This is a genomic window from Nostoc sp. (assembly GCF_036917435.1).
Lineage (GTDB): Bacteria > Cyanobacteriota > Cyanobacteriia > Cyanobacteriales > Nostocaceae > Nostoc.
Map to the genome: position 1 here is coordinate 1 of NZ_JBALDM010000047.1, position 224,267 is coordinate 224,267.

The following is a 224,267-nucleotide window of genomic DNA, read 5'->3' on the forward strand; positions in this document are numbered from 1 at the left end:
ATGCTTGAGGTTGCCCATAAGCTTGTTCATAGAGCGTTTGCCAGTCGCTCACATACTCACTTTGCCATTGAGCAACCTGCTGGGGTAATACTTTGTTTTTGAGTGCAGGCACTAAGTAAGCCGCTAACTGTTTATCACCAGTGTTATCAACTCTGGCGACAACTACACCTTCTTGTACTAAGGGGTGTTGGCTTAAAACTGCTTCAATTTCACCTAGTTCTATACGGAAGCCGCGCACCTTTACTTGGTTGTCGATGCGTCCCAGGTATTCTATGTTGCCATCTGGTAAATAACGGGCTAAATCCCCTGTTTTATAAAGTCGGGGACTGGGGACTGGGGACTGGGGACTGGGGATAAGGGGTAATGGGGATTGGGAATTAGAAAGATTTTCTGCCCCTCTACCCCCCTGCTCCCCTGCTCCTCTGCTCCTCTGCTCCTCTGCCCCTCTGCCCCCCTGCTCCCCTGCTCCCCTGCTTCGACTGAAGGGATTGGAAATAAATTTCTCTTGTGTTAATTCCAAACGGTTGAGATAGCCTCTTGCTAACCCTATGCCACCAATGTGCAGTTCTCCTGGTACACCAATGGGTACTGGTTGTAAGTGCGAGTCTAAAATGTAGATTTCTTTGTTGGCAATTGGACGACCTATGGTAACTTTCTCATCAAAAGGCGTGCATTTTGCGATCGCAGCGCAGACGCTAGCTTCTGTTGGCCCGTAAGCGTTGAAAAAGTTTCTCCCAATAGACCATTGTCTAATTAGTTCAGCAGAACAAGCTTCTCCAGCGACAATTATTGTTTGCAGGGCTGGGAGTTCTTCAATAGGTAGAACTGCTAATGCTGATGGTGGTAGGGTGACATGGGTAATGTCATAGTTGCGTAATCGTTCAATTAACGGCGCACCCGGCATGAGAGAGTCTTTTGTTCCTAGATAAAGAGTTGCCCCTGATGCCCAACTTATCAATATTTCCGAGATGCAAGCATCAAAACTAAACGAGGCAAACTGAAGAACGCGACTATCACAATCCACGCCAAAAGTCTGAATTTGAGCTTGAGCTAGGTTGCATAATCCGCTATGTTCAACCATCACCCCTTTGGGTTTACCTGTGGAACCGCTTGTATAAATAACATTCGCTAGATGAGAAGCCGTCACCCCACTAGGAAAGTTTTCCTGGCTATTTTGGGCAATTTCTGACCAGATTTCATCTAAAAAGACTGTGTTGGCTTGATTTGGGGGGAGTTTCTCAAAAAGGTGCTGTTGAGTCAGTAGTACCCAAACTTGAGCGTCCTCTAACATAAAGCTGAGACGCTCAGTAGGATATTCCGGGTCAAGGGGCACGTAAGCACCACCCGCTTTGAGAATTGCCAGAAGCCCGATCGCCATTAAGAGCGATCGCTCCACACACAATCCAACTAGCACATCTGCCCCGACTCCCAAAGACCGTAAGTATTGCGCCAACTGGTTAGCGCGACAATTCAATTCGTGGTAGGTGAGTTGTTGATTTTCAAAGACAACTGCAACTGCATCTGGAGTCCGCTCTACCTGTGACTCGAATAACTGATGAATACACAAATCTTGAGGATAATCCACCTGAGTATCGTTCCACTCCACCAACAATTGATGTCGTTCTTGCTGGGTGAGTAAGGGCATTAATGCCACTTGCTGCTGGGGATTATCGACAATTGCCGTAAGTAAAATTACAAAATGTTGCATCATGCGGGTAATAGTTGCCGCATCAAATAAATCGGCGTTGTAAGAGCAAAAGCCCCCAAGCCCGGATGGTGCATCCCAGAAGTAAACTTCTAGGTCAAGGCGAACTGAGTCAAATCCCGAAGGTATATCTTCGACCTTTAAACCAGGCAGATCCCAAGGGGAAGCGGGAGCATTTTGGAGGGCAAACACTACCTGCACCAGGGGATTACGATCCATATTCCGCTCAAGTTGCAACTCTTCGACTAACATCTCGAAGGGCAAATCCTGATGGTCGTAGGCATCTTGGGTAACTTTTCGCACCTGCGCTAGTAAAGCTTCAAAGGTCGGTTCTTGGGATAAATCGAATCTTAGTGCCAGAGTATTGACAAAAAAGCCAATTAACCCTTCTATTTCGGTGCGGTTACGATTTGCGATCGGTGAGCCAACTACTAAATCTGTTTGCCCACTGTAGCGAGACATTAAAACCACAAAACCCGCTAGCAGTGTCATAAACAGCGTGCTTCCAGACTCAAGAGATAGCTTTTTGAGTTGCTGTGTCACCAAGGGATCTAGTCGAATTTGCTCTGTACCGCCTCGAAAAGTCTGTATGGCTGGGCGGGGACGGTCTGTAGGCAATTCTAATAAAGGTGGCGCTCCCGTTAACTGTTGCTTCCAGTAGCTTAATTGACGCTCTAATACCTGATTTGTCAACCACTGACGCTGCCACACGGCGAAATCAGCATATTGTATAGGTAACTTTGGTAACACGGCAGAACTAACCGTTAAATAGCTCCGGTACAGGGCTGACAATTCATCGATCAAAACGCCCATTGACCAACCATCAGCAGCAATATGGTGAATTGCTAATAGCAATACATACTCGTTTTGAGCAACTTGCCAAAGCTTAACTCGCAGCACAGAACCATTAGCCAAATCAAATGGTTTACAGGCTTCTACTGTCGCCAGTTGCTCCACAAGTTTTTCGGGTTCTAGCTGATTCTGGAGATCCACCACTGGTAATGTAATGGTTGAATTGGCATCTATTACCTGTATTGGCTTGTTATCTTTGATTTCAAAGCGAGTCCGCAGAACTTCATGGCGTTGCACTATCTCCCTAAATGCTTGTTCCAAAGCTTTGACATTGAGATTTCCCCGCAAACGCAAGGTCATATCTATTGTGTAAGCGCCACTTTCGCCAGACAACTGATTCACGAACCACAGACGCTCTTGTGCCCATGACAAGGGTATGTCTCTGTCTCTGGAAACGGGTAGAATCGCAGGCACCGCAAAACCCGAACCAGTTTCAAGTTCAGCTAAAATCGCCTCACTTAACTCGGCAACTGTCGGTGACTCAAAGAGATAGCGTAACGGTAACGAAATTCCAAAGGCTGACTGCAAGCGAGAAATTACCTGAGTCGCTAGCAGGGAATGTCCCCCAAGTTCAAAGAAATCATCATGAATGCCAACTTTATCTAGTTTTAGGACTTGTGCCCAAATGATTGCTAGGGTTTCCTCCGTGGGGTGGCGGGGGGCAACAAATTTATCTAGTTCGCTGTGTAAATCTGGTGCGGGTAAGGCGCGGCGGTCTACTTTACCATTTGGTGTTAGCGGTAGAGCCTCTAGAATGACGAAAGCATTGGGTACGATGTGGTCTGGTAATTTTGTTTTCAGGAATTGTCGTAGTTCGCTAGTTGTGGGTATTACCTCTGTTTGCGGTACCACATATCCAACTAAGCGCTTCTCTCCTGGAATATCTTCGCGGGCAATAACACAAGATGTCTGCACATTAACGTTTTGATTCAGGACTTCTTCAATTTCTCCTAACTCAATCCGGAAACCACGTATTTTCACCTGATTGTCGATCCGTCCTAAGTATTCTATATTGCCATCTCGTAAATAACGTACTAAGTCTCCAGTTTTATATAATCTACTTCTTCCCGTCTCCTCAAAGGGATTGGGGATAAATTTCTCTTGTGTCACTTCAGGGCGGTTGAAGTAGCCGCGTGCTAAACCCGCGCCACCAATATGTAATTCTCCTGGTACACCGACGGGAACGGGTTGTAAGTAAGAGTCTAAGATATAGGTTTGGGCGTTGGCGATTGGGCGGCCAATGGAGATTTGGCGATCGCTACCAGTGCATTTAGCGATCGTGGTGCAGATGGTAGTTTCTGTTGGCCCATAACCGTTGTAGAAGTTTCGACCAACAGACCATTGTTTTATCAGTTCAGCAGAACAAGCTTCTCCACCGACAATTATTGTTTGCAGTGCCGGGAGTTCTTCAGCCGGGAGGACTGCTAATGCTGATGGTGGTAGGGTGACATGGGTAATACAGTAATCCTTTAATAGCTGAATTAACGGCGTACCAGGCAGTAAAGAGTCTTTTGTTCCTAAGTAAAGTGTTGCTCCTAATCCTAGAGCCATAATCACTTCCCAGATAGAAGCATCAAAACTAAGTGAGGCGAACTGGAGAATGCGACTATCAGAATCTAAGTCAAAAGTTTGCATCTGAGCTTGAGCTATGTTAGCCAGTCCGGTATGCTCAACCATCACACCTTTAGGTTTACCTGTGGAGCCGGAAGTATAAATTAGATTAGCTAGATGAAAACCTGTCACCCCACTTGTAGGGTTATTTTGATTATTTTGGGCAATTTTTTCCCAGATTTCATCCAAACAGACAAGCTGGGCTTGATGCTGGGGTAGTTTATCAAGAACTCGCTGTTGGGTCAGTAGTACTTGAACTTGAGCATCTTCAAGAATATATTGTAAGCGTTCTTGGGGATACTCAGGGTCGAGAGGGACATAAGCCCCACCTGCCTTGAGAATGCCTAGTAGTGCCACAATCATTTCTAGCGATCGCTCTACACAAATACCCACCAGTACATCGGCTTTCACACCTAAAGACTGCAAGTAGTGCGCCAATTGATTTGCACGACAATTCAACTCATGATAAGTTAGTTGTTGATTTTCAAACACCACTGCCACTGCATTTGGAGTCTGTTGAACCTGTTCTTCAAACAACTGGTGAATACATTTATTCTGGGGATAGTCTACCTGAGTATCATTCCACTCAATTAATAGTTGATGTTGCTCAACTTCTGTCAGCAGAGGCAATTGGTCAATTCGCTCATTAGGATTCGCCACAATTGCTTCTAGCATTGTCACAAAATGACCCGCCATCCGCTCAATAGTTTCTGCGTCAAACAAATCAGTATTGTACTCCCACGCTCCCACCAATCCAGTAGCAGTGTTCTCGATTGCTAAAGTCAAATCAAACTTGGCAGTTACACTTTCTATTGACAAATCACTTACAGTTAACCCAGTCATTTCTACTTCAGACATAGGCGCATTCTGGATCACAAACGCTACTTGGAACAGTGGTGTATGGCTGAGGTTTCGTTGAGGCTGCAATACTTCCACCAGCATTTCAAACGGTAAATCCTGATGAGAATATGCATCCATTGCCATGTCCCGAACACGGGTGAGTAACTCTTGAAAACTAGGATTAAGAGATAAATCAGTCCGCATTACTAAAGTGTTGACAAAAAAGCCAATCAACCCTTCTATTTCGCTACGATTCCGGTTAGCGATCGGTGTCCCTACCAAAATATCTGCCACACCTGTGTAGCGGTAAAGTAATGTATCATAAGCTGCCAACAGCGTCATAAACAAAGTCACCCCTTGTTGCTGACTTAGTTGTGTCAGCTTTTGAGTGAGATCAACTGAAAGTGCAAATTTTTGATATGCACCAGCAAAGGTTTGCACAGCAGGTCTGGGTCGGTCTGTGGGTAGCGATAATAAAGCTGGTGCGTTTGCTAATTGTTTTTGCCAGTAACTCAATTTGCTTTGCAGCACCTCGCCTTGCAACCACTGTCTTTGCCAGATGGCGAAATCTGCGTATTGAATCGGTAGTGGCGCTAGGTTGGAAAGCTGACCTTGAGAGTAAGCACTGTAAAGCGCCGCAAATTCTTGCACAAACACACCGATTGACCAGCCATCACTAACAATGTGATGCATACATACTAACAACAGGTGTTCTGTCTCAGACAGCACTACTAATGTCGCCCTAACTAATGCTTGTGTTGCCAAATCAAAGGGTTGAATAAATTGTGTAATTGCTAATTGCTGTGAAGCTATTTCTTGTTCGGTTGTAGATAAATCCTTGAAGTCAACAATTGATACAATTCCATGTTGCCTTCCCGTTTGAATGACTTGAGTTGGTTGTCCTGCAACTGTGACGAAATTGGTGCGTAAGGCTTCGTGGCGATGAATGATTTCTTCTAAAGTTTGTTCTAAGGCAGCAACATTGAGAGTTCCTACTAGACGCAAAGCTAAGGGGATGTTGTATAATGCACTGTTTGGCTGCAACTGGTCTAAAAACCATAAACGCTGTTGAGCATAAGACAGTGGTAATTCTGCATTTCTTGCCCTTGCTAAGATGGGTGGTGCTGTTAGTTCTACGTCTTGTTGCTGTAACTGCCCAAGCGATCGCGCTAATTCTGCAACTGTTGCTGCGGCAAACAGAGTCCGTAAGGGTAATTCTACTTTGAAAATGTTGCGGATGCGTGAAACCACTTGCGTTGCTAGTAGTGAGTGTCCGCCAATTTCAAAGAAGTTATCATGAATGCTCACTTGCTCTACTTTTAAGACTTGTGCCCAAATTTGTGCCAGCATTTCTTCAACTGGGGTGCGGGGAGCAACATATTTGTCTCTGCAATCGCTATAGCTAGATAAATCTGGTGCTGGTAAAGCGCGGCGATCGACTTTCCGGTTTGCTGTTAACGGTAGTGACTCCAGCATCACGAAAGCCTGGGGCACCATGTAAAGAGGCAGTTTACTAGAGAGGAACTGACGCAGTTCGTGAGTGGTGGGTATCTTTTGCTCGAACGGTACTACATAGGCGACTAAGCGCTTATCCCCGATGGCATCTTCGCGGATGATCACACAAGATATCTGCACATCAATATATTGGTTCAGTACTGCTTCAATTTCTCCCAACTCGATGCGGAATCCCCGGATTTTTACTTGATTGTCGATGCGTCCAAAGCACTCAATGTTACCGTCGGGTAGATAACGAGCTAAATCCCCAGTTTTGTAAAGTCGGGGATTGGGGACTGGGGACTGGGGATTGGGGATTGGGGATTGGGGATTGGGAAGATTTTCTGCTCTCCTGCTTACACCGAAGGGATTGGGGAGAAATTTTTCTTCTGTCAATTCTGGGCGGTTGAGATAACCCCTTGCTAAACGAACACCACTTATGTGCAGTTCACCTCTGACTCCAATCGGTACTGGTTGGAGATGACGGTCAAGGATGTATGCTTGGGTGTTGGCAATGGGACGACCAATTAGCACCGAATTGGTTGTTTCTAATTGGGGATGAAGCAAATCGTGGACGATCGCTGTCACTGAGGCTTCGGTGGGGCCATAAACGTTAAGACAATTGACGCGATCGCCTACTAGTTGCTGCCAGATTGTCACTGTTTCCGGCAGAACTGCATCCCCACCCACGGCGACTAAGCGCAGACTTTGGGGTACGCTTGCATTTTGTTGAGATACTGCAACTGTCCATTCATGCCAATAGGCTGGGGTAATATTTAAAACACTCAGACTTTCTTGTGCAATAAATTGAGCAAAATTGGCAAAGTCGGAGAACATTTGCGCGGGTCTTAAGACCACAGTTGCCCCTTTGTACCAAGTGGGGAAGATTTCTTCGGCTGCAACATCAAAGCTGAAGGAAGCAAATTGCAAAACGCGATCGCTATTAGTTAGACCAAATACTTCACTAATTGCACTGCTATGGTTAACTAAAGCTGCGTGAGTCAGCATTACGCCTTTGGGTTTGCCTGTAGACCCAGAGGTGTAGAGTATACAAGTCAGGTTTTCTGGTTTTACTTCACTAACGAGATTTTCTTGACTTTGATTTGTCAGCGCCGCAGATTCTCTGTCTAAGACGATGATTTGTATCCCTTCCACTGGCAAGGAATTGAGCAATTTCTGTTCTGTAATCAACACAGACAGTTGTGAGTCTTGGGATATGTCAGCTAATCGCTGCTGCGGATAATCAGGGTCTAGGGGGACATAAGCCCCACCTGCTTTCAGAACGGCTAATAATCCGACGATTACAGATAGCGATCGCTCTAAATAAATCCCCACTAAAACTTCTGGCCCCACACCAACAGTTTGTAGGTAGTGTGCTAGTTGATTGGCTTGGGTGTTCAATTCACCATAAGTTAACTGTTGATTTTCAAACACCACTGCTACTGCATCTGGAGTCAGCTTAACCTGCGACTCAAATAACTGATGGATGCACTGATCCCAAGGGTAATCTGCCTGAGTGTCGTTCCATTCAACTAATAATTGCCGTTGCTCAACTTCTGTTAATATTGGCAGTTGGTCAATTCGCTCATGAGGATTTGCCACAATTGCTTCTAGCAGTGTTACAAAATTACCTGCTATGCGTGCGATCGTGCTGGCATCAAATAAGTCTGTGTTGTATTCCCACACTCCCACCAGTCCAGTAACTGTATTCTCCATTCCTAAAGTCAAATCAAATGCTGCCGTTTTACCTTCGATTGGCAACGAACTGACAGTTAACCCGGTTAACTCCAATTGAGACAAGGGTGTATTCTGGAGAACAAACATCACCTGGAACAGTGGCGTGTGACTGAGATCCCGTTCTGGTTGCAATGCTTCCACCAACATTTCAAAGGGCAAATCCTGATGAGAGTATGCACCCAAAGACATTTCCCGAACGCGAGTCAGTAATTCGCTAAAGCTAGGATTGCCTGATAAATCAGTCCGTAAAACTAAGGTATTGACAAAAAAGCCAATCAACCCTTCAATTTCACTGTGATTGCGGTTGGCAATTGGTGTACCCACCAAAATATCTGATTGTTCTGTGTAGCGGTAAAGTAGGGTATCATAAGCTGCCAACAGCGTCATAAAGAGGGTACAACCTTGCTCCTGGCTCAGTTTTGTCAGTTTTTGAGTTAACTCAACTGAGAGTGCAAACTTTTGACGCGCCCCGGCAACAGTCTGCATGGCAGGTCTAGGGCGGTCTGTGGGTAGCATTAATAAAGCTGGTACGTCTTTGAGTTGCTGTTGCCAGTAACTCAACTGGCTTTGCAGGACATCTCCTTGCAACCACTGTCTTTGCCAAATAGCAAAATCTGCGTACTGAATTGGCAGTGGCGCTAGTTTGGCAGACTGACCTTGAGCATAAGCATCGTACAGCACCGCTAATTCTTTGACAAACACACCCGTTGACCAGCCATCAGAAACAATGTGATGTATGCACACATTCAAGATATGTTCTGTATCAGACAGGACTACTAATGTCGCCCTGACTAGTGCTTGGTTTGCCAAGTCAAAGGGTTGCAAAGCTTGTTCTTGTATTAATTGCGGCAAAGCAAGTTTTTGTTGATCTGTAGATAAATGCTTTAAATCAACAACTGATACTGCCCAATTTGTTTGTGTTTGAATGACTTGTGTTGCTTCTTGTCCATCAACTGTAATGAAGTTGGTGCGTAATGCTTCGTGGCGATGAATAATTTCTTCTAAGCTTTGTTCTAAGGCGGCAACATTAAGAGATCCTACTAGATGCAAAGCTAGAGGGATGTTGTATAAAGCACTGTTAGGCTCGAACTGGTCTAAAAACCATAGTCGTGTTTGAGCATAAGATAGTGGTAATTGTGCATTCTCTGACCTGGGTAAGATGGGTGGGGCAGTAGCTAAATCCTGTTGCTGTAACTGCCCAAGCGATCGCCCCAATTCGGCAACTGTCGGTGCGGCAAACAACTCACGCAATGGGAATTCCACTTTGAAAATCTTGCGGATGCGTGACACCAGTTGCGTTGCCAGTAGCGAGTGTCCCCCAAGTTCAAAGAAGTTATCATAAATACCCACTTGCTCTACTTTTAAGACTTGTGCCCAAATTTGTCCCAGCATTTCTTCAACAGGGCTGCGTGGGGCTACATATTTGTCTTTGAGTTCGCCGTGTAAATCGGGTGCGGGTAGGGCGCGGTGGTCTACTTTCCCATTGGGAGTTAATGGCAAGGACTCCAACATCACAAAAGCATTTGGCACCATGTACTCTGGTAGCTTGGCTTTGATGAATTGCCGCAGTTCGCTTACTGCTGGTGTCATCTGTAGATGTGGGACGATGTAAGCAACGAGGCGTTTATTCCCAGTTGTATCTTCGCGGGCGGTGACTACAACTGTTTTGACTTCGCTGTGTTGGCTGAGTACTGTTTCTATCTCGCCCAACTCAATGCGGAAGCCGCGTATTTTTACTTGATTGTCGATGCGTCCCAAGTATTGGATATTGCCATCACCGCAGTAACGCACTAAATCCCCTGTTTTATAAAGTCGGGGACTGGGGACTAGAGACTGGAGACTGGGGACTGGGGACTGGGGACTGGAGATAAGGGGTAATGGGGATTGGGAATTAGAAAGATTTTCTGCTCCTCTGCTTCCTCTGCCCCCCTGCTCCTCTGCCCCCCTGCTCCTCTGCTCCTCTGCTCCCCTGCTTCCACCGAAGGGATTAGGGATAAATTTTTCATTGGTCAATTCTGGGCGGTTCAGATAGCCTCGTGCCAAACCTGTGCCACCAATGTGCAGTTCCCCTGCTACACCAACAGGGACTAGTTGTAGGTCTTGATCCAAAATATAGACCTGAACATTGCTGATAGGTCGTCCAATCAAAATGTCGGTGGTTACTGGAGAATTTACTTGGTATAGAGTGGTAATAACTGTTGCTTCTGTTGGCCCATAACCATTAAATAATTGGGGTAGCTTGGGGAAGTGAGCAACACTATTGTGCCAACGCTTGACTTTTTCCAGTTGAGCTTTTTCTCCGCCAATAATCACCATTCTTAGATGATTGGGAATTCGGGAGTCTTGGGGGGTAAGTTCCCCAACTAACTGATGCCAATAGGCTGTTGTGAGATTCAAAACAGTTAATTGCCATTCTTGGCAACGCTGCCAAAATTCATCACTTGAGTCCACCATCTCTTCAGTTCGCAACACTAATGTTGCACCAACTAAAAGACAAGGAAATATCTCTTCAACGGATACATCAAAGCAGATAGACCCAAATTGCAGAATTTTATCGTTTGAGTTTAAACCATATTCTTGGGTGGCGGTGATAATAAAATTTATCAGTGAGCGATGTTCAATCATCACCCCTTTGGGTTTGCCAGTCGAACCAGATGTGTAAATAATGTAAGCTAGGTTGTGGAGTTGAACGTCACTAATGGGGCTATCTGTACTGTGTTTAGCGATCGCTGACCAGTCTCTATCTAAGCAGATTGTTTTTTTAACTTGCTCTGGTAGTTTAACAAGGAGTCTTTCTTGAGTTAGCAAAATGCCCAGTTGTGTATCTTCAAGAATATAAGCTAGTCGCTCTTTTGGGTAGGTAGGGTCAAGGGGGACATAAGCACCACCTACCTTCATAATTCCCAGTATTCCTACTAGCATTTCTAGTGATCGCTCGACACAAATACCCACTAGCACTTCTGCACCCACACCCAATGACTGCAAATAGTGCGCCAACTGGTTAGCCTGACAATTTAACTCACTATAAGTCAGTTGTTGATTTTCATGTACCACTGCGATCGCGGAGCGTGCGATTACCGCAATCGCATCTGGTGTAAGCTGCGCTTGCTGCTCGAATAACTGATGGATACAAAAATCTTGCGGATAATCTACGCTTGTATCATTCCACTCAACTAACAGTTGATGTTGCTCAACTCCGGTCAGCAGAGGCAATTGGTCAATTCGCTGCTTTGGATTCACCACAATTGCTTCTAGCATGGTTGCAAAATGACCCGCCATTCGTGCTATCGCGCTGGCATCAAACAAATCAGTGTTATACTCCCATACTCCCACCAATCCAGTCGCAGTATTCTCCATTGCTAACGTCAAATCAAACTTGGCAGTGTTATTTTTTACCTTAAGTTGACTCACCGTTAACCCAGTTAACTCCACAGTCGGCATGGGCGCATTTTCCAGCACAAACATCACCTGGAACAGTGGTGTATGGCTGAGGTTTCGTTCTGGCTGTAATACTTCCACCAACATTTCAAAAGGCAAGTCCTGATGAGCATAAGCAGACAATGCCATTTCCCGAACACGTGTGAGTAACTCTTGGAAACTCGGATTTTCAGATAAATCAGTCCGCATCACTAAAGTGTTGACAAAAAAGCCAATCAACCCTTCTATTTCACTGCGGTTGCGGTTAGCAATTGGTGTTCCCACCAAAATATCTGATTGTCCTGTGTAGCGATAAAGTAAGGTATCAAAAGCTGCTAACAGCGTCATGAACAAAGTTACCCCTTGTTGCTGACTTAGTTGTGTCAGGTTTTGAGTGAGTTCAAGGGAAAGCGGAAATAATTGACGTGCGCCAGCAAAGGTTTGCACAGGTGGTCTGGGTCTGTCGGTCGGTAGCGATAATAAAGCTGGTGTATCTTTTAGTTGTTGTTGCCAGTAACTCAATTGACTTTGCAGTACTTCACCTTGCAACCAGTGTCTTTGCCAAATAGCGAAATCTGCGTACTGAATCGTTAGTGGCGCTAGTTTGTCAGGCTGACCTTGAGCGTAAGCATCGTACAGCGCTGTTAGTTCTTGGACAAATACACCCATTGACCAGCCATCAGAGACAATGTGGTGGATACAAACACTCAAGACGTGTTCTGTCTCATTCAGCACTAATAATGTTGCCCTAACTAATGCTTGTGTTGCCAGGTCATAGGGTTGTAGAGATTTTTGTTGCACTAATTGCTGCGTGGCTATTTCTTTTTCGCTGGCTGGCAGATGTTGCAACTCAACAACTGATATTTTCCAATCTGTTTGTGGTTGAATGATTTGAGTTGCCTGTCCATCAACTGTGATGAAGTTGGTGCGTAAGGCTTCGTGACGCGCAATAATTTTTTGTAAGCTTTGTTCTAATGCTGCAACTTTCAGAGTTCCTACTAGACGCAAAGTGATGTAGGTATTGTAGAAGGGGCTGTTCGGTTCCAACTGGTCTAAAAACCATAGCCGTGCTTGGGCAAACGACAGTGGTAATTCTGTATTCTCTGTCCTTGGTAAGATGGGTGGGGAAGTCAGGACTATATTTTGTTGTTGCAACTGCCCAAGCGATCGCGCTAATTGCGCTACTGTTGCTGTAGCAAACAACTCACGCAATGGTAATTCCACTTTGAAAATCTTGCGGATGCGTGACACCAATTGGGTTGCTAGTAGCGAGTGTCCCCCAATTTCAAAGAAGTTATCATGAATCCCCACTTGCTCTAATTTCAGCACTTGCGCCCAAATTTGTGCCAGCATTTCTTCAATTGGAGTACGTGGCGCAACAAATTTTTCTAACTGGGTGCTGTCTAACTCTAGTTTTGGCAGTGCGAGGCGGTCTACTTTGCCGTTAGAGGTGAGGGGTAAGGATTCCAGCAGCACAAAAGCGTTTGGCACCATGTAGCTTGGCAGTTCGTTGGTGAGGAACTGACGCAGTTCGCCGACTGTGAGAGATTGTCCCACCTCCGGCACTACATAAGCCACTAAACGTTTGTCGTCAAGTTCATCCTCTCGTACCACCACCACACTTTCCCAAACGGCTGGGTGTTGCGCTAGTAATACCTCAATTTCTCCCAACTCAATGCGGAAACCGCGAATCTTAACTTGATTGTCAATTCGCCCTAGATACTCTAACTCGCCATTGGGTAAATAACGTGCCTTATCTCCTGTTTTGTATAATATGGCTCCTCTGCTCCCCTGCTCCCCTGCTCCCCTGCTTCTTGGGAATGGGTTAGAGATAAACCGTTGTTCTGTCAGTTCGGGACGATTGAGATAGCCACGCGCCACCCCTGCACCACCAACGTACATCTCTCCTGGAACCCCGATTGGCAATGGCTTTTGATGTTCATCCAGCACATACACCTGTAAGTCGGGAATTGGACGACCAATTACACTCGCCGTGCCATTTAAATCGGCTTTGCTCAATGGACGATAGGTTACGTGTACAGTGGTTTCCGTAATCCCGTACATATTCACTAACTGAGGCATCTGGTCGCCGTGGCGTTCAAACCAAGGCTGCAAACTCTTAATTTCTAAGGCTTCTCCACCAAAAATTACCAGGCGTAAGTTCAAGTCGCCGTTAGTTGCTAATGACTGTTCGGCTTGAATTAACTGGCGGAAGGCTGAAGGAGTCTGATTGAGAATTGTGACTTTCTCTTGACACAGCAAATTATAGAAAGATTCAGGCGATCGCGTCACCAAATACGGCACTACTACCAGTCGTCCACCATACAGCAATGCACCCCAAATTTCCCAGACAGAGAAATCGAATGCATAAGAGTGGAATATTGTCCACACATCTTCATGGTTAAAGTTATACCAAGAGTCTGTCGCTGCAAACAAACGAACAACATTTGAGTGATTGACTAAAACGCCCTTGGGTTTCCCTGTAGAACCAGAAGTGTAGATGACATAAGCCAGATTATCGGGTGTGGCGGTGTCAGAAGGGTTTGACTCACTCTCTTGAGCAATTTTTTCCCAATCGGTGTCTAAGTAGACAATATGCGCTTGATTTTTGGGAAGAGACTCTAATAATGGCTGTTGGGTTAACAGCACCGAAAGTTGAGCATCTTCTAATATAAAGCTCAGACGCTCTTGGGGATACTCAGGATCAAGGGGCAGATAAGCACCACCAGCCTTGAGAATACCAAGTAATCCTACCAGCATTTCTAAAGAACGCTCTACACAAATACCCACCAGCACATCGGCTTCCACACCCAATGACTGCAAGTAATGCGCCAATTGATTTGCACGACAATTCAATTCGTGGTAGGTGAGTTGTTCATTTTCAAACACCACTGCTACTGCATCGGGTGTACGCGCTACCTGCTCCTCAAACAACTGATGAATACACTTATTTTGAGAATAATCCGCCTGAGTATTGTTCCAATCAACTAATAGTTGGTGTTGCTCAACTTCTGTCAGTAAAGACAATTCAGAAATGCACTGATTAGGGCTAGCAACAATACTTTCAAGCAATGTTTGGAAATGCCCCAATATGCGAGCGATCGCAGCATCATCAAATCGACTAGTATCGTAGCTAATCTTCAGCAGTAATTGCTTCCTGGGGAGAGCAATAACTGTTAGAGGGTAATTAGTTTGTTCAAAGCCCCGAATACTGTCTATAGAAAAACTGTCATTGTGTAATCCGAGTCCAGCATCAAATGGATAATTTTCAAAGACAACAATGCTCTCAAATAAAGACGTACCTCTGGGGATATCACTAAGACCCTGAATCTCTACTAATGAGCTATATGAATATTGCTCAGACTCAACTTGTTGCGCTTGTAAATCCTTTAATAAAGTCAGCACTTGGGTATCTGCTGAAACTTTAACTCGCACTGGTAATGTGTTGATAAATAGCCCCACCATCGATTCCACGCCAACAAAAGATGGCGAACGCCCGGATACAGTCGCACCAAAAACTACATCTGTTTCTTGGCTGTAGCGAGACAGCAATAATCCCCAACTTGCCTGTACCACATTACTTAGGGTCAAGCGATGCTGTCGGACAAAAGACTGGACTACGGCTGTTGCTGACACCGTTAGCTGAATTTTCTGCTCGCCATAGCTGACATTGCTATTTTCTCGATTTTGTAAAAGTTTATCTACAGTCAAAGGAGTGGGGGCTATAAAACCTTGGAGTTTTTGTCTCCAGAATTTTTCAGCTAGTTCTCGATCTTGTTGCTGTAACCAAGTAATATAGTTGCGGTAGCTTAGAACTGGTTGATAACCGAAAGTTTCACCCTGAGAAATTGCTTGATAAAAGTACAATAGGTCTTTGAAAACCAGAGGTAACGACCAGCCATCGAGTAATAAATGATGATGACTCCAAACAAATTGATGAGTATTTCTGTCCAATTGGATCAGATGTAGACGCATCAATGGAGCTTGAGACAGTTCTAAACCATTTTGGCGATCGCAGTCTAGAAAGACTTGTAATTGCTGTTGCTGTTCTTCTGCTGATAATTTTTGCCAATCAGAAGTTTGAACAGTAATGTCCACCTGTCGATACACTACTTGCATTGGCTGGGTTGAAGACTCCCAAATGAAAGCGGTGCGGAAGATGGAATGCTTTTGTAGTATTTTTTGCCAAGCTTGCTCGAAGGTTGGCACATCTAAGTTCCCCGTCAAAGTGCAACTGATCTGCCCAAAATATACCCCAGACTCAGGAGCATACAAACTATGAAACAGCATCCCTTGTTGCGTCGCAGATAAGGGATAAATATCTTCAATATTTTTTCTGTTTGTTTTGTTAACTTTTGATTGCATAGATTTGAGAATATTTAATCTAGTTCTAGTTGGCTCAGTTTTTCTAACGGGAAATCTCTGGAAGTATAAGCCCTACTGTCAGGATATATTTAATACAAAATCCGTGAGCAATTGTTTTGAATTTGTGGCAGCAATAAGTAGTCGGTGTACTTTAATTCTTCTAATTTCCTTAAAATTTTCTCTGCGCTTTCGGCAATACTTTCTTCATTAGTTTTGCATTCAACATCAGGGTGAAGAGGTATTTCATATAAATCATCAATTCCAGTAAAATTTTTGATTTCACCGCTTCTAGCTTTTTTGTACAAGCCTTTGACATCTCGCTGTTCGCAAATTTCTAATGGAGCATTGACGTATACTTCGATAAAATCTCCAATGCGTTCTTTAACTTCTTCTCGAATTGCCCGATATGGCGAGATGACCGAAACCAATACAATGACATTATTTCTAGTTAGGAGGTGAGCGACAAAACCAATGCGTCGAATATTTTCGTCTCGATCCTCTTTACTAAAAGTTAACCCTTTGCTTAGGTTCTGGCGAACTACATCGCCGTCAAGTACCTCAATTTTATATCCGGTGCGTCGCAATTCTGTTTCCAGAAATTGACAGATGGTGGTTTTACCAGCACCACTCAAACCAGTTAACCATATTGTTACACCACGTTGTTTTTCCACTATCCTTTCCTCGCCACTTCTACTAAACTTCTGATTTTAAAAATAAAAGTCTATTTTCTAAGTTTTAATTTTTCCTTTATTCAATTTCTGCTAGTAGTTCGTCTAACGCTTCTTGGCTTAAACCAACTTCCGGGAAATCTGAAGGGGTATAACCTCCTGCTTCTGGAGATATACAATGGTCAATAATCGCTTCTAAGACTTTCACATAGTTGTTAGCCAAATTTTCTATAGTAGTCTGATGATGGAAAGCCGAGCTATATTTCCACTCCAGTTGCAATCTGTCGGCAATCACTAATCCATTCACATTCAACAAATGGTAACGCCCTCCTTTGGGACTGTGAATAGAACCGCTAGACTCTTGAGCATATTTCCAACCAAGGGGTGCTAAATGCGTTTGGTCGAATTGACCCAAATAGTTGAAGCTTACTTGAGCTTGAGGCAACAACTCAAGTTGTTTGTTTATGGTTGTATCTGGAGTCAGATACCGCAAAATGCCGTAGCCAATACCTCGGTTAGGGATGCGTCGCAGTTGCTCCTTGATTGACTTGAGTGCGTCTCCAGGATGGTGAACACCTCCAAGTTTTAAGCAAACGGGGAATAAACTGGTAAACCAGCCGACTGTGCGCGACAAGTCTACATCCTCAAACAAGTCCTCCCGTCCGTGACCTTCTAATTCAATCAGTAAGGAATCATCGCCTGTCCATGCAGCAAAACTTTGCACTAATGCGGTCAATAGCACATCGTTAATTTGGGTGTTGTAGGTTCCAGGGACATCTTGTAACAGGGTACGAGTCTGTTCTATGCTCAGGGATACGGAAACAATGCGACTTGAGCCGACTGTATTTGCTGAGGCAACAGCAGAGTAATCTAACGGTAAAGGAGCAACTAAGGAGGTTGAGTGTAGCCAGTAGTCTAACTCTCGCTGGAGTCCTTGAGTACCTGCATAATCCTGCAATTGCATGGCCCAATCTTTGAAGGAAGTTGTTTTTGCTCTTAGTTGGATTTTATTCTCAGTGGCTAATTGTTTGTATGCCTGAGATAAATCTTCTAGCAAAATCCGCCAGGAAATGCCATCTACAGCCAAATGATGGATAACGATGAGCAAACGTCCAGGGGAAGATTTGCCGAAGTTAAACAGAACTACCCGCAGCAGCGGCCCATCTGCTAAATTTAGCTCTCTCTGGATTTCATCGGCCTTTAGCTCAATTGCCTGTGATTGTTCTGTTGGCGGCAGGTTGGATAAATCAGCAATATCTAATAATACGCGATCGCACACATCACTGTTGTACTGTTGCCATTGTGTTGCTTGCTGCACAAACCGCAGCCGGAAAGCGTCATGATGGTACACCAGCTTTTGCAATGCTGGCTCTAATAATTCCGGTTGGATATTTGGCGGAACTTCTAGCAGGACAGATTGGTTAAAGTGATGGGGTTCGGGTAAATTTCGCTCAAAGAACCAATGCTGAATCGGTATTAGGGGAACAATGCCTTTAACTAAGCCTTGTTCTGCCCTCTTGAATGTAGTTGTCACAGCTACAGCAGCCAATTCAGCGATAGTTTGGTGCTGAAATAGCTGTTTGGGAGTTAGTTTTAATCCCGCTTGGTTGGCTCTGGCGATAATTTGGATGCCAATAATGGAATCGCCGCCCAATTCAAAAAAGTTGTCGTGAATAGAAAGTTGTTTTAATCGTAAAACATCTTGCCAAATTTTTAGCAATATTTTTTCAGCATCGGTGCTAGGAGAGACAAAGCCAGTGGTGTCTTTAAACTCGAATTCTGGCACTGGTAAGGCACGGCGGTCTACTTTGCCATTGGGTGTAATCGGCAAAGCCTCCAGAACTGTGAAGGATGCAGGTATCATGTAATCAGGAAGCTTCTGCTTGAGGAACAGGCGCAACTCGTTACTGGTGGCCTGTTTTCCTTCGGGGATTACATAGGCTGCCAAGCTTTTAATACCAGGCTTATCTTCTCTGGCGATGACAACGGCATCCCGTACTTGGGGATTTTGAGTTAAAACAACCTCAATTTCTGCAAGTTCAATTCGGAAACCACGGATTTTAACTTGGTTGTCAATGCGACCAATAAACTCAATATTTCCATCAGGTAAGTAACGCGCTAAATCTCCTGTTTTGTACAACTTTTTGCTAGAAGTTAATTGTGCTTCAGCAAATGGATTTAGAATAAACTTTTCCTCGGTTAAATCTGGGCGATTGAGATAACCTCTGGCTAAACCATCACCACTAATACATAGTTCACCAGGAACACCAATCGGTACAGGTTGGAGGTAACGATCCAGAATATAGATTTGTGTATTCGCAATTGGTTGTCCAATTGGCAAATTTGTTGCGCCTTCTGGAACTTCCTGCACTAGATACCAGGAAGAGAAAGTAGTATTTTCCGTTGGGCCATAAACGTGCAGCAATCGCTTTGGAGGTTGATTTTGCAGTAATGTTCTCACTGAGTTTGGTTCTACCGCTTCTCCACCAAATAGAACAGTTTGGAGATTTTTAAATATTCCCGGTACTTGACTTACCAACTGGTTGAATAACGCTGTTGTGACAAACAAAAAGTCAATTTGCTGCTCTTGCAGTTGTGTGGCTAGTAGTGGCGGCGATAGCAAGACTTCTTTAGTAATACCTACTAACCTAGCTCCATTAAGCAAAGCTCCCCAAATTTCAAAGGTAGCAGCATCAAAAGCTGCATTCGAGGCTTGAGCAACTCGGTGATTAGCGGTTAATTCTAGGTAATTAGTGTTACAAACTAACCGATTTACAGCTTGATGAGTAACAGTGATGCCTTTCGGTTTTCCTGTAGAACCAGAGGTATAAATTACATAAGCTAGATTTTGACTTGATGACTCAGTGGTGGGGTTTTCCTGACTATACTTGCTAATTACTTCTTGCCAACAAGTATCTAAAAATACAACTTTAGCGCTAGTTTCCGGTATCTGTAACTGTTCTTGAGTCAGTAGTATTGATACCTGAGAATCATTCAGCATATAAGCCAAGCGCTCTTGGGGATAGCTAGAGTCTAAAGGAAGGTAAGCGCCACCTGCTTTGAGAATTGCCAGCATTCCGATAATCATTTCTAGCGATCGCTCGACGCAAATTCCCACCAGTACTTCTGTTCCAACTCCCAAGGTTTGTAGATAGTGTGCTAATTGATTGGCGCGATCGCTTAACTCTCGGTATGTTAGAGACTCATTCTCATACACCAGTGCGATCGCATTACTGTTTTGTTCTACCTGTTCCTCAAACACTTGATGGATACATTTCGTATCGGGATACGCTGTGTAAGTATCATTCCATTCCACTAGCAATTGATGACGTTCACGCTCAGTTAGTAATGGTAATGTACCCACCGATGCTTGCGGATTGGCCACAATTCCCGCTAATAATGTCTGGAAATGACCGGTCATGCGGGCGATTCTGTCTTCATCGAATAAATCGCTGTTATATTGCCAAAACCCTTGTAAGCAGTTATCTTGTTCCCACATTTGTAATGTGAGGTCAAACTTGGCATTGACGTTATCTAGATGTAGAGGAGTAACAGCTAATTCAGGCGTTTCTAATTCCTCTAATGGAGCATTCTGCAATGCAAACATCACCTGAAATAGGGGACTATGGCTGAGACTGCGCTCTATTTGCAAAGTTTCGACAATCTGCTCAAAGGGAACATCTTGGTTGGCGTAGGCATCCATGCAAGTAGACCGGACTTGCATTAGTAGCTTTGAGAAACTCGGATTATCTTCTAGTCGAGTTCGCATCACCAAGGTATTGACAAAAAAGCCAATTAACCCTTCTATATCCTGATGATTGCGGCTAGCGATCGCTGTTCCCATTAGAATATCTGACTGACCACTGTAACGGAACAGCAGAGTCGCATAAGCCGCCATCAAAGTCATAAAGAGGGTGGTTTCTGACTTCTGGCTAAGTTCTTTCAGCGAAGCCGTCAGTTTTGCATCTAGCTGGAACGAAAAGCACCAACCCCGGAAAGTTTGCACCGAAGGACGGGGCCTATCCGTAGGTAGTTCCAACAGAGGTGGTGCGTCCGCTAACTGTTTCGTCCAGTAATTGATTGAGGTTTGTAGTACTTTTCCTTGCAACCATTGGCGTTGCCAAATCGTAAAATCTGCGTATTGAATCGGTAACTCTGGAAGGGGAGAAACTTCGCCAACCAAAAACCCCCGATACAAACTCGACAATTCTTTGATGAACACTCCCATTGACCAGCCATCACCGATAATGTGGTGCATAGTCAATAACAAAGCATAAGACTCCGAATTGAGTTGCACACCTTGCTGAGTCAACCAAATTTGAGAATCTTTCTCTCTTTCTCTGTGTTCTCCGTGCCTCTGCGGTTCGTTATTCAACCTTACCAAAGTCACCCGCAGCAACAATCCTCTACTAAGATCAAAGGGTTGCAATTGATCCTGAGTTGCCAAGCATTGCAATTGTTCTGACTGTTCTTGTCCTGACAAACCTTGCAAGTCTACAACCGAGAGTTTCATAGTTGCGTGGGGAGCAATTACTTGTACAGGCGTTCCCTCAACTGCACTAAAATTAGTACGTAAAACTTCGTGACGACGGATAATCTCGTTGAGACTGCGTTCTAAAACTTCTATATCCAAAGCCCCATTCAAACGGACAGCTTTAAACATATTGTAAAAAGGGCTATCCGGCTCCAATTGCGCCAAAACCCATAGGCGTTGTTGGGCGAAAGAAAGCGGGAATGTCTGAGATTCTGTTTGATTTCCCCGACGAACTGGAGTAATAGCCCCATTATTTCTTTGATATCCCAAAGACTCTGCTAACCGCCAAGCTACATCGCCTAAAAAGTCACTGCTATAGTACTGCTTCCAACTATCTGCGGTACTAGCATTAATGCCCTGATGTTCGTGAAATTTCACATCTCCCAACATTCTCGACTGGGCATAAATTCCATCAGTCATGCGCTGCTTTTTCTCTTTGTGTGGTTGCAGCATATCAGGATGGAATTCTAGCCCTAAGAATTGGCATAAGCCCTCAATACTAGTCTGTGGTTGACTAACGATGTCTTCAAATTTGACTTGATATTGTCGTTCTTGGGGAACTTGTTGCAAAAATTCGAGAATATTTTGATGGCTAATCAACCAAACGAGTTCAGCGAGTTCTCGCCGATTAAAAGGATGTTGATAGGGAAATATTTGCTCTACTCTGGCTTCTTCATAAGAGCGCATCGTTGCATAAGGATGACGCACAAGATGGATGTAGAGTGGGTTTTGAAAGTTTATTTCTGCCCGTTTGAGGGTTTCTAAATCTATGGAGTAAGAAGGAGTCTTGTCTACCAAGATTTTATCGCCCAGCGATTGCTGTATAAGTTGGTAAAATTGCTTGGTAGTGAGATTTTTCGCTTCTAATTCTTCCATAAGTGCGATCGCTTCTTCTGCACTACACCCCCGAATTTGCATAATTGTGCGAATTGTCCCTTCCGCCCAAAAGCTGTAACGTCCTGAAAATGCTGCTTTTCGTTCCCCAAGTGTATTAAACGTCAGCAATTCCAATTCTGGAGGCGCGAACAACTGCGGATTTCCCCCCAAAATGACGCGGAGTAAAGTAGAACCACTACGATGAGGCGAGAGGATAAAGATAGCTGGCGGGTTTTTGATTGCGTCGTCATCGATTGGGAAAGCAAGAGAAGGAATAAGCGCTCGCATTTGCAAAACTTTAGCTTCACTAATTCGCTCTTGTGGTAAGTCAATAGTTGAATTTATTTCCTTACCAACCAGTTGTGCTGCTGCTTGTGGGTAGTTTTCTTCTATGTAATCTGCTAGTTTGGCAACTGTTTTAGTATCAAATAAAACAACAAAATGAATAATCTCGTTTAATTGCGCTTGCAATTTATTAATCAGAATCGCACCCCGAATCGAATCGCCACCGAGTTCAAAGAAGTTATCATTAATACCCACTTTGTCTAGTTTGAGGGCTTCTGCGAATAAATGTGCGATCGCCTTCTCTATAGGATTGCGAGGAGCAACAAATTCTATATCTAACTGAGAACGTTGGCGCTGTTGTCGAGATGCAATCTCTTTGAGAATCAGTTCGGGACTATATAGATTCCGAGCAATGCGCTCAAAAAAGTCTGCAAAAGAGGCTATTTTTGCCGATCTATCAGATCCTAATTTCGCTTCTCGATCGGACTGATTATCTACTGCATCTATATCGGATATGAGTACTTTGTTGCCTTCTGGCGAGGCTGTTTCTACTAGGCTCCCATTAGACTGATTATCTACTGCATCTATATCGGATATGAGTACTTTGTTATATTCTGACGAGGCTGTTTCTACTAAGCTCCCATCAGACTGATTATCTACTGTATCTATGTCGGATATGAGTAGTAATCTACTTTCGGATGCGGTTTGAGATGGAAACTCGAATAACCAACCACCATCTTTCTCTTGCTGAAATTGTCTACCAACACTAGTAAGAAAATCCCAGGCTGGTTGATTCTTCTTGGTAGGTATATAGAAAAGCTTGACTCGTCCTAATCCTCTTTGTTGAGCAAGAGTTCCTAAATAGGACAGCATTCTATGCTCCACACCCCGACCAAGTACCCGACAACTGAGTAAAAAGGTATCTACAACTAGCGCATTTTCTTGAACTTCAAACAACAGCAGAGCGACTAAACCATAATCTCCAAAGCGGTCTTTAACTTTGATCGCCCGACATTCTAATTTTTCTAAATTACAAAGTTGTTGAATTTCAGCGTCAGATCGGCGGATTGTTGTGAGGTTAAACTGATTGGTGCGTTGGGTAAGTTGAGCAACCCGCGAAAGTTGCTCGCTTTGCATCGGGGAAATCTCTATTTCTAAGTTCAGTTGGGTAAGGAAATCACTAAAAGAAAAAGAATCCTGTTGCAAACGCTGGCGCTGGACATTCTGTTGATAGAGATTAGTTCTTTGTTGGTCTTCTTCAGTGGCTTGGAGTTGGTCGAAAGCCCAAATATGCTGTAAAAATTGCGGGATGCGATCGGGTTGTTCTGGAAGTTGTAAGGTCAGCACTTCTGGACAGTTTGCTCTAACTTCAGCACACTCAATTGGATTGTCATCAATGAAAATGAAGCTATCTAAACTCAGTTGCAATTCGGTAGCTAAAGACTTCAGATTCTCCGATTTCGATTGCCAGTTAATGCGCCAATTAACAAGATGATGGCGCTGAAGTAACATATCTGGATGTTGGTCAAAGACTGCCAATACATCCTCTTCTTGATTCTTACTACACAAACAAATCAACTTTCCTGCTGCTTGCTGCGCGATGATAAATTCTTGGAGCGCTCTATAGGGTGCATTGATTTTGACTCCTCCAACTTCATCCTCTCCACAAATACCACTCCATAATGTATGGTCGCAATCAAGGGCAATCACCTTATAAGGATAGCTTTGCAAAGCAAAGATTTTCCGCGCCAGCATTGTCCCCAAAGTGCAAAAAAAGGTTGGCGTGTAGGGAATGTGTCCTAGTTCGTCTCCGTAAGGGTCGTAGTACTCCTCTACTGGGTAGATACTGGTCAATTCTTGACTTTTTATCAGATACATCCCACTAACATCTTTGAGATCAGCTGCTAACAGTTCCTGCATTCTCTCATATAAAGTGTTATCTGCTGCATCTGTTGTTGGAGAGGGAGGACAGATAAAGACCAAGTAAGGATTTAGCGATCGCAAAGCGCTGCTGCTTTCAGCAGATCGCGTTGTTGCAGTTTTCAAAGCACTGGCAAAATCCTTAACGGTTTGCTCTAGTTGGACTGGATTTTTTTCAAATTGCTGTGATACTGAGCTTTGCTTCAGGTTGGGGCGAGTGGCGTAGATATTAAACAGTCCAGAACCGTGCAAGAGAGACTCTTCATCGACAACAAATTGAAAGCCTTTGTTTTCAAGCAATTGCATAACGTGTTTAATTGTACTGCCTTCTTGGTCATGCACCTCCATAGCTATTTGTTTAATCAGTGACCAGTGATGGTCTTGAATACCTTGGAGAATTGCTAACTCGCTTTTTTCAGCATCTAGTTTCAGTAAATCAATTTTTTCAATCTTATATTCTTCGATAATTTCTGAAAGAGTTCGCAACTGAGCTTGATAAGTTTCTCGTTCAAGCCTATCCTTGAGAAATTCATCAGCTAGGCGTTCTAACGACTCTTCATCCAGAGAATTATCGCGTTGCAGCATATTAATAATGACTGAGCGAATAGCTTTTTCATCTTGCTCTGTATCAGCTGCAAAACTTGAGAAAACTGAGGAACGAGGATAAAAAGTGAAGGTTTCTTCTTTACGTTCACCACCTAAACCGCAGTTAAAAAGATGGGTGTTTTGACAGTAAAGCTTGGCGTTAATTTGTAATTTGTCAAAAGCGTGAGGTGCAGGTTCAAAAGCATAAATAGTCCCTTTTGGGGATTTTTGTTGAGCAAATAAGGTAAATAGACCAATATTCGCTCCCACATCAATTATACAGTCGTCTTCATTGAAGACAATTCCATGCTTTAAATAGACTCGATCGCCAAAAATCTCTTGATATAGATACTCGGTTTCGTACTGGTTAAGGTGAGCTATTTCTAAGTGATTTGGTAAGGTGTGCCGTAAGCGATCGCCAAAAATTTCTTCTTTTAGATAATCGTCAACTGTTAATTGCAGACGATTCTTAGTTTCTTCCCAATCCTCAAACCTAACTAAAGCTACATTGACTCCATTTTGATTGTTAGTCAGAAGGCTGACTGGATTGAGAAGTTCTTGAAATACCTGATTGTAAGGAGCAAACTCTATTGAATAAGGGACTCCTATTTCTTCGAGCCAATACGATAGGGAATCCTCAATGGGTTCACTTGTAAACGTAGCTGTAATAACAATTTTCTGATTAGAGATGTGTTTTAATAAATCTTGTGTATTCATACTTGTATATTTATAAAAATGATTTTCATTAATTATTTCTATATCAAAGGAAATTAGGCGATAGTAAAAGCATCTCAATCAGTCTTAAAATAAGGAATCAAAATAATCTGATGTATATTTTTATCCGCATGATAAAACATCGATTTAACGGTTTCAGATCGATGAATTCTAATATCTAACGGCAGGTGTCATCGAACAGCATTCCTTTTTTTTAATGCCAAAAACTTTTCAATCACTGTACTGTTCTTTGATTAACAGTAGGTTGACATCAGGTAACAGTAGAGTTAATAAAAACTCTCCGCTTTTTCCCAGCGCTTACCTATTGAGAAGTTATAATTTATTCCTCAACGATTTAAACTACTTTTGGAATCTCAACCTTTTGGGCATCAGTACTGTTTTCTGGTGTCAGTTCATTTTTCAGTTTGAGTTTTAGCTCTTCTGTAATTGGTAAATCTTTAATTTCATTGAGGAGAAATGTCACGGATTCAGTTTTGCTTCGTTCTTCATAGATAGCCTTGAGAATGGCTTCTATTCCATATCCGGCTACGGCATCTCCGGCAACAGTTATTAGACCAAGCAGGGCTATACCTCCGACGATACCAAACGGACCCCCTAATGCTGTAAGGGTAGCTGCAACGGCGGCGGAACTACCTCCTGATGTAACCGCTAGAATCACGAGAATTACGCCAGGAAGTCCCAGTCCAGCAAGCTTTTTAACGACTTCATTCATTTTAATCACCCTCAAAGTTTTTATTTGCTAGTTAAAAATTATAAATCGTAATAAAAGTTATTTAGCCTAATGAAAAGTAGAAATTTTTTTATTTTATCGTTTTTCACAATTATTTTAATAAACAGATAATCTCAGGTTTCTCAATAAAATGCAATAGCAGTTTAAGTCACTTAAACGGACAGTTAAGACAGTTAAGACAGTTAATAATTAATTACTCCCGGTTCGCACATTTTTTAATGAGTTAGGAAAAGTAGATAGTCAAAAGTATACCGAAGGACATATTCCCAAAAAGACTCGATTAGGTATATGTTCGCACTTATGGCTACTAAACCCATAATCACAAAGGAACGAGTCGATGATATACCTATACTTCTAACTCAAATAGAGCGTATGGGCGTACAATCGCTAATCGATAAACATTTTCCCAGACATGGAAATTGGCAAGGTGTAAGTCTGGGAAATGTAGCAGTAATTTGGTTAGCACACATATTATCGCAAGCAGATCACCGTTTAAATCACGTCCAAGCCTGGGCTTCTAATCTGGCGAATCTACGTTACAAATCAAACAAAATCTCTGTTATCTTTGAAACAAGTTGTTCGTGCCTATAGAGATGAGTATTTAACTGAACGAGGATTTGCTCGACTTAAAGGCTTTCCTCTATTTTTAACTCCAATTTATTTACAGCGTGGAGATCATATAGCGGTTCCCATTCAGATGCGGTACAAAATAATATCGCTTGGTGTAAGGGCACAGCAATGCTGTGCCCCTACGGGTGTACCTTACTAGGTCGAGAAAGGCTATATTACAGGATTAATTCGACTACTTTCAAATGGAAAAGCGTGTTTTGACCCTTTTAGAGTTTCAGGTTTGTCGCAATCTGGAGCAAAATAAGGAAAAGTATCTATGTCAAGCATAATGCAAGTATCCAATGCCAAATAGATAGAGAACACTTGCTTTCTTTAATTCCAGTTGTGTTTAGAGTGATGTGATTCTGAGAGCGGTCAAAACTTGATTTCATCCTAATTTCATTTCTGAATGAAAGACTAGTAAGAGAGTGTATTTCTAAAACTTAAAAGTACTTTTGACCGTTCGCAATATCCTCTCTCCCATACTCAAGGACTTTTAATAGCAATGTCTAACTCTCTGCGTTCCCAAACACCTACAGTTATTGGTTGTGTTTCTGGCACATTTCTGAGCCTGCTGTTATTAGCAAGTCCTACAATTGTTATGGCTCATGGCGGACATGGAAATGAGTTTAAAGGAGGAAGTGAAGCCACTTCAACTAATAATTCTATTCAGGTTGATGCCGATACAGCCAAACGTCTAGGGATTAAAGTCGAGCCTGTCCAACGTCAAAAGTTAGCCATTGGCATCAAAACTACTGGACAAATTGAGACTCTTCCCAGCCAAAAAGTAGAAGTGACTACTCCAATTCAAGGAGCGAAAGTAGTTGAATTGTTAGTGGAACCTGGGGCATCAGTAACAAAAGGTCAGCCTGTTGCTGTTGTTACTAGTCCAGATTTAGTGACATTGCGTGTAGAATCTCAGGACAAACTAACACAAGCTCAAGCTGATTTACATTACAGCGAAGCTGATTTAAGACTGGCTCAACAAAATTACCAAAGATATCAACAAATAGCTGACTCTGAAATTGCCCAAGCACAGAGTCAAGTTGACTTTGCTCAAGAAAAATACAACAAAGACAAACAATTAGCTGATGCTGGTGCTTTACCTCGTCGCAATGCTCTGGAATCTCAAACCCAGCTAGCGCAGGCAAAAGCCGAACTTACTAAAGCGAAGAGCCGCCGGGACGTTATCGGGGCAGAAAATCAACTCAAACGCGCTCAAGCATCAGTTCAGTTAGCAAAGTCAAATATTAATCGCAGTAATACTAGTTATCAAACTCGACTTGCTCAACTAGGAAATCTCCCAAATTCTAAAGGATTAGTGACAGTAACTGCTCCTATATCTGGTAAGGTTGCTGATAGAGAAGTGACTATTGGTCAAACTTTTAATGATGCTGGTGGCAAATTAATGACGATTGTCAACGATAGTCGGGTTTTTGCTACAGCTAACATATATGAAAAAGATTTAGGTAAGGTAAAAATTGGTGAGAGAATTAGATTAAAAGTTGCTAGTGTGAGCGATCGCACTTTTTCTGGTCAAATTTCCCGGATTGGTACGGTGGTGGAGGGAGAAACAAGAGTTGTACCAGTACAAGCAGAGATAGATAACTCACGCAGACAACTCAAACCGGGAATGTTTGCGGAACTAGAAGTTTTAACAGATGAAACGTCCTCTGCTATTTCAGCTATTCCTACCTCAGCAGTGGTAGACGCGAATGGGAAGAAAGTTGTTTATGTGCAGAGTGGTAGTGCTTACCAAACAGTTGAAGTCACATTAGGCCAGACTTCTGGCGATATGGTTGAAGTCAAGAGTGGCTTATTTGAGGGAGATATGATTGTCACTCAACGCGCACCACAACTCTACGCCCAATCTCTGCGAGGTGGTACCCAGATAAAAGCCTCGGAACATACAGAAGTTCCATCGCAGACAACAGAGGTTAAAACAGTACCTTTGTGGTTACTGGGAGCAGGTGGAGGTGCTGCAATAGCTGTAGTAGCTTTTATGGTAGGTCGTCGCAGCAATAATCAAGTAATTCCAGTAGGGGCAGAACTTCCCTATGATGTATCAAAGGATTGAAAATGAGGTAAATATTGTAATTGTTTACCGACAATTGCTAATTTCCACAATCATTTCTCCTTGACGTAATTGTTCCAGTGCATCAGGTAAAGTAATTGTCAGAAGTTGACGTAAATTACGATTAGTAACATTTCCAAAAGTCAACCAAAGAATTTGGGGAGGTATCCCTAGCCGACAAACCAAGTCCACGAAATCACTATCTTTCGTCATAATTATGACATTGGCGATTCTTGCAGCCTCAAAAATTTCTATATCTTTAGCGTCACGTAAACCAATATCTCTTAACGACAAAGCTTCTACAGCAAAAGTATTTGTTACCCAACTTGCCAATTTCGGTGGTAACTGTGCATCAATCCAAATCTTCATGCTGTCAACCGCACAAAATCAGTCCGTCGTGCAGCAAAAAGAAGACAAGCTTGAATATCTTCTGCTTCTAAATCGGGAAAGTCTTCTAAAATTTCGCCAACAGTGACATTTTCCGCTAACATTTCTAAAATGTCACTAACTCTAATTCTCATACCTCGAATGCAAGGACGACCCCCACATTGACCAGGAATTTGAGTAATACGAGTTAATAATTCATTCATTGAGTTAATTACTGATTTTGACTAGTAAATAATATTTTACCATGTCAATAGTTTTGCACTTTATTTAATCCGCATTCGTTCGCTACAAGGGATCACAAATATCAACCCTAATTTCATCCTGATTTCATCTTCATTTGAGACATTAGATACAGTGCCGAACTTCCCAGATAGGTATCTTCAAGCAAAAAACCCTTGATTTGTCTCAAAAATGCTCAATTCCATTGTTAAATGGTCGATCGCCCAAAGGTGGCTCATCGTTATTGCCTCGATATTAATTAGTCTGTGGGGATTGCGTGTCATCACACAAATGCCCCTCGATGTATTTCCTAGCTTCGCTCCGCCGCAAGTGGAAATTCAAGTTGAAGCTTCCGGTTTAGCACCAGAAGAAATTGAGTCTTTGGTGACTCGCCCAATTGAGAGCGCGATTAATGGCACACCTGGATTAGAGTCTCTGCGATCTTCATCTGCTATTGGAATTTCTGCTATAAAAACTGTCTTTAGCTGGGATACTGATATTTACCGCGATCGCCAACTAGTAACAGAACGATTACAAGGGGTAAAACTGCCACAAGGAGTTGAACAGCCAGAAATCTTGCCTATTAACTCGCCCTTGGGATGGGCTGTTAAATATGCTTTTTCTGCTGAAAGCACCGACATGATGGAAGTGTGGCGGATTGCTAATTGGGATGTGAAAAATCGCTTGCTGGCTGTACCGGGGGTGAGTAATGTTTTTCTCTACGGAGGCGATGAGCGACAATATCAAGTTTTGGTAGACCCAGACAAGCTTAAAGCCTACAATGTCTCGCTGCCAGAAGTCACCCAAGCAGTGCAGAATGCTAATGTCAATGTGCCGGGAGGATTTTTGATTACTCCCGATCAAGAAACACTAATTCGGGGAATTGGGCGAATAGAGTCGATTAATCAACTCAAGCGTTCAGTTATCAAAGCGACTAAAGGTACACCCGTATTACTGGAACAAGTAGCAGAGGTGAAAATTGGCCCAGGACTAAGACGAGGAGATGGACTATTTCAAGGGAAACGAGCAGTAATTTTAACTGTCTCTAAGCAGCCTGCGGCAGATACTCCCACTGTAGTCAAAGCTGTGGAAGCAGCAATGGAGGAGATTAAGCCAGGGCTACCGGAGGATGTCAAGGTTACTAAAACCTTTGACCAAGATTTATTCATTGAGGCTTCAGTTAAAAACGTTGAGGAAGCCTTACGGGATGGCATCATTATCGTTTCAGTCATCCTGATTATCTTTTTGATGAACTGGCGCACCGTAATTATTAGCCTCAGTGCGATGCCTTTGTCATTACTGTTAGGCATGATTATTCTGAGTTGGACTGGACAAGGTATTAATACAATGACCTTGGGTGGACTAGTTGTTGCTATTGGTTCAGTGGTGGATGATGCGATCGTTGATATGGAAAACGTCTACCGCCGATTGCGAGAAAACCAACTAGCAGGGAACCCAAAAAATCCTTTACAAGTGGTATTTGACGGTTCAGTGGAAGTGCGTGTCAGTGTTTTATTGTCCACTGTGATTATTGCAGTAGTTTTTGCACCTATTTTTGTTTTGTCTGGCGTGGAAGGTCGAATTTTTACGCCGATGGGAATGGCATATTTGTTATCGATTCTCGCTTCTACCTTAGTTGCATTAACACTAACTCCAGCATTATGTGCCTTATTACTAGCAAATCAACCTTTACCAAGTACGGAAACTTGGCTTGAGGGCAAAGCACATCAATTTTATCGTCCAGCGTTGAAGTTTTCGATTCGTTACCCCAAGGTGATTTTAGGGGTGGCACTTGCGGGGTTTATTGCATCGATAATTATTCTACCTGGGTTGGGAAAAGTCTTTTTACCTGAATTTCAAGACCGTTCTTTGGTTAATTCAATGGTTCTTTTGCCTGGGGAATCTCTGAATGCAACTAACCAAGCGGCTTTAGCGGTGATGGATGCCCTGAAAAGCGATCGCCGTTTTGATTTCATTGCCTTACGATCTGGGTTTGCTCAAGGAGATCCTGAAGTGGCTGGGGTAAACTTTGGTGAGTTGGATGTCCAGATTAGCGAAGAAGGCGCGAAAAATCGGGAGAAGACTGTTGAAGTCCTCCGCCAAGAGTTTGAAAAACTTCCTGGTGTAGCAACTAATATTGGTGGATTTATCTCCCACCGCATAGATGATATCCTCTCTGGCGTGAGAAGTGCGATCGCAGTGAAAATTTACGGATCTGAACTCGAAGAACTCCGCACTCTTGGGAAACAGGTACAATCCGCCATGAATGGTATTCCCGGTATTGTGGATTTGCAACTAGAACCCCAAATTCCAGTCAAACAAATTCAAATTCAATTTGATCGTGATGCGGCGGCTCGTTATGGGTTAACTGTGGGGGAACTGGCAGAAACGATAGAGACTGGGTTAAATGGCAAAGTAGTCTCCCAGGTGTTGGAGAAGCAACAAACGTTTAATCTCGTTGTATGGTTGCAAGATAGCTCCCGTAATAATTTGGATGTCATTGGTAACTTGTTGGTAGATACACCCAACGGGCAGAAAATTCCTTTATCCCAGGTTGCCAAAGTCGATTATGGCACAGGGCCAAGTACGATTAATCGTGAAAATGTTTCCCGGCTGATTGTGGTTTCTGCCAACGTTGCTGGGAAGGATTTGGGTTCTGTAATTAAAGATGTACGCGATCGCGTTAAACAAATTCAACTACCTGGAGGTTACTACGTCCAATTTGGCGGTCAGTTTCAAGCGCAGGAACAAGCAACGCAGACTTTAATTATTGCAGGTGCGATCGCCTTTGCAGTAATTTCCGTACTGATATACTTTGCCGTCAAGTCAATTCCTGCCACAGTCATGATTATGATTAACTTGCCACTGGCATTAATTGGTGGGGTTATCTCTGTGGCCTTGAGTGGTGGTATTATTTCCGTTGCTTCGATGGTTGGTTTTATCACTCTATTTGGTGTAGCTACTCGCAACGGATTGTTGTTAGTGGATAACTATAATCATCGCCTCGCTGAAGGAATACCACTTAAACAAGTAATTGTTGATGGTTCGATGGAAAGATTAGTTGCAATTCTCCTCACAGCACTTTCGTCAGCACTAGGTATGGTTCCCTTAGTAATTGGTTCTGGTGCAGGTAAAGAAATTTTGCAACCTTTGGCTGTGGTAGTGTTAGGGGGCTTATTTACTTCTACTGCTTTAACATTATTAGTTTTGCCAGCTTTGTATTCTCAATTCGGTAAATTTTTAGTTCCAAAAACTACTGCGCCAGTACAAAATATTGAAGTTATTCAAGGTTCAATTGTATGAAAATTTAAGTTTTTGTAGGGTGCGTTACGAACTCTGTTCTAACACACCCTACGTATATTTTCAAAAATCAAACTGGATTTCTATATCTTGTTTCCATTTTTAACTAATCCAAATCAGGACTAAATTAATGAAATCACTCAAATTCGGCTTTGTTGTTTTCGCAAGTGCAGGGTTATTGTTTTTAGCAGCTTGTAGCAATCAATCATCTGAATCTAATAATAAATCATCAGCCCCAACCTCTGGAACCGCAAGTAAAACAGAAACCGTCGCTAAAACTCAATCATCTGGTCATCCTGAAGCCAATCACGGGGGTCAAGTTGTTGAGTCAGGTGCTTATCATTTAGAGTTTGTACCTGAGAAAGAAGATAACGGCACACACATGGATTTCTATTTGCAAAAAGGCAATAATCACGAAGCAATACCTAACGCCAAAGTGACGGCTCAAGTTCAGACACCTAATAGCAGTGAAAAAACTTTAAATCTTGTCTATGATAAAGAAGGTAAACATTATACTGTTTTGTTACCAGAAAAAGCTTCTGGTCAGTATCAAGTGAAAATGCTTGTAGCTGTTGACGGCAAAAAATTAGACGGTCGTTTTAGTTTTAATAAATAAATTACCTGCAAGCAATTTTAAATAAGTTACGAACAAAAAAATCCCCGACTTCTTGAAGAAGTCGGGGATCTGAGCATTTGCGTCTTTGTATTTTACGGCTTTGGATTGATTGAAGAAGAATTCAGAAGTCAGAATGGGCTGAACGCCCCGCTATCGCTAACAGGAGTCAGAATAAATCAGTCGGGGATTCAGCGCAAAGTGCGGTCTTGGGGTCTCCCCAAGAGGAGCAACTTTGTAAGAGAGACCGGCGCAGGATTTTGAGCTACTGAACGGTAGTTCAGTAGGGGTTTTAAACCCAATTATTCATCCACCAGTCGTACAGAATACCCAACTGAATTCTGACTCCTGACTCCTGAATTCTGTTCGATAAATTTTCATCTTGATTTCATAGTCAACTGTCAAACTAGTAAATAGGGAAACGTACTTTGTTTAGATAATTTAATAATTTTGGCAGTAAATATGAATAAGCTACTGATTTACACTATTGCATTGACTCTGACTACTGCATCTATGATCTCTCCTAGCTATGCAAGTGCTAAGACAGATGATGGTAGGGTTCCCCATATTGATGGAAATACACAATTCCCTCCCACACGCTGGGGACTTTTTAGACATACTTTCCGGCTACACATTCCCCAAAATAGCAAAGCTGTTACCCAACTACTGATCAAAGTTCCAGACAATGTAACTATAAGTAGTGACATTAAAAATATTGATGTTGTGGATGAAAATGAACACAAGATTAACACTAATATCTCTGTCAATGGTAAAACAATACTATTAGCTTTTCCCGAACCAGTTGCTCCTAACACTATGTTTTATATTGACTTGAACAACATAAAAAGACAAAATATTGGTAATGGTTCTGTCTACAGCTTTTCAGCTAAAGAGGTTGGCATTGATGCAGAAATTCCTATAGGTATAGCTTCATTTCGTCTCTACTAATACCAATTCTCTATGAAGATGCGCCTAATTATTTTGAGACATAGCGAATTATCTTTAAAAAACCTCTGCATACCTTAGCGCTAACCTCCCTTCGGGTTCACCAGTCGCCTACAGAGGGAAACCCTCCTGCAGCGCTGGTTCACCGCGTACCTTTGCGTTAAAAAAATCTAGTATTTGACGCGGCTTCACAAAGAAACGGTATAAGCCACAAGTATATAAGAACTAAATTTGATATGAGGGTGCTGCTAGTCGAAGATGAGCCAGATTTAGGGACTGCTATCAAGCGTACCTTAAATCAACAAAAGTACTTAGTTGATTGGGTAATAGATGGGACTGAAGCGTGGGCTTACTTAGAAAATAGTTCGGCACAATATACAGTAGCAATTTTTGACTGGATGCTTCCAGGAATTAGTGGTTTAGAACTGTGCAAAAGATTGCGTTCTCAAGCAAATCCCCTTCCTGTCTTGATGCTAACTGCTAAAGATAGAATGGAAGATAAAGTTACTGGCTTAGATGCGGGTGCAGATGACTACTTAGTGAAGCCATTTGGTATGGTAGAATTGCTAGCACGATTGCGGGCTTTGCAGCGTCGCTCTCCACATTTCCAACCTCAACAATTAACTGTTGGTAACTTGACTCTAGATTATGGTAACAGTACAGTTGTAAGACAAAATACTATAGGCGAACAGCAAAGCATTCCTTTAACTAATAAAGAGTTCCAACTATTGGAATATTTTATGAAGCACCCCAAGCAGATTGTCACTACTGAACAAATTCGTAATCAAATTTGGGAAGTTAATGCGGAATCTAGTAGCAATGTAGTGGCGGCGCAAATACGTTTGTTACGTCGCAAACTCAGCAATAGCGACTGTCCTAATTTGATTGAAACTTTGCATGGTATGGGGTATCGTCTGAATTTCACTAATGAATCAGAATAAGCTGTTTCGACTTACCCGTATTCGGTTAGCTCTGTATTATGCGATCGTTATGGGTTTAATTTTAAGCATATCTGCTTTCGGTTTTTATCGAGCAGTGTTTCATGCTCATGTGGTGGCTTTAGATAGTGAAATCGAATCTGTAGGGGGGACACTGCACGACAGTATTGAACTAAAACTACAGTCGCCTGGAGATTTGAAACCTTTAGCGCATCAGTTATTCCCAAATCTAGATAACTGTGGAATTCAAGCTACTAATTGTATTCAAAAACATCCCCATTCTAAACGCCATCTTCTTGGTATTGTTACTAAAACTAGCTACTATATACGTTTTTTTGATATTTCAGGAAAATTAGTTGCTAATGCTGGTTATTATCCCAAGGGATTACCTGATGTTTTTGATCCAAAAATTTGGCAATTTCTCAAAGATAGTAAAGGTAAGGATTACCATCAAATTACCCTAGCATTGCATACCCAAAATTATCAAGACTGGGGATATATGCAGGTAGGGCGAAGTCTACAAGAGTTTAATCATTACTTGGATAGTGTAAAACTAATTTTGGTGTTAGGGCTACTAGTTGCAATGGGTATGATTGCTGCTGCTAGTTGGTGGTTATCAGGATTAGCTATGCAGCCAATTTATCAATCTTATCGACAAATTCAACAGTTTACAGCAGATGCAGCCCATGAATTACGAACGCCTTTAGCTGCAACAGGTGCAACGGTGGAATCAGCACTTTTAATGTCACAAATAGACGAAGAAGAAGCACGGGATATTTTGCAAACTATACAGCGTCAGAATCAGCGACTAACTACTTTAGTTGTTGATTTATTAATGTTGGCACGTATGGATAGACAAGCCCAAAAGTTACAATATGAAATTTGTTGTCTAACTGATATTATTAGTGATTTAATTGAGGAATTTGAAGCGATGGCAACTGCCACAGAGGTAAAGCTGACATCTTTGATACAATTGAATCAACCTCTGAATATTATAGGTAATTCTGATCAGCTTTATCGCTTAGTTTCAAATTTAATTGTCAATGCAATTCAATACACACCCAGAGGGGGAGAAGTAACAGTTTTATTAGATCGCAATGACTATAATGCTGTAATTAAAGTTCAAGATACAGGCATTGGTATCCCGAAACACGAACTGACTCGAATTTTTGATCGTTTTTATCGGGTGAATAGCGATCGCTCTCGTAATACTGGCGGTTCTGGATTAGGATTAGCCATTGTTCAAGCTATTGTTCAAGCGCATCAAGGTAAATTAAATGTACAAAGCGAATTAGGTAAAGGCAGCACTTTTACAGTTCAACTACCTTTTGATGTTACACCCTTAAAGAGCGATCGCTTCACTCGACCATTTGTCAGGATTTGGTACAGGCGGCGTGGAACATGATCTCCTTATATGATTTCTGTATTAGCGGCGGCTCTCTCAAACTCTTCCCCTCTGCTATAATCCACCTGTCAATAGAGTTTGAGACGCGCTAACCCTGGGGATAAACTCTGGATATCTGAAATTGGTTTAGGTATTGGACGTAAAAGATGAACCTACCAAAAATAAATATTGCTCTCTTATGCTCAGAATATCCTAACCTTTAGCTTCCGTATCTTCCTCAACTACTTCAGATTTATCTTGTAACGGCTTCACAACTCGCGCGATCGCTTCTTGAATAAAAGCTTTAATAAATTCATCTCTGCGATTAATCTGAAACTGTTTCTGCACAACTTCCGTCATTCCACCATCACCCCAGTCTTGATCGTGACGAAAATATTCAATAAAACTTTTACCAGCAATTCGCGTTAAATAAGCTGCTGTCACGCCTTGAATCGCTCTACCTATTAGAAAGGTAGCAACATTAAGTTGCAACGCTGTAGATAATAACTGAATCGCGCCTTTAACAATGCCCAAACTGGCGATAGTTTTCGCTAAAGAAAGGGCTAACTCTCTTCCCCGTTCCATATTCAATTCACAGCCGTAGACTCTGCCAATTTCCACAACCATTTGAGCGTTTACTGCGGCTGTCGCCAATAAATCCACAACTGGTATGGGCGTGACTGAGACTACACCAGCACCAATCCACTGAAAGCGTTCCACAATTTTGTCAGCTTGACGGCGACGCTGACTATCGATGAGTTTTCGCGCCTCGTCTCCCAATCGCAGAGATTGCAAAAGAATGTTATCCGCTACCAAATCTTCACCCTCGGCGCGTAAAACAGCAGCTGTGCGTCGTAGCAAAGGGACGATATCGGGTTCCGGCTGGTAAGTTTCGCCAGTTTCTAGTTGTGCAGATTGGGGATTAGCTGCGATCGCCACTACATCATTAGTAGCAATAAATCCCCGTACCCGTTGACGCAACCTAGCAAGGATAGCTTCTTTATTTTCATCTGTATATAAATCAGTTTTGTTAAGCACCAAAAGCGATCGCTTGCCAATCTCCGCCAACCCCCGCAACGGCTCATATTCTGAGCGTCGTAAGTCATTATCCACCACAAATAATAATAAATCTGCTTCTGTCGCCAGTTCTCGCGCCATTTGTTCGCGTTCTGTTCCCGCCACCCCTGCTTCTAAAATCCCTGGCGTATCTGTAATTAAAATCTTCCGTTCTAATCCCTTCAACCGCAAACAATAGGTTTCTCCAACCTGGGTTGTACCCATAGGTGCATCCACTTGGCCAACCATGCGTCCCATAATTGCATTAACTAGAGAAGTTTTGCCAGCACTCCCCGTACCAAATACTACTACTTGAATTTCACCACGGGCTAAGTTCGCTTCAATCTCGCGCGATCGACTTAATAAAGCTTGGCGTGTGACTTCATCTTGAATTTGCGCTACCTGTTGGCGCACAGCTTGGAGAGTTGTAGAAGCAGCGTCAGATTTAGCAGCAGGAATTTGCGCCGCAGTGACTCGCTTGGGGTTGCGGCGCGATCGCTTTTCCCCAGATTGAATTACCAATACATAATAGACAAAAGCGGCAACCAAGGCTCCGATAAGGACAATCAGCAGCAACAGCAGCAAATTGCCAAGCAACGGCGAATAGGACAATTGCCAATAGAGGCGCGATAGAGAATCAATTAGCCATAGGGAAAGCCCCAAAATGACGATTAGACCAACAATTAGCGTTACTATGCGCGACAGAGGCATGGCTGAGAAAGGTTAGTGGGTATTTAGTAGGCAGATGCTTCTGATCTTAATAGTTTCAGGATTTTTTGAGATCAAATTCAGATTGTTATATCTCAGTAGGTAGATACATATAATCTTCATAGTTTCAGTATTTTTGACCAGGGTAGAAAAAAGCTCCTTTTGATAAACTAAGAGCGCATTTTGGATTAAATGTGTTCTTATTTGCGGCTGGATTTGTTGTTTTTGATGAAAAACCGCGTAGTAAAAAATTCAACAGCGAGTAATACATGACTCCGACACCTCAATTAAAGTACTTTAACTGGGTTCAACAAAGATTCCATCGCCTGAGTATTCGGCAAAAAATTTTTTATGGATATGGTTTGGCTTTGGGAATTGCAGTTTTAGGAACAACAGCAGGGTTGGTAATAGGCGATCGCTATTTTCAACAAGCTAGAGAACAAATGAACTTGGCAGACGAAAAAGGAAGCTTGTTAAGTAGTTTACAAGGGGAATTGTTGAAAATACAGATTTATCAGCAAGAAATAGTGCTTTTTTTACAGCAGCCACAAGTGTTGCAAAGAGGAATTTCTGATTTCAAAAGCAATTTGGCAGAAACTGAAACTTTGCTTTCTCAGATGGAAGAATTTAGTCAAACCAATTCGCAAGCGGATTTACAAACTCTGCTTACAAAGCAGAACAGCACAATAGCGGGATATTTTGAACAACTCAGAGCGCTGATTCAGCAAATTTTACCGTTAAGTTCACAGCCGGAAGGAACATTAAAAGTACAACAATTAATCTCAAAATTCAGTCAAAGTCAGGAGTCCCTGAAGTTTTATCAATTTTCCCATGAGTTAACCGACTTTGCCAAAACAGTTCAAGAACAACAAAAGGACGCTGATCTAGCCCAAGAAAAGGCTGCGTTAATCCAAGCTCAGATTATTATTGGTAGTATGGTGCTGTCAGTAGCGATCGCTGCTATCCTAGCTTTCTACACCAGTACAATCATTGCCTATCCGATTAATGCGGTGACAAATATCGCCCAAAGAGTCACCCAAGAAGCTAATTTTGACTTGCAAGCACCCGTAATTACCCAAGATGAAGTTGGGGCTTTAACTACGTCTCTTAACCAGCTAATTCAACAAGTGAAGCACCTTTTAGAAGAACAACAAGCTGAAGCCCAAGTCCGACTTATTCAAAGTGAAAAAATGTCTAGTTTAGGACGGATGTTAGCTGGTGTTGCTCACGAAATTAATAATCCTGTAAATTTCATTTCTGGCAACCTTGTACACGCGAAAACTTATACTGACGATTTATTAGCATTACTACAAATATACAAAGCCGAAGTTCCTCACCCTTCCACTGCTGTGCAAACTCTAGCAGAAGAAATTGATTTGGAATTTCTAGAAGTGGATTTGCCAAAACTCTTTAATTCAATGAAAGTGGGCGCTGAACGCACGCGAGAAATTGTCCGAAGTCTAAAAGATTTCTCTCGTTTAGACGATGGGGAAGCGCAGTCACTAGAGCTACACGCTTGTTTAGATAGTACATTATTGATTCTAAATAATCGCCTAAAAAATGGAATTAACCTTGTTCGCAGCTATGGGGAGATTCCAGCAATTCCAGGCTACACGGGTTTACTTTACCAAGTATTTATGAATATTCTCAGCAATGCACTTGATGCTTTAGAGCAAAAATCGGCTGATAATCCTGAATTTGTCCCTAAAATCACTATTGTTACAGAGCGTTGCCAGAATGATTTCGTGATAGTGCGAATTGCTGACAACGGCCCTGGTATTTCAGCAGAAAATCAGAAAAAGATATTTGAAACGTTTTTTACAACCAAACCGCGAGGTATTGGTACTGGTTTGGGGCTAGCGATCGCGTATCAGATCGTGGTAGAAAAACACAAAGGCAAGATTAGCTGTCAGTCTGAGTTAAATCAAGGTACAGAATTTGCCATTGCTTTGCCCACCACAGATATCACTTTACCGATTTCTCATCCTTGAGCTAGTAGCTTTCCAAAGTTAATTTTTTCATAATAATTAACAGCAAGTAGAAGCTTGCGTGTTTAAATCTTTTAGTGGACTGACGAAAGTTTGCCTACATGAAACACTTCAAGCCATTTTTGGCAAGCTTTTTGAGAATAAAGGGAGAAATAAATTTATGGGACTTTTCGATCAAATTCTTGGGGCCGTCACTAATCCTAATCAACAGGGCAGCTTAGGGCAACTGGGAGGAATTATTAACACTGTACAACAGTTGAGCCAAAGTACTGGCGCAGACCCTTCTACCATTCAATCAGTTTTGTCAATTGTCGGTGGTCAAGTGCGTTCTGCTTTACAAGACAAGCAAGCTACAGACGGAAATGAAGCCGCACAAAGTTTAGTTAATCAATACGCTGGAAGTTCAGCTAATCCCGAAGCAGTCGATTCGCTGTTTTCTCCTGAAATACAACAGCAAGTAGCCGAGGTTGCTGCCCAGCGCACCGGATTAGATGCTGGTATAGTTCAACAATTGCTACCTTTAGCAGTACCTTTAGTGCTGAATTTCTTACAATCAGGCGCAAATGCTCAAAATCCGCAAGCTGGCGGGAATCCTGTACTAAATTCCTTTTTGGATGCTGACGGCGATGGTGATGTTGATATCGCTGATGCCATCCAAATGGCAAGTCGGTATATGAGACATTGAAGAAGAATTCAAGTGAAGTGTGTGGAGTACGTCACCTAAGACATAGGCTGAGAAGATGATGAATTTCCAAATATAAATCAGACAGTCTATGTCTAAAGTTTTTGACTGTATTACTGACGAACAGCAAGAGTTTATTGCAGCCCAACATCTTTTCTTTGTTGGCTCTGCACCCTTGAGTCCTACAGGTCATGTTAACCTATCTCCTAAAGGTTTAGGATGCTTTCGCGTTCTCTCACCCAGCCGAGTAGGTTACTTAGACCTTACAGGCAGTGGTAACGAAACCTCAGCCCATTTACAAGAAAATGGGCGGATAACCTTCATGTTTTGCGCTTTTGAAGAACCCGCGCGTATCCTGCGTCTTTACGGTCAAGGAAACACGATTTTACCGAGTTCTCCAGATTGGGACTCTCTATATTCTTTGTTTGTGCCGATGCCTGGAACTCGTCAAATTATCGTCGCCGACATTGAAAAAATACAGACTTCCTGCGGTTTTGGCGTACCACTCTATGAATATCGAGGTGAGCGCCAGACTTTAGTAAACTGGGCTAGCAAAAAAGGCGAAGAGGGAGTTAGAGAATTTCAAGAGAAGAAAAATCTTGTCAGTATTGACGGTTTAGCGACACCCCTAAGTAAATTATCCTCTAAATTGCCTCAAAACCCGTAGCTTCATACTTCATCCAAAATAAAACTGCTGTATGGATTGTTATACAGCGTATTGCGGGTAAATGAAGTAAGCTGAAAATACTTTAATTTGCATCCTCAAAAAAATGAATCTCTTGTGGGGTGGGCATCTTGCCCGCCCTAGCTGTGCAAATTAAATGCACGACAGCTTACACGGGTAGGGGCACAACATGTTGTGCCCCTACGATGATCTGTACCTCACGCCTGTTGCAATCTGCTGTATTTGTCCACTCACACAAAAACATGAGCCTTTTCTCCGGCCAATGTTTTATCAAGCAATCTGGAAATCTTCATTTGGAATTATGCTTTTATGACCCTTTTGGGTTGGTATCACCACCAATTATTACTTGGAACAAGTTTCCTAGTAAAGATAAAAACGCCGAAACTAACAGTATCAACATTAAACTAGCAAGGGCTGCAAAGGGAGAAATGATGAATAAGAGTAACAGGGCAAACATCAAAATCGTTAGTAATGTCTTATTCATCTTTTTTCACCTTTAATAGTTGCTGTTCTCAAGTTAACCAACTAAGCCATGCACTTGACCACAGTCAATAGAAAGAATTAGTCTTGGTTCTCTGGTAAGATTTTGCAACCAAATTGGATACCAAAATCTAATTTATAAATTAAAAAATTTCGGCGGTTTAACTACCCAATTCTAACAAGCAGTAAGTTTTTTCGCTGGGTCTAATATCAAGTTCGCCTACCTACTTATAATTACCACAGTCATTGCACCCCACCCCGAACGCCTCCCCGCAGGCGGCTACGGTGTACACACAAGTTGACCAGTATAGGTTTCAACTCTTCTAGTAGTTTCGTAGGGCGCGTTATGGACACGCCGAAATAACAAATGCGTATGCCGAAATAACAAATGCGTATGCCGAAATAACAAATGAGTATGCCGAAATAACAAATGAGTATGCCGAAATAACAAATGAGTATGCCGAAATAACAAATGAGTATGCCGAAATAACAAATAAGTATGCCGAAATAACAAATGGGTACGCCGAAATAACAAATGCGTATGCCGAAATAACAAATGGGTACGCCGAAATAACAAATGGGTACGCCGAAATAACAAATGGGTACGCCGAAATAACAAATGGGTACGCCGAAATAACAAATGGGTTGGGAGCATCCCAAATGTGTAAGGTTAATTTACATACGGAATTTTGACTTACCCCGGAGGATAAAAACGAACCGCAAAGGACACAAAGGACACAAAGGGAAGAGGATTTAAAAGGGTTTTTGCGTCAGTTCTGTGTATTTTGCCAAATTGGGATGCTCCCAATGCGTTGGCGTAGCCCGCCGCAGGTATCGCCATGATTGCAACAATTTAGCTTTGTCACGCCGTCGATTCGCTACGCGAACGGGTGACAACAGCAGTCGCCTGTGGAGGGAAACCCTCCTGCAGCAATGCTTCACCGCAAATCTTTGGTGGATGAAGTTTTTCAGACTTGTGTGTACACCGTTGCCGCAGGCGGGGTGGGGTTCTTCGGGTTTAATAAGTAATCAAGCGAACATGATATAAATCCCAGTTGCATTATTTAATTACGAATTACTTTAATCATCTGTCACTTCCCCTCTGTTAGACTTAACGTGTCCGCGCTTGGTTTTGTAGTCAAGACGCTTTCTTTGAGAACTGCGAGTTGGTTTCGTAGGTTTGCGCTTTATGGTTACTACAACTGCGCTTTGAATTAGTTCTTGAAGTCGTTTCAAAGCTGACTCCCGATTGTTTTCTTGGCTTCGGTGTTCTTGCGCTTTAATTACAACAACTCCATCCTGAGTGATGCGTCGATCGTTCAGCTTTAAAAGCTGTTCTTTATAATAATCCGGTAATGATGAAGCGACAATATCGAAGCGCAAGTGAATTGCCGTGGAAACCTTATTGACATTTTGGCCTCCTGCTCCTTGCGAACGAATTGCACTAATTTCAATCTCACTCTGTGGGATGATAACTTTATTGGAAATTTGCAGCATTAATTCAGAAGACAAAAAAGAAACTTTTCAATTTGGGATAAAAATCCCTTACTCAGTTTGTTCAGGAAAATCTATCACTAAGTGTTGGTCTTCATTGTTATCCAAATTCACCTCTAAAGTTTTTCCTTCTATTGTCACTTTATCACCCGGTACTAGTCGCCGCCCTCGTCGGGTTTCCAGCATCCCGTTTACTTGGACATCGCCACCTTGAATCATTAGCTTGGCTTGTCCTCCAGTTGGCACTATACCCATCAACTTTAAATATTGATTTAACTTAATTGTGTTGTCTCGGATTTTCTTCATAGTCAATAAAGGTACACGATCTTAATTCTATCGGCGTTAGCGAATATTCGTTGGCTTTTAGCGTCTCGTAGGCATCGCTATAACAAAAACTGTAATGCCAGTTTATTATCTATAATGTTGATCTACAAAATTTCCAGATATTTAGGTGAACAAACTAGTCTGGAAAGTTCTTTTAGTGTGTTCAGGGGACTGGATCTATGATTAAGCTCGGTTTATTAGTACAGTCCCAGAATAACTCTTTGGGTATCGGAAAAGTTACAGAAATATCTGATGCCAATGCAAATGTTGAGTATTTCTGCTCAATAGGGCAACGTCTTCAAAAAACTTTACCTTTAAGTTCGCTCTCTGAGGTCAGGCTTGAACCCCAGGCTCGATGCTATATTAAGTACCAAACTCAGGATAAATGGATAGTTGGCAGAGTTTTCATTTGGGATGAAGATACAGAAATGTATCAAATTGATTTACCAGATAAGAAAACTGCGATCGCTACTGAAGAAGACATTTACGTTCGTTGTAATCTGCCAAACACAGACCCCATCGAAACTCTGGCGATGAAGGGTCATGAAACGCCCTACTTCCACGATAAAAGATTGGCTTTCGTCAAATCCTTGATTAAGCAACGCGCTGTTAGTCGCGGGATGACGGGATTGATTTCGGCAAATATTAATCTTTATCCTCACCAAGTTGAAGTTGTTAGGCGGGTGCTGGAAGACCCAATTCAGCGCTACTTGCTAGCAGACGAGGTTGGACTCGGAAAAACTATCGAAGCGGGTGCGATTCTCCGTCAATTCCTCTTGGATGAGCCGAAAAAAGGAGCGGTGGTATTAGTTCCGCAATATTTGCTAAAACAATGGCGGACTGAGTTAGAAAACAAATTTTATATCTCCCATTTTGGCAAACGGGTAGCGGTGCTGGCGGTTGAAGATATCCATAAAATCAACCTGAAAGCGAGGATAGGCTGCTTAATTTTAGATGAAGCTCATCATATCGCAGCAATGGCGACTTCCAAGGATGCGACAGTGCGCCAGCGTTTTCAGACTTGCAAAGAACTTGCTCATAAGAGCGATCGCTTACTTTTATTATCAGCTACTCCTGTTCTCAATCATGAGCAAGATTTTCTCGCCATGTTGCACCTGCTCGACCCAACAACCTATAAAATTGGTGATTTAGCAGGTTTTCGCGCCAAAGTTGAAAGCCGTCAGGAAATTGGTAGACTTCTGCTTTCTTTTAAAGAAGGGGCTGAACCTGCTGTACTCAAAAGCAACTTGCAGCAACTACGAACCCTCTTAGCTGAAGATGAGTATTTATTGAAGTTGGCGGATGATTTAGAAAATTGTTTACAAGCAAATTCTACCGAGCAAGATCAAATCGTTCAAGCAATTCGCACCCACGTCAGCGATATCTATCGACTACACCGCCGAATGCTTCGCAACCGTCGCGCGGCAGTGGAAGATGTGATCTTTGACCGCAACTTTACGCCCAAAGAAGAGTACGATCTAGACGAGCGATCGCCTGATATCCACGAACTACTCAATCAGTGGCGTAGTGTTGCTCCCCATGAATTGCCATATCAGCAAATTTTTCTGGTGTTATTCCTAGCTGCTGGTACTTGGTTAGGGATTTTAGAGCAGGTAATTAGCGATCGCTTAACTGGTAAGCCTCATGCTAAACTCACCCAGGAGTTTAAAGAAGATGATATTCGCATCTTAACTACAACCCCTAAATTTTCAGGGGAAGAAGAGATTCTGCAATCCATCCTAAAAACTATTCGTCAACCCCAAGAGGATGGAGAACGGACGGAGAATTTAAAAACAGTGCTGCTGAATCAGCTAGGTACATACTACAAAATTCCCGCCAACATTCGGAAGAATCAAAACGAATTCCTGACGAGGATACAGCAGAGAATTCGCAGACCAATTTCTGGCGATATTCTGCCCAAATTTATTGTATTTACGAGTTTTGTGCAGACTTGTGGCGAAATTGTCCGGTATTTGTCTAATATCTTTGGTGCAGAGGCTCTAGCGAAACATCAATTTGGAGAATCACCCGACAAAGTTGAAGAAGGCTTAAATAGGTTCAAAAATAACCCCAACTGCTTTATTCTAGTATGCGATCGCTCTGGAGAAGAAGGGCTTAACCTGCAATTTGCCGATTGGTTAATTCATTTTGACCTTCCTTGGTCGCCGAATCAATTAGAACAAAGACTTGGTAGACTTGACCGCATTGGTAGCAAAATTGGAGTCCAATCTTGTGTTTTGATTGGCCCTTATTTGGAAGATAGCCCTCACAACGCTTGGTATCAAGTATTGAAAGATGGGTTTGGTATTTTCCAACAATCAATTGCGAGTTTACAATTTTATGTGGATGATAAACTTGCAGAATTAGAAACAGCTTTGTTTAAATCTGGTGCTGCTGGATTGTTAGAGATGATTTCGCCAATTCAAGAGCAAATTGAAACCGAAATCGCAAAAATTAGCGAACAAAATGCTCTAGATGAAATCGACGCTAACGACGAAATTGCCACCGAGTATTTTCAAGAACTAGATAATTATGATGCTTGTCATCTAGAAATGAAACGGGCAATTGAAGGCTGGATTTGTGAGGCGTTAGGATTCCGAGGACTCAATAACCCCGATTCTTCAGAGATGCGACGTTATCAACCCTCAACGCGGACATTGGTTCCCATAAATGATTTAAAAAGCCGTTTTGCTGATAGTTATCTAGACCAATTTGGTACTTATAATCGTAGAGTGGCAAACCAGAATCCTGGTATTAAACTTTTTCGAGTTGGTGAAGGATTTGTTGAAGCACTCTGGAACTACATTAACTGGGATGATAGAGGTGAAGCCTTTGCTTTGTGGCGCACTGATGCATCTTGGGATGCTAAAGAAGGGAAAGAGTGGTTCGGTTTCCAGTGCAATTATGTAGTGGAGGCAAATTTAAGAATTGCCAAACAAGTTTTACTAGATAACAAACTAGATAGTTCTCAATTCAAACACTTGCAGCGACGTGTTGATGCTCTATTTCCACCAATTATAGAAACTATCTATGTTGATGGACGCAAAGAACCAATCCGCGTTGTTGAAGATAAAGCACTCTTAAGTATTCTGCAACGTCCATATAAAGATAAAAACAATAATCAAGGACGAGATTACAATTTAGCAAAAGAGCGCTTAGGAATTATTGACGATTTTGTTGACCCTAGTAAATGGCAAAATTTCTGTTATCAAGTGCGGAATACTTCTTCGGAATTACTCTCAAATCGTTCAGATTTTATTGACTTGTGCCAAAGTTGTGCTAAAGTTGCCGAGAAGAAATTAGCCAATCGAGTTGAACAATTACGCCTGCGTTTGAACCAACAAAGTTGGGATAATGCATTAGCTGAAGAATTGCAGATAGAAACTGCTTTAAATGCAGCCATCCTCGAAGGAATTCGCCAACCCCAGATTAGGCTTGATTCTGTCGGCTTTATTGTTGTATCGGGGCGATCGCTTGTGCAATTTGAGTGATGTTATGTGCGGTTAAACTGTAAAAACCGAGAGGCTTAGATCCCCGACTTCTTAAAGAAGTCGGGGATCTTTTTCTTCGTACTGATGACATTGCTGTAAAAATATATATAGTAGTTATCATTAGTCATTGCAACACTATGTTAATTAATGAATTAAGAGATATTAATTTTATTATTTTTCCTAACTGGTCTAATTTAGAAATAGCGATTGCAGAAGATTTGATAACTGTTCTCAGAACTCTTTTCACACATCCAGCTAGACAAGATATAACACTACTAATCGACACCCAAAGCTTATCGGATGAGCTACAAGATAATGCTAATTCGTTACTTTTTGAGACTGTTCTGAAACTAAGCTTAGAAGAGGTTGTTTGTGAAGACCTCAATGTAGGGCTTACGGGTCAGTTAAGCATACAAGAATGGTCTGTAATTAAATCATTTATTAACTTTCGTATTCCAATTAATAACGAAGATGGCTGTATTATCCAGCAGCCAGAAATTGCCCAAATTCCGATATGTGATTTGTCAGAAATTTGCCAGCAAACTGTTTATGAAGCTGCTCAGTTAGAATCTTGGCAAAGATGGGGCGACTATTTCGCAGATAGTGAATTGCCTGAAAATGCTATCCCGTATTACAGCAAGTATTTATCTAGTTGTCCGTACCAAATTGACTATTATCTGAAGCTAAGTAATATTTTTTATAAAACTGGCCAGATGCAAGCGACTATCGAAACATTGCAGAACGGTATTAGCCATTGTCCTCAAGCAGAAGAACTCTATTTTTGGCTGATTATTCGTCTAAAGCAAAGCCAAAAATATCTGGAAGCTCGTAACTTCGCTCAAGAGGTTACGGATAAGTTTCCTGAAAACTATATATTTAAGATGTTAAGCCATCTTATGCTGCCAGTAATTTATCATACTCCTGACGAGATTGATACTTACCGTGCATGGTTTCAGCATGGGCTAGAAAAACTCATTCAAACCATAAATAGCCCTGGTGAAGAGAAAAAAGCTTTAACAGGAATCAGGAATCATACAAACTTTTTTCTTGCATATCAGGGAAAAAATGATGTATTACTACAGCAGCAATATGGCCAGCTAGTTCACCAAATTATGGCGGCAAATTATCCACAATGGATTCGGGATCGCCCGATTTCTTGTATTAGCAACAATCAGCGAATTAAGATTGGCTATCTTTCCTATTTTCTGTGTGGCTGGAGTGGAACAGTTTTATTCTTAAACTGGCTGAAATATGCAGATAATCAAAATTTTGAAATTTATTCATATCACATAGGGCATCAAGTTGATCCTGCTACTCAATTATTTCAGTCTTGTAGTACCAAGTTTTATCATTTACCGAATAATTTAGAACAAGTGTGTCAACAAGTTATTGATGACAACCTTGATGTATTAATTTTTCCAGAATTAGGAATGGATGCCACCACACTATGTATTGCTGGACTTCGTTTAGCACCGATTCAATGTATGGCTTGGGGACAACCTGTAACTTCTGGATTGCCCACCATTGACTATTTCTTATCTAGCGAATTGATGGAACCTGTGAATGGGCAAGATCATTACACCGAAAAGCTTGTCCGTTTGCCTGGTGTGGGGATTTCCTATCCTGCTATTAAAGTTGACTCAATCCGCCGCAACCGATTATTTTTTGGATTACGAGAAGATGCTGTTGTCTACATCTCTAGTCAAGCTGGCTATAAATATTTACCGCAGCACGATTACATTTATGCCGAAATTGCCCGTCAAGTTCCCAATTCTCAGTTTATGTTTCTTCGCTCTGGGATTTCTCAAGAACGTCTGAAACGGGTATTTGCGGCTGTAGGTTTAGATAGTCTTAATTATTGTGTATTCTCGCCTGTTTTACCCCGTGATGATTACTTTGACTTGCTTTCTTTGGCAGACATTTATTTAGATACCTTCGACTGGGCGGGTGGGAACACAACACTGGATGCGATCGCTTGCCATTTACCCATTGTCACTTGTCCTGGTGAGTTTATGCGAGGGCGACACTCTTATGGTTTCTTGCAAGCTATGGGTGTAACTGAGACAATTGCCGATGATGCCTCGCAATATATCAAGATTGCAGTGCGATTAGCGGTAGATATTGATTGGCGATCCTCTATTCGTGAAGCTCTCAAACTGTCCATCAACGTTCTGTTTGACAATCCCACCCCTACCCAAAACTTAGAAGCATTCATCAAGCAGGCGATCGCTAACCAATAAGTAGGTAGGCGTAAAATATAAGATCAAACCTCTCCCTCAATCCCTCTTGTTAAGCTGATGTGTATTTAATTTGTATAATTAGGGCGGGCAAGATGCCCACCCCACAAGAGTTTTATTTGATTTGATTATTCAATTTAGATGATTTTCAGCTTAGTAAGGAGAGGGAAGCCGGAGGCAGGGTGAGGTTTTATATTTAATTTGACTCACTTACTTACTACAAATACTTCTGCAACAATAACCCTAACTTTTGCTTGGTTGTCGCTGGTGCTTTATCTAACTGAGTCAAAATTGCATATTGCAATGCTGAATGCGCCTCACTCGCAGGTGGATTTTCACTCAATCGCCGCACAGTTTCTTGAATCACTTTTTGAGCATTGGCAGCATTCCGCAGCAAATTACCAATTACCAATTCCACCGTCACGCTGTCGTGATCTGGATGCCAACAATCATAATCTGTCACCAGCGCTAAGGTTGCATAAGCAATTTCGGCTTCCCTAGCCAGCTTCGCCTCTGGTAAATTCGTCATACCAATGATTGTTGCACCCCAACTGCGGTAAAGATTCGATTCCGCCTTGGTAGAAAAAGCTGGCCCTTCCATGCACACATAAGTACCGCCGCGATGGAGGGTAACTTTTGGTAAATTCAGAGACGCGATCGCATCTGCCAATACTACAGCCAAGTTCTTACAAATCGGATCGCCAAAAGCAATGTGAGCCACAATTCCCTCACCAAAAAACGTGGAAATCCGATTTTTCGTTCTGTCAATAAACTGATCTGGCACTACCATATCTAATGGTTTCGCCTCTTCCTTCAAAGAACCCACAGCACTAGCTGAAATTAAATACTGCACTCCCAATTGCTTCATCGCATAGATGTTAGCGCGAAACGGTAATTCCGAGGGTAACAGCGTGTGATTGCGGCCATGACGCGCTAAAAAAGCTACTCGTGTACTATCCAATGTCCCCAAAATCAAAGCATCTGATGGTGAACCAAAGGGGGTTTGGATATGTATCTCTTCTACGTCTTTGAGTGCGTCCATTTTATACAGACCACTGCCACCAATAATCCCAATACTAGCTTGAGCCATGATTCTGAACCTGTTACTTTCCGATCTGCTAAGTTATTTTACCGAAAAGGGGAGTAGCAGAGAAGCCAGATTCTAGCTTGGGCAAATTTCTGAGTAAGTGTTTACTCTGGATGTCTTGTCAAACTATTCTTTACTCAACACTTAGAATTGAGAAAAGCCCATTGATTCTGTTAATTTGCGATCGCGCTACTCCTGAACAAATAGAGCAAATGCTCCAAGAACACAAGTTCTACATCAAACTTGCAGTTGATATCGAGCGACGGGTAATAGTGGGAGGTGGTGAGCTACACGCTGACTGTGAAGAAGTTTTGTTGAATGAGGGTAGTAGACAACAAAATATTTGGGCTGCCAGTTTGATGCCTGCAACGGGGAAAGTTATTTATGAGTCAATGGTAAATCTTCGCCCTCGTCAAAACCGATCAATGGAGATACTTGACTCTAATATTAAAGAAATAATGGCTCAAATCATCAAGGAGTTTTTCGTTAACTTATGACAGACTTTATCTTGAAGCAACAAAGCTTTGTGCAGGACGATATCCCCACACGTCTGGGTTACTTAGCAGTAAATTTATCTCAAATTAAAACCTTGTGGCTTGAAGGGTTACATCAGGACTCAATCATCCAACTTGTTAAAGAAAGTAGGTATTTTATTGAGTGGATTGTCCCAGATATGGTAAAGGCAGACGACATTGATCAAGCCGCAGAGTTAGTTGACTTAGTTCGGGTTTTGACGCGCTGGCTGTTTAAGTGGGATACAATCTGGTCGGATGCTACAGAAAAGCTATCTGCTGCTCAACAAACAGAAAATTGGTTGAAGCGCGTTCTCGAAATATCGGGTAGAGAATCTGAATCACTGAGCGCTTGACTTACAGATTTTAGCAATCAAATCTCCGATAATTTTTGGTGATTAATGGCTATGATTTGCCATAATTTTTAATCAATACTTAATGTATACAAATGTTAAGTAAATGCACTCCTGAGCAAGGAAAGAAAGTTAGGGTTATACTTTTGGGAAAAGGCTTATTTCAACCACTGCTTTTAACATTTTCATAAATCAATGGCTCTCAATTTTCGTTTTGCGGTAGTCAGTGACTTACACCTGGCACTTCCCCATACAATCTGGGATCATCCTAGTCGGTTTCATCTGGTAGAAGTTAGTATTTCGGCGTTTCAAAGTGTACTGGAACATCTAACACAACTCGATTTAGATTTTTTATTGTTACCAGGAGATTTAACTCAGCATGGTGAACCAGAAAACCACGCCTGGTTACAACAATGTTTAGCCCAGTTACCTTTTCCCGTCTATGTTGTTCCTGGCAATCATGACGTTCCTGTTCTGTTGGCCGATCGCCAATCAATCGCTTTTGCTGATTTTCCCTACTATTACACCAAGTTTGGCTATGAAGATCCGCAGCAGATGTATTATGTTCGTCACTTGCTGCCTGGAGTTAAGCTAATTGGACTAAATTCTAACTCCTTTAATGACCAGGGTGAGCAAGTGGGGTGTTTGGATGCTAAACAACTACAGTGGTTAGAAGAGGTATTGGCGGCATCTGTTGATGAATTAGTTTTGGTGATGGTGCATCATAATGTGGTAGAGCATTTGCCTAATCAATCGAACCACCCACTGGCAAATCGCTATATGTTGGCGAATTCAGCAGAACTATTGCAATTGCTAAGACGCTACGGAGTCAAGCTAGTATTTACGGGGCATTTGCACGTTCAGGATATTGCTTACTCAGATGGAGTATATGATATTACCACTGGCTCTTTAGTTAGCTATCCTCACCCTTATCGGGTGCTAGAGTTTCATCGGGATAACCAAGGTAAAGAATCGTTGCAAATTGTATCCCATCGCGTAGAATCAGTACCTGATTTTCCTGACTTGCAAGAGTCATCACGGCAATGGATGGGCGATCGCTCTTTTCCCTTCTTAATCAAGTTATTAACTCACTCTCCATTAAACTTACCACTATCACAGGCCAGAAAATTAGCTCCGAGTTTGCGAGATTTCTGGGCAACTATTGCCGATGGAGATGCAGTATTAGACTATCCCCAGTTTCCATTAGAAGTACGTCGCTACATTGAGACTTATAATGCATCGGCACAGCCTAACCCAGGTATGGCTACTAGTGGAACTCTGACGCTAATTGATAACAACAGCACACTTTTGCTGCGTTAGGAGTGATGAATGTCTGAAAGTTTGGTAGTTTATTCTTAACTGTTTCTTTTTAAATAGCGATCGCTCCTGTCATAATTCTCTGATAAAATATCACTTTGGCAGGGCTAGAAATCGCTCTTAAATACCAGAAGATGTATTCTGGCTAAAACTCCTATGTGCCTTTTGAGAGATTGCATTTTTTAGCTTAAAAATCCATACTGCTAAGACTAGGGACTACCTACTTTTGAAGTCGGTGTTATTTAGTTATAAATAGTGTGTTAAAATGCAAAATGTTGATAAAATTACCTCTAAATTTACTGATGAATTAGCAGTTTTGCGACAGCGTGTAGCTGAGTTAGAGCAATCAGAAATATTTTATCAGCAAAGGCAAGCAGCACTTGAGGAACAACTAGCAATAGCGACACAAAACTCCCATATTCAAGTTGTCGAGCATGACATAGAATACAATCTTCAACAAGGGAAATCTCCAGCTTTAAATGCTTCAAAAGATGTAGCATTGCAGCAACTCCAAGAAGAAATTACTAAGCGGCAACAATTAGAGGTAATTTTAAAAGAGAGTGAGGAACGGCTAAGGTTAGTTTTAGATGTTTCCCAAATGGGCTTGTGGGATTGGAACATTATTACCAATCAAGTCATCTGGTCTGAAAATTATGAACTGCTTTTTGGTGTAATTCCAAATAGTTTTGATGGGCCTTATGAGACGTTTCAGAAGTGCGTTTATCCTGAAGATAAGCAATCTGTAATGCAAAGGATTGGCCATGCCTTGGCACAAAAAACCGATTACAACGATGAATTTCGGATAGTTCGCTCAGACCAAAGTGTACATTGGATTTCTGCCAAGGGAAAATTTATCTATGATGAACGGGGAAAAGCCCTGCGGATGATTGGCGTTTGTATGGAAACTACTGTGTGCAAACAGGCAGTAGAAAGTACTCGTGAACTAACAACCCAAGTTCAAGAACAGGCAAATATTTTAAATGCCATCCTCACCGCCTCAGTCGATCATATTTACATCTTTGATCGCAAAGGTTGCTATGAATATGTGAGTCATGATGCAGCTATTATATTAGGTTTTCAACCCCAGGATATTATTGGAAAAACTTTGCAAGAACTGGATTTACCTACAGACTTAGTAGAACAGGTAGATAATCAACGAGAAGCTGTCATGAAAACTGGACAGCCAATCAAAGATGAGTGTAAATATGTAACTACTGATGGGGTGCATTATTATGAATACATTCTTACCGCATTACGGAATTTCGACCAAAATATTGAAGGCGTAATTATTGTTTCTCGTGATATTACCGAACACAAACGCGCAGAAAAATTGTTACGCGAAAGTGAAGCAAGATTTCGGCGTTTGTTTGAGTCTAACCTAATCGGGGTCGCTTTTTGGAATGTGGACGGCTTTGTGATTGATGCCAATGATGCCTTTCTTCAATTAGCTGGTTACACTTATGAAGAGTTTGCCACTTTAGGTAAAATTAATTGGCGAGAACTCACCCCGATTGAGTATCAGCATTTAGACGATCGCGCCATTTTAGAGGTGCAAAGCACTGGAGTTTCCAAAATTTACGAGAAAGAGTTTATCCATCGCAACGGAAAACGAGTACCAATTGTTTTGGGGGTAGCCTTGCTGAATGACTCCCAAGACAACGGTGTTGCTTTTATACTAGATATTACCAATCGCAAATTGGCTGAAAAAGAATGCGATCGCCTCCTTGAATGCGAAAGAACAGCACGCCAACAAGCAGAGATCGCCAACAAAATTAAAGATGAATTTTTGGCGGTTCTCTCCCATGAACTGCGAACTCCACTGAACCCGATCCTGGGATGGTCAAAAATCTTGCGGACTCGCAAGTTTGATGAACAAACCACTCATCGCGCCTTAGAAACCATTGAACGCAACGCCAAATTACAAACCCAGCTAATTGAAGATTTGTTGGATGTGTCTCGCATCCTTCAAGGAAAATTAAACTTAAATATCTGTCCAGTGAGTTTGGTAATGGTAGTTGAAGCAGCAGTAGAAACGGTACGACTAGCAGCCGAAACTAATTCCATTCAAATTAAGACCATATTTGATGCCAATATAGGGCAAGTTATGGGCGATCCAAATCGACTCCAGCAAGTTGTGTGGAACCTGGTTTCTAATGCGGTAAAATTTACACCAGCAGGAGGACGGGTAGAGATTCGACTCATGGAAGCTGGTAATCAGATGCAAATTCAAGTCAGCGATACAGGTAAGGGAATTAACCCAGACTTTTTGCCTTATGTGTTTGATTACTTTCGCCAAGCTGATGGCACAACTACCCGGGTATTTGGCGGACTAGGTTTAGGATTAGCGATCGTGCGTAATGTTGTAGAAATGCATGGGGGAACAGTTCAAGCCGAAAGTCCTGGAGAAGGATTGGGTGCAACTTTCAGTGTTGAGTTACCGCTTTTGGTGAGAAGCGAACAGGTTAGACATGAGGAGAATGAGTCTTTAAATTGTCACCCTGAATCTTCACTTCTTTCGGACATTCAAGTTTTAGTTGTAGACGATGAACCAGATATCCGCGACTTAGTATGCTTCATTTTGCAAGACTACGGTGTAGAAGTAACCGCCGTATCCTCAGCGCAGGAAGCATTACAGGCACTGTCTGAATCGATACCAGACGTTTTAATCAGCGATATTGGAATGCCAAAAACAGACGGTTACATGCTGATGCGGGAAGTGCGATCGCGATCGCCAGGGCAAGGAGGACATGTACCCGCGATCGCTCTCACAGCCTATGCAGGTGAAATGAATCAGCAGCAAGCATTAGCAGCCGGATTTCAAATGCATATCTCTAAACCAGTAGATCCAGATGTATTGGTGAAAGCGATCGTTAATTTGATTGAACCAAAACCATCTAGGTAAACATCCGAGGAGCAAAGTCAAAAATTTATTCCTTATCTTCAAACAAAGATTCTAAATCTCTATAACCATTGAAAACACGAGTTACAAGAATTCCATCCTCGCTGGGATAGTAAAATATAATGTAATCATCTACAACAAAACCGCGCAAATTTGTTACAAGTCTTCCGTAACTTTTCCCCATACTAGGAAAACCTGCTACTAACTTACACTTGTTACGAATATCATCAAAAAGCTTACTGGCTGCTTTTGGGTTAATGTGAGCAATATATTCACAAATTTCATCTAAATCTTGAATTGCCTCATCTGAAAATGAATAACTACTCATTCTTCAGACTCCTCAGCAATTTTTCGGATTTTTTCTTGAAGTCTAGCGAAAACAACTTCACCATCAGTTAATTGCTCATTAGCGATTTGTTTAGTTCCCACTGCAATTTTTTGGCGTAATTCTTCAATTCGCTGTTCTCTTTCTTGAAGCAACTTAAAAGCTTCATTTATCACATCCTCTGCACTAGCAAATCTACCACTTGCAATTTGCGCTTGAATAAACTGCTCTATTTCTGACTTGAGTGTGATATTCATAACTTGTTCCTCAAAAAAATGGATGCATTAACTTTGTTTTAACAACAGCGCTACATTCTCTGCAATTCTCTGGTTATGTTAATTAGGGAAAGCAAGCCGAACATTAGAATAACATCTCTCTCATGGTTGACGATTTGTGATGATAAATACTTTTGAGTCAGTGTATTATTTAAAATATGGGTAGAGTGAGAAGCCAAGACGGTAAAGATAATCAAAAAAGACGATCGCCCAGATTTATACACTACTAACGGTACTGGTTATCCCTTTGAGAATCGCTATAAGATTATTAAAAGAATTTTCTAGATCAATAATTTCAATTTAAACACAATGAAGTGTGCTGAATTAAAAGGTATCTACCGTTTTAAGGAAAATGACTGAGCAAGATGATTCTCAGCAATTGAGTAAACCGACTGATGGAACAACTACCAAGTCGGTCAATAATTCCTGGAAAAATCGCATTGGTGATGTCTGGAACAAAGCAACAACACGTTTCACCCAAGTGTTACCTGTAGAACAAGTGGCACAAACAGTTGTTGAATGGTTTAGTGTGAGCGAAACTCAAGTTGCAGAGATTTTAGAGAAAATCCGAGCCGAACTACCAACCACAGAAGCACTGCTAATTGGTAAACCCCAAGCCGGAAAAAGTTCCATTGTCCGGGGATTGACAGGAGTTTCGGCTGAGATTATCGGTCAAGGATTTCGTCCCCACACGCAACACACCCAGCGCTATGCCTATCCTTCTAATGACCTGCCGTTACTAGTTTTTACTGATACGGTGGGGCTAGGCGATGTTAACCAAGATACCCAAACAATCATTCAAGAGTTAGTTGGCGATTTACAAAAGGAAACTCGTTCCGCCAGAATTCTCCTTTTAACGGTCAAAATCAATGATTTTGCAACTGAGACACTCCGACAAATTGCTCAACAGTTACGCCAAAAATATCCAAATATTCCCTGTCTGCTAGTAGTTACCTGCTTGCATGAACTTTATCCTCTCGATAGTATCGATCATCCTAGCTATCCACCAGACTATGAAGAAGTCAACCGCGCATTCGCCGCAATGCAACAAGCCTTTGCAGGGATAACTGACCGCTCGGTACTTATTGACTTTACCCTAGAAGAAGATGGCTATAATCCGGTATTTTATGGCTTAGAAGCACTGCGAGATTCATTAGCAGAGCTACTCCCACAAGCAGAAGCGCAGGCGATTTATCAATTATTAGACCAAGAAGAAGCTGGCAAGCAACTTGGTAATCTTTACCGAGATGCTGCACGCCGTTATATTTTGCCATTTGCGATTATGTCTGCCACCCTAGCGGCTGTACCTTTGCCCTTTGCTACAATGCCAGTACTCACTGCCTTACAAGTATCAATGGTGGGTCTGTTGGGTAAATTATATGGACAGACAATTACACCATCACAGGCGGGGGGTGTTGTGAGTGCGATCGCAGGTGGTTTTGTAGCACAAGCCATTGCACGGGAGTTAATTAAATTTATACCAGGTTTTGGAAGTGCGATCGCAGCGTCTTGGGCAGCTGCCTACACCTGGGCGCTAGGAGAAGCAGCCTGCGTTTACTTTGGTGATTTAATGGGAGGAAAGAAACCCGATCCCCAAAGAATTCAGTTGGTAATGCAAGAAGCATTTCAGGCGGCGCAAGAACGTTTTAAGGGAATTAAACGTTAAGCCTTAGAAATTACCGCAAATGTCACAATCACTATTATCCAGTGAATATTATTGAGTTATCACCAAAGACTTTTTTAGCGAATTTTGCATAATTACTATTACTCAAATATACAAATTGCATCTTAAAGCGATCCAGAAAACTCATTTCGTATCTGAATACTAGATTTGGATTCTCATGACTGATTCATTTACACATCACGTCCCTTTAAAAAATTGTAAATTGCAAGCCCAATAGCTAAAAGCAATACTGCATGAATTAAACTTCCCGCAATATGAAATACCAATCCTAATGCCCAAAAAGCAACCAGTACAACAACAATACCCCAAAGTATGCTAAACATATATTTACTCTCGATCAAGTGATTTTTCTTTGTTAAAAGACTTTATCATCTCACTTGCATTTATTCTATTTGTCTTGAGATAGGTTTATAAATATAATTCATCTATCTAGAGAAATAATACGCAAGTCTTTATTCTTTTAGATAAGAACAGTATTCTAGAGTGTGTTAGAACGGAGTTCGTAACGCACTATTATCAAGGGTTTAATGCCGTACTCTCCGCGCTCACATCCTACGGATATTTTCAGAAATCAAACCGGATTCCTATAGGTCTATAAATATACAGCAGATTACAACTTGGTGAGATACAGATCATCGTAGGGGCACAACATGTTGTGCCCCTACCCGTGTACTTCATTTACCTGCAATACGCTGTAATTCATCTATCTAGTGGTCGCGCTATTCGTAATTCATAATTGAATTACGTAAAGCCTGCGGCATAGCTTCGCTTAACGCGGAACGTGCCGGAGGCTCTATTACGAATTAATTTGCAGCTGTTTGGGCTTCTTGATAAACTATTTCTTGAAACTGGATCATATCTTTTTGCGGATCGGCGTGGCTAACTTTTACCAATATCTGTTCGCCCAAATTCACAGAACGTTTGAAAACCATTGGTAACTGCAAGCCTAAATCTTCTATCAAAATTAGGGCTAAATTGCTGTCTTCTCGCAGCCACATCAATACTGTTACCTCCCAAGTTTCCTCTGGATGGCGGCGTAAATACTCTAGAGCATAATATCTATTAGTTTGCCGTTCTACCATCGTCACCTCTTGGGTGATGCTGCTGACATTCATCATCACTTCTTTAAGTTGATCTGCGGAAAATGGCAGAACTTCACCGCGCAAATGGGCTTTAAGTTGGAAGTGGGTAAGTAAGTCACTGTAGCGGCGGATGGGAGAGGTTGCTTGAGTGTAGGTATCCAAGCCCAAACCAGCATGGCGCAAAGGCGTAATGCTCATTTCACTCTTGGGCATACAACGACGCATGGCGCAAGCGCGAACGAATCCGGCCGGAAGTAGCAATAATTCCTCATCTGGAGGTAATTCTGGTTGCGGCTGACCGCGAAAGGGCAAAGGTATGTTATGAGTTTTACCATAACGAGCCGCAACTTCACCGGCAACAATCATCATTTCTGCGACTACTTGCCGTGATGGGGAATCGTCCAAAATGTCAATGTGGATCTCTTCACCTTTGACTTTGATCGTTGCTTCGGGCATTGTGATACTAATTGCCCCTTGAGCATAACGCCAAGTTTTGCGTTTTCGTGCCCAAGTTGCGATCGCAGCAATTTCTGGTTCTGCCTGTACTCGTAATTGCAGCATTTCATCTACATCTTCGTAGGTGAGGCGATAAGTCGGCTTAATAGAACTGGTATGAATGCTGTAATCTTCTACTCCCCCAGTTGTATCTAAAACAATTCCGAAACTGAGGGCGCAACAAACCCTTCCCTGAATTAGACTCATTGGCCCAGTTGCCAATACCTCTGGGAACATGGGAATCATCCCTGTAGGTAAGTAGACTGTACTACCCCGCTTTCTGGCTTCTAAATCTAATTCACCTTCCGGCACTAACCATCTAGTCGGATCGGCAATATGCACCCACAGGCGCTCCCGTCCATCGGGCATGACTTCCCAACTTAGACCATCGTCAATCTCTGTGGTAGTTTCATCATCAATGGTGTAGACCTTTAGGTGAGTCAGATCAAGGCGGTTTGTATCTGAGTCAATCGGCGGGAAATCCAAACGCTGTTGCGCCACTTCTAATACCTTATTAGGAAATTGAATCGGAATTGAAGAACGACGCAGGAACAAGTTTTCATAAGGACTCCAGCAACCTAAATCTACTAATAGTTGAAAGGCTCCTTGGGGCGTTGTGGGTCGTCCCAGCATGGTCATCGTTTCTAATACTGGAGCGCTGGGCGGATAAGCGCGAGCTAAGGAGTCATAATTAACTCCCGTCCGCACTGTGTCAGCAAGCAACGCTGCGTATTTTTCGAGTCCTTCTAGGCGCTGGCGATCGTGACGCTGCCATTCTACTGCTTCACCTTTGAGCGCCTGCTCTACACGAGTTAAAAATTCCTGCTGTCCCTTAGCTTTTAGTGCCTCTACTTCCACCTGGTGCTGGCGTTCTGCCACCTGAGCAGCAGTTCGCGGCTCGTAAGCGTCTCCTTTTTGCTTGAAATAAAGTTTGTCGTCGGATAACAAGCAATAGGCGGCGTAACAATGAGGGGCGGCTGATTCAGAAAATAGCAGATTCGCCATTTGGTCTGGGGTGACAGTTTCCCCATCTTCAACCAATATTTCCCAAGCTACCTCTAAGCTAGATGGATCTAAGTAAGGATTGACTTGCTCTAAAAAGCTGGCAATCTCAGACGGCTTGTAGGTCTGTCCGGTAACTGTATAAGTTATTTGTCTAGGCGCGAGGCTGTGGGATTGACCACGGTCGTCTACCACAAACCAGCGGGTTTTACCGTCTGGGCGTTCTACGATCCCCAGACGGCGATCGCCTTGAACCCTAAATTCAACTAGCGTCCCCTTCTCCACAACTCTCGCACTTTAATTTTGGTGAACAGTTTAAATAGTTTCAAGTTAGGAGTAGGAGTTAGGAGTTAGGAGTTTTGATTCTTAACTCAGCACTCATCACTCATAACTCATCACTCTTTTTAGCCTTCCGCATTGATAAATGGCAACAAGGCCACAATCCGCGAACGTTTAATTGCTAATGTCAACTCTCGCTGTTGCTGAGACGTAAGCCCAGTAATCCGACGTGGGAGTATTTTACCCCGCTCGGTGACAAACTTACGTAATAAATCAACATCTTTATAATCGATTGGATCTCCTGGCTTGATCGGAGAAAGACGACGACGGAAATAACTCATCTCTACTTAATTTCCTTGTGAACGGTATGTTTGTTGCAGTGGGTGCAGAACTTTTTCAGTTCTAGCCGGTTAGTCGTGTTGCGGCGATTCTTAGTGCTGGTATAACGGGAAACACCAGCAGAACGCTTATTTGAATTTGTCCGGCACTCGGTACACTCTAGTGTCACAATAATGCGGGCACCTTTACTCTTAGCCATAATCTTACAAACAGTGGAGCCTGAAGAGATTTAACACAAATGACTATCTTCTCACATTCCGCCGCATATTTTCAACTAATCTTTTAACTTTTATATCAAGTGAGTAGCCACGACGCGACGAGACGATGAAAGTTCCACAATAGCGATCGTGTAAAGCCTGCCGCATCTGGGTATCAGAAAGGGCAGTTCCACAATCAATTGCTAGGGGAAGTACTAGCAGTATAGCAGTGGGATTGGCTCTAATATTGCTCAGGGCAATTGACACTAGAAGCGCACCCAAGCCGATAATCGCTTCTCGCTTCACCAATGAAGGCAAATCTGGGATTCTGCCCACTACTTCCCCGTCTTCTACTTCCAACACCTTTAAATCGAATGCCCAACGCCCTAAACTTTGCCCTTGATTGTTGTATGGCACTACAACCCGTAAAATCAGCCAAAATATCACAAAAACTAGGATTTGCAAAAATTGAATCCCAATATCGCCGCCTCCCAGTAGGGAACTGACTAACCAGACACCAAGGAAATCAAGTCCTAATGCCATACCTCGCCGCCCAATTTCAGCCTTGGGATAGTGTTTTTGGGGAAGTCGTTCGATAGTCATACAAAATAGGTATTTTTATTTAGGGGTTGGAGAATAATGATTGCTCCTGTTTTTTATATTAAAGTGATGACTTGGGTTTGGCGTTTAAACTCTGTTGTTCCATAATCTAGCGCCCTGATCTTGCCCAACCCACAAGAGTCTGTTTTTGAGAAGTATTGTATTGTTGTAAAAACTATTTGGAAGTTGTATCTATGACACGTCTGTTTACTAAAAAAGCTATTAGGATGGTGGCGACTATGGCTTTAGTGTTAGCGATCGCTATAAGCACTCACAACCTAGCTGATGCTGCTGAATTCAACTTTAGCTGGAAGGGAGACACAGGTTATTCAGCTAAAGGTTCATTTAACTACGATACAACAACCGCTCCCAGCGTAATTTCGGAAGCAGGTTTGGGAACTACGAACAACTTGCAGTCTCTCTCAGTTTTGTTTTTTGATCCATTGAGTACTCTCATAAATAGTTTTACTCCAGTGGTTAGTGGTGTGTCTAACTACAGCTTTTTGAGATTTAACTTTGATAACACTAAAGAGCAAATCTTTGGCCCCTTTGATGTTGGCAAGGATGATGAACTTCCTGGCGACACATGGCTTAATAATAATCTCGCACTTATAGACGAAGGTTTTAGTGATGAGGTTCTAGCTAAAGAATTTGGTTTTAACAATAGAAATGCAGCAGGCACAAAGCAAATACTAGATTTAAGTAACAATTCCGTTCAGGTATCCAAAGTCCCCGAAGGAAGCATAATTATCGGTTTACTAGCGGTATGTAGTCTAGGATTTACCGCTTATAAAAATCTAGGCAAAGCTAACCAAGAGTAGACTCAGTGTTACTTTACAGGGATGAAGTAAAAAGTTGGAGGCGATCGCTATGGTATCAGTCAGCGATGCACAAGCAATTATTTTAAATTTAGTCCAACCGTTGGATCGTCAACAGGATACAGAAGTTGTAAATTTATTGGCAGCTGATAGCCGGATTTTAGCAACGCCTGTCACCAGTCCGTTAGATTTTCCCCATTGGGATAATTCGGCAATGGATGGTTACGCAGTTCGTTACGAAGATGTGCAGCACTCTAGCGCCGAACAACCCGCCGTTTTAGAAATTGTTGAAGATATTCCGGCTGGCTACCAAACAAAGTCTACGATTCAACCAGGAGAAGCCGCGCGGATTTTCACGGGTGCGGTGATTCCAGCAGGTGCGGATACTGTAATTATGCAAGAGAGGACACGCCGGGATGAAAATCGCGTGTATATCCTGGCTGCACCAAAACCGCAAGAATTTGTCAGACACAAAGCATCTTTTTACCAAGCTGGAACACAACTATTACCAGCCGGAATTAAGTTAAATGCTTCAGAAATTGCTATATTGGCGGCAGCACAATGTCCGCAATTAAGTGTTTACCGCCGTCCACGTGTGGCAATTTTTTCGACTGGTGATGAGTTAGTACCAATCGATCAACCATTGCAACCAGGGCAAATTGTGGATTCTAATCAGTATGCGATCGCAGCTTTGGTAAAGGAGAGTGGTGCAGAACCATTACTGTTAGGGATTGTGAAAGACGATCCAGTTGTTCTGGAGAAAGTTATTGCCCATGCAGTTGCGATCGCTGATATAGTTCTCTCTTCTGGTGGTGTCTCAGTAGGAGATTATGATTATGTTGAAAAAATTTTACAGTCCCTAAGCGCAAAAATCCACATTCGCTCTGTGGAAATGAAGCCAGGTAAACCTCTCACCGTCGCCACTTTCCCCACTCAAAACTCAGCCCTCTATTTTGGTTTACCAGGAAACCCTGCGGCTGTGTTGGTGACATTTTGGCGATTTGTGCTACCAGCGATTAAGAAAATTTCGGGAATTACTGAAGGTTGGGAGCCAGTATTTTTGAAAGTGCGATCGCATGATGAGTTGCGATCGGATGGCAAGCGAGAAATTTACCTTTGGGGTAAATTGCATTTAATTAATGGTGTTTACGAATTTCACAAAGCCTGTGGTAGTCACAGTTCTGGCAATTTAATTAATTTAGCTCAAACCAATGCCTTAGCTGTTCTCCCAGTGGGTAAAACATTAATTTCCCCACAAGAAGAGGTGCAAATTTTGCAGCTTGTTAATAAATATTAGGGAATGGGGCATGGGGAATATACTGACAAGACAGACAAGGTGAATGCCCCATGCCCAATGCCCAATCCCCAATGCCCAATCTTAAAATATCTGCTCAAAAGCCTCAATCAAGTTGTTAACTTCTTCAAGGGTGTTGTAATGTACCATACTCACCCGGACTATTCCACCTTGTGAGGCTAATCCCAGGTATTCAATGAGCCGTTTAGCATAAAAGTCTCCGTAGCGAATCCCAATGTAATGCTGGTCAATTTTTGCGGGAATGGTTGAACTATCCATTCCATCTACGACAAAAGATATAGTCGGTACACGGCATTGACAGTCAGCCTTTGGTTGACCAATCACTCGCACATTAGACTTGTTGTTGAGGTAGTTTAGGAGGCGATCGCTAATATGTTCTTCATGTATGCTCATTAAATCAAATGCCTGCACCATCTGACCTCTCAAATCAGGTGCAGCTTGATCGCCGTAGTGCAGTTGTGCTAACTCACTTAGATAATCGCATAAACCTAACATTCCATAACTTAATTCAAAATTGACATTACCTAATTGAAATTTATAAGGTATATCTGTCTGTTGAATAAAATAATGATTAAGTCCAGGTAATCTTAATAAATGTTCTTCTTTGCCATAGAGTAAGGCATGGTGTGGCCCGTAAACTTTGTAAGAACTCAAAGTATAAAAATCAACATCCAAATCTTGGACATCAACTAATCTATGTGGTGCATAAGCTACACCATCTACACAAATCATTGCGTTGCGATCGTGTACAAATGCAGCAATTTCTTTGATCGGGTTGATGGTTCCCAGAACATTAGAAGCATGAGTCAATGTTACTAGTTTGGTGCGATGACTCATCAATACTTCTAAATCTGCTAGATGAAGTTCTAAGGTATCTGGGCGAATTTGCCATACTTTAACCTTAATTCCTTGTTTTTCTAAAGCAACCCAAGCGCCAATATTTGCTTCATGGTCACAATTAGTAACAATAATCTCATCACCAGGTGTAAAAGTTTGACTTAGACAAATTGAGAGAACTCTTAACATCATTGTCGTAGATGGGCCCATAACTATTTCTTTAGAAGAATTGGCATTAATGAAAGTAGCCATTCCTCTAGTTGCTAAAGCCAATCGTTCTCCCGCAAGTTCAGAAACGGCATAAGAAGCTCCTAATTGGACATCAGAACTCAGGAGAAATTCGCTAATTCTATCTACTACCTTTTTCAAGGTTTGCGATCCGCCAGCATTATCAAAAAAAGTCCATTCACCAGCGAGGGCGGGAAAATATTGACGAACTTTATCAAGATTCAAAAGCATAGTATAAGTTTTGTAGAGAATGTTCTTTACCCTAACCTACCTTTTGGCAAGTCGCCCAGAGAGCATCTTTGATGTTTAAAGCTTGTTGTGACAGCGTTCCTGCTCTACAAGAATCTCTCTATAAGATGTATATTTGGGAACCCAAAGAGTATCTTACTGACATATCTAACTTCCAGCAAGAGTTAATGTCTTGATTCTTCACAATTCTCGCCAATTTATTTGATAAGTTTAAGGTAGAGTCAAATAAATTATTGTTTTGATTCTTAATTCCTTGATTGAAAATAAAGGAACGACCTATGAACACTACGATTAAATACGACATCGAAGTTATCAAGAAAGAAGCACTTCAACTTGTTAAAAAGAGACTTGTTAACCGTCAGCAGGCAATTTATACCCTGTGTAAATATATTCCTCATCGTGACTGGATTAATTTTGAACTTGAGCTAGAAAAAAATGAATTTCTACTCAGAGATAGAATCATCGACTTACTCAATCACGAATCTTGGGAAGATGATTGAGGCTGCATATCATATATAAGAAGTAATAGATGAGTAATATATTAATAAAATCAAAATTACAAATTCATTTTTCAGCATTTAAAACCCTCGAATGAAATCGGGGGTTTTCAACAATAGATTATTAAGTAAGTGGGTCAAATTAAATATAAAACCTCACCGAACAAGGCAAAAGTAAAAAGTAAAAAGGCAAAAGAAATATTGAATTTATCTTTCTTTTTACTTTTTACTTTTATCTTTTTACTTGTTTATGCGTCCTTAATCATTTCCCCTGAATTTATTTATGGGGATTATCTTTTTACTTTTTACTTTTTACTTCTTAACCTGCCTCCGGCTTCCCTCTCCTTAGTAAGGAGAGGGATTGAGGGTGAGGTTTGATGTCTCAAAAGCCTGATTTGTCGTAGCGGTAATTCATGAATTACCGCTACTTAAGAACTTTTTTTTGCGTAAGTCCTGATTGAAATTAGTTCGTAGTGTTCGCGTAGTGTCTCGTAGATAGGGCTGAAGCCCTCACTACAAACCTTTAATTATTTACGCCGACTTAACTTATGTCTTGGAATATAGCCGTTTAAATTATGGTGGCGGTAGGTTTTTTTATTTGTTCGTGGCTCATTGCTCTTATTCTAGCTGTATTTTTCCGTACATATACTATTCGTGCAAGAGGTCTGACTGTCGTATAAATAGATATAAGCTAATACAACCAGATCGGCAAAAAATATAATTACTTCTAATCATCAGTAATCCTATCGGTAAACCGTATATTATGAATAAAGCAATAAAATAATCAGCTTCAAAAGGCAGATTTTGAAGTAATCAAGCAATATCGTTTGATATTTAGCTAATTTTGCTGTGCTTATTTGAATAATCTTCTCAAAGCTTGCTAATTCGAGTATTTACGAAGCTGGAAGCTATTAAAAAGTGAAAAGGAGTGAATGTGATCAACGCCATACAGATTAACGAAAACTTGACAACTACAGGACAAGTCATACCAAAACAGCTTGAGCAAGCTATCCAAGAAGGTTTTAAATCCATCCTAAATCTGCGATCGCCTGATGAGCTAGGATTTTCTAAGGATGAGCAAAAAGTAGCGGAAGCATTAGGGCTGCATTATACAAATGTTCCACTCAAGGTAGATTTAAAAAATTTCAATGAAGAGGCCATTACCAAAATCCTCACGACACTCGAAGAAATTCCTAAACCAGCAGTTGTGCATTGTGCAGCCGGGATGCGATCGACTGGAATTGCACTGTTAAGTATCGCTATCCAAGAAGGATTAACACCAGAAGAAACCTTAGCAAGAGCTAAGAATCTGGGGTTTGGATTCTTTGAACATGCTGGCATTAGTCCCCGACTGAAGCAATTATTTGTGGACTACGTTAGCAAACACGCGAAAGTAGCCGTACCTAGTTACTGAAATAGATTTACTCAGGTAACGTGAGTTTGACAAACCTCTCCCTGCCTTGAACTTTCGTTCAAGTCTGTCCCTCTCCGATTCGGAGAGGGACGGTTTTGTGTAGTAAAACCAGGGAGAGGTTTCTTTTACTCAGATACAATTCGCGCAACTCAGCAACAGAAAAGGCGTAGGCGCAACCCGTCCTAGACATCGCCAGACTCCGAAAAAACAGCATAAATTGTTAACACCCTTGCCCCCAGAGATAACGAAAGTGATACACTACATCCATGCTAGGGGTGCCTACATAACCAGGCTGAGATCACACCCTTAACACCTGAGTCTGGGTAATACCAGCGGAGGGAAGCTGTTTATAGAGGAATCACAGTATGCGGACAGAATGGGTTGCTAAACGGCGTGGGCAGGTTAATGTATCGCAAATGCACTACGCCCGCCAAGGTGTCATCACCGAAGAAATGCACTACGTCGCCCAACGAGAAAATCTCCCTGCCGATCTCATTCGTGACGAAGTGGCGCGGGGGCGAATGATTATCCCCGCTAATATTAATCACACTAATCTAGAGCCGATGGCTATTGGCATCGCCTCTAAATGTAAGGTAAATGCTAATATCGGCGCTTCCCCCAACTCTTCTAACCTTCAAGAAGAAATTGATAAGCTGAATCTAGCGGTGAAGTATGGTGCTGATACCCTGATGGATTTGTCCACAGGTGGCGGTAATTTGGATGAAATTCGTACCGCAATTATTAAGGCTTCAACTATTCCTATTGGTACGGTGCCTGTTTACCAAGCTTTAGAAAGTGTCCACGGCACAATCGAAAATCTGACTGCTGATGATTTTCTCCATATCATCGAAAAACACGCCCAGCAAGGGGTAGATTATCAAACTATCCACGCTGGAATTTTGATTGAGCATTTGCCTTTGGTGAGAAACCGGCTCACAGGTATTGTCTCTCGCGGTGGCGGTATTTTGGCGCGGTGGATGCTGCATCACCACAAACAAAACCCGCTTTATACCCACTTCCAAGATATTATTGAGATTTTCAAAAAGTACGATGTCTCCTTCAGTTTAGGAGATTCCCTGCGTCCTGGTTGTACCCATGATGCCTCAGATGAAGCACAATTAGCTGAATTGAAAACCCTGGGACAACTAACTCGCAAAGCCTGGGAAGATGATATCCAGGTGATGGTGGAAGGGCCTGGACACGTGCCGATGGATCAAATTGAGTTCAATGTCCGTAAGCAGATGGAAGAGTGTTCTGAAGCACCTTTCTATGTTTTGGGGCCATTGGTGACAGACATTGCTCCTGGTTATGACCATATTACTTCAGCCATTGGAGCAGCAATGGCTGGATGGTACGGTACTGCAATGCTGTGCTATGTAACACCCAAAGAACATTTGGGTCTACCAAATGCCGAAGATGTACGGAATGGATTGATTGCCTATAAAATAGCGGCTCATGCGGCTGATATTGCTAGACATCGCCCCGGTGCAAGGGATAGAGATGATGAACTTTCCAAGGCGCGTTACAACTTCGATTGGAACCGTCAGTTTGAATTATCACTCGATCCAGAAAGAGCTAAGGAATATCACGATGAAACTCTGCCAGCAGATATTTATAAAACTGCTGAGTTTTGTTCGATGTGTGGGCCTAAGTTCTGCCCAATGCAAACTAAGGTTGATGCTGATGCGCTGACAGAATTGGAGAAGTTCTTGGCAAAAGAGCCTGTGAGTCAAAGCTAAGGCATAGTTTTGTAGGGTGTGTTATGCCGTAGGCTAACGCACCATCCCAGATTTTCGGTGCGTTAGGATTAACGTCCATAACGCACCCTACCAGATTCAAGCTAATCATCTCCAAAAATCAATTAAGACCCCTCTCCAAACCTCTCCCCGTTGGCGTTAGCCTGTCGTCAGACAAGCGGAGAGAGGCTTAATTTCCGTGATATTTATATGTAAATTTAAGGTAACTAAATCTTTTCTGGAGATATCTCTTGTAGAGACGTAGCACTGCTATGTCTCTACATTCATTATCAGAGATGTCTATTGGCTTAAAATCCAATTTCGATGGTTAAGCTGCGAATCTTTCCTGTATCTGCGTTAGCTTTATCTGCAACTTCAAGTGTCCAGGTTCCTTGAGGATTTTTACCTTTAAAAGCAGCAAGTTTTGGGGTGTTTACCTCGTCATAAGTTGTTTTGATATTATCTGTAGCTCCGCCTTGGCGATCGTGCAGAATGATGGGAAGTATGCCTATTTGCACTGGAGGAAGGAGGGTAACGACAAGATCGCCAATGTAAGTATGCTCGATGTCTACATTAACTTTGATGGACTTCATCAGACTGGTATTAGCGATCGCCAACGACAATGTTGATGTTTGTAAGTCGTTAATGGGGATATCTTGCACTGCCTTGAATATAGTAATGGGCGATGTTTGCGCCGGCTTGGCCAATTCTACAGCTTTGAGAGCATTCATTCGACCGTAACCGTAAAAAGGGCTGCGACCATTGGCATCATATTTACCTCCAGCTTGGTCGATGCGATCGCAAGAGCGTTTTATAATATCTCGTACTTCGTCCCAACGCAGATTTGGATTTCTGGCAATAATCAAGGCTGCTACCCCAGCCGCACCTGGACATGAACTAGAAGTTCCCCCGAATTCGTTCGTGTAATTACCTCCGGCATCACCCAGACTCACATTAAGCGAATTATAACCAACGACACCAGAACGATCGGTTGTCCAAATTCCTGGGGTTTGAGAACTATCACCATTGTTACTGGGGAAGGCACACCACACCGCCTGACCAAAGTCGCTGTAAGCGCTTCTCGTGCCAAAGTCGTTACAAGCTGCCACTGCAATTACCTTTTGGTAGCTGGCGTAGCCGTCGTTATCCACGCTTTCGTTACCATTGCCAGCCGCGAATAAAATTACACAGCCCTTGCCGTTGCGTCCTTTATTGATTGCAAAGTCCATAGCTAGTCGTGTGGAATCAGGCAGAGGTACTTTTTGCTTGTGTACAGGATCGTTTGGCTCAAACCAAACACCATCTGCTGGGCCCCAACTACAAGAAATGACATCAGCGCCATTTTGAGCCGCCCAAATAAAAGCATCTGCTTCATCCTGTGATCCCAATGACGAAGCTAAACGAATCGGCATTAGTTTTGCACCTGGTGCTACACCAGATGCACCAAATTTCCCGTTTCCACAAGCTACTCCGGCACAAGCTGTACCGTGGTTATTGTCGTTTCCGGGTCTAGGGTTGTCACTTTTACGTGTGACATCACGCGGGGCGACAATCTTTCCAGAGGAACGGAATTCTTCATGTTCGAGATCCACACCATCGTCAATAATTGCAATAATTGCCCCTGTGCCATCGCTTAATTTCCAAGCTGCCTCAACGTTGGCATGGGCGTTAATTACTTTACCATTGATTGTTGTTTGCTTTAAGTGCCACTGCTGCGGGAAAACCTGACGTTGGCGTGATTCCCGTACTAATTCAGGATGGCACAGTTCTACTGATTCTTCATTCAGAAGTCTCTCGGCGATGTCAAAGATAGCTATACCAGTATTTGCAGGTGCATTGACAAAATAAGCATTACGTGCGTAATTAAGTTGGCGTTTAATTGTTAAACCGTAACGTCCTAAGACATCTTGGCAAACGCTCGATTCTTCTTCGTTATCGAATTTCACGAAGAGGTTTTCGGTATAAATTATCGGTTGACTCGACACTGGATCGATGAGGACACGTCCGGCAAATTGGACTTCAGATTCTTGATTGAGAATATCACGGGCGCGATCGCGCAGAGCGACACCTTGATTCGGAGTTTTCGCACGCAAAATTTCTACACCCGCTTGCCGAAACCGCGTTGTTAACTCGAATTGATTGAGGATGTTACGAGCCGTGGGTGACACAGGCGCGACTTCAAACGGTCTTGCACCGACAATAGTACTGCGGCTTTCGGTACGCACTACAACGTGTTCGTCACTGATAGCAAGTTCATACTGTGTACCGTTTTGTCCACCATAGCGAACCTGAACCATATTTTAATCTCCTAAATGTTTTGAAAATGGGGAATTGGGAATTGGAATTACTTTTTAAGCTGGCTACATGGTACATGCAGTTTGCACTTAGGTTTACTTTATAGATGCTTTTTATTTCATGTGCTATATGTGTATTACGACATTAAATAGGATTTAATCTCTCTTAAAGTTCATACAAACGTTTGATTCGTCTTTCCACAAATGAAGAGATTCAAAGCAGGCTGCTTTAAGAATCTTCACTATCATTAGGGGCATATAACTTGCATACCGATGAAAAATTTGTATTCCACACCACTAAAAAACGCTATAACATCATTAGAACTTAAGAAAGATGTTTTATTTTCCGGCTGAGTATTTTCTCCAGGTGTACTCTTTACCCCTGATTTCTGAAGTGAGATTTCAAAACGACTATTTTTCTGAGTATCCTGAACAAATTCGTGTTGGTAGCGATTTCACTGCTGTATCCTACACTCGTAAGTCTGGGTACTATGCAATACATTATAATCAGCCCAAGACGGTTGCACCAGGAGCAATTTTACAACTTAATGATGGTGTGACGGGCTACACCTACGCAGTTTTTTCAGGCGAACCCAATCAATCAGAGCAGAATAAACTGAGTCCGATTTACACAGTGCAACCCAATGGTTCTTTAGCAGTACCAACTGGACTGGTTTTTATCCGCTTTGCTGAAGGCGTTGATGTGGAATCTCAGCGCGAGGTAATTAATCAAGCGGGTTACGAAGTAGTACAAATCCTTGACTATGCACCTCATGGCGCTTGGTTGCGTGCCCGATCGGGTAATATTGCTGATGCGATCGCTAAGATTCCTCAGCTAGAAGCAATACCTAAAGTTGAGAATATCGAACCTCAGATGCTTATGGAAAGAGGTTTGAGACTAGAACGTTGATAATTCCTAACTTATCTTCACATAGTTTGTTTTTTCAAGTCGTTCTACTTAATCCAAATTGCCAAAACGATTGAAGTTGTGTCATAGAGTAATTGGTGTTCTCAATTCATCGGTTGGACTATTTGGTGTCACAAGCGATCGCAATGCAATATTTGTACAGAAATTGCGATCGCTAAAACTATTTGCATTGAACAATCAAATGCGGGCTGCTAAAAATAGCACCCCGCAAACCGTACCATTTAGTGATAGCAGAAGGCTAATTCCGATTACAATTAAACAAGCACAAAATTGTTGTTGGTTAATGACAATCCAGTAGATAATTGTGCAAATTGTACTTGAGTAAACCCAGATGCACCGCCATCTTGGTCAAAGAACAATGCACCTGTAGCGCTATTGTAGATAAATCGCTCTTCGCTAGTGGTTGCAGATATTCCGATGATAAACTGACTTGACTGAAGTGAACCTATTGAGAACCCACCATCAAAAGAACGAAATTGAATGAATTCATTAGTAGCATTGAAGTCATCAATAGTATTAATGCCTTCATTGTAACTAGCAAAAATAAAGGTATCAGTCCCATCGCCTCCAAAGATCAGGTTATCGCCTGCTGAACCGCTCAAATCAAATATATCGTCACCAGCGCCACCGTTGAGGGTGTTATTGCCATTACTTCCAACAATGTTGTCATTGTAGGCTGAACCTGAAATATTAAATTGTTCGATGTTCTTGTAGGTAACTAAATACGTGCCTGCCGTAATTGAGCCAATGTTAGTAGTGCTATTGAATGTTGTTGTAATACCCCCTGTCGCATTTCTGTAATCGATGAACAACAAATCGTTATCATTACCCCCATCTACCGTTTGAGTAACTAAACTTGCGGGGGCAGTATCTGGGGATGTGGGGCTTAAATAGAAGAAATCATTACCATCGCCCCCAGAAAGAAAGTTATTACCCGTTGAACCACTAGCATTCAATGTATCGTCACCAATGCCACCATTGAGGGTGTTATTGCCTGATGAGGGGAAACTGGCACTCAATGGATTATTGTTATTGCCTAAGAATAGATAATAGGGAGAGATCGAGAGAGAATCATTCCCATCGTCCCCAGAAAGTAAGTTATTGCCTGTTGAATAATTAGCACTCAATGTATCGTTACCAGCACCACCATTGAGGGTATTATCGCCTGAAGAAGGGACAACTCTTTGCGTGTAAGGGCTACTGATAAGATAACCAGAGACGGAGAGAGAATCATTCCCATCGTCCCCAGAGAGTAGCTTATTGCCTGTTGAAATCTCAGCAAGCAAAATATCATCACCAGCACCACCGTTTAGGGTGTTATCGCCTTTTGAGTAATTAGAGTTTAAGGTATCGTTGCCAGCATCACCGTTTAAGATGTTATTGCCAGCGATAGGATCATATAATATGAAATTGCCTCGGAAAGATACGTAGTAACCAGAGGCACTAAGAGAATCATTGCCATCGCCCCCAGAGAGAAAGTTATTGCCCGTTGAATAATTAGCATCCAATATATCTTTACCAGCGCCACCATTGAGGGTGTTATTCCCTGAAGAGTTAAGAAGTTCCTCGGGGGTATAGAAATTATCAGGTATGGCACCGATGGTCAAAACGTAAGAGGCACTAAGAAAATCATTGCCTTCGCCCCCAGAGAGCAAATTATTGCCTGCTGAATAATTAGCATTCAATGTATCGTCACCAGTGCCACCGTTGAGGGTATTATCGCCTGTTGAAGAGTCAACATTCAGCGTATCATTGCCTGCACCACCAATGAGAAGATTATCCCCAGCACCACCCCGCAGCAAGTCGTTGCCACTTTTGCCGTCAATAATGTCATCACCTCCCTGACCATTGATGACATCATCTGAGTTGTCAAAGCCGTCAACAGTATTGTTCAGGTCATTAAGGAAGGTGACTGTATTTTTGTTGAAGATAGTGCTTTGGGTGGAGTCGGCATTGAAGACATCAAAGCTGTCCGTGCTAGTTTGTCCATAAAATACGATATTGCCCAAGTCTACAGTCGCTCCTGTAGATGTGCTGAGATTATCGAGATTTTCCAGGGCAAAGTTTTGCAGAGTAATTTTGGGAATGAAGTAACTGCTACCCCTTTCAAAGGTGATTTCCAGATTGCTGCCATTCTGGGTAAGCAGCAGATTTTTGGCAGTAAGACCAGGATCTCGGACTATTAGGGTATCCACTTCGGCAATGACTGCTGTTGTCGGACTTGTTCCTTGCCCTATGCCACCAAAATCCGTAATAGTATAATAGTCATTAGTGTTGACGTTATAAGTGTCGTTACCACCTCCACCAATCAATGTGTCGTCACTGCCGAATAGAGTATCATTACCATTGGTTCCACTAATGATATTTGCCATAATTTTTACCTTTTAAAATTGATTTTTTCAGTAAATTGAATGTTCAACCTGGGGTAATTGATCGATGTTTACGGTCACAAAGAAATCTGCAGAAATTGACGTTTTTGGCATCCTTTATACTTATCTAACTATTCTCAAACTATCTAAGTCTTAAGCACTGTACAATTAATCAAGGTGTATATTCATTACAATCCTTCATTTCAGGCTTTTTTAATTATTTTTGTTAAGCAGAAATTATTAAAAAAGCACCAAAAATCTTCTAATTGAATGTTTCAAACTTACGCTTGATATTTGGTTTTTTGCCAGTGCTTAAGTCCTACTAGAAGATAAAATATTCAACTGTATGACTGAGTGTTAAAGAGACTTTTATAACCTCCTTGTCGGCAATTCTACAAAGATGTATAGCTTGAAAATAGAGAACATCTTAATAATCCAACACTGAGAATATAGTACCGTATTTACTTAGATATCTTTAATGAAAAATACATCTTTGCATACTCTTCATATTATTTACTGATAAATTTACGTAAAAGTATTTTTTTTATGCGCTCAATACTTTATGGAATAAAGAGATAGGGAAGACGTAGTAAAGTTATTGTCTCTCAAAAGGACAACTCAAAACCCACAAACAGCCCCGATATTTTATAACTAAGCTGAAAATACTTTAATTTGCATCCTCAAAAAAATAAATCTCTTGTGGGGTGGGCATCTTGCCCGCCCTAGCTGTGCAAATTAAATGCACGACAGCTTATTACAATGGCTAATTCTATTCGCCCAATACTTTTCAAGTAATGTTTAGCTGAAAAGGCGAGAAACATCAACAAAACCTTTATGAATATTTACAATATTTGAAACTTCGGAATACATACTTCCGACTTTACCTGATTGATGGGTAAATAAATTATGACAACCCACAATTATTAGTAATTCTTGAGCGCGAGAAAATGCAACATTTACCCGTTCTGGTTTCTTAGCAAATCCCACATCTCCTTTGCTATTATTGCGAACCATACTCACAATAACAACAGGGCGTTCCATACCTTGAAACCTGTCTACAGTACCAGTACGAATTTCTAATGAAGGAAAAATTTCAGATTGCAAACGTTCATCAATTTTTCTTAATTGAGCGCCATAAAATGTAATTACAGCGATTTCCTTTTTTGGTTCACCATTAGCAACTTTATCAGCCCAAGTAGTCTCAAACTGCTGACACAGACGTTCAATCGCATCAATTTCTGGAGTATTAAAGTAAGAAGTTCCGTTTCTTTGCTCTAAAAACTGATTTTCGATAGGCGTTTTTACCCAAATAAGATGCTGAGATTCTTTGATGATTTCGCTTGCTAAATGATGTGCGCGTTTGGTGTCCGGCTCCAAGATTCCAGATTCTAGTTTACCATCATAAAACTGATTGATTGCACCCATAATAAATGGATGCATTCGATATTGTGTAGTCAGCATTTGTTTAATGCTTTCATCAGCCGATTCAAACTGACTTTTAAATAGCGATTCTTCTAAAAATTGTAATTCGTCTCGTGTATTGCCCATTGTCTGAGCAACTTCTTCAACAGTGCTAGTATCAAGCATGGGTGGTAATTGCCGATGATCGCCTACCATGACTAACTTTTTGCCTTTCAAAGCTGGGATTAATAACTCTGGTGGAGTACACTTACTAACTTCATCGATTATGACGACATCAAAGGATTTAAATTCTTCCGAAAAGCCTCTACTTGCAGCTTGAACGCATGTTATACCAACGACGTTAGCATTATCTAAATAAATACGTCTTAAATCGTCGCGATCGCCTTCTGTTGGCTGTCTTAATTTTCCAATCCAATCTTGGACAAAATTCTGATATTTTTTCAGATAGATTTCGTCTTTTTCAAGTTCCTTCTGCCAAAATTCAAACTGAATATTTATACCGCGTAACAACTCTATATTAAACAAGTCAGCAGCCGAATTTTCTGGCTTAAACTTATCTGGGATTCTTTGCCATTCCCTCAACCACCAATTTCTTTCTTCTATTAAACTATCTGATGGCTGTGGTTGTAATTTTTCTTCTATTTCACGTAAGCTAATTTGTAATTTTTGAAGCTGCTGTAGAGAAGTTTCAGTCTCTGCCTGTAGCTTTGATAAATGTTCATGTAGAGAATTTTTAATCATCTCTAAAATAGCTAAAGGCTGTAATGATGAAATTAAAGTTTCAAGCTGACTAATGGAAGTTGCCCAATAATTAACTTGATTTAAGAACTCTTGGGGATGCTCCCAAATATTTGATTGGGTTGCGAGATATTTTTCAGTTAAAATGCGTAATTGAGCAGGTATATTTTTTTGATTAAGTTCTTGCAAGATATTAATAACTCTTCCAAGTTGCAAATTCGCGTCTTGTTGTGATTTTTCTACCTCAGCTTGAGTAATAGATATTTGCTGTTGGCTAACTTCATTTTTTTGAAGTTCATTTAATTGTTGTTGTAGATACTGTAGCTGTTGTTCAGTTTCGGTTTTTACTTTTAAAACGCATTGACGGGCATTTACAAGGATAGTATCTAGCAATTCTTGAGTAATGCGGGTGAGAGTAGAATCGATATTATTACATTCCCATGATGCACCATAAGTCCGTTGTATTCTAATTAAGAAAACCTGGGTATTCTCAACCAGTAATTTTCGCTGTTTGGGGTTGAGTAGCTGATAATTACTAAACTGTTGATAGGTTTCTTGCCATTGGGTGCGTAGGCTTTGCCCACCGTAGGTATCGTTCTTTGATAACACCATTGGAATCTGACTAAAATTTTCTTGTAAAAAATAGCTAAAATTATGTTTCTTACCCCGTCTGTCAGTAAAACCTCCATCTATTTCATAAGCGATCGCTTTTGTCAATAGATCCCATTCTGGTAGGTTAATTTTGTAAGTTTTTGGTACTATTTGTAATTTTAATGTATTAGCAAACATCAACAAACCTAGCGGTAAGTCCACTAAATTCTCTGTCAGTGGTAAACCTGATTGCTGACAATCTTTTAAAGTTTGATACAAATGAGAAAATGCTGTAGATTTCCATTCTTTTACGGCTGAAATAATATAATCAATTTCCCGTTGGCGGTTTTCCCAAATTTGGATTGTTTGCTGTAGGTTTTGTAGTTTGGCAAGATATTTTTGATAATCTGGTTGTGCCTGATTTAATAATGCAAAATTCTGTTTGACAACCTCCACAGATGCTGCAACTTCTAAAATGGCTTTACTTGCATCTTCAGCATGAGTCAAAGCTGCTTTAAACCCAGAAGTTTCTCTTGCTACAGTTTCGCGCAACCAAACCGCTAAACCAAAAGCACCAAGCGCCGGACGCACTAAGCCAAGTTCATCAGTATATTTGATGGTTTGACGAACATTTGCTAAAAATTCTTCTACTAAACTATTACCTTCTGTGTATGGCTTCAGAAGTGGCAAAAAATCTGTAACTTCTGGAGCTTCCCAATTAATATTTGGTACAGTATTTAGTATATTTTCTAAACCTGTAACTAGAAATTCAACGTTGTTCTGTTTTTCTACAGTTTCGTTGTAAGATTGTTCTTGATTTTTAAAATTAGTTTCTATCTTTAACTTATTTTTATTGAATTTTACTTGCTGTTGATTGAATTCTTCCTCGGCTTGAAAGTATGGTGTGAATCTTTGCGCTGACAGCAGTAATTGACTGAATATTTGGATATTTTCGAGCCGTTGTGTAATATTATTTTCGCAGTCATCTGCTGTATTTTCTAACCATCTGCCAATCACTTGATCTTCTAAAAATGGCTGTCCTTCTTCCCCAACTTTTTCGGCTCTACCTTTGCGTACTGCACGAATTACTGGGTTGTGAACTAATCGACTCAGAGCGTTATCTACTGCTAAATTCGCTTGAGAAGCAATTAGAGTTCGTCCACCGCGAAGGGCTATTTGATAGCAAATCTCGGCAATTACGGTAGTTTTACCAGTACCTGGCGGCCCTTGGATGAGAACAAGATCCTTAGCGGCAAGTACCTTTTCTACTGCTGCTTTTTGACCAGGATTAGCAGAAGATAATAATAAATCTTGTGGTTGAAGTTCAACAGTTGTTTTAATTTGTCTAGCCTGAGAAGCATCGAATAAAAAGTTGCCCAAATAGGGATTTTGGGTGTAACCATTATTCAAATCATCTAAAGCTTTTTTCTTGCGCTGAATTTGCTGAATATCACCAACTGCCTCGAAACATAAAAATCCGGTAGCAGGTAATTTATAACGCTCTGATGCCATAAATTCAGCTAAGTCGCGTTCTAGTCTGAGGCTGATAATACCACGGTTGGTATCAACTTCTTCAACAGTTCCTAATTGACGACCGCTAATCCAATTTTTGCCGACAGGAGCGGTTTCAAAAAGTTTTAAATCTTCGTTTTTTGTACGTCTTGCTCGTTCCCAAAAATTACCTACATCGAGGGAATTTTGATAAAAGCCGTCAAGGGTGGCTGAGGTTACATCTATTTCAAAACTAATCCGCCTTTTGAAGTTATAATTATGACTTACGTAACGCACACAAAATTGACGGGCTTTAGCAATTTTTTCCTCAATTTGCAAAAATGCTTTCCAAGCTTTAAGCTGATCTTCTGTAGGTACATTTTCGCCACAAACTGGCGCGGTAGCGATACGTTTTAATGTCGCCTGGGGAATATCGAGATGATGCTGATGATTAGCCAGTAAACGCAAGCGACAAGGTATAGCATAGCTGTCGGCGTGTCCCCGTGATGGTTGTAATAATTGAGCCGAAAGTATTTTTAAGCCATCGCGTCCATCTTTTTGTACAGCCGCTCTAAATCCTAATGTTTTTCTGAGCTTCTCAAGTCTTGCGGGTAATGGTGAATCATCTGAGTCTGTGGCTATTGTCAAATCCCAGATTTCCTCTCTTGCCTCTTTACCTGCACCTTTACGACGCACATAAAATAGAGAAGGCTTTTTACCGACACATTCATACATTAACTCATTGGCGCGATCGCGCCGCTCCCTAAAATCGGGATATGATTTCAGGGTAGCCTCACCTTCTAGATGGCGGATGAAACTATCAATTGCTGAAGCTATAAACGTATAGCCCCAATCTTCTGAGTTTGTTTTAGTTTTCGAGGATTTTGCTGTTAGTTTACTTATTGCTAAACGAATACGTTCTGCATCGGATTCTGGAATTACACTGGTATGGCTTTTGACTGCAATTTTGAGTTTTTCACAAATTGCTAATAGCTTTTTGCTATCTAAATTTAATTCTTTTGCTAGTTCGTAGATTCTGAGTTTGCCGTTGTTCATCCACTATTACCCTTGTCCGTATTAGCTCTACTGTATTGAACGTTTTACGGATTCAAAAATACTTTTTGCGATTACAAAAAGTATCAAGATTATCAAACCGTAAAAAAAGGCATTTAAGAAAAATGCCCCAATATCTAGACTGATAAAATCCTCTCCACCAATTGTCCCCCAGCCATCTACAGGTGAGCCAGCATTATCGTCATGCAATATTGGGAATGGGAAACCAGCCGTTAAGGAATTACCACCCATACACGTATTTGGAGGACATGGTTCTCTGTAGCAGGGTCCCTTACAACCAGGAGGATTCTGATACCACAGCGATAAAATAGCTAACGGAATTCCTAAGAATGGACTCACTATTATTACTTGTATTACTGTTACAAATATTCTCATCTAAGGGGCTTCAAAATAACAAATTAATCAAAAAAACTCCAGAGGCTGTATCAAAGTTTGTACTGTTGGTAAACTTCACTGGCGGCGCGATGCAGCAGGGAATGCCGCCAAACTAAAGATTTCATATCATCAGCATAACCACCACCAATAACGCAAGCAACGGGATAACCGCTACTCATACAGGTACTTAAAACCTGCATTTCGCGGCGGAAAATGCCAGCATCGGTTAAGGCTAATTTGCCCAAGCGATCGCCTATATGAGGATCAACACCAGCATCATAAAATACTAAGTCTGGCTTGACTTTGGACAATAAATCTGCTAAGTAATTCGCTAATGTTTGTAAATAAGCGTCATCTTCCATTCCCACCGGCAAAGGAATATCCAAATCGCTATTTTGTTTTGTACCGGGAAAATTTACTTCGCAGTGCATGGAGAAGGTAAAAACGCTGTCGTCGTTTTGGAAGATAAAAGCTGTACCGTCTCCTTGATGGACATCTAAATCGACAATCAGGATTTTTTGGACGAGTCCGAATTTTTGTAAAACGCGACAAGCGATCGCTAAATCGTTGAAAATACAAAAACCAGAACCATAACTAGGAAAGGCATGATGAGTTCCACCAGCCGTATTACAAGCTAAACCTTGAGTTAGTGCTAGTTTTGCAGTGAGTATCGTACCACCTACCGCTACACAGGTACGATTCGCTAATGCTGGACTCCAAGGTAAACCAATGCGTCGCTGTGCTTTCGAGTCTAGGGTTCCTTCGCAATAAGCTTGAACGTAGCTTGAGGTGTGGACTAATTCTATCAACTCTAGCGGTGGACGTTCGGGGGTATGAAATTGTTCTTGATTCGCTACACCATCAGTTAAAAGCAATTCGTAGAGTTGTCTGAACTTAGACATCGGGAAACGATGTCCTTCAGGTAGGGGAGCAATGTAATCTGAGTGATAAACAATTGGCAAGTCCATAAGGAAAGAAAATCTCAAGCAGTTAATCCGACAACTAAATTGGACTAATTCTTGCTAAGGGAGGTGTTTTATCGGCAGGGGAGAGAGACGGCGTTTATATCGTCCTTGCAGATTCTTGGTGAGCAACACGCAGGCAAATATGGCGGTTGAAAGTAGGACTACACTAGCTCCAGAGGCAATATCGAGGTAGTAGCTGAGGTAGATGCCTATAAAGGAAATTGCAGATCCTAAAATCCCGGAGACGATCATTATATAACCAAAGCGATCGCTAACTAATCGGGCAATTGATGCCGGGATCACTACTGCTGAAATAATCAGAGTTACCCCCAAAACGTTCAGTGTCGCCACCAGTAAAGTTGCCAACATCAAAGCAAATAAAGTATCCATTGCAAAAATGGGTACGCCATGAACCTGAGCAACTTCCCGATCAAAACACCAAAATAGCAACGGGCGATAGAACAAGAAAACCAGACTGAGTAAGACAATCGTCACACCCGTCACCACCCACAAATCATTAGGGGAAACGCCCAACACATTGCCAAACAAAGCGGCTTCAAAGTTTTGGCTAAACTTGCGATAGCTACTGATCACAGCTACTCCTAAAGCAAAGCTAGCAGTCGTGACAATCCCAATAGCTGCATCTGAGTAGACTTTGCGTCCTGTCAAATATTGAATTAGCAGGGCAGCTGCAAAACCCCAAATTCCAGAGCCAATGTAGAAATTCAAACCCAGTACATAACTCAAGACGGCTCCCCCCAAAATCGCATGGGATAAACCGTGGGCAATGTAACTCATTCTCCGAGTTGTAATATAAACTCCCATAATGCCGCATAATAGCCCCGCCATCATGCCTACTAAAATCGCACGGCTAAAAAATTCGTAGCGAAAGGGTGCTAGTAAAAAATCCATATACAGTATTTATTTAACTATTACATCGTAAGTCCCCCACTGAACCTGTACCCAGGTCAGTGGCGGGATATAAGGTATAAGGTGGGCAATGAGGAATTGACCGACAGGCGATAATGACCGGAGGTCATTGAGGAACGTCGGTCGATGACGAATTGCCAATCTTGGTATTTGGTAGTGAATCAATATACTCTTCTATTAGTTGCGTCAAAGTTTTATCCTGATTCGCCGCATAGTTCCGAAACTTATTCATCCTTCGCACTGATACCCTCAAGCTTATTCTACATTCTTTCATATTTCCACCCAATAGCCGTACATTTATGTTATCATGGCATTAGGAGGAAAATAAATGAAAACTTCATACCAATACCGATTACGCCCCAGAAAACAACAAGTCATCCAGTTTGATAGATGGCTAGATATGTTGAGATGTCAATATAACTTTTTGTTGGCGGATAGATTTCGTTGGTATGAAGAAAATAGATGTTCAATCACTTCTTGCTCCTTATTAGTTTGCCACCTGTCGGAGTTGAGGAACTGTAAGACAGAGCCGAGGGTCGTCCGGTTCTTAAAGCGCAACGCCTCCTAAGCGATGGCCGGATTGGTTGCGAAGCCTACACTCTATCGGTACTCCGATGAGTGTAGGAGATGTCACAAGGATTATTACGCATTGACAGGAAAGATAAAGTTTGAACAAGAATTCAGAAGTCAGAATGGGCTGAACGCCCCGCTATCGCTAACAGGAGTCAGAATCAATCAGTCGGGGATTCAGACCCGCCACTGTTGCTTCGCTTCAATTAAAAATTGATAATTAAAAATTAAAAATTAATTTCCAGTTTTTAATTTTACATTTTTAATTTTTAATTCCCGAAGGGTGGGGGTCTTAAACCCAGTTATTCATCCGCCACTCGGAAAGAATTCATTACTGAATTCTGACTCCTGTTAGCGATAGCGGGGCGTTCAGCCCATCCTGACTCCTGAATTCTGTTTGATAAATAATTTTACCTATTAAATGTTCTTAGGTAGTTGTACAGTAAATAAACTACCTTTACCTACTTCAGAGGCAACATTGATAGTTCCTGCGTGCCCTTCGATAATGCGGTGAGATAAATGTAGCCCTAAGCCACTACCAGAGCGTTTATGTTTGCCTTGGCGAAATCGCTCGAAAATTGTTGCCCGATCTTCGGGTGCAATGCCATATCCTGTATCTTCTACCTCAATTGTTACCGAATCTTGATTTCCTGGATGAGGTGATGTTTCAAAAATACGGATTGTTATGCCTCCTGTATCTGTAAATTTGATGGCATTTGCGATCAAATTGTTTACCACTCGCCGTAGTTCTAAGCGATCGCCCATAATAACGGCAGCATTTTCACTGATTGAGTCTAATTTACTGGTGTCTATTGTCAGAGTCAAACCTTTTTCAATGGTTAGAGGACTTAGTTCGCCGACTACTTCTTGAGATATCTCACGTAAATTGCATTCTTCCCAATTCAAGGTTTTTTTACCTGCTTCAAAGCGATAGACTTCTAACAGAGTATTCACCATGTCCATCAAATTTTGGTTACTGCGAATCATAACTGCGATCGCCTGTTTCATTTCCGGCGAAATTTTGCAGAATGTTTCCATCTCAAACAAATTCAACATCCGATCGGCGGCCACTAGGGGAGTTCGCAAATCATGAGTCAGACGGGAAACGAAGTCTTCCCGTTGACGGGCCATTTTTTGTTGTTCGTCTAGACTGTGCTTGAGACGTAATAGCGATCGCACCCTTGCAAGTAGTTCATCAGTATCAAATGGTTTGCGAATAAAATCGTCAGCACCAGCATCCAAACCTTCGACAACGCTAGATTCATGAAAGGCAGTAATTAGTAGAATTGGAATATAAGAGATTGCAGGATTCTGCCGAATCCGACGGGTGACTTCATAACCATCTATTCCTGGCATCATCACATCTAATAAAATCAGATCGGGTGGAGATTGTTCAACTTGCCGTAAAGCTTTTATTCCATCTGGAGCTAAATCAATTTTATACCCCTCACTTTCTAAAATTGTTTGAACCAAAATAAGATTATCTCGAATGTCGTCAACTGCGAGGATGCGATAAATTTTATTATTTTCAACTACAGACATAATTGATCAATTTTTATTAGTTTTTCGGAAGTAATTTATATTTTAAATTTAGGATATCCTATTGGGTGCTTACCTAGCTTGAGAAGATGACTGATGAGGATTTTTAGCAGAGTAAAAAATTCCGTTGTCATCTAACGGTATTGGAGCATCGGCTACTACATTCGTTAATGTAATTTGACGTGGCAATTCAATTTTAAACATTGAACCAATACCCAATTTGCTCTCAAGAAAAATTTTACCACCCATCATTCGCACCAGGGAATTTACAATTGCCAAACCCAGACCGGTACCTGGATATTTACGAGTGATAGTTTGATCGACTTGTCTAAATGCTTCAAAAATACGTTTAAAATCTCTAGATGCTATGCCAATCCCTGTATCCCTAACAATAATTACTACTCGATTTGCAGTTAGTTCTTCAAGTTCAACCCAAATCTCACCAGACTCTGTAAACTTAATCGCATTGGAAAGCAGATTAATTAAAATCTGTTTGATCCGAACAGGATCGTTAAAAACCAAAGGATTTTGCAAATTGTTTTGCACTAACAATGATAGATTTTTGGCATCAGCTAGAGAACGCATTTCACCTACAGCGAGATTTATTGTCTTTGATAAATCAAATTTTTCCCCTTTTAAATCTAATCGTCCTACCTCCAGCTTAGAAAAGTCGAGAACTTCATTAAGTAACATCAGTAAATGCTTGCCATTATTCAAGATACGCTCAACCATATCCGCTTGCTGGTGAGTTAGTTGACCAAACTTCGGACGCAGCAGTATTTGCGAAAAACCAATAATTGCATTCATCGGCGTTCTAAGTTCGTGAGATATAGTGCCTAAAAAATGTGATTTTAGCTGCGATGTCTCCAATAGCTTGAAGTTTTGCATTTGAATTTGTTGCTGTTGTTTCTCCAACTGCTGGATCTTAATAATGAGTTCCTCTTGTGCCAAGGCTGCCTGCATTTCCGCCCGATAAATCCGAATCGCACTCCGCAAGACCTGTGTCAAGTTTTCTGGAGATATCCTAGACTTAGAAAGATAGTCTGTAGCACCAGCTTTAATTAATTGCACAGCAATTTCTTCATCTCCTCGATCAATTAAGACTACTAAAGGAACTTTAATTTCCAAAGAACGTAACTGTTTGATTAAGGTTAGTCCATCTTGGAGTGGTAAGCGATAGTCGAGTAAAATACAGTCATAAGTAGTAGTATTTAAGGCAGAAAATGCATCATTGCTATCACTCACTTCAGACAGTTCTATTTGAACACCAGCTTCAGTCAGGGCGCGACGGATTGCCATCCTGTCTACTTCGTCATCGTCTACAACCAAAAGTTTCAGCGTCTCTTTCATCGGTTTTTATTTTTGCCGCCAAACAGATGTTGATGTATATCATTTCTCTTTTCAGATTATCTAATTAAAGAATATAAAATTTTCGGACATCTAAAATCTGTAACTTGATTGACTAAGGTATTTCGCACAATACAATTTCCAATACTTATTGAGCTTTGCTATCATCTCTACAAGGTTAAAGGTTTTAGGACAGATGGCTATCCAATAAATTAGCCATTAACAAACCGAAAATTATTGCTCTGAAGAAATTTAAGTAAAATAAAATACTTTACTAAGGTTAAGACAATTGTAAATGAGTGAACAAGCAAACGTCGTCAGCCATTGGTGAGAGTTGCATATTATTATTGTGTACCATAAGCTTGAGCAGTTTTAATCTTCAGATTGATTAGACTAAGTAAATCAGAAAATACTGCCGATACCTATGTATGAATTTTAAATAATCCTGCCTCCTTAAATTTAAGTAATTTTATCAGCGATCGCGGTGTTACGCTGTTCTAAAAACTACCAAAATATACATAAAATTTCAACGCCGTCTAATTACCTTCCACAAAAATGCCCATCGGCTCCATCAACCTGATAAATCCAAGGTATTTGCTAAAAAAACCGTCAAAACCGTCATTCATTCTCCCGGAAGCCAACTTTGACCTGTTATAGATTGTCCACTTTACTAAGCTTTTTGCAAAGCTTTGTAGAAATTAATAGAATTAACTAATGTTACATGGCAACTGAAAACTAAATTTTGGGTAAGGGGGGTAGGAATTTTGCATTATCTCAATATTTCATACTTTTTATCTAACTATCCATATATCTTCAGCTAGATATGTCCTCTATCTAAATATGAAAAAGTCTGATATTTATTATTTCTATCGGCGGATGCAGACTGCTTTAAAAATCATCTATCTTTAGTTTGGGAAAATAATAGATAGCAACTTATAAAAGGTAATACCTTGAAAGATGCAAACAGCGTAAGAGCGAGTGTAGCAATGAATGAAATTAGCATTATTTTAATTGAAGATCATGACTTAACACGAATGGGGCTACGAGCGGCATTACAGTCTCACAGCGCCTTGAAAGTAATTGGTGAAGCAGCAAATGCTACTCAAGGGTTAAAACTTTTGGAAACGGCAAAGCCAGATGTAGCTGTTATAGACATCGGTTTACCTGACATGGATGGCATTGAACTAACCCGTAAATTCAAACGGCAGCAAGCTGAAAGCGGTCAAACGTCAACGAAGATTCTGATCCTGACGATGGATCATACAGAGGATGCTGTACTTGCAGCTTTTGCGGCTGGTGCTGATTCTTATTACATGAAAGAAACAAGCATCAGTAAATTAACGGAGGCGATTCAAGCAACTCACGGCGGTAACTCTTGGATCGATCCGGCAATTGCCAATGTGGTATTGCGGAAGATGCGGCAAGGTATTCCTGGTGATAGCCAAGGTTCTGATAAGCCAAAGACTGTAAAAATTGAGGCGCTGGCATCAGAATACGAGCAAGTTTTGGAAACATACCCCCTAACTCAACGGGAATTGGAAATTCTAGAGTTAATTGTAGCTGGCTGTAGCAACGGTCAAATTGCCGAGAAACTCTATATTACAGTTGGTACTGTAAAGACCCATGTTCGTAATATTCTAAATAAATTATGTGCTGATGACCGTACTCAAGCTGCTGTGAGGGCTTTACGTTCTGGGTTAGTAGCGTGATGAGTGCTGAGTGCTGAGTAATGAGTGATGAGTGCTGAGTAATGAGTAATGAGTGCTGTTAGCGATAGCGGGGCGTTTAGACAGTGCTGAGTAGAGATGAGGAAGTGGGAGAGATAATGAAGTAAGGGAGAAGAATTAATAACCAATGACAAATGACAAATGACAAATATCTATTCAAAATCGTTCCTGTAAACATTCTGCAATGCGTAGTGCGGCTCCTGGTTTTCCCATACGTCGCATACCATTTTCGGAAATAATATGTAAAATATCAGGATCTTTGAATAGAGACTGTACAACCTTCGCTACTTCTACTGGCTGCTCAATTAAAATTAAAGATGAGCCTAAAAGACGACTTTGAGCTTCAGCAAAGGCGGGGGTATATTGGGGGCCATTACCGGGAATTGCGATCGCAGGTTTCCCTAAACCGATAAACTGTTCTGTGGCTGTACCCGCCATTGCGATCGCCAAATCTCCTAAATGCAAGCAATCATTATAAGCTTTTTGAGTCAGCAGTAGATATTCATTTCTTTGTTTAAATGTCAAGATATTTGGATCGTCAATTTTGATAGGACATACTGATTCCGTGCGCCAGCCTTGAGATTGCACACTTTGGGATAAAATATTAGAGTCTAAACCAGGAGCGATCGCACCTAAAAACACTACTGTGCCAGAAGTGTAAAAGACAGAATCTCGTTCCTGAAAACTTGCTATTAACGCAGATACGGCAATCATAATTGTTTCCCAGTTTTTGTATGCCTCTGGCGTACGCGAACCAGGAAGAAGAGTCACCATCAAAGGTCTAACTGTTTCTTGCTGTTGAATATCCCGACTATAAAATTGTTGGCGCGAAAAGGTTGGTTGCAGACCATCCATCATCGGATTACCCAAATTAAAAGCGGGAATTGGCCATTGTTTTAATGTTTCCGTTGTCAGCGCATCTCTAGGGAACACCGCCTTACAACGGCGACGACTCATTAACCAACGTTCCCAAGGATGGTAAACTGAACCGGAAAAGTTTTCCCAACGCGCATCTTTAGATTTTCGTGGTAATAATCCAGCTTCATCGCGCACATGATATTCAGATTTCGCCGTACCCACAAAAGCATAATTAGCGCCACTAAAAGTTGCAAATAACAGGGGGACAATATCTCCCACAGCTAAAATCGCTCTTCTATTACCTAATTTTTTTTGAGAACTCACCCATCGGCGGACAGCTTTAATCTGGCTGAGGGTAAGTTGCAATAAACCACCGCGTACATCTCGCACCAATTGGCGGTTATCCATATAAATAAAGCCGCCAGAAGGCATAGTGCGGACTGAACCGATAAGAGGGATATCCAACTGTTGGTAAGCATGTCCTTCACCCACCAGAGGTAAAGCAAATATCTCTGGTGGGTTTGATTGTTGTTGGAGTTCTTGCAAAATCCGAACTGCAATCCCATCTTCCCCATGACCATTACTTAATACAAGTAACCGCAAAGGAGAAATTGCAGATGGGGAGTTAGAAGCTAAAGATAAGCGGGATACATTATTCATAGAAACAAAATATCAAAATTCACTGTCTATTTTGATAAGAAGTATAAAGTAAAATCGGCGAACAAGCTGGAAGTTAGTATTATCGCTATTTCTTTAAGTAGGTAGGCGTAATTAAATATAAGATCAAACCTCACCCTCAATCCCTCTCCAAAGTATCGGAGAGGGAAGCCGGAGGCAGGGTGAGGTTTTACATATCATATTGACGCTAGATAAGCCATAATAGGGAAATGTTAACAATGACCTATCAGTACGCATTAAATCCAACTTCGCAACAGATAGAAACCATGACCGAATGGTTAAATATTTGTCGTGGCGTTTGGAATTATGCGCTTGCTGAAAGGAAAGATTGGTATAAATCAAGGTCGTGTAGAATTGACGCAGCAAGTATTAAGGCTGAATACATCATTGCTGCGGACGCTCCTAGACCTAACTTTGCCCTTCAATGCAAAGCATTAACTGAAGCCAAGAAAACAAAACCTTGGTTAAAATCCGTCCAGTCCCAAGTCTTGCAGCAAGTTTTAAAACAACTTGAAAATGCTTTCACTTCGATGTGGGAGCAGAAATGTGGTTTTCCTAGATTCAAGAAACTAGGAAGGATGAGGTCTTTCTTATTTCCACAATTTGAGAAAAATCCTATACTTGGCAATAGAATAAAGTTACCTGTTATTGGATATGTGAAGATCCGTTTGTCGCGCCCTATTCCAGATGGCTTTATTCTTAAGCAGGTAAGGATAGTTCGCAAAGCATCGGGTTGGTTTGCGATGCTTTCTTTGCAGTGCGATGTCAATGTTCCTGATTCTATGCCACATGGTCATAGTTTAGGCATTGATTTAGGATTGCTTAGTTTTCTGGCAACTTGGGATTCTGAGACTATAGCCAGACCGAAATTCTTTATAGATACTCAACGTAAGCTGAAATTGCTACAAAAAAGAGCGTCTTCTAAAATAAAAGGCTCAAATAATTGGCGTAAGGCTCAGGCAAAAGTAGCTAGATTGCATGAACATATTTCTAATACTCGCTCATACTTTCATTTTAAGACTGCTCATCATTTATGCAATCAAGCACGAATGATATTTGCTGAGGATTTGAACCTTAAAGCCATGTCTAGAGGGATGCTATGCAAACATACTCTTGATGCTGGTTTTGGTCAATTCCTCGACATCTTAAAATGGGTTTGTTCAAAGAAAGATGTTTATTTTGCCAAAGTGGATGCTAATGGCACAAGTCAAACTTGCCCTAATTGTCAAACGCATACGGGCAAAAAAGAATTAAGCCAGCGCATCCATGAGTGTCCAAATTGTCAGTACATCACCGATAGAGACGTTGCGGCGGCTCAGGTAGTCGTGCAACGTGGGCTTGTAGCGGTAGGACATACCGTGTTAATGCTTTCTGAGGGTAAAGTCGTCGGACTCCCAGTGAAGAAAGAATCCCCTAGCTTTAACAATTTGCGCGTAGCAAGAATTGTGTAGCTATGGGGAGTGTCAAAGCGACCAATTGACAACTGGAATACCTCATTAGGATTAAACTATACCCGAACTAGTATTCGCGATCGCCAAGGTAATATTACTCCAACCGCCGCGCAAGGGAATCCCCTCTCTGTAAGTGGAACTGGCATTGATGACCTAACTACTGTATCCTTCACCGCCACCAAAGACCAACGAGATAATCCCCTCAATCCAACGAAAGGTTCCGTTTTGAGTCTGAGTACAGAACAATCTATACCCATCGGTAAAGGTAATATTTCCCTAAATCGCCTCAAAGCAAATTACAGCCAATATTTACCAGTGCAATTATTTAACACCAAACAGCCACAAGTATTTGCTGTGAATCTGCAAGCTGGTACCGTTCTTGGGAATTTACCGCCTTACGAAAGCTTTAACTTGGGTGGTTCCAATTCGGTGCGCGGTTACGATTCCGGTGATGTGGGAAGTGGGCGCAGTTATGTATTAGCTTCCGCAGAATATCGTTTTCCTGTCTTACCAATCGTTGGGGGTGTATTATTTGCTGACTTTGCTTCTGACTTAGGCTCAGGTGATACTGTATTAGGAGATCCGGCGGGTGTAAGAGACAAACCAGGTTATGGTTTTGGTTATGGGGCTGGAGTGCGCTTAAATTCACCACTAGGCTTAATTCGGGCCGACTATGGCATTAATGACCAGGGAGAAAGCAAAGTGCATTTAGGTATAGGTCAGCGATTTTAACCGGATTTATCAACGAAGGCAGGAAGCAAGAGGGCAGGAGGCAGGAGGGAAACTGCCCGTACTTTATAACTGCCGCGATCGCTAACGAGCTTGCGGTTTAAGACTCCCACCAAATTTTCTTGTTTTGTGGCTCCTGTACCCTTCGGGAAGCTGGCGCAACCAGAGGGGTCTAGAATCCCCCTTCTGCCTCCTGCCTCCTTGAATGACTCTCGCGTTATGAGTCGTGATGCGTAAAACCCCCGTCATTCATGCGGGGGATATAAGCGAATAGCCGAATTCATTCGGTATTATTACAGGGAACCAAGAATCCCCCGTTTTATAAACGGGGGAGTGTCAACTGCTTAGTCAGGAATCAGGACTCTTTATGTTAGCAGGCACAATTTTGCAGGATGGAAAATATACCCTAATTCAAGAAATAGGGCGGGGTGGCTTTGGGATTACGTTTAAAGCTACCCATCACTACTTGGATCAGGAGGTAGTTATGAAAACCATCAATGAACGGCTGCGACAACATCCTGATTTTGCGAAATTCGAGCGCCAATTCCAAGATGAAGCTAGACGATTAGCTACGTGTATCCACCCCAATATAGTCCGAGTCAGTGACTTTTTTGTGGAAGCCGGACTGCCTTACATGGTGATGGAATACATTCGTGGCGAAACCTTGGGAGACGCATTTGTATTACCAGGAATAACCTTACCTGAAGCGACAGCAATTCATTATATCCGGCAAATTGGGGCAGCCTTACAGGTAGTACACAACAACGGTTTGCTACACCGGGATGTGAAACCAGATAATATTATTCAACGCCTTGGAACTCAGGAAGTAGTACTAATTGATTTTGGTATTGCCAGAGAATTTAATGGCAGTGTCAGACAGACTCACACTGGTTTGGTTTCTGAAGGCTACTCTCCAATTGAGCAGTATTTGACGCAAGCGCCGCGCACACCCGCCACCGATGTTTATGGTTTAGCTGCCACCTTGTATGCACTATTGACAGCACAAGTACCTATGCCAGCATTATTGCGCGATCGCGAACAAATGCCTTCCCCCCGCGAACTGCAACCACACTTGAGTGCTGCTGTCAACCAAGCAGTAATGCGCGGAATGGCGGTGGAGTCTCGTTTTCGTCCGGCGACAGTTGCTGAATGGTTACAACTGTTACCTGGAAATGATGCAAATCTGTCACCGCAAGCCTTAGCAATTTATGCAGTCCCAACTGTCAATTTATCTGCCCAACAAGCTGCAACTGTATTGGGTAAAACTGCCCAAAATCGCCTTCATAACTCATCTGTGTTGGCGCAACCCAACCCAGGTATCGCCAAGGAAAATGTACTAACTAAAAAACCTGGATCGTCAATATTGATTGCGATCGGTGTAGCCCTGGTTGCTGCTATAGCAGGCTTTGGCATCACTAGCATCTTACCAAAATCGCAGCCGCAGCCAACTGCAAAGCCGCTTTTTGAACAGCCAACTCAAGAATCAGGCGCGAAAGCACCTAGCTTGGAGAATGGTGAAACCACCTCAAGAACCGAATCACCACCTGTTTCTAATTCCAAGCAGCGCCGGCGAAATCGTCGTTCTTCCCCCCAAGAAACTCCCAGCAGCCCTACGCAAGAATCACAGCGCGGCGATTTAGAGCAATCCGCACCATCACCTAGCGTTTTCCCCACACCCTCGCTAGTGGAGAAACTAAGGGCAATCCGCTCATCTCGGAGTGCTTCCCCCGCACCATTGCGAGAAAATAACTCACCCACATCTAATCAGAATTCTGCTTCACCTCAACGAGTGATTCCGTCAAATTCTGTGGTTATACCAACAGCGCCACCTACAGAGTCTAAACAGTCAGATCCTGCGGCTGTAGTAGTACCAACACTGGAAAAGCAAAATTCACCAACTGATAATCAACCCCAAAACGATCAGAAATCTCAGGAAAAGCTACAAGATGACAATAATTAGTCAATCGTGAAGTACCCCTTTTTGCTTCGCTGAAAAATGGGCTTCCAATTTCAACTACAGCAACGACGGTCTTATTCGTCTCTTGGGTTTCCCGTCTCAACCGCCGATGCCACGTTAGGGACTCTCATCTCTAAGAGTTCGGGACTAAACCCGATAATGGTCTTACTCAGCGTCCACAGGCAGCCGCCCGTCTACCACAGGCAGAATGATAGTTTTGCGACACGTTTACCTTGGATTTACAGCAATAGCCAACCAGCTAGGCTCACGTCTTCCCCCTTTCTCACGCTCTTAGACAAGGCATAGCGTCTTACCGCTACTGTGACCGTTTGTTATGAGCCGTGTGGGTGGGTCATCGACCATCTATATATTACCATAAATGTATCCATTTTAGTGATACATTATGAAAGAAAGATCCATCAGAGTTAGATTATCGCAAAAACGAAACGACAAACTCAAGGCTTATGCACAAAGCAAAGAAAAAACAGTTACTCAATTGGTTGAAGATTGGATCGACAGGCTGCCTAGCCCCAAGATTGACGACTTCTCAACCAACCCACTCCCTAATCAGCCTAACGGCTAATATCGGTCGGAGTTGGTTTCGTCGCCGTCCGCTCCCTATCCCCACCCTATGAGTACATTTAGGGTGGGGACTTCCGCGACTCGTTAAATTTTATATAATCGTGATTCAATCTCCTTGCTTTGAGGAACTGGCCCCGTTACACGATGGCGAAAGTCTGAATTCCCTTGTTTTTTCAGTGGTTTACTCATGACTAAACTCAATGGTGCTGAGTTTAGTCAATTAGTAGGCCCCTCTTGACAAGACTATATTTTTCTTAACTTGACACCAATGGAACAGTGCCCATCCTAAGACTCTAACTTGCTACTGCTTCAGCAGGCGCTGCTTCAACAGCAGTTATGGGTAGATAAACACTAACTTTTTTACGAGTTTTGCCCTTTCTTTCAAACATTACAACACCGTCGATTAAGGCAAACAGAGTGTCATCGCTACCAATGCCGACGTTGTTACCAGGGTGAAATTTAGTACCGCGCTGACGCACGAGAATGTTTCCTGCACGCACAACTTGACCGCCATAACGCTTGACACCCAGACGTTGGGCGTTAGAATCACGACCGTTACGTGTACTACCTGTTCCTTTCTTATGAGCCATGATTTCCTCTTTTGTATCTACTTCTTTTTATTATTCAGCAGCGACTTCAACTTCTTCAGCAGGAGTCTCATCTAAAACGGGGCTTTCCTTCTCCGCTTCTCCTTGGGCAACAAACACTTCACCGTTAAGGGTGATGGAGTCAATCATAAGTCTGGTAACTTCTTGACGATGCCCCCGTTTTTTACGGGTTTTCTTTTTCGGCTTCATCTTGTATACCAAGACTTTACGACCTCTGTAATGTCGCATTACAGTCCCTTCTACAGTCGCACCTGTCACTAGTGGCTGTCCAATGCTGACTTCGCCATCGTGCTGAACGAGTAATACGTAGTCTATTGTAACTTTTTCATCTGGTTCGATCGGAAGCAGTTCAATATCGTAAAACCGCCCTGGCTCTACTCGTATTTGTTTGCCGCCAGTTTCAATAATTGCGTAGGTCATTAAATTGTCCTTGAGGTTGCCGTACAGGTAGCTGGTTTTTATCTCTTTTAGAGAGGCTTTTGCCAGCCTTTGTAATATGTCTACCTGATCCGAGCAGGAATTAGACAGACAATCTAATATCCTATTTTATTGGCAGGTGTTAAGTCAAGCTTTTATTTGCCAAAATTTGTGATGGCGATCGCTTACCCAAAAATCAGAATTAATACTTATTAATTCAATAATACTTCTATCGTAGGGATGAATTTTATAACCTAGTAGAAATATTTTAGATTCAAACCTATAGTTTCTTATCAAAATTCACATATTTATCTTATTTATTTTAAAATTAAATTTACGCGACTAATCTAATAGTTCTTGGCAGAATTTAGGGAATCGAAAAAATCAAATTCTTACATTCAAACCTGATATTTAAAACAGGAGATGGATTGTCATGACACAGCAAAATGCTACCCGACTTTTTCAAGCTGTAAAACAAGATCAAGCATTACAGCAAAGACTTAAAGCGACAGCCGATCCAAAAGCCTTCATGAAGATTGCTAAAGAGCGTGGCTATGACTTTACCTCTGATGAACTTGACAATGAAATCAACAACTTATCTGAAGAAGATTTAGCTGCCATCGTTAATCCAGGATGGGGAACTAGACGGCACATTAATCCTAGATAATTCCTATTCTAAGAAACTGAAAGCATAGGAACAACTGAATTAACAAGTTTTGCTCCTCAAGGGATACCATTGTATCATCTCCTTGGGGAGCATTTATATTAAACTAAGCAACTTTGCTTCGCATCTCGCCACCTGCTTAACTCATGAGTTACGATGGCTATATTTTAATCAGGTGATATGGAAAGAATAGAAGTTGAGCAAAGAAGTATTTTAATTGGTTTGGCTGGTAGCTACGGCTATGGTTTAAATCGTCCTGATTCAGACTTTGATTATCGGGGAGTTTTTATTGCACCCAAAAGGTACTATTTGGGATTTGATCGCATCGAACAAAAAGATACTGGTTGGGATGAACCAGGAATATTTCCATTCATTGATGGAAACAAAGACACAGTTATATATGAATTAAGAAAAATCCTCCAGTTATTAGCGGGTGCGAATCCCAATGTTTTAGAATTGCTCTGGTTAAATAACTATCCTTTTGTCAACGCAGTTGGACAACATTTAATTAATCATAAGCAGCTATTTTTGAGTAAGAAGGTAAAACATACTTACACTGGTTATGCCTTTGCTCAAATTAAAAAGATGGAAACTCATCGCAAATGGTTATTAAAGCCACCGCAAAAAAAACCAATACCATCTGACTTCGCCATAGAAAATGAAGCACCCCTTAGCAAAGATGAGCTAAATGCCTTTCTGGAGTATCTTTATAACTTAATCAGAGGACGAATTGAGTTTTTGGAAGAAGCGGAGCAGTTATACCAATTACTAACAGCAGATATTGATTTTAAAGGAGTCTTAAAACAATATACTTTACCCGACGAGACTTTAGAATATACTCAAAATTTAACTAATAGCCGGAAAGATTTTATCCGTCTGCTTCAAAAAAGCCAAAGTTACCAAATAGCTTTAAGAGAATGGAAGGCTTACTTGTCTTGGCAGGAAAATAGAAATCCGGCTAGGGCAGAAATGGAAAGAAAGTCGGGTTTTGACCTTAAACATGGGATGCACTGCATTAGATTGTTACGCAGTGGAGTAGAAATATTGCGACAAGGTGAAGTGATTGTAGATAGAAGAATAGCTGGTGATGTTGAGGATTTCAAGGCTATTTTAAAGGGTGAGTATTCTTATGAGCATGTGATGAAAATGGCAGAAGATTTAGTTGCTCAAATGGAAGTTTTTTACGAACAGTCTAACCTACCTCATAAACCTGATTTAGAGCAAATTAATGAGTTGTGTATGGAATTAGTAGAAATGCAAAATTGGTGAATTCAAGTATGAAGATGCTCTTGATTCACGTAGGGGCAATTCATGAATTGCCCCTACCTTGAAATTAGGGTTTCGGCTATTGTTTACGCTAGTCCTGAGCTACTTCCTTTCTGGATGCGCTGCATCCTCTGGTGAAGGATTACCCATCTGATTAATTGTGGCAATCATCTGATACAAGCGCCCTAAATCGCGTTGATTGAAGTACAAAATGAGGCGCGGTAATTCAGCAGTTTCATCTTGTGCTTCTTGAGGCAATGCCTGACTTTTTTCAATCTGTCCTTTAACAAGAATGTCACTGAAATCAGCATTGAGTTGCTTTACAAGAACGTCTGATATATCTGTCTTCAAGCGAATGACTAATTGACCACTTACATAACGACAGGAGTGATAAACTTGGTAAAAACGAGTAATGGCATTACAAGCCACATCCAGGTTATCTGTCACCGTGTAAAGGCTAGGATCTTCAGGACTAACAAGACCATTTTCCACTAATTGCTGATCAATATATTTGCTCCAAGAGCGCCAATAATCACCACCAGGGCGATCGATTAAAACCAGAGGTACTGGGCCAAATTTACCATTCTGGGTTAATGTCATACATTCAAAAGCTTCATCTTGAGTGCCAAAGCCTCCCGGAAATAAGGCTATAGCATCACTTTCTTTGAGGAGAAACAGCTTGCGGGTAAAGAAATATTTGAAGTTAATTAGCTTGGGATCGCCCTCTATAAAAGGGTTTGCTTCCTGTTCAAAGGGTAACTGAATGTTTAATCCAAAGGAATTTTCTCGCCCAGCGCCTTCGTTACCTGCCTGCATAATCCCACCGCCGCCGCCGGTCATCACCATAAATCCTAATTGAGAAATAGTACGAGCAAACTCAAAGGCCATTTGGTACTCTGGTGTATCTGGTGCTAGACGAGCAGAACCGAAGATGGTGACTTTGCGAACGTGTCGGTAATCATAAAATAGCTGGAAACCGCGTTCCATATCTGCTAACGCAGCCGACAAGATTTTCCAGTCGAGACGCTCAATTTCGGTATCAGCTAGACGAACAATGGTAGCAAGTGCTTGCTGAATAAGTTGCCGATTTTTTAATGTCGGTAAACGAGCGATCAATTCAGCGATATCCGCCTGTAAAGACTCTAATGTGTCAAATGACGCAGATGAAGTCATGAGAACTGCTGCAACAATGGGATTATATTCTACGTGAATGGCTCACACTCTAGCAAGCGGGATACAGCCCTGTGATGTACGGTTACAATCTGTCCTCTGTGTGTGGAATGTTTTGTTTATTTGGATATTTGATAAGCTTTAACAAAATAACAGTTAAAAAATCTAACAATTTTAGTAAACATACTCACTACATTTGCCACCCTTGTATTTTTAGGTAAATGTAGTTTTTTAGGTATTTGTAAAGTGTCGGGGAGTCTAGCAGATGAAGATATTGGTACTGAGTTGGGAGTTTCCGCCCAGGATTGTTGGGGGAATTGCGCGACATGTAGCGGAGTTGTACCCAGAACTGGTAAAGCTAGGACATGAAATCCACCTGATTACAGCCGAATTTGGTCAGGCATCAATGTATGAGGTGGTTGAGGGAGTGAAGGTACATCGCGTGCCTGTGGCACATAGTAACGACTTTTTCCACTGGGTAGTAAATCTCAACCTGAGTATGGGAGATCACGGTGGTAAGTTGATTTTAGAGGAAGGGCCGTTTGATTTAATTCATGCCCATGACTGGTTAGTAGGAGATGCTGCGATCGCTCTCAAGCATAGTCTCAAAATACCACTAATTGCCACAATTCACGCTACAGAATACGGACGCTATAACGGTATTTACACAGATATCCAAGGCTATATCAATGGCAAAGAAAACTTGCTGGCTTTCAATGCTTGGCGAATTATCGTTTGTAGCGATTATATGCGCCAAGAAGTAGAACGAGCCTTAAAAAGTCCTTGGGACAAAATCGATGTGATTTATAACGGTATTCGAGCCGAAAAGAAGCAGCATCACGTAGATTTTCATGCGCTGGATTTTCGCCGCCAATTTGCCACAGACAATGAGAAAATCATTTATTACCTCGGTCGTATGACTTACGAAAAGGGTATACCGATATTACTTAATGCTGCACCCAAGATCCTGTCAGAAATGGGAGGTAATGTTAAATTTGTCATCGTCGGTGGCGGCAATACTGACCATCTCAAGCGCCAAGCCTGGGATTTAGGAATTTGGCATCATTGCTATTTTACCGGTTTTCTATCCGATGATTACTTAGATAAATTCCAAACTGTCGCTGATTGTGCCGTGTTTCCCAGCCTTTACGAACCCTTTGGAATTGTCGCTTTAGAAAGCTTTGCTTCCCGTGTGCCCGTAGTGGTTTCTGATACTGGTGGTTTTCCTGAAGTGGTGCAACATACCAAAACAGGTATTGTGACTTGGGTGAACAATCCCGATTCTTTAGCTTGGGGAATTTTAGAAGTCTTGAAAAATCCAGGTTATCGGCAATGGCTGGTAGATAATGCTTATGAGGATTTAGAACGCCGCTTTAGCTGGCCGAAATTAGCTAGGCACACTGAAGAAGTATATCAGCGAGTTGTGCAGGAGCGATCGCAAATTGCCTGGTAAGGAACTTCTCATATCCAGATTTATCACCTGATAAAATTCACAAAAAAGCGATCGCACTTTTGTCTTTGCTGAAAAAGTGCGATCGCTATTTATATTTATTATGTCGGGGCAGACACCTTCCCCACCTAAAATCTAAATATCTGTCTCGCTCAACTCACGTGTGATGTGATCGAATGGTTCATCCACAAAAGCAGTATTAGCCACACCTGCTGCCGCGACTTGTTCCTTAATCAGATCCTTGAGAATTTGGATACCGCGAACCGTCGGGCCAATAGGCACTCCTAAAGAATTGTAAGTTTCCCGCAGCCCTTGCAGCACACGCTCATCCAATACATTTGTATTCCCAGCAACTAGCGCATAAGTAGCGTAGCGCAAGTAGTAATCCATATCCCGCAGACAAGCCGCATAACGACGAGTTGTATAAGAATTTCCACCAGGACGGATTAATTCTGGCAGTTCTTCATATAACTTCAAAGCAGCTTGCTTAACAAGTCCAGCCGCATTAGAATTTATCGCCGCCGCCGCTTGTACTCGGACAGTACCACTATCAAAGTAAGACTTCAGGCTATCGATCGCATTCCGGTCAAAATACCGACCAGCTAAGTCATAATTCTTAATTAAACTTGTTACCGCATCGCGCATTCTTTTTTCTCCTAATCCTTGCTATTTATGGTTTGATATTTATTTGGCTGCACTTACACACCAGTAAATTTTTGTGCTATTTAAAATAGATTCGGCACAAAAACAATCTATCCACTATTTAAGGATTCTATGCCAAAGTTGACCCCTATATGATGAACTTTCCAGTTTTGTACAGATGATCGCTGAAAGGTTAATATAACCTGACAATCTGGATATCTGTAACATAAGCTACAAAATTCGCTAATGTCTACTATTTAAGATATTTCTGGTGTGTCACGGCCTGATTGAGATCAGCAGGGTTAGGATGCTTTGGAAGAAAGATTCTGGTTTACTTTAGGAAATTGGTAGAGAAGGAGTAACAATGACGACACCAAAAGAACTCTTGAAGAGAATTCAAGATGAAAAAATTCAACTGATTGATCTCAAATTCATCGATACAGTAGGAACTTGGCAGCACCTCACACTGTACCAGAACCAAATCGATGAGACTGCGTTCACTGATGGCGTACCGTTTGACGGTTCCAGCATCAGGGGTTGGAAAGCGATTAACGAATCGGACATGACGATGGTACTCGACCCCAACACTGCTTGGATCGATCCATTCATGGAAGTGCCAACGCTAAGTATAATTTGTAGTATTAAAGACCCCCGGACTGGTGAACCGTATAACCGTTGCCCCCGCGTTATTGCCCAAAAAGCAATAGATTACCTGGTTTCCACTGGTCTTGGTGACACAGCCTTCTTTGGCCCTGAAGCTGAGTTCTTTATCTTTGACAGTGCTAGGTTTGCACAAACTGCTAACGAAGGCTACTACTTTTTAGATTCCGAAGAAGGTGCTTGGAATTCTGGGAAAGAGGGTACAGCCGAAAAACCCAATTTAGCCTACAAACCACGCTTCAAAGAAGGTTATTTCCCTGTTTCACCAACAGATTCTTCCCAAGATATGCGGACAGAAATGCTGTTGACGATGGCAAAATTAGGTGTACCTATTGAAAAGCATCACCATGAAGTAGCTACTGGTGGTCAGTGCGAACTAGGTTTCAAATTTGGGAAGTTAATCGAAGCGGCTGACTGGTTGATGATTTACAAATATGTCATCAAGAACGTTGCTAAGAAATATGGCAAAACCGTTACCTTCATGCCAAAACCAATTTTTGGCGATAACGGTTCGGGAATGCACTGTCACCAGTCTATCTGGAAAGGCGGACAACCTCTGTTTGCAGGTGATAAATATGCTGGTTTGAGCGATATGGCGTTGTACTACATTGGTGGTCTTCTCAAACACGCACCAGCGCTGTTAGCAATTACCAACCCTAGCACCAACTCATACAAGCGCTTAGTACCTGGTTATGAAGCTCCTGTTAACTTGGCTTACTCCGAAGGGAACCGTTCTGCTTCTATCCGTATTCCTCTATCTGGTAAGAACCCCAAAGCCAAGCGTTTAGAATTCCGTTGTCCAGATGCGACATCTAACCCCTACTTGGCATTTGCTGCAATGCTTTGTGCTGGTCTTGATGGCATCAAAAACAAAATCCATCCTGGTGAACCCTTAGATAAAAATATCTATGAACTCTCTCCAGAAGAACTGGCAAAGGTTCCCTCAACTCCAAGTTCTTTAGAACTGGCATTGCAAGCACTAGAAAACGATCACGCTTTCTTGACAGAATCAGGTGTATTCACGGAAGACTTTATCGAAAATTGGATTGACTACAAGCTTAACGAAGCCAAACAGTTGCAACTACGTCCTCATCCCTACGAATTTTATCTCTACTACGATGCTTAATTAAGGATCGTGTCTAACTAAAATTAATAAGTTTCGCCACCCTAAAGTAGAGGGTGGCTTTTTTTTTCAGAGTCGTCAGTTGAGATATTCACTCAAAAAATCCAGCTTAAAACTCTTGAAACTTAGCTCATAGAAGCATGACTAGACCCATAAATCATTCGAGTGCTAGCATCTACCTTTCCTTGAATTGGGTTCCAGTAGTGCGCTACTTCTTCAGGAAGACCAAGTTCTTGTGCAGCCCGCATCAGTATTGATTGTTGGCGATTCTTGACTTGCTGATGTTCGCGCACCATTAACGCACGAGATTTATCTGCGATAGACATAACTATAGTCCTCTCTATTTTGTGAATATATAATTTTTTCTCACAAGACTAATATAGCAAAAATTCTGTATCTTACGCTACTTTTTACATAAATTTATGTTTGCTTATGCTGAAAAGATGAGGTACTTTTTCCCTAAATCTTTGATGGCTAAAATCATTTGACCGAAGAGGTCGGTGAGCAGGAACAGAGATTCTAGAATTGCCCTGCCTATTCGATGGCTTCACATTTATCTCACCTGGGAACCTTTACCTTTCCGACAGGAGAGGATTTTTTCGTTACAATAATTTACATAGAAGTAATCAAAACTTAAGCTATTTATTATGCCTGAGAGTTTAACTAAGCTGACTTATCAGACCTTTCACCAGGGTAAAAATTACTTTGGTCTGGCTCACAAAATATTAAGTTCACAGTTGAGGAACCTGGTGTATCCGACACTTGAACAAAAGATCAAACCTATCCCAAATGAGATTTTAGTGAAGCTTCAACAGAGATTGAACCAGCTTCTTGAAACAGACTGGCAAGATGCTCAAAAAGGTGTCTACCCGGAAAGTTTATTGTTTGATAACCCTTGGCAAGACTTTTTTTCCTACTATCCTCTAGTGTGGCTAGATTATGCTCAAATGTGGGAGCGGGTTAGACAACAGAATTACCAAGATTTTTCGCCCGAAATTGACACAGATGCTTATCCCAGCTACTACTTGCAGAACTTCCATTACCAAAGCAATGGCTATTTGAGTGACTTGTCAGCCAATTTATATGACTTACAAGTAGAAATTCTTTTTGGCGGGGCAGCTGATGCGATGCGGCGGCGAATTCTCGCTCCTCTCAAGGAAGGGCTGAAAGCAATTGATTCGGTTGCACCAGGGCAAGCCCGTATTTTGGATGTAGCTTGTGGAACTGGGCGGACATTGAAGTTAATTCGGGCAGCCCTGCCTCAAGCATCTTTATTTGGTACAGATTTGTCACCAGCTTATTTGCGGAAAGCAAATGAATTACTATCCCAAATTCCGGGAGAACTACCGCAACTTTTGCAAGGGAATGCCGAAGAGTTACCTTATGTAGATGACTATTTTCATGCTGTAACTTCTGTTTTTCTCTTTCATGAGTTACCAGCATCTGTACGTCAGACAATTATTGAACAATGCTTTCGGGTAACAAAACCAGGTGGAGTTTTTATTATCTGTGACTCAATTCAGTTAAATGATTCACCTGAGTTGGAATATATGATAGACTCTTTCCCTGAAACTTTCCATGAACCCTATTACAAGCATTACACCACTGATGACTTGGTAGAACGTTTACAGAGAGTAGGTTTTGAGAATATTGAGATGCAAGTCCATTTTATGAGCAAGTATTTTATTGCTCATAAGCCAGCTTGAGATAATACCTCTTCATTGCCTTTTCTTTAAGGAAGTTTTACTTAAAAAAGCCAAATGCAAAATTTTGCATCTGGACTTGGATGTAAAATAATTAAAATGACTAAGATGATTTGAAAAACCAGATACGTCGTAGAGGCAATTCATGAATTGCCCCTACGATGCCGGTCTATTTACCATCAATGAAAAACCTGAAACGACGTGTTTACGTTAATTCACATCATAAGTATTTTGTAAAGTGCGTAAGTCCTATTAGATGTGTTTTAGATTAACTGATAGCCTAAATAACATCTATTTTTAGAGCCATTGAGGATTGAGATGCAGAGCTTCGCAGGAATATGAGCAACAGTTATGTAGCTTTTGAGGAGTAGTTAATGCTGTTGATCAAGGCACTTAATTTGATTTGCATTTTGATCGCCAGAATTCAAACCAACTTATGATATACAAAGCTTGCAGTTGAAATACTAAGCGATCGCTGAAGATTTTCGTGTGTCAACTGTATATATCTCTACCAGAAAAGCTGTGTAAATTATATTAGCACAACATCATGTTTTCTGGTACTTTGGTTACTTTGAAAAAAAAGGTATTACCCTACGGTAGCTAAACCACAATAGAGGTATTTCTGAATTTTTGTGTAACTTCCCTACGCCCACTACCGCGATGACGTGGCGCATCATCTGAAGCTTGTTCAGATGCTGCCGAGACCCACTGTTCTGAAGTAGACGTGGAAGGCAGCCCAGTTGATAAGTTATTGACCATTGCTTGGCAGTTAAAAGCTAAGGGGCCGAATACCAGACTCGATATTAAAAGTGAAATGGCAACACGCATAGCAGATGTCTATTTTGGAACTCTCCACTTCACTGATACTTAGTTTTTTGATTAATATCCGGACAATTCATCAAAAAGTATTCTGTTTTACTGAAAATAAACTCTTTTTATCCTCCATTTAAATGTTCGACTAATAACCAGTTGCCAGAGTGATTGTAATAACCCCACAATGTAACTAATTGTTCGTGGGGATAAGCGCGTAATTGCTCGTCGATTTGCGATCGCAAAGTCACAAGCTGCCAATTTTGCCCAAGATATGCAGCTGGTGCTGTGACAGCAAATCTGTATTCCTCCTGCTGTTCCAAGCGGGAAAAAATGCCTTTGAAACAGTTACTTTCCCGAATTGATGTCTGGTCAAAAACAGAGTCAGGGTACTCATTTTCCGATGGACAAGGGCAATAACCACTATCTGGATAGGCTTGTGGGTTATTTAAGTAATACAGTTGCCAGTGCAGCCAATCAGAACGATTGGGTGGAAGATTAAATAAAGGAATAATTGCTGTTTTTGAGCGATTATCCTCTAATAAAGCTGTTTGCAGGGATCTAACAGGTAAATCCCTGGGCTGACAGTCTAACTCAACACACATCGCCGCCGCCATACCTGCTGCTTGACCAATGCCCATAACCACAGGTTGTAATCTGGTAGCGCCATTGGCAATGTGGGAGACAGAAATGTTCTTTTCACAAACCAAGAAACCATCTGTAGTGGCTGGGATTAGGGAACTGTAGGGAATTGTAAAGGGAGTTCCAGTCCAGCGTCCGCCCCAACGGATAGATTTTGGTTGCAGTGAGAATTGAACACCAGGATAATGATGATCATTGGCGTAATTACCAACTGCAATTCCATCATTAAATATAGATGCAACTCTCCCTCCTGCGATCGGCAAAATATCCTGTTCGCGGACAGTAGTTAGCCCTACTAAGCGGCGGCTTTCTCGGTAATAGGGATGCAGTGCAAAAGCTGTAGAGACGTGAGGAAATACTTTTTCTGCTAAACCATAGCGGCGACTAAGCTGATTTTGGATAAAATGGGCAAAATTTTGACTGTGCCAGCGAGATTCTTGGATGAATTCATCTCTAGACACATCTGACTCTATCAGCCGCTCTACTCCGCGATCGTAGTCATTGCCACAGATTGGCCAATTAATCATAAATTTGCCACCAGGCAAACGTCCATAATTCAAAAAGCGCAAACCTCGCGCGTCCGGATCTCCCGGCGTGAGAGTTTGCAAGACTGTCTCTGATCCATAACCATCCCAAGCGCCTGTAAAGTGTGATGGATCATAGTTAGGGGCAACCGGAATTTCTGGAGACATTGCATCACCAAAGTCTTGCATAATCACTACATGAGTGGGCGCTTGCACCGGATATTTCTTGGTGAAAGAGTTAAAAGTCACTGGGGCGCTGGGTTCTTCCCATTCAGATTGCAATTCCCAGCCCCAACGGTAAGGTATATCAGCTAAAACTAATAAATCTCCTAATTCTGTGCCGTCGAGAATAATTTTAGCTGTGACAGCAAAATCAGCAAAGCGCACACCAGTAATAGAATCACCTTGACGGAACACTTCTATTGGCACTTGTCCAGAAATCCAGTGCAGATTTGGCAATTCCTGCACCCAATTGGCAAAAATCTCTGCCCCAATTTGAGGATCGTAACTAAAAAAGCTTACCCAACTGTTATTTAATCCTCCGGGCTGTCGTTGTCGCAATTCCTGCAAAAACGCACCCCATAATCCTGTTTGAAAGGCTTCTAGTTCGTTGCCATCGGGTACAGATACTCCAGCCGAAGTTAACATTCCCCCTAACCAAGAAAATTCACTCACCAGAATTGTTTCGGCTCCACGTCGCGCCGCTTGGATAGCAGCCGCAGTCCCTCCGGTTCCACCACCGACAACTAAGACATCAGCTGTGTATGTCTGATTAACCATTACTTAATTTAGAGAGGACTTAGGCAAAAAATAACCCAAACTTCGATTTTCCGGTAGGGGCAATTCATGAATTGCCCCTACCGCGTGTAGTTTTGCGTAGTACCACTTTTATATTGCAAAAAATAAAGAACGAACCGCCAAGAGCGCCAAGTACGCCAAGAAATAAGAAATTAAGAGATTTAGTGCAGTTTCACAAAGAAGTGCTGTAAGTCCTAAAAATAGTCAAAATCTGATGAATTATCCCGCCCATAAGAAGATGTTTGAAAAGTATTTTTGGTAACATCAAAGCATTAAGAACCTAACCCCCCTTCCCTACGTTCGCGCAGCGTCTCGAAGAGAGGGAATGGGGGTTTCAAAGCCTCTCTCCGCTTCGGGGAGAGGAATGGAAGCGGGGTTTATAGTATACTTTACGACTTTTCAAACATCCTCTAAGAATATGAAGAGGTTTCTGACCCTTCATTTCGGCTATTCCCATGCAGCCTGAAAAAAGTCGCGTTCGCAAAACATAGCATAACGATAGGTTGAATGCACAACAGAATTGCTAGTGGCATAATTGTCAACCAAACTTTCTAATTGTTGTGCTAATGGTTGAAATTCTGCGCTGCTGTAAGTGCGAATCCAGTCTGCATATTGATGATTACGAATACCATTACAAGCTAGCTGTTCTCCCAAAAAGGCGTACAAACGCATACACGGAGACATTGCGGCAGCAGTTAAACCCACATCTTGCCCCCAAGCAGTTGCTAATAAAAAGTCAGTGTAGCGACGGGTGGCGGCTCCCGGTTTCACGGAGTTCAAATTGACTTTCCACTGAGAAGCATAGCCACTATGCAACCGCAGCTCTTCTAAAACTCCACTAGCTAAGTTATGAAATGTGGTGAAACCTAACCAGTCTGGTGCTTTAGCTGCGGCTATACTGTAAGCACGGGCAAAAGCTTCTAAGAAAAAAGCATCTTGTCCTACGTAGTAAGCAAATTTTATCTGCTCAAGAGTACCATCCCCAATGCCTTGAACGAAAGGATGCTCTAGGCAAGCTTGAGCTAAGTCTTGATTTGCTGCCCATAATTCGTTAGATAAAGTCATTTGTCATTTGTTTTGTATCTTCAAAAAGGAAGTATTTAAAAAGGCAAGAACTGGAGCAGGAGTGAGCCAATGTTTCCAAACAAGTCAACTAAATTGGAATTACCTGTCTTTACATTTTCATTTACGGGTGTTTGCAGTTCTTTAATAAAAGCCTGCGCTGTTTGTGTTCCAGAGTTATTGCTTTGGGATGTAAACAATTTTTCAGCAGCTTGGGCATCTTTTAATGCACCTTGTCTATCTAGTATTTGGTAACGGGCGATACCACGAGCTAAATAAGCGCCTGCATATTCTGGTTTAATAGCGATCGCTTGATTAAAATAACCGATTGCTTGTTGTTGGTTGCCTTTTTGACCTTCTGCTACACCCAAAGCATAAAATTCTCCTGGGGAAGCAATTTGTAATGGTATCCCAACTGCACCTTGGAAGTTAGCACCATTTAGGTAAGCACCAGTCAGTTCTGCATTTACTAGATAACTATTTCTCAAATCAGCACCCGCCAAATTTGCCCCACTAAATTTAGCTTCGCTCAGGTTAACACCAAATAAACTAGCGCCACTCAAGTTTGCACCCCGCAAATCTGCACCACTCAAGTTTGCACGGCTGAGGTTAGCACCTGTGAGATTAGCCCCACTCAAATTGGCTCCAGATAAGTCAGCCATCACTAAACCTGCATTAATCAAATCACAGTTTTGACATTGTTTGGTTGCTAATAACTGTCTAATATGTTCAGAATTCGCTGCTTGTACGCTTGTTGTCAAACTAATTGTGGTTAAAAATGCGGCTGCACCTAGAATTTGGTTGTTCATATTCGCGTGATATTTATTGCTCAGTAGTCAATACTAACTGAGATGGATTTATACTTCAGCTTATGATATTAGCAATCTCAACAATTTGACCTCTGTAGTTACCTATATCATTTGTAAATTTGAGTATAGGGGTTATCTGTTAGGTTTAATACACCGTGTCTGCCAGACTATAGCTTTTGGTGCGTGTGATGCGATCGCATCACAGAAAATAATAAAACTATCAGTGTCAAGCAAAATGATGCACCTTCATGCTAGTCAAAACTTTGTGCAAAATATCGTTTCAAATAAAGCATCTGTAAGATCCATTTGCTTTTGTCTGTCCTGATTTTAAATAAATATGAGACTATAGAAGCATTAAGACAGTTAGAAAAACGTGAGTCAGCAAGATAAACTCTTAGAAAAAATTCTCTCTGGGACTTCTGATACAGACATCCCTTTCGCCCAACTGTGGCAACTCTTATATACACTAGGCTTTGATGAACGGATTCGTGGCGATCATCGCATTTTTGTCAAAGCCGATGTTGAGGAAATATTAAACCTGCAACATAAGAGAGGAAAAGCCAAAAGTTATCAAGTTAAACAAGTTCGTGCAGTAATTATAAAGTATAACTTAGGAAGTAAAAATAATGTTTCGCTATGAGATTATTCTCTACTGGAGTGAATTAGATCAAGCCTTTATTGCAGAAGTACCAGAATTATTAGGTTGTGCTGCTGACGGTAATACTTATCAAGAAGCCCTGCATAATGTAGAATTAGTTATGCAGGAATGGATAGAAACAGCTAAGGATTTAGGGCGTTCAATTCCTCAACCTAGACCGCGTTTGATGTATATTTAATTGATGCAAAAACCAAGTGAAACTGATTTTCTAGTATCATCATAAATAAATATTTTATTTACACCATCTGAATAGTTAGATCCTCGACTTCTTAAAGAAGTCGAGGATCTTGATGCGTTAGTTACTGGCAATTTTACAAATCACCATGATATGTGATTTATATTTGTCAGTACTATATTGAAGCAGTTGCAATCCAGAACGTTCTAATTCTTGCAAAAGTTGAGGAATTTCAAATTTATGATGTCGCCAAATAGTAATTTCTTCACCTTCAGGAATTTCAATACTTTTAGCTATCCCCATTCGATTGAAGTTTATAGTGTAATCATGATGTAGTTTGATATTAGCAATTATACTATCGGTTTTTAAATCATACTTTCTTACCAATTCACAGTCTTCAGATTTAATCCCAATTTTATTTTTAACCCATCCATATATTTCTTCTACATGATATTTGCATCCACCTCTCACGTTTCCATCCCATGTAGAGTTAGAGCCAATTTCATTAGTAAACACCAGGTAATCGTTTTTTCCCATACTATCTCGAAAGTTTTTAAATACCTTGTCTCTATTTTGATGGTTCCCAATGGTAACACCTAAATGGAAAAATATTTTTGCTCTATTATCAATTTCAATATCGGCTTTATTTTGAAATAAGGTTATGGGTACAGGATTATTTTCTATGTCAATTGTGGAACTAATAAACTCGATTAGAGGAAACCATTTTTTAAAATTATTTTGGGATACATGAAGCAATTCTTCACTTATATCTAGAGCTATATATTTATTTACTTTTTCCAACTTATGAAGTCTTTGAATAAATTTTTTAACTGGATATGAATTACCTGCACCAACATCTACAATATTGATTTTTGTCCCATTTGGAATAGTGTTATTAAAGTAATTGAAATTTTCATTTAAAAGGTCAATTTCAACATTCGATGTTCGATACCATCTAGGAATAACATATTTTTGATAAAAATCGTCCCAAATTTTTGCACCTCTACCTTTATAAGAATACTTTAAAGGTATTTCTCGTTTGACTTCTAATGCATGAATTATCCCTAAAACTTCTTCTTCAGAAAAAATAGAGTAGAACTCAGAACTTGGCTTTGCTGTGCGACTGATAGCAGTTGACATCTTATCTGAGGGAAATTCGGAATTATTATGAAAATTTTGTGACATTATTCTTGTTCTTTGTTTTTTGTCGAAATTTATAGGAATTATCCAAACACCATGTAGGGGCAATTCATGAATTGCCCCTATAGACGGATAGTTTTGCGTCAGTCCTAATTTAAATTGATTAGCTGCAATGCTTGCTAAATAAGTATTTTCTCATGTCGTTGTCCCAAAATTAGAACCAAAATTTAGATTTTTCACCACAAATAGCTCGCGTTTAAGTAGGTAGGCGTAATTAAATATAAGATCAAACCTCACCCTCAATCCCTCTCCTTACTAAGGCTACGGTGTACACACAAATAGTTGTTGACGGGGTTTTAAAATTTATCGCGCAGCCGGAGATACCTCAGCCTGATTTTGCTGTGCAAAATCTGTCCTTCTCCTTATTAAGGAGAGGGATTAAGGATAGGACAGGGTGAGGTTTTTCTTTTGTTGTGGGTAATTCGATGACTTACTTGTGTGTACACCGTAGCCTTACTAAGGAGAAGGAAGCCGGAAGCAGGGTTAGGTTTTATATTTAATTTGGCCCACTTACTTACCACTGAGCAATTGGTTTTTTACAATCAAAGTGCGAGATAATTTTTCAAAGATACAGGGGTGCATTTCAGTGGTTCAGCAACCAGAACTCCAGGAAACTTCGTCAATACAACCAATGCGGCGTGTACTTAAAAGTTTAAGCACTTACCGATGGACTTCGCTCGGAGCATTAGTCAGCTTGTTGATGTTGACGATCGCAAATGCCGTTACTCCACAACTATTTAGATGGGGAATCGATCAGGGGATTAGCCAAAACAACCTCCAAATTGTGCTACACAGCGCCGCCTGGATGGTACTCGCCGCGATCGCTCGTGGTTTGTTTAACTTTGGACAAAGCTATTTGGCAGAAGCAGCATCTCAGGGTGTAGCTTATGATCTGCGGAACAAGATTTTTAGCAAAATTCAAAATCTCAGTTTCAGCTATCATGACCAAGCGCAGACTTCCCAACTTTTAACTCGTGTCACCAGCGATATTGAGCAGATCCGTACCTTTGTAGGTACTAGCCTGATTCAGGTCATTGGTGGCATTGTCACATTGGTGACTATTGCGGTAGTTTTGCTGGTGATGAACTGGCAACTAGCACTGATTACCCTAACGGCAGTGCCGATATCAGCATGGCTGATGGCAAGATTTGTTACTCGCAATAACAACCTTTTTCGGCAAGTACAAGAGCAATTAAGCGACCTTAATGCTGTATTGCAAGAGAACTTGATCGGAATTCGGGTGGTGAAAGCGTTTGTTAGGGAATCAACCGAAAGATCGCGGTACACAACCCTAAATGATGGTCTAGTTAAGGCAAACATGAAGACCATTAATGCCATCCATAATACCTTCCCCTTTATCTTCTTGCTAAGTAACTTTGTAACACTGGCAGTTTTTGGTTATGGGGGAGCGCAGGTAATTGGGCGTAGATTCTCCATCGGCGAATTGGTGGCGTTTAACTCCTACCTAGCATTAATTCTCCAACCTATTTTGTTAATTGGATTTGCAGCACCTGCGATCGCTCAATCAGCTGCTTCTGCTGAACGAGTCTATGAAGTTGTGGATGCAGAAATTGAAATCCGCGATCGCCCCGGTGCTGTCCCCTTTGCCTCCTGCGTTGGTAGAATCACCTTTGAAAATGTTTCCTTTCGCTATCCAGGAGCCAGTACTGAAACTCTCAAAGAAGTTTCCTTTGAAACAAAGCCCAAAGAACTAATCGCCGTTTTAGGGATGACTGGTTCCGGGAAAAGCACAATTATGAACTTGCTTGCCCGCTTTTATGATGTCACCAAGGGAGCAGTTCGTATTGACGGACGAGACGTAAAAGATTTTACCCTCAAAAGCCTGCGATCGCGAATTGGGATTGTATTTCAAGAAACCACCCTTTTCTCTGGCACAATCCGCGAAAATATTGCCTACGCTAAACCCGATGCAACCCTAGAGGAAGTGATTGAGGTTGCAAAAACTGCACAAATGCACGATTTTATTATCGGTTTACCCGATGGCTACGAGACGATTGTGGGCGAACGCGGCGTGGGTTTATCTGGCGGACAAAAACAAAGAATTGCGATCGCTCGTACCTTACTAACCGATTACAGCATTTTGATTTTAGACGATAGTACCTCAGCCGTAGATGCCGCCACTGCTGCCCATATTCAAGCCGAACTAGATGGCTTAATGCGCCAAAAAGCGTGTACCACGTTTGTCGTAGCGCAACGCATTAGCACCGTCAAGAATGCCGATCGCATTTTTCTCATAGATAAAGGCCGATTGGTAGCCCAAGGCACTCACGAGGAATTGATGCAAACCAGCCCCCTCTACGGGGCAATTTTGGAATCTCAGGTAAAGGCGAAAGAAAAAAAGGATACCAAACTAACATAAATAGTATTGCTTAACGATTTTAGGACTAGCCCTTTCAAGATGATTCGTAAAATCTCTTATTTTTCTCAGCGCTCTCTGTGACTCTGCGGTTTAAAAATAATTTTCTTAACCACAGAGGCGCAGAGGACACAGAGTAAAGAGCTTAAAGTGGAATTTATTAGCCGAAATTTTTACCCACCTTGAAAAGGCTAGTCCTAGATTTTTATAAAAACCTTGTAATCCAAAATCCAAAATCTAAAATTGCTATGAGAAGCACAGTTCCCCTTGTTGCATCTGAGCAGTCAAGTAAGCAACTCTCCACCCTACGGCGCTTTTTGCAATATGTACTACTTTATCGCAAAGAAATTCCCATTGCCTTGACATTAGTATTTTTTGGTGCTTCAACCCAGGCAATTGGCCCGTTTTTCCTCGGTTGGTCGATCGATCACCTAATTGCCCAAGGGAATTTGCAAGGACTCCTAATGTTATTAGGGCTACTAGCGCTGAACTACGGACTTGGAGTTTTAGCAACCCGGGGTCAAATTATTCGAGTCGGCTGGATTATGCAGCGATTGCTAGCTCAATTGAGGCAAGATATTTTTCTTAAAATTCAAAGTCTGCCCCTCAGCTTTTTCGATCGCAGTGAAGCGGGCGATTTAATGAGCCGCCTACTGAATGATGTCAATACTGTAAATCAAGCATTTGGACTGACGATCGCGCAAATGCTCGGCAACATTTTCAGTTTGATTGGTATAGTTATTGCCATGCTCGCAATCAACCTGCGACTCGGCTTGTTGAGCAACCTGGTTGTGCCACTGATGATTGTTACCACAAGTGTATTTGCACGTTGGGCAAGAGCCAGATTTCGCGTTACCAGACAGACCATTGGGGAGCTTTCCGCCAAGTTGGAAGAAGATATTGTCAGTGTCCGAGAAGCACAGGCATTTAATCGCGTACAGATGAACATCGCAGAATTTGACGTTCTCAACGCCGCCAATCGTGATGCCAACGTCGAGGCAGTGGCAATTACTTCCGCCTTTTTGCCCTCCATCGATTTTCTCAACACACTTGCAACCGCAGGGGTGCTGGCTTATGGGGGTTATCTTGCCGTCACTGGGGCTGCAACAGTGGGTGTGGTGACATCCTTTTTACTTTACGTCCAGCAGTTCTTCCGCCCGATCCAGATTCTCAGCCAGTTTTACACCCAAGCTCAATCTGCCTTCGCTGGATTAGAGCGAATCTTTCTATTACTAGATGAACCGTCAGAACTCAAAGACGCACCCAATGCGACAGAAATGCCGCCCATTCAGGGGGAAGTGACTTTTGAGGATGTCCAGTTTGGCTATAACCCAGATCAATTGGTTCTTAAAGGGGTGAATTTGCACGCCTATCCAGGGCAGATGATTGCATTAGTTGGGCCGACTGGTTCGGGAAAAAGCACAATTATTAACTTGATTTTGCGCTTCTACGATGTATCTGGCGGTGCAGTGAAAATTGATGATGTTGACGTGCGTAGTGTTACTCAAGCCAGTCTGCGGCGACAAATTGGCATCGTTCTGCAAGACAATATTCTCTTTACTGGCACTGTTGCTGAAAACATTGCCTTTGGCGCTCCCTATAGTAGCCAAGCTGACATTGAAGAGGCTGCACAACTGGCAAATGTACATGAGTTCATTACCTCATTACCACAAGGTTATACAACCCAATTGGGTGAACGGGGAGCGCCCCTCAGCCAGGGACAGCGACAACTAATCAGTATTGCCCGTGCGGTGTTGGTTAACCCGCGAATTCTGATTCTTGATGAAGCCACCAGCAGCATTGACACGCGCACAGAAGCACTAGTACAAACTGCGATCGCACGTTTGCTGCAAGGTCGTACCAGTTTCGTAATTGCCCACCGTCTCAGTACAGTTACTCAGGCAGATCGGGTATTAGTAATTCAGCAGGGACAAATTGTAGAGCAAGGTACTCACGCCGAACTCATCGATCAGCAAGGTGTCTATGCCAACCTCTATAGTCTACAACTCGGTGCAGCAGACACAACGGTTCTTCAAAATGAAAAGTAAAATATATATACAGCAGATTGCAACTTGGTGAGGTACAGATCATCGTAGGGGCACAACATGTTGTGCCCCTACCCGTGTACTTCATTTACCCGCAATACGCTGTAAGTAAGTGGTTCAAATTAAATATCAAACCTCACCTTGCCTCCGGCTTCCCTCTCCTTAGTAAGGAGAGGGATTGAGGGTGAGGTTTGATATTATATTTAATTACGCCTACCTACTTAGCTCGAATTTACCAATTGCCAGAAAAGGAATGAAGCTACCTAACCTCGATTCAGAAACCATCAATCGCATCATTGAGATGGCATGGGAAGATAGAACATCTTTTGATGCTATTGAAGCTCAGTTTGGACTATTGGAGAAACAAGTAATTGCCTTAATGAGGCGCGAAATGAAAGAATCTAGTTTCAAGATGTGGCGAGAGCGAGTTACCAAACGTAATACAAAGCATTTATCTAAGCGAGAATTTATTGCAGGTCGGTTTAAATCCCACAATCAAAAAACGTAACTAATTGACAGTAAAATGACGAAAGTTACACTCTATATTGCAGCTAGTTTGGATGGTTATATTGCTCGCAGCGATGGCGGAATTGATTGGCTATCAATCCTTAATATAGAGGGCGAAGACTACGGTTATGGTGCTTTCTACGAATCCATTGATGCTATTGTTTTGGGCAGCAATACTTATGAAGTAGGACTTGGTTTTGATGAATGGCCTTATCCGGGGAAGAGATCATTTGTTTTCACCAAACGTCACCTCCAATCTGAGCGTCAAGACGTTGTATTTATTTCTGATACAGTAAAGAACGCCTTAGTAAATATAGAGGCTCAAGGTTTTGAAAATATCTGGTTAGTGGGTGGCGGAGCATTAATCAATTCGTTTCTTCAGCACAGCTTGATTGACGAATATATTATTTCAACGATTCCAACTATCTTAGGTAGCGGTATACAGCTTTTCCCACCGCCTACCCCTGAAGAAAAATTGCAGCTTATTAACTCAAAACAATATTCTAGTGGATTACTGCAATCACATTATAGGCGAACAGGGCAGCCTTAAAAATGCATATTTTACAAATATGGTTCAAGTGGTGAGAAGTCCGATGTTCAAAACTTCGGGGAATTTAAACACCACCTGAAAAGTCAATGCCATTATCAGGCATCGCGTCAAAACCTTTTTGAATTACAAATTAGGTTGGAACAGCCTCAAGAAGCTTCTTAACAGCTTCACTAAACTGTTCATAAGGAGAAACTCCCACGATAGTTTCTGCTAAATCACCATCTTTAAAAATTAAAACTGCTGGAATACTGCGAAGACCGAATCTTTTAAAAATAGGCTTATTTCTGTCAACATCTACCTTAACGACTTTAGCGCGGCCTTTGTATTCCTCGGCAAGTTGCTCCATTAACGGACTGACTAGCCGACAGGGGCCACACCAAGTAGCAGTAAAATCAACAACAACTACTTTCTCTTCACTTCCATTTAAAACAACATCAAATTCACTTTCTTCAACATAACTAACTATCTGAGTATCAGCAGACATTTTTTAATTCCTTAGTATCAAAATAAAATTGCAGCAAAAAGCTTACTATACAAACTATACCTCCTTCTGCCTGTCAGATTCATCAGCCACTTGTATGAAAAAATATTCCAAAACTGAGGCAAAAATCCTCTTAATCTCTCCTCTCTCTGTGTTGCACCAGTTGCTACAAGTCGGGGAACCCGCCCAACGCACTGGCAACTCTATTGTCTCTGTGGTTCGTTTTTTGAGATAATTTATTCCTTGGAAATCCCTTAAGATGCGTAGTTTACCGCCGTAGGCATCGCTACCAACCTACTTAATCCAAAAACCTCACATCCTCAAGACGTAGAAGCATCATCTCGATCAAACAGTTCTAACAACCCAATAGTGCCTACAAAAAAAGTATAAGCAGCATATTGTATTGGCATCTTTTTTCTTGAAGGTGCATAAAAAGCTGCTACAATACCCTCAATAAAATGGCAAGTCATAGCAAAACGCTCAATCCAAAAAATTGGATTGAGGCTAATTGGTACATTAATATTATTTATTGCCGCATAAATATTCCACGATTCTAATGCGATGGCGCTGGTTATAAGCACTGTAGATAGGATTTTTACAAACGTAAAAATGGTTGAGTTTTTAAACTTTAAATTCATGCAATTGATAACCGCCAGATTATGATTTTCGTTTTTTGAAAAACTTCTAAAAAGATGGGCATGGTGTATTAGTCCTGCCATACCCGTAAACACCATGACTCATCAGGGACTTCCAGCTAAAAAAACACTCCATAATAAGTTAACACAACTGTGCTAACTTACAAATGTAAAAATAATTTAGAATAATTTATTTTTTGCAATTCCTTAAAGATTAAATCATCAAATATTTAAAAACTGATAAAAGTGTGGAATAATACACTGGTGATAAATTTAATTGCCCTTTAGAGATTGATAAAAAATATAAATCTATGATTGTTCAACATTACAACTCAATTCATGTTGAAAACAACTTGGTTCAACAAATCCAAATTAAAGAAAATCAGTTAAAAATTGCACAAGAATCTAACATGCCTCATGTAGTAGAAGCACTACAGAGTCAATTATTAAAGTTACAGTCTCAATTGTCAGAGCCGCAAGATGTTGAAGTTCAAGCGTTGATGAGTTTGCTAGACGATTAGAATTGTAAATTTTTGTTGTAAAGTTTATTCAAAATACAAAAGCTCTGTTTATCGAAAGCAGAGCATAATGATTGTAATGGCTGAGAGTGCAATTCAATTTAGCTGCTATAGCTTAAAGCGATCTGAAATGTCATAACAGCATATAGCGGTTCCCATTCAGATGCAGTGGAACATTATATCGCAAGGTGTGAGGGCACGGCAGTGCCGTGCCCCTACGGGTGTATCTCACTCAACCGAGAACCGCTATAATGCTTCTTACTTAGATAAGATACAGAACTCAGATTTGATTTTTGAACAAACTCAGTACAACTTTCCTGTCGCCTGCATATTGCACTTGTACTTCGCATCCTTACAGAAATTAATTCATAAATCAAAGCCGACTACTCTATTCAGGTTTTTGCTGAGTAGGTGGTCTTTTAATCTGCTGTACTGAATCAATCTTAAGAACAGGTTTAAGTGATGGTAGTTGCCTTTGCCTAAGAATTTGAATTTCTCTCTCAATCGAGTCTTTTCCTTGCCTAAAAAAGTCTTGAGAATTATATGGAACTAAGTCACGGGATAAACTTTGAGCTTGTGCTGGAGTCAAGCTAGGAACGGATTGTTGAGCATTGGCTAAAGTTTGTACAGCCAGTAAAAAAGCTGTTGAAAGCACTAATGTTTTAATTTTGATACATCCAGTTAATATCAGGTTTAACATGATTGATATATCCTTTGTGTAAATGCTGTTTCAAACCATCTTCTGTTAGTCTTACTATAAGTAAAATACACTTATTGCTTTGCTAATTACCTCACACAAAGGGGTGAATTAATTAGTTAAATTAACTTGTAAATATCTAAAACTGGCTGATTTAATCGCAGGTGCTAAAAGGATGTTTGAAAAATCGTAAATTATACTATAAATTACACTTCCATTCCTCTCCCCCACAGGAAGCTAGGGTGTAGACAGAAGTCTTTGGTGAGGCGATTTGCGGTAGCCCCTAAGAAACCTCACCCTGGTTTTACGTAGTAAAACCTGTCCCTCTCCTTACTAAGGAGAGGGATTAAAGATATGACAGGGTGAGATTCCTGATGCTTTGATGTTACCAAAAATACTTTTCAAACATCCTCTAAGGGACTTCCAAATAAAAAAATACTCAACTACTTATTGTGGGGTGGGCATCTTGCCCGCCCTATTGAACTGGGCGGGCAAGATGCCCACCCCACAAGATTAGATAATTTATTTGTTGGAAGTCCCTAAACAGAAAACAGCCTTGCTAAGTTAGGTTAGCTAAGACAATAAATATATTTGCAGAATGGAGGTTTAATACTAATCTGATAGACTATCTTAAATTTGAAATTATAAAAGCTGGTAGCCCAGGGCTGATAACTAAACTATGAGTGAAGCCTTATTCTGTATCGAAAATCTGCGAGTTGCCTATCCTCAACGGAGTGGAGAAGAGGCAAGCTGGGCGGTTGATGATGTATCTTTCACCTTGCAACCAGGTGAAAAAATGGGATTGGTGGGAGAGTCGGGTTGTGGCAAATCAACTATAGGAAGGGCAGTAATGCGTTTACTACCAGCCTCTAGTTGTCTTGAGGGACGGGTGACATTTCAAGGACAGTCGGTGTTTGACTTGATGCCCAACCAGTTGCGGAAATTCCGAGGAGAGGCGATCGCCTTAATTTTTCAAGATCCCATGACACGCCTCGATCCGTTGATGACGATTGGTAAGCATTGTATCGAAACCCTTCAGGCGCACTCACCAGAATTATCAACGCGGGAAGCCAAAAAAAAAGCACTTGCTACCTTAGCCAAGGTGAATATTCCGCCTAGTCGCTGGAATCAGTATCCCCACGAATTTAGCGGTGGAATGCGCCAACGAGTAGCGATCGCTTTAGCTTTACTCCTCAACCCGAAATTGATTGTTGCTGATGAACCCACCACCAGCTTAGATGTCACAGTTTCCGCGCAGATATTGAAAGAATTGACTCGCCTATGCGCTGAAGAAAACATGGGATTGTTGCTAATTTCTCACGATTTAGCAATGGTGGCTGAATATTGCGATCGCATTGGCGTGATGTACCACGGCAAAATGGTCGAAATGGGTTCTACAGAAACCGTCTTTAGGCAACCTCAACATGAATATACGCGATCGCTCTTAAAAGCAGCTTTACATATTCAAGCAGTAAAAGATGATGGAGAATTGATAATTGCCAATGACTCAGAAAAGCAATTACCGATTATTAATGATAAATCCCCAATTTTGAGTATTACTGAACTCAAACAATATTACACTATAGAACCTAACTTTATCGAACGACTGTTTAAGACACAAGCCCAGACTATTAAAGCAGTAGATGGTATTAACTTGGATCTCTATCCCGGAGAAATTCTCGGCTTAGTCGGCGAATCAGGTTGTGGTAAAAGTACACTATCACGAACAATTTTGCAACTAATTCGTCCCACCAGTGGCAAAGTTGAGTTTTTAGGACAAGATTTAACTACGCTGTCGCGTCAAGAAATTCGCTCCTCACGGCGACAAATCCAAATGGTTTTTCAAGATCCCCATGCTTGTCTCAATCCAGCGATGACGGTGGGACAAAGTATCGCCGATCCTTTATTTATCCACAATCTAGCCGATCCGGTTAAAGCAAAAGAACAAGTTTTTTGGATGCTAGAGAAAGTTGGATTAACACCGCCAGAAGTGTATTATGAGCGTTATCCATCAGATTTATCTGGTGGACAACAGCAAAGAGTTGCGATCGCTCGTGCTTTGATTACTCACCCCAAACTTTTGATCTGCGATGAACCAGTGAGTATGTTAGATGCTAGTGTGCAGTCGCAGGTGCTGGATTTGATGTTGCAATTAAAAGAAGAATTTGAGTTAACTTATCTATTCATCACCCACGATCTTTGGTTAGCTCGATTTTTGTGCGATCGTATTGCCGTGATGAATGCCGGTCAAATTGTTGAAATCGGTCTGACAAAAAAGATTTTTGCCAATCCTCAGCACCCTTATACCAAAACCTTATTAGCTGCTGCTCCCTTACTAGCACGTGCTTAAGCTGAAAATACTTTAATTTGCATCCTCAAAAAAAATCCCCACCCAGGCATTTAGCTTGGATGGGTAATATGAAGCGGGATAAAATAATCATCCCGAAAGGAGTAGGGAAATTATTTACTCTCTGTAAAATCAGCGTCAATCACATCGTCGCCGCTACCAGAACTAGAGGTGGAACCGCCATCTTGAGGTTCAGCGCCAGGTGCAGCACCCGCACCAGCTTGTTGATAGATGTTGCTACCAACGGCGAATAAAGCTTGTTGCAATTCTGGAGTGAGCTTTTTGATTTGCTCATCGTCTTCTTTAGCAACTGCTTCCCGCAGTTCTTTCACTAAACCTTCGACTTTGGTCTTGTCAGCATCGGGAACTTTATCGCCCAATTCTTGCAGCTGCTTTTCAGCTTGGTATGCCAAAGAATCGGCTTGGTTCTTGCGTTCAATCTTCTCACGCTTGTCTTTGTCAGATGAAGCGTTTTGTTCAGCTTCTCTTACCATCCGATCAACGTCATTTTTATCCAGAGTGGAAGCGCCGGTTATGCTGATAGACTGTTCTTTACCAGTACCTTTGTCCTTAGCGGTGACGTTAAGGATACCGTTAGCGTCAATATCGAACACCACTTCAATTTGAGGAACGCCACGTGGTGCAGGAGGAATACCATCTAGACGGAAGGTTCCCAAACTCTTGTTGTCGTTAGAGAATTCGCGTTCACCTTGAAGGACGTGAATTTCTACGTTGGTTTGACCATCCACTGCGGTGGAGAAGACTTCCGATTTCTTGGTGGGAATTGTTGTGTTGCGGGGGATAATTTTGGTCATTACGCCGCCCAATGTTTCAACACCCAAAGAAAGGGGTGATACATCTAACAACAAGATGCCAGTAACTTCATTATTCAGTACACCTGCTTGAATCGCTGCACCAATTGCTACGACTTCATCAGGGTTAACACTTTGGTTAGGGTCTTTACCCAATACCTGCTTCACAATCTGGTGGACTGCGGGAATCCGGGTAGAACCACCAACTAACACCACTTCATCAATATCGCTTTTGCTTAACTTGGCATCCCGGAGAGCGTTTTCTACAGGGATACGGCAACGGTCGATTAAGTCAGAACAAAGTTCTTCAAATGTGGCGCGAGTCAGGGTTGTATCCAGGTGCTTGGGCCCATCCTGGGTAGCGGTGATAAATGGTAGGTTAATTTCTGCTTGGGTAACGCTAGAAAGCTCAATTTTGGCTTTTTCTGCGGCTTCAGTCAGACGTTGTAAAGCTTGTTTGTCTTTGCGTAGTTCAATGCCTTCGGCTTTCTTGAACTTTTCAGCTAAAAAGTCAACTATTTTTTTATCAAAGTCGTCACCACCAAGGTGTGTATCCCCAGATGTGGCTAGTACTTCAAAAACTCCATCTCCTACTTCCAGCACAGATACGTCGAAGGTACCACCACCAAGGTCAAATACGAGGATGGTTTCGTTACTCTTCTTGTCAAAGCCATAAGCTAGAGAAGCAGCAGTCGGCTCGTTGATAATCCGCAGGACTTCAATACCTGCGATTTTACCAGCGTCTTTTGTCGCTTGCCGTTGAGAGTCGTTAAAGTATGCGGGAACGGTGATTACAGCTTGGGTGACAGTTTCACCAAGGTATTTGCTGGCATCTTCAACTAGTTTGCGAAGAACCTTTGCAGAAATTTCTTCAGGAGCAAACGGTTTACCAGCTATCGGACAATCTAATTTGACATTGCCGTTGCTGCTGAGAACCTTGTAAGAAACTTCAGTTGCTTCGTTACTAACTTCGTCGTAGCGGCGACCGATAAAGCGTTTGACTGAGTAAAACGTATTTTCGGGGTTCATCACCGCTTGGCGTTTGGCGATTTGGCCAACCAAGTTGTCGCCATTTTTCGCAAATGCTACTACTGATGGCGTTGTCCGAAAACCTTCAGCATTAGCAATTACTGTGGGTTTACCACCTTCCATCACTGCTACGCAGGAGTTCGTTGTTCCTAAGTCAATTCCAACTACTTTTGCCATTTTAGGTGCTGGCTCCGTATAACTACAAATGAATGAATGAATGAGAATAAAAAGGACTAAATTTTGAACCAACAGGTCAATAAATCAGCCAATTCAGCATGAATACCTTTGATTTGGCTTTCCTGGGGTTAAAACTCCAGACTATGCTGATATATATACTGAAGCTTAGTGGTAGCCAGTCCATGAAGGGTGGTTTCCCGAACCTTGCTTAGGACGGTTAAACTAACTAAATAGTTTTTTTAGTTGGTTCATAGATTGATTTGCCTTCACTCTGTCTAATGTATGAGAATTAGTACTTTCAGTAATTAGGGTGAACCGTAACATCAGAGTGGTGTTTGCCGTCTTTAGAGGTAAAGTGTTGGGAATTGGGGATTGGGCATGGGGCATTGGGCATGGGGAATTGGGGATTGGGCATTGGGCATTGGGCATTGGGCATTGGGCATTGGGCATTGAGCATTGGGCATTGGGCATTGGATAAAATATGACTCAGCACTTAGTAGTTACTTAAGTCGAGAGAAAAGAGTTTCCCAATCAATTACAGGTGGTCTTTGTCCCTGGTTGACTATTTCAAAAATTTTCTTGGAAGTACTTGACTGAAAAAGGCATTCTACGCAAGCGTTTGCTACGTCAATTCGGCTGGTATCACCTGACAGTGTATCTCCTGTGGCTACGACTACACCGTATTTACCGCCGGTTTTTGCCTTTAGCAGTGTGTTGAGGTCGTATGAGGTATAAGGCCCGTCAATCAAACGTCCTGGGCGGATAATGGTGTAGGGCAATCCTGAACTAATTATGGATTCCTCACCTTTTTGTTTGGCATCTAAGACACCAAAAGCGTTAAGAATACTGAAAGGAAACTGATCTTTACGGAGAATTCCACAGGAAGAGACGAAAACGAATCGCTTCAAATTCTGGGGTGCTGCTGTAACTACGTTGCTGACACCTTGGGCATCTACTTTGGCCGGACTATTCTTTGCTTTTGCTTCGCTAGATTTGGGGTTAAGGAAAGTTATTCCCCATTCAAGCAAGTTCGGGGTTTCGTCAAACTCCCATCGCGCAGAGGGAAAGGCAGTGGTTCCAGTACAGCAGATTATGTGGGTGACATTTTGCGTTGCGGTTGGGAGTGTAGCTGGCTGACGGATGTCACCAACGGCAATTTCTACTCTCTGGTTAAACATTTCTTCGGCTTTTGCGGTATTGCGTGTCAGAACGCGAACTTTCAAACCCTTTTCCAGGAGTTTGCCTACCACCAGTTGCCCTACTCCACCAGTAGCACCAGCAACTAGTACCAAATCTTCAGATGAAGTTTCAAAAGAAGTCATAAATTGCCTTTGAGATAGTCTATTTTTAATCTACTCACCCCTATGGGTATCTTGCTATGAGTAGCCTCTCTAAGCTATGTGGCAGACTTTACGCAACGCTTACGCAAATCAAAAATCCCCAAGCTGCATCCCAAGAGTGGATGGAGTAAATCTAAAATCCAAAATCTAAAATTCAAAATCTAAAATTATTTGACTCTGTAGCTTTCAGGCTGACAACTGGGAATTTTAGAATCAGGGCAAACTCCCCAAAACTAAATCAGCACAGTAGCCAGCACTTGAGGTTTCGAGCAAGGAATGAAGATTAGTCAGAAATTAATTTCGGGTATTCTAGGAATGGCTGCTCTCTCAGTAATTGTTGGTGCAATTAGTGCACATCAACAATTGAAGATAGCTAAATATCTTGCTCAAAAAGAGGCTGAAGAGGTTGCTGGATTACTGGGATATTTCGTAAGTAATGAGTTTGAACACCACAAAATGCGATCGCGCGAGGAAATGCTAGCTCAGTTACAAGAGCATGTGCAATCGCTACACAAACAACGTCAGCGCGATTTGGAGATTGTAGACCGAAATAAAATTATTCTGGCAGATGTGGTTGTTGAAGATATCGGTACACGATTAGACCACGATCGCAATAATGAAGTTGGTAAAACTATTCAAGATGGTGTATCAAGAACATATATTGAGACTAGTCCTGAGTACCCAAAAGGAATTAAATTGATTGCTGTTCCTTTTAAGACAAACAAGGGTGAAACAATTGGTGCAGTCGTTCTAGAATATACACCGCTTTATAAAGCAGCGCTAGCAACAGCCGAAAAAAATATTGTTGTCACGTCGTTGATCAGTTTGGCTTTTGGCATCCTGGCATTATCAGCAGGCTATTTGATCTCTAGAAGTATCTCAAAACCGATTAAACAACTCCAGCAGGCTGTGCTAAATCTGTCCGAAGGGAAGCTTGATACCAGAGTTAGTATTCGCTCCCAGGATGAAATTGGGGAGTTAGCTACCTCATTTAACAAAATGGCAGACGATCTCCAACATTCCAGAGATGAGTTGGTCAATGCTAACGAACAATTACGAGACGAAATTAGCGATCGCCAGCAGGCAGAAGTAGAACTTCAGCAAGCTCTAAAAGACTTGCAAAAAACCCAAATCCAATTAATTCAATCTGAAAAGATGTCGAGTCTGGGTCAACTAGTGGCGGGAATTGCCCATGAAATCAACAATCCAGTTAACTTTATCTACGGCAACCTCGAATACACTCATGATTATACTCAACAGATGTTGGTGTTAATTAAGCTTTATCAAAAATACTACCCCTATCCAGAGCCAGAAATTCAAAATGCTAACGAACTGAACGATATTGAATATCTAATAGAAGATTTGCCTAAGATATTAACCTCAATGAAAATGGGGGCTAAACGTATCCGGGAAATTGTTCTCAGTCTACGAATCTTCTCTCGTTTGGATGAAGCTGAGTTCAAAACGGCTGATCTGCATGAAGGAATCGAAAGTACTCTGCTAATTTTGCAACACCGGATCAAGGCACAAAATAATCGCCCTCAAATTCAAGTAGTGAAAGAATATAGCGAAATGCCTAAAATTCAGTGTTTTGCAGGGCAAATGAATCAGGTATTTATGAATCTCTTGGCAAATGCAATTGATGCTTTAGAAGAGGCTTTCCAAAAAGAACTTTGTCCCAATCCCTTGATTCGCATTTCTTCTCAACAGGTAAATGAATTTGCCGTGATTCGGATTGTTGATAATGGATTAGGAATTCCAGAAGCAATCCAGTCGCGTTTATTTGACCCTTTTTTCACTACGAAAACAGTTGGTAAGGGGACTGGTATGGGCTTATCCATCAGTTACCAGATAATTACTGAAAAGCATGGTGGATCTTTGGAATGTATTTCATCACCGGGACAGGGTGCAGAGTTTGTCATTGCAATCCCGATTCGAGCCGGGAAATCAGTACAGTTATCATAACCGCGATCGCCACGATCAGGTAACACGGTAAGTAGTATTAGGGTTTTTAGAAAATAACTGCAATCGTTATATAGGGGAAATTGCGCCCGAATTGTTCGGTTCTACCACTTACAACAGTACACAAATGGTTATAACCTCGTAGTTAGTAGTGAAATGTCTACCTTAGACGCTGTTAGTCGCTCTTGAATTAAGGGGTGAAAACCTGTGTACGAATGGATATTGCCAAGCCTGAGCGAAATCTTGGCCCAAAATCAATCAAGTGTGGCTGAATGTTCACCTGGGAAAGCAGAGCGGCAATGGCGTGTCAGCCTCGCAGCGACAGAACGTTTGCTATTAAATACTTTAGCTGATGATTCAGTTGACACAAACCAAGGATTAGTTTTAGCTGCACCAGCACCCTTATTCAGTCAGCCAAAACTGACTCAAAGTTTAGAAACAGTAACTTTCACGGCAAAACCATTTAATCCCTTGGCGCTGATGCCATTTCAGATGCCAGATGCCATTGCACCTATAGATGAAGAAATCGCTCCTCATGAATCGGTACTTCCCTTATTACCTGCCGATCCTCTCGGTGCAGAGCAGTTTTGCTTAGTATTTACTGATAAATTTAGATTAGTACTGGTTCTAGCAACCCACAAAAACGGTAAAAAAACCTTTTCATTTTCTTTTGAGCCAGAAGTAGTACAGCAAGCTTGGCGATCGCTCGGAGCGAGGGTAATGCTAGCTAATCCAGAATTTTTTGCCCGCCTAGATGCATTGGTACAACAGTATTCTCCCGTAGCACCAGACTACCGCATCATGGTTCAGTTTAGCCAGTTATTGCTTCAGGAATTAACAGAAGCAGAAGAGACTAGAGAGTGGGCAGTTGGAACTGGAGAAGAACCAGGGGAGCAGACAGCAGAGGGGCAAAGGGGCAGGGGGCACAAGAAGCATAACAATGCCCAATTCCCAATTCCCAATTCCCAATTCCCAATTCCCAATTCCCAATCCCCAAATCCTGATGTAGAATTGCTCCAAGCTTTCGCTCACGAAGTCCGCACACCATTAACAACTATTCGCACAATGACTCGTCTGTTGCTGAAGCGGCGAGATTTAGATACTAGTGTGATCAATCGCCTAAAAATTATCGATCACGAGTGTACCGAGCAAATTGACCGGATGGAGTTGCTGTTTAAGGCAGCAGAACTAGAAACTACTGCCTCTACAAAATCGTCAAAAACTCAACTCACGCCGATGTCTTTAGATCAAGTGTTGCAGCAAAGCATTCCCCGTTGGGAACAAGCAGCGCATCGCCGGAATTTAACTTTAAATGTTGTTTTACCCCAGCAATTACCAACTGTGGTGAGCAATCCGATGATGTTGGATCAGGTACTCACTGGTTTGATAGAGAATTTCACTCGCAGCTTACCCTCTGGTAGCCATATTCAAGTACAAGTTATCCCGGCTGGCGATCAACTGAAGTTACAATTATCTCCTCAATTCGGGTGCAAAGATTCGAGTAAATCCGCCACACCACCAATTCGCAAAGCCCTTGGTCAATTGCTGATGTTTCAGCCAGAAACGGGTACGATTAGTTTGAATATCGCCGCAACCAAGCATTTATTTCAAGCGATCGGTGGGAAATTAATTGTGCGCCAGCGTCCACACTATGGGGAAGTTTTGACGATTTTCCTTCCCTTAGAAGTTAGCAATAAGCATAAATCAGGAGCTAAAGCTTAGGAGTGAATATTCTTGAACCTCGCATTGACGTGAAGTCACGCGATTCCTGCTTCACAGATTCCTGCCTGAATTACTTCAGGTCTTACAGGTTCTCCACAGGCGTTTTTTAAAGTCTCCGTCGCACCGGCGGCGACTTTTGAACAAGTACCAAAAAGTATGTCCAGCCTCATTACCTTAAAGATTTTACCTACCAGAGGATGCGGCACAATGTACCTATTTCCTGATAGAACTCCTTATCTTTAGTTGTCGTGGTTTAGTTAGCTTTATTTTCGCTATCTATGTATTGTATCAGAATAGGTTGCGCCTAACTCATGACTCCAAGTCACGACTGTACGGGTTGTAGAAATCAACTATTTTTTAAAATTATAAAATTCACTCTAAATTAACCTGAGTTAAAGAAACCTCTTTCTGCTTTAAACTTTTGTTAAAGTCTGTCCCTCTCCAAGTCGGAGAGGGACAGACTTTACGTAGTAAAACCACGGAGAGGTCTTTCTATTAAACTAATTTATCTCACATTAAATTAAACGTTCGTTTTTCTTTCTTGTACTTATTGTTTAGGGCATCTTCATAGAGAATTGGTATAACTTGCCATTTGTAAAAATAGATGCCAAAAATGTATTTGAAGAAGAATTCAGAAGTCAGAATGGGCTGAACGCCCCGCTATTCGCGTACAGGAGTCAGAATAAATCAGTCGGGGATTCAGCGCAAAGTGCGGTCTTGGGGTCTCCCCAAGAGGAGCAACTTTGTAAGAGAGACCGGCGCAGGATTTTGAGCTACTGAACGGTAGTTCAGTAGGGGTTTTAAACCCAATTATTCATCCACCAGTCGTACAGAATACCCAACTGAATTCTGACTCCTGACTCCTGAATTCTGTTCGATAAATTCTGCCTAAGAACCAAGTACAGATTTGTGTGAAAATCAACAAAAAAATTATGGCAAGTTTTGAAGTAATTGAAAAAGAAAGCTTACGTTTAGTCAAGGTAACTTTGCAAAACGAAACAGTACGGACTGAATCTGGTGCTATGTATTATATCCGTGGCAATGTTCAGATGCAATCTAAAGCCCCTTCAGCAGGTGGGTTTTTAAAATCCTTAGCCACGGGAGAAAACATTTTCCGCCCTACATATACAGGTACGGGTGAATTATATTTAGAGCCGTCTTTAGCGGGATATCACATTTTAGAATTAGACGGTAGTGAATGGATTTTAGATAGGGGCGCTTATTGGGCTAGTGATGGCACGATAGAAGTAGGAGTTGAACGAAACAAATTTGTATCGGGCTTAATTGGTGGCGAGGGCTTGTTTCAAACAAAAGTTAAAGGCAGAGGGAAAGTGGTAATGGTAGCACAAGGCCCTGTAGAAGTAATCAATTTACGAAATGACCGATTAGTTGTTGATGGAAATTTTGCGATTGCTCGCACAAGTACCTTAAATTATCGCGTTGAAAAAGCTACTAAATCTCTTTTAGGTGCAATGACTTCTGGTGAGTTTCTCGTCAATACTTTTGAGGGAACTGGGACTATATTACTGGCTCCTGTACCATATTGGCAAGTTATGATGCTCCGACAAATTACCTCCGTGCTACCAAAGACTTCGAGCTAAGAATTATCGGTAAGTTTGAGAGAATAAGGAATTAAAAAATAATTATTTCTAATTGCAATAATTAGCTGGTTATTAAAGTTTTAATTCCTTTTATTAACTTAAGGGATAATCATAATTTATCACTCATTTTCGATTGCGATCGCTTTTGGGGTATCGTCAACAGTTGCTAGTTGCACTGTAAATGTGGAACCTTCATATAATTTACTTTTTACAGAAATAGAACCGCCACAGCGCAGTAGTAATTGCTGTACTATTGTTAACCCCAAGCCAGCACCAGCATAATCTTCAGTAACTCCTGTACGCACACGATAAAATCGGTCAAAGATTTTAGAAATCTCGCTTTCGGCAATACCAATACCTGTGTCGCGGAATTCTAATTGGACATAATTGCCTTGAAGACGGGCACGCACCCATACTTCACCCCCATTAGCAGTAAACTTAATGCTATTGTGCAGTAGATTAATGACAATCTGTCTCAGCCCACCACTCACACACCAAATAGATGGAAGTTCAGTGGGTACGGTGTAGGCTAGCATAATCCCTTTTTCTTGAGCTACAGGTTGGTAGGTACTGACTACTCCAGGTACTACATCTGATAGCCGCACCGACTCCAAAGTCATCCCATCCAAATGACGTTCTAGTTGCACCAATTCAAGCAAACCACTAATTAGGGAATTTTGCTGATCGCACTGGGTATTTAACATCTGCAAATAACGTTGTCGCTGCGGGGGTTTGAGATTAGGAGAATTCAATAACGAAAGTGCTGTCTTGATATGCGTCAGGGGTATACGCAGTTCTTGACATAGATTTTTCAGATATTCATCTTGTAGTTGTTCTTTATTGTGCAGTTCTTGATTTATCTGCTGCAACTTGGTAGTGCGGGCTGTGATGATTTGACGATTAATTTCATCCTGTCGCAGGAGTTGTTTGGCAAACAGTTGAGTCATCGTTGCGGCTTGGGGCATAGTTGGACAAATAAAATCAGCAGGTACAATTGGCGATGATTCTGGCGCGTAGACACCCAGTGGCTTGTCGTCAGACATCGCTTTTTCGATACCATCTAATACTTGCTGAATTATTCTCCCTTCAACGGTAGTTATAATCAGCAATGGCTGATTTTTATTAGTATTTACCTTCGCCGATGTCTGATTTTTGCGTTTTTTAAGTGGTCGATGAGCCAAAATTAAACTACAAAACTGCGGCGATACCACCATTAGAAAATTTTCCCGTCGCAGTTGGCTATCTGGTGGGAAGTGAACGGTGACATGATGAGAGGAGGGGGATGAGGGGGATGAGGAGGATGAGGGGGACAAAAAAGTATTTTCTTCCCCATCTCCCTTATCTCCCCCATCTCCCCTTCTCCCCCTCTCGTCAATCTGGCAAGTATAGATGAGACTAGACGCACCTACCGAAGATTGATAACGCGCTAATTCTGATTGCCAAATTTTTTCTGGTGGTAGCTTTACCCATAAAGTGGCTGCAATTTGCTGCTCAATTAGTAAGTCAATTTGCGCTCTCACCAGTGATAGCAGAGTAGCAGGACTGAGGGACAATGGTTTTGGAGGCACTTGCACTCCTATAACCAGTTGATAAACAGACAGATCCTTAGCCAGAGAAACATTCATGAGTCAAGCACAAAAAGGATGAAGCAAGAAATAATTCTGTCTTCGATTTTCACCTTTATACGTGCATTTTTTACAAAATCCCCACGGAAAGAAACATTAACTATGAAAAATGGGAATGGGGCATGGGGCATGGGGCATGGGGCATGGGGAATGGGGAATGGGGAATGGGGAATGGGGAGTGGGGAGTGGGGAGTGGGGAGTGGGGAATGGGGAGTGGGGAATGGGGAATGGGGAACTTATACTGAGCATAGCCGTTGGCGCAGCTTATCGTAGAGAAGTATGGGACATGGGGAAAGTTAGCAATTCCCAATGCCCAATGCCCAATGCCCCATGCCCCATACCCAATGCCCAATGCCCAATGCCCCATGCCCAATGCCCAATGCTCAATGCCCAATACCCAATGCCCAATGCCCAATGCCCAATGCCCAAATTAAGGTTATAGTCTTTGGTGTAAAGCGTCGCGTGCGTGTTCTCGGTCGTCAAAATGGATTTTTTCAGTGCCGAGAATTTGGTAGTCTTCGTGACCTTTACCAGCAAGCAGCACTCCATCACCTGGTTGTGCTTGTAAAATAGCGGTACGAATTGCAGTAGCCCGATCGCAAATTACAATTGGTTTTACTGTTGGGGCAATTCCTGCCAAAACGTCTTCTAAAATCCGTTCTGGGTTTTCTGTGCGGGGATTATCTGATGTCACCACTGCCACATCAGCTAATTCAGAAGCAATTTTACCCATGATTGGGCGCTTAGTGCGATCGCGATCGCCTCCGCAACCAAACACACAAATCACCTTCCCAGGTATAAACGGACGTGCAGCTTTCAACAGATTTTCCAAGCTATCGGGTGTGTGAGCATAATCCACAATCACGCTAATATCTTGCTCAGGGCTAATCTGTACCCGTTCCATCCGTCCGGGAACTCCAGGAAAGTCTGGTATCACAGATGCCACTAACTCCAAATCTAGCCCTAAGTGTAAAACTGCTCCTACGGCTGCTAGAAGATTTTCTAAATTATATTGTCCAACTAGAGGCGATCGAAAAGCTACATCACCCTTGGGTGTATGCAATGTACCACTGACACCATTCGGCTCGTAACTCAAATCACTCATCCATAAATCAGCACTGTTGTCGTTGACACTGTAACTCCAAACTCGTTCAGAATCTAACGAGGCAATTAACCGCTTTCCGTAGGCATCATCAGCATTAATTATTGCCCGTCCCTTCAGATAATCAGGGCTAAACAACAACGCTTTAGCAGCAAAGTAATCTTCCATGTCGCTGTGATAGTCGAGATGGTCTTGGGTAAGATTACTAAATACTGCCACCTCAAATTCACAACCCAGTACTCTACCTTGGGCTAAAGCGTGAGAACTTACTTCCATCACCCCGAACTCACTACCAGCTTTTACAGCCTCTGCTAGCTGCTGTTGGAGTTCCACAGCAAAGGGCGTAGTGTGGGCGGCTGTTTGCTCAAAACCTGCCCAACGAGTGTAGAGAGTTCCCATCAAAGCTGTGGCTAAATTAGCTTTGATAAGCAGAAATTCAATGATATGGGTGGTTGTAGTTTTGCCATTAGTACCAGTCACCCCTACCAGCTTGAGTTTTCGCCCTGGATAACCGTAAAAAGCACTGGCTATCTGGGCACAAGCTTGAGTTATATTACTCGCACTGATGACTACAGCCTCATTTGTTGGGGGATTTTTTTGTGCAGCTTCTGGAGAAACGATCGCAGCTACAGCCCCGGATGCGATCGCACTTTGCCAAAATTCCCCACCATCAACCCGCGTTCCTGGCATCCCAATAAACAAATCTCCCACACCACAAGCATGGGAATTTGTCTTCAAACCCCTAACTTCCACATCTGGATGGCTAGGCAATTGCTCAACACTATCTACCGCCGTTAGTAATTCCCGCAATTTCATGTTGTGAACCTCGTCACATTCTTAATCTTGCGCTTATTCTGCATTATTTTTTTCTAATTGGCTAAATACTTACGCAACATTTGCTCCAACTGCTGCACACTAGCACGAGGAGATGGACGCGGCAATAGTTTCTCACTCCCCTCTCCTCCCTCTGCGCCTCTGTGGTTCGATAAATAAAGTACAGGCACTTCATACTCATACTTAGCAAACCAATCTTCACGAGTCGTAATATCCCTAATTTCTAACTCGAAACTGAGATTTTGGATTTTTTCTAGCTTTTCTTGCAAGCCTTCGCATAAATGACAGCCTGGTTTACTGTATAAAATTAATCGCATTGTTTATTTGAGGTGTGGTAAGAAGTTATTTTAGAATAACGAACCGCAGAGGCGCAGAGAACGCAGAGGGGGAGAGATGAGAAGAGAGGAGTTTGATGTGGGTGAGTATGTTGATCTTATGGCGTTGTTGCTGGATTTGCAGCTAAGAGATGAGTATCGGGATGGGGTGGTGGCAAATTTTGAGAGAATTATGGCGATCGCTAATCTTGTTAATGAGTTTCCTTTAACAGAAGAAGTTGAAGTTGCACCTATATTTGAACCGTAAAGGTTTGTTTGTACATAAATTGCGAATTACTTTAATCTTCCAACTTACATAAATAATGGAAAGGGGAAGATATGGTGTTTCATATTAAAGATATGAAAAGAAACTGGTAGTTTAACATTTATAGTAGAAACTCAATTAAAGCAAATACCCTCATTAATAACTGAACTATCTCCTTAGTAGTATTGACACTAGCTAAAGATAATTTTTGTTACTGAAGGATGATGTAAATGTAGTAAAATGTTTCTACTATTTAGAAAGCTACTTATTTCTAGATTCCAACTATGCAAGAGTATGATGTTGTACTGATCGGTGCTGGACACAATGGACTAGTTTGTGCAGGTTATTTGCTAAAAGCTGGTTATAGCGTCCTGTTACTGGAAAAGCGTTCTGTTCCAGGTGGTGCAGCAACAACTGAAGAATGTTTACCCCAAGAGGCTCCTGGATTTAAATTTAACTTGTGTGCTATTGACCATGAATTTATTCATTTGGGGCCAGTTGTCGAAGAATTAGAACTAGAAAAATATGGCTTGCATTATTTGGAGTGCGATCCAGTTGTTTTCTGTCCTCATCCTGATGGTAAGTATTTCTTAGCACATAAATCGCTGGAAAAAACTTGTGCAGAAATCGCTCGTTATAATGAACGTGATGCCAAAAAATACGCCGAATTTGTAGATTATTGGCAACGAGCGATCGGTGCTATGATTCCGATGTTTAATGCACCGCCAAAGTCAATTATAGATATCGTTGGCAACTACGATATCAAAAAATTAAAAGATTTATTTTCGGTTATTGGTTCCCCAAACAAAACGCTGGATTTTATTCGCACCATGTTAACCAGCGCTGAAGATTTACTTAACGAGTGGTTTGATGAAGAATTTCTCAAAGCGCCATTAGCAAGACTAGCAGCAGAATTGGGTGCGCCGCCATCACAAAAGACCCTTGCCATTGGTGCAATTATGATGGCGATGCGTCACAATCCTGGAATGGCCAGACCTCGCGGTGGAACTGGCGCACTTGTGCAAGCTTTGGTGAATTTAGTCACAACTAAAGGTGGCGTTATTCTCACAGATCAGCATGTTGAAAAAGTTTTAATTGATGATGGCAAAGCTGTTGGTGTGCGAGTAGCTGGTGGTAAAGAATATCGCGCTAAACATGGGGTTATTTCTAATATTGATGCCAAGCGGTTATTTTTACAAATGACTGATAAAAGCGATGTTGATGGAGCCGATCCTGATTTATGGCAAAGGCTAGAACGTCGCATCGTTAATAATAATGAAACTATCCTCAAAATAGACTTAGCTTTAGATGAACCTCTGCGTTTTCCATACCACGCCCACAAAGACGAATATCTCGTCGGTTCTATCTTAATTGCCGATTCTGTGGCACATGTAGAACAGGCTCATAGTAAATGTACTTTGGGGGAAATTCCTGATACTGACCCATCAATGTATGTGGTCATGCCTAGTTACTTAGATCCGACATTAGCACCACCAGGTAAGCATACTGTATGGATTGAGTTTTTTGCCCCTTATCAAATTGCTGGTGCAGAAGGCACTGGTTTAAAAGGTACTGGCTGGACAGATGAATTGAAAAACAAAGTTGCAGATAGAGTGGTTGATAAGTTGTCAAACTATGCACCAAATGTCAAGAATGCAACTATCGCCCGTCGTGTAGAAAGTCCAGCAGAATTAGGAGAAAGATTAGGTGCGTATAAAGGGAATTATTATCATATTGATATGACTTTAGATCAGATGATATTTTTCCGTCCCTTGCCAGAAATAGCGAACTACAAAACGCCTATTGATAATCTATTTTTGACTGGTGCAGGAACTCATCCAGGTGGTTCGATTTCGGGGATGCCAGGACGCAATTGTGCACGGGTGTTTTTGCAGGCAAAACATCCCATTAGTCAAACCTTGAAGGATGCACGTGATTCGATTAAATCAACTGTCGAATCAGTGTTTGGCATTAGTTAAACGTTGTACAGACAGAGTATATTATCTATGGGAATTTACCACACAATTGCGATATCTACGATGGGCTAGATAACGTACATCTAGCAATCCTATTTCATTTGCTATTTAGCGAGAGGCTCAGATCCCCGACTTCTTCAAGAAGTCGGGGATCTTTTTGTTCGTAACTCCTGCACGGATTGCTATGGCAACACAAATAACTGTTTTTTTAGTGAAATAAGTTTTAAGCAATTGCTTTATGTATATTTAATATGATAACCTAGCATACGCTTGATTTTAAGAAACATCTAGGCGTCGTCAACAAAGCTCTTTCTGAAAATATAAGTAAATTAATGGGTAGAAACTAGTGTATTTTGATAATACTCAAAAAACGAACAAATTTTAATATCATCTTATAAGTTTTGTAGGTACAGCATGGTTTTTCAGCGCTGCTTCGTTGCATCTGGCTTGATAGCTTTCTTCGCATTTGGTTGTAGTGGTGGGGAAAACTCATCAATAGAAAATACTACACAAGTTGTCCAAGAAAGGAATGTAACCCAGCTTTTCATAGAAGCGAAGACTACCCAAAAAGCAGAAGATTTTTTTCATCAAGGTAATAATTTATTAGATGGACAACGTTATGAAGATGCAATAAAAGCTTACGATCAAGCGATCGCCATCAAAGCTGAAAGTCCTGAAGCTTGGATTAACCGTGGCATAGCCTTGACATCGTTGCAACGTTACAGAGATGCTCTGGCATCTTATGAGAAAGCGATCGCTATCCAACCCGACAAATATGAAGCTTGGTATAATCGTGGCATAGCTTTGACATCGTTACAGCGCTACCAAGAAGCTATTGCATCTTACGACAAAGCGATCGCTATCAAACCCGACAAATATGAAGCCTTAATTAACCAAGGCATTGCTCTGACTAAGCTACACCGCTACCAAGACGCTATTGCATCTTACGATAGAGCGATCGCCATCAAGCAAGATTTGCACCAAGTATATTACAACAAAGCTTGCTCTTATGCATTACAAAGCAATCTCGAATTAGCAATTGAGAATCTAGACAAAGCAATCAAGCTGGTTCCTGATAAATACAAAAAATTAGCAAAAACTGACCCAGATTTTAGCAAAGTGCGTAGTCAAAAGCAGTTTCAGGAATTACTGCAATAGGATTTTGTCACCACCACTCAGGTAGAATATAAGCTTGCTGTAGCAATGATTTACACATGAAAAAATTGTTAATCACCGGAGCAAGTGGTTTTTTAGGATGGCATATTTGCCAACTTGCAAAACAAGAATGGGAGATTTATGGCACTTATTTATCCCATTCTCTTGAAATTCCTGGCATAAAAATGCTAAAAGCGAACTTAACAAATTTTCAGGAATTGCAACGCATATTTAGTGATGTCAAACCAACAGCAGTGATTCATACTGCTGCACAATCACAACCAAATTTTTGTCAAACCCACCCCGAAGAATCCCACGCAATTAACGTCACAGCATCCGGGAATATTGCCGGACTTTGCGCGGATAACTCGATTCCTTGTGCTTTTACCTCAACCGACTTGGTTTTTGATGGCTTGAATGCACCCTATCGAGAAGCCGATGCGGTGTGTCCTGTCAACCTTTACGGCGAGCAAAAAGCGATCGCAGAAGCAGATATGCTAGAAAGGTATCCCATGACCGCAGTGTGTCGGATGCCATTGATGTTTGGTGCAGCCACGCCGACAGCAAAAAGCTTTATTCAACCATTTATTGAAACTTTAAAAGCAGAAAAAGAACTAAATTTATTTATAGATGAATTTCGTACCCCAATAAGTGGAACAACTGCCGCCAAAGGACTTTTATTAGCATTGGAAAAAGTTAACGGCATCATTCACTTAGGTGGCAAAGAGCGGATTTCGCGTTATGATTTTGGACAAATATTAGTTGAGGTATTTCAACTCCCCGCCACCGGTCTTAAATCCTGCCGACAAGAAGATGTAAAAATGGCAGCACCTAGACCGGCAGATGTTTCTTTGGATAGTTCCAAAGCTTTTGCATTGGGGTATCAGCCTTTATCTTTACGCAAAGAATTACAGGAATTAATTAATAGTTAAGAAAGTGTACCTCATAATTTCGGGAAGTGCTGTATACCTATTTAGTACGGTAAGTAAGTTCTAAGGGTAATATACCTCTGAGCAAAAAAATGAGTGTTATTACTGAAGCATTATCAGTATTTGCACCGTATTCTCTTCATTTGTAGAGCCACATTACGAGATTATCAAGAAAGCATAAAGGTATGCATTAATACGTAAGTTGTCGATTAAAACATCCATTAACTCAATCAAAGTTTAAGAGATACAAAGATATGTCAAGTAAAGTTGCTAAAGAATTGGCAGATTTTTTGCTGCAAATAGAACAGCGATCGCAGTTTCATGCCGGCTATCCATATAATTTAAATTGTGATTATACTCCCCTCGGCAAATTTTTCAATCATCTATTAAATAATGCTGGAGATCCATATATAGAGCCAGATTTTGGTCTCCATTCTCGTAAGTTTGAGCAAGAAGTATTATCTTTTTTTGCTCACCTCTATAAGATTCCAGAAAATCAGTTTTGGGGTTATGTTACTGCTGGTGGAACTGAAGGTAATTTATATGGGATATTCTTAGCAAGAGAAATCTACCCTAATGGGATTCTTTACTCATCACAAGACTCTCATTACTCAATTCCCAAAGCTGCAAAATTATTCCGCATTCAACATAATGTTGTTAATTCGCAAATTAATGGAGAAATGGATTATCACCATTTTGAACAACTCCTAAGCAAAAATAGTAGTTATCCAGCCATCATCAATTTAAATATTGGGACTACTGTCAAAGGTGCAATTGATAACTTAGACAAAGTTCTAGAAATTTTAGAACGCAATCAGATTAAAGATTACTATATTCATTGTGATGCTGCACTTTCAGGATTAATGTTACCGTTTTTAGATGGGGCTCCACAAGTTAACTTTAAAAAACCCATAGATAGTGTAGCTATTTCTGCTAAATTCATTGGTTCTCCCTTACCTTGTGGTGTAGTTTTAACTAAGAAAAAATGGGTAGAAAAAGTTGAAATAGAAATTGAATATATTGGTTCAAAAGATACAACTATTCTAGGATCTAGAAATGGTCATACTCCCCTAATCCTCTGGTATGCAATAAAAACAAGAGGTTATGAGGGATTAGCTAAAGAGGCAAAGACCTGTATTCATAATGCCCAATATCTTTTTCAACAGCTTCAAATTAGAGAATATCCATGCATGTTAAATAACTTTTCCAATACCGTCGTGTTTCAAAAACCTTCTCAAAGGTTAATTAAAAAGTGGCAATTAGCAGTTTTTGAAAATTGGGCGCACATTATTGTTATGCAGAATATCGATCGTAATAAAATCGATATTTTTATTAATGAACTATTGTTAGAAGAAGGGCTAGTTGATAATGCAGAAGAATTGCAACTACAGCGAGTACTACAACACTAATCTAGACTCTCAATTGGAAATAAATGCTCAACTTTACAAGATATTTTTCCAAACAAAATTTGATGGCAATCAATTTATATCTTTAAAAAGTTTTTGTAACACACGTTAGCAGCAAGTAGCATTTCTACTTCTGCACTTCCCATAGGTGGTAAGAAAAAATATCCTTGCCCATAATCACATTGTAACGCCTTCAACTGTGCTAATTGTTCTACAGTTTCTATCCCTTCTGCTGTTACAGACATGTTTAAATTATGAGCTAATGTCACAATCGCTCTAACAATTTCCAAATTTTCTCCTCGACTACCTATATTAGTTACAAAAGAGCGGTCAATCTTAAGGGTTTGGATTGGTAGGCGGTGTAAATAACTCAAGGATGAATAACCAGTTCCAAAATCATCCATGTGCATCTCAACATTTAACTCTGTTAACTGAGAAAGCACAGTTGTAGCTAATTCAAAATTATCCATCAACAAGGTTTCCGTAATTTCTAACTTCAAACTGCATGGTTCCAACCCAGTTTCCTGCAAAATATGTTTAACTTGCTTAAACACATCGGGTTGCGTAATTTGTTTCCCAGAAAAATTTACGCTAATTGTCAAAGGTCGTGAACTAGGAAATTGTTGATGCCATCTGTGCATTTGCTGACAGGCTTCAGAAAGCACCCATTGCCCTATATTAACAATCATTCCAGTTTCTTCCGCTAGGGGAATAAAATCTTGAGGGGAAATAAGACCTCGTTCTGGATGATACCAACGGATTAGAGCCTCAAACCCAATCATTTTACCAGTTATCAATGAAATAATTGGTTGGTAATCAAGGCGAAATTCCTCTTGCTTGAGCAGCGCATTTCGCAGAGCAGTTTCTAATTCTAAGAGCAAAGATGCACCCTCGTGCATCTTTTGGTCAAAGACCTCATAACGTGCCTTACCAAGTGATTTGGCCCGGTACATTGCGACATCAGCATCGCGGAGAATCTGCGCTGCTTGCTCATAATCTGGTTTACTTAAAGCGATGCCAATACTAGCGTTAGTAAAGACCAGATGCTCATTTAATTGAAAGGGCAAAGCTAGCACTTTTTTAATCCGCTCGGCTACCTGTATGGCAATGTTAATATCCTCAACTTCTTCAATTAAGATGGTGAACTCGTCTCCACCAAAACGAGCAACAATATCTCCACCTCGCAGAACTGATTTTAGCCGATGAGAAATTGCAATCAAAAGTTGATTTCCTAGTAGATGTCCTAAGCTATCATTAACAACTTTAAAACGGTCTAGGTCTAAGAATAGTACGGCAAATAAATAATTATTTTGCTCTTTATTGTACTCTATTGCCTGCTGGACTCGCTCCATAAATAATCTTTGATTAGGTAATCCGGTTAGCCCGTCATGAAGACTATTGTGCAGTAATTGCTCTTGTGCTTGTTGACGCTTCATAATATCTTGTTCTAGTTGTTTATTCACTCTAATAAGTTCAACTGTGCGTTCTATAACCAGTTGCTCAAGCTGATAACGATATTGCATTAACTCTTCTTCTAGTAACTTCCGCTTAGTAATGTCACGGATAATCACAACATACTCTCGTAGCTGAGAATTAAATGGCTGTGAAATAGTCGATTCAACAATTCTTAGACCTTGGTTTATTTTTAAGGTTTGTTCAGTCCTGATAGACCATTGCTTTGGTTTGCCGCGATAGGATATTAAGAGTTGATTCAAGTTTTGCCCAATTAACTGCTGAATAGTTGTTTGAAATAATTCTTCAGCTGCGGTATTTGTCTGACAAATTTTACCGTTTTCATCTAAGACTAAAACTGTATCTGGAACAGTATCAAGAGTAGTAATAAATAGGTTCTTTGCTTGTTTGCGAGCCTCATCAATAGCAACAATTTGTGGTAAAGTTGTCCAGCAAGCGATGGCTACCCCAATCAAAGAAAGCGTCACTAACAGAATAGCTAGTAAAGAGTTTTGAGGATTATCCCCAACTCTGCCTAATAAATCGCGGATAACCCAACTGCTTGTAGCAGTAATACAGATTAATGATACTAGTACCATTACCTGTAGTATTAGAAAGTCTGAATTGTTTCTACTAGACCAAGTGTAGTAACGCTGTGTCCACCATTCTAAATGTAATGGCGCAAATCTTAAGCGACGTAGCCATAAATCTCCGATCATCAGAAAAATGGGTAACAACAATCCCACTAAAAAATCTCTCCAATTCCAAGCGAAACCTCCTACTATTAGAACTACTGCTTCTACAAAGAAAAAACCAAGTGACAACCAAGGCCATAAAATATAGGGTTTTCCTCGACATAGCCATAGTCCCAGATGTAATCCCATAATGGACATCAGATAACAAGTACCTGCTACTGTCACAAGTTGAGATACATTTCCAAAATTTAGACACAGCAAACTGATTAGAAAGGTAATAGAGATAGCAGGGCCAAGGACACCTTGACGAGAAACTAATGCAAATATGGGAGCAATCTGTCTATCTACGGCAAGTTGAAATAATATCCGGGGAGAGTTAGAAACTGCCGTCGCCGAACTTAGAAGGCAAGATACAGTAATCAAAAGTGTTACTAGAAAAAAAGCAGATTCACCCCAAAAAGGTTTAGAAGCCTCTACCAGATTTAAGAATACATCTTCACCTATTGTTGGATTGTGAGCCGAACACATTAATACCCAAGAACCACCTAAAAAGACTGGAGGAATTAACCAAGCAGCTACGGTTAAGAACTTTAAGGTTTTATACGGATGGTGGCTATCAGCAACAAAAGAAGAAGTGGTTTCGCAAGCATAAATTGAATAGCTAGCCAGAAAAAACCACTTTGCCCATTCTTCAAAGGTCAAGCTATCTGTGCTAGCTGGAATAAATTGAAAGCTAGTATTTGAGAAGACTAACCATAAAACGCCTTGAATAGAAAACAATAGCAGCAATAAAATCGCTGGAAATACAAAAAATAAATGCAGGAGCGCTAAAGCACGAGTCCCACTGAACGCTAAAATAAAAGGAATCGCTGTAAATAGAAGTTTTAATAAAGTTTCTGGGCAAGAAATACCTAATGTTTCAAAATTGACTTTAATTAGGTCTGTGAGAATAATTGCATACAATGCTGGTGCTGCTGCCCAGCTAAAAAAGTATCCCAATGATACGTAACGCCCGAAGACAGGAAAATTTTCTAATAACCTTGTCGTATAATTTGGTGTTCCTCCAGCCACATCTGGCCAATTTCTACCTAGACTTTGTACCTGCAAGTTCAGCAAAATAGAAATGACCGTGCCAACCAACCAAACTAGTATCGCTTTCGGCCCTAACGCAGCATGGATAATGGGGGCAGTACCAATCCATCCCACATGGCCTGTTAAGCCAAAGCCCCAGGTTTCGACATAACTCAGTGTCCGTGGTAGGCTTATTACCGAGTTCTGATTTTTCTCTACCTGTATAGAATTATTAGTAAGCATTTTTTCTTAGTGAGATTTACTGGCCTTTTCACTCAATAGCCGAATCTCGCTATATATAGCTTCCGTATAACTGCTGAACTTATGAAAAAGAGAACTTACTTATAGCAATCTTATCTAATTTATGAAAATTCGTGCTGTCTAGATCCCCGACTTTATAAAGCTTGTCAGGGATCTATTCTTTCACGAATAATTTAGCATTGCTATATTACGCCTGATTATTTTCCTCTCCAACGCTAATAAAAAAGGGATTATGGTTAGGTTTTTAGAGCTTTTGCAACAACTCTTGAGTTAACTGAAAAAATGCTTTTGAACCAGCTGATTGGGGAGCATTTAAAACGGCTGGCATAAAACTATCAACAGCCTTCGCAACATTGACATCAACTGGTATTTGTACTTTACAAATTTTCTCTACTCCAAAATCTTCCACAACACGATGCATTACTTGTTTATAGTATCTGCCAGTCAGAAGGTTAGCGCTGGACATGCTGAATATAATTCCCAGCATTTTTATATCTATTTTGCTTTCATGCCCATGACTGTCTTTTAATTGGGCAATGCGTCTTTCTAGTAGTTGAATACCCACTACAGATAAGGGTTCTGGTTTCGCAGGAAGGATGTAGAAATCGCTGGCAGCTAAAGCGCTACGAGTCAATAAATTATATCCAGGGGCACAATCGAGAAGGATAAAATCATATTCTTGACGAACTGGTTTTAAAATGTTATTTATCAGCACTCTTTCAAAGCGATTCCAAATCATTTCAAAGTCCTGTTCACCTAATGCAGTTGCCTGTTTATGTAGCATTTCTGAAACAACAAATTCATCATATAAATCGATGTCTCCCGGTAATAAATCCAGTCCGGGAAGATTGCAAACCGGGGATTGAATTATATCTTTAATTGTCAGTTTTGCTTGTGGGTCTGGATTGATCACTTCATCAATCAGATACCTAAATGTCTTACTTTGTTTACGACGTTTGGCAAAATCTAAAGGCGACATCAAACTAAGTGTGGCGCTAATTTGGCTGTCTAAATCAAGGACAAGCACCCGCTTGCCATGATTTTTAGCTAAACAGGTAGCTAAGTTGACGGTGAGGGTGGTTTTACCAACGCCACCTTTCATATTTGCAGTAGCAATTACATATCCCATTGGTTAAGTCCTTTGTTGACGCATTCACATCTAGGTAGCGTACACCGCTCTCGATTTTAGGACTTACGCAAAATTACGCGCAGTATGGGCAATTCATGAATTGCCCATACTGAAAAATCAAGGTTTGGGCTATTTTTTGCTTAAGTCCTGGATTTATTAAATCTTCCATTAAATTTAATATTTTGAGAAACTCAAAAGGCGAGATTGTGTCAATTGTAGGCGTTGAGTTAGGTAACACGATTGAATTTTAGCTGTAGTACTGCGATAATCTAGCGATTCTCAGCCCTTGTGAAGTGCAAGAACCCCACGCCCAACCGGTGTACCTAAGAAACCTCACCCTGGTTTTACTATGTAAAAGCTGTGCCTCTCCTTAGTAAGGAGAGGGATTAAAGATTAGGGCAGGGTGAGGTTTTTGTTTTGGTTTGGGTAATTCGATGACTTGTGTGTACACCTAGCGCAAGCGGGGAGGGGGCTATGATGCACCTTGTCTCGTTTGGAAACGCTATAAGTAGATTTACCTCTGTGCTGTACTAGTTAAATTGCTGTCACTTTGGTTGAAAGCTAGATAACATTAGATTCGGCGGCGTGTTTTCTGTTCGGGAGTGCCAAAATGTCTAAACAACTGGGTCAAAAAATTGCACCTACACCTATATCAAATGATATCAATGTAGTGGATTTGATCGATCAATACTTCACTGCTTACAACTCAGCCCGGTTGCGGGAAATCTGCCAACTTCTGAGTCGTGATGTGCTGACGGAAGGTGTCACGGTGGGAGTTAGTCTTTCTGGTGCGATGACACCAGCAGGATTTGGGGTTTCAGCGCTTGCACCCTTAATTCGTAATGGCTTTATTGACTGGATGATTAGCACTGGTGCAAATCTTTACCACGATATGCACTATGGTTTGGGTTTTGAACTTTTTGCTGGTAATCCGTTTTTGGATGATGTGAAGCTGCGCCAGGAAGGAACTATTCGTATTTATGACATCATCTTTGGTTACGATGTGCTACTAGAAACTGATGCCTTCATTCGCAAGATTTTACAAGGGGAAGCGTTTCAGAAGCGGATGGGAACTGCTGAGTTTCACCATTTACTGGGTAAGTATGTTCGGGAAGTAGAAAAGCAGTTGGGTGTGCAACATTCCTGCTTGCTGGCTACAGCTTATGAGTATGGCGTGCCTATATATACGTCTTCTCCAGGAGATAGCTCTATTGGGATGAATGTGGCGGCTTTGGCTTTGGAAGGTTCGCAGTTGGTGATAGATCCATCAATTGACGTAAATGAAACGGCTGCGATCGCATACAATGCCCGTGAGTCAGGTGGTAAAAGTGCGGCGGTAATTATTGGTGGCGGTAGTCCTAAGAACTTTTTACTCCAAACTCAACCGCAACTTCACGAAGTATTAGGGCTAGAAGAACGAGGACACGATTACTTTATCCAGTTTACCGATGCACGTCCAGATACAGGCGGTTTGTCTGGAGCAACCCCATCGGAAGCTGTTAGTTGGGGTAAAATTGACCCGGAAGAGTTGCCTAACACAATTGTTTGTTATACCGATAGCACGATCGCTCTACCATTGGTAACAGCATACGTCTTGAATAAGTGCCAGCCTCGTGCCCTGAAGCGGGTGTACGACAAGCGAGAAGCTATTTTCGATAAACTCCAAAAAGACTATCTAGCAGCCAAAAACCAACCATCAGATCGGATTCCGGCAGCAGTGGGTGATAGTGCTTCACAGCAAACAGCGACTTATCCTTGTGGTCGGCTGATTCCTAATCCTCATTAGGTGGGGAGTGGGGAGTGGGGAGTGGGGAGTGGGGAGTGGGGAGAAGAATTAATAAATAACCAATACCCAATACCCAATTCCCAATCCCTTCTTTGCAAGGGAATGAGAGTAAGATGTTTATGAAAAGCACTACCTTAATAAAGGTATAAAATATTGCATTGGCTTGCTGCTTCAAAAAGTAAACTTTGATCGGATGTAAAATCGCACTGCGATCGCCTAAAATTTAATGTTGATAAAGTCGTATTTATAAACTTAGTCAAAATCCAATGAATCACCAGCGTGCGAATACTCTCAAAGCTGCATTTCAAGTTTGTAATGTTGAACCGCTAGAGGGTGAAGAAATGGAGCGCTACTATGTTGATTTATCAGCAGTCCGCAAAACTTCAGCAATTGAAGAAGTTAGTCAAATTTTAGACTTTCAAGAACCCACAGATTTCCGCACAATTTTGTTTACTGGACATCGCGGCTGTGGCAAAAGTACGGAGTTAAAACGCATTCAGAAGCAATGGGAAAAACAATACCACGTAATTTATTTAGAAGTTAACGAAGAAACCGATATTAATGATGCTCGTTATACAGACTTATATTTAATCGTCATCAAACAAGTAGAATTTGAGTTGCGTAAGTTAGGTTTAAAATTTGATACTCAACTTTTGGAAAACTTTGAATCTTGGTTTAAAGATATTACCAAAGAAACCGAAGAAACTGTGGAAAAATCTGTGAGTATTCAGGGAGAAGCGACTCTCAAACCAGAAGCTCCATTTATTGCGAAATTGATGGTCAAATTACTGGCACAAATTAAAGGATCTGATAAACAAAAAACTACTATTCGCCAAACTTTAGAAAAAGATTTATCACGTCTGAAGGCAGATATTAACCTTTTATTGGGAGATGCTTACGTTAAACTCCGAAAAAAATTCCCTCAATATAAGGGTTTATTGATTATTTTTGACAATATGGATCGTGTACCACCAACGATTGCAGAACATTTATTTTTTGATTATGCACCTCAATTACAAGAACTAGATTGCACCATAATTTATACAGTGCCAATTTCTGTACTTTGTTCGCCTAAAAACCCACTCAATCAGTTTGATGGGAATCCTCATATTGTGCCAATGGTGAATATTTATGAATTGGAACGCGATCGCTGTGATTTAAACTACAATCAAACGGGACTAGAAGCAGTTGCTAGCCTCATTGAAAAGCGGGTAGATATTGATGCTATATTTGAATCTCGCCAGGAATTGCTAGATTTAGCAAAAGCCAGTGGAGGACATGTCCGCCAATTAATGCAGATGATACAGACTGCTTGCTTAACTGCTAGCACTCGCAAACATCCTAAAATTATTGCCGAAGATATTATCTATGCTGTGAAACAACAGCAATTTAATTTTGAAAGGTTTATTCCTGAAGAACATTATGCGTTTTTAGCCCAAGTTTGTATAACCAAAAATGTCAGCAAAGATGATATCGGTCAGTTGATGCTGTTTAACACTTCAGTTTTGGAATACAACGGCAATAAACGGTGGAATTACCCCAATCCAGTGGTGAAACAAAATGAATTCTTCCAGAAAGCCATCAAATCGGCACTTGCAGCGCAACCTTAGTTTAGAGATAGGGGCATTTATCGCGCTTAATCAAGATATATTTGCTGAATTAATAACCTTTGTAGACTTTGCAGAAAAATTTACCATTGGTTTTGTAGAAATTAATTTTCACCCAGATGTAGAAATATTAGTAGAGGCGCTAAAGACAAATCCTGAGTGTCGGGATATTCAGTTTGTGACTCTGAATTTTTCTGATGAAAATTTGCGATTTCTCAGGGATGAAATTATCAAAATATTACCAACTATTGAGATAGAATCTCACAAAAAATTAGTCTTGATTGTAGAAGGTTTAGAAAAGTCTATTGGCGTTTATGGAGACTACCCGCCAGTTTTACAAGACCTCAATTTCGTCCGAGATGCTTATAAAAGAACTGTTCCTTATCCGATTTTGTTTATTTTACCAGATTATGCCCTGACTCGGTTAGCCAAATTTGCTCCTGATTTTTGGGCTTGGCAATCGGGGATGTTTAGGTTTCAAACACCTCAAATTACTAAAGATAATGCAATTAATGAGGCTCAAAATACTGAGAGAATTATAGACAGATTAGAACCTCCAGAAAAGCAAGAGCGGATCGATTTATTACACCGCCTATTAATGGAATATAAACCTACTGGACATCAGGCGGTAGGAGAAAACCTCCGCAACTGTAGTAATATTTTGCATCAGCTAGGAGTTGCTTATCTGAGTAAGAAAGAACCTATAAAAGCTAGAGAATATTTAGAAGAAGCCGAAAAAATAGCTCATGAGTTTACAGATTCTAATTTCTATGCCGAAGTCCTCAACACATTAGGAGATTCTTATCGGCAGCAAAGGCAATTTGATACAGCGATCGCTTATTATCAAAAATCTTTAAGTATTTCACAGCAACTTCAGAATCATCGCGGCGAAACTGCTGCTTTATTTAAACTGGGGAATGCTTATCTAGAGTTGAGACAATTTACACGGGCGACAACTTTCTATCAACAGTGTTTAGAAATTGAGCAACAAATAGGCGATCGCTATTCTTCTGCTAGCACCTACCACCAGTTGGGAATGGTTGCCCAAGATTTGCGGGAATTTGAGGAGGCGCGACGTAATTACCAACAAGCTTTGGCAATCGACATCGAATTTGGCCATCGCTATTCTTCTGCTGGCACTTACCACAATTTGGGAATAGTTGCCCAAGATTTACGTGAATTTGAGGAGGCGCGGCGCAATTACCAACAAGCTTTGGCTATCAAAATCGAATTTGGCGATCGCTATAATCAAGCTAGCACCTACCACAATTTGGGAATAGTTGCCCAAAATTTGCGTGAATTTGAGGAGGCGCGGCGCAATTACCAACAAGCTTTGGCTATCAAAATCGAATATGGCGATCGCTATTCTTCTGCTAGCACTTACCACCAGTTAGGAATAGTTGCCCAAGAATTGCGTGAATTTGAGGAGGCGCGGCGCAATTACCAACAAGCTTTGGCTATCTTCATCGAATTTGGCGATCGCTATTCCCAAGCTAGTACCTACCAGTGTTTAGGAACGCTTGCAGAAGCAGAAGAAAACTATGCAGAGGCGAGGGTTAATTTGCAGACAGCGTTGGAGATATATGTTGAGTATAAGGATGAATATTGGGGGGCGATCGCACGGGAGGCGTTAGAAAGATTACCAGAGTGATGGAGTGATGTTAAATAGTTATATTTATATGCTCATAAGATAAGATTGCCGTATAGGTCAAGTAGTTGCCAAGGTAACAATTTATGACTCAAGCCATACAAAAATTAGTAACCTTTGAAGATTTTGCAGCGTGGCGGCCCGAAGTCGGAAGATACGAATTACATGATGGCGTGATTGTTGAAATGGCACAACCAGTAGGAGATAATGAGGATATTGTTGGATTTTTGGTTGAAAAAATTGCTGTTGAATATGTTCGTAATGGTCTACCTTATTCAATTCCAAAAACAGCATTAGTCCAATCTGCTAGTAGCCAGTCTTGCTATTCTTACTATTCTCCAGACTTGCTATTACTCAACCGTCCTGCTTTAAAATTAGAACCACTTTGGCAGAAATATTCCACGGTTAAACTTGCCGATTCTATCCCTTTAGTGATTGAAGTTGTTAGTACTAACTGGCGGGATGATTATCATAAAAAGCTAGGTGAATATGAAGAGATAGGGATAAAAGAATATTGGATTGTTGATTATTTAGCTTTTGGTGGTAAAAAGTTTATCGGTAATCCTAAAGAACCCACTATATCTGTTTACCAATTAGTTGACGGTGAATACCAAGTTACTCAATTTAGAGGCGATGAACGTATCGTCTCGCCTACTTTCCCAGAGTTAGATTTAACAGCCGAACAGATTTTTCAAGCTGGTGGATACTCTGTATAGGGAATTGGGAATTGGGCATTGGGCATTGGACATTGGTTATTATTATTATTCCCTGCTTCCTCAGTCGGCGTAAGGGTTCAAACTAGGTCAAAATTTAACTAAACGCGATCGCACTTACCGACAATGCAAATTATCCAAAGTCTCCATACAGCAATCCTCGTCACTGATTTAGAACGCTCTGAACACTTTTATGGCAAAGTATTGGGACTATCTAAAATAGATCGTTCCCTAAAATACGCTGGTGCATGGTATCAAGTCGGTAACTATCAAATTCACCTGATCGTTGCACCTACTGTCCCCACCGAAAATCCTAACGAAAAATGGGGACGCAACCCCCACGTCGCTTTCTCAGTCGCTAACTTGGATACTGCTAAACAAGAGTTGCTCAATCACAATTATCTCATTCAACCCAGCGCTTCTGGTCGCCCTGCTCTGTTTACTCAAGATCCTGATGGAAATATTATTGAGTTGAGTCAGCAGTGAGAGGATTAGGGACAAAGAGAATAACCATAGCCAATGACAAATGACAAATGACAAATAACAAATGACAAATGACAAATGACAAATGACAAATGAAAATAATTGCTTACTCTTATACCAATCCGCTATTAGAATCTGCTCCCGATCAAGCTGATTGGGGATGGGAGGTGGATCGGGTTTATGAAGATTTGGGCAAGCTAGAGTCTTTTGGACACACTGCGCGAACGCAATTACAAGAATTATTTACCGATTGCGAAACTGAACCAGCAGATTATCTTTTGATTCGGCGGTTGGAAGAATTAGGGGATACTGTGGAAGAAATTAGCGATCGCTTGCATGAACTCGAAGCTATGGGAGTAGCGATAATCGCCACTGAACAACCCTACACTTCCGAGAATTACCCTCTCGGTGCTGATTTGCTAAATTTGCTCAATGCAATTCAACGTCAACAACGCAGCCGTCGCATCCGTCAAGGACACGCCCGTAATCGGCTTGAGGTTGCACCGCCACCCGGCAAAGTTCCCTACGGCTATCGCAGAGGTAAGGGAAAATATACTATCGATCGCAGTACTTCACCAGTAGTCAAAGATTTTTTTGAACACTTTTTACTCTATGGTTCCCTGCGCGGTTCAGTTCGTTACTTGGCAAAAAAATACAGCAAAAAAATCTCTGTAACTACTGGAAGACGCTGGCTAACTAATCCAGTTTATCGCGGCAATACAGCTTACCAAAATGGTGAAATTATCTCTAATACCCACATTCCGATAATTTCTAAAGAAGAAGCAGCCCAAATTGACCGACTTTTACGCCGTAACAGCCGTTTACCATCCCGAACTGCTAGTGCTAGGCGTTCTTTAGCTGGGTTAGTTGTCTGTGCTGAGTGTCAGTCACATCTGACAGTTACTCGTGTCACCCAACGCAACCAAGATAAGGAGTATCTTTATTTACGTTCTACTAGCTGTCCTCAACGCCCTAAGTGTAAGGCTATTTCCTACCAAGAGGTGTTGGAACATACAATCGAAACTGTTTGCCGTGACTTACCCTTAGCTGTAGCGGGGATGAATTTTCCGCAATTGGATGCAGTCAAGAATAGTTTAGGACAAGCGATCGCTCGTCAGCAAGAAATACTCGCTCAGTTACCCCCTTTAATTGAAACTGGAATTTTAGATGTTGAAACAGCAAAGTTAAGGGCTTACAAACTCCGCACAGAAATTTCTGCACTCGAAGCAAAGTTGGCGACGCTTCCCCCAGTTAACTTGCGTTCTGTTGCTCAAGCTGTTTCTATACCACAATTTTGGTTAGATTTGTCGGAAACAGAGCGCCGATTTTACTTTCGAGAATTTATCAGAAAAATTGAGATTACTGTTGAGGATAAAGAATTAAAACTCCAAGTTATTTTTATTTTTTAAATTAAAGGGACGTTTATAAATCATTAGGACTAGCCCTTTCAAGGTGGGTAAAAATTTTGGTCAATAAATTCCTATTTCCGCTCTTTTCTCTGTGTTCTCTGCGACTCCGTGGTTAGATAAATTACTTTTCAACCGCAGAGACACAGAGGACGCAGAGAAAAAAAAGAGATTTTACAAGTCACCTTGAAAGGGCTAGTGCTAATCATATATAAATCGCCGTATCTACGAAGGACTGATTCTTGTAAAGACGGCGATTTATCGCGTCTCTTGCCTTACAGCTATTTTCAGGTAAATACACCACACGGTAGGGGCACAGCACTGCTGTGCCCTTACGAAAGATGTGGTTCAAATATATGAAAACTGCCTTAACCATTGAAGGTGGGTTTTGTCTAGGGGTTGACTATTTCTGAGATGGTTGATCCTTCGTATACGCAACAGGTTTTGGCCCTGCATTCCGCACATTGATAATTTTATTGAGGATATCAAACCAAAAAGGCGCACCCATAGCAATAGCAAAACCACTCACTATCCAACCGCAAATTAATTTAAAAACCTGTGAAATTCTGATGTAAACTCTATTCGATTTCGTAGTATCTAATAACTCAAACTGTTGATTAATATTTTGCCATCCAATGGGTATAGAAGCATTTCCTAATAGTTTATCAATGCCCTTTCTGGCTGTTTCATCATTGATATAATCGATTCGTTGACTTGCACTTTGAGCAATAGTGGAGCGGATAACCGAATCCTCTGATAGTCTTTTAACCAGATGGAATGTATCAGTATTGGTTAAGAAAGCAACTGATATTCCAATTAAAATAGCAACTCCTTTGGCATTGCGCTTATAAACACCGCTTGCTCGATCCATCGAGCGATCGAACCATGTTTCAACTTCATTTTTAAATTGATTCATTTCTTCTGTGAGATCGCTAATCTTTATCCTGCTACGTTCAGCAATCACAGCAAGGCTTTTGAGTAAAGTATCAGGGACTTCATCCGGTAACTCATTATTAACAAAATCTATAAATTTCTGGTCAATATCTCCATAAATTTCTTGAATTTTTGTGTAACTTGGACTCGTTGGATCGTTAATACCTTTTTTAAGTTCTCTATAAGATGCTAATATCATGTGCAAGTTGGTTTTTGCTTCTTCACTAGGATGTTTAACATGATTAATTAGCTGGGGAATTTTTAAGGTATCTAATAAAGTAATTGCAAATGTTTCAGAAGGAAGATAAGAAGGGCCGCTTTGTTTATAAAGTACTCGTTTATCAGGGTTTTTAGTAATTTCCCGGAGATGCTTTTCTAGTTTCCCCTTGGCTTGGTGATTTAATGTATTAATCAAAGGATCGTTATAAAGTTTCTGTACCAAGTCTATTGCATTAATAATATCCGATCTATCACTTTCACTACCACCTGATAAAAGTAATTCAATTGAAGTTCTTAAATGTTTAGCTCTCCATTGTAATAATGTGGCAAGCAATTCCTGTATTTCAGAAGCTAGCAAGCTCAAAATTAAGTAAATAAAAACTAAGCCAACTGCAATATCCACAACAACAGGTAAGTTCATTGATAGGCTCCAATCATTCTTTAGTGATTTTTGTAAAAATTCCTTTTACAAGATTGTATAACACAGATGTTTTAATTGAATAATTGCTTAATTAAATTTAAAATGCCAAAACTTTTAGTAGTGTCCAGATTCCCGACTTCTTAAAGAAGTCGGGAATCTGATTATTTACGAATAATTTAGGATAGAAATAAACACTTCCAAAAGTTATGTTTAAAATTTTTAAGTGTTGAGTGTGACATTGAAAAAACACAGCAATTAATTTGTTATTTTTTGAGTTATTTAACTGATAGCTAAGTGGATAAAAATTAAATTCAGCATCCGAATAAAATAAAGTACAAGTTAATCTACGGATTAAGTAGCAGGTAATAAATAATTTCTTGATTGTATTATTTTTATCATTTATTGACTTATATGTTCTTTAAATAGCTAAGATAAATTTTTCAAAAAATAGGGCTAATTAGATAAAGTTGAGTTAATCTTGGAAATTAGCAATTGTTAATAATATACGTTGCTACTGGATGGCAACATTGGAGATTCGCTCCGGTCTCTATGTAATCAAACCAGCAAGTAAAATGATTACCATAGAATATGCAAGAAGGAAGCTTTGTTTGGAGTCATCTAGAAAAACAAAATCGCACGGTTGGCAGATGGATTGATTGGGTATGGCTAATAGTATTGCTGTTGGCAGCAGTGTTACTGTTTAGCATCAATCTGGGAGGATTGCCCCTGCGAGATTGGGATGAAGGGACTGTAGCACAGGTTGCTCGTGAAATTTGGCACGCTCCGGCAGGTTCAATGCGTTGGCTTTTCCCAACGCTAGGAGGTGAACCATATCATAACAAGCCACCTTTGATGCATTTGCTCATTGCTTGGGCTTATTCTCTAGGAGGCGAAAATGAGTTGACAACGCGCCTACCTGGAGCAATTTTAACAGCGACATCTGTCCCTTTACTGTATTGCATTGCTAGAGAGATATTTCGCCAACGTTGGGCTGCTATTTATAGCGCCTTGATTTATCTAACAATGCTACCTGTGGTGCGTCATGGGCGGCTGGCAATGTTGGATGGAGCAATGGTAAGCTTTTTGATGGTGATGATGTTGTGCGTGCTGCGATCGCGCCGAGATTTACGTTATTGTCTTGGTGTTGGTGTCAGTTTTGGGTTGATTTGTCTAACTCAAGGACTACTCGGCGCATTGCTAGGTGCGATCGCGATCGTATTTCTCTTTTGGGATACACCACGATTGCTCAGTTGTTACTATCTGTGGTTAGCAATCTTCATTGGCATTCTGCCTGTAGCTGCTTGGTATAGCGCCCAACTAATTCACTATGGTTACACTTTCGCCCAAGTTGGGCTTGTAAACCCATCACTAGGTCGAATTGGCTCATTTGTAGAGGGTAATCCTGAACCACCTTGGTACTATGTTGTTGAACTTCTCAAGTACACATGGCCGTGGTTATTATTCTTACCACAAACTGTCCGCTTAACCTGGGAAAATCGTAATCTTAGCTGGGCAAAACTAGTAATGGCGTGGAGTGGTGTTTACCTCTTGGTAATTTCTTTCATGATTGCCAAAGTGCCTTGGTATCTATTCCCGATTTACCCTAGTTTAGCTTTAGCTTTTGGTATCCAATTATCAGATACAGAAAATTCGCCTTTACTCTCATCCTATCCCCGCGCTTGGGTTGCTGGTTTAGCAATACTTGCAGTAGTCGCTTCTGCTGGTAGCATTTATTTCAGTTGGGGTACAACATCACAAACAGACTTACAACTGATTTTTGCCGCAGTCGCTTTAACTATGACCTTAGCAGCTATTTTGGCAGAAAGAGGCGACGGGCAATTTCTGAAGATTTTATTTTGGGGAAGTTATCTTTCGCTGCTGCTGTTAATGAAATCTAACTACTGGGTTTGGGAATTATCTGAAGCCTATCCAGTGAAACCAGTCGCCGCTATGATTGCGCGGGCAAATCCAGCTACGAGGAAGATTTACACATCTTTTCCTTACCATCGTCCCTCGTTGGATTATTATAGCGATCGCACCATCATTCCCGCTTCTGTTGGCGAACTGGAGTATTATTGGCACTACAACGGGCAACCCTACTTTCTGCTTCATGCATCTGCTTTCAAGAATCTCCAACTAGATTCAATGAAGTTAATTGACCAAGCTGAAGGCTGGAAGTTAGTTACAAAAGAAACTAATAGATTATAAATCTGGGGCATTGGGCATGGTTATTTTCCTTGTCCCCTTGTCCCATTGTGAGAAAAAATCAGATCGTTGCCCAAAATGTAATGATAATCCTGTGGCGATCGCCTTTTTCCAAAAAGTGTAAAAAACCTGCGATTTAGTTTGAAGAAATAATGAAATAGGTAATTTCGGAGTTTTGCTGGCGAGATAAGTTTCTCTATGCTGGGCAAGCTGTTCAGAAACTTTTACCGTTTGACTTATGCAAAATCTCTTTGAAACTCTTAGGGAGTTCCAATGTTATAATTTTGTCATAATGCTGTAAATCTTAACATGAAATAATAAAGCTTAATTACAAAACCCCAGGACGAATTCCGAAAGCAATTGCAAACTGCTTAAACCACAAACATTTCGGCTTTTCTTAGTTCTATTCGCTACTGGAACAATAACAAATCCTCCTGTGTTTATTGTTTCAAGCACTGCATAGCTTTAACTGAACTTTATTCATTTGTATTTTATTTATGCTAGATAAAATAACCCCACTAATTTTAACCTACAATGAAGCACCTAATATTAAGCGAACACTAGACAAACTAACTTGGCCAAATCAGATTGTTATTATTGACAGCTATAGTTCTGATGAAACTCTAGAAATCATCAAATCCTATCCTCAAGTTAAATTATTTCAAAGAAAATTTGATACTCATGCTACACAGTGGAATTACGGTTTATCTCTGATTAACTCTGAGTGGGTACTATCTCTAGACGCAGATTATATTGTTTCAGAGAAACTGACTGAAGAGATAAATGAACTAACTCAAGATTCAACGATAGATGGTTATTTTGCTAGGTTCAAATATTGTGTTTTTGGTAAACCTCTGAAAGGTACTATACTCCCTCCTCGACAGATTCTCTTTAAAAGAAATAAATCTATTTATATTGATGATGGTCATACCGAACTCTTAGAAGTTAAAGGTAAATCAGCAATGTTATCTGGCTATATTTATCACGACGATCGCAAACCTTTTAGCCGTTGGCTATGGGCACAGGAGCGCTACATGGTGCTTGAAGTCAAGAAGTTATTAAATACTCCGATGAGCGAACTAAGCTGGGGCGATCGCATCCGCAAACAAAAACTTCTTGCTCCTTTGATTATCCTTTTCTACTGCCTGATTCTCAAAGGTGGAATTCTCGATGGCTGGTATGGTTGGTACTATGCATTTCAGCGTGTATTAGCAGAAATTCTTCTTGCAAATTGCTTGATTGAAGCCGAACAATTAAAAGAAAAAGCATGATTCTGCAAAAAATTAAGGAATCATTGCTACCTTAATTACCTGTCGTGCCTTCATTTCAGCAAACACCTGTTCTAAATCTTTTAATGGCCGCTGTTCACTAATAAGTAACTCAAAGGGAATTTTGCGACTAGCGATCAGTGCCAATGCCTCCCGCACATACTCAGGTGTATTATGAAACACGCCTTTAATGGTCAGTTCGCTGTAGTGTAGCTGTTCTGTATTGAGAGTAATACTGGTATGCCGTGGACATCCACCGAATAAGTTAACTGTTGCACCAGGACGGGCGCAGGCGATCGCAGTTTCCCAAACACTTGGTACACCTGTCGCTTCAATAACTATATCTGCGCCCCATCCTTGAGTGAGTTCTTTCACCATACTAGGAATATCCGAGATTTGATGATAATTAAAGGTCTGGGCTGCACCCAATTTCTGACCAATTTCTAGCCGATGGTGATTACCTCCCCACAGCAACACCTCAGCTTTCTCACTCAACGCCGCCACAAACATTAGCCCGATCGCCCCATCTCCTAAGACGACTACTCGATCTTTGGGCTTAATATTAGAACGGGCTATACCATGCAACACACAAGCTAAGGGTTCCGTCATGGCCGCTAATTCCCACGGCAACTCATCGGGTATATGCAATAAATTATGTTGTACTATCGGTGCGGGAATTTTCAGATATTCCGCAAAAGTCCCATTATTCCAGGTCAGATTTGGACATAATGAATACTCTTGACGTTGACAAAAAAAGCACTTCATGCATGGGGCGGAATTATTAGCGACGATGCGATCGCCCACTTGCCAATTTGTAACCCCTGCACCCAAGGCAACAATTCGCCCAGCACCTTCATGACCAAACAGCGTTGGTGGTATCAGCATTTTGGCATGACCACCACGCCGCCAGACTTTCAAATCTGTACCGCAAGTTGTTGCCGCCCCTACTTGAATTACAACTTCACCAGCTGCCGGAGTGGGGTCAGCAACTTTTTCTAAGCGTAAATCTTCTTGCCCATAAAGTAACGCTGCTAACAAAATTTAAAACCTATCAATTAGCTCCATCCGATTTTACCAGTTTGAGCTAATTGATAGCTATCAACAAATCAGTCTTGATTTTTAGTCAAATTTTATTAATCTAGGTAACTTGGTAGAAATAAACCAAATTACATTACGAAACGGAAACAGGCTTAAAGCCCTTACTAATGACCAATGACCAATGACAAATGACAGCCCTTGCGAACTTACTTAAACAAATTGCAAAAACTAGGTATTTACCACTGGCTGGGGAAGCACTACGGTGTTCCGGGTATCCACATTAGGCAAGCGAGTAGCAGTTAACAGTGGCACTTCTTGTCGGCACGACAGGCAAAACCAATATAGTTCACCATGACGGGCATGACGCAGGAGGGAACCACCGCAACATGGGCAAGTGTTGGCTCTCGTACTCATACCAATGTCCTCCTTAAAAAAATTTGTTGTTTTAAATTCAGCAAAAAAATCAGTTGATTAAAAATTGATTTTGGTAGCATGAATGCGACCATTCGATTCTATGCGGTCTTGAATAATTTGTCTGTAAACAGCTTCATATCCGTTAACCATTTGGCTAACGCTAAAGTTGTTTTCTACATATTTTCGACAGGTTTGACGATCGAGTTCCAAAGCGAGTGGAATCATTGTCGCCATTTCTGCATAGCTTTTACAGATAAAACCTGTTTTACCGTGGGCAATCACTTCTGGTACTGAGCCAAAATTCATGGCAATAACTGGTGTACCAGTTGCCATTGATTCAATCATTACTAACCCAAAAGGTTCTTGCCAATTAATGGGGAAAAGAGTTATGGCTGCATTCCCCAGAAGTTCAGCTTTTTCGGCGTGGTTAATTTCACCTAGATGTTCAATCTGCTGACCATCAATGTGGGGGGCAATCTCTTGTTCAAAAAACTCAGAGTCTCCCACATCAACCTTTCCTGCCATCTTCAAACGCCAACCACTCTGCTTGGCAATAGCGATCGCATGGTGTGGCCCTTTCTCTGGTGAAAAACGACCTAAATATGCCAAATATCCAGGTTCTGACGGTTTGGCTACGAATGCATAATCTGCTAGCTCAATTCCGTTATAAACCGTGCCAACATAATTTAGATCGATTTCACGCTGCGAGTTACTAATGCTGACGTAAGGTTGCTTTTGGTAGTAGCTAAATGCGTGACGGGTATCGTTTGTAAAATTATTGTGCAGAGTATGCACTGTAGAAGTTGCTGTTATGAAACTCGCTAAAGTTAGTGCCGAAATTCCTACATGAGAATGGATGAGATCGAATTCTTTAGCACGCTGGTAAACTTGGCTCAGTTCTAGCATTTCGTACACGGCATACTCTTTAACATTTGGGTCTAAGCGTAATGCACGCGGATAAACTGCTTCTAAATGAGCTAAAGTTTGAGAATCGCCAGAGGCAAATAATGTCACCTCATGACCACGACGAACAAGTTCATCAGTCAAGCGACTCACTACCAGTTCTATTCCTCCATAAGTAGGAGGTGGAACTCTTTCCCATAAGGGGGCAACTTGAGCGATTTTCATAAGTTTTTTTGGTTCAGTCTATGAAATTGTCCTCAAGATAAAGAGGTGCATCATTATTCTATGAGAACAAAGCATTTCTACTTGCTCTTTTGACATTTAAATTAACCTAAAAGGCTACTAAAAGCTAAAGAAAGGTTAACCATCCCGCAAATTTTCTACCGACAAATCTAAACAGCTATCGGCAAATGTCAACTCAGAGCTAGACTTCTAACCTATAGCAAATCAATTACTTGTTGCATCTGTCTTGGGGATCATAATGAAGTAAAATGTTTTGTATCGGAACTTACAAAATTGAATATTTTGTAGCTGATAATACTAAAATATTCAATGGGATCAAATGATTAGAGGTTTGTTTAAAGGTAATTGCCAAATGTAAAGGAAATTATAAATATTAAGCAATTCTACAATAATTACATAATTTGTAATTATTAATTTACAAAAAATTCTGATAACTAATGAAAATCGCTACTTGGAACGTCAACTCAATTCGCACTCGTCTCGAACAGGTTACTGATTGGTTAACCCTGAATCCTGTTGATGTTCTCTGCTTGCAAGAAACCAAGGTTGCGGATGCCGAGTTTCCGCGATCGCCTTTTGAGCAGTTGGGCTATAACCTTTATATATCAGGACAAAAATCTTATAACGGCGTAGCCCTGATTAGCCGCCAGCCACTTTTAAACGTAAATAGTGGTTTTAGGGCGATTTTGCCAGATTTACACCACGAATGGGACGAGCAAAAGCGGCTGATTACAGGTGTAATTGATGGTATTAGGATTGTTAACTTATATGTTCCCAATGGTGCAGCAGTAGGAACTGAAAAATATGAATACAAACTACGCTGGTTAGCAGCGCTACATGAGTATTTGCGATTGCTCGTGCTGTCAGAACCTGCAATTTGTGTGTGCGGTGACTTCAACATCGCCCTAGAAGATAAAGATATTCACGAGCAAGTGAGTACAGAAAATCACATTATGGCAACAGAAACCGAGCGCCAAGCCTTACGCGAGATTCTGGAACTAGGATTTGCCGATGCCTTCCGCAAATTCACCACAGAAGGCGGAAATTATAGCTGGTGGGATTATCGCGCCGCCGCCTTCCGTCGCAACTTAGGTTGGCGCATTGACCATCACTATCTCACATCCGTGCTGTATGAGCGTGCTACAAGTTGCGTCATTGATGCCGCACCCAGAAAATTAACCCAACCGAGCGACCATACGCCGGTAATTGTGGAATTTTAAATTTGGGCATGGGGCATGGGGCATTGGGCATTGGGCAGAGGGGAAAAACTTGTTGCAACTTCTCCTCTGTTCACTAATCTCCTAATCCCATTCGTAAAAGATTAGACATCTCCGAAAATTAATCCGACCCGTCTCCAAACCTCTCCCCGTTGGCGTTAGCCTGTCGTCAGACAAGGGTCAAGAGGCTTTAATTCCCCCTTCCCTTGAAGGGAAGGGGGGTAGGGGGGTTAGGTCTGCGCGTGAATTTAAGGTTTCTAAATCTTTTTCGGAGATGTCTATTAAAATGGAGTCATTTTTGTTAATTAGTAATACTACTGAAAAATATCTAAAATAGTGGATATTAAATTAACCTTAATGCTGAATTTTTAAGTAAGAATGTACATTAAACCTCTTAACGATGCCCCATGCCCCATGCCCAATTCCCAATTCCCAATTCCCATCAATCAATAAATCAATTTAACGGCTTATATATATCCTCTGAACTCGGATTGAGATAAGGACGCTGTAAATCTATTAGATGTCGTTCAAAGTGTTGGTCAATAACTCTCATCCGTTCCTCCATTGCATTCTTGCCTTTTTGCCAAGCTTCCAACAAAGCATTAGCGACAATTTGGCAACGGTTCATCCCAAAACTTTCTTGTGCAGCAAACTTTTGGGTTGGTTCCTCGGCTAAACCTAAACCTGGGGCTAAAAATTTGGTAAATAAGGGAATTTCGGGCTGGAAATGGGATTGATTTTCTATATAAACAGACTGAAGGATTGTGCGAATTGCTGGATAGTCGGGGAGTTCAAAGTAGAGTAGCCCCGAATCATAGCGTCCGTATGCACAGGGATTGTGAAGAACTTGAAAGCTAAAGGGAATTGACGCAGCGTTCAATTGCAGAGTCAGACTTTCCATGAGAGCGATCGCACCAGATGGCGTAAAGTTAAAGTAAATTCGCCCTGCTCCTAAATTAGCATCAGGATTACTCTGCTGTTCCTGTCCAACATTACTAACTGCCAAGTAACAGCCATTTTGCAATCGATTTTTGGGCATCCAGATTGCCACCATATCACCCACTTTGGTAGATTTCTTGCTGGATTTTAGATGGCAATCTGGCTCAACATAAAGTGTTAAACCGCCTTTAGTCACCGCCATAGTACCATCAGGTTCTTTACGCAGAACCTCCCATCGAGGGTCAAAGTAACCTATGCCGTGATTACTGGCGTGTAGATGCTCGTAAAAGTTCCAATCAATTTCTAAGATGGAATTATCTGCTAAATTCTGCTTTGGCGGGTAATTATTACTATCACTATTGACTACTAAAGTACTTTGTAGAGAGCCATTGTAATAAATCCCATAAAGAAAGTTTCGCAGCAATAAGCTGAGATATTTCTGTTGTAAGTCTACAGAATTTTGCTGAAATCTATCTGCTACTTTTGTTGGTAGAGCAAAGGGTTGATAATTGGGATGATAAATACAAAAATTTGACTCAATCTGAATATTTTTAGCAATGTCAAATAGAGAAGTTAGTGGTTGATTGATAGAGTAATTTAGCATTAATCCATTTAGAATTCAAACTTTAAAAAACAGAATTCAGGAGTCAGAATTCAGAATTGTTCTACTCCCTGCTATTAACAACCCCGAAGCCGGGTTTTTTCGTAATATAGACGAAGTAGCTGTGGCTCCTTTACAGGCTGAGGAAGTTTATGAACTTTTCCTACAGGGTTAAGGATTTCTGACTCTGATATCCCGAAAATAGTCAGTACGCCTTGCTGCGGTATAGTGAGTAAACTTTTAGCCACTTGCAGCATACAAATATCAGCATTATTAAAGGATTTTCGGCAAGTAATCATCTCCTGAATTTGATGAATGAGTGCTAGCCCTGCAAATTGAATAACGCGCACAATAAAGTCACTACGGTATTCTAAAATCATGGGAAAAGCATTTAGATAAGCTCTAATTAGAGCAATAATTGAAGGTTGTAAACTCTCCAACGGTGTCAACGCCAGATGTAGAGATTCTTGTAACTCAATGGTGGGATCTACTACAAGGCTATTGAGCCAAATCCCTAAATAGCTTGCTAGTAAAGTACCTAAATCAAAAGCTGGATCTCCCCAAGAACAAGCTTCCCAATTAATTAGTTTTACTAGGCAATTGTCTAGTTTATCCCACCTGGAATGAACTAAAATGTTGTTCAATTTCAGGTCGTTGTGAGTCAAGCAGCAAGGATTCCAGGCATAAGCCAAATCTGCGATCGCAGATTCCAAACTCTCCGATTGCTGGTAGAGTAGATAGAATTTCAGCGCATCCGTGGGAACCGTCCCAAAAATCTCCGGCCCAATTGACTCTACCCCTTGCGCCGGATTGTAAAAGCCATAGCGAAACTCTCCTTGGGGAGCAGTTGCCATGAAATCCTTATATTCTCGGCGGTTGTAGGTTGCGCGATGAAGTCCCGCTAAAGTAGTGCCGATGGCTGTGGCAATTTCTTGTGGACAAATCTCATTGTTGTGGTAGAATGTCGCAAGTTCCCGATATTCACTTAAGTAGTTGCGGACGAGGATAGAATTTTCTTCGTCAAAATGGACTACCGATGGTGCGATCGCGGAAATATTGCCAAGAACAGGAAACTGCTGGAGCAACTGATGAAATAGCCACTCCTGAAACAATTCATGAGGAGCGCCGTCATTGCTTTTAACGTTACGTTCTTGTTTAACGAGCAGTTTTCGATTATCTGCTAGAGTCACGAGTAAATCGGAATTGTTCTTACTACTTCCTGGCAACTCAGATTTATCTGATGCGTCATCTTCTGAGCTACACAGCCCCGCTTCTTGCAGATACTGGATAACGTTATGAGAAGACAGTGATAATACCATGTATTACTTCCTACTTCATTAAATTACTTAAACTTATCTGTGTCGGTATTTGGTTGTACTTAGCAGTTTTCGGTAGATAGTGAATAACAATAAAGATTTGTACAATCTACTAATATCCCATCTTTCCGATAAAAACCTGCCAAAATGGTACAAATTCCTTTACAATTGCTTTAAAATTCACTCCTAAATACGGTGACATCTTTACACTTTATCAGCATAGTTACTTAGATACATCTAGAGCAAGTTTTGTGGTAGAGCCTTTTGATGTAGCAGAATCTCAAGCAAAAAACTGATTGGCGGCAGATGTTATTTGATGTTCAGTAGTCATCCTGAAGGCAGCGAAGAATTTCAGTAATCCTTCGCAGAGGGAAGCATGACATTCAACGCTATTATTTTTATTTATCATCCCAAAGCTAAAAAAACCGGAATTTTTAGGCAAATAGTAATTATTTTTTTCTTTAATTTTCAGAATTGATGTCTGAAAGCCTTGTTATTACCTCATTTTTGTTACTTACGTATTGTAGATGGCTAGAGGCGATCGCACATAACGGTTACATGAGTGCATCTTATGGAAATGTACTTTTGTCAAGTATGTTGAAGGGGTTGTAAATAAAAACCTCTCCCTGGTTTTACGATGTAAAACCGTCCCTCTCCGAGTCGGAGAGGGAAAGAGTTAAGACCTGGTTTCGATATCGTATAACTGGCAGAGGGTGAGGAGTTTTTGTTTGAGGCGATCGCGCACATTCTCTGGTAGTATCACTACACAATCTGGCGCATACTGCATGACTTCGCGGCTAAACCAAAATGTACTAGATACTCGCCTGACAACTCGCCGGACTCGCGCTTTATCTGGTATCCACTCATTAATATTGTCTTCTTGTTTAGCTTGATAGGCAAAAGCCAAGCCAGCAAATAGATGCATTTCCACTTCTATCTCAGCCAAACTTCGCCATTCACCAGAAATTGGCATGACAGCAGCTTCAGTAATCCTGTCTAATCGTAAACTCCAGTTGTGAACCAGTTCTGGTACATCAAAGTTTCCTTCTGTCTCTTCGCACCAGCAATCAAGATATTGCCGCTTTTCGTGGGGTGTAACTTTGGCGTAGCGAACGGTAAAATTAAGTACTTGTTGTATCGCATCTTGATAAGAAAGCTGAAAGGGCTGTTCGCGTAAGATATAGCGGTCTATTTCTAATCGCCAAGCTGGGGGCAAATTCTCTAAGAAACGTTCGATTTCGCCTCGCAACGGTAATGATAGTTCGCTGCGTTCGAGAAGTAAGTTTGCAATGATTTGGGCTTGTTCAATTTGCCCGATGTCTGTCAAAGCATTGATACAGCGATGTAATGCCCTGATGCGTGGTTCTTTCCAATCGTTATTGTTACCGATGAGTAACTGACGTTGAGCGATCGCTTTAATTAACTTCGAGATGTTAGGATCTTCTCCCCACATCATACCGAATTCACGAGCGATCGCTTCTAGCTCGGCTTTATCACGTTCTGATATCGACAGTGTAATAGATTGACCTTTTCGACTCATTAAAATTGTCCGTATACTTTGTACATAACTTCTCTTGTCAACTTCTATTTTGCGTGCCAATATAGTTTTTAACAACCAGTTACGGACACTATTTAAGTGTATGTCCGAAAATTACAGAATTACTCTCAAGCCTGTTTACTCCCAAACCGTCCCCACACCTGACGGGGTGAAACTACCTAAAGATTGGTTGCTTTCTTGGCATCAAGCCGCAACTTTAGAAGCGTTACGCGATCCAAATATTGATGTTGTGTTCAACACTGCGATGACAGGTGATGGTAAAAGTCTAGCGGCTTACCTAGAAGTTCTTCAGGGTGAATTTTCTGCGATCGGACTTTACCCAACCAACGAACTCGCCCGCGACCAAGAAACGCAGATTAGAGGATATGTTGAGCAATTCCAGCCAGAGAATCAGCCGCGTGTAGTGCGACTCAGTGGGGCTGATTTAGAGATTTATGCTGAAAATGAAGGGTTGAAAAAAGGAGCCGCGATCGCAACTCTCACTAACCAGAGAGAAGCATTATTAACAAACCCTGATATTTTTCATTACCTGCATAGAGGTGCTTACATAATTCGCGGCGATAGTCCCGATAAACTATGGGGCAGAATTGATAAAGATTTTGACTTATTTGTTTTTGATGAATTTCACGTTTTTGCTGCTCCTCAAATTGCTAGTGTGATTAACACAATGTTGTTAATTCGCTGTACAAACCGCTGTAAGAAATTTCTATTTCTCTCAGCTACACCAGATACAAACTTAATTGGGCGATTAGAAAAAGCAGGATTTCGTTGTAAAGAAATTGATCCTCTAAAACACAAAAAATATCAATTTCCCGATACACCAGAACAAGGACAGCAACTGCAAACACAGGGATGGCGGCAGGTAGCGCGGACAATTACATTGAATTTTATTCCTTTGGAACCGTCATTTAAAGCTTCCGAAACTTGGCTAAAAGAAAATAGTGGTTTGATTTTGGCTCAGTTTCAGCAGTATCCGGGAAGTAAAGGCGCAATCATCCTTAACTCAATTGCAGCAGTCAAACGCCTAACTCAATTTTTTCGGGAAATATTACAGCCTTACGGATTGAAAGTTGGAGAAAATACAGGGCTATCGGGAAAAGGAGAAAAGGAGCGAAGTCTTTCTGCTGACTTGGTTATTGGTACTAGCACTATTGATGTAGGGGTTGATTTCAAAATTAATTTCCTAATTTTTGAATCATCCGATGCAGGTAACTTTATCCAACGTTTTGGACGCTTAGGAAGACATGATGGATATGAAAAAGATGGTCAAGAAATAAAGTTTGATAATTTTACAGCTTTTGCTCTAGTTCCTAACTTCTTAGTTGAGCGTTTATTTAAGGTAGATGTTCCATCTTTAGAGGTAAATAGTATTTGCGATCGCCCCTCTTTTCACAATACAATTACCGAGAATTATCGACAAATCAACGATTTTAGTGGTTATTATCGTCGTTGGGGGGCTGTGCAATCATTTTGGCTGTTTTATCAGTTGAGCGATCGCACAATTAAACAACAGTATGCCCAAAGCCGAGACAAGTTTCAACAAGCCTGTGAACAATTATTTGAAACAAGTCTGAAGTCACAAGCTGGGCGTATTCAAGGATGGGCGAAAGATTGGCAAGCGGTTTCTGGTAAATCAGGAAATCCCATTGCTGAGGATGCTGCTAGTTTTCGAGGTTCAAGTCCTTTGCAATGTGGTTTATACGACTTAACGGAAGAAAACGAGGCAGATAGGTTTAAAACCTACGATTTACCGGGTATTTTGGGAAATTTAGAAATTGAAATGTGGACGGAAGCGGGATTTATACGGACACTCAAAGAAACCGCAGAACGCACGGGACAACCCATCGCCAAAGGTAGATTTGCTCATTGTCTAGCATTTATGAAGTTGCGTTCCTACCGAGAGGAACGGCTGAACTGGAAGTTTACCTATTCTGCTAACTTGCAGCCAATTGCAGACGCTTGGAAAGTTCAGGTTTTGACTGGTGTGGAAATTTGGCAACCTGACAACTATTGGGTTGGGGAAATTAACAAACGCCTAAAAAAAGAGGGTTTGGTTTGTTACGTGATTCGCCGTCCTCTTGCTGAAGTGCGGATGCGGCTAAGGCTACCGATGAATTTTCAGATTTATGGCATCAGCGATCAGTATAGCTTTCATGATGCTACTGCGCCCTATGCGATCGCTTTTGGTCACTCTGCACTGCTGCTGGATACGCTTGCATACACGTTTAAAAGCAAAGGAGATGAGATATGGATTGCTTGAGGTTTCAATCCCTAATAGGGATTTTAGTGATTCAAAGTCTGAAGGCAGAGGAACGAACAGTAGTACGTTCACAGGGTATTGTTTCAATCCCTAATAGGGATTTTGAGTGTTTCAGTGCCTTAGACTTATACTGTAGTGTACAGGTTTTATGCAGGGTAAAGGAGTTTCCCTGGTTAATACACTGTAAACTCTATATACTGATCGTTATTCTATGCAAAAGCAATGCAAAACCAGAATGCCGACCCCCACCTGACCAACCTTATACTGAATGCCGATTTCGACCATCTCAACCAAGCACTGACTCTACGCCTATTTGGTGAAGTCCGTGAACATCGTCGTCGTATTGATGCCTTAGAGGAAAAATTAGACTTATTAAATGAATATATATTGCAAATACTTGACAGTCAGAATGAGCAGATTGAGGAGTCTAAGGGTTTAATACTAAATTGTATTAGACACAAGGATAGTGAAATTGAAAACCTACAGGGTCTAGTAAATATTTACTGCCCACTAGATTAAGATGCTGTTTGCAGTGTACACCCGACTTGTAATCGGAAGGTCATCAGTTCAAATGCCTGCCCACCAGATTTAGACTGCTCTGCCGTTTGCACTGTACACACCATACATAAAGCAATTTACTGTTACTACGCAGATAAACCATGAACGAGCAACAACTTTTGGAAAGAATCACAGTCAACCCCCAAATCTTTGGCGGTAAACCAATTATTCGAGGTCGCCGCCTAGCTGTTGAACATATTTTAGGGATGCTTGCAGCAGGAGATACTATCGAAACCTTGCTAGAAGCTTATCCCTGGTTAGAACGGGAAGATGTGCAAGCCTGTTTAATCTACGCGCGCAGGCTAGTTGGCCATGAGCGAATTGAACCATTATTGATAGAGTAAGCAATGTGAAAATACTGCTAGATACTTGTGTGTGGTTTGGGGTGCGTACCAATTTACTTGCTGCTGGCTATGACGTAGTTTGGACTGGAGATTGGTCAGAAGATCAAGGCGATAAGGAGATTTTAGCAACTGCTTATCGTGAAAGTCGAATTTTAATAACCCTTGATAAAGACTTTGGAGAGTTGGCGATTGTACGGGGAAACCCTCACTGTGGCATTTTGCGCTTGGTTAATCTCATTACTACAGAGCAATCAGTTGTCTGTCTGCGAGTACTTCAGCTTTATGGTGATGAATTAGTGTCTGGTGCAATTGTAACCGCCGAATTAGGTAGGGTGAGAATTCGACCAGCCGCAAGCGATAACTGAAAAATTCACAAATTTCAAAAAGCAATAGCATCAATTTCCGCTATGAGTAACCCCATTTCAGAGGATTACAGACATTTACTAATGGAAATAAAACAGCGTATTCGTTCAGCCCAGTACGAAGCACTAAAAGCAGTTAATCGGGAAATGATTAACCTCTACTGGGACATTGGACAGATAATTGTTACTCAACAGCAGGGCGCTAGTTGGGGAAAATCCGTAGTAGAACAGTTAGCAAAAGACTTACAAGCAGAGTTTCCAGGAATTAGTGGATTTTCTGCTGCTAACCTCTGGCGAATGAGGCTTTTTTATGAATCTTATGTCAACAATGAAAAACTCGCACCAATGGTGCGAGAAATTGGATGGAGTCACAATCTAGTCATTGTAGAGAAGTGCAAAGATGAACTAGAACGAGAGTTTTATATCAGAATGACTCGCAAATTTGGCTGGACAAAGAATGTTTTGATTCACCAAATTGAAAATCAAACCTATGAAAAAACTCTGTTAAATCAGACTAACTTTGATAAAACTGTTCCAGCAGAGATTCGTAACCAATTAAAACTAGCTGTCAAAGATGAATATACTTTTGATTTCTTGGAACTAGCAGATGAACACAGTGAACGACAGCTAGAACAGGCAATTTTGGTAAGAGTTGAACCATTCTTGCAAGAAATGGGTGGGCGGTTTACTTTTGTTGGCAGTCAGTATCGCTTAGAAGTTGGCGATAAAGAATTTTTTATTGACCTGTTGCTGTATCACCGCCAATTAAAATGTCTAGTTGCGATTGAGTTAAAAACTGGAGAGTTCCTACCTGAGTATGTGGGAAAAATGCAATTTTATCTGGCGGCTTTAGATGATTTATCTCGATTCCCAGACGAAAATCTCTCAATCGGAATTATTCTTTGCAAATCTAAAGATAAAACTATTGTTGAGTATGCACTGAGAGAATCGAATAAACCTATTGGTATAGCAACTTATAAACTGTTTTCTACCTTGCCTCAAGAATTAAAAAATCAGCTTCCGGCTCCAGAGCAAGTTGCCAAGTTGCTAGAAGGCGTGGAATAAAAAATTGGAGTTTGAAAATGTCTAATGATGATTGGTTATCAGGTGATTTTGGTTTTGATGGTGATTCTTCAGACCGCACTATTGAAAGCGAAGGCGAATTATTAACACTTAAACTATTGCGTGAAGCTATTCAATCTCAAAATCCAGATGATAGGGTAATGGCAGACTTTGCCGAGTATGTCTTACCAAATCTGTTGCGGATAGCTATTGGTGTAACCGCGAAAGGCGGTAAGTTTTTTGATGAAATTGACCAACAGCGAGAAGCTGAAGGAAAAACTAAGGTCAGACGAGATAACGCTGCTGACCAATCACTGAATACTCACTTACTCAATGGTTTATTCCCAGCTAATTTAATTGAGAAACGTTTAGAAAAACTTAATACCACAGTGCAGCGAGTGGTGAAAGAGCGAGAAAGGCGTTTAGTAATTGCTGGATTTATTTTACATGATTTTGAAAAGTTTCCTGATGTACCTGAAAATTGCCGCAAGCTACCGTTAACAGAACATCGTGAAATTATTGATAAAAAAGTTCATCAGTTAGGACTAAATAACTTTATAAATCCAGAAAATCCTGAAGCTTATCGAGAGTATCTAGATGATTTGTTGTGCATGGCTTATAATGCTCAACGTCGCTGGGATACTAACTGGAATTTTTCTGAATTCGGGCTAAATCCTGTTCTCAAAGACCGTACCCTTCGCAGTTTATCTGATTTAACTTGTTTAGCTGATTCTCTCGCCTCAATTGTTAAACATCCCCAGGACGCAGAACATCCTAGACTCAAAGAAATCATCCACAGTTTAAGTGATGGACAATTAAAATTTACCTATCACAGTATTGCTGAAAACCGTGGTGTTTTAACTAATGTGGTGAATAATGCTTTAGTTGACGCTCATATCAGTCTGAATACTGATGAAGATATCTACTACGAACCTTTGTTATATCTGCCAACAGGTGTGATTTACTTAGCTTCGCGCAATGCTCCAGCTATCTCGCCGGAAGATTTACCAAACCGTGTAGTTAATAGTATTAAATCGCTTTGTGCCGGACAATTACGCCTCAGACAAACAGGATTTGGTAGAGATGGCAAAGGCATGAAATATGCCGAATATTACAACTTATTTTTTGATGACATAGGCTTAATGAAAGTAGCCTTAGATGCCACATTACGCATCTTAAACCCTAACAAAGGGTCTGTCGCTAAAAGTCGCAGCGAAAATCTGAATAAGTTTCAGCAACAAAATGTTTTATCTGCTGATTATGACTTCAAATTTGAAGACGATATCCGTATTGACCAAATAGCAGAATTTGGTGATTTAGTTAGCCGGAAGATTTGGGAAGAGACAGTTAATCGTGTTGATTCTGCTCGTAAAAAAGATAAAAAGCTGCCAGTAGTTCCCGATTTTGATTTAACTCACAAGGTTGCAGAATTTTGGAATTTAGCAGAATGTTTACCCCAAATTAGAGAAATTCAACGCATTAATGAAAGTCTGAAAGAAAATAAGTTAAAGGGTAATACTGGAGGAGTACCTTATGAATGGTATTATTTGGCGGCTAAATATTTAGAACATCATCCAGGAATTGAAGATGTACGCGAAACTTGTCAGAAAGTCATTGATTACTTGACAACCTTAATTTCTCCGATAATTTCTCAATATGAATTACCTGATGGTTGGGATGATTTAAGGCTCTGGGTAAAACGAGTTGTGATGTTACCAGGCACTAATCAAGAGCCATCTGTTAAAACTCAAGTTGAAACATTCCTAGATGAGTTAGGCAATTACAATGCTGCGAAAAAAGCAGGGCGAGGGAAACAATTAATCTGCTCAATTTCTCATTCTGCTTACACGGTGACTGAGCAAATGGAATCAGCAGTTTTATTTACGCCACAAGTTTATACAAATAAGCAAATGTTAGGAGGTTCTAACGCCAAACGCAATATCTCCAGTATTGCAGGTGTGGAGATGATGCTGAGGCAAATCTTGATGAATCAAACTCAAGCTGTAGGTAAGCGGTTTGAAGATGGAAAATATCGCTATCTCTACTTTTATCCTACTTATTACTTTACTCCAGAGACTAACAAATTTTTGCAGAAAGCATACAATGGTATTGCTCAAACTCGCTTTGATACCAGCATTCGCAATCATTTTATCAGTAAGGATTTACAGGCGGATTTGGGGCGCGATCGCTATCAAAGTGTAGATAGTTTCTTAATCGATGAAAACCTCCAGCGTGACAAGGATCGCACCTTTAAGCTTTCCTATCCTGAAGACCAGCCTTTAACATTTTACTTCATGGCACTCCCGCCAGGAAGAGACAGCACCGATACCGAATCATGGGTAATGCCAACTTGGTTAGCGTTTGCTTTCCCAATGATTTTAGATGTTAAAACTGTGGTTTCAGAGTCGCCAATTCCACCTTTTAATGATGGGGCTGAGTTTGAGGAAAGCGTTTTCCTTGATAGTGCGCCTCATGCTTTCCGGGCTTTAGTAAGGCGCGATCGCTTCCGTCTTGACTACATTCTCGAAGGCTGGAATGAAAACGGTATTCAATACCCAGCACCTTTAAATGTGCTGACCGCCGCTTACGCCATTCATTTAGATGTGAATGCGCGACAGGGTAAGTCTGGTTACGATGCCAATTGGGGGAGATTTACAGAACTGGCTAAAGATTTTGAAACCAGTCCCCTGTACGTCTTTTCTTATCTCAATCGCTGGGTGCGTAACCAAGGATCGGAAACAGCGCGAATTGAAAAAATCAGGCTTTATGCCTATCATTTTTATCCTTGTTTTGACCCTTATGTGAAATATGACACGAATATGGAGCAATTAATTGTGGGAGAAGCATCAAGTTTGAATCACCCTAAGAAATTAACAGATTTATACCGCATATTTTACCGAGCGAATAAGCGTTATAATCCCAAGTCTAATGCTGTATTAAAACCGATTGATATTGCGGCTGAAACTATACTCAAAGCAGAGTCAAGTGTGTTTCAGGGAGAAACATTAGTTGCGGCTGTTGCAGCAGAAGTTTTTAAACTCATGGATCGTGTTCATTCATCTACTGCTGAAGGACGCTGGATTATGAGCAAACGAGAACAAGAACGGCAAGCTGTTCTAGATTTTGCCAAGTATTTTGTAGTGGAGGTATTTGATAAATCATTTGCAGGCGATCGCGCTCGTTTAGCAGGTCGTCAACTCAACTTAATTCGAGATACCTGTGAATTTCTTTATCGTCTTGAAGATGACAAAGAAAATGCAGGAAGAAATGAAAAGTCTGTGGAAATAGATAACGAGCTGATGCAAGAATTTATTGATAATCTATGAAGTCTAGGTAAAAATGAAAAGTCTGTGGAAATAGATAACGAGAATGATTAGGGATTTACCCTTAGCATTTTTGCTGGAAACGTAAACAAGTAGTGAATAATTATTTGGAGAAAATCATGGCAATTTTAAAAACTGTTGAATCCAAATTCTTTCAAACTGAGATTCCTTACAAACCAATGGGGAAATATGTTCATTTCTTGACCATTCGCATTACTGAATCTTATCCTCTATTTCAGACAGATGCAGAACTGAATAAAGCACGGGTAAGAGCAGGAGTTAAAGACAAAACTACAATTAGCCGTTTGTCAATGTTCAAGCGAAAACAGTCTACTCCAGAGCGTTTAGTTGGTCGAGAATTACTGCGTAACTATGGCTTGATGACGGCTGAAGAATGCGAATACAACGTGAATTTTGCAATGGATAACCCTGATTGCATCATTTACGGATTTGCTATTGGTGACTCTGGCTCTGAAAAATCGAAAGTTGTAGTAGATACGGCATTTTCAATTACAGCTTTTGATGAATCACACGAAACATTCACCCTCAACGCTCCTTATGAAAATGGGACGATGGCTTCCAAAGGGGAAAATGGTTCTAAACCAGGTGAAGTTACCAGTCGAATTAATCAACAAGACCATATTAGACCGCAAGTTTTCTTTCCTAGTATTGTCACCTTGAAAGACCCCACTGAAGCTAGCTTCCTTTACGTTTTTAATAACATTTTGCGAACTCGCCACTATGGAGCGCAAACCACCCGTACAGGTCGTGTTAGAAATGAGTTAATTGGTGTTGTATTTGCGGATGGAGAAATTACAAGTAACCTGCGTTGGACTCAGGCAATATATGACCAAATGAAATCCAATAATACTATAAATCCTCCCGATCCACTAGATGAAGATGATGTAATTACTGCTGCTAAGAATGCAATTGAAACGTTAATGGCTGATGAGTTTATTGTTCATACAGATTTAATTGGTGATGCTTTTGTATCCCTAATTAATGAAGTCAAAACTTTAACAGGAAGCGAGAAAGGAATTCAGTCAATTTTGCAAAAAGCTGATGCAGAAGCTAAAGATTATGCCAAGAAGCATATTAGTAAGAAGAAAACAGCTGCTAAAGCAGGGAAAGAGTAATGGCAATTATTTACCGTTGTCAAATAGAACTTCATGACAGCCTATATTTTGCAACTCGTGAAATCGGGAGATTGTATGAAACAGAGGCAATAATTCACAATTATGCTCTTTGTTATGCACTGGGTTTAGTTGATAGCCAAATCTACTCTACTACCGTTGCAGAAGAACATTCCTATCGCTATTTTTGCCCCGAACAAGTGCCAAAATATGAGGAGCATTTAACGCCACTTAATCAACAGCAAATTTACGTCACTCCAGCGCGATCGCTCAATCATTCGTCCATCCTCAACACCTGGAAGTATGCTAACAACAACTACCACGTTGAAATGGAGAAAACACAGAAAAATATTCCTAGTTTTGGGAGAGCAAAAGAAATAGCAGCAGAAAGTAAATTTGAGTTTTTTGTCATCTCCCAAAAAGAACTCAAACTACCAAAGTGGATTCGCTTGGGTAAATGGATGAGTAAGGCTGAAGTCACGGTTGAACCATTACCGAAGCCTAAAATTTCTGAAGGTATATTCACTTGTACACATCCATTAAATCCTTTAGATGTGATGTTCACCAATCAAGTGATGAGCTATGACGTAGTAAATATGCCTCCAGTTAGCTTAATTCAGAATGTGCAAATTAGAGGTCAACACTATCAATTTGATAGCATTCAAAGCTTAAAAATCCCAGTTCGGATGGAATATCGTTTTCGGAGTTAACTAACTTCCAAACCCTTTACCATGTTTTTTAGCTTTTCGAGGTTCTATTGTCATTAACTCTGCTTTAAAACCTCTGGAGTCTTGCAACATTAACTTACGTATTCGCTGGCGTTGGTAAGTCTGTACCTCAGCAGCTAGAGGATGATTAGGGTCAATTTTGAGGTGAGTAATAGAAGAAACATATTGTTCTTTACTTTCGGGATTATTTGGCTCTTTTAGTCCGCACATAATCCCACCTTCATCTCCTGAATAGCCAACGAAATCAATTTCAAATTCTCTGTCTGGATCGGCGTTTACTCCTTTTTGCTTTAATGTCTTCAAAAACTCCTTTCCAGCCCGTGTTTTAATTGGTAAGTTCTCTTTTAGTTTTTCAGTAAGTGCCTTTGCTGCATTGTAATCATCAATTCTCATCGCTTTAGCTCTTTATTTCAGTTCAAAAGGATTTTACAATAGTCTTTAACCTTTTCCCCAGCAACAAATTACGCTACAATCTTTAACCCTGTTAGTTCTGTACGCTCCCCACATCCACTGTGAAACACTATCAACAACAATCCAACGCCTTCCCCAGCGATTACCTAAACAACTTGTGGGGAGAAATCCAAGCTTGTCCTTACTTTGCTATCAACAACCTCAACCGCGATTTTGTCGCCACGAAAGGATTTTCTGTAGTATTTCAGCGTTCTGGATTAGCAAAAGTAGAACAGCAGTTTCCCTACTTTAAGCCTTACCTCGATTTGGCTCTCCAGCCGAATTGTAATGCTTTTTACCTCAATCCTTTACAGCTAAAAGAAGGCTCCCGCGTCGATCCGCACATCGATCGCTCTTTGCGTTCCTACTGCAAAACCATTGAACCACCTGCGGTTGTCAGTGTGCTGTATGTGCGAGTCCCTGCGGATATGGAAGGGGGAGAACTGGTATTGCGATCGCACAAACGCCAACTTGGGCAAATTAAGCCCCAATTCAATACTTTAGTTTATTTTCAAGGTGATTTAACCCATTCGGTTAACGCTGTCAAAACCCCAGGAAATCGCCTCAGTCTCGTTTGTGAACAGTATAGTTTGAGTGATGCTGAACTCCAGGAAATTCCTGAGTACACTGTAGAGTCAAGAAGCACTCAGTCTACAAAAAAGCAAAAAAAGTATGCCTCATAGCTTAGTATTAAATTTGCTTCCCCAGTCTCCTATACCTTCCCAGTATCTTACTGGCAGACATCTTCATGCTTTATTTTTAACACTCGTTAGTTCCGTAGATAGAACATTAGGCGATCGCCTCCACGATTCCACCGCAGACAAAGCTTTCACCCTCTCCCCCCTACAAATTGACAGTTATTCCAAGGGGGGTAAAAGAGGATCTCAATTGCAATACTCTCATCAAGAACCCATTCCCGTCGGAACTCCTTGTTGGTGGCGCATCTCTTTATTAGACGACACTCTCTTTAGCCAACTTACACAACTCTGGCTAAATCTTAATCCCAATCGCCCTTGGCATCTTGGCCCGGCTGACTTATATATTACCAGCATTCAAGGTACACCCCAATCTATTCAACCTTGGGCAAATGCCACTACTTACGCTCAATTATACGAACAAGCTAGCGATGCCTACGGCGGCAAGCTACGCAATTCTTCCATAAACCTTAGCTTCTCCACACCCACCGCCTTCCGTCAAGGACAGTATGACAGTACTCTTCCTACCAGAGAATCTGTCTTTAATTCCCTACTTTCGCGGTGGAATAAATACAGTGGCATAGAATTTACTCAGATTGCGATCGAGTCAATATTTCCTTCTTTTGTCAACATTCACACAGAAATATTAGCAGACTCTCGTAGTAAATTCATTGGCATTCTTGGCGAAGTTAACTACAAGATTTTGGGAGCAATTGAACCGATTCAAATTAAGCAAATTAACGCTTTAGCTGACTTTGCTTTGTATGCAGGAATTGGTCGTAAAACAACAATGGGCATGGGAATGACGCGGCGGCTATATTCTCCCTAATTTCAACAATCATTTAAAAACCACCTAAGTTATGAAACAAACCGAATATATTTCTATTGCGGCATTGAATCAATATGCCTATTGTCCGCATCGCTGTTGGCGAATGTTTTGTGCAGGGGAGTTTACCGATAATCAATACACAATTGAAGGCACAACTTTACACGATCGCGTCCACACGACAAGCGATGTACAACGAGGAGAAACTTGGCAGATTCGGGCGATTTGGCTGAAGTCTGAGCAATACAAACTCATCGGAAAATCTGATTTAATTGAAGAACAATCAGGTGAAATTTATCCAGTCGAATACAAACGGGGACGCAAAGGCGAATGGGATAATGATGAATTGCAAGTTTGCGCCCAAGCCTTATGTTTGGAGGAGATGACAGGACAACCAGTTAACACTGGATATATCTATTATGCCCACTCCCATCAACGGCAATTAGTAGAGATTAATGCAGAGTTACGACAAAGTGCGATCGCTACTATTCAATCTGTCACAAATCTCTTAGAAACAGGAGCAATGCCAAAACCAGTTTACAGCAAACGTTGCCAAGGATGCAGTCTTTATTCGCAATGTTTACCCAAGGCAACTGATAAGGTCAAAAGTTATCAAGAAGTAAATTAAATCACAATACAGTTCAGATAAGACCAAAACACTTGTAGAGACGGCGATTTATCGCGTCTTGAAAGACAAATTATCTATACCAACAAGCCGTATCGAATTATCCCCAATAAATCTATTTACTCAAACACCAATTATTACTAGGAAGAATCAAAAATGGGAACAGTTTACGTAACACAACCTGACGCTTTTATCGGCAAAGTTGACGAACGTCTCACCGTCAAAGCTGAACAAAAAACAATCTTGGATATCCCTTTAATTAAAATAGAGGGAATTGTAGTACTAGGACGGGCTACCGTTTCTCCCGCCGTCGTTAGCGATCTTTTAGAACGTCACATTTGTTTAACATTTCTCACACAAAACGGACGATATTTAGGACGTTTAGAACCAGAAGTTACCAAAAATATCTTTGTTCGGAAAGCCCAATGGCAAGCTATAGGAGAATCACAATCAGCAATACATTTAGTCAGAGGATTTGTGCGGGGGAAATTGAAAAATTACCGCCATAGCTTACTTCGCATTCAGCGAGAACATCCTGATACTGACCTGAATAATAACATCACGCGATTAGAAAACGCGATCGCACCAATCGAAAAAACTAGCAGTATTGATTCACTCAGAGGCTTAGAAGGTGCGGGTAGTGCAGCCTATTTCGGTTGTTTTCAACACCTAATCAAAACCCCAGAATTTAAATTTGAAGCCAGAAACCGCCGCCCACCAACCGATCCAGTTAATGCCTTACTGAGTTTTGGGTATTCATTACTACGTCATGATGTGCAAAGTGCTTTAAATATTGTCGGCTTCGATCCTTATCTAGGATACTTACACGTCGAACGTTATGGTAGACCTTCCTTAGCCTTAGATTTGATGGAAGAATTTCGTCCCTTAATAGTGGATGCTGTAGTGTTGTCGCTAATTAACAAGCGATCGCTAACCTTAGCTGATTTTACCACCGAACCGCTCAGTGGTGCTGTGAATTTAACCAAAGAAGGACTGCATACATTTCTCCGCGCCTACGAACAAAAGAAACAATCGGAATTCAAACATCCAGTCATGGGAACTAAATGCACCTACCAAAAATCCTTTGAAATTCAGGCGAGGTTGTTGAGTAAATACCTCATGAACGAAATCGAGAAATATCCCCCCTTAGTTCTCAAGTAACTTATCATTTTTCCCCATTCCCAATTCCCATTCCCTTCATGTATATTGTTGTCAGCTACGACATTCCAGAAGATAAGCGTCGGACTAAAATTCATTCCATTCTCAAGTCTTACGGACAGTGGATGCAACTGAGTGTATTTGAGTGCGATGTTACTCCCACTCAGTATGCTAAACTGCGATCGCGTTTAGCCAAATTGATAAAACCCGACACCGATAGCGTACGCTTTTATTTTCTCTGTGCCTGTTGTCAGGGAAAAATCGAACGTATTGGCGGAGAACAGCCACGAGACGAAACAATTTTCTTTGCTGAGTCACCTTCTGGCTAGGTTCTTGCATCTCAAATGCGCGGAGGGGTAGGTGTACAAATTCCACAGCCTCAAAAAAGTGCTTCTATCCCAAGTACAGTAAGGCTTTCAACCCATTAGTTACCTAATCCTCATCCGCGCAATCTCTGAAATGCTTATCAAAAGACGATTTCAGTCTTTAAATTTTCCTGGCGCTCTTTCCAAACGAATTCTCTAATGCTATGATTGCCATTGAGTCGCGCAACTGCACCTTGAAAACTAAATACAGCTTGGGTTTCAGCCTCCTGCGATTGCAATTCATTAAAATCCCTATTAGGGATTGAAACAATTACCGTGCCGATCTACTACCACCATTGGCAAATTGCAATTCATTAAAATCCCTATTAGGGATTGAAACCCCTTCTCCTAACATCAACAGTACAAATATACATTGCAATTCATTAAAATCCCTATTAGGGATTGAAACGAAACAATAACGCCAGTAGCAGTAGCTACAGCGCCAACATATTGCAATTCATTAAAATCCCTATTAGGGATTGAAACATCTTTGGGGGATCTTTTGGCGGTACAGATTCATATTGCAATTCATTAAAATCCCTATTAGGGATTGAAACCCAAACTCCTTGAATACTTCAAAAAACTTTTCTTATTGCAATTCATTAAAATCCCTATTAGGGATTGAAACAAGCTTCCGAGAATTCTGGTTAGGGTGGTAATTCATTGCAATTCATTAAAATCCCTATTAGGGATTGAAACGAATAAACAACTTACTTACATGCAAATGAGTAAGTAAAATTGCAATTCATTAAAATCCCTATTAGGGATTGAAACAGCCCCGCCCGGAGTAAAAAGTGATGGTATTTCTTTTATTGCAATTCATTAAAATCCCTATTAGGGATTGAAACGATAATAACTTTAGGGTCAACGGTTGCGTTGCCATAAGAGATTGCAATTCATTAAAATCCCTATTAGGGATTGAAACGCATTCAATCGCCCACAACGGAACGCCACCAATTATTGCAATTCATTAAAATCCCTATTAGGGATTGAAACGTGTAGATTACCGTGTAAGGCTTTACCCATGCATATTGCAATTCATTAAAATCCCTATTAGGGATTGAAACCATACTCAGTACCCAGTTCCAATAACCTTCTTAAATTGCAATTCATTAAAATCCCTATTAGGGATTGAAACCTTAACAAAATAACCAGTAGCCAAATCATCTAAAATTGCAATTCATTAAAATCCCTATTAGGGATTGAAACTAGTGGTAGCAAGCAACAAGAAAAGATTGCTGGCATTGCAATTCATTAAAATCCCTATTAGGGATTGAAACATTTATTTTGACAGCGAAAGTGACACTTTTATTTTATTGCAATTCATTAAAATCCCTATTAGGGATTGAAACACTCGTGATGAGGATTTTGGTGAAAGGCTTCATGAGATTGCAATTCATTAAAATCCCTATTAGGGATTGAAACTTAACTGCCATTCCCAGCAATTAAATGTGAGATAAAATTGCAATTCATTAAAATCCCTATTAGGGATTGAAACTTAGCACTATAGATATCTATCCAGATGCATTACTTGAATTGCAATTCATTAAAATCCCTATTAGGGATTGAAACACACTAGAGAACTTTTGCAAGTCGCCAGCGTAAGGATTGCAATTCATTAAAATCCCTATTAGGGATTGAAACTTCTGCTAATACCTCCTATTTTTCATAAATATATAAACCAGGTACCTTACCTGCTTTATATATTTAAGCGGTATGCTTCACTTCTTAGCCTGTACCACTTGCAAACTACCACCTACATATAAAGTTTGTTCACTCACATCAAACCCAGTCTCAGTTAACAAACCAGCCAAATCAGTTTTCAACAATTGCCAAGCTGTTTCCGTCTCAAACAATAACAAAAATAGTGATATCCCAGTCCAAAATATCGGATTTGTAGGAGCGTGAAAATCCACCAGCGTAAACACCCCTCCAGGCTTCAGCACCCGATAAACTTCATTGATAATTTTTCGTAATTGCTGAGGCTGCATCTCATGTAACGCAACACTGACATGCACCACATCAAACAGATTATCTGCAAAAGGCATCTCCTCGGCAAAAGCTTCGACATAAGAAGCTTCAGGGACATTTAGCCGTGCGCGTTGCAAAGACTTAGGTGAGGCATCCAATCCTGTTACATTTTGTGAAAGTCTTACTAAAAATTGCGTCGTTTGACCACTACCGCAACATAAATCTAAAACCTGAGTATCTGAGTGAATTGTTAAGCCTTGCAAAGCAAGTTGCCGAAAACGCGCTTCACCACCTACACTTAAGGCTGTTAAACGAGAGATACCATCATATAACCACTGATAGCGGTAACTCCAATCCCTTAAAATTGTTGCCATTGCATATTTCCTTGCTATTAAGCTTTATTATTTAATAAAGATATATTGTTAACATTAGTAAAAAATCTGAAAAGATTGGGGGAAAGTAACAGCTATGGGTCGTGTAGGCGTATTATTACTCAATCTCGGTGGCCCAGATAAGCTAGAAGATGTCGGGCCGTTTTTGTATAACCTATTTTCAGATCCAGAAATTATTCGCCTACCGTTTCGCTGGTTGCAAAAGCCCTTAGCCTGGTTTATTGCCTCGCGGCGAACCAGAACATCTCAAGAGAATTATAAGCAAATCGGTGGTGGTTCTCCACTGCGACGGATCACAGAAGCGCAAGGCGAAGCTTTAAAAGAACAGTTGCGTCATTTAGGGCAAGAAGCTAATATCTACGTAGGAATGCGTTATTGGCATCCTTATACAGAAGAAGCGATCGCACAGATCACCCAAGATAATATAGAACACCTGGTAATATTACCACTATATCCCCAGTTTTCTATCAGTACTAGTGGTTCCAGCTTCCGGCTTTTAGATAAGCTTTGGCAAGAAGACCCAAAACTTCAGCCCATTGAATACACTGTTATTCCTTCTTGGTACAAAGAACCAGGCTACCTCCAAGCAATGGCGGAACTCATAGCCCAAGAACTTGAGCAATATCCTAACCCAAACGAGGTTCATATATTCTTCAGCGCTCACGGTGTTCCTAAAAGCTATGTTGAAGAAGCTGGCGACCCTTACCAGCAAGAAATTGAAGAATGTACTGCTCTAATTATGCAGACTCTGAATCGTTCCAATGCTCACACTTTAGCTTATCAAAGTCGTGTCGGCCCGGTCGAATGGCTCCAACCCTATACTGAAGATGCGCTCAAAGAACTAGGCGCACAAGGCGTTAAAGATTTGGTTGTCGTGCCTATTAGTTTTGTTTCAGAGCATATCGAGACACTGCAAGAAATAGATATAGAGTATCGGGAAGTAGCAGAAGAATCAGGAATTCACAACTTCCGCCGCGTTCCTGCTCCTAATACCCATCCAGTATTTATTAATGCACTTGCAGACTTAGTAATTGATGCGCTGAAAAACCCCAGCTTCAAGCTTTCGCAAGCTGCCCAAATGAAAAAAATGGTGAAAATGTATCCCCAAGAGCGTTGGGAATGGGGTCTAACGACTAGCGCTGAAGTCTGGAATGGTCGGATTGCTATGCTGGGCTTCATTGCTTTAATCATCGAGATAATTACCGGTCACGGCTTCTTACACATGATTGGGCTTTTGCAGTAAAGAGCATTGGGAATTGGGAATTGGGCATTGGGAATTGGATTGCTTTTCCCCATGCCCCATGCCCTGTACCCCATGCCCTATACCCCATCCCCCTTGCCCTTATTGTGATACCAGTCATACCACTGCTTGGCGCTACGAACTGCAAACCAGAGCAGTATCAAAGCAATTAATCCTCCTTGCCAGGGAGCATCAAAGGCAAAAAGTACTAGAGCAATACACAACGTATCTTGAAGAAAGACTGCCCACAAGGGTAAGCCACGTAACCGATAGAACCAACCAACTTGAACTAGCTGGAGTACTAAAGCTAAGGAACCCCCAATACAGGCAATCAGCCAATCTGGTGTTGCTGTTGCATTAGCTACTGCTAACCCCATAATTGCCCCCACGATAGGAGACATGAATAACTGAACCAGTTGTAGTAATCTTTGTCCCCATAGTTTTTTTGAGGCGAATAACTCAAATAAAGACCAAAAGGTGAGGCAGCCTAATAATATTGGTGGAGAAATGTGAGATAAAACTGGAACTTGTGACCATAAGTCACTACCTTGCAATAATCCAATAATTAGCAAAGGTATGCCTATTCTCATTCCTGCTGCGGCAGATGCAGAAAGTGTGGCTAGGATTTCAATCATTAAAGCACTCGTAGCACTAATAAATAAGTAAGTATTTGTTATGTATACTACCCAGTGCTAAGAATAATTCCAGCATCAAACATCCAGTCTTCAGCAATGCAATACTAAATGTTTTTGGTATTTTTATATTCTTTACTACACGCAGTAGGGGCAATTCATGAATTGCCCCTACTGCACAAGCCAATTAATCCTAAATTCCCAGTCGTTGGTAAATTTCTTCTAAATGCTGGAGATGCTGCTGGGGATCGAAACAGACTTCTAGTTCTGTTGGGGACAACTTTTCGGTAACGCGAGGATCTTTGCTAATTAAGTCCTGGAAATTCCCTCCTGGTTTGTTCCAAGCGACGTGAGCGCTTTCTTGAACGATCGCATAAGCTTCTTCTCGGTTGCTTCCTTTGTCTATTAATGCAAGTAGCACTTTTTGGCTGAAGACAACGCCGCCGTAACAGTTGAGATTTCGTTCCATGTTCTCAGGATAGACTAACAGGTTTTTCACCAAGTCGGTTATTTCTGATAACATAAAATGCGTCAAAGTGCAAGCATCTGGCAAAATTACCCGTTCTACAGAACTGTGGGAAATATCCCTTTCATGCCAAAGAGCAACGTTTTCCAAGGCTGCACCGGCATGGCTTCTAACCAGTCGCGCCATTCCTGTCAGCCGTTCCGAACGAATGGGGTTGCGCTTGTGTGGCATGGCTGAGGAGCCTTTTTGACCTTTGGCGAAGAATTCTTCAACTTCCAAAACGTCTGTTTTTTGCAGATTGCGAATCTCTACAGCAAAACGTTCGATGGATGCCGCTACTAAAGCTAATTGTTGCACATAGTCGGCGTGGCGATCGCGGGAAATAACTTGTGTTGAAGCCGTATCGGGTTGGAGTCCGAGTTTTTGGCAAGCGATCGCTTCTATACGGGGTTCAACATTGGCATAAGTTCCCACTGCACCAGAAATCTTACCCACGGCAATGGTTTGACGGAGAATTCTCAAGCGTTCTTGGTGTCGCAACACTTCTGCTAACCACCCAGCTAGCTTGAAACCAAAAGTAATTGGTTCAGCGTGAATACCATGCGATCGGCCAGCCATCACAGTATGACGATGTTCCCGTGCTTTTTGGCGAATTACCTCAATCAAATCTTCCAGACGTTGCAATAATAGATCCAGGCTGGCAACCAATTGCAGTGCTAAAGCCGTATCCAAAACATCCGAACTAGTTAAACCCAGGTGAATGTAGCGTCCAGCATCACCTACATATTCATTGACATTTGTCAAGAAAGCAATGACATCATGGCGGACTACAGCCTCAATTTCCAACACTCGCTTGGGGTCAAAATCTGCCTTAGCCTTGATTTCCTCAACTGCCTGAGATGGAATGTAACCCAATTCAGCTTGAGCCTCACAAACAGCAATCTCGACTTGCAGCCAAGTTTTTAGTTTATAGGCTTCACTCCATAGATTAGCCATTTCGGGCAAAGTATAGCGCTCAATCACAATTTGGCACAGAATACAACCGTCATATTTTACAGTCTAATTAATGTAGATCAATTTTTAATGCTGTTTTTGCCTCAGGGACAGAATTCGTTTTTGAGTCAGAGGTGATGATGCTAATCCTACCGTCAGCCTCCATATATGCAAACTTCACATCGGCTAAAAATTCCACACCTTGCTGACGTAACTTGCTCATCAACTCATCGTCTGTAATTAACTCTCGTTGCAAATGACGCTGAATCATCCGACCATTTTTTACCAGTAGTAGCGGTGGCTGATTCAAAAAACGTTGGAACTGGGGTATTTTGTAGCCTAACCAGTTCAACAAATAACTCCAAAAAATCACAGTTCCTACCAGGATACCGCCTTCAGTAATCGATGTATAATTACTCGCCATAGCATTTTGGGCAGCTTCAGCAAATAATACAACTACGAGTAAATCAGTAATTCCTAATGTTCCTAGTTGGCGGCTAGGAAGGAAACGTAACACTGTGAACAGCGCTAAGTATACTAACGAACCACGGATAATCAACTCAAAGACGCTGATGCGAGGAACAAAGATTGCTTGCCAATCGATAAAAAACCATTTTTCCATTAGCACTGATTTTCTTCCTTTTTCAAGATATTTCTGGAGAAATCCAGTATAAAACCCGAAGAACCCCACCCCGCCAAAGCTAGGCTTTGTCTCCCTGCCCCTAATCCCCAGAGGGGGTACTGAGTTCCCCGCAGGCGAGGAGGGGATTGAAATATGGGAATGATAAATAATTACCTGGACTCAATATTAAATATCTTCAATAGCTATCAGCTTTACAAATATAAATCTCCAGCAATCAAGGATTAAAATCGCGGATTTTTTCTTCTCTGTTTTAATCGTTTGGGCTTCTTGAAAGACTGAAATAAGCGATTAATTAAGTTAGAAGATGACTTTTTATTAGTGGATGATTGCCTCGTTGGAGCCTTGCCATTATATTCTGTGTTATCAGATAAAGGAATGGCATGTTTAGTTGGGGTTATGCCGCTTCCATACCTTCTCGCATAAACTTGGGTAAATTCAGCACCGAAGAAAAGAATCTGTGCGGCATAGTTAACCCAAGCTAAAATTACTACCAGTGAACCAGCAGCACCATAAGCTGATCCAAAACTACCATTACCTAAATATTGTCCTAATAAAAATCTCCCAATAGAGAACAAAAATGAGGTGAGACTAGCTCCGATTAAAACATCACTCCAAGCAATTTTGACATCTGGCAGGACTTTAAAAATGAGTCCAAACAGAAATGTAGTGATGGCGAAAGAGATGATGAAATTGACAATCTGCCAGAGAAAATCTACACCTGGTAGCAAGTTACTAAAGAATGTTACTAATGCTGCTAACGCTGTACTAATTACTAGAGAAACTAACAGTAAAAAACCAATACCTATGACCATTGCAAAGGACAAAACACGTAGGCGAATGATGTTAGTTACGCCACGTCCAGGTTTGGGTTTAACTTCCCAAATCGTATTCAGGGAATCTTGCAACTCGGTAAATAATCCAGTAGCACCCACTAGTAAAACTACAACACTAATAATCGAAGCGATCGCTCCTGTTTTTGGTTTGTTAGCATTCTGAATAGCTGTTTGGATAAATTCTGCCCCATCTGGGCCGACTAAACCTTGAATTTGTCCAACGATTTGACCCCTTGCGGCCTCTTCTCCAAATACTGCGCCCGCGATCGCAATTACAATAATTAACAATGGTGCAATAGAAAAAATCGTGTAATAAGCTAACGCCGCCGCCAACCGTGACGCTTTATCCTCACTCCATTCTTTGAATGTCTCTTGGAACAACTTCCAAATCGCCTGCAAATTCATCCAACCAGTCTCCTTGTAATGAGGATATCGCTTACTTCCTGATATATTTGATACTTATTCTCTAGTTAGCGACATCCTCCCAAGGGAGTTTGTAAAGCGTCCTTGAGGAGGAATTTAATATTTTTACCAAATTCCCGAAGTCCAAATCCCTATTGCAAAACTTAATTACAAAACTCATTACTCATTACTCTTCATTGCATCCTATCAATTGTGCGATATTGAATCGCTTCCGCCACATGATTAGTTTTTAGCTCATCATCTCCCGCTAAATCTGCAATAGTTCGTGCTACTTTGAGAATGCGATCGCTAGCTCTGGCTGATAAACCTAATTTTCTAATGGCTATTTCTAATAAATTGCGACTAGCATCATCTAGCTTGCACCATTTCTGGAGATGACGACTTTGCATTTGAGCATTGCAACGCAGATTTGCCTCACCTTGGAAGCGGGTAATGGCGCGATCGCTTGCTTGTTGAACTCGTTGTAGGACTGAGATTGATGTTTCTCCAGTCGGTTGTTGGGTAATCTCTTCTGGTTTCAAGCGATTCACCGCAACTTGTAAATCAATTCGATCCATTAACGGCCCAGAAAGTTTTGCCCAATATTGCTCGCGTTGGCGGGGAGAACAAGTACATTGTTGGATGGTATCGCCATAGTAACCGCAAGGGCAGGGATTGGTACTCGCTACCAAAGTAAACTGTGCGGGAAACGTTACCGATAGTTTAGTACGAGAAATTGTAACATAGCCATCTTCTAAAGGCTGACGCAGAAATTCCAGCACATCACGTTTAAATTCTGTTAATTCATCTAAGAATAATATGCCATTGTGAGATAATGAGATTTCGCCAGGACGAGGGAAACTACCACCACCAACGAGAGAAGGCCCGGATGCCGAGTGGTGGGGACTGCGAAAAGGGCGATCGCGTACCAACGAACCGCGATTTTTTAATAAACCAGCCACCGAATGGATGCGAGTCACTTCCAAAGATTCAGCAAAACTCAGAGGCGGTAAAATTCCTGGTAAGCGCCTTGCTAACATGGTTTTTCCACTACCAGGTGGCCCGACAAAGATTAAATTATGTCCACCAGCAGCAGCAATTTCTAAAGCCCGACGCGCATGGGCTTGTCCTTTCACATCATGCAAATCTGGACTAGGGTAAGATACTGTTGTTCTGTCTACTGTAGTATCCATCTGCACAGGTTTGTAACGCCCTGGATTATTTAAAAGATCCACCACCTCAGACAAATGTTTGCAGCCATAAACAGCCAAACCTTGAACCACTGCGGCTTCTTGGGCATTATCAGCAGGGATAACTAAACCTGCGATTCCCATTTTTTGGGCTGCGGCTGCGATCGGTAAAACACCAGCCACCGGACGCAAGCTGCCATCTAAAGAGACTTCGCCTAAGAATAGATAATCCCCCAACAAATTAGCGCTAACTTGCTCAGAAGCAGCCAAAATCCCCACGCTAATAGGCAAATCGAAACAGGGGCCTTCTTTGCGTAAATCTGCCGGAGTTAAATTGATCACAATTTTCCGCATGGGAAAAGCGAAACCTGCATTTTTCAGCGTTGCTTTGACTCTTTCTCTTGATTCTTGAATCGCTGAATCTGGTAGTCCCAAGACAACAATTCCCGGTAATCCCCCCGACACATCGACTTCTACGCCTACTTTGACGGCATCGATGCCCACAATTGATGCACTCCAGACTCTAGCAAGCATTGATTATATAAGAGTAAACCTTTCAAATCTCTAGCAGATGTCTGGGTAGATTGGCATTAGTGAAATTACAGGGAGGATTTTCCGCTCAAAATCTTTTTTGCAACCGTTTGGGAGAATCAGCTAACCGGCTGTAACAACAGCACGATCGTTTACTAGCTTGCCATCTTCCATATAGACGATGCGATCGGCAATATCTAGAATGCGATTGTCATGAGTTACCAAGAGAATGGTGCAATCCTGTTCTTTAGCTAGTTTTTGCATAAGGTTAACCACATCTCGTCCAGATTTACTATCAAGGGCGGCAGTGGGTTCATCCGCTAAGACAATTTTAGGACGACCGACCAACGCACGAGCGATCGCAACTCTTTGTTTTTGTCCCCCAGACAGATCATCAGGATAATAATTCAGCCGATGCCCTAATCCTACTTCCTCTAACATTTGGGCTGAACGGCTTTTCATCTCTGCCGTCGAAATATTATTATGTACTTCCAAGCCCATTCTGACGTTCTGGAGTACTGTTAAGCTACCGTGCAAGTTGTGCGCTTGGAAAATATAACCGTTATTACGTCGCGCTTGGGTAAGTTGTCCTGTACTAGCGCCACAAAGTTCTTGTCCTAATATCTGTAAACTTCCAGATTGAGCAGAACGCAAGCCGCCTGCTAAGGTAAGAAGTGTAGTTTTACCAGAACCAGAAGGCCCAGTCATAATAATAATTTCGCCAGCGTTAATATCCAGGTTGATATCAAAGAGAACTTGCTTGCGAAGTTGACCAGAACCAAAGTAATGGTCGAGATTTTTAACAGAGATAACAGGAGGCATAGTAATTTTAGATTTTAAATTTTAGATTTTAGATTTTAGATTGGGAATGATTAATTATCCCCATCCTCCTCATGAATGCTGAGTTAAGAGTAGAAAGTAGGTATGTGTAATTGGGAAGAATTCAGTTTCAATGCCCCATGCCCCATGCCCAATGCCCCATGCCCAATTCCCATTTTTAAAACATATCTGCGGGGTCAGCAGACTGTAATTTCCGAGTAGCGATCGCACCAGAAATAATACACATGGCCATGGTGAGCATTAGCACTGTGGTGGCTCGTGCTACAGTCATGTAAAGTGGTAAATTAGTCGCATTCCGAGTTAAATGGTAAAGTCCTAAAGGTGCGATCGCTCCGGGAATAAAGCCCAAGATTGCCAAAATTATCGCCTCTTCAAACACCACACCCAATAAGTAGAGATTGTTATACCCCATTGCTTTGAAGGTGGCGTATTCTTTGATATGAGAATTCACATCTGTAGAAAGAACCTGATAGACAATAATCACGCCCACCATAAATCCCATTCCTACACCCAAGCTAAAGATAAAGCCGATGGCTGTATTTTTTTTCCAATAATCTGTTTCAAATTCGATAAATTCGGCTTTGGTTAAAACTTTAACATCATTATCTAAATGAGATTCTAAAGCTGCTTTCACCTGTTTGACATCATAGCCTGGTTGTAGTTGAACCAAACCTAAACTGACGCTACTTGCTTCTCGCTTAGGAAATAGCCGCAAGAAATTCTGATCGCTGGTAATGAGGTTTCCATCAGCCGCAAAGGAAGCCCCGATTGAAAATAAGCCGCTAATGGTAATTGTGCGGCGATCAATTTCAGTGGTTACAGCTTTTCCTTGATCAACTTGAGCGATCGCTTCTTGATAATCTCCTCTAGAGGCGCGATCGAACAAAAGGGTATCTGGTAGCTTCACCCGATCTATCTGGCTGTTCACATCTGGTAAGTTAAAGGCTAGCTTTTCAGGATTAATCCCAATAACTAGCACAGATGTCTTTTGGCGTGTTTTCGGATTTTTCCAATCGACAATGTTGACATACATCGGTTCTGCTGACTTCACCCCCTGTATATCCATTGCTTGATACAGTCGCCGCCGCGCAAAGGTGGACGCATTTAAGACGTTACGGGCTTGAGGACTAACTAAGAAAATGTCAGCTTGGATACTTTTGTGTAACTTAGTATTACTTTCAAACAAGGCAGTCTGAAATCCTAGCTGCATAAACATGAGAACATCAGCGAAGGCAATGCCTCCCAATGCCACCAGCAGACGGCTTTTTTCATGACTCAGTTGCAACCATCCTAGAGGGGTTCGCTGGCGCAGTTGTTGAATAAATCCAATCATAGTTCTATTACCGCCTTTATTTGCAGATTGGTAAACTTGGCAGCTTTGGCGCTAGATGCTTTATCTAGTCGCACATGAACTTCCACTACTCTGGCATCAATATTGCTAGAGGGATCGCTGTTGACGAGATTTTGTCGCTGTACCTGCATCCCCATCCAATCAACGGTTCCCTGTAATTCTCCAGGAAGGGAATCGCTAATTACCTTTACCTGTTGCCCCGATCGCACTTTGTTAATATCACTTTGGTAAACTTCTGCCACTGCATACATCTGATCGGTTCGACCTAGTTCTACAATCCCATCATTAGAAACAGTTTCTCCGGCTCGTGTATTAATCTTCAAAATTTGTCCGGCTTCGGGTGCGCGGACATAAGCTTGATCGAGTTGCGCTCTAATTTTTGCCACAGTAGCTTGAGCGCTATCTACCTCTGCTTGGGCGTTGGCAATATCTGTCGGACGGACTTCTGCCGTTTGGTTCAAGTTGGCTTTGGCTTCGTTAATTTGCTGTTGCAAGCTAGCGAGGGTTTGATTACGGTTAGCTTTGGCTTCTTTAATCTGCTGTTCTAAAGTAGCGACAGTTCTTGTCTTATTGGCTTGGTTTTCGATTACCTGTTGAGTCGAAGTTTCTGCACTCAAGCGTTTTTGATCGGCTTCTTGACTAGAAATTGCCCCTGCTTTGTATAAAGCGTCATAGCGTTGCACATCTACTTGAGCGTTCCGCTTTTCGGCTGCTACCCGATCTACTGTTGCTTGTAAGCTTTGTCTTTGTCCTTGCAAGTCTGCTTCTAGGCGATCGATTGTAGCTTGCTGAGTTTTGATATTTCCCTCTAGTTCCACTTGCAGACGGCTAACAGCAGCTTGTTTTGCTCCAATTTCTCCCTGTTTTGCTCCCGCTTTTACCTTGTCAACGTTAGATTTGGCAACTTGGACTTGTTTCTGCGCCTCAACTAAACTTGCTTGCAAGCGATCGCGACTGTCCATAATTGCAATTACCTGTCCACCCTTGACGCGATCGCCTTCTTTCACCAATAGTTTCTGAAGCAGACTTCCCTCAGTAGAAGTTGTTGCAGACAGTTTGATGATTTCTCCATTTGGTTCTAAACGTCCTAATGCTGTGACTGTTTTTACAATTGGTTGAAGAGCTACGGGTGCTACTGGCTTCTCATTCGCTGTAGCCTGGAACTTTAGCACCGTATAAACACTAGCTCCACCAATTAGCAATGATGTAATTATCGCTAGTGTAAGCGGCGATCGCAAAAGATTTTGGTAAGACTTTAAATCTTCTAATTTCCAGTTCTGCACCATACTATCCACCTTTTATCACTAGCAACTTATACTAAACTGTTCAGTTCAATCTATGCTAAACTAAACGGAGTAGTTTAGTCAAGAGCAGAAAGCTGAAATTGTCAATTTACAGCAGATTGCAACAGGCGTGAGGTACAGATCATCGTAGGGGCACAACATGTTGTGCCCCTATCCGTATACTTCATTTAGGGACTTCCAAATAAAAAAATACCCAAAAAACTCTCTTCTCCTCATTCCTCTGTGTTGCGCCAGGTGCTACAAACTCCTCCACCCCCGCAACGCACTGGCTTCTCTGTGTCTCTGTGGTTCGTTTCATTTGGGTAATTTATTTCTTGGAAGTCCCTTACCTGCAATACGCTGTAATAACTTTGCCTTCAGTTATGCACCAGAATGCTTGTCACAACTGAGATTAATGGCGTAGGGTAAATCGCCGCATCTATTAAAATTGTTTATAAGAGAGGATGATTAATAAATGGTACGCATTAAAACTGACGAAGTAGATCGAGATCATTCCGTTGACAAAGTAGAGCAAATCCTGCAAGGGGCAATGCGGGAATTCCTGCAAAATGGCTATGCTGGCACAAGTATGGATCGGGTAGCAGTAGCGGCAAGTGTTTCTAAAGCGACAGTCTACAGCCACTTTCAAGATAAAGAGGGACTTTTTAAAGTCCTGATAGAGTCCTTGGCAAATCAGAAGTTTAACTCTCTCTTTGGTACGGAACCTATGGAGGGAGAACCAAAAATCGTACTGCGCCAATTAGGAACCAAATTATTGGAACAGATGAATAACGATCAGGAACACTGTGCATTTATGCGAGTGCTAATTGGGGAATCTGGTCGTTTTCCTGAATTAACTCAGATTTGTGTTCGGGCGATGATTAAACCAATGTTGGTAACGCTCAATCAATACTTTGCTGCTCACCCTGAACTGAGTATCACTGACCCAGAGGCAACAGCGAGGATTTTTTTAGGTACATTAGTTAACTTTCATGTTACTCAAGATGTGATGCATGGGAGGGACATTATACCAATGGAAAGCGATCGCCTGATTGATGCGTTAACACACCTAATTACTAAATGCGCCGATTGATTGGCTATGTCCCATTGTTAGCTTATTGAGTGCTGTTGCCTGCCTATCCTTTGGCTTTTTTCATTTCCTAGCTTTGAGTTAAAATCCCACGGCTTGAGGTGAAAACTAGCAATAGCAGAATTTTCACAACCGTGGGAGTATCAAAAGCTGGCACAAATACATCCTCCAGCGATCGGCAGATTAACTAGGCAGGAATGACTTGAACAATTAATGAGCGTTTATCCAGTGACTGGACTTTACCTACTTGACTGAGATCATTTGCAATTCGGTCTAGCAGTTCTCCTGCTTTGTCACGATATTGATGTTCTCGGCCTCGTAAACGGATGGCAAATTTAACTGAATCGCCTTTACTCAACCACTGGCCTGCTTGTTCGATACGTAAATTGTAATCAGCCGCGCCCACGTTTAGACCAAATCGAACTTCTTTTACCGTGGGTCTAGCGCTCTGGCTCTGACGTTTTTTCTTTTGATACTGAAGCTTGCCATAGTTGAGAATCTTAGCTATGGGGGCTTCTTTGCCTTGAGAGACTACAACTAAATCAAGCTCTAAACTTTCGGCTAGCTGTAGCGCCTCATTCGTGTCTATCAGACCACGATTATTATTCTCATGGTCAATCAAGAAGACACTAGGTGACTTGATTTGTGAATTAATCAGTTGCTTTTGGATTGCGATAACGAATTTCTCCTAATTGTTCAACACTTTATATTCCAACGTAATGCTAATTTAACACAACACTGAATCAGAGCAACTGTAACCACACAATAGACTACAATCTGTTAAGATATGGAATTGCGGCACTCGCCCTTCAGTCTTTGCGCTATTGCCCATCCAGCTTTTCAACGCTTTTTTATCCGTCCGCCTAAGACTGACACCGCCATTGGTGACAGGCCGATGTTATTTTTGGAGTTTTATGGATTTTTCTACTCTCGGCTTGTCCAATGAAATTATCCGTGCGGTTACAGAGCGAGGGTACACAGAACCTACGCCAATTCAGATACAAGCGATTCCTGCCGTCTTGTCGGGTAGCGATTTGCTAGCTGGGGCCCAAACTGGCACTGGAAAGACCGCTAGTTTTACCCTGCCGCTTCTACATCGGTTATCGTCTGAGAAGAACGCCAAAGTTACATCTAATGGATACCGACCCATTCGGGCGCTAATTCTGACTCCGACTCGTGAACTCGCTGCCCAAGTGGAAGAAAGCGTGCGCGAGTACGGCAAATACTTACAGCTAAACTCAATGGTGATGTTTGGCGGAGTCGGTATTCATCTGCAAAAACAGCGTTTGAAGAACCGAGTTGATATCTTGGTCGCTACTCCAGGGCGACTGCTAGACCACGTACAGCAAGGCACGCTGAACCTGTCGCATATTGAAGTTTTGGTGCTAGATGAAGCAGACCGGATGCTGGACATGGGCTTTATTCATGATATCCGCCGCGTCCTGGCACTTTTGCCCAAACAGCGACAAAATTTGCTATTCTTCGCCACCTTCTCAGACAAAATTAAAACACTAGCGGCCGGACTGCTCAATAACCCGAAGATGATTGAGGTAGCACGCCGCAACGTTACCGCCGAGACGATCGCACAGAAAGTTTACCAAGTAGACCGTGACAAAAAACGCCAATTGCTTGCTCATCTGATTCGGCGAGATAATTGGTATCAAGTGCTAGTGTTTACTCGCACCAAGTATGGCGCTGACCGTTTAGTTAAGCAGTTGGGCGAAGACCGCATTCAAGCGCTGGCAATCCACGGGAATAAAAGCCAGCCAGTGCGTACTAATGCGCTGGCAAAATTCAAGAATGGCAGCTTACAAGTATTGGTGGCAACAGATATTGCTGCTAGGGGTCTTGACATCAGCGAACTGCCCCATGTAGTAAACTTCGATCTGCCCAATGTACCAGAAGATTATGTTCATCGCATTGGGCGCACAGGTCGGGCTGGCGCGTCAGGTGAAGCCGTATCGCTGGTGTCCGTTGATGAATACCCTTTATTAACAGATATCGAAAAACTGATTCAGCAGCGTTTGCCAAGGGAAGTAGTGGCTGGCTTTGGCCCCAACCCTGATGTTCAGCCTGAAGCAATCCCTAACGAACGGCAACGGCAACACAGACCCAAGCCAGAACGCGATCAGCGTCCGGCTCGGACTCCTAAACCGTTACCACGGACATCAGCTAAACGTAAAGCAGCACCACCCGCAACCAATGGCGATCGCCCTGATGCCCGTTCGTCCACATCGCGCCGTTTTGATAAACGCGATCGCTAATCTTCGTTAGCATGGGCATACAGTTGTCATTGGTGTCAACTCAAGAAGATTTTGCCCAAATTTGTTGGGTGTAAGCGTCAACCTCTCGATGACGTTTACGCCTCTTTTTTACTTTAATTAATTTTCAAGATTATCAATAAAAAATATTTTATAAAAAATGATTTTTTGCCAAATCATTAAACTCAGAATACTACCCCTAAAAGATGTTTGTATTCAATTAATAATATTGACTTTACCAGTGTCAATATCATAACAAGCGCCAACAATTTTGAGTTTACCTTCACTGAGCGATTTAGCTAAAATCGTTGAGTTCTCCTGCAATTTTTCAGTCTGATATTGAATATTAGCTATAACTGCATCTTGAATATTATCACCCGTTCTTAACTTGACCCTTTCAATAGATGGTTTTATGCCCTCAATAATCAAACCAATTCTACCAGGAAGTGGTTCGTTTTTAATTGCTTCTGCGACTGCACCGCATCTTTTATGACCCAAAACCACAATCAGCTGCGAACCCAATACTGTTGTAGAGTATTCCAAACTACCGATAACGGTATCACTCACAACATTACCAGCAACTCGCACAACAAATAAATCTCCGAGTCCTTGATCGAAAACGATTTCCGCAGGGACTCTAGAATCTGCACAGCCTAATATGGCAGCAAAGGGATACTGAGCTTTAGCAACTAATCGTAGATGTTCTAATGATTGATCGGGATATTTACGTTTTTGTTCAATAAATCTTTGATTACCATCCAATAAGCGGATGATAGCTTCATTAGGACTAACTGAATTAGGCTTACTTGGATGAATATCAGCAATAGCAGTTTGCTCTGGATTCCAAAAGTTATCACCAAAAGCAGTAGCAGCAATACCTATAACACTGGCAAACTTTAAAAAATCACGTCGCCCTACAAATCCATTAATTCGACTCATTAATCTAGCTGATAATAACAAATCTGTTCCAGCAAAATATCAGATTAAAGCAAGATACAAGAGTACCCTTTAACACGATTTAAGAGTTATTTAATCTTCAAATAGCATCAGAATTTATTTACGCTGATTACTTGTTGTATGTATTGACTGTCTTTTTTTGGGAATACTTAACACAGTACTGACTGCATTTATATGACTTTTTTAAACAAAATAAACTGGAATTTTTTGCGTAAAAATTCTCCAAATAGCTCTGGGATAACCCCGTCTGCCTCCAGCCAACAATCTGCAAACCCTAAAAACCTAGCTAAATTAGAGCATGAAATGGAGTTAGAAAGGCAGGCGCTCAAAATATCCTCTCAGCAACTGCATCGCAAAGCCAAGTGGGGTATAGGTAGTAAACTTATTTGGATGGCAATACTTATTGGCATTCCCAGTGGTGTAATTTGGGTTGCGAACCAGCCTTACCCGGTGGTTCGCCGTCCGGTGATGCTCCATGCGCCTTTTTTGTTGCTACCCAGCTATATGAGTATGGATAATCACTATCGACAGGCGTTAGTATCAGTTGAGCAAGCTGAACAATTAATTGAAAAAGCTACCAGTGCAGCAGATTTGGCTTTGGGAGAAGAGAAGCTACAAGAAGCACAAAAACATCTAGATAAGTTACCAACTTCCTTTGTTAATGATTGGTCTGAATATAGATATTGGTGGTATGACTCGCGCTTTAGCATTTATGGTTTTAATGCATTTCGGAGTAAAGTTGGGCAGCTAGAAGCTAAGGTTTTTCAAGAAAAAAATGCTCAGTCCTTGCTAACTGACAATATGCAGGCTTTCTTAAATGCAAAACAGCAATATGAACGGGCTACAACAATAACTGATAAACAGACTGCGACAACTGCTTGGCAAACGGCACTGAATCAATTTGAGCAGATTCCTGGTCAAACCCTGGCTGGAAAAACTGTCCAAAATCAACTAGATAATTATAAGCGTGAATTTCAGGAAGTTGTTGGGTTGGCAGCGGGGAACGATCGCATCAGTGCCTTAATTACCGCAGCACGGCAATTTTCTTGGCAAGCTGCTAAAGCTGGTCAAAATCCGCCGCATACTGTCACTGAATGGCGACAGATAGAAAATTTGTGGATAGAGGCAATTGAGCGGCTCAAAGAAATTCCCTCAAAAGACGTGGCCGGTTATACCGAAGCACAAAAGTTATTAGCAATATATGAGGCTAACTTGGGTCAGGTTAAAGTCAGACGACAAGCTGAGACAGATACTGTGGAGGCTTTGGAGACAGCACAACGAGAAATCGAAAGCTTGTTGGCTTCAATTCCTGTTGATGTCCATGATGTGAGGCACAATAAGGTGTTGAGCCAATTGCAGAGTATTATTAATCAATTAGAAAAAGTGCAAAATGGCACAACAGCCTATCTGAAAGCTCAAGAGTTACTACTATCGGCAAAAAATAAACTTAGACAGCTACAGGCTCAATAAATGAGTAATGAGTAATGAGTAATGAGTAAATATAAGATCAAAGCTCACCCTCAATCCCTTTCCGATACTTTGGAGAGGGAAGCCAGACGCAGGGGTGAGATTTGATATTTAATTTGACCCACTTACTTCTCAGTGCATTTGTACTATGTGTTTTCTGTTTGATTTCTAGCCAGTTGTAGTGAAGCGGTGACGCTGTACTTTTTACTGTATTCCACCATTTCAGGTAGTTTACAGTACAGAGCGTGAGCGTCAACAACTGGCCATTGGGTGGGATTTTTGAGACGGGAATAAATTCCCTTGTAGAAGTTTCTCAATGTCCCAGTAACCCTGCTGATATATCAATTAAAACTGGAAGAGAAATATTTTGGATGCCAAATTGCCAAAAGCACTCAATCAATTTTGATTAGGGTAAACAGAGGTGTTTTTATACCATTAAAAAATGCCCCAGATTCTCTCTGGATCAGCTTTGCAGGATTTGTTATGACTCAGGAGTATATCAAAAAGTGATGCGGAGCTTTATATATACGAAGTTTAGTACGCCTTCTTCTTCAATTGGGATTCTGGCAAATCCAGTTAATTTAGATTTTTATAATTTTTTCATGAATGAATGTCCTGTTTTACCTTTTTACTCGCTGTAGATGTGATTAGAAACGCAAGGATTATTGGGGAGAATTCTTTGAGCATCGAAAACGACGGTCGCGGCAGTGGCAGGAATCGTTATAATTTTTTGTATTAGTTTATAGATAGCGTAGGCGCAACCCGCCTTCGACATCGCTATCGGCTCGTGAAGTTTCCTTATTTAAAGTGGTGTTATGTTGAATAGGGGCAAGGGTAATTAAAGAAATTAATGTCTTTTACCTGCTCCTAGATATAGTTCACCCACTTTAGGATCGTTCAACAGTTCTTGACCAAGGCCAGAGATAGCATCGCGTCCCGACTCAAGTACATAGCCGCGATTAGCCATCTCTAAGGCTTTACGGGCATTTTGTTCTACTAATACGATCGCAGTTCCCGCTTGATTAATTTGTTTAATCTGCTCAAATACTTGTGTCACCAAGATCGGGGATAAAGCAGCAGATGGTTCATCCAAAATCAGCAAACTAGGTTCCAACATCAAAGCTTTGCCCATCGCTAGCATCTGGCGTTCTCCTCCAGAGAGAGTACCCGCTCGTTGACGACGGCGATCGCTTAATCTTGGAAACATGGTAAATATTTTATCTTTAATTGGCTTTAGAGGAACGTTAAGCACAAAAGCACCCATCTCCAAGTTCTCTTCAACACTCAGAGAAGGGAAAACATTGGCGATTTGTGGTACATAGCACATTCCTCTTTGGACAATTTGATTGGACTTTAGCCCCACAATATTTTCACCTTTAAAGGTAATTGTGCCTGTGTGGGGGATTAAAAGCCCAAAAATTGCTTTTGCTAAAGTAGATTTACCCGCACCATTGGGGCCAATCACTGTCACTAATTCCCCTGGCGCAACCTGAAAATTCACTCCTTGCAGGATATCTACATCTTTGATGTATCCAGCATGGACATTTTGAACATCTAGTAAATAGTCATTTGTCATTTGTCATTGGGCATTGGGCATTGGGCATTGGGCATTGGGCATTGGGCATTGGGCATTGGGCATTGGGCATTGGGTATTGGGGAAGAAACTTGTTAAATAATTCCTCCTTGTCCCCCTCATCCTCCCTATTCCCCACTCCCCACTCCCCACTCCCCACTCATGAGATGAGAAGCAACAGTCAAGTCAAAAATAACTATTGACTGTTGACTATGGACTATTACGGGGTTTTTTGCAACTCCGGTCGTTCTTCTGGCAGAATCGCCCCTTCTACTGGGCAAACTTGGAGACATATACCACAGTCGATGCAAGTGGCAAAGTCGATCCAGTACCAATCTGTTCCCTTGGCATTTTTGCCTGGGCCATCATGAATACAAGCTACTGGGCAGGCTTCTACGCAGTCAGCTACGCCTTCACAGACTTCTGTAACAATTGTGTGCGGCATGTTCTCGATTCCCTCTTTTCTGTATCGGCTATTTCTAGCCTAGCAGGGGAGTAGGGAGTAGGGAGTAGGGAGTAGGGAGTAGGGAGAAAATAACCAATGCCCCATGCCCCATGCCCCATGCCCCATGCCCAATTCCCAATTCCCTTAACGTAATGATTCAATTTTTGGTGAACCATCAGCTTTGATCCAAGCAATTTGAGCTATGCTGCGATCGCGTGCATATTGGCGAATAGCGTCTGCATCCCTTCCCCCTAAATCAATTTCTACCCGCACCAGATGGGTGGAATCTCGCAATTTTTGGGCGTAGGCAAAGGCAGGGGCGTTAGCGCTGGCCGTCTCTGGTACTACTAACCAGTTACTCGCTGGGGTTACTTGCGGTAATTGCTGAGTAGACAACAAAACTTGGTATAAATCTTCGATATTGAGTCCAAAACCAATGCCGGGAATATTTTCTCCTTGAGGATGATATAAACCCAAAAGCTGGTCATAGCGACCACCACGCCCTAAAACTCTGGCTTGAGATTCGGTATCATTGACGACTTCAAAGACAATACCAGTATAGTAATCTATGGTCTGGATGAGGCTGAGGTCGAGGATTAAGGGAAATTTTTTCTCTGATTCTAGTAACTCTACTAGGGATTTGAGGTTATTCACTGCCTCTCGCTGTTCTTCGTCTAGATCCAAACTACTAACTTTTTGTAATACATCTGCACTGTTACCGCGCAAATCCAGCATCATTCTGGCGCGATCGCGGAGTTTGTCACTCAAGGGTAAAGTATCTATAGCAATGCAGTCGAGATGAGCGATCGCACTGCGAACTTTATCCTGTAAATTAGCAGGAAATGCACTCAGGAGCGATCGCGTAATTCCCGCTTCACCTAAAATTAAGTGCCATTGCTGCAAACCCAATGCTGCTAGACAATCTGCGACTAATAACAGTACTTCCGCATTCGCCAACAATCCGCCAGCGCCTAACAACTCCACTCCAGCTTGATAAAACTCTTGCTGGCGATTGTGTCTACTTTCCCAAGTGCGGCGAAACACATTAGCGTTGTAGTACAACCGTTGCGGATAAGTTGTATTTGCCATCCGAGTGACAACGGTACGAGCGATAGATGCTGTTAATTCTGGACGTAGCCCTAATTCATCATCTTCACCTTGTAGTTGAATCACCATCTGGCGCTGAATTGCTTCCCCTGCCATCAGAGTATCCATGCGCTCTAAAGTTGAGGTGATAATTCTGTGATATCCCCAACGATGAAACACCTGCTGTAACCGATCTTCAATCCAGCTTTTTTTCTCCACATCCAAGGGCAATAAATCCCTGGCTCCCAATGCTGGCTGATACACCATTATTTTTTCTTCCCACCAAACAAACCACCGAACAAACCACCACTACCAGATTTTTCTGGTTGCTTATCTCCATTATTGGCGGATGAAGTCACCTTATGATCGTTAGATTGTTGTCCTAGAGCTTTATCTATTTTAGGTTTCCATTGCAGAGCCGTTTCGTCATTGGGGTCTAATTTGAGAGCATTGTCGAAGTGGATTTTTGCCATTTTTAGCTGATTTTGCTTCAAATACACCATTGCAATTAAGCTATGGCAGCGACTATTTTTAGGTTCTAGCTTTAGGGCTTCTTGCAACTCTACCTTGGCTGGAGCAAATTGGTTTTTGTTAATTAAAGATTGAGCGCGACGAACATACTGTTCTACAACTGCATCTTCTTTTGGTGGTGCTGGTTCTGGGGGTGTATTTTGTTGTGGTGTATTTGGCTGAGGCGTAGCTGATTGGACTTTGGGTTGAGCAGGTGGCGGCGCTGCGGATGGTTTGTTGGAACTCCGCATTAAATAGACTAAATTCAACTCACTAACTTGGGCAATGACTTGCTGCACTTGCTCTAAACAATCATATTGGCTTTGGGCAAGTTTAGCGATCGCACTTCTATAGAATGGATCGAGATTAGGTGTCTGGGCTAACTGTTTACCCAAGTCGGTGTTGAGAGTTACCGAAGTAGACTCTTGTACTAGCCGCTTGCCAATTTGGGACAAAATTATAATATATTCCGTGCGAGTGCGATCGCCAACGAGTTTTTCGTAAGCTGGGTTAACCCACTTGGATAACAATTCGTTTCCTAGCTGTTTTTGTTCATCACTTTCAGTAAAACTAATATCCGGGTGTAAGCGGCGGGCAATTTGGAGATAGCGTTTCCGAATTTCTTTGACATCCGCATCAACTGGAACGCATAATACTGCGTGATGATCTATGAAATCATATTTAAATAGTCCCCGATCTATTTTTAAAGACATATACACTTTTTGCACCAAAGGAGGGGTTAGATTGCTTTTAGTTTACCCAAAGTCAGGGTAAAAGCTCCCACCTACTATACCCATGCTGACAGTGGCGGAACTTGTAAAAGTTCGCTACTGAGAGAGTCGTGAATATAACCATTTGTGGCCAGAATTCTACCTGACTCAATTTTGACGGGAGTGCCATCGTACGCGGTAATTTTGCCCCCAGCCTCTTGTAACAAAATTATCCCGGCGGCAATATCCCAAGGAGAAAGCCCTCGTTCCCAATAACCATCGACACGTCCACAGGCAACATACGCCAAATCTAGCGATGCGGAACCGCTACGTCTAACTCCCTGGGTAAGATGGGTAAGGTGACTAAATTCTGCGTAGTTGTTATCAGAGGTTTCACGGCGATCGTAAGCAAATCCTGTTACTAGTAGGCTTTTACTCAGTTCAGAGGTTGTTGAAACATTGATCGGACGACGATTTCGCGTTGCTCCTAAACCAGTAGCTGCACTGAATAATTCATTGTGAAAGGGGTCATAAATTACACCAACTTCTGGAACGCCATTAATTAACAGCCCAATAGAAACGGCAAAAAATGGGTATTGATGGGCGTAGTTAGTTGTGCCATCTAAAGGATCGATTGCCCAGAGATATTGATTTTCTTGATTACCTAATTTCCCTGATTCTTCAGCGAGGATAGAGTGCTGGGGAAAGTGGCGACGCAAAATTTCTAAAATCAACTCTTCTGAGGCTTTATCAGCAGCCGTGACTAAATCACCAGGGCGACCTTTTTCAATAATTGCGTCTTCTAACTTACCCAAGTAACCTTGCAAAATAGCACCAGCAGCCAAGGCCGCTTCTGTGGCAATATCTAGAAAAATTTGTATATTTGTCATTTGTTATAGGGAGTGGGGAGTAGGGAGTAGGGAGTAGGGAGTAGGGAGTAGGGAGTAGGGAGTAGGGAGTAGGGAGTAGGGAGTAGGGAGTAGGGAGTAGGGAGTGGGGAGTAGGGAGTAGGGAATTGAGGACGGATTTATTCTCCTTGTCTCCCTCATCTCCCTCATCTCCCTCATCATTCCCATGCCCCATGCCCCATGCCCCATGCCCTATGCCCCATGCCCCATGCCCAATTCTTCAAAGATTTTGGCGGCGAAACTCGGCGGGAGTGAGGCGCATGGGTTTTTCTGAGTTCCAGATGCCTTGGCCCATGAGTCTAGCCCATTGTTGGGCACGTTCTAAACGCTGGTCATATTTGTGATTAGGCGATCGCCCGACAAACATTGCATTCCCTTGTTTCACTAATTCTTCATTCAACAACACCTTATTTTTCCATACATAAGCTAGAGTTCGTCCGATTTTGTCTTTTGTTTCTAAATCAAACTCTAGGGTTACTAATTCTTCTGCACCACCAATTAGATTCTCTAACTGTTCTTTTGCCGCTTCTCCCCAAGGGCGCTGTCGCAAATCTGGTGCATCAACGCCAACTAACCGCACTTGGGAAATCAAATTCGGTTGTTCAGCCATTCCCAACACTTCCAAACTTTGCCCACTAACTACCCGCGCTACTTTCACCTGAGCCTCATTGTTTGGCAGCTGGTTTTTACTTTGGCAACTCACTAAGAGCAATAAGCAAAGCAAAATGGCTGTTTTTCGCAGCCAGTTACTAAGACTCACAACCATCACAAATTCTCCTATGATCGCTGAGAACCTCTTGCGCCTTCCTCCGTGCCCCTTGCCTCTTACCCCCTGCCTTCTCCAATTGTTTATTCCTCATCTAACGGTAAACCCGCTTTAATTTTCCCTCTAGCAAAATAACGTCCAAACTGGAGTTCGTAGACTTCATCTTCGTCTTGTGTCTCTACTTCTAAATCAGAGCGGGGATAACTCACACACAATAAGGCATAACCTTGCCGACGTAAATCTGGCGACAATCCGATCGCCTCTGGCTGGTAAATTTCTCCCGACAATACCCTGACAGCGCAAGCGGTACAAGCCCCGTTGCGGCAGGAAAATGGTAGTTCTACGCCTTGTTTTTCGGCAGTGTGCAGGATGTAGCGGTCTTCTGGCACTTGTAGAGTATATGTTTCGCCAGTGGCGCGATCGCGAACTTTAATTGTGTATGTACGAGACATCTGGATTTGCGTTGTGGAATTAGGACTTTCAGATTTAATCTAAGAATATCTTTCTTTATCTTTGCATTTTCTGGGATTATATAGTACAATCGTAACTTGTGGCACCTGGAGAGGTGGCCGAGTGGTTTAAGGCGCAGACCTGGAAAGTCTGTAACAGGGTAACTTGTTCCTGAGTTCAAATCTCAGTCTCTCCGTTAATCCTTACTGTACAACGTTTTCATCTCACACGGTTGTGGAAAATACCGTTTTGTGAGATGAAAAGTGGTTGAAGAAAATGGTACAAGTGGTATAAGTTATAATTAATAAGTAAAACTTTTAGGGTACAGCTATGGCCGCTACAAATTACTTATCATTTATTCACCCATAAGAAAACACCCTGCTTTTTACAGTAAGGTGTAGTTTTTGCTTATGTGTCGTAAATTATGCAGGAAGTGTGTTAATAATCGTCGGCAAGCTGTTTAGCATCCCTTATAACATGCGTGTAGAACCATGCTCTTTTATTAGTGCCACAATTTCTACACCAGTAGCTATCTGTTGAACTATACTTACTAGTTACTCGCCATATCTGGTTGTTGAGCATAAATTTTGTACCTATCATCCTTACCTCCCTGCTAATTTACGCTTAGTATCAAATATCATCACAAACTCATCATTCTTGCTCACTGTTACACTTGAGAATTTTTGCAGTTCCCCTGGGTAAGGTTGATACCAAATGTTTGGCTTCTCACCTGGGACTACCAAAAGCACTTCATTCCCATCTATCGACCATACTCTGTAGTTAACACCCCAATAGTGAACGTATAAACCTACCATCCACTCATTTTGTTTTACTTTTCTTGCCATTGTTGTCTACTTTCGTTTTTCCCATAAGGCTATTTTTGGTAGTGGTATGTGTGTTTCTGAGAGTGTCACTTTTAGTGTCAGTTTTTATGACAAAAAAAATGTCAAAAAATATGACACTTTTATAGAGAGGGTATATCCCTACTTCTTTAGTGGGTTTGAGAAATACTTATTATCACCACAATCACCTAAGATTTCACTACACATAAGTGAGTGCTTTACTACATCAGGATGCGCTACTACAAAGGCTTTTGCTATTGATACCTTCTCTGATGTGACACGCTGCAATTCAGCTTTTGTGGTATTGATACGTGCTTGTAGTTGTTGGATATCGACTTCTAAATCTATTGCCCTTTTCGTGAGTGCATCAAGTTTTGATGTATCAATGAGGTTTAATGATGTGGGTTGTTTGGTAGTAGCTGTGGGAGTGTTGTAAGTGCCTGTTTTGCGAATAGATGGTAATACCTCATCTACTACCCAATCCTGAAACTCAAGGGCTTTTGCTTTCTTACTTGCAAAGATTAGTCTGTATAGTCCTGACTCATTTACTATGACAAGTTCTTGGATTCCACCAAGGGTCTGAATTTTCTTATACCCTTTTTGTTTATCGCTTAAACTGCCAAAGTGTGCCGATGGATTTGTCAGTCCTAGAGCCTTGCAAATATCAGTTGCTACAAACCAAGGGGCATCAGTAGTACCTACAAACCGAATTTCATGTGACTCAAAATTAAAAACAGATAAGTTAGACATTGTGTTTATCCTATATATAGTGTGTGTCAGCAGTTTAACGACGTGCTGAGGTCGTGTAATGAAATGTTGCCGTGTGATGTGATTTGAGCAATTGTCGGGAATCCTATGCACTGTTTAGCAGAGGAGAAAACAGTATGGGTGCAATGCCTGACTTAACGCTTAACCAAATAAGTGCAAAATGCACAAATAAAGAAGTAGCCAAATATATTGCTTCTATGCCACCTCTTCCAGAGGGTATTGGTGTTTGTAAGTTTTTAGCAATCTTGTTATATTCTGCCAGGAAAGCAATATTGCAGTCTTGGGATATTTTTTTGGTGATATGGGGTGTGTTTTTAAAAGTGTCACTTTCGATGACACTTTTTTTGTCATTTAAAATGACACTATTTTTGACACTTTAAAAAAGAGGGTATAGCCGAATGGCACTAAGATACTTGCAAAAATAGATTTCCCTAGTCATAGCATAGGTTTAAGCCTATATTCTTATTTATCTGTTATAAATAGTTGACGCGCTTTTATTTATCTGTTACAAATAAGAAGCAGCATAAGCAGCAAGGGACTCAGAGATTCACCGATTCCACAGCGCTGTTAATGCCCAGTACACACAAGAGGAGACTATGACACCTAGAGGTATGCCAAAGGAAGGCACACGCAAGCCAGGAGGCGGTAGGAAAAAGAAGTACGCCGGAGAAGTAATGCAAAAATATGTTCCAACTTCTATCTCTGACAAATTAGATGATATCTATCAACTCTTAATTGACCTAGAGAAAGAGGTTAGTGCATGGGAAAAAATCTGTGAAGAGAAAAGCACTTCACCACGTTATGAACAGGCACGAAAGCTAGTTTCAACACTTAGATTGCTTCTGAACAGACTAGGGATTGATGCTAGCAGTATTTATGCACAAGACAGTGAAAACAACAAACAGGAGGATGAAACAAAAGTCAGTCAATAGGGGCAGTTCATCAGTTTCAATGACAATAAAATGCGTCACCGAATGAGGTTGTAACTCAGACGATGACGACTTCTCACTCACGTAACATTACTACGCTAGGAGCTAGATTATTATGACCGTTAATCTGAATTCCGTCCATCCATCTACTGTCTCAATTCCCGCTCCACTTTTCAATTTAGGACAGTTGGTTACTTGGAATTGTGAAACTTCCACATCACCTGTATACGATAGTTTTGAAGGTGTAGTAGTCCAACAAAGTTATCGTAATAACTGGAAGGGCGGTTCATGGGGATACACAATGGCTATTACCGTTGCTAAAAGACACGGAATAATAGTCGATTTATACGTTGGTGATTTTGCCTTTGATATTCAGGAAAATGACTTGACTAACGATGATAGGGTAGACCCTTACTAGGCATTAGTACAGTGAGGGGTCATGAGCAAATTGTGACCCTTAGTAATAACAGGTTTTAACATCACTTCAATACATCGTCACACTCGACAAAGCCGAATATTCTCGCAAAACAGTACATAAGGTATAAATTATGTTGAATAAAGCTAAACGTGCATTAATTCAAATCGCTGGGATTGAAATAGAGGTATTTCAGTTACCCGATGGCACATACGTTATGAGCCAAAGTCAGGCATCTAGAGCTATCGGATTGTCGGAGATTAGGTTTCGACGCTTTTTGAGTGAAAAATCATCAGAAGTATCACCAGAAGAGGATTTGAGCTTCGACAAATTTTCAATATCCGGTACAGGTAGACAGATAAAAGCTATCCCTGCTAAAAAGTGGATTATATGCCAAGTTCCAATAGCAGTAGGCGTGTACTGTGGTGTATTCAAAAGCATTGATGAGGGGATACAGGCTTTTGCGTCTCACTTTGAATATCTGAAAGGTAGCAAGAGCAGTGGTGTAGGAAGTGCATTGAGTATCGTACTCACAAAGCTTATAAAGGAAGACTTACCTAAACAAGGTGAAAGTAATAGAAGCAATAGGTATGCTTCTGATGCATCAAAACGTATCGACCTCGAAATAGGTCAGGATGAGCTTATAAAACAAATAACTGTACGCTTAGGTTTTGCTATTGGGCGTAGAGATATGGATGAGGTGATAACACTCATGTCAAACTTCGGTTATTCCTATGAACGTGTAGGTACAGCAATGGGATTTGTAAAACAAAAAACACTCAAAAAAGAGTAGTTGGTAGGGTACTTTTCAAAGTGTCATTTTAAATGTCAGTTTTTATGCCATTTATTTTGACACTAATTATGACACTTTCAGGAATAAGGGTATGTACAAGGTAGAAGTCAAAGTGTGGGATGAGTGGTTTCCCGTAAAAAAGTCACGAAGATATAACTGTTACAAGCTTTATAAGGATGGATTTTGTGTAGGGCATTGTCCTGGCAAACTAATAAAAGATGTGAGAGTAGTAAGCAATGAAAACTAGCCAACAATACAGCAAAGTAAAGCGAGTGTACTATGACATTCACACAAGCTTAAGAAGTGAGATACGCCAAACAAGAGAACAAACGTGTTTTGACTCAACATCAGAATTTAACTGCTATAGAATGATATCGAGTTACTTTACAGCGCCGTTGTTTGATATCGACATTCATAGCACTTTAGACTTTGGTGATGTCAAATGGAAGGTAGACTTTCAGGTAACAGCAAGACGTAATCAACCTGTAGCAAGTGCAGTACTAGCAGAGATTGTTAACACTTTTCATGACACAACACACACATCATTAGCGCAAGTTTTCATAGAGTACAAAGGTGTACAAGACAACAACTTCATTAGCAAGATGTCACAACTTTCTTGCATTACCCCAATGTTCGCAAAAACGATAATACTTGTGAGTGACCACAATGCAGCATTCGGTTGCTACGACACTAACCGCAAGCGTTTCTACACTCACCCGATAGTATCTGTCAACTTGCTAGAGAGTGCATTAAGACAAATCGTACAAGGATAAAATAATGAATGAAGTAACTCAATATCCACATATCGGACAATTTCATTGGAAGTATTTCCAAAAAGAAAATGGTAAACGTAACGTAGCAGTAAGTAGTACAGTACCACGTGTTGAGATGATGCTAGAAAGTGGGCTTGTGAAAGAGTTTACTGATAAAAAAAGATGTCACAATTACTCTGTACTTTTCGATAGCGAATACGTGTTTGACTACCTGTATCAGAAGATAGTTGTCAACATGGGGTGGAGCATGGGGGATAAACTTGATAGCAATGTACTGCGGTGTTTCCTTGACGACTTTCTATTGCATTGTGAAGAAGTACACAGACAAAAAGACGTACCAGATATCAAAGCACAAGCGCAGTATTTAGCAACGCAATTTCCACACAAAACAGTACAAGAATGGGAAAGGGAACTATTAGGCAATAAGGCGAGTAGTGAAAGTGACGAGATGACGTTTGAGCCTCCTTTCCCGTATGGACAGAACGACGATATTGACTTTGATGGCACTAAAGTAAAACCAAAGGATGACTGCGACTCTGATGTAGAAAAGAACTGTAATATGCCTGATGACGATATAAGCGCCAAGTCGATACGTAATCTAAAAAACTTGGCTTCAAAGATGAAAATTAAAGGGTATGGATCAATGAGTAAGGATACACTTATCGCAGCGATAACGTGTAACAGATAAAAACAACGCAATATCAATACTTTCACCTACACCATGAGTTTTACTTGTGGTGTTTTTTTAGCATGTGTATACCTTCTCAGGAAAATGTCACTTTAAGTGTCATTTATTCTGTCACTTTAAATGTCATAAATTGTGTCACTTTTAAAAATAGGTATACCACCATCAATTTATCTTTGTTTCTACTCTTGCAACACGCTCGGAAAGTGTGTCAAGTCTATCATCTACTCTGTCTAGCACGGCTGCGATTTTATCGGTTGTACTTTTTAGTGAGGCAACGTCGTGTGATATTGCCTCATCACGGCGTAGTTGTTTTTCTGCGATATCTCTACGATGCTTCCTACTACCAATAATTTCTTGTATCTGTAGCATCATTAGTGGTACGCCTATTGTCAGTGCCCAAGTCATAAGTGTCTCTGTGTTTTTGTCCATTATCATTTCCTTTTTAAAATCATTCACCCTGCTAAAGACAGAAAAATACCCACCAACAACGCAATGGGGTACGCTATTGATGGGTGTAAAGATGAAAATGCTGAGTTCTAAGTTAAGGTAACTACTGTCTCCGTAAAAGCTTATTTACCGATGTTTGTAATGCTGCTGTGCGTTGTAGTTGCTGTTTCTCTGACGCTGCCAAACTATCAAGAGTCGCCCCTTGATTTGTACCTACATACTCCCATATTTGTATTTTTACATCAGGGAAATACCACATAGGAGAAAACGATATCACATACTTGTTGCCCTCAAGAGAGGGGAAAGTCGTGAATCTGTGAATTGTATACCTATTAAGTACTAATCTTAGTGATTCCCCTTGCGCCGCGCCAGCAACACCGAACGGCACGGTGAAAGCTTGGTACAAATCCCCTGCTCTATACCAAGTTTCTTTCCCGCTAGGACAAACAACGTAAATTCCTATAGTGGAGTGAGTAAAAACTACGTCTGGTTCTATTGGGTCAATAGCTTTGGTAATCTTACCATCGGCAAAGGTCGCGTTATTCGTTCTGTTTACCCTTAGTAGCCACTCAGCCCCAATAGAGTACATATAGTTTATTCCTCCTTATTGTCGCCGCCAGCAGCCTGAAGTGCAGCGAGAATAGCAGCGTTACCTTCACCAGAACCTACTGCGTTGCTATTTGCCAAGGCTTCCGCCGCGGTACTAATGGGGTATGTGCCGCCACCTTTGAGAGTGAAATTACCATAAATCTCAGTAGCCCCAGGAGAAGCACTTATCTTGCCTGCGGGAATCAATCCACCCAATGCATCCGCAATAACTCCGGTAGTTGCCCACGATTGGAAGGCGAATGATAGCGTATGGTAACTTGCGGTAGGACTTGTGTCTGTCACTGGACGGATAAGCTTGCCAGTTTTAATGACGACGCTTCGGCTGCCAACTTTTTTACGGATTTGTACCCTGTTACCGCCTGCGTTCTTGCCGTCCGCATTTTTCTTACTTTTCCTAAGAGTCGTACCATCCGCTAGACTGAGACTTCTTACGATACTATCTTCTTTCGCCTTTCCGTAAATAGGCGAAGTATATTGCTTCTTGTCGATATCTAAAAATCGAGCGACATTCAAGCGACACGAGAACCAGCCGAATGGGTCATCAAGCACTCTATTAGCATCACCACTTGTTTTACGAGCGCAAGCATACCACGCTCTTCCTAACGGTTTGTCAGCCATTTTTCCCCTTTTATTTATATCGGTGAATTAGAAGATTGGCATAGGCACTATTTCAGTATCTATGCCATGAAAATTATGCGTAAGAAGGCACAGTTGTGTCTAAGTTAGCAGAGGAAACAACATTCAGTTGGTAGGTTGAAGCGAATGTTTGAATACCACTTGCTACATCTACTTGCACTGTTCCAGTTGTTGGCGCTGGGTAAGAATTCAATAGCTCACCAGTGGTAGCAGTTGTATTAGCAGCATTCTTCGCAACTTGCGCTCTGTATGCAGCAAGCATTATTTTGCCAAGAAACTCTGAAAATGCCACACCAGTAGGTAATGGATCCATTCCAGAGATATATGTCGCAACTGCGGTATCAGTAACTTTTGCAGAAACTTCAGTGAGAGTTAAATCAGCGGTAGCGGTCATATTTTTTGTTTCCCATGTGGGTGTACGAATGCCAACTTAGCGCCTTGTAAAAAGCGTGTCAATACCCCAAAAAAAGATATTTTGACATTTTTAAGGTGTCGGTACTAGACAAAGTTTTTCTCACCGCTTAACCTGTAGGAATATTTTTCTACGGTGTATAGCATTGTATGGCACTTGATACTTTTAAAATAAAATCTAAAGTATGCATCACTCTTGATGCCGATAGCGGTAGTAGCGTACACCCTATTTTCGAGTACGCACCATACACCAAAGCAGGGTATAGGGTGATGAATGAGTACTTTGAAATTTCAAACCTCAAAGCAGTAGCATTTATTTATTCTGTAGGGGTTGTCCCTTTTCCAGTATTCGAGCTAGAAGATACAGAAAGTAAACAACTTCTTACGGCGATAAATCTTGAGTGGAAAAGTGAGCGGATACAGATGGATATCGTTGTAACGGTTAACGACGGGGCGACTTGGCAACGTATTGCAGCCTATAGTTTGCTCAATCCATCACCATATCCATATAGGGAATACTCACTCGGCAATCATAGTTTGGGTGATAATGCGATGCTTGGCATACAGATGAGAAGCGTAGGCTTTGGCTTACTACAGAACGGCAACCTTGGTAGCGATAGAGTTACAGTTTTTGCCGATTTAGGGCGTGTTGTGACAATAGAAAAAGTATCCGACAGTGGCATCAAAATTGCAAATAATATCACAACAACGCCTAGCACAATAATGAATGCCAATATCAACAGAACGACAGCAGTATTCAGCAATACAAGCGATAAAGATGTCTACATTGATGTTGTCAGCACTGTCAGTCCAACATCGCACCTTATAAAGTTAGAGCCTACAGACTACTACGAATCACCCGCACCAGTGTATACAGGGCAGTATTGGGCGGTAACAGCGAGTGGTAGCACTGCGATAGATGTCAGGGAGTTTGTGTAATGTTTGCAGATAAACCTAATCCATTGATAAGCGAAATTGCCAAAGGTGTAAAACGGATAAGTAACGGGCTGGAAAGGTTTAGAGAATCTTCTCTTGCATTTCTTCCTACAGAATTCATCAATCCCTTTGTTGTAGATATCGACCAGTGCAACATCAGGGTAGGGTACGATCCACCCAATGAAGCTAGCTTGTTCAATAGGTTTGTAAATTTACCAAGCTTCTATTACGAATACAGAAACAAGCGTTGTGCAGTTTATGAAATGCAACTGCCAAGGATAGTACCTGCTGATAGTTTTCACATTATTCCCAATGGATGCAATCAATTAGTAGGCTTTGCTTTTATTGAGAGTGAAGGTAAATTAATAGGTGGCGCTGACAAATTCAGCTATTTCATCAATGGTGGTATAGGCACTTTTCCTGAAGGTACTACAACAAATGGTGATGGTAGTAATATTTATCGACCAAATTCTAATGTTTTTAAGTACGATGTAAACTTATCAGGTGTGCCGTCAATACGACAACGATACATAGGCTTGGACGGAGTAGGATATACGTTACTTTCTGCTGCAATTGAGTACACCGACGAATATTTGGTATTTGTCAATGGCATTGTCAAGCCGCCCTTCCCTTTGTACAACTTTGGTGGGGAATATGTCACAGCTCCCTGGGAAATAGTAAATATTACTACGGGAACGTGTGTACCTCACCGAATTATTTTGCCACCACCACCGAAAGACAAAAAAAAAGAGGAGTGTAAATGTATGTGTTGCCCAGGACAAGAGAATAACGACGCTTTACTTAAACTTGTACTCAAGCGTATTGGTAGCTTACCTGCGAGTGTACCTGACAATTTTGCGAAACAAAATCCTACTTTTGTGAACATTGAAAGTTTGGCAGAGCTAATGTTTTGGCAAATGCAACAACTTGATGCATTACTGGGTAGTTTTCCTATCGATATAACGATTGAAGACATAGACAGCACAAAGGAAGGGAACCAAACAGAGAAGCTTTCATTGCCGAACGTAGCAGAGGGAATAGCGGAACTGCTAGGACTTCTTATCACGACAAAGCGTGATACACAAGCGACTCTTATTACTGCCATAAAAGCAATGGGAGAGGCAGGCATGGCAAAGCAGTTGGGTATAAAAACACTTGACGTTTCTCTCGCTAATGCCGAATTCCTAGGTTATAAGCTTGAGCAAAAAGAGAAAGAGATACCATCGCTTTTCACGCCGGGCGGTGCCAACCTTGCTGAAACATTGAAAGAGAAGAACGTGAAAATTATCACTTATGAGAACAATGACAAAACCGATTTACAAGATGACTTGAAAATTCTCAAAACAATGGCTGCGAGATGGAACGCACAAAATTGGAGAGGTCTAACAGGTGACATTGTGGAAGACTTGCGGCAAAAACTTTTGGGTAATCCTGAAGCTATAAGCGAGAACCACAAAGAAAACGAACAAGGAAGTTTTAATGATTTCACAGAACAAGCCGAACGTGGATTTATAGAAGTATCCGGTATTACTGATACAGTTAATCCTTGGGGTAGACCTTTTACTGAGCGTCCGAAAATACGAGAGATTGGTACAGAGAAGGGAAACTACGACAAAGACGGGGAAGAGAAAGTGAAGTAGTAGGGGTATTTTCAGAAGTGTCATTTTAAATGTCATTTATTTTGTCATTATTTATGTCACTTTATTTTACAAGGGTATATATGGCTATTAAATTTGAATTATCAAAACTCACAAGTAGAGTCGTAAGAAGCGAGATAGGTACACGAATAATAAAGGGTATAGAGCAGGGGATAACAAAACAAGGAAGTACAGGTAATGCAGCTTTAGACTTTTTAGGATACGTTTTTAATGCAGCTTGGAGTCTTACAGGATTCCTATTCGGTAAAGTATCACAATATTTTAAGTTCAGTTGGACGGGCTTTTGGTCGTGGTTTACGGCAACCCGGCAATTTATTTGGAATTTCAATTGGAATCAAACGGATGAGCAGCTTAATGCATCAATACAAGCACAATGGAGGGCTGTTATCACACAGTTAGGGGGAACGTTAGGGAATGCTTTCGGATATCTCGTATGTGGCATTTTACCGGGTGCGATAATTACAGTTTTTAATGAGCCACTTGGAGCGGTGGTACTTGCAAAAGTAGGGGAAGAAGCACTAGAAGAATTGTTGCAAAACTTAAGTTCACTATTTAACAGTGCATTGAGATTAGGTACTCAAATTCTCATTACTGAGACATTCAAAAATGTTCGCAAAATAATAAAATCAAATAGCAGCTTGGTAAAAAAATTACTTGGTACAAAAGCAGAAGCAGCTATAAAAGCATGGGGTGAGAAAGACTCTAAACCGTGGAGCTTTGCGAGTGCCAATGAAGAGTTTCTCGACAAAACTTTTGGTGAAGATACTATATGGCGTGATGCGGCAGAAGAGTTCCAAGAAGAGTTTGACGAAGCGTGCGTGGAAGCGGGCTACGTTGTTGCGAATGCCGTTGACACTTTCCTGAGTGCATCGATGATTCAACAAGAGAGAACACCTTTGTTAGGGCATGAGAGATATGTAGAAATAACTCCTAACAGGAATAATCCTGATGAAAAAATAGTGCTTGGCGGCAGTGAAGAATTACTGAAGCCTCAAATTATTCAGTATCTATCAACGTATGAGTCTTTCAATGGTAGGGATTTAGGTACTATTTACGGTACAGCGCCGATAGAAATTGCAGAGCGGCGATACAGACCTGAAGTAGTTTTGAAATTCTACCGCAAGCAAAATAGCGATAAGGAGAAAGGTGAGATTGTGGAAGCAATGAGTATGCAAATAGCTTTTAGACTCATGAACAAAACTACAGCAGATTTTGAAACAGATACATACCTTAAAAGCCTAGCAGCACTCATACACTCAAAATTCGCTACACCGCCTTTTAAAATTACCAAGGGATTAGAAACATATACCTATGCTGACCATCAAAAAGGATATCAATTTAAGCTTGACGTGAACAATCAACAGGAAGCAAGGCGCGTTGTAGAACAGGTACTAGACTTACAACAACACGCTGTCAATGACGACCTACTGCGACGTGGTAGCAGGAGACTAACGCCTGAAAAGCCTAATGGAGAGAAAGTAACAATATTGGGTGCAATCCAGACATTGCCAACTCATCAAAACAAAGGCATAGTAAGCTTTCAGTACGCTTATCTAAATGTAGGCGTTAGCGTACCGCCTATAATCTTAGTAGACACAACAGGGAGAAAGAAGAATGCTATTTTCAGACCCAATAAACTTTCTGGATGAGTATGAAGAAATAGAGATAACAATAGGGCAATATATCAAATTTGATGATGATAATGATGGTGAATGTGTAGGGCAAGTGTTAAATGTCAATCAAGAGATGGATGTAGTGCAAGTCACGCGCGGGACTATCATCATTACGACACATTGGATTACAGCAGAGCTAATAATAGAAGCATAAGGAGCAAGGCAATGCCACTTTTCAGAAAAGTTTCAAAGAATACTACAACAGTAAACAACTACACAACTATTGATGGTGTACAAATACCAGCAACTATCAAAACAGCGTCAGAGCCTGGGGACTATTTTATTGGTATTGATACCAATGGTGGATTATACAAAATTACTAAAGCTGACTTATTGGCAGGTTTGTCAAGCGACGGAGGTAGTGGTACTGTTAGTGGCAATAAAACATTGCTACTACTGCATGGTGAAACAATTGCAGATAGCAGCACTTACCTTAAGTCGCTAACAAACACAGACGTTTCTAGTGTTGCCGATTACAGTAAGTTTGGCGGTAAAAGCCTTTATTTTAATGGTGCTTCTAGACTTAGTGTATCTTCTGAAAGTTTTGCGAGTGGTAGTAATGATTTTTGCTTTGAAATGTTCATACGATGGGCACAAACATCATTCTCAGGTGAGCCAGGGATATTTCAGTTAAGTAGTGCGGGAGATGGATTGCAAGCAGGGTATAGCAATTCGCTAGGAATAGCAGTGGTACCTATTAGCGGTAATCCGAAGTATTTTATGATTGCAAATGGTAATGCTTACAATGGCACTATCGAAGTAATGCCTAACAGTTTCGACTATATAGCATTGAAGCGAGAGACAAGAGTTGTATCAGGTATAGAGAAGAGAATTACTTCACTATGGGTCAATGGCTATGAATCTGTAAGTGTAGAAGATAACACCGCTTACAGTTGCTCCAAGCTTGCGCTCGGTGGATATTACTCTACTGGCTATTTAGGCAGATTTTACTTAGATGACTTTAGAGTTAGCAGTGAAGCCAAGAATACAAGCACAGTGCCGACTGTGATGCTTACTTGATAACAATATTAACAAGTGAATACCCAGCAACAATTTGGTGTCGTTGGGTATTTTTTGTGTGGTAGTGTATGTATCCGTAGAAGTGACACTTTTTATGTCATTTTAAATGTCATTTATTTTGTCATTATTTATGTCACTTTATTTTACAGGTATCTTCTACTTGATAATTGATGGTAGTGAGATACGCTCGATATCCATTTTAAGGTAGTGTTCACGTATCACCTCCTCACTGTTACCAACAAGTAATGAGAGTTTGTGTAACGGGAAGTCATTATTGGCGTGATATGAAATCATCGTGTGTCGTAACTGATATGGCACTCTATACCTTATATTCATCACATCTAATAGAGTACGCCATACACCGTTAAGTGCTTGTTGGCTTATAGCGTTACCTTTGCGGTTCAAGAATACATAATCTCTAGGTTTTCTGCTACCGGGTAGTGAGTCAAATAATATCTTAAGTTCTTCGTTAATGGGGAATTGACGTGAATTTACAGTTTTTGTTTTTGCCTGCTTGATAATTTTACCGCTGGCATTTACTTGCCCTTCCTTGAAAAATATCTTCTTACCTTCTATATCTACATTCCCCCACTTGAGTGCTACCGCTTCACTTGGTCTACAACCTGTAAGCCATAAGAACGCTACATAGCGCCAGTATTGCTGATGTGCCCCACGTTTGCAGTACTCACCACTGCGTAACGCTTCAATTATTTGGTATACTTCTGCAACTTTGAAGATGTCAATGTTACCATCCTCATCTACATTGTCTGCTATGTGTCCCTTGATAGTAATACTGTTCAGTAAATCACGATACCCTATGCCCCAACGACGTGGGATAATACCCTGCTTACTACACCAATCTATTGCACTTACGATAGTTTTAAAACGTTCTTTGGAAGTCTTCACTGTTCTGTTTTTATCACCGAATAGGTAACTTACAATCTCTTGCTTTTGTTCAAGGCGTTGATAGGGACAATTCTCTACGATGCTTGTCACTGTTGCGTTACGCGTAAGAATTGTTGTCTCACTCCATGTACCTATCTTAGTGTTGAAATCGACATATTTATCCCACAATACCCGTAAGTCATCTTTTTCTACTACCTTGATAATTCCTTGCTTTTGTTGCTTCATCATTGCAAGTCTGTCTGTTGCAATGAGTTTCAGTGCGTCAAGCTCCACTGTGTCGCCTGCTGAGATTTGCCGTGTCACCTCAGCATCAATGTCGTAAGCGATGTCAAGTGCTACTCGTTGGTCTTTGCCGCAGCCTATCGTTTTACGACCCAGCTTTGCACTCAGTCTTACTTGGTAGTAAATACCGTACTGAGTTTTCATCTCCATTAAGTGTACATTTTTGAAGTCGCTTTTAAGTGCTACCATTTTCTACTGCCATGAGTGGTATAAGTTTCAGACCTACTCTATCACAATGGTAGAAATAAATGGTTGAATGATTTTGAAATACTTATTACTTATCTCTTGAAAGTACCGCTGTGTAGCGATTGTGGTATATTCTCAAGCAGACCTGGAAAGTCTGTTATGCAGAAATGTATACGAGAGTTCGAATCTCTCCCTCTCCGTTAAATGTAATCAGGGTAAGAGTTTTCGGTCTTACCCTTTACTATTTTATGTTGAAAAAGATTCTTAAACAACTGAACAAACCAATGGTATTTGGCTTAAGGGACTGACAAATAAAAAATATCCCAAGTTTTCTTGTGGAATGGGCATCTTGCCCGTCCCCAATATTAGGACGGGCAAGATGCCCATCCCACAAAATGAATAATTTATTTCCTGGAAAGCTCTAATAGCTGGCAGGTATGATTACTTGCAAATGGAACAAGATTACAGTTCCGTACTTACAGAGTAAAAGATTGCCAAAAAAACACTAAAGTATACAGCGATCGCACAGATTTATACGATAGACTGATGCCATTGTGTGAGGAGTGAACGATGGCAAATCTCAGCTTGGGGAGAGTGCTTTCATTTAGTTTTATCAGTGTTTATTTATATGTGGGTATTAGTATAGGAATTATTATCCGGCTTGGGCAATCACAAAAATTAAACGCTGCTACTACACCCACTGAACCTGTATCATTACCGCTTGCTATTCCTGAACCTACACGACTAACAACAAAACAGCAAACTTTTTCAGATACTATTACTATCAAAGCTGTTGGAGATATTATTCCCGGCACTAATTTTCCTAACTATAGATTACCCCGGTTTCGAGATCAACTATTACCAAAGTCAGTCAGAACTAACTTGCAAGGATCTGATATCTTATTTGGTAATTTTGAAAGTAGCTTAACTAATTATCCTTACACTACCAAAGATACTAATCGAGGACAAGTCTTTGCTTTTCGCTCCCCACCAGAATATGCTCGGCTATTTGCTGAGGCTGGTTTTAATGTGTTTAATATGGCAAATAATCATGCAATGGATTTCGGCCCGGTAGGGTTCAAAGATACAAAGAAAAATCTTGAAGCTGTGGGCATTGCAACATTAGGTCATAAAAATCAAATTCTCTACTTGGAAGCTAACAATATCCCCGTGGCAATGGTGGGTTTTTCTCCTTATGAAATGTATAATTCTATTCATAACTTAGCAGCAGCCCAAGCACTGATAGCAAAAGCTAAAAATAAAGCAAAGATTGTAATAGTATCGATGCACGCTGGAGCCGAAGGGACGGGGGCACTACATATTAAGAATCAGACAGAGTTCTTTTATGGAGAAAATCGAGGTAATTCTATCAAGTTTGCTCGCAAGATGATTGATGCAGGAGCAGATTTAGTACTAGGACATGGGCCTCATGTTCCGAGAGCGATGGAAATTTATAAGGGAAAAATTATTGCTTATTCTTTAGGAAATTTTTTAGGATATCGAACTTTATCTACAAATGCCGAGACTGGTGACTCGATGATTTTAGAAGTTAAACTCAACTCTGTAGGAGATTTAGTATCCAGTAAAATTATCCCTTTGCGGATGAATCGGCAAGGAATCCCTCAAATTGATCGGTATTTTCGGACTGTGAAACTTATGCGTTCTTTGAATAATCAAGCTTTTCCCAAAAATCCGGTGAAGATTAATAAAAAGGGTGAAGTTGTTGTACAGAAAAGGGAAATAAATTAGGACTTACGCATTGACAGGAAAGAATAAGTATAGATGATTGAAAAAACCAGATACATCGTAGGGGCAATTCATCAATTGCCCCTATAATGTAGGTCTATTTACCATCAATAAATGATTATTGAATAAGAATTCCAAATCATCAATCAGTCGGGGATTCAGACCCGCCACTGTCGCTTCGCTTCAATTAAAAATTAATAATTAAAAATTAATTTCCAGTTTTTAATTTTACATTTTTAATTTTTAATTCCCGAAGGGTGGGGGTCTTAAACCCAGTTATTCATCCGCCACTCGTACAGAATTCATTCTGTTAGCGGATAGCTATGGTTTAGCCCATTCTGACTCCTGACTCCTGTTTGATAAAAACCTAAAATAACGTATTTACGTTAATTCACAACATGAAGGAGAGGGGTTAGGCGTGAGGCTTTAAGATGTACTTAAATAGATCGGGAAGCGCTATATAAAATGTCTTAAGCACCAATTTTTGCATGATCTAAAGTTAAGATAGCTCATGCACTTCAACATAAGATTTTGCTGAGATAATACCTAAATTAGGTTCTGGCTTGGAATTACCATGAATAGCTGAGAAAATGCTGAGAATTAGCTAAATTTTCTCAATGGATAAATTTATGAAAATCATGGCTTAGTTTCAATAAGCTCTCAGTCCTTATAGGGATACTTTGGATATTCGGGATAAATCAAACATCAGTAGCAAAAGTCTGATGAATTCCTGTATAAAAAGGCATCTTTTTGAACTCAAGAGCCTTTATGAATCTGCTTGTATCTTAATTTCCTCTGAATCAATCAATACAAATAAAACTATCCAAAGGACGAAAGAAGACTATGAACTGGAAAATAATTTGTTTAATTGCTGGTTTAAGCTTAACTGCAAGTCTCACTGCTTGCTCTAGCAGTCCTGCAAGCAACAATCAAATTGCTCCTGAAGCCTCTCCTGCGATGAGTAAAGATAAAGCTGGCGATGCTATGGGCAAAGATGCGATGGGTAAAGACAAAGCCGGTGACGCGATGAGTAAAGATAAGGCTGGCGGCGCTATGGGCAAAGATGCGATGGGTAAAGACAAAGCCGGTGATGCGATGAGTAAAGATAAGGCTGGCGGCGCTATGGGCAAAGATGCGATGGGTAAAGACAAAGCCGGTGATACGATGAGCAAAGATAAGACTGGCGATGCTATGAAACAACCTCCAGCTTCTACCAAGCCCTAGCCATTACTAGCGTTGTATCTCATTTTTCTTGTACTAAGTATAGGGGCTGCTTACTAGGAAAGTCTCGATCGCATCCCTATACTTTGGCGCTTTTACCTCAACAGGAGAAATTCTGATGAATCACAACCTGCTGCGCCGCCGTCAGTTACTTTTTTATCTTGGATTAGGGGTTGTCGGAATCGGTGCAGCGACAACATTTTCCAATTTTAGTAAAGTAAATACTCCTTCTATCTCTCCGGCAAAAAGTAATAATCCGCAAGACTCAGAAACTATTGCAGTTAAAACTCCGACAGGTAAGAGTTTACCAGAGTTTCAGGGTATCAGTCAGTGGCTTAATTCTAGCCCTTTAGCGATCGCTGATCTCAAAGGCAGTGTTGTCTTGATCCAGTTTTGGACTTTTGCTTGTATTAACTGTCAGCGTACCCTGCCTTACATTACTAAATGGCATCGGCAGTATGAGGCGCAGGGACTCAAGGTGATTGGCATCCACACACCAGAGTTTGCTTTTGAGCGAGATCCGAACAATATAAAAAAGGCATTACAAAAACACCAAATTACTTATCCGGTTCCAGTGGATAACGAATATAAAACTTGGAACGCCTACGAAAATCAGTATTGGCCCCATCTATTTCTAGCCGATCGCCAGGGTTTACTACAATATGACCATATTGGTGAAGGGGCATACGAAAAAACAGAGCAAACTATCCGCCAGCTATTGGGGTAGAAGGAATTATGACGACTTCTACTTTGTCAATTAGTCTGGCTTTGTTCGGGGGAGTTTTGAGTGTCCTTTCGCCCTGTGTTTTACCGATTTTGCCTGTGCTATTAGGCCGATCGCTCCAATCGCATACTTACGGGCCAGTAGCACTTGTGGGGGGATTAATCGCTGGTTTTGCCCTGGCAGGTAGTTTACTCGGTGTAACAGCAAGCTGGTTTACGGGTTTGGCTAACTTATTACGGAACGGCGCGATCGCATTCCTTTTATTTTTAGGATTATTGGCAATTTTCCCCACCTGGAGTTACCGAATATTTACTTATATTCCCGTTGCTAATTGGGCTAAGAAACCCCCACGAATCGGACTTATGGGAGAATTCTGGTTAGGGACTCAGTTGGGGCTTTTATGGACTCCCTGTGCCGGGCCAGTTTTGGGAGGAATTTTAGTCTTAGCGGCAGTTAATCATCAAATCGCAGGTGCATTTTTGCTACTGGTTGTTTATGGAATCGGAGCCGGTTTGCCTTTATTAGCGATCGCCTACGGTGGGCGAGTACTTAGCAAACGTATCCTCAATGTCCGTCGCCATAGTGCAGTGTTGCAGCGCGTGGGTGGTGTTGCGATCGCAGCAACAGCAATTGCTATTCTTCTCGGTTGGGATGTCCAGATACAACTTTGGCTAGCTCCGTTTTTTCCTACTCAATCGATGTAATTCGTAATTCGTAATTGGAGAACAGGGCAACTAATTTTAGTTATAGAAAATAAAAAATGCGTATTATCTTTATTTCAGATAAAACTGACTTATCTATGCACTTTTAACTACGAATTACGAATTATCATGGTTTCATCTAAACGTAAAGCCCGTTCAACACCAAGTCAGACTTTACTTTCAAAGACCTTTCACTGGACTAACATTATCAGCCTCATGTTGATGATCGCTAGCGGATTGCAAATATATAATGCTAATCCAGTATTTGGCGGGCGTGAAGGTTGGCATTTTCCCGATTTTCTGTTGCTGGGAGGTTGGCTAGGGGGTGGCAGAAACTGGCATTTCACTGCTATGTGGCTATTTTCACTAAATTTACTTTGGTATGGAATCTATATCTTTATAACCCGTCGTTGGCAGCGTCGCTTTGCCGATCGCAGCGACTTAAAAGCATTGCAAGTCAGCCAGAACCAAAAACGCAAAAATTACGCATGGCATCGGCTAGCTTATACTGCTATCATTCCCGTGCTACTGCTGGCAATCTTGAGTGGTTTGGCAATGTACAAACCTGCCCAACTGCATTGGCTTTCGGGGCTATTTGGTAGTTGGCAAACTCTCCGCACTGTTCACTTTATCACTGTTCCCACAGTCATACTGTTTACAATTGCTCATTCCTTACTTGCCCTGAAGGTAGGAAGCATCCGTCTAGTTAAGTCTATGTTTGTGTAGAGGTAATATGAGTCTGATTCTTCCCAAACGCACCTTATCCCGTCGCCAATTATTGCAACTATCTGGACTTTCAGGGGTAGGTTTTCTTTTAGGTGGTTGTGGGACAAATTTGTTCTCAGATAATGTGCGGCAAATATCTGAGCCGCTAAACCAACGTCTGGAAGCACTATTGTTAAGTCAAAAACCAGTTCCAGAATTTCCTGTCAGTGCCATAGAAGCAGATAAATTGCTGATTAATACCTTTGACTTCACGCCGCAAATCGATCCGGCGCAGTTTCGCCTAAAAATTGATGGCGAGGTTAGTAACCCAATGCAATTGAGTATGGCAGATATTCAAAAATTTCCCTTGACTTCAATGGTAATTCGCCATATCTGTGTTGAAGGCTGGGCTGCGATCGTTCAATGGGGAGGTGTGCCATTGCGAGACTTGGTAGCGCTGGTACAGCCGAAGTCAAATGTCCGCTATGTCTATTTTAAATCTGCTGATGGCTATTATGAAAGCTGGGATCTCGCCTCTGCTGTCCATCCGCAAACCCTCATGGCTTATCAAAAGAATGGACAACCGTTATCAGTTGATAATGGTGCGCCTATGCGTTTAGCATCCCCAATTAAATTGGGCTACAAACAAAGCAAGTGGGTGACTCAAATTACATTCGTCAGCAATTTGTTACCTCTTAAAGGCTATTGGGAGGATCAGGGCTATGAGTGGTTTGCAGGGTTATAGTCAGCGAAATAAATATTGGTGAATAAAGAACTGGGAAGGGTTTGAGATTGCCACGGTGCGATCGCAATTGATTTGTGTTTAACGGCAGATGATATGATTGCGATCGCTCTACTTGCATAAAAAAGCATTCACGAGTATCAAAGGCTCGTTGACGGAGATAAAATACTCGTTAACGGAGATAAAAGCCTCGTGAACGGAGCTAAAATACTCGTGAACGGAGCTAAAATACTCGTCAACGGAGATAAAAGCCTCGTTGACGGAGCTAAAATACTCGTTGACGGAGATAAAATACTCGTTGACGGAGATAAAATACTCATTGACGGAGATAAAATACTCGTTGACGGAGCTAAAAGACTCGTTGACGGAGATAAAATACTCGTTGACGGAGTTCAGAGGCTCATTAAGTAGATAAACAAAAATATTAACAGTTATTGCGATCGCACCATTCGCAGAAAATAGCCTAGAGAAGTAGTTATAGGCGTTGCGATCGCATTATTTTGCTTCACTGCATTTGCAATGACATTGTGTAATTAATTATCTTGCCTACTTATTAGAGTGAGATTTGAATCCCAGGCGGGTAATGCAGCCGGTGCAGATTACCTAAATTACTGAAACCAACGGGAGACAAAAGCAACCATTCTCCTGAATAAAGGCTGACGATTCCGCCGCAAGTTTTCTAGATTTTCACGAATGGTTATTGTATTGGGATGATTTGCTCCCAACCTTTGTTCAGCGATCGCCAAAGCTTCGATGTACAAAGGTTCGGCATCGCTGTACCTTCCCTGTGAATCGTAGAGTCCTGCCAAATTGTTCAGGCTAGTTGCCACATCTGGGTGTTCATCCCCCAGCAGGCATTTTCTCATGGACAAAGCTTCGATGTACAAAGATTCGGCATCGCTGTACCTTCCCTGTGAATAGTAGAGTCCTGCCAAATTGTTCAGGCTAGTTGCCACATCTGGGTGTTCATCCCCCAACAGGCGTTTTCTCATCGCCAAAGCTTCGATGTACAAAGGTTCGGCATCGCTGTACCTTCCCTGTGATTTGTAGAGTCCTGCCAAATTGTTCAGGCTAGTTGCCACATCTGGGTGTTCATCCCCCAGCAGGCATTTTCTCATGGACAAAGCTTCGATGTACAAAG

The 224,267-nt window shown here is 41.4% G+C and carries 183 protein-coding genes, 1 tRNA gene, 3 pseudogenes, 1 CRISPR repeat array and 1 riboswitch; of the genes and pseudogenes, 99 read left to right on the forward strand and 88 right to left on the reverse strand.

Annotation, left to right across the window (positions count from 1 at the left end; genetic code table 11):
* The 4 genes from V7K98_RS23135 to V7K98_RS23150 form a co-directional block, all read right to left on the reverse strand.
* Positions 1–16,021, reverse strand: a 16,021-nt coding sequence (locus tag V7K98_RS23135; RefSeq protein WP_335026088.1) for a non-ribosomal peptide synthetase, incomplete at its 3' end; no start/stop codon positions are given.
* 89 nt (positions 16,022–16,110) lie between these two features.
* A complete protein-coding gene (gene cysC / locus V7K98_RS23140; protein ID WP_335026090.1) occupies positions 16,111–16,692 on the reverse strand; it encodes an adenylyl-sulfate kinase in 582 nt (193 codons plus the stop codon).
* 76 nt (positions 16,693–16,768) lie between these two features.
* The gene (locus V7K98_RS23145) at positions 16,769–25,606 is read right to left on the reverse strand and encodes an amino acid adenylation domain-containing protein (RefSeq protein WP_335026092.1); all 8,838 of its coding nucleotides are present in this window, start codon (positions 25,604–25,606) and stop codon (positions 16,769–16,771) included.
* Between the two features lie 352 nt (positions 25,607–25,958).
* Positions 25,959–26,336, reverse strand: coding sequence for a hypothetical protein (locus tag V7K98_RS23150; RefSeq protein WP_335026094.1), 378 nt, complete (start codon positions 26,334–26,336; stop codon positions 25,959–25,961).
* A 318-nt stretch (positions 26,337–26,654) separates the two neighbouring features.
* Here V7K98_RS23150 and V7K98_RS28970 point away from each other — a divergent pair.
* The 3 genes and pseudogenes from V7K98_RS28970 to V7K98_RS23160 all read left to right on the forward strand — a co-directional run.
* Positions 26,655–26,870: pseudogene (locus V7K98_RS28970) on the forward strand (IS1634 family transposase); the annotation flags it as partial.
* Between the two features lie 49 nt (positions 26,871–26,919).
* Positions 26,920–27,123, forward strand: coding sequence for a hypothetical protein (locus V7K98_RS23155; protein WP_335026096.1), 204 nt, complete (start codon positions 26,920–26,922; stop codon positions 27,121–27,123).
* A gap of 345 nt (positions 27,124–27,468) precedes the next feature.
* Positions 27,469–29,040, forward strand: coding sequence for an efflux RND transporter periplasmic adaptor subunit (locus V7K98_RS23160; protein WP_335026098.1), 1,572 nt, complete (start codon positions 27,469–27,471; stop codon positions 29,038–29,040).
* A gap of 24 nt (positions 29,041–29,064) precedes the next feature.
* On the opposite strand, the gene V7K98_RS23165 is transcribed toward V7K98_RS23160, so the two are convergent.
* Positions 29,065–29,406, reverse strand: a complete 342-nt coding sequence (locus V7K98_RS23165) for a DUF5615 family PIN-like protein (protein WP_335026100.1) — start codon at positions 29,404–29,406, stop codon at positions 29,065–29,067.
* A complete protein-coding gene (locus V7K98_RS23170) occupies positions 29,403–29,636 on the reverse strand; it encodes a DUF433 domain-containing protein (protein WP_335026437.1) in 234 nt (77 codons plus the stop codon). Before V7K98_RS23170 ends, V7K98_RS23165 begins: the two co-directional genes overlap by 4 nt.
* A gap of 199 nt (positions 29,637–29,835) precedes the next feature.
* On the opposite strand from V7K98_RS23170, the gene V7K98_RS23175 reads away from it, so the two are divergent.
* The 5 genes from V7K98_RS23175 (at position 29,836) to rppB (ending at position 36,844) form a co-directional block, all read left to right on the forward strand.
* Positions 29,836–32,946: an efflux RND transporter permease subunit gene (locus V7K98_RS23175; RefSeq protein ID WP_335026102.1), complete on the forward strand. Its 3,111-nt coding sequence runs from the start codon at positions 29,836–29,838 to the stop codon at positions 32,944–32,946.
* 127 nt (positions 32,947–33,073) lie between these two features.
* Positions 33,074–33,559: a hypothetical protein gene (locus V7K98_RS23180; RefSeq protein ID WP_335026104.1), complete on the forward strand. Its 486-nt coding sequence runs from the start codon at positions 33,074–33,076 to the stop codon at positions 33,557–33,559.
* 459 nt (positions 33,560–34,018) lie between these two features.
* Positions 34,019–34,504 (forward strand): DUF2808 domain-containing protein, encoded by a 486-nt coding sequence (locus V7K98_RS23185; RefSeq protein ID WP_335026106.1) that lies wholly within the window; start codon positions 34,019–34,021, stop codon positions 34,502–34,504.
* 233 nt (positions 34,505–34,737) lie between these two features.
* Positions 34,738–35,442 (forward strand): two-component system response regulator RppA, encoded by a 705-nt coding sequence (rppA, locus tag V7K98_RS23190; RefSeq protein WP_335026108.1) that lies wholly within the window; start codon positions 34,738–34,740, stop codon positions 35,440–35,442.
* Complete coding sequence (gene rppB / locus V7K98_RS23195) at positions 35,429–36,844, forward strand: two-component system sensor histidine kinase RppB (protein ID WP_335026110.1); 1,416 nt, start codon at positions 35,429–35,431, stop codon at positions 36,842–36,844. The genes rppA and rppB overlap by 14 nt, the downstream gene beginning before the upstream one ends.
* 192 nt (positions 36,845–37,036) lie before the next feature.
* On the opposite strand, the gene V7K98_RS23200 is transcribed toward rppB, so the two are convergent.
* Positions 37,037–38,590: a YcjF family protein gene (locus V7K98_RS23200; protein ID WP_335026112.1), complete on the reverse strand. Its 1,554-nt coding sequence runs from the start codon at positions 38,588–38,590 to the stop codon at positions 37,037–37,039.
* Between the two features lie 266 nt (positions 38,591–38,856).
* Here V7K98_RS23200 and V7K98_RS23205 point away from each other — a divergent pair, with 266 nt between their 5' ends.
* The 3 genes from V7K98_RS23205 (at position 38,857) to V7K98_RS23215 (ending at position 41,924) form a co-directional block, all read left to right on the forward strand.
* Entirely contained in the window at positions 38,857–40,578 is a 1,722-nt protein-coding gene (locus V7K98_RS23205; protein WP_335026114.1) for a sensor histidine kinase, read from the forward strand.
* Positions 40,579–40,735: 157 nt separating this feature from the next.
* Positions 40,736–41,260 (forward strand): DUF937 domain-containing protein, encoded by a 525-nt coding sequence (locus V7K98_RS23210; protein ID WP_335026116.1) that lies wholly within the window; start codon positions 40,736–40,738, stop codon positions 41,258–41,260.
* An 88-nt stretch (positions 41,261–41,348) separates the two neighbouring features.
* On the forward strand, positions 41,349–41,924 hold the full coding sequence (locus tag V7K98_RS23215; RefSeq protein ID WP_335026118.1) for a pyridoxamine 5'-phosphate oxidase family protein: 576 nt from the start codon (positions 41,349–41,351) through the stop codon (positions 41,922–41,924).
* Positions 41,925–42,249: 325 nt separating this feature from the next.
* Here the strand turns inward: V7K98_RS23215 and V7K98_RS23220 are convergent, their stop codons facing one another.
* From V7K98_RS23220 to V7K98_RS23235, 4 genes are all read right to left on the reverse strand, one after another.
* Positions 42,250–42,426, reverse strand: coding sequence for a hypothetical protein (locus V7K98_RS23220; protein WP_335026120.1), 177 nt, complete (start codon positions 42,424–42,426; stop codon positions 42,250–42,252).
* Between the two features lie 749 nt (positions 42,427–43,175).
* On the reverse strand, positions 43,176–43,319 hold the full coding sequence (locus V7K98_RS23225; RefSeq protein WP_335026122.1) for a hypothetical protein: 144 nt from the start codon (positions 43,317–43,319) through the stop codon (positions 43,176–43,178).
* A gap of 183 nt (positions 43,320–43,502) precedes the next feature.
* Positions 43,503–43,919: an alternative ribosome rescue aminoacyl-tRNA hydrolase ArfB gene (arfB, locus tag V7K98_RS23230; RefSeq protein ID WP_335026439.1), complete on the reverse strand. Its 417-nt coding sequence runs from the start codon at positions 43,917–43,919 to the stop codon at positions 43,503–43,505.
* Between the two features lie 48 nt (positions 43,920–43,967).
* A complete protein-coding gene (locus V7K98_RS23235; RefSeq protein ID WP_094330109.1) occupies positions 43,968–44,222 on the reverse strand; it encodes an RNA-binding S4 domain-containing protein in 255 nt (84 codons plus the stop codon).
* A 197-nt stretch (positions 44,223–44,419) separates the two neighbouring features.
* On the opposite strand from V7K98_RS23235, the gene dpdE reads away from it, so the two are divergent.
* Together dpdE and V7K98_RS23245 are read left to right on the forward strand one after the other, a co-directional pair.
* Positions 44,420–47,731, forward strand: coding sequence for a protein DpdE (dpdE, locus tag V7K98_RS23240; protein WP_335026124.1), 3,312 nt, complete (start codon positions 44,420–44,422; stop codon positions 47,729–47,731).
* A 137-nt stretch (positions 47,732–47,868) separates the two neighbouring features.
* Complete coding sequence (locus V7K98_RS23245; protein ID WP_335026126.1) at positions 47,869–49,971, forward strand: O-linked N-acetylglucosamine transferase, SPINDLY family protein; 2,103 nt, start codon at positions 47,869–47,871, stop codon at positions 49,969–49,971.
* A gap of 214 nt (positions 49,972–50,185) precedes the next feature.
* On the opposite strand, the gene V7K98_RS23250 is transcribed toward V7K98_RS23245, so the two are convergent.
* Entirely contained in the window at positions 50,186–51,058 is an 873-nt protein-coding gene (locus V7K98_RS23250; RefSeq protein WP_335026128.1) for an S-methyl-5'-thioadenosine phosphorylase, read from the reverse strand.
* 161 nt (positions 51,059–51,219) lie between these two features.
* Here V7K98_RS23250 and V7K98_RS23255 point away from each other — a divergent pair, with 161 nt between their 5' ends.
* The 4 genes from V7K98_RS23255 (at position 51,220) to V7K98_RS23270 (ending at position 56,139) form a co-directional block, all read left to right on the forward strand.
* Positions 51,220–51,552 (forward strand): DUF5674 family protein, encoded by a 333-nt coding sequence (locus V7K98_RS23255; RefSeq protein ID WP_335026130.1) that lies wholly within the window; start codon positions 51,220–51,222, stop codon positions 51,550–51,552.
* The gene (locus tag V7K98_RS23260; protein ID WP_335026132.1) at positions 51,549–51,923 is read left to right on the forward strand and encodes a hypothetical protein; all 375 of its coding nucleotides are present in this window, start codon (positions 51,549–51,551) and stop codon (positions 51,921–51,923) included. The genes V7K98_RS23255 and V7K98_RS23260 overlap by 4 nt, the downstream gene beginning before the upstream one ends.
* A gap of 192 nt (positions 51,924–52,115) precedes the next feature.
* Positions 52,116–53,240, forward strand: a complete 1,125-nt coding sequence (locus V7K98_RS23265) for a metallophosphoesterase family protein (RefSeq protein ID WP_335026134.1) — start codon at positions 52,116–52,118, stop codon at positions 53,238–53,240.
* A 262-nt stretch (positions 53,241–53,502) separates the two neighbouring features.
* Entirely contained in the window at positions 53,503–56,139 is a 2,637-nt protein-coding gene (locus tag V7K98_RS23270; RefSeq protein WP_335026136.1) for a hybrid sensor histidine kinase/response regulator, read from the forward strand.
* 25 nt (positions 56,140–56,164) lie between these two features.
* Here V7K98_RS23270 and V7K98_RS23275 read toward each other — a convergent pair whose 3' ends face one another.
* Both V7K98_RS23275 and V7K98_RS23280 read right to left on the reverse strand, forming a co-directional pair.
* Positions 56,165–56,464 (reverse strand): type II toxin-antitoxin system RelE/ParE family toxin, encoded by a 300-nt coding sequence (locus tag V7K98_RS23275; RefSeq protein WP_335026138.1) that lies wholly within the window; start codon positions 56,462–56,464, stop codon positions 56,165–56,167.
* On the reverse strand, positions 56,461–56,718 hold the full coding sequence (locus V7K98_RS23280) for a type II toxin-antitoxin system ParD family antitoxin (protein WP_335026140.1): 258 nt from the start codon (positions 56,716–56,718) through the stop codon (positions 56,461–56,463). The genes V7K98_RS23275 and V7K98_RS23280 overlap by 4 nt, the downstream gene beginning before the upstream one ends.
* 370 nt (positions 56,719–57,088) lie before the next feature.
* On the opposite strand from V7K98_RS23280, the gene V7K98_RS23285 reads away from it, so the two are divergent.
* A complete protein-coding gene (locus V7K98_RS23285; protein WP_335026142.1) occupies positions 57,089–58,402 on the forward strand; it encodes a GTPase family protein in 1,314 nt (437 codons plus the stop codon).
* A gap of 188 nt (positions 58,403–58,590) precedes the next feature.
* Here the strand turns inward: V7K98_RS23285 and V7K98_RS23290 are convergent, their stop codons facing one another.
* From V7K98_RS23290 to V7K98_RS23310, 5 genes are all read right to left on the reverse strand, one after another.
* A complete protein-coding gene (locus V7K98_RS23290) occupies positions 58,591–58,743 on the reverse strand; it encodes a lmo0937 family membrane protein (RefSeq protein WP_335026144.1) in 153 nt (50 codons plus the stop codon).
* A gap of 480 nt (positions 58,744–59,223) precedes the next feature.
* Positions 59,224–61,284 carry a ribonuclease catalytic domain-containing protein gene (locus tag V7K98_RS23295; RefSeq protein WP_335026145.1) on the reverse strand — a complete coding sequence of 687 codons (2,061 nt, stop codon included), beginning with the start codon at positions 61,282–61,284 and terminating at the stop codon, positions 59,224–59,226.
* 119 nt (positions 61,285–61,403) lie between these two features.
* Positions 61,404–61,619 (reverse strand): 30S ribosomal protein S18, encoded by a 216-nt coding sequence (gene rpsR / locus V7K98_RS23300; RefSeq protein ID WP_094333177.1) that lies wholly within the window; start codon positions 61,617–61,619, stop codon positions 61,404–61,406.
* A gap of 2 nt (positions 61,620–61,621) precedes the next feature.
* Positions 61,622–61,816: a 50S ribosomal protein L33 gene (gene rpmG, locus V7K98_RS23305; RefSeq protein ID WP_196524501.1), complete on the reverse strand. Its 195-nt coding sequence runs from the start codon at positions 61,814–61,816 to the stop codon at positions 61,622–61,624.
* Between the two features lie 43 nt (positions 61,817–61,859).
* Positions 61,860–62,417, reverse strand: a complete 558-nt coding sequence (locus tag V7K98_RS23310; protein ID WP_335026147.1) for an RDD family protein — start codon at positions 62,415–62,417, stop codon at positions 61,860–61,862.
* 191 nt (positions 62,418–62,608) lie between these two features.
* On the opposite strand from V7K98_RS23310, the gene V7K98_RS23315 reads away from it, so the two are divergent.
* Positions 62,609–63,235 (forward strand): PEP-CTERM sorting domain-containing protein, encoded by a 627-nt coding sequence (locus tag V7K98_RS23315; RefSeq protein WP_335026149.1) that lies wholly within the window; start codon positions 62,609–62,611, stop codon positions 63,233–63,235.
* Between the two features lie 49 nt (positions 63,236–63,284).
* Positions 63,285–64,529, forward strand: a complete 1,245-nt coding sequence (locus V7K98_RS23320) for a molybdopterin molybdotransferase MoeA (RefSeq protein WP_335026151.1) — start codon at positions 63,285–63,287, stop codon at positions 64,527–64,529.
* Between the two features lie 81 nt (positions 64,530–64,610).
* Here V7K98_RS23320 and V7K98_RS23325 read toward each other — a convergent pair whose 3' ends face one another.
* A complete protein-coding gene (locus V7K98_RS23325) occupies positions 64,611–65,843 on the reverse strand; it encodes a cysteine desulfurase-like protein (protein ID WP_335026153.1) in 1,233 nt (410 codons plus the stop codon).
* Positions 65,844–66,139: 296 nt separating this feature from the next.
* Between V7K98_RS23325 and V7K98_RS23330 the strand changes: the two genes are divergently transcribed.
* The 3 genes from V7K98_RS23330 to thiC all read left to right on the forward strand — a co-directional run bounded on the left by V7K98_RS23330 (position 66,140) and on the right by thiC (position 69,511).
* Positions 66,140–66,361 (forward strand): DUF4327 family protein, encoded by a 222-nt coding sequence (locus tag V7K98_RS23330; RefSeq protein WP_335026155.1) that lies wholly within the window; start codon positions 66,140–66,142, stop codon positions 66,359–66,361.
* Between the two features lie 931 nt (positions 66,362–67,292).
* A complete protein-coding gene (locus V7K98_RS23335; protein WP_335026157.1) occupies positions 67,293–67,772 on the forward strand; it encodes a beta-lactamase hydrolase domain-containing protein in 480 nt (159 codons plus the stop codon).
* 261 nt (positions 67,773–68,033) lie between these two features.
* A riboswitch (TPP riboswitch) is annotated at positions 68,034–68,130 on the forward strand.
* A 7-nt stretch (positions 68,131–68,137) separates the two neighbouring features.
* On the forward strand, positions 68,138–69,511 hold the full coding sequence (thiC, locus tag V7K98_RS23340; RefSeq protein WP_335026159.1) for a phosphomethylpyrimidine synthase: 1,374 nt from the start codon (positions 68,138–68,140) through the stop codon (positions 69,509–69,511).
* A 305-nt stretch (positions 69,512–69,816) separates the two neighbouring features.
* On the opposite strand, the gene V7K98_RS23345 is transcribed toward thiC, so the two are convergent.
* Positions 69,817–71,805, reverse strand: a complete 1,989-nt coding sequence (locus V7K98_RS23345; RefSeq protein ID WP_335026161.1) for a S8 family serine peptidase — start codon at positions 71,803–71,805, stop codon at positions 69,817–69,819.
* A 331-nt stretch (positions 71,806–72,136) separates the two neighbouring features.
* Here V7K98_RS23345 and V7K98_RS23350 point away from each other — a divergent pair, with 331 nt between their 5' ends.
* Complete coding sequence (locus tag V7K98_RS23350) at positions 72,137–72,712, forward strand: hypothetical protein (protein WP_335026163.1); 576 nt, start codon at positions 72,137–72,139, stop codon at positions 72,710–72,712.
* A gap of 58 nt (positions 72,713–72,770) precedes the next feature.
* Positions 72,771–73,028: a hypothetical protein gene (locus V7K98_RS23355; protein WP_335026165.1), complete on the forward strand. Its 258-nt coding sequence runs from the start codon at positions 72,771–72,773 to the stop codon at positions 73,026–73,028.
* On the opposite strand, the gene V7K98_RS23360 is transcribed toward V7K98_RS23355, so the two are convergent.
* From V7K98_RS23360 to V7K98_RS23385, 6 genes are all read right to left on the reverse strand, one after another.
* Positions 72,985–75,102: a beta strand repeat-containing protein gene (locus tag V7K98_RS23360; RefSeq protein WP_335026167.1), complete on the reverse strand. Its 2,118-nt coding sequence runs from the start codon at positions 75,100–75,102 to the stop codon at positions 72,985–72,987. The two genes, V7K98_RS23355 and V7K98_RS23360, sit on opposite strands and share 44 nt — an antisense overlap.
* A 795-nt stretch (positions 75,103–75,897) precedes the next feature.
* Positions 75,898–80,397 (reverse strand): translation initiation factor IF-2 N-terminal domain-containing protein, encoded by a 4,500-nt coding sequence (locus V7K98_RS23365; protein ID WP_335026169.1) that lies wholly within the window; start codon positions 80,395–80,397, stop codon positions 75,898–75,900.
* Positions 80,398–80,424: 27 nt separating this feature from the next.
* Positions 80,425–80,646, reverse strand: coding sequence for a hypothetical protein (locus V7K98_RS23370; protein ID WP_335026171.1), 222 nt, complete (start codon positions 80,644–80,646; stop codon positions 80,425–80,427).
* 194 nt (positions 80,647–80,840) lie between these two features.
* Positions 80,841–81,758 carry a histone deacetylase family protein gene (locus tag V7K98_RS23375; RefSeq protein WP_335026173.1) on the reverse strand — a complete coding sequence of 306 codons (918 nt, stop codon included), beginning with the start codon at positions 81,756–81,758 and terminating at the stop codon, positions 80,841–80,843.
* 54 nt (positions 81,759–81,812) lie between these two features.
* Complete coding sequence (locus V7K98_RS23380) at positions 81,813–82,667, reverse strand: metal ABC transporter permease (protein ID WP_335026175.1); 855 nt, start codon at positions 82,665–82,667, stop codon at positions 81,813–81,815.
* A 9-nt stretch (positions 82,668–82,676) separates the two neighbouring features.
* The gene (locus tag V7K98_RS23385; protein ID WP_335026177.1) at positions 82,677–82,850 is read right to left on the reverse strand and encodes a hypothetical protein; all 174 of its coding nucleotides are present in this window, start codon (positions 82,848–82,850) and stop codon (positions 82,677–82,679) included.
* A 163-nt stretch (positions 82,851–83,013) separates the two neighbouring features.
* On the opposite strand from V7K98_RS23385, the gene V7K98_RS23390 reads away from it, so the two are divergent.
* Positions 83,014–83,253 carry a helix-turn-helix domain-containing protein gene (locus V7K98_RS23390; protein WP_335026179.1) on the forward strand — a complete coding sequence of 80 codons (240 nt, stop codon included), beginning with the start codon at positions 83,014–83,016 and terminating at the stop codon, positions 83,251–83,253.
* A 419-nt stretch (positions 83,254–83,672) separates the two neighbouring features.
* On the opposite strand, the gene V7K98_RS23395 is transcribed toward V7K98_RS23390, so the two are convergent.
* The gene (locus V7K98_RS23395) at positions 83,673–84,797 is read right to left on the reverse strand and encodes an ATP-binding response regulator (RefSeq protein ID WP_335026181.1); all 1,125 of its coding nucleotides are present in this window, start codon (positions 84,795–84,797) and stop codon (positions 83,673–83,675) included.
* Positions 84,798–84,832: 35 nt separating this feature from the next.
* Positions 84,833–86,144 (reverse strand): annotated as a pseudogene (locus V7K98_RS23400) (ATP-binding response regulator).
* Between the two features lie 983 nt (positions 86,145–87,127).
* Here V7K98_RS23400 and V7K98_RS23405 point away from each other — a divergent pair.
* Positions 87,128–87,850: a response regulator transcription factor gene (locus V7K98_RS23405; RefSeq protein WP_335026185.1), complete on the forward strand. Its 723-nt coding sequence runs from the start codon at positions 87,128–87,130 to the stop codon at positions 87,848–87,850.
* A 174-nt stretch (positions 87,851–88,024) separates the two neighbouring features.
* Here V7K98_RS23405 and V7K98_RS23410 read toward each other — a convergent pair whose 3' ends face one another.
* Positions 88,025–89,386: a lipid-A-disaccharide synthase-related protein gene (locus V7K98_RS23410; protein ID WP_335026187.1), complete on the reverse strand. Its 1,362-nt coding sequence runs from the start codon at positions 89,384–89,386 to the stop codon at positions 88,025–88,027.
* 227 nt (positions 89,387–89,613) lie between these two features.
* Here V7K98_RS23410 and V7K98_RS23415 point away from each other — a divergent pair, with 227 nt between their 5' ends.
* The 3 genes and pseudogenes from V7K98_RS23415 to V7K98_RS23425 all read left to right on the forward strand — a co-directional run bounded on the left by V7K98_RS23415 (position 89,614) and on the right by V7K98_RS23425 (position 93,544).
* Positions 89,614–90,855: an RNA-guided endonuclease InsQ/TnpB family protein gene (locus V7K98_RS23415; RefSeq protein WP_335026189.1), complete on the forward strand. Its 1,242-nt coding sequence runs from the start codon at positions 89,614–89,616 to the stop codon at positions 90,853–90,855.
* A gap of 15 nt (positions 90,856–90,870) precedes the next feature.
* A pseudogene (locus V7K98_RS23420) lies at positions 90,871–91,587 on the forward strand (BamA/TamA family outer membrane protein); the annotation flags it as partial.
* 364 nt (positions 91,588–91,951) lie between these two features.
* Positions 91,952–93,544: a serine/threonine protein kinase gene (locus V7K98_RS23425; RefSeq protein ID WP_335026191.1), complete on the forward strand. Its 1,593-nt coding sequence runs from the start codon at positions 91,952–91,954 to the stop codon at positions 93,542–93,544.
* Positions 93,545–94,416: 872 nt separating this feature from the next.
* Here V7K98_RS23425 and rpmA read toward each other — a convergent pair.
* Both rpmA and rplU read right to left on the reverse strand, forming a co-directional pair.
* Positions 94,417–94,713 carry a 50S ribosomal protein L27 gene (gene rpmA, locus V7K98_RS23430; protein ID WP_069071599.1) on the reverse strand — a complete coding sequence of 99 codons (297 nt, stop codon included), beginning with the start codon at positions 94,711–94,713 and terminating at the stop codon, positions 94,417–94,419.
* A 30-nt stretch (positions 94,714–94,743) separates the two neighbouring features.
* Entirely contained in the window at positions 94,744–95,151 is a 408-nt protein-coding gene (rplU, locus tag V7K98_RS23435; RefSeq protein WP_094329577.1) for a 50S ribosomal protein L21, read from the reverse strand.
* Positions 95,152–95,581: 430 nt separating this feature from the next.
* On the opposite strand from rplU, the gene V7K98_RS23440 reads away from it, so the two are divergent.
* Together V7K98_RS23440 and V7K98_RS23445 are read left to right on the forward strand one after the other, a co-directional pair.
* The gene (locus tag V7K98_RS23440) at positions 95,582–95,815 is read left to right on the forward strand and encodes a Nif11-like leader peptide family natural product precursor (protein ID WP_335026193.1); all 234 of its coding nucleotides are present in this window, start codon (positions 95,582–95,584) and stop codon (positions 95,813–95,815) included.
* A 177-nt stretch (positions 95,816–95,992) separates the two neighbouring features.
* Positions 95,993–97,081 (forward strand): nucleotidyltransferase domain-containing protein, encoded by a 1,089-nt coding sequence (locus tag V7K98_RS23445; protein WP_335026195.1) that lies wholly within the window; start codon positions 95,993–95,995, stop codon positions 97,079–97,081.
* 99 nt (positions 97,082–97,180) lie between these two features.
* Here the strand turns inward: V7K98_RS23445 and V7K98_RS23450 are convergent, their stop codons facing one another.
* A complete protein-coding gene (locus tag V7K98_RS23450) occupies positions 97,181–98,251 on the reverse strand; it encodes an LOG family protein (protein ID WP_335026197.1) in 1,071 nt (356 codons plus the stop codon).
* 262 nt (positions 98,252–98,513) lie between these two features.
* Between V7K98_RS23450 and V7K98_RS23455 the strand changes: the two genes are divergently transcribed.
* Positions 98,514–99,701 (forward strand): glycosyltransferase family 4 protein, encoded by a 1,188-nt coding sequence (locus tag V7K98_RS23455; protein ID WP_335026199.1) that lies wholly within the window; start codon positions 98,514–98,516, stop codon positions 99,699–99,701.
* A 132-nt stretch (positions 99,702–99,833) separates the two neighbouring features.
* Here V7K98_RS23455 and apcB read toward each other — a convergent pair whose 3' ends face one another.
* On the reverse strand, positions 99,834–100,343 hold the full coding sequence (gene apcB / locus V7K98_RS23460; protein WP_335026201.1) for an allophycocyanin subunit beta: 510 nt from the start codon (positions 100,341–100,343) through the stop codon (positions 99,834–99,836).
* A 361-nt stretch (positions 100,344–100,704) separates the two neighbouring features.
* On the opposite strand from apcB, the gene glnA reads away from it, so the two are divergent.
* Positions 100,705–102,126: a type I glutamate--ammonia ligase gene (glnA, locus tag V7K98_RS23465; protein WP_335026203.1), complete on the forward strand. Its 1,422-nt coding sequence runs from the start codon at positions 100,705–100,707 to the stop codon at positions 102,124–102,126.
* A 122-nt stretch (positions 102,127–102,248) separates the two neighbouring features.
* On the opposite strand, the gene V7K98_RS23470 is transcribed toward glnA, so the two are convergent.
* On the reverse strand, positions 102,249–102,449 hold the full coding sequence (locus V7K98_RS23470; RefSeq protein WP_335026205.1) for a hypothetical protein: 201 nt from the start codon (positions 102,447–102,449) through the stop codon (positions 102,249–102,251).
* Between the two features lie 321 nt (positions 102,450–102,770).
* Between V7K98_RS23470 and V7K98_RS23475 the strand changes: the two genes are divergently transcribed.
* Positions 102,771–103,829 carry a class I SAM-dependent methyltransferase gene (locus tag V7K98_RS23475; protein WP_335026207.1) on the forward strand — a complete coding sequence of 353 codons (1,059 nt, stop codon included), beginning with the start codon at positions 102,771–102,773 and terminating at the stop codon, positions 103,827–103,829.
* Positions 103,830–104,426: 597 nt separating this feature from the next.
* Here the strand turns inward: V7K98_RS23475 and patX are convergent.
* The 4 genes from patX to V7K98_RS23495 all read right to left on the reverse strand — a co-directional run bounded on the left by patX (position 104,427) and on the right by V7K98_RS23495 (position 108,471).
* On the reverse strand, positions 104,427–104,654 hold the full coding sequence (gene patX / locus V7K98_RS23480) for a heterocyst-inhibiting protein PatX (protein ID WP_335026209.1): 228 nt from the start codon (positions 104,652–104,654) through the stop codon (positions 104,427–104,429).
* 107 nt (positions 104,655–104,761) lie between these two features.
* A complete protein-coding gene (locus V7K98_RS23485) occupies positions 104,762–106,582 on the reverse strand; it encodes an FAD-dependent oxidoreductase (protein WP_335026211.1) in 1,821 nt (606 codons plus the stop codon).
* A 465-nt stretch (positions 106,583–107,047) separates the two neighbouring features.
* Positions 107,048–107,665 (reverse strand): TenA family protein, encoded by a 618-nt coding sequence (locus V7K98_RS23490; RefSeq protein WP_335026213.1) that lies wholly within the window; start codon positions 107,663–107,665, stop codon positions 107,048–107,050.
* A 35-nt stretch (positions 107,666–107,700) separates the two neighbouring features.
* Positions 107,701–108,471 (reverse strand): pentapeptide repeat-containing protein, encoded by a 771-nt coding sequence (locus V7K98_RS23495; protein WP_335026216.1) that lies wholly within the window; start codon positions 108,469–108,471, stop codon positions 107,701–107,703.
* Between the two features lie 373 nt (positions 108,472–108,844).
* On the opposite strand from V7K98_RS23495, the gene V7K98_RS23500 reads away from it, so the two are divergent.
* Together V7K98_RS23500 and V7K98_RS23505 are read left to right on the forward strand one after the other, a co-directional pair.
* Positions 108,845–109,111 (forward strand): type II toxin-antitoxin system HicA family toxin, encoded by a 267-nt coding sequence (locus V7K98_RS23500; protein WP_322642522.1) that lies wholly within the window; start codon positions 108,845–108,847, stop codon positions 109,109–109,111.
* A complete protein-coding gene (locus V7K98_RS23505; RefSeq protein ID WP_442940434.1) occupies positions 109,098–109,307 on the forward strand; it encodes a type II toxin-antitoxin system HicB family antitoxin in 210 nt (69 codons plus the stop codon). Before V7K98_RS23500 ends, V7K98_RS23505 begins: the two co-directional genes overlap by 14 nt.
* A gap of 117 nt (positions 109,308–109,424) precedes the next feature.
* On the opposite strand, the gene V7K98_RS23510 is transcribed toward V7K98_RS23505, so the two are convergent.
* Entirely contained in the window at positions 109,425–110,489 is a 1,065-nt protein-coding gene (locus V7K98_RS23510) for an L-histidine N(alpha)-methyltransferase (protein WP_442940435.1), read from the reverse strand.
* Positions 110,490–111,090: 601 nt separating this feature from the next.
* Between V7K98_RS23510 and V7K98_RS23515 the strand changes: the two genes are divergently transcribed.
* The 4 genes from V7K98_RS23515 (at position 111,091) to V7K98_RS23530 (ending at position 115,983) form a co-directional block, all read left to right on the forward strand.
* Entirely contained in the window at positions 111,091–112,884 is a 1,794-nt protein-coding gene (locus V7K98_RS23515) for an ABC transporter ATP-binding protein (RefSeq protein WP_335026221.1), read from the forward strand.
* Between the two features lie 245 nt (positions 112,885–113,129).
* A complete protein-coding gene (locus V7K98_RS23520; RefSeq protein ID WP_335026224.1) occupies positions 113,130–114,929 on the forward strand; it encodes an ABC transporter ATP-binding protein in 1,800 nt (599 codons plus the stop codon).
* A 250-nt stretch (positions 114,930–115,179) separates the two neighbouring features.
* Positions 115,180–115,434 carry a TIGR03643 family protein gene (locus V7K98_RS23525; RefSeq protein WP_181929320.1) on the forward strand — a complete coding sequence of 85 codons (255 nt, stop codon included), beginning with the start codon at positions 115,180–115,182 and terminating at the stop codon, positions 115,432–115,434.
* A gap of 15 nt (positions 115,435–115,449) precedes the next feature.
* On the forward strand, positions 115,450–115,983 hold the full coding sequence (locus V7K98_RS23530) for a dihydrofolate reductase family protein (RefSeq protein ID WP_335026226.1): 534 nt from the start codon (positions 115,450–115,452) through the stop codon (positions 115,981–115,983).
* 130 nt (positions 115,984–116,113) lie between these two features.
* Here V7K98_RS23530 and trxA read toward each other — a convergent pair whose 3' ends face one another.
* Entirely contained in the window at positions 116,114–116,467 is a 354-nt protein-coding gene (gene trxA, locus V7K98_RS23535) for a thioredoxin (protein ID WP_335026228.1), read from the reverse strand.
* A 317-nt stretch (positions 116,468–116,784) separates the two neighbouring features.
* The gene (locus V7K98_RS23540; RefSeq protein WP_335026443.1) at positions 116,785–117,102 is read right to left on the reverse strand and encodes a hypothetical protein; all 318 of its coding nucleotides are present in this window, start codon (positions 117,100–117,102) and stop codon (positions 116,785–116,787) included.
* 308 nt (positions 117,103–117,410) lie between these two features.
* Between V7K98_RS23540 and V7K98_RS23545 the strand changes: the two genes are divergently transcribed.
* Positions 117,411–117,620 (forward strand): hypothetical protein, encoded by a 210-nt coding sequence (locus V7K98_RS23545; RefSeq protein WP_335026230.1) that lies wholly within the window; start codon positions 117,411–117,413, stop codon positions 117,618–117,620.
* 385 nt (positions 117,621–118,005) lie between these two features.
* On the opposite strand, the gene V7K98_RS23550 is transcribed toward V7K98_RS23545, so the two are convergent.
* Positions 118,006–118,317 (reverse strand): hypothetical protein, encoded by a 312-nt coding sequence (locus tag V7K98_RS23550; RefSeq protein WP_335026232.1) that lies wholly within the window; start codon positions 118,315–118,317, stop codon positions 118,006–118,008.
* Between the two features lie 676 nt (positions 118,318–118,993).
* On the opposite strand from V7K98_RS23550, the gene V7K98_RS23555 reads away from it, so the two are divergent.
* On the forward strand, positions 118,994–120,664 hold the full coding sequence (locus V7K98_RS23555; RefSeq protein WP_335026234.1) for an ABC transporter ATP-binding protein: 1,671 nt from the start codon (positions 118,994–118,996) through the stop codon (positions 120,662–120,664).
* Between the two features lie 110 nt (positions 120,665–120,774).
* On the opposite strand, the gene dnaK is transcribed toward V7K98_RS23555, so the two are convergent.
* From dnaK to V7K98_RS23570, 3 genes are all read right to left on the reverse strand, one after another.
* Positions 120,775–122,679: a molecular chaperone DnaK gene (gene dnaK, locus V7K98_RS23560; RefSeq protein ID WP_335026236.1), complete on the reverse strand. Its 1,905-nt coding sequence runs from the start codon at positions 122,677–122,679 to the stop codon at positions 120,775–120,777.
* 222 nt (positions 122,680–122,901) lie between these two features.
* Complete coding sequence (locus tag V7K98_RS23565) at positions 122,902–123,129, reverse strand: hypothetical protein (RefSeq protein WP_335026238.1); 228 nt, start codon at positions 123,127–123,129, stop codon at positions 122,902–122,904.
* 50 nt (positions 123,130–123,179) lie between these two features.
* Positions 123,180–124,001 carry an SDR family oxidoreductase gene (locus V7K98_RS23570; protein WP_335026240.1) on the reverse strand — a complete coding sequence of 274 codons (822 nt, stop codon included), beginning with the start codon at positions 123,999–124,001 and terminating at the stop codon, positions 123,180–123,182.
* Between the two features lie 294 nt (positions 124,002–124,295).
* Here V7K98_RS23570 and V7K98_RS23575 point away from each other — a divergent pair, with 294 nt between their 5' ends.
* Positions 124,296–125,984 carry a sensor histidine kinase gene (locus V7K98_RS23575; protein WP_335026242.1) on the forward strand — a complete coding sequence of 563 codons (1,689 nt, stop codon included), beginning with the start codon at positions 124,296–124,298 and terminating at the stop codon, positions 125,982–125,984.
* A 204-nt stretch (positions 125,985–126,188) separates the two neighbouring features.
* The gene (locus V7K98_RS23580; RefSeq protein ID WP_335026244.1) at positions 126,189–127,703 is read left to right on the forward strand and encodes a sensor histidine kinase; all 1,515 of its coding nucleotides are present in this window, start codon (positions 126,189–126,191) and stop codon (positions 127,701–127,703) included.
* Between the two features lie 35 nt (positions 127,704–127,738).
* Here V7K98_RS23580 and V7K98_RS23585 read toward each other — a convergent pair whose 3' ends face one another.
* The gene (locus tag V7K98_RS23585) at positions 127,739–127,909 is read right to left on the reverse strand and encodes a hypothetical protein (protein ID WP_335026246.1); all 171 of its coding nucleotides are present in this window, start codon (positions 127,907–127,909) and stop codon (positions 127,739–127,741) included.
* A gap of 726 nt (positions 127,910–128,635) precedes the next feature.
* Between V7K98_RS23585 and V7K98_RS23590 the strand changes: the two genes are divergently transcribed.
* A complete protein-coding gene (locus V7K98_RS23590; RefSeq protein WP_335026248.1) occupies positions 128,636–129,304 on the forward strand; it encodes an AIM24 family protein in 669 nt (222 codons plus the stop codon).
* A 119-nt stretch (positions 129,305–129,423) separates the two neighbouring features.
* Here the strand turns inward: V7K98_RS23590 and V7K98_RS23595 are convergent, their stop codons facing one another.
* A complete protein-coding gene (locus tag V7K98_RS23595) occupies positions 129,424–130,929 on the reverse strand; it encodes a DICT sensory domain-containing protein (RefSeq protein WP_335026250.1) in 1,506 nt (501 codons plus the stop codon).
* A 102-nt stretch (positions 130,930–131,031) separates the two neighbouring features.
* Here V7K98_RS23595 and V7K98_RS23600 point away from each other — a divergent pair, with 102 nt between their 5' ends.
* A complete protein-coding gene (locus tag V7K98_RS23600) occupies positions 131,032–131,202 on the forward strand; it encodes a hypothetical protein (RefSeq protein ID WP_335026252.1) in 171 nt (56 codons plus the stop codon).
* Entirely contained in the window at positions 131,150–131,371 is a 222-nt protein-coding gene (locus V7K98_RS23605; protein WP_335026254.1) for a hypothetical protein, read from the forward strand. The genes V7K98_RS23600 and V7K98_RS23605 overlap by 53 nt, the downstream gene beginning before the upstream one ends.
* Here the strand turns inward: V7K98_RS23605 and V7K98_RS23610 are convergent.
* Both V7K98_RS23610 and V7K98_RS23615 read right to left on the reverse strand, forming a co-directional pair.
* On the reverse strand, positions 131,366–132,847 hold the full coding sequence (locus tag V7K98_RS23610; RefSeq protein WP_335026256.1) for a UDP-N-acetylmuramoyl-L-alanyl-D-glutamate--2,6-diaminopimelate ligase: 1,482 nt from the start codon (positions 132,845–132,847) through the stop codon (positions 131,366–131,368). The genes V7K98_RS23605 and V7K98_RS23610 overlap by 6 nt on opposite strands.
* Positions 132,848–132,900: 53 nt before the next feature.
* Positions 132,901–133,182, reverse strand: coding sequence for a glutaredoxin family protein (locus V7K98_RS23615; protein WP_335026258.1), 282 nt, complete (start codon positions 133,180–133,182; stop codon positions 132,901–132,903).
* 76 nt (positions 133,183–133,258) lie between these two features.
* Between V7K98_RS23615 and V7K98_RS23620 the strand changes: the two genes are divergently transcribed.
* The 5 genes from V7K98_RS23620 to V7K98_RS23640 all read left to right on the forward strand — a co-directional run bounded on the left by V7K98_RS23620 (position 133,259) and on the right by V7K98_RS23640 (position 138,913).
* Complete coding sequence (locus V7K98_RS23620; RefSeq protein ID WP_335026260.1) at positions 133,259–133,447, forward strand: DUF4089 domain-containing protein; 189 nt, start codon at positions 133,259–133,261, stop codon at positions 133,445–133,447.
* Between the two features lie 281 nt (positions 133,448–133,728).
* Entirely contained in the window at positions 133,729–135,423 is a 1,695-nt protein-coding gene (gene crtO, locus V7K98_RS23625; protein ID WP_335026262.1) for a beta-carotene ketolase CrtO, read from the forward strand.
* A gap of 411 nt (positions 135,424–135,834) precedes the next feature.
* Complete coding sequence (locus V7K98_RS23630) at positions 135,835–136,578, forward strand: tetratricopeptide repeat protein (RefSeq protein ID WP_335026264.1); 744 nt, start codon at positions 135,835–135,837, stop codon at positions 136,576–136,578.
* Between the two features lie 56 nt (positions 136,579–136,634).
* Positions 136,635–137,507, forward strand: coding sequence for an SDR family oxidoreductase (locus V7K98_RS23635; protein WP_335026266.1), 873 nt, complete (start codon positions 136,635–136,637; stop codon positions 137,505–137,507).
* Positions 137,508–137,758: 251 nt separating this feature from the next.
* Positions 137,759–138,913: a histidine decarboxylase gene (locus tag V7K98_RS23640; protein ID WP_335026268.1), complete on the forward strand. Its 1,155-nt coding sequence runs from the start codon at positions 137,759–137,761 to the stop codon at positions 138,911–138,913.
* 74 nt (positions 138,914–138,987) lie between these two features.
* Here the strand turns inward: V7K98_RS23640 and V7K98_RS23645 are convergent, their stop codons facing one another.
* Together V7K98_RS23645 and V7K98_RS23650 are read right to left on the reverse strand one after the other, a co-directional pair.
* Positions 138,988–142,371, reverse strand: a complete 3,384-nt coding sequence (locus V7K98_RS23645; RefSeq protein ID WP_335026270.1) for an EAL domain-containing protein — start codon at positions 142,369–142,371, stop codon at positions 138,988–138,990.
* 262 nt (positions 142,372–142,633) lie between these two features.
* On the reverse strand, positions 142,634–143,518 hold the full coding sequence (locus tag V7K98_RS23650) for a ParA family protein (RefSeq protein ID WP_335026272.1): 885 nt from the start codon (positions 143,516–143,518) through the stop codon (positions 142,634–142,636).
* A gap of 610 nt (positions 143,519–144,128) precedes the next feature.
* Between V7K98_RS23650 and V7K98_RS23655 the strand changes: the two genes are divergently transcribed.
* The 6 genes from V7K98_RS23655 to V7K98_RS23680 all read left to right on the forward strand — a co-directional run bounded on the left by V7K98_RS23655 (position 144,129) and on the right by V7K98_RS23680 (position 151,164).
* Positions 144,129–145,304 (forward strand): homospermidine biosynthesis protein, encoded by a 1,176-nt coding sequence (locus V7K98_RS23655; protein ID WP_335026274.1) that lies wholly within the window; start codon positions 144,129–144,131, stop codon positions 145,302–145,304.
* A 266-nt stretch (positions 145,305–145,570) separates the two neighbouring features.
* Positions 145,571–146,914 carry a P-loop NTPase fold protein gene (locus tag V7K98_RS23660; protein ID WP_335026276.1) on the forward strand — a complete coding sequence of 448 codons (1,344 nt, stop codon included), beginning with the start codon at positions 145,571–145,573 and terminating at the stop codon, positions 146,912–146,914.
* Entirely contained in the window at positions 146,865–148,562 is a 1,698-nt protein-coding gene (locus V7K98_RS23665) for a tetratricopeptide repeat protein (RefSeq protein WP_335026278.1), read from the forward strand. Before V7K98_RS23660 ends, V7K98_RS23665 begins: the two co-directional genes overlap by 50 nt.
* An 83-nt stretch (positions 148,563–148,645) precedes the next feature.
* Positions 148,646–149,275 (forward strand): Uma2 family endonuclease, encoded by a 630-nt coding sequence (locus tag V7K98_RS23670; RefSeq protein ID WP_335026280.1) that lies wholly within the window; start codon positions 148,646–148,648, stop codon positions 149,273–149,275.
* 123 nt (positions 149,276–149,398) lie between these two features.
* Entirely contained in the window at positions 149,399–149,758 is a 360-nt protein-coding gene (locus V7K98_RS23675; RefSeq protein ID WP_335026282.1) for a VOC family protein, read from the forward strand.
* Positions 149,759–149,847: 89 nt separating this feature from the next.
* Entirely contained in the window at positions 149,848–151,164 is a 1,317-nt protein-coding gene (locus V7K98_RS23680) for a recombinase family protein (protein ID WP_335026284.1), read from the forward strand.
* A 400-nt stretch (positions 151,165–151,564) separates the two neighbouring features.
* On the opposite strand, the gene V7K98_RS23685 is transcribed toward V7K98_RS23680, so the two are convergent.
* Complete coding sequence (locus tag V7K98_RS23685; RefSeq protein ID WP_335026286.1) at positions 151,565–152,734, reverse strand: hypothetical protein; 1,170 nt, start codon at positions 152,732–152,734, stop codon at positions 151,565–151,567.
* Positions 152,735–153,322: 588 nt separating this feature from the next.
* Between V7K98_RS23685 and V7K98_RS23690 the strand changes: the two genes are divergently transcribed.
* Positions 153,323–154,942 (forward strand): ArnT family glycosyltransferase, encoded by a 1,620-nt coding sequence (locus V7K98_RS23690; RefSeq protein ID WP_335026290.1) that lies wholly within the window; start codon positions 153,323–153,325, stop codon positions 154,940–154,942.
* Positions 154,943–155,436: 494 nt separating this feature from the next.
* Positions 155,437–156,210 carry a glycosyltransferase family 2 protein gene (locus V7K98_RS23695; protein WP_335026293.1) on the forward strand — a complete coding sequence of 258 codons (774 nt, stop codon included), beginning with the start codon at positions 155,437–155,439 and terminating at the stop codon, positions 156,208–156,210.
* Positions 156,211–156,222: 12 nt separating this feature from the next.
* Here V7K98_RS23695 and V7K98_RS23700 read toward each other — a convergent pair whose 3' ends face one another.
* The 3 genes from V7K98_RS23700 to V7K98_RS23710 all read right to left on the reverse strand — a co-directional run bounded on the left by V7K98_RS23700 (position 156,223) and on the right by V7K98_RS23710 (position 158,787).
* On the reverse strand, positions 156,223–157,245 hold the full coding sequence (locus V7K98_RS23700) for a zinc-dependent alcohol dehydrogenase (RefSeq protein ID WP_335026295.1): 1,023 nt from the start codon (positions 157,243–157,245) through the stop codon (positions 156,223–156,225).
* 228 nt (positions 157,246–157,473) lie between these two features.
* The gene (locus tag V7K98_RS23705; protein WP_335026297.1) at positions 157,474–157,659 is read right to left on the reverse strand and encodes a hypothetical protein; all 186 of its coding nucleotides are present in this window, start codon (positions 157,657–157,659) and stop codon (positions 157,474–157,476) included.
* 57 nt (positions 157,660–157,716) lie between these two features.
* Positions 157,717–158,787: a glycosyltransferase family 4 protein gene (locus tag V7K98_RS23710; RefSeq protein ID WP_335026299.1), complete on the reverse strand. Its 1,071-nt coding sequence runs from the start codon at positions 158,785–158,787 to the stop codon at positions 157,717–157,719.
* 455 nt (positions 158,788–159,242) lie between these two features.
* Here V7K98_RS23710 and xth point away from each other — a divergent pair, with 455 nt between their 5' ends.
* The gene (gene xth, locus V7K98_RS23715) at positions 159,243–160,025 is read left to right on the forward strand and encodes an exodeoxyribonuclease III (protein WP_335026301.1); all 783 of its coding nucleotides are present in this window, start codon (positions 159,243–159,245) and stop codon (positions 160,023–160,025) included.
* A gap of 451 nt (positions 160,026–160,476) precedes the next feature.
* Here the strand turns inward: xth and V7K98_RS23720 are convergent, their stop codons facing one another.
* From V7K98_RS23720 to V7K98_RS23730, 3 genes are all read right to left on the reverse strand, one after another.
* Entirely contained in the window at positions 160,477–161,565 is a 1,089-nt protein-coding gene (locus V7K98_RS23720) for a T3SS effector HopA1 family protein (RefSeq protein WP_335026303.1), read from the reverse strand.
* Between the two features lie 74 nt (positions 161,566–161,639).
* Positions 161,640–162,881: an aminoglycoside phosphotransferase family protein gene (locus V7K98_RS23725; protein ID WP_335026305.1), complete on the reverse strand. Its 1,242-nt coding sequence runs from the start codon at positions 162,879–162,881 to the stop codon at positions 161,640–161,642.
* Positions 162,882–163,554: 673 nt separating this feature from the next.
* The gene (locus tag V7K98_RS23730; protein ID WP_335026307.1) at positions 163,555–164,418 is read right to left on the reverse strand and encodes a WYL domain-containing protein; all 864 of its coding nucleotides are present in this window, start codon (positions 164,416–164,418) and stop codon (positions 163,555–163,557) included.
* A 100-nt stretch (positions 164,419–164,518) separates the two neighbouring features.
* Between V7K98_RS23730 and cas3 the strand changes: the two genes are divergently transcribed.
* From cas3 to cas5d, 8 genes are all read left to right on the forward strand, one after another.
* Positions 164,519–166,696 carry a type I-D CRISPR-associated helicase Cas3' gene (gene cas3 / locus V7K98_RS23735; RefSeq protein ID WP_335026309.1) on the forward strand — a complete coding sequence of 726 codons (2,178 nt, stop codon included), beginning with the start codon at positions 164,519–164,521 and terminating at the stop codon, positions 166,694–166,696.
* Between the two features lie 222 nt (positions 166,697–166,918).
* The gene (locus V7K98_RS23740) at positions 166,919–167,215 is read left to right on the forward strand and encodes a hypothetical protein (protein ID WP_335026311.1); all 297 of its coding nucleotides are present in this window, start codon (positions 166,919–166,921) and stop codon (positions 167,213–167,215) included.
* 140 nt (positions 167,216–167,355) lie between these two features.
* The gene (locus V7K98_RS23745) at positions 167,356–167,598 is read left to right on the forward strand and encodes a DUF433 domain-containing protein (RefSeq protein ID WP_335026314.1); all 243 of its coding nucleotides are present in this window, start codon (positions 167,356–167,358) and stop codon (positions 167,596–167,598) included.
* A 5-nt stretch (positions 167,599–167,603) separates the two neighbouring features.
* Positions 167,604–167,963: a DUF5615 family PIN-like protein gene (locus tag V7K98_RS23750; RefSeq protein WP_335026316.1), complete on the forward strand. Its 360-nt coding sequence runs from the start codon at positions 167,604–167,606 to the stop codon at positions 167,961–167,963.
* A 42-nt stretch (positions 167,964–168,005) separates the two neighbouring features.
* Positions 168,006–169,025, forward strand: a complete 1,020-nt coding sequence (locus V7K98_RS23755; RefSeq protein WP_335026318.1) for a PDDEXK nuclease domain-containing protein — start codon at positions 168,006–168,008, stop codon at positions 169,023–169,025.
* A gap of 17 nt (positions 169,026–169,042) precedes the next feature.
* Positions 169,043–172,348: a type I-D CRISPR-associated protein Cas10d/Csc3 gene (gene cas10d, locus V7K98_RS23760; RefSeq protein ID WP_335026320.1), complete on the forward strand. Its 3,306-nt coding sequence runs from the start codon at positions 169,043–169,045 to the stop codon at positions 172,346–172,348.
* A gap of 116 nt (positions 172,349–172,464) precedes the next feature.
* Positions 172,465–173,481, forward strand: coding sequence for a type I-D CRISPR-associated protein Cas7/Csc2 (gene cas7d / locus V7K98_RS23765; RefSeq protein ID WP_335026322.1), 1,017 nt, complete (start codon positions 172,465–172,467; stop codon positions 173,479–173,481).
* Positions 173,481–174,188 carry a type I-D CRISPR-associated protein Cas5/Csc1 gene (cas5d, locus tag V7K98_RS23770; protein ID WP_335026324.1) on the forward strand — a complete coding sequence of 236 codons (708 nt, stop codon included), beginning with the start codon at positions 173,481–173,483 and terminating at the stop codon, positions 174,186–174,188. Before cas7d ends, cas5d begins: the two co-directional genes overlap by 1 nt.
* Here the strand turns inward: cas5d and V7K98_RS23775 are convergent, their stop codons facing one another.
* Positions 174,189–174,599 carry a hypothetical protein gene (locus tag V7K98_RS23775; RefSeq protein WP_335026326.1) on the reverse strand — a complete coding sequence of 137 codons (411 nt, stop codon included), beginning with the start codon at positions 174,597–174,599 and terminating at the stop codon, positions 174,189–174,191.
* Between the two features lie 119 nt (positions 174,600–174,718).
* Between V7K98_RS23775 and V7K98_RS23780 the strand changes: the two genes are divergently transcribed.
* From V7K98_RS23780 to cas2, 5 genes are all read left to right on the forward strand, one after another.
* Complete coding sequence (locus tag V7K98_RS23780; protein WP_335026329.1) at positions 174,719–175,339, forward strand: 2OG-Fe(II) oxygenase; 621 nt, start codon at positions 174,719–174,721, stop codon at positions 175,337–175,339.
* Positions 175,329–176,180, forward strand: a complete 852-nt coding sequence (gene cas6 / locus V7K98_RS23785) for a CRISPR-associated endoribonuclease Cas6 (protein WP_335026331.1) — start codon at positions 175,329–175,331, stop codon at positions 176,178–176,180. Before V7K98_RS23780 ends, cas6 begins: the two co-directional genes overlap by 11 nt.
* Before the next feature lie 31 nt (positions 176,181–176,211).
* Entirely contained in the window at positions 176,212–176,805 is a 594-nt protein-coding gene (gene cas4 / locus V7K98_RS23790) for a CRISPR-associated protein Cas4 (protein ID WP_335026333.1), read from the forward strand.
* Between the two features lie 153 nt (positions 176,806–176,958).
* Positions 176,959–177,963 carry a type I-D CRISPR-associated endonuclease Cas1d gene (cas1d, locus tag V7K98_RS23795; RefSeq protein ID WP_335026335.1) on the forward strand — a complete coding sequence of 335 codons (1,005 nt, stop codon included), beginning with the start codon at positions 176,959–176,961 and terminating at the stop codon, positions 177,961–177,963.
* A gap of 38 nt (positions 177,964–178,001) precedes the next feature.
* On the forward strand, positions 178,002–178,289 hold the full coding sequence (cas2, locus tag V7K98_RS23800) for a CRISPR-associated endonuclease Cas2 (RefSeq protein ID WP_335026337.1): 288 nt from the start codon (positions 178,002–178,004) through the stop codon (positions 178,287–178,289).
* Between the two features lie 268 nt (positions 178,290–178,557).
* Positions 178,558–179,969: direct repeats of the CRISPR family, unit length 37 nt; unit sequence ATTGCAATTCATTAAAATCCCTATTAGGGATTGAAAC.
* Between the two features lie 77 nt (positions 179,970–180,046).
* Here the strand turns inward: cas2 and V7K98_RS23805 are convergent.
* On the reverse strand, positions 180,047–180,670 hold the full coding sequence (locus V7K98_RS23805; RefSeq protein WP_335026339.1) for a class I SAM-dependent methyltransferase: 624 nt from the start codon (positions 180,668–180,670) through the stop codon (positions 180,047–180,049).
* Between the two features lie 94 nt (positions 180,671–180,764).
* Between V7K98_RS23805 and hemH the strand changes: the two genes are divergently transcribed.
* Positions 180,765–181,931, forward strand: a complete 1,167-nt coding sequence (gene hemH / locus V7K98_RS23810) for a ferrochelatase (protein ID WP_335026342.1) — start codon at positions 180,765–180,767, stop codon at positions 181,929–181,931.
* Positions 181,932–182,008: 77 nt separating this feature from the next.
* Here the strand turns inward: hemH and V7K98_RS23815 are convergent, their stop codons facing one another.
* From V7K98_RS23815 to V7K98_RS23850, 8 genes are all read right to left on the reverse strand, one after another.
* A complete protein-coding gene (locus tag V7K98_RS23815; protein WP_335026344.1) occupies positions 182,009–182,563 on the reverse strand; it encodes a DUF4126 domain-containing protein in 555 nt (184 codons plus the stop codon).
* Positions 182,564–182,753: 190 nt separating this feature from the next.
* Positions 182,754–184,049, reverse strand: coding sequence for an adenylosuccinate lyase (purB, locus tag V7K98_RS23820; protein WP_335026346.1), 1,296 nt, complete (start codon positions 184,047–184,049; stop codon positions 182,754–182,756).
* A gap of 40 nt (positions 184,050–184,089) precedes the next feature.
* A complete protein-coding gene (locus V7K98_RS23825; RefSeq protein ID WP_335026348.1) occupies positions 184,090–184,641 on the reverse strand; it encodes a DUF421 domain-containing protein in 552 nt (183 codons plus the stop codon).
* Between the two features lie 242 nt (positions 184,642–184,883).
* Positions 184,884–185,900 carry a YihY/virulence factor BrkB family protein gene (locus V7K98_RS23830; RefSeq protein WP_335026350.1) on the reverse strand — a complete coding sequence of 339 codons (1,017 nt, stop codon included), beginning with the start codon at positions 185,898–185,900 and terminating at the stop codon, positions 184,884–184,886.
* Positions 185,901–186,091: 191 nt separating this feature from the next.
* Complete coding sequence (locus V7K98_RS23835) at positions 186,092–187,621, reverse strand: YifB family Mg chelatase-like AAA ATPase (protein ID WP_335026352.1); 1,530 nt, start codon at positions 187,619–187,621, stop codon at positions 186,092–186,094.
* Between the two features lie 120 nt (positions 187,622–187,741).
* A complete protein-coding gene (locus tag V7K98_RS23840; RefSeq protein WP_335026354.1) occupies positions 187,742–188,440 on the reverse strand; it encodes a DevA family ABC transporter ATP-binding protein in 699 nt (232 codons plus the stop codon).
* 175 nt (positions 188,441–188,615) lie between these two features.
* On the reverse strand, positions 188,616–189,791 hold the full coding sequence (gene devC, locus V7K98_RS23845; RefSeq protein ID WP_335026356.1) for an ABC transporter permease DevC: 1,176 nt from the start codon (positions 189,789–189,791) through the stop codon (positions 188,616–188,618).
* A complete protein-coding gene (locus V7K98_RS23850) occupies positions 189,788–191,095 on the reverse strand; it encodes an HlyD family efflux transporter periplasmic adaptor subunit (RefSeq protein WP_335026358.1) in 1,308 nt (435 codons plus the stop codon). The genes devC and V7K98_RS23850 overlap by 4 nt, the downstream gene beginning before the upstream one ends.
* A gap of 472 nt (positions 191,096–191,567) precedes the next feature.
* Here V7K98_RS23850 and V7K98_RS23855 point away from each other — a divergent pair, with 472 nt between their 5' ends.
* Positions 191,568–192,185 carry a TetR/AcrR family transcriptional regulator gene (locus tag V7K98_RS23855; protein ID WP_335026360.1) on the forward strand — a complete coding sequence of 206 codons (618 nt, stop codon included), beginning with the start codon at positions 191,568–191,570 and terminating at the stop codon, positions 192,183–192,185.
* Between the two features lie 184 nt (positions 192,186–192,369).
* Here V7K98_RS23855 and infC read toward each other — a convergent pair whose 3' ends face one another.
* Positions 192,370–192,858 (reverse strand): translation initiation factor IF-3, encoded by a 489-nt coding sequence (infC, locus tag V7K98_RS23860; RefSeq protein WP_335026445.1) that lies wholly within the window; start codon positions 192,856–192,858, stop codon positions 192,370–192,372.
* Positions 192,859–192,969: 111 nt separating this feature from the next.
* Between infC and V7K98_RS23865 the strand changes: the two genes are divergently transcribed.
* Both V7K98_RS23865 and V7K98_RS23870 read left to right on the forward strand, forming a co-directional pair.
* The gene (locus V7K98_RS23865; protein WP_334859835.1) at positions 192,970–193,128 is read left to right on the forward strand and encodes a hypothetical protein; all 159 of its coding nucleotides are present in this window, start codon (positions 192,970–192,972) and stop codon (positions 193,126–193,128) included.
* Positions 193,097–194,446: a DEAD/DEAH box helicase gene (locus V7K98_RS23870; RefSeq protein ID WP_335026363.1), complete on the forward strand. Its 1,350-nt coding sequence runs from the start codon at positions 193,097–193,099 to the stop codon at positions 194,444–194,446. The genes V7K98_RS23865 and V7K98_RS23870 overlap by 32 nt, the downstream gene beginning before the upstream one ends.
* 213 nt (positions 194,447–194,659) lie before the next feature.
* Here the strand turns inward: V7K98_RS23870 and V7K98_RS23875 are convergent, their stop codons facing one another.
* Positions 194,660–195,382: a carbonic anhydrase gene (locus tag V7K98_RS23875; protein WP_335026365.1), complete on the reverse strand. Its 723-nt coding sequence runs from the start codon at positions 195,380–195,382 to the stop codon at positions 194,660–194,662.
* 321 nt (positions 195,383–195,703) lie between these two features.
* On the opposite strand from V7K98_RS23875, the gene V7K98_RS23880 reads away from it, so the two are divergent.
* Entirely contained in the window at positions 195,704–196,870 is a 1,167-nt protein-coding gene (locus V7K98_RS23880; RefSeq protein WP_335026367.1) for a hypothetical protein, read from the forward strand.
* An 844-nt stretch (positions 196,871–197,714) separates the two neighbouring features.
* Here V7K98_RS23880 and V7K98_RS23885 read toward each other — a convergent pair.
* From V7K98_RS23885 to V7K98_RS23920, 8 genes are all read right to left on the reverse strand, one after another.
* Positions 197,715–198,443 (reverse strand): ABC transporter ATP-binding protein, encoded by a 729-nt coding sequence (locus tag V7K98_RS23885; RefSeq protein WP_094332788.1) that lies wholly within the window; start codon positions 198,441–198,443, stop codon positions 197,715–197,717.
* Positions 198,433–198,579 (reverse strand): histidine kinase, encoded by a 147-nt coding sequence (locus tag V7K98_RS23890; RefSeq protein WP_335026369.1) that lies wholly within the window; start codon positions 198,577–198,579, stop codon positions 198,433–198,435. The genes V7K98_RS23885 and V7K98_RS23890 overlap by 11 nt, the downstream gene beginning before the upstream one ends.
* An 81-nt stretch (positions 198,580–198,660) precedes the next feature.
* Positions 198,661–198,885 carry an indolepyruvate ferredoxin oxidoreductase subunit alpha gene (locus V7K98_RS23895; protein ID WP_335026371.1) on the reverse strand — a complete coding sequence of 75 codons (225 nt, stop codon included), beginning with the start codon at positions 198,883–198,885 and terminating at the stop codon, positions 198,661–198,663.
* Positions 198,886–199,029: 144 nt separating this feature from the next.
* Positions 199,030–200,238: an ATP phosphoribosyltransferase regulatory subunit gene (locus tag V7K98_RS23900; RefSeq protein ID WP_335026373.1), complete on the reverse strand. Its 1,209-nt coding sequence runs from the start codon at positions 200,236–200,238 to the stop codon at positions 199,030–199,032.
* Positions 200,238–201,194 carry a J domain-containing protein gene (locus tag V7K98_RS23905; protein ID WP_335026375.1) on the reverse strand — a complete coding sequence of 319 codons (957 nt, stop codon included), beginning with the start codon at positions 201,192–201,194 and terminating at the stop codon, positions 200,238–200,240. The genes V7K98_RS23900 and V7K98_RS23905 overlap by 1 nt, the downstream gene beginning before the upstream one ends.
* A gap of 74 nt (positions 201,195–201,268) precedes the next feature.
* On the reverse strand, positions 201,269–202,081 hold the full coding sequence (locus V7K98_RS23910) for an inositol monophosphatase family protein (protein ID WP_335026376.1): 813 nt from the start codon (positions 202,079–202,081) through the stop codon (positions 201,269–201,271).
* A gap of 238 nt (positions 202,082–202,319) precedes the next feature.
* Positions 202,320–202,865, reverse strand: a complete 546-nt coding sequence (locus V7K98_RS23915) for a thermonuclease family protein (RefSeq protein WP_335026378.1) — start codon at positions 202,863–202,865, stop codon at positions 202,320–202,322.
* Positions 202,866–202,948: 83 nt separating this feature from the next.
* The gene (locus tag V7K98_RS23920) at positions 202,949–203,317 is read right to left on the reverse strand and encodes a 2Fe-2S iron-sulfur cluster-binding protein (RefSeq protein WP_335026380.1); all 369 of its coding nucleotides are present in this window, start codon (positions 203,315–203,317) and stop codon (positions 202,949–202,951) included.
* Positions 203,318–203,424: 107 nt separating this feature from the next.
* Between V7K98_RS23920 and V7K98_RS23925 the strand changes: the two genes are divergently transcribed.
* Positions 203,425–203,511: transfer RNA gene (locus tag V7K98_RS23925), tRNA-Ser, on the forward strand.
* A gap of 406 nt (positions 203,512–203,917) precedes the next feature.
* Here V7K98_RS23925 and V7K98_RS23930 read toward each other — a convergent pair.
* A complete protein-coding gene (locus tag V7K98_RS23930; RefSeq protein ID WP_335026382.1) occupies positions 203,918–204,160 on the reverse strand; it encodes a hypothetical protein in 243 nt (80 codons plus the stop codon).
* Between the two features lie 138 nt (positions 204,161–204,298).
* Entirely contained in the window at positions 204,299–204,907 is a 609-nt protein-coding gene (locus V7K98_RS23935) for a BRO-N domain-containing protein (RefSeq protein WP_335026384.1), read from the reverse strand.
* Positions 204,908–205,041: 134 nt separating this feature from the next.
* On the opposite strand from V7K98_RS23935, the gene V7K98_RS23940 reads away from it, so the two are divergent.
* The 6 genes from V7K98_RS23940 (at position 205,042) to V7K98_RS23965 (ending at position 208,523) form a co-directional block, all read left to right on the forward strand.
* Positions 205,042–205,305 carry a hypothetical protein gene (locus V7K98_RS23940; protein ID WP_335026386.1) on the forward strand — a complete coding sequence of 88 codons (264 nt, stop codon included), beginning with the start codon at positions 205,042–205,044 and terminating at the stop codon, positions 205,303–205,305.
* A gap of 216 nt (positions 205,306–205,521) precedes the next feature.
* On the forward strand, positions 205,522–205,857 hold the full coding sequence (locus tag V7K98_RS23945; RefSeq protein ID WP_335026388.1) for a hypothetical protein: 336 nt from the start codon (positions 205,522–205,524) through the stop codon (positions 205,855–205,857).
* 112 nt (positions 205,858–205,969) lie between these two features.
* Positions 205,970–206,272, forward strand: coding sequence for a hypothetical protein (locus V7K98_RS23950; RefSeq protein ID WP_335026390.1), 303 nt, complete (start codon positions 205,970–205,972; stop codon positions 206,270–206,272).
* Between the two features lie 130 nt (positions 206,273–206,402).
* Positions 206,403–207,062, forward strand: a complete 660-nt coding sequence (locus V7K98_RS23955) for a hypothetical protein (protein WP_335026393.1) — start codon at positions 206,403–206,405, stop codon at positions 207,060–207,062.
* 236 nt (positions 207,063–207,298) lie between these two features.
* On the forward strand, positions 207,299–207,835 hold the full coding sequence (locus tag V7K98_RS23960; RefSeq protein WP_335026395.1) for a hypothetical protein: 537 nt from the start codon (positions 207,299–207,301) through the stop codon (positions 207,833–207,835).
* 4 nt (positions 207,836–207,839) lie between these two features.
* Positions 207,840–208,523, forward strand: coding sequence for a Rho termination factor N-terminal domain-containing protein (locus V7K98_RS23965; protein WP_335026397.1), 684 nt, complete (start codon positions 207,840–207,842; stop codon positions 208,521–208,523).
* Positions 208,524–208,685: 162 nt separating this feature from the next.
* Here the strand turns inward: V7K98_RS23965 and V7K98_RS23970 are convergent, their stop codons facing one another.
* From V7K98_RS23970 to V7K98_RS23985, 4 genes are all read right to left on the reverse strand, one after another.
* Positions 208,686–208,952 (reverse strand): hypothetical protein, encoded by a 267-nt coding sequence (locus tag V7K98_RS23970; RefSeq protein ID WP_335026399.1) that lies wholly within the window; start codon positions 208,950–208,952, stop codon positions 208,686–208,688.
* Between the two features lie 121 nt (positions 208,953–209,073).
* Positions 209,074–209,559: a hypothetical protein gene (locus tag V7K98_RS23975; RefSeq protein WP_335026401.1), complete on the reverse strand. Its 486-nt coding sequence runs from the start codon at positions 209,557–209,559 to the stop codon at positions 209,074–209,076.
* 5 nt (positions 209,560–209,564) lie between these two features.
* Positions 209,565–210,197: a hypothetical protein gene (locus V7K98_RS23980; protein WP_335026403.1), complete on the reverse strand. Its 633-nt coding sequence runs from the start codon at positions 210,195–210,197 to the stop codon at positions 209,565–209,567.
* Between the two features lie 73 nt (positions 210,198–210,270).
* The gene (locus V7K98_RS23985; RefSeq protein WP_335026405.1) at positions 210,271–210,609 is read right to left on the reverse strand and encodes a hypothetical protein; all 339 of its coding nucleotides are present in this window, start codon (positions 210,607–210,609) and stop codon (positions 210,271–210,273) included.
* Between the two features lie 287 nt (positions 210,610–210,896).
* Here V7K98_RS23985 and V7K98_RS23990 point away from each other — a divergent pair, with 287 nt between their 5' ends.
* Genes V7K98_RS23990 through V7K98_RS24010 form a run of 5 tightly spaced genes read left to right on the forward strand, consistent with a single transcriptional unit; the run spans position 210,897 to position 215,913 of the window.
* Entirely contained in the window at positions 210,897–211,565 is a 669-nt protein-coding gene (locus V7K98_RS23990; protein ID WP_335026408.1) for a hypothetical protein, read from the forward strand.
* On the forward strand, positions 211,565–213,202 hold the full coding sequence (locus V7K98_RS23995) for a hypothetical protein (protein WP_335026410.1): 1,638 nt from the start codon (positions 211,565–211,567) through the stop codon (positions 213,200–213,202). Before V7K98_RS23990 ends, V7K98_RS23995 begins: the two co-directional genes overlap by 1 nt.
* A gap of 29 nt (positions 213,203–213,231) precedes the next feature.
* Positions 213,232–214,869, forward strand: a complete 1,638-nt coding sequence (locus V7K98_RS24000; RefSeq protein WP_335026412.1) for a hypothetical protein — start codon at positions 213,232–213,234, stop codon at positions 214,867–214,869.
* Positions 214,835–215,047, forward strand: coding sequence for a hypothetical protein (locus V7K98_RS24005; RefSeq protein WP_335026414.1), 213 nt, complete (start codon positions 214,835–214,837; stop codon positions 215,045–215,047). Before V7K98_RS24000 ends, V7K98_RS24005 begins: the two co-directional genes overlap by 35 nt.
* Before the next feature lie 11 nt (positions 215,048–215,058).
* The gene (locus V7K98_RS24010; RefSeq protein WP_335026416.1) at positions 215,059–215,913 is read left to right on the forward strand and encodes a hypothetical protein; all 855 of its coding nucleotides are present in this window, start codon (positions 215,059–215,061) and stop codon (positions 215,911–215,913) included.
* 156 nt (positions 215,914–216,069) lie between these two features.
* On the opposite strand, the gene V7K98_RS24015 is transcribed toward V7K98_RS24010, so the two are convergent.
* A complete protein-coding gene (locus V7K98_RS24015) occupies positions 216,070–217,290 on the reverse strand; it encodes a tyrosine-type recombinase/integrase (RefSeq protein ID WP_335026417.1) in 1,221 nt (406 codons plus the stop codon).
* Positions 217,291–217,857: 567 nt separating this feature from the next.
* On the opposite strand from V7K98_RS24015, the gene V7K98_RS24020 reads away from it, so the two are divergent.
* The 6 genes from V7K98_RS24020 to V7K98_RS24045 all read left to right on the forward strand — a co-directional run bounded on the left by V7K98_RS24020 (position 217,858) and on the right by V7K98_RS24045 (position 223,129).
* Positions 217,858–219,036 (forward strand): CapA family protein, encoded by a 1,179-nt coding sequence (locus V7K98_RS24020; RefSeq protein WP_335026419.1) that lies wholly within the window; start codon positions 217,858–217,860, stop codon positions 219,034–219,036.
* An 840-nt stretch (positions 219,037–219,876) separates the two neighbouring features.
* Positions 219,877–220,257 (forward strand): hypothetical protein, encoded by a 381-nt coding sequence (locus V7K98_RS24025; RefSeq protein WP_335026421.1) that lies wholly within the window; start codon positions 219,877–219,879, stop codon positions 220,255–220,257.
* Positions 220,258–220,372: 115 nt separating this feature from the next.
* Positions 220,373–220,981 (forward strand): thioredoxin family protein, encoded by a 609-nt coding sequence (locus tag V7K98_RS24030; protein WP_335026423.1) that lies wholly within the window; start codon positions 220,373–220,375, stop codon positions 220,979–220,981.
* A gap of 8 nt (positions 220,982–220,989) precedes the next feature.
* Positions 220,990–221,682 (forward strand): cytochrome c biogenesis CcdA family protein, encoded by a 693-nt coding sequence (locus V7K98_RS24035; protein ID WP_335026425.1) that lies wholly within the window; start codon positions 220,990–220,992, stop codon positions 221,680–221,682.
* A gap of 126 nt (positions 221,683–221,808) precedes the next feature.
* Complete coding sequence (locus tag V7K98_RS24040) at positions 221,809–222,405, forward strand: cytochrome b/b6 domain-containing protein (protein ID WP_335026427.1); 597 nt, start codon at positions 221,809–221,811, stop codon at positions 222,403–222,405.
* Positions 222,406–222,412: 7 nt separating this feature from the next.
* Complete coding sequence (locus tag V7K98_RS24045; RefSeq protein WP_335026429.1) at positions 222,413–223,129, forward strand: molybdopterin-dependent oxidoreductase; 717 nt, start codon at positions 222,413–222,415, stop codon at positions 223,127–223,129.
* Here the strand turns inward: V7K98_RS24045 and V7K98_RS24050 are convergent.
* Complete coding sequence (locus V7K98_RS24050; RefSeq protein ID WP_335026431.1) at positions 223,105–223,257, reverse strand: hypothetical protein; 153 nt, start codon at positions 223,255–223,257, stop codon at positions 223,105–223,107. The two genes, V7K98_RS24045 and V7K98_RS24050, sit on opposite strands and share 25 nt — an antisense overlap.
* A 61-nt stretch (positions 223,258–223,318) precedes the next feature.
* Here V7K98_RS24050 and V7K98_RS24055 point away from each other — a divergent pair, with 61 nt between their 5' ends.
* The gene (locus tag V7K98_RS24055; protein ID WP_335026433.1) at positions 223,319–223,537 is read left to right on the forward strand and encodes a hypothetical protein; all 219 of its coding nucleotides are present in this window, start codon (positions 223,319–223,321) and stop codon (positions 223,535–223,537) included.
* Between the two features lie 197 nt (positions 223,538–223,734).
* On the opposite strand, the gene V7K98_RS24060 is transcribed toward V7K98_RS24055, so the two are convergent.
* The coding region (locus tag V7K98_RS24060) for a tetratricopeptide repeat protein (RefSeq protein ID WP_335026435.1) at positions 223,735–224,267 on the reverse strand (533 nt) is incomplete at its 5' end.

What these genes read in the sequence shown, in the direction of transcription:
- V7K98_RS23145 (WP_335026092.1), bottom strand. Translation starts at nt 25,606, where the DNA reads ATGAATACACAAGATTTATTAAAACACATCTCTAATCAGAAAATTGTT.
- V7K98_RS23150 (WP_335026094.1), bottom strand. Translation starts at nt 26,336, where the DNA reads ATGAATGAAGTCGTTAAAAAGCTTGCTGGACTGGGACTTCCTGGCGTA.
- V7K98_RS23160 (WP_335026098.1), top strand. Translation starts at nt 27,469, where the DNA reads ATGTCTAACTCTCTGCGTTCCCAAACACCTACAGTTATTGGTTGTGTT.
- V7K98_RS23165 (WP_335026100.1), bottom strand. Translation starts at nt 29,406, where the DNA reads ATGAAGATTTGGATTGATGCACAGTTACCACCGAAATTGGCAAGTTGG.
- V7K98_RS23175 (WP_335026102.1), top strand. Translation starts at nt 29,836, where the DNA reads ATGCTCAATTCCATTGTTAAATGGTCGATCGCCCAAAGGTGGCTCATC.
- V7K98_RS23180 (WP_335026104.1), top strand. Translation starts at nt 33,074, where the DNA reads ATGAAATCACTCAAATTCGGCTTTGTTGTTTTCGCAAGTGCAGGGTTA.
- V7K98_RS23185 (WP_335026106.1), top strand. Translation starts at nt 34,019, where the DNA reads ATGAATAAGCTACTGATTTACACTATTGCATTGACTCTGACTACTGCA.
- rppA (WP_335026108.1), top strand. Translation starts at nt 34,738, where the DNA reads ATGAGGGTGCTGCTAGTCGAAGATGAGCCAGATTTAGGGACTGCTATC.
- rppB (WP_335026110.1), top strand. Translation starts at nt 35,429, where the DNA reads ATGAATCAGAATAAGCTGTTTCGACTTACCCGTATTCGGTTAGCTCTG.
- V7K98_RS23200 (WP_335026112.1), bottom strand. Translation starts at nt 38,590, where the DNA reads ATGCCTCTGTCGCGCATAGTAACGCTAATTGTTGGTCTAATCGTCATT.
- V7K98_RS23205 (WP_335026114.1), top strand. Translation starts at nt 38,857, where the DNA reads ATGACTCCGACACCTCAATTAAAGTACTTTAACTGGGTTCAACAAAGA.
- V7K98_RS23210 (WP_335026116.1), top strand. Translation starts at nt 40,736, where the DNA reads ATGGGACTTTTCGATCAAATTCTTGGGGCCGTCACTAATCCTAATCAA.
- V7K98_RS23215 (WP_335026118.1), top strand. Translation starts at nt 41,349, where the DNA reads ATGTCTAAAGTTTTTGACTGTATTACTGACGAACAGCAAGAGTTTATT.
- V7K98_RS23220 (WP_335026120.1), bottom strand. Translation starts at nt 42,426, where the DNA reads ATGAATAAGACATTACTAACGATTTTGATGTTTGCCCTGTTACTCTTA.
- arfB (WP_335026439.1), bottom strand. Translation starts at nt 43,919, where the DNA reads ATGCTGCAAATTTCCAATAAAGTTATCATCCCACAGAGTGAGATTGAA.
- V7K98_RS23235 (WP_094330109.1), bottom strand. Translation starts at nt 44,222, where the DNA reads ATGAAGAAAATCCGAGACAACACAATTAAGTTAAATCAATATTTAAAG.
- dpdE (WP_335026124.1), top strand. Translation starts at nt 44,420, where the DNA reads ATGATTAAGCTCGGTTTATTAGTACAGTCCCAGAATAACTCTTTGGGT.
- V7K98_RS23245 (WP_335026126.1), top strand. Translation starts at nt 47,869, where the DNA reads ATGTTAATTAATGAATTAAGAGATATTAATTTTATTATTTTTCCTAAC.
- V7K98_RS23250 (WP_335026128.1), bottom strand. Translation starts at nt 51,058, where the DNA reads ATGGCTCAAGCTAGTATTGGGATTATTGGTGGCAGTGGTCTGTATAAA.
- V7K98_RS23260 (WP_335026132.1), top strand. Translation starts at nt 51,549, where the DNA reads ATGACAGACTTTATCTTGAAGCAACAAAGCTTTGTGCAGGACGATATC.
- V7K98_RS23265 (WP_335026134.1), top strand. Translation starts at nt 52,116, where the DNA reads ATGGCTCTCAATTTTCGTTTTGCGGTAGTCAGTGACTTACACCTGGCA.
- V7K98_RS23270 (WP_335026136.1), top strand. Translation starts at nt 53,503, where the DNA reads ATGCAAAATGTTGATAAAATTACCTCTAAATTTACTGATGAATTAGCA.
- V7K98_RS23275 (WP_335026138.1), bottom strand. Translation starts at nt 56,464, where the DNA reads ATGAGTAGTTATTCATTTTCAGATGAGGCAATTCAAGATTTAGATGAA.
- V7K98_RS23280 (WP_335026140.1), bottom strand. Translation starts at nt 56,718, where the DNA reads ATGAATATCACACTCAAGTCAGAAATAGAGCAGTTTATTCAAGCGCAA.
- V7K98_RS23285 (WP_335026142.1), top strand. Translation starts at nt 57,089, where the DNA reads ATGACTGAGCAAGATGATTCTCAGCAATTGAGTAAACCGACTGATGGA.
- V7K98_RS23290 (WP_335026144.1), bottom strand. Translation starts at nt 58,743, where the DNA reads ATGTTTAGCATACTTTGGGGTATTGTTGTTGTACTGGTTGCTTTTTGG.
- rpsR (WP_094333177.1), bottom strand. Translation starts at nt 61,619, where the DNA reads ATGAGTTATTTCCGTCGTCGTCTTTCTCCGATCAAGCCAGGAGATCCA.
- rpmG (WP_196524501.1), bottom strand. Translation starts at nt 61,816, where the DNA reads ATGGCTAAGAGTAAAGGTGCCCGCATTATTGTGACACTAGAGTGTACC.
- V7K98_RS23310 (WP_335026147.1), bottom strand. Translation starts at nt 62,417, where the DNA reads ATGACTATCGAACGACTTCCCCAAAAACACTATCCCAAGGCTGAAATT.
- V7K98_RS23315 (WP_335026149.1), top strand. Translation starts at nt 62,609, where the DNA reads ATGACACGTCTGTTTACTAAAAAAGCTATTAGGATGGTGGCGACTATG.
- V7K98_RS23320 (WP_335026151.1), top strand. Translation starts at nt 63,285, where the DNA reads ATGGTATCAGTCAGCGATGCACAAGCAATTATTTTAAATTTAGTCCAA.
- V7K98_RS23325 (WP_335026153.1), bottom strand. Translation starts at nt 65,843, where the DNA reads ATGCTTTTGAATCTTGATAAAGTTCGTCAATATTTTCCCGCCCTCGCT.
- V7K98_RS23330 (WP_335026155.1), top strand. Translation starts at nt 66,140, where the DNA reads ATGAACACTACGATTAAATACGACATCGAAGTTATCAAGAAAGAAGCA.
- thiC (WP_335026159.1), top strand. Translation starts at nt 68,138, where the DNA reads ATGCGGACAGAATGGGTTGCTAAACGGCGTGGGCAGGTTAATGTATCG.
- V7K98_RS23345 (WP_335026161.1), bottom strand. Translation starts at nt 71,805, where the DNA reads ATGGTTCAGGTTCGCTATGGTGGACAAAACGGTACACAGTATGAACTT.
- V7K98_RS23350 (WP_335026163.1), top strand. Translation starts at nt 72,137, where the DNA reads ATGTTTTATTTTCCGGCTGAGTATTTTCTCCAGGTGTACTCTTTACCC.
- V7K98_RS23360 (WP_335026167.1), bottom strand. Translation starts at nt 75,102, where the DNA reads ATGGCAAATATCATTAGTGGAACCAATGGTAATGATACTCTATTCGGC.
- V7K98_RS23365 (WP_335026169.1), bottom strand. Translation starts at nt 80,397, where the DNA reads ATGAACAACGGCAAACTCAGAATCTACGAACTAGCAAAAGAATTAAAT.
- V7K98_RS23370 (WP_335026171.1), bottom strand. Translation starts at nt 80,646, where the DNA reads ATGGGTGGTAATTCCTTAACGGCTGGTTTCCCATTCCCAATATTGCAT.
- V7K98_RS23375 (WP_335026173.1), bottom strand. Translation starts at nt 81,758, where the DNA reads ATGGACTTGCCAATTGTTTATCACTCAGATTACATTGCTCCCCTACCT.
- V7K98_RS23380 (WP_335026175.1), bottom strand. Translation starts at nt 82,667, where the DNA reads ATGGATTTTTTACTAGCACCCTTTCGCTACGAATTTTTTAGCCGTGCG.
- V7K98_RS23390 (WP_335026179.1), top strand. Translation starts at nt 83,014, where the DNA reads ATGAAAACTTCATACCAATACCGATTACGCCCCAGAAAACAACAAGTC.
- V7K98_RS23395 (WP_335026181.1), bottom strand. Translation starts at nt 84,797, where the DNA reads ATGTCTGTAGTTGAAAATAATAAAATTTATCGCATCCTCGCAGTTGAC.
- V7K98_RS23405 (WP_335026185.1), top strand. Translation starts at nt 87,128, where the DNA reads ATGAATGAAATTAGCATTATTTTAATTGAAGATCATGACTTAACACGA.
- V7K98_RS23410 (WP_335026187.1), bottom strand. Translation starts at nt 89,386, where the DNA reads ATGAATAATGTATCCCGCTTATCTTTAGCTTCTAACTCCCCATCTGCA.
- V7K98_RS23415 (WP_335026189.1), top strand. Translation starts at nt 89,614, where the DNA reads ATGTTAACAATGACCTATCAGTACGCATTAAATCCAACTTCGCAACAG.
- V7K98_RS23425 (WP_335026191.1), top strand. Translation starts at nt 91,952, where the DNA reads ATGTTAGCAGGCACAATTTTGCAGGATGGAAAATATACCCTAATTCAA.
- rpmA (WP_069071599.1), bottom strand. Translation starts at nt 94,713, where the DNA reads ATGGCTCATAAGAAAGGAACAGGTAGTACACGTAACGGTCGTGATTCT.
- rplU (WP_094329577.1), bottom strand. Translation starts at nt 95,151, where the DNA reads ATGACCTACGCAATTATTGAAACTGGCGGCAAACAAATACGAGTAGAG.
- V7K98_RS23440 (WP_335026193.1), top strand. Translation starts at nt 95,582, where the DNA reads ATGACACAGCAAAATGCTACCCGACTTTTTCAAGCTGTAAAACAAGAT.
- V7K98_RS23445 (WP_335026195.1), top strand. Translation starts at nt 95,993, where the DNA reads ATGGAAAGAATAGAAGTTGAGCAAAGAAGTATTTTAATTGGTTTGGCT.
- V7K98_RS23450 (WP_335026197.1), bottom strand. Translation starts at nt 98,251, where the DNA reads ATGACTTCATCTGCGTCATTTGACACATTAGAGTCTTTACAGGCGGAT.
- V7K98_RS23455 (WP_335026199.1), top strand. Translation starts at nt 98,514, where the DNA reads ATGAAGATATTGGTACTGAGTTGGGAGTTTCCGCCCAGGATTGTTGGG.
- apcB (WP_335026201.1), bottom strand. Translation starts at nt 100,343, where the DNA reads ATGCGCGATGCGGTAACAAGTTTAATTAAGAATTATGACTTAGCTGGT.
- glnA (WP_335026203.1), top strand. Translation starts at nt 100,705, where the DNA reads ATGACGACACCAAAAGAACTCTTGAAGAGAATTCAAGATGAAAAAATT.
- V7K98_RS23470 (WP_335026205.1), bottom strand. Translation starts at nt 102,449, where the DNA reads ATGTCTATCGCAGATAAATCTCGTGCGTTAATGGTGCGCGAACATCAG.
- V7K98_RS23475 (WP_335026207.1), top strand. Translation starts at nt 102,771, where the DNA reads ATGCCTGAGAGTTTAACTAAGCTGACTTATCAGACCTTTCACCAGGGT.
- patX (WP_335026209.1), bottom strand. Translation starts at nt 104,654, where the DNA reads ATGCGTGTTGCCATTTCACTTTTAATATCGAGTCTGGTATTCGGCCCC.
- V7K98_RS23485 (WP_335026211.1), bottom strand. Translation starts at nt 106,582, where the DNA reads ATGGTTAATCAGACATACACAGCTGATGTCTTAGTTGTCGGTGGTGGA.
- V7K98_RS23490 (WP_335026213.1), bottom strand. Translation starts at nt 107,665, where the DNA reads ATGACTTTATCTAACGAATTATGGGCAGCAAATCAAGACTTAGCTCAA.
- V7K98_RS23495 (WP_335026216.1), bottom strand. Translation starts at nt 108,471, where the DNA reads ATGAACAACCAAATTCTAGGTGCAGCCGCATTTTTAACCACAATTAGT.
- V7K98_RS23505 (WP_442940434.1), top strand. Translation starts at nt 109,098, where the DNA reads ATGTTTCGCTATGAGATTATTCTCTACTGGAGTGAATTAGATCAAGCC.
- V7K98_RS23510 (WP_442940435.1), bottom strand. Translation starts at nt 110,489, where the DNA reads ATGTCACAAAATTTTCATAATAATTCCGAATTTCCCTCAGATAAGATG.
- V7K98_RS23520 (WP_335026224.1), top strand. Translation starts at nt 113,130, where the DNA reads ATGAGAAGCACAGTTCCCCTTGTTGCATCTGAGCAGTCAAGTAAGCAA.
- V7K98_RS23525 (WP_181929320.1), top strand. Translation starts at nt 115,180, where the DNA reads ATGAAGCTACCTAACCTCGATTCAGAAACCATCAATCGCATCATTGAG.
- V7K98_RS23530 (WP_335026226.1), top strand. Translation starts at nt 115,450, where the DNA reads ATGACGAAAGTTACACTCTATATTGCAGCTAGTTTGGATGGTTATATT.
- trxA (WP_335026228.1), bottom strand. Translation starts at nt 116,467, where the DNA reads ATGTCTGCTGATACTCAGATAGTTAGTTATGTTGAAGAAAGTGAATTT.
- V7K98_RS23540 (WP_335026443.1), bottom strand. Translation starts at nt 117,102, where the DNA reads ATGAATTTAAAGTTTAAAAACTCAACCATTTTTACGTTTGTAAAAATC.
- V7K98_RS23545 (WP_335026230.1), top strand. Translation starts at nt 117,411, where the DNA reads ATGATTGTTCAACATTACAACTCAATTCATGTTGAAAACAACTTGGTT.
- V7K98_RS23550 (WP_335026232.1), bottom strand. Translation starts at nt 118,317, where the DNA reads ATGTTAAACCTGATATTAACTGGATGTATCAAAATTAAAACATTAGTG.
- V7K98_RS23555 (WP_335026234.1), top strand. Translation starts at nt 118,994, where the DNA reads ATGAGTGAAGCCTTATTCTGTATCGAAAATCTGCGAGTTGCCTATCCT.
- dnaK (WP_335026236.1), bottom strand. Translation starts at nt 122,679, where the DNA reads ATGGCAAAAGTAGTTGGAATTGACTTAGGAACAACGAACTCCTGCGTA.
- V7K98_RS23565 (WP_335026238.1), bottom strand. Translation starts at nt 123,129, where the DNA reads ATGCCCAATGCCCAATGCCCAATGCCCAATGCCCAATGCCCAATCCCC.
- V7K98_RS23570 (WP_335026240.1), bottom strand. Translation starts at nt 124,001, where the DNA reads ATGACTTCTTTTGAAACTTCATCTGAAGATTTGGTACTAGTTGCTGGT.
- V7K98_RS23575 (WP_335026242.1), top strand. Translation starts at nt 124,296, where the DNA reads ATGAAGATTAGTCAGAAATTAATTTCGGGTATTCTAGGAATGGCTGCT.
- V7K98_RS23590 (WP_335026248.1), top strand. Translation starts at nt 128,636, where the DNA reads ATGGCAAGTTTTGAAGTAATTGAAAAAGAAAGCTTACGTTTAGTCAAG.
- V7K98_RS23595 (WP_335026250.1), bottom strand. Translation starts at nt 130,929, where the DNA reads ATGAATGTTTCTCTGGCTAAGGATCTGTCTGTTTATCAACTGGTTATA.
- V7K98_RS23600 (WP_335026252.1), top strand. Translation starts at nt 131,032, where the DNA reads ATGAAAAATGGGAATGGGGCATGGGGCATGGGGCATGGGGCATGGGGA.
- V7K98_RS23605 (WP_335026254.1), top strand. Translation starts at nt 131,150, where the DNA reads ATGGGGAATGGGGAACTTATACTGAGCATAGCCGTTGGCGCAGCTTAT.
- V7K98_RS23610 (WP_335026256.1), bottom strand. Translation starts at nt 132,847, where the DNA reads ATGAAATTGCGGGAATTACTAACGGCGGTAGATAGTGTTGAGCAATTG.
- V7K98_RS23615 (WP_335026258.1), bottom strand. Translation starts at nt 133,182, where the DNA reads ATGCGATTAATTTTATACAGTAAACCAGGCTGTCATTTATGCGAAGGC.
- V7K98_RS23620 (WP_335026260.1), top strand. Translation starts at nt 133,259, where the DNA reads ATGAGAAGAGAGGAGTTTGATGTGGGTGAGTATGTTGATCTTATGGCG.
- crtO (WP_335026262.1), top strand. Translation starts at nt 133,729, where the DNA reads ATGCAAGAGTATGATGTTGTACTGATCGGTGCTGGACACAATGGACTA.
- V7K98_RS23630 (WP_335026264.1), top strand. Translation starts at nt 135,835, where the DNA reads ATGGTTTTTCAGCGCTGCTTCGTTGCATCTGGCTTGATAGCTTTCTTC.
- V7K98_RS23635 (WP_335026266.1), top strand. Translation starts at nt 136,635, where the DNA reads ATGAAAAAATTGTTAATCACCGGAGCAAGTGGTTTTTTAGGATGGCAT.
- V7K98_RS23640 (WP_335026268.1), top strand. Translation starts at nt 137,759, where the DNA reads ATGTCAAGTAAAGTTGCTAAAGAATTGGCAGATTTTTTGCTGCAAATA.
- V7K98_RS23645 (WP_335026270.1), bottom strand. Translation starts at nt 142,371, where the DNA reads ATGCTTACTAATAATTCTATACAGGTAGAGAAAAATCAGAACTCGGTA.
- V7K98_RS23650 (WP_335026272.1), bottom strand. Translation starts at nt 143,518, where the DNA reads ATGGGATATGTAATTGCTACTGCAAATATGAAAGGTGGCGTTGGTAAA.
- V7K98_RS23655 (WP_335026274.1), top strand. Translation starts at nt 144,129, where the DNA reads ATGTCTAAACAACTGGGTCAAAAAATTGCACCTACACCTATATCAAAT.
- V7K98_RS23660 (WP_335026276.1), top strand. Translation starts at nt 145,571, where the DNA reads ATGAATCACCAGCGTGCGAATACTCTCAAAGCTGCATTTCAAGTTTGT.
- V7K98_RS23665 (WP_335026278.1), top strand. Translation starts at nt 146,865, where the DNA reads ATGAATTCTTCCAGAAAGCCATCAAATCGGCACTTGCAGCGCAACCTT.
- V7K98_RS23670 (WP_335026280.1), top strand. Translation starts at nt 148,646, where the DNA reads ATGACTCAAGCCATACAAAAATTAGTAACCTTTGAAGATTTTGCAGCG.
- V7K98_RS23675 (WP_335026282.1), top strand. Translation starts at nt 149,399, where the DNA reads ATGCAAATTATCCAAAGTCTCCATACAGCAATCCTCGTCACTGATTTA.
- V7K98_RS23680 (WP_335026284.1), top strand. Translation starts at nt 149,848, where the DNA reads ATGAAAATAATTGCTTACTCTTATACCAATCCGCTATTAGAATCTGCT.
- V7K98_RS23685 (WP_335026286.1), bottom strand. Translation starts at nt 152,734, where the DNA reads ATGAACTTACCTGTTGTTGTGGATATTGCAGTTGGCTTAGTTTTTATT.
- V7K98_RS23690 (WP_335026290.1), top strand. Translation starts at nt 153,323, where the DNA reads ATGCAAGAAGGAAGCTTTGTTTGGAGTCATCTAGAAAAACAAAATCGC.
- V7K98_RS23695 (WP_335026293.1), top strand. Translation starts at nt 155,437, where the DNA reads ATGCTAGATAAAATAACCCCACTAATTTTAACCTACAATGAAGCACCT.
- V7K98_RS23705 (WP_335026297.1), bottom strand. Translation starts at nt 157,659, where the DNA reads ATGAGTACGAGAGCCAACACTTGCCCATGTTGCGGTGGTTCCCTCCTG.
- V7K98_RS23710 (WP_335026299.1), bottom strand. Translation starts at nt 158,787, where the DNA reads ATGAAAATCGCTCAAGTTGCCCCCTTATGGGAAAGAGTTCCACCTCCT.
- xth (WP_335026301.1), top strand. Translation starts at nt 159,243, where the DNA reads ATGAAAATCGCTACTTGGAACGTCAACTCAATTCGCACTCGTCTCGAA.
- V7K98_RS23720 (WP_335026303.1), bottom strand. Translation starts at nt 161,565, where the DNA reads ATGCTAAATTACTCTATCAATCAACCACTAACTTCTCTATTTGACATT.
- V7K98_RS23725 (WP_335026305.1), bottom strand. Translation starts at nt 162,881, where the DNA reads ATGGTATTATCACTGTCTTCTCATAACGTTATCCAGTATCTGCAAGAA.
- V7K98_RS23730 (WP_335026307.1), bottom strand. Translation starts at nt 164,418, where the DNA reads ATGAGTCGAAAAGGTCAATCTATTACACTGTCGATATCAGAACGTGAT.
- cas3 (WP_335026309.1), top strand. Translation starts at nt 164,519, where the DNA reads ATGTCCGAAAATTACAGAATTACTCTCAAGCCTGTTTACTCCCAAACC.
- V7K98_RS23740 (WP_335026311.1), top strand. Translation starts at nt 166,919, where the DNA reads ATGCAAAACCAGAATGCCGACCCCCACCTGACCAACCTTATACTGAAT.
- V7K98_RS23745 (WP_335026314.1), top strand. Translation starts at nt 167,356, where the DNA reads ATGAACGAGCAACAACTTTTGGAAAGAATCACAGTCAACCCCCAAATC.
- V7K98_RS23755 (WP_335026318.1), top strand. Translation starts at nt 168,006, where the DNA reads ATGAGTAACCCCATTTCAGAGGATTACAGACATTTACTAATGGAAATA.
- cas10d (WP_335026320.1), top strand. Translation starts at nt 169,043, where the DNA reads ATGTCTAATGATGATTGGTTATCAGGTGATTTTGGTTTTGATGGTGAT.
- cas7d (WP_335026322.1), top strand. Translation starts at nt 172,465, where the DNA reads ATGGCAATTTTAAAAACTGTTGAATCCAAATTCTTTCAAACTGAGATT.
- cas5d (WP_335026324.1), top strand. Translation starts at nt 173,481, where the DNA reads ATGGCAATTATTTACCGTTGTCAAATAGAACTTCATGACAGCCTATAT.
- V7K98_RS23775 (WP_335026326.1), bottom strand. Translation starts at nt 174,599, where the DNA reads ATGAGAATTGATGATTACAATGCAGCAAAGGCACTTACTGAAAAACTA.
- cas6 (WP_335026331.1), top strand. Translation starts at nt 175,329, where the DNA reads ATGCCTCATAGCTTAGTATTAAATTTGCTTCCCCAGTCTCCTATACCT.
- cas4 (WP_335026333.1), top strand. Translation starts at nt 176,212, where the DNA reads ATGAAACAAACCGAATATATTTCTATTGCGGCATTGAATCAATATGCC.
- cas1d (WP_335026335.1), top strand. Translation starts at nt 176,959, where the DNA reads ATGGGAACAGTTTACGTAACACAACCTGACGCTTTTATCGGCAAAGTT.
- cas2 (WP_335026337.1), top strand. Translation starts at nt 178,002, where the DNA reads ATGTATATTGTTGTCAGCTACGACATTCCAGAAGATAAGCGTCGGACT.
- V7K98_RS23805 (WP_335026339.1), bottom strand. Translation starts at nt 180,670, where the DNA reads ATGGCAACAATTTTAAGGGATTGGAGTTACCGCTATCAGTGGTTATAT.
- hemH (WP_335026342.1), top strand. Translation starts at nt 180,765, where the DNA reads ATGGGTCGTGTAGGCGTATTATTACTCAATCTCGGTGGCCCAGATAAG.
- V7K98_RS23815 (WP_335026344.1), bottom strand. Translation starts at nt 182,563, where the DNA reads ATGATTGAAATCCTAGCCACACTTTCTGCATCTGCCGCAGCAGGAATG.
- V7K98_RS23825 (WP_335026348.1), bottom strand. Translation starts at nt 184,641, where the DNA reads ATGGAAAAATGGTTTTTTATCGATTGGCAAGCAATCTTTGTTCCTCGC.
- V7K98_RS23830 (WP_335026350.1), bottom strand. Translation starts at nt 185,900, where the DNA reads ATGAATTTGCAGGCGATTTGGAAGTTGTTCCAAGAGACATTCAAAGAA.
- V7K98_RS23835 (WP_335026352.1), bottom strand. Translation starts at nt 187,621, where the DNA reads ATGCTTGCTAGAGTCTGGAGTGCATCAATTGTGGGCATCGATGCCGTC.
- V7K98_RS23840 (WP_335026354.1), bottom strand. Translation starts at nt 188,440, where the DNA reads ATGCCTCCTGTTATCTCTGTTAAAAATCTCGACCATTACTTTGGTTCT.
- devC (WP_335026356.1), bottom strand. Translation starts at nt 189,791, where the DNA reads ATGATTGGATTTATTCAACAACTGCGCCAGCGAACCCCTCTAGGATGG.
- V7K98_RS23850 (WP_335026358.1), bottom strand. Translation starts at nt 191,095, where the DNA reads ATGGTGCAGAACTGGAAATTAGAAGATTTAAAGTCTTACCAAAATCTT.
- V7K98_RS23855 (WP_335026360.1), top strand. Translation starts at nt 191,568, where the DNA reads ATGGTACGCATTAAAACTGACGAAGTAGATCGAGATCATTCCGTTGAC.
- V7K98_RS23865 (WP_334859835.1), top strand. Translation starts at nt 192,970, where the DNA reads ATGGAATTGCGGCACTCGCCCTTCAGTCTTTGCGCTATTGCCCATCCA.
- V7K98_RS23870 (WP_335026363.1), top strand. Translation starts at nt 193,097, where the DNA reads ATGGATTTTTCTACTCTCGGCTTGTCCAATGAAATTATCCGTGCGGTT.
- V7K98_RS23875 (WP_335026365.1), bottom strand. Translation starts at nt 195,382, where the DNA reads ATGAGTCGAATTAATGGATTTGTAGGGCGACGTGATTTTTTAAAGTTT.
- V7K98_RS23880 (WP_335026367.1), top strand. Translation starts at nt 195,704, where the DNA reads ATGGAGTTAGAAAGGCAGGCGCTCAAAATATCCTCTCAGCAACTGCAT.
- V7K98_RS23885 (WP_094332788.1), bottom strand. Translation starts at nt 198,443, where the DNA reads ATGACAAATGACTATTTACTAGATGTTCAAAATGTCCATGCTGGATAC.
- V7K98_RS23895 (WP_335026371.1), bottom strand. Translation starts at nt 198,885, where the DNA reads ATGCCGCACACAATTGTTACAGAAGTCTGTGAAGGCGTAGCTGACTGC.
- V7K98_RS23900 (WP_335026373.1), bottom strand. Translation starts at nt 200,238, where the DNA reads ATGGTGTATCAGCCAGCATTGGGAGCCAGGGATTTATTGCCCTTGGAT.
- V7K98_RS23905 (WP_335026375.1), bottom strand. Translation starts at nt 201,194, where the DNA reads ATGTCTTTAAAAATAGATCGGGGACTATTTAAATATGATTTCATAGAT.
- V7K98_RS23910 (WP_335026376.1), bottom strand. Translation starts at nt 202,081, where the DNA reads ATGACAAATATACAAATTTTTCTAGATATTGCCACAGAAGCGGCCTTG.
- V7K98_RS23915 (WP_335026378.1), bottom strand. Translation starts at nt 202,865, where the DNA reads ATGGTTGTGAGTCTTAGTAACTGGCTGCGAAAAACAGCCATTTTGCTT.
- V7K98_RS23920 (WP_335026380.1), bottom strand. Translation starts at nt 203,317, where the DNA reads ATGTCTCGTACATACACAATTAAAGTTCGCGATCGCGCCACTGGCGAA.
- V7K98_RS23930 (WP_335026382.1), bottom strand. Translation starts at nt 204,160, where the DNA reads ATGGCAAGAAAAGTAAAACAAAATGAGTGGATGGTAGGTTTATACGTT.
- V7K98_RS23935 (WP_335026384.1), bottom strand. Translation starts at nt 204,907, where the DNA reads ATGTCTAACTTATCTGTTTTTAATTTTGAGTCACATGAAATTCGGTTT.
- V7K98_RS23940 (WP_335026386.1), top strand. Translation starts at nt 205,042, where the DNA reads ATGGGTGCAATGCCTGACTTAACGCTTAACCAAATAAGTGCAAAATGC.
- V7K98_RS23945 (WP_335026388.1), top strand. Translation starts at nt 205,522, where the DNA reads ATGACACCTAGAGGTATGCCAAAGGAAGGCACACGCAAGCCAGGAGGC.
- V7K98_RS23950 (WP_335026390.1), top strand. Translation starts at nt 205,970, where the DNA reads ATGACCGTTAATCTGAATTCCGTCCATCCATCTACTGTCTCAATTCCC.
- V7K98_RS23955 (WP_335026393.1), top strand. Translation starts at nt 206,403, where the DNA reads ATGTTGAATAAAGCTAAACGTGCATTAATTCAAATCGCTGGGATTGAA.
- V7K98_RS23960 (WP_335026395.1), top strand. Translation starts at nt 207,299, where the DNA reads ATGAAAACTAGCCAACAATACAGCAAAGTAAAGCGAGTGTACTATGAC.
- V7K98_RS23965 (WP_335026397.1), top strand. Translation starts at nt 207,840, where the DNA reads ATGAATGAAGTAACTCAATATCCACATATCGGACAATTTCATTGGAAG.
- V7K98_RS23970 (WP_335026399.1), bottom strand. Translation starts at nt 208,952, where the DNA reads ATGGACAAAAACACAGAGACACTTATGACTTGGGCACTGACAATAGGC.
- V7K98_RS23975 (WP_335026401.1), bottom strand. Translation starts at nt 209,559, where the DNA reads ATGTACTCTATTGGGGCTGAGTGGCTACTAAGGGTAAACAGAACGAAT.
- V7K98_RS23980 (WP_335026403.1), bottom strand. Translation starts at nt 210,197, where the DNA reads ATGGCTGACAAACCGTTAGGAAGAGCGTGGTATGCTTGCGCTCGTAAA.
- V7K98_RS23985 (WP_335026405.1), bottom strand. Translation starts at nt 210,609, where the DNA reads ATGACCGCTACCGCTGATTTAACTCTCACTGAAGTTTCTGCAAAAGTT.
- V7K98_RS23990 (WP_335026408.1), top strand. Translation starts at nt 210,897, where the DNA reads ATGAATGAGTACTTTGAAATTTCAAACCTCAAAGCAGTAGCATTTATT.
- V7K98_RS23995 (WP_335026410.1), top strand. Translation starts at nt 211,565, where the DNA reads ATGTTTGCAGATAAACCTAATCCATTGATAAGCGAAATTGCCAAAGGT.
- V7K98_RS24000 (WP_335026412.1), top strand. Translation starts at nt 213,232, where the DNA reads ATGTCATTTATTTTGTCATTATTTATGTCACTTTATTTTACAAGGGTA.
- V7K98_RS24005 (WP_335026414.1), top strand. Translation starts at nt 214,835, where the DNA reads ATGCTATTTTCAGACCCAATAAACTTTCTGGATGAGTATGAAGAAATA.
- V7K98_RS24010 (WP_335026416.1), top strand. Translation starts at nt 215,059, where the DNA reads ATGCCACTTTTCAGAAAAGTTTCAAAGAATACTACAACAGTAAACAAC.
- V7K98_RS24015 (WP_335026417.1), bottom strand. Translation starts at nt 217,290, where the DNA reads ATGGTAGCACTTAAAAGCGACTTCAAAAATGTACACTTAATGGAGATG.
- V7K98_RS24020 (WP_335026419.1), top strand. Translation starts at nt 217,858, where the DNA reads ATGGCAAATCTCAGCTTGGGGAGAGTGCTTTCATTTAGTTTTATCAGT.
- V7K98_RS24025 (WP_335026421.1), top strand. Translation starts at nt 219,877, where the DNA reads ATGAACTGGAAAATAATTTGTTTAATTGCTGGTTTAAGCTTAACTGCA.
- V7K98_RS24030 (WP_335026423.1), top strand. Translation starts at nt 220,373, where the DNA reads ATGAATCACAACCTGCTGCGCCGCCGTCAGTTACTTTTTTATCTTGGA.
- V7K98_RS24035 (WP_335026425.1), top strand. Translation starts at nt 220,990, where the DNA reads ATGACGACTTCTACTTTGTCAATTAGTCTGGCTTTGTTCGGGGGAGTT.
- V7K98_RS24040 (WP_335026427.1), top strand. Translation starts at nt 221,809, where the DNA reads ATGGTTTCATCTAAACGTAAAGCCCGTTCAACACCAAGTCAGACTTTA.
- V7K98_RS24045 (WP_335026429.1), top strand. Translation starts at nt 222,413, where the DNA reads ATGAGTCTGATTCTTCCCAAACGCACCTTATCCCGTCGCCAATTATTG.
- V7K98_RS24050 (WP_335026431.1), bottom strand. Translation starts at nt 223,257, where the DNA reads ATGCTTTTTTATGCAAGTAGAGCGATCGCAATCATATCATCTGCCGTT.